At 51.8% G+C, this 168,455-nt stretch carries 146 protein-coding genes (1 of these 146 only partly in view); 92 read left to right on the forward strand and 54 right to left on the reverse strand.

Features of this window, described 5'->3' with window-relative positions; genetic code table 11:
* A protein-coding gene (locus ACN0YN_RS22225; protein ID WP_417387218.1) for a DUF1501 domain-containing protein crosses the window boundary here: on the forward strand, positions 1–868 show its 3' portion. The gene continues 593 nt to the left of window position 1, outside the view; only the last 868 of its 1,461 coding nucleotides appear in the window; its start codon lies off the left edge, out of view; it ends in the stop codon at positions 866–868.
* 79 nt (positions 869–947) lie between these two features.
* On the opposite strand, the gene ACN0YN_RS22230 is transcribed toward ACN0YN_RS22225, so the two are convergent.
* Entirely contained in the window at positions 948–2,144 is a 1,197-nt protein-coding gene (locus tag ACN0YN_RS22230; RefSeq protein ID WP_417387219.1) for a RidA family protein, read from the reverse strand.
* A gap of 72 nt (positions 2,145–2,216) precedes the next feature.
* Positions 2,217–4,253 (reverse strand): prolyl oligopeptidase family serine peptidase, encoded by a 2,037-nt coding sequence (locus tag ACN0YN_RS22235; protein ID WP_417387220.1) that lies wholly within the window; start codon positions 4,251–4,253, stop codon positions 2,217–2,219.
* 238 nt (positions 4,254–4,491) lie between these two features.
* Here ACN0YN_RS22235 and ACN0YN_RS22240 point away from each other — a divergent pair, with 238 nt between their 5' ends.
* The 8 genes from ACN0YN_RS22240 (at position 4,492) to ACN0YN_RS22275 (ending at position 17,448) form a co-directional block, all read left to right on the forward strand.
* A complete protein-coding gene (locus ACN0YN_RS22240) occupies positions 4,492–5,184 on the forward strand; it encodes a hypothetical protein (protein ID WP_417387221.1) in 693 nt (230 codons plus the stop codon).
* A 65-nt stretch (positions 5,185–5,249) separates the two neighbouring features.
* Positions 5,250–5,972: a hypothetical protein gene (locus tag ACN0YN_RS22245; RefSeq protein WP_417387222.1), complete on the forward strand. Its 723-nt coding sequence runs from the start codon at positions 5,250–5,252 to the stop codon at positions 5,970–5,972.
* 377 nt (positions 5,973–6,349) lie between these two features.
* Positions 6,350–8,401 carry a flagellar basal body P-ring protein FlgI gene (locus tag ACN0YN_RS22250; protein WP_417387223.1) on the forward strand — a complete coding sequence of 684 codons (2,052 nt, stop codon included), beginning with the start codon at positions 6,350–6,352 and terminating at the stop codon, positions 8,399–8,401.
* A gap of 80 nt (positions 8,402–8,481) precedes the next feature.
* Entirely contained in the window at positions 8,482–12,417 is a 3,936-nt protein-coding gene (gene smc / locus ACN0YN_RS22255; RefSeq protein ID WP_417387224.1) for a chromosome segregation protein SMC, read from the forward strand.
* 57 nt (positions 12,418–12,474) lie between these two features.
* Positions 12,475–12,954 (forward strand): cyclic pyranopterin monophosphate synthase MoaC, encoded by a 480-nt coding sequence (gene moaC, locus ACN0YN_RS22260; RefSeq protein ID WP_417387225.1) that lies wholly within the window; start codon positions 12,475–12,477, stop codon positions 12,952–12,954.
* 235 nt (positions 12,955–13,189) lie between these two features.
* Positions 13,190–14,182 (forward strand): polyprenyl synthetase family protein, encoded by a 993-nt coding sequence (locus ACN0YN_RS22265; protein ID WP_417387226.1) that lies wholly within the window; start codon positions 13,190–13,192, stop codon positions 14,180–14,182.
* Between the two features lie 197 nt (positions 14,183–14,379).
* Positions 14,380–16,128 (forward strand): ABC transporter permease, encoded by a 1,749-nt coding sequence (locus ACN0YN_RS22270; RefSeq protein WP_417387227.1) that lies wholly within the window; start codon positions 14,380–14,382, stop codon positions 16,126–16,128.
* A gap of 18 nt (positions 16,129–16,146) precedes the next feature.
* Complete coding sequence (locus tag ACN0YN_RS22275; RefSeq protein WP_417387228.1) at positions 16,147–17,448, forward strand: CNNM domain-containing protein; 1,302 nt, start codon at positions 16,147–16,149, stop codon at positions 17,446–17,448.
* Positions 17,449–17,474: 26 nt separating this feature from the next.
* On the opposite strand, the gene ACN0YN_RS22280 is transcribed toward ACN0YN_RS22275, so the two are convergent.
* Complete coding sequence (locus tag ACN0YN_RS22280) at positions 17,475–18,521, reverse strand: hypothetical protein (protein WP_417387229.1); 1,047 nt, start codon at positions 18,519–18,521, stop codon at positions 17,475–17,477.
* A gap of 130 nt (positions 18,522–18,651) precedes the next feature.
* Entirely contained in the window at positions 18,652–20,235 is a 1,584-nt protein-coding gene (locus ACN0YN_RS22285; RefSeq protein ID WP_417387230.1) for an Hsp70 family protein, read from the reverse strand.
* A 633-nt stretch (positions 20,236–20,868) separates the two neighbouring features.
* Here ACN0YN_RS22285 and ACN0YN_RS22290 point away from each other — a divergent pair.
* The 3 genes from ACN0YN_RS22290 to ACN0YN_RS22300 all read left to right on the forward strand — a co-directional run bounded on the left by ACN0YN_RS22290 (position 20,869) and on the right by ACN0YN_RS22300 (position 25,114).
* Positions 20,869–22,716, forward strand: a complete 1,848-nt coding sequence (locus tag ACN0YN_RS22290) for a phospho-sugar mutase (protein WP_417387231.1) — start codon at positions 20,869–20,871, stop codon at positions 22,714–22,716.
* A gap of 275 nt (positions 22,717–22,991) precedes the next feature.
* The gene (locus tag ACN0YN_RS22295) at positions 22,992–24,209 is read left to right on the forward strand and encodes an inositol-3-phosphate synthase (protein WP_417387232.1); all 1,218 of its coding nucleotides are present in this window, start codon (positions 22,992–22,994) and stop codon (positions 24,207–24,209) included.
* A 5-nt stretch (positions 24,210–24,214) separates the two neighbouring features.
* Positions 24,215–25,114, forward strand: a complete 900-nt coding sequence (locus ACN0YN_RS22300) for a UbiA family prenyltransferase (protein ID WP_417387233.1) — start codon at positions 24,215–24,217, stop codon at positions 25,112–25,114.
* 27 nt (positions 25,115–25,141) lie between these two features.
* On the opposite strand, the gene ACN0YN_RS22305 is transcribed toward ACN0YN_RS22300, so the two are convergent.
* Positions 25,142–25,411, reverse strand: a complete 270-nt coding sequence (locus ACN0YN_RS22305; RefSeq protein WP_417387234.1) for a hypothetical protein — start codon at positions 25,409–25,411, stop codon at positions 25,142–25,144.
* Positions 25,412–25,605: 194 nt separating this feature from the next.
* Here ACN0YN_RS22305 and ACN0YN_RS22310 point away from each other — a divergent pair, with 194 nt between their 5' ends.
* A complete protein-coding gene (locus ACN0YN_RS22310; protein WP_417387235.1) occupies positions 25,606–26,853 on the forward strand; it encodes a multidrug effflux MFS transporter in 1,248 nt (415 codons plus the stop codon).
* A gap of 148 nt (positions 26,854–27,001) precedes the next feature.
* Positions 27,002–27,913: a CHAD domain-containing protein gene (locus ACN0YN_RS22315; protein ID WP_417387236.1), complete on the forward strand. Its 912-nt coding sequence runs from the start codon at positions 27,002–27,004 to the stop codon at positions 27,911–27,913.
* A gap of 436 nt (positions 27,914–28,349) precedes the next feature.
* Here ACN0YN_RS22315 and ACN0YN_RS22320 read toward each other — a convergent pair whose 3' ends face one another.
* Positions 28,350–28,868, reverse strand: a complete 519-nt coding sequence (locus ACN0YN_RS22320) for a GNAT family N-acetyltransferase (RefSeq protein WP_417387237.1) — start codon at positions 28,866–28,868, stop codon at positions 28,350–28,352.
* A 59-nt stretch (positions 28,869–28,927) separates the two neighbouring features.
* Complete coding sequence (locus tag ACN0YN_RS22325; protein WP_417387238.1) at positions 28,928–30,118, reverse strand: hypothetical protein; 1,191 nt, start codon at positions 30,116–30,118, stop codon at positions 28,928–28,930.
* A gap of 291 nt (positions 30,119–30,409) precedes the next feature.
* On the opposite strand from ACN0YN_RS22325, the gene ACN0YN_RS22330 reads away from it, so the two are divergent.
* Positions 30,410–30,877, forward strand: a complete 468-nt coding sequence (locus ACN0YN_RS22330) for a DUF1569 domain-containing protein (RefSeq protein WP_417387239.1) — start codon at positions 30,410–30,412, stop codon at positions 30,875–30,877.
* A gap of 5 nt (positions 30,878–30,882) precedes the next feature.
* Here the strand turns inward: ACN0YN_RS22330 and ACN0YN_RS22335 are convergent, their stop codons facing one another.
* Together ACN0YN_RS22335 and ACN0YN_RS22340 are read right to left on the reverse strand one after the other, a co-directional pair.
* Positions 30,883–32,169: a hypothetical protein gene (locus ACN0YN_RS22335; protein WP_417387240.1), complete on the reverse strand. Its 1,287-nt coding sequence runs from the start codon at positions 32,167–32,169 to the stop codon at positions 30,883–30,885.
* 130 nt (positions 32,170–32,299) lie between these two features.
* Entirely contained in the window at positions 32,300–33,052 is a 753-nt protein-coding gene (locus ACN0YN_RS22340) for an HpcH/HpaI aldolase family protein (RefSeq protein WP_417387241.1), read from the reverse strand.
* A gap of 151 nt (positions 33,053–33,203) precedes the next feature.
* Between ACN0YN_RS22340 and ACN0YN_RS22345 the strand changes: the two genes are divergently transcribed.
* Positions 33,204–34,061, forward strand: coding sequence for an SGNH/GDSL hydrolase family protein (locus ACN0YN_RS22345; RefSeq protein WP_417387242.1), 858 nt, complete (start codon positions 33,204–33,206; stop codon positions 34,059–34,061).
* A 194-nt stretch (positions 34,062–34,255) separates the two neighbouring features.
* Entirely contained in the window at positions 34,256–34,744 is a 489-nt protein-coding gene (locus ACN0YN_RS22350) for a hypothetical protein (RefSeq protein ID WP_417387243.1), read from the forward strand.
* 18 nt (positions 34,745–34,762) lie between these two features.
* Here the strand turns inward: ACN0YN_RS22350 and ACN0YN_RS22355 are convergent, their stop codons facing one another.
* Complete coding sequence (locus tag ACN0YN_RS22355) at positions 34,763–36,466, reverse strand: protein kinase domain-containing protein (RefSeq protein ID WP_417387244.1); 1,704 nt, start codon at positions 36,464–36,466, stop codon at positions 34,763–34,765.
* A gap of 222 nt (positions 36,467–36,688) precedes the next feature.
* On the opposite strand from ACN0YN_RS22355, the gene ACN0YN_RS22360 reads away from it, so the two are divergent.
* The gene (locus tag ACN0YN_RS22360; protein ID WP_417387245.1) at positions 36,689–37,321 is read left to right on the forward strand and encodes a c-type heme family protein; all 633 of its coding nucleotides are present in this window, start codon (positions 36,689–36,691) and stop codon (positions 37,319–37,321) included.
* Positions 37,322–37,344: 23 nt separating this feature from the next.
* On the opposite strand, the gene ACN0YN_RS22365 is transcribed toward ACN0YN_RS22360, so the two are convergent.
* The 5 genes from ACN0YN_RS22365 to ACN0YN_RS22385 form a co-directional block, all read right to left on the reverse strand.
* Positions 37,345–38,391, reverse strand: coding sequence for a metallophosphoesterase (locus tag ACN0YN_RS22365; protein WP_417387246.1), 1,047 nt, complete (start codon positions 38,389–38,391; stop codon positions 37,345–37,347).
* Between the two features lie 72 nt (positions 38,392–38,463).
* Entirely contained in the window at positions 38,464–38,832 is a 369-nt protein-coding gene (locus ACN0YN_RS22370) for a hypothetical protein (RefSeq protein ID WP_417387247.1), read from the reverse strand.
* 101 nt (positions 38,833–38,933) lie between these two features.
* Entirely contained in the window at positions 38,934–39,812 is an 879-nt protein-coding gene (locus ACN0YN_RS22375; protein ID WP_417387248.1) for a DUF1559 domain-containing protein, read from the reverse strand.
* A 96-nt stretch (positions 39,813–39,908) separates the two neighbouring features.
* Positions 39,909–41,327 (reverse strand): FecR domain-containing protein, encoded by a 1,419-nt coding sequence (locus tag ACN0YN_RS22380; RefSeq protein ID WP_417387249.1) that lies wholly within the window; start codon positions 41,325–41,327, stop codon positions 39,909–39,911.
* Positions 41,324–41,932 carry a sigma-70 family RNA polymerase sigma factor gene (locus ACN0YN_RS22385; protein WP_417387250.1) on the reverse strand — a complete coding sequence of 203 codons (609 nt, stop codon included), beginning with the start codon at positions 41,930–41,932 and terminating at the stop codon, positions 41,324–41,326. Before ACN0YN_RS22385 ends, ACN0YN_RS22380 begins: the two co-directional genes overlap by 4 nt.
* Positions 41,933–42,189: 257 nt before the next feature.
* Between ACN0YN_RS22385 and ACN0YN_RS22390 the strand changes: the two genes are divergently transcribed.
* Positions 42,190–42,363, forward strand: a complete 174-nt coding sequence (locus ACN0YN_RS22390; protein WP_417387251.1) for a hypothetical protein — start codon at positions 42,190–42,192, stop codon at positions 42,361–42,363.
* 35 nt (positions 42,364–42,398) lie between these two features.
* On the opposite strand, the gene ACN0YN_RS22395 is transcribed toward ACN0YN_RS22390, so the two are convergent.
* Positions 42,399–43,373: a hypothetical protein gene (locus tag ACN0YN_RS22395; protein ID WP_417387252.1), complete on the reverse strand. Its 975-nt coding sequence runs from the start codon at positions 43,371–43,373 to the stop codon at positions 42,399–42,401.
* Positions 43,374–43,619: 246 nt separating this feature from the next.
* Between ACN0YN_RS22395 and ACN0YN_RS22400 the strand changes: the two genes are divergently transcribed.
* The 6 genes from ACN0YN_RS22400 (at position 43,620) to ACN0YN_RS22425 (ending at position 50,073) form a co-directional block, all read left to right on the forward strand.
* Positions 43,620–43,997, forward strand: a complete 378-nt coding sequence (locus ACN0YN_RS22400; protein WP_417387253.1) for a hypothetical protein — start codon at positions 43,620–43,622, stop codon at positions 43,995–43,997.
* Complete coding sequence (locus tag ACN0YN_RS22405) at positions 43,994–45,985, forward strand: sodium:solute symporter family transporter (RefSeq protein WP_417387254.1); 1,992 nt, start codon at positions 43,994–43,996, stop codon at positions 45,983–45,985. Before ACN0YN_RS22400 ends, ACN0YN_RS22405 begins: the two co-directional genes overlap by 4 nt.
* Positions 45,986–46,030: 45 nt before the next feature.
* Positions 46,031–46,870, forward strand: a complete 840-nt coding sequence (locus ACN0YN_RS22410) for an amidohydrolase family protein (protein ID WP_417387255.1) — start codon at positions 46,031–46,033, stop codon at positions 46,868–46,870.
* A 27-nt stretch (positions 46,871–46,897) separates the two neighbouring features.
* Positions 46,898–48,013 (forward strand): D-TA family PLP-dependent enzyme, encoded by a 1,116-nt coding sequence (locus tag ACN0YN_RS22415; protein ID WP_417387256.1) that lies wholly within the window; start codon positions 46,898–46,900, stop codon positions 48,011–48,013.
* A gap of 79 nt (positions 48,014–48,092) precedes the next feature.
* Positions 48,093–48,974 carry an RAD55 family ATPase gene (locus tag ACN0YN_RS22420; RefSeq protein ID WP_417387257.1) on the forward strand — a complete coding sequence of 294 codons (882 nt, stop codon included), beginning with the start codon at positions 48,093–48,095 and terminating at the stop codon, positions 48,972–48,974.
* Between the two features lie 235 nt (positions 48,975–49,209).
* Positions 49,210–50,073 carry an HDOD domain-containing protein gene (locus ACN0YN_RS22425; protein ID WP_417387258.1) on the forward strand — a complete coding sequence of 288 codons (864 nt, stop codon included), beginning with the start codon at positions 49,210–49,212 and terminating at the stop codon, positions 50,071–50,073.
* 178 nt (positions 50,074–50,251) lie between these two features.
* Here ACN0YN_RS22425 and ACN0YN_RS22430 read toward each other — a convergent pair whose 3' ends face one another.
* Positions 50,252–50,914 carry a hypothetical protein gene (locus tag ACN0YN_RS22430; protein ID WP_417387259.1) on the reverse strand — a complete coding sequence of 221 codons (663 nt, stop codon included), beginning with the start codon at positions 50,912–50,914 and terminating at the stop codon, positions 50,252–50,254.
* Positions 50,915–51,365: 451 nt separating this feature from the next.
* Here ACN0YN_RS22430 and csrA point away from each other — a divergent pair, with 451 nt between their 5' ends.
* The 13 genes from csrA to mgtE all read left to right on the forward strand — a co-directional run bounded on the left by csrA (position 51,366) and on the right by mgtE (position 65,088).
* Entirely contained in the window at positions 51,366–51,566 is a 201-nt protein-coding gene (gene csrA / locus ACN0YN_RS22435; protein WP_417387260.1) for a carbon storage regulator CsrA, read from the forward strand.
* Positions 51,567–51,983: 417 nt separating this feature from the next.
* Complete coding sequence (locus ACN0YN_RS22440) at positions 51,984–52,745, forward strand: flagellar hook-basal body protein (protein WP_417387261.1); 762 nt, start codon at positions 51,984–51,986, stop codon at positions 52,743–52,745.
* Positions 52,746–52,809: 64 nt separating this feature from the next.
* Positions 52,810–53,610, forward strand: a complete 801-nt coding sequence (flgG, locus tag ACN0YN_RS22445) for a flagellar basal-body rod protein FlgG (RefSeq protein ID WP_417387262.1) — start codon at positions 52,810–52,812, stop codon at positions 53,608–53,610.
* A 58-nt stretch (positions 53,611–53,668) separates the two neighbouring features.
* Positions 53,669–54,790: a flagellar basal body P-ring formation chaperone FlgA gene (gene flgA / locus ACN0YN_RS22450; protein WP_417387263.1), complete on the forward strand. Its 1,122-nt coding sequence runs from the start codon at positions 53,669–53,671 to the stop codon at positions 54,788–54,790.
* Positions 54,790–55,710 carry a flagellar basal body L-ring protein FlgH gene (locus tag ACN0YN_RS22455; RefSeq protein ID WP_417387264.1) on the forward strand — a complete coding sequence of 307 codons (921 nt, stop codon included), beginning with the start codon at positions 54,790–54,792 and terminating at the stop codon, positions 55,708–55,710. Before flgA ends, ACN0YN_RS22455 begins: the two co-directional genes overlap by 1 nt.
* Positions 55,711–55,748: 38 nt before the next feature.
* Positions 55,749–56,834, forward strand: coding sequence for a flagellar basal body P-ring protein FlgI (locus tag ACN0YN_RS22460; protein ID WP_417387265.1), 1,086 nt, complete (start codon positions 55,749–55,751; stop codon positions 56,832–56,834).
* Positions 56,835–56,886: 52 nt separating this feature from the next.
* Complete coding sequence (locus ACN0YN_RS22465; protein WP_417387266.1) at positions 56,887–57,261, forward strand: rod-binding protein; 375 nt, start codon at positions 56,887–56,889, stop codon at positions 57,259–57,261.
* A gap of 138 nt (positions 57,262–57,399) precedes the next feature.
* Positions 57,400–57,921, forward strand: coding sequence for a flagellar export chaperone FlgN (flgN, locus tag ACN0YN_RS22470; RefSeq protein WP_417387267.1), 522 nt, complete (start codon positions 57,400–57,402; stop codon positions 57,919–57,921).
* A 68-nt stretch (positions 57,922–57,989) separates the two neighbouring features.
* Entirely contained in the window at positions 57,990–59,690 is a 1,701-nt protein-coding gene (gene flgK, locus ACN0YN_RS22475) for a flagellar hook-associated protein FlgK (protein ID WP_417387268.1), read from the forward strand.
* A 59-nt stretch (positions 59,691–59,749) separates the two neighbouring features.
* On the forward strand, positions 59,750–62,011 hold the full coding sequence (flgL, locus tag ACN0YN_RS22480; RefSeq protein ID WP_417387269.1) for a flagellar hook-associated protein FlgL: 2,262 nt from the start codon (positions 59,750–59,752) through the stop codon (positions 62,009–62,011).
* Positions 62,012–62,389: 378 nt separating this feature from the next.
* Positions 62,390–62,857, forward strand: coding sequence for a 50S ribosomal protein L13 (gene rplM, locus ACN0YN_RS22485; protein WP_417387359.1), 468 nt, complete (start codon positions 62,390–62,392; stop codon positions 62,855–62,857).
* Positions 62,858–63,153: 296 nt separating this feature from the next.
* The gene (gene rpsI, locus ACN0YN_RS22490; RefSeq protein WP_417387360.1) at positions 63,154–63,528 is read left to right on the forward strand and encodes a 30S ribosomal protein S9; all 375 of its coding nucleotides are present in this window, start codon (positions 63,154–63,156) and stop codon (positions 63,526–63,528) included.
* 213 nt (positions 63,529–63,741) lie between these two features.
* Entirely contained in the window at positions 63,742–65,088 is a 1,347-nt protein-coding gene (gene mgtE, locus ACN0YN_RS22495) for a magnesium transporter (protein ID WP_417387270.1), read from the forward strand.
* Positions 65,089–65,098: 10 nt separating this feature from the next.
* Here mgtE and ACN0YN_RS22500 read toward each other — a convergent pair whose 3' ends face one another.
* Positions 65,099–66,958 (reverse strand): MutS-related protein, encoded by a 1,860-nt coding sequence (locus ACN0YN_RS22500; RefSeq protein WP_417387271.1) that lies wholly within the window; start codon positions 66,956–66,958, stop codon positions 65,099–65,101.
* Between the two features lie 161 nt (positions 66,959–67,119).
* Between ACN0YN_RS22500 and ACN0YN_RS22505 the strand changes: the two genes are divergently transcribed.
* Together ACN0YN_RS22505 and ACN0YN_RS22510 are read left to right on the forward strand one after the other, a co-directional pair.
* The gene (locus ACN0YN_RS22505; RefSeq protein WP_417387272.1) at positions 67,120–67,989 is read left to right on the forward strand and encodes an amidohydrolase family protein; all 870 of its coding nucleotides are present in this window, start codon (positions 67,120–67,122) and stop codon (positions 67,987–67,989) included.
* 71 nt (positions 67,990–68,060) lie between these two features.
* Positions 68,061–68,963 (forward strand): hypothetical protein, encoded by a 903-nt coding sequence (locus tag ACN0YN_RS22510; protein WP_417387273.1) that lies wholly within the window; start codon positions 68,061–68,063, stop codon positions 68,961–68,963.
* A gap of 26 nt (positions 68,964–68,989) precedes the next feature.
* Here the strand turns inward: ACN0YN_RS22510 and der are convergent, their stop codons facing one another.
* Entirely contained in the window at positions 68,990–70,399 is a 1,410-nt protein-coding gene (gene der / locus ACN0YN_RS22515) for a ribosome biogenesis GTPase Der (protein WP_417387274.1), read from the reverse strand.
* A gap of 320 nt (positions 70,400–70,719) precedes the next feature.
* On the opposite strand from der, the gene hpnC reads away from it, so the two are divergent.
* The 8 genes from hpnC to ACN0YN_RS22555 all read left to right on the forward strand — a co-directional run bounded on the left by hpnC (position 70,720) and on the right by ACN0YN_RS22555 (position 84,349).
* On the forward strand, positions 70,720–71,691 hold the full coding sequence (hpnC, locus tag ACN0YN_RS22520) for a squalene synthase HpnC (protein ID WP_417387275.1): 972 nt from the start codon (positions 70,720–70,722) through the stop codon (positions 71,689–71,691).
* Positions 71,692–72,501: 810 nt separating this feature from the next.
* Positions 72,502–75,351: a ribonucleoside-diphosphate reductase subunit alpha gene (locus ACN0YN_RS22525; RefSeq protein WP_417387276.1), complete on the forward strand. Its 2,850-nt coding sequence runs from the start codon at positions 72,502–72,504 to the stop codon at positions 75,349–75,351.
* Between the two features lie 68 nt (positions 75,352–75,419).
* The gene (locus ACN0YN_RS22530; RefSeq protein WP_417387361.1) at positions 75,420–76,499 is read left to right on the forward strand and encodes a ribonucleotide-diphosphate reductase subunit beta; all 1,080 of its coding nucleotides are present in this window, start codon (positions 75,420–75,422) and stop codon (positions 76,497–76,499) included.
* Positions 76,500–76,779: 280 nt separating this feature from the next.
* Positions 76,780–78,270: a hypothetical protein gene (locus tag ACN0YN_RS22535; protein WP_417387277.1), complete on the forward strand. Its 1,491-nt coding sequence runs from the start codon at positions 76,780–76,782 to the stop codon at positions 78,268–78,270.
* A gap of 766 nt (positions 78,271–79,036) precedes the next feature.
* Complete coding sequence (gene metE / locus ACN0YN_RS22540; protein WP_417387362.1) at positions 79,037–81,361, forward strand: 5-methyltetrahydropteroyltriglutamate--homocysteine S-methyltransferase; 2,325 nt, start codon at positions 79,037–79,039, stop codon at positions 81,359–81,361.
* 130 nt (positions 81,362–81,491) lie between these two features.
* Entirely contained in the window at positions 81,492–82,496 is a 1,005-nt protein-coding gene (locus ACN0YN_RS22545; protein ID WP_417387278.1) for an ABC transporter substrate-binding protein, read from the forward strand.
* A 24-nt stretch (positions 82,497–82,520) separates the two neighbouring features.
* Complete coding sequence (locus ACN0YN_RS22550) at positions 82,521–83,558, forward strand: FecCD family ABC transporter permease (protein ID WP_417387279.1); 1,038 nt, start codon at positions 82,521–82,523, stop codon at positions 83,556–83,558.
* Between the two features lie 14 nt (positions 83,559–83,572).
* Positions 83,573–84,349, forward strand: a complete 777-nt coding sequence (locus tag ACN0YN_RS22555; RefSeq protein WP_417387280.1) for an ABC transporter ATP-binding protein — start codon at positions 83,573–83,575, stop codon at positions 84,347–84,349.
* Positions 84,350–84,368: 19 nt separating this feature from the next.
* Here the strand turns inward: ACN0YN_RS22555 and ACN0YN_RS22560 are convergent, their stop codons facing one another.
* On the reverse strand, positions 84,369–84,689 hold the full coding sequence (locus ACN0YN_RS22560; protein ID WP_417387281.1) for a Dabb family protein: 321 nt from the start codon (positions 84,687–84,689) through the stop codon (positions 84,369–84,371).
* A gap of 320 nt (positions 84,690–85,009) precedes the next feature.
* Between ACN0YN_RS22560 and ACN0YN_RS22565 the strand changes: the two genes are divergently transcribed.
* Complete coding sequence (locus ACN0YN_RS22565) at positions 85,010–85,945, forward strand: hypothetical protein (protein WP_417387282.1); 936 nt, start codon at positions 85,010–85,012, stop codon at positions 85,943–85,945.
* Between the two features lie 16 nt (positions 85,946–85,961).
* On the opposite strand, the gene ACN0YN_RS22570 is transcribed toward ACN0YN_RS22565, so the two are convergent.
* From ACN0YN_RS22570 to ACN0YN_RS22620, 11 genes are all read right to left on the reverse strand, one after another.
* Positions 85,962–86,279 (reverse strand): hypothetical protein, encoded by a 318-nt coding sequence (locus ACN0YN_RS22570; RefSeq protein WP_417387283.1) that lies wholly within the window; start codon positions 86,277–86,279, stop codon positions 85,962–85,964.
* Positions 86,280–86,363: 84 nt separating this feature from the next.
* The gene (locus ACN0YN_RS22575) at positions 86,364–87,734 is read right to left on the reverse strand and encodes a DUF420 domain-containing protein (RefSeq protein ID WP_417387284.1); all 1,371 of its coding nucleotides are present in this window, start codon (positions 87,732–87,734) and stop codon (positions 86,364–86,366) included.
* A gap of 51 nt (positions 87,735–87,785) precedes the next feature.
* Positions 87,786–88,637 carry an ABC transporter permease gene (locus tag ACN0YN_RS22580; protein ID WP_417387285.1) on the reverse strand — a complete coding sequence of 284 codons (852 nt, stop codon included), beginning with the start codon at positions 88,635–88,637 and terminating at the stop codon, positions 87,786–87,788.
* Positions 88,634–89,602, reverse strand: a complete 969-nt coding sequence (locus ACN0YN_RS22585) for an ATP-binding cassette domain-containing protein (protein WP_417387286.1) — start codon at positions 89,600–89,602, stop codon at positions 88,634–88,636. Before ACN0YN_RS22585 ends, ACN0YN_RS22580 begins: the two co-directional genes overlap by 4 nt.
* A complete protein-coding gene (locus tag ACN0YN_RS22590) occupies positions 89,592–89,999 on the reverse strand; it encodes a cytochrome C oxidase subunit IV family protein (protein WP_417387287.1) in 408 nt (135 codons plus the stop codon). The genes ACN0YN_RS22585 and ACN0YN_RS22590 overlap by 11 nt, the downstream gene beginning before the upstream one ends.
* Before the next feature lie 18 nt (positions 90,000–90,017).
* Positions 90,018–91,031 carry a cytochrome c oxidase subunit 3 gene (locus ACN0YN_RS22595; protein ID WP_417387288.1) on the reverse strand — a complete coding sequence of 338 codons (1,014 nt, stop codon included), beginning with the start codon at positions 91,029–91,031 and terminating at the stop codon, positions 90,018–90,020.
* Positions 91,032–91,105: 74 nt separating this feature from the next.
* Positions 91,106–92,038, reverse strand: a complete 933-nt coding sequence (cyoE, locus tag ACN0YN_RS22600; RefSeq protein WP_417387289.1) for a heme o synthase — start codon at positions 92,036–92,038, stop codon at positions 91,106–91,108.
* Positions 92,039–92,040: 2 nt separating this feature from the next.
* Positions 92,041–93,000 carry a COX15/CtaA family protein gene (locus ACN0YN_RS22605; protein WP_417387290.1) on the reverse strand — a complete coding sequence of 320 codons (960 nt, stop codon included), beginning with the start codon at positions 92,998–93,000 and terminating at the stop codon, positions 92,041–92,043.
* A 30-nt stretch (positions 93,001–93,030) separates the two neighbouring features.
* A complete protein-coding gene (locus ACN0YN_RS22610; RefSeq protein WP_417387291.1) occupies positions 93,031–94,851 on the reverse strand; it encodes a cytochrome c oxidase subunit I in 1,821 nt (606 codons plus the stop codon).
* Positions 94,848–95,684, reverse strand: coding sequence for a cytochrome c oxidase subunit II (gene coxB, locus ACN0YN_RS22615; RefSeq protein WP_417387292.1), 837 nt, complete (start codon positions 95,682–95,684; stop codon positions 94,848–94,850). The genes ACN0YN_RS22610 and coxB overlap by 4 nt, the downstream gene beginning before the upstream one ends.
* 93 nt (positions 95,685–95,777) lie before the next feature.
* Positions 95,778–97,133 (reverse strand): c-type cytochrome, encoded by a 1,356-nt coding sequence (locus ACN0YN_RS22620; RefSeq protein WP_417387293.1) that lies wholly within the window; start codon positions 97,131–97,133, stop codon positions 95,778–95,780.
* A 483-nt stretch (positions 97,134–97,616) separates the two neighbouring features.
* Here ACN0YN_RS22620 and ACN0YN_RS22625 point away from each other — a divergent pair, with 483 nt between their 5' ends.
* Together ACN0YN_RS22625 and ACN0YN_RS22630 are read left to right on the forward strand one after the other, a co-directional pair.
* The gene (locus tag ACN0YN_RS22625; RefSeq protein WP_417387294.1) at positions 97,617–98,624 is read left to right on the forward strand and encodes a glutamate cyclase domain-containing protein; all 1,008 of its coding nucleotides are present in this window, start codon (positions 97,617–97,619) and stop codon (positions 98,622–98,624) included.
* A 156-nt stretch (positions 98,625–98,780) separates the two neighbouring features.
* A complete protein-coding gene (locus ACN0YN_RS22630) occupies positions 98,781–101,192 on the forward strand; it encodes a M1 family metallopeptidase (protein WP_417387295.1) in 2,412 nt (803 codons plus the stop codon).
* A gap of 10 nt (positions 101,193–101,202) precedes the next feature.
* On the opposite strand, the gene ACN0YN_RS22635 is transcribed toward ACN0YN_RS22630, so the two are convergent.
* Entirely contained in the window at positions 101,203–101,526 is a 324-nt protein-coding gene (locus ACN0YN_RS22635; protein WP_417387296.1) for an antibiotic biosynthesis monooxygenase family protein, read from the reverse strand.
* 171 nt (positions 101,527–101,697) lie between these two features.
* On the opposite strand from ACN0YN_RS22635, the gene ACN0YN_RS22640 reads away from it, so the two are divergent.
* Together ACN0YN_RS22640 and ACN0YN_RS22645 are read left to right on the forward strand one after the other, a co-directional pair.
* On the forward strand, positions 101,698–101,862 hold the full coding sequence (locus tag ACN0YN_RS22640; RefSeq protein ID WP_417387363.1) for a hypothetical protein: 165 nt from the start codon (positions 101,698–101,700) through the stop codon (positions 101,860–101,862).
* A gap of 186 nt (positions 101,863–102,048) precedes the next feature.
* The gene (locus ACN0YN_RS22645) at positions 102,049–102,285 is read left to right on the forward strand and encodes a hypothetical protein (RefSeq protein WP_417387297.1); all 237 of its coding nucleotides are present in this window, start codon (positions 102,049–102,051) and stop codon (positions 102,283–102,285) included.
* Between the two features lie 114 nt (positions 102,286–102,399).
* Here the strand turns inward: ACN0YN_RS22645 and ACN0YN_RS22650 are convergent, their stop codons facing one another.
* Entirely contained in the window at positions 102,400–103,653 is a 1,254-nt protein-coding gene (locus tag ACN0YN_RS22650; protein WP_417387298.1) for a hypothetical protein, read from the reverse strand.
* Between the two features lie 608 nt (positions 103,654–104,261).
* Here ACN0YN_RS22650 and ACN0YN_RS22655 point away from each other — a divergent pair.
* The 24 genes from ACN0YN_RS22655 (at position 104,262) to ACN0YN_RS22770 (ending at position 125,585) form a co-directional block, all read left to right on the forward strand.
* Positions 104,262–105,251, forward strand: a complete 990-nt coding sequence (locus tag ACN0YN_RS22655) for a LysR family transcriptional regulator (RefSeq protein ID WP_417387299.1) — start codon at positions 104,262–104,264, stop codon at positions 105,249–105,251.
* Between the two features lie 262 nt (positions 105,252–105,513).
* A complete protein-coding gene (gltB, locus tag ACN0YN_RS22660) occupies positions 105,514–110,127 on the forward strand; it encodes a glutamate synthase large subunit (protein WP_417387300.1) in 4,614 nt (1,537 codons plus the stop codon).
* Between the two features lie 111 nt (positions 110,128–110,238).
* On the forward strand, positions 110,239–111,747 hold the full coding sequence (locus ACN0YN_RS22665; protein ID WP_417387301.1) for a glutamate synthase subunit beta: 1,509 nt from the start codon (positions 110,239–110,241) through the stop codon (positions 111,745–111,747).
* Between the two features lie 70 nt (positions 111,748–111,817).
* Positions 111,818–112,207, forward strand: a complete 390-nt coding sequence (locus ACN0YN_RS22670) for a hypothetical protein (protein ID WP_417387302.1) — start codon at positions 111,818–111,820, stop codon at positions 112,205–112,207.
* 36 nt (positions 112,208–112,243) lie between these two features.
* A complete protein-coding gene (locus ACN0YN_RS22675; RefSeq protein WP_417387303.1) occupies positions 112,244–112,759 on the forward strand; it encodes a hypothetical protein in 516 nt (171 codons plus the stop codon).
* A gap of 134 nt (positions 112,760–112,893) precedes the next feature.
* Entirely contained in the window at positions 112,894–113,541 is a 648-nt protein-coding gene (locus tag ACN0YN_RS22680; RefSeq protein WP_417387304.1) for a macro domain-containing protein, read from the forward strand.
* 110 nt (positions 113,542–113,651) lie between these two features.
* Positions 113,652–114,176 carry a DUF5662 family protein gene (locus ACN0YN_RS22685; protein WP_417387305.1) on the forward strand — a complete coding sequence of 175 codons (525 nt, stop codon included), beginning with the start codon at positions 113,652–113,654 and terminating at the stop codon, positions 114,174–114,176.
* 222 nt (positions 114,177–114,398) lie between these two features.
* Positions 114,399–115,187, forward strand: coding sequence for a TIR domain-containing protein (locus ACN0YN_RS22690; RefSeq protein WP_417387306.1), 789 nt, complete (start codon positions 114,399–114,401; stop codon positions 115,185–115,187).
* 71 nt (positions 115,188–115,258) lie between these two features.
* Positions 115,259–116,089 (forward strand): hypothetical protein, encoded by an 831-nt coding sequence (locus tag ACN0YN_RS22695; protein ID WP_417387307.1) that lies wholly within the window; start codon positions 115,259–115,261, stop codon positions 116,087–116,089.
* Between the two features lie 57 nt (positions 116,090–116,146).
* Entirely contained in the window at positions 116,147–116,839 is a 693-nt protein-coding gene (locus ACN0YN_RS22700) for a class I SAM-dependent methyltransferase (RefSeq protein ID WP_417387308.1), read from the forward strand.
* 26 nt (positions 116,840–116,865) lie between these two features.
* Positions 116,866–117,444, forward strand: coding sequence for a DUF6000 family protein (locus ACN0YN_RS22705; protein ID WP_417387309.1), 579 nt, complete (start codon positions 116,866–116,868; stop codon positions 117,442–117,444).
* Between the two features lie 14 nt (positions 117,445–117,458).
* Positions 117,459–118,124, forward strand: a complete 666-nt coding sequence (locus ACN0YN_RS22710) for a dual specificity protein phosphatase family protein (protein ID WP_417387310.1) — start codon at positions 117,459–117,461, stop codon at positions 118,122–118,124.
* Positions 118,125–118,252: 128 nt separating this feature from the next.
* The gene (locus tag ACN0YN_RS22715; protein WP_417387311.1) at positions 118,253–118,969 is read left to right on the forward strand and encodes a DUF4261 domain-containing protein; all 717 of its coding nucleotides are present in this window, start codon (positions 118,253–118,255) and stop codon (positions 118,967–118,969) included.
* Positions 118,970–119,016: 47 nt separating this feature from the next.
* On the forward strand, positions 119,017–119,754 hold the full coding sequence (locus ACN0YN_RS22720; RefSeq protein WP_417387312.1) for a carbon-nitrogen hydrolase family protein: 738 nt from the start codon (positions 119,017–119,019) through the stop codon (positions 119,752–119,754).
* 122 nt (positions 119,755–119,876) lie between these two features.
* Positions 119,877–120,317 carry a hypothetical protein gene (locus tag ACN0YN_RS22725; protein ID WP_417387313.1) on the forward strand — a complete coding sequence of 147 codons (441 nt, stop codon included), beginning with the start codon at positions 119,877–119,879 and terminating at the stop codon, positions 120,315–120,317.
* 43 nt (positions 120,318–120,360) lie between these two features.
* Positions 120,361–121,071 carry an alpha/beta hydrolase gene (locus tag ACN0YN_RS22730; RefSeq protein WP_417387314.1) on the forward strand — a complete coding sequence of 237 codons (711 nt, stop codon included), beginning with the start codon at positions 120,361–120,363 and terminating at the stop codon, positions 121,069–121,071.
* A gap of 112 nt (positions 121,072–121,183) precedes the next feature.
* A complete protein-coding gene (locus ACN0YN_RS22735) occupies positions 121,184–121,660 on the forward strand; it encodes an RDD family protein (protein ID WP_417387315.1) in 477 nt (158 codons plus the stop codon).
* A 76-nt stretch (positions 121,661–121,736) separates the two neighbouring features.
* On the forward strand, positions 121,737–122,132 hold the full coding sequence (locus ACN0YN_RS22740; RefSeq protein ID WP_417387316.1) for a hypothetical protein: 396 nt from the start codon (positions 121,737–121,739) through the stop codon (positions 122,130–122,132).
* 120 nt (positions 122,133–122,252) lie between these two features.
* The gene (locus ACN0YN_RS22745) at positions 122,253–122,747 is read left to right on the forward strand and encodes a molybdate metabolism regulator (protein ID WP_417387317.1); all 495 of its coding nucleotides are present in this window, start codon (positions 122,253–122,255) and stop codon (positions 122,745–122,747) included.
* Between the two features lie 113 nt (positions 122,748–122,860).
* Positions 122,861–123,322 (forward strand): NUDIX hydrolase, encoded by a 462-nt coding sequence (locus tag ACN0YN_RS22750; RefSeq protein WP_417387318.1) that lies wholly within the window; start codon positions 122,861–122,863, stop codon positions 123,320–123,322.
* Positions 123,323–123,339: 17 nt separating this feature from the next.
* Positions 123,340–123,792, forward strand: coding sequence for an NUDIX hydrolase (locus ACN0YN_RS22755; protein WP_417387319.1), 453 nt, complete (start codon positions 123,340–123,342; stop codon positions 123,790–123,792).
* 21 nt (positions 123,793–123,813) lie between these two features.
* Positions 123,814–124,164, forward strand: a complete 351-nt coding sequence (locus ACN0YN_RS22760) for a hypothetical protein (RefSeq protein ID WP_417387320.1) — start codon at positions 123,814–123,816, stop codon at positions 124,162–124,164.
* Positions 124,165–124,203: 39 nt separating this feature from the next.
* Positions 124,204–124,602 (forward strand): hypothetical protein, encoded by a 399-nt coding sequence (locus ACN0YN_RS22765; protein WP_417387321.1) that lies wholly within the window; start codon positions 124,204–124,206, stop codon positions 124,600–124,602.
* A gap of 185 nt (positions 124,603–124,787) precedes the next feature.
* Positions 124,788–125,585 (forward strand): phytanoyl-CoA dioxygenase family protein, encoded by a 798-nt coding sequence (locus ACN0YN_RS22770; protein ID WP_417387322.1) that lies wholly within the window; start codon positions 124,788–124,790, stop codon positions 125,583–125,585.
* 11 nt (positions 125,586–125,596) lie between these two features.
* On the opposite strand, the gene ACN0YN_RS22775 is transcribed toward ACN0YN_RS22770, so the two are convergent.
* Entirely contained in the window at positions 125,597–128,062 is a 2,466-nt protein-coding gene (locus ACN0YN_RS22775; protein ID WP_417387323.1) for an MMPL family transporter, read from the reverse strand.
* Positions 128,063–128,408: 346 nt separating this feature from the next.
* Here ACN0YN_RS22775 and ACN0YN_RS22780 point away from each other — a divergent pair, with 346 nt between their 5' ends.
* A complete protein-coding gene (locus tag ACN0YN_RS22780; protein WP_417387324.1) occupies positions 128,409–129,623 on the forward strand; it encodes a C45 family autoproteolytic acyltransferase/hydolase in 1,215 nt (404 codons plus the stop codon).
* 16 nt (positions 129,624–129,639) lie between these two features.
* On the opposite strand, the gene ACN0YN_RS22785 is transcribed toward ACN0YN_RS22780, so the two are convergent.
* Entirely contained in the window at positions 129,640–130,521 is an 882-nt protein-coding gene (locus ACN0YN_RS22785) for an NAD(P)H-hydrate dehydratase (protein WP_417387325.1), read from the reverse strand.
* Between the two features lie 505 nt (positions 130,522–131,026).
* Here ACN0YN_RS22785 and glgP point away from each other — a divergent pair.
* The gene (gene glgP, locus ACN0YN_RS22790) at positions 131,027–133,180 is read left to right on the forward strand and encodes an alpha-glucan family phosphorylase (RefSeq protein WP_417387326.1); all 2,154 of its coding nucleotides are present in this window, start codon (positions 131,027–131,029) and stop codon (positions 133,178–133,180) included.
* A gap of 293 nt (positions 133,181–133,473) precedes the next feature.
* A complete protein-coding gene (locus ACN0YN_RS22795) occupies positions 133,474–134,337 on the forward strand; it encodes a sugar transferase (protein WP_417387327.1) in 864 nt (287 codons plus the stop codon).
* Between the two features lie 99 nt (positions 134,338–134,436).
* Here ACN0YN_RS22795 and ACN0YN_RS22800 read toward each other — a convergent pair whose 3' ends face one another.
* Both ACN0YN_RS22800 and ACN0YN_RS22805 read right to left on the reverse strand, forming a co-directional pair.
* Complete coding sequence (locus tag ACN0YN_RS22800; protein ID WP_417387328.1) at positions 134,437–135,726, reverse strand: Gfo/Idh/MocA family protein; 1,290 nt, start codon at positions 135,724–135,726, stop codon at positions 134,437–134,439.
* Positions 135,727–135,771: 45 nt separating this feature from the next.
* Positions 135,772–136,443 (reverse strand): 3-keto-disaccharide hydrolase, encoded by a 672-nt coding sequence (locus ACN0YN_RS22805; protein ID WP_417387329.1) that lies wholly within the window; start codon positions 136,441–136,443, stop codon positions 135,772–135,774.
* A gap of 326 nt (positions 136,444–136,769) precedes the next feature.
* Here ACN0YN_RS22805 and mtnA point away from each other — a divergent pair, with 326 nt between their 5' ends.
* On the forward strand, positions 136,770–137,852 hold the full coding sequence (mtnA, locus tag ACN0YN_RS22810; RefSeq protein WP_417387330.1) for an S-methyl-5-thioribose-1-phosphate isomerase: 1,083 nt from the start codon (positions 136,770–136,772) through the stop codon (positions 137,850–137,852).
* Positions 137,853–137,869: 17 nt separating this feature from the next.
* Here mtnA and ACN0YN_RS22815 read toward each other — a convergent pair whose 3' ends face one another.
* Positions 137,870–138,535 (reverse strand): hypothetical protein, encoded by a 666-nt coding sequence (locus tag ACN0YN_RS22815; RefSeq protein WP_417387331.1) that lies wholly within the window; start codon positions 138,533–138,535, stop codon positions 137,870–137,872.
* A 478-nt stretch (positions 138,536–139,013) separates the two neighbouring features.
* Here ACN0YN_RS22815 and ACN0YN_RS22820 point away from each other — a divergent pair, with 478 nt between their 5' ends.
* From ACN0YN_RS22820 to ACN0YN_RS22835, 4 genes are all read left to right on the forward strand, one after another.
* Complete coding sequence (locus tag ACN0YN_RS22820) at positions 139,014–139,619, forward strand: hypothetical protein (protein ID WP_417387332.1); 606 nt, start codon at positions 139,014–139,016, stop codon at positions 139,617–139,619.
* A 463-nt stretch (positions 139,620–140,082) separates the two neighbouring features.
* Positions 140,083–142,317: a type II and III secretion system protein family protein gene (locus tag ACN0YN_RS22825; RefSeq protein WP_417387333.1), complete on the forward strand. Its 2,235-nt coding sequence runs from the start codon at positions 140,083–140,085 to the stop codon at positions 142,315–142,317.
* Between the two features lie 160 nt (positions 142,318–142,477).
* The gene (locus tag ACN0YN_RS22830) at positions 142,478–143,071 is read left to right on the forward strand and encodes a hypothetical protein (RefSeq protein WP_417387334.1); all 594 of its coding nucleotides are present in this window, start codon (positions 142,478–142,480) and stop codon (positions 143,069–143,071) included.
* 468 nt (positions 143,072–143,539) lie between these two features.
* Entirely contained in the window at positions 143,540–145,756 is a 2,217-nt protein-coding gene (locus tag ACN0YN_RS22835) for a tetratricopeptide repeat protein (protein ID WP_417387335.1), read from the forward strand.
* 27 nt (positions 145,757–145,783) lie between these two features.
* On the opposite strand, the gene dnaA is transcribed toward ACN0YN_RS22835, so the two are convergent.
* The 4 genes from dnaA to ACN0YN_RS22855 form a co-directional block, all read right to left on the reverse strand.
* On the reverse strand, positions 145,784–147,301 hold the full coding sequence (gene dnaA / locus ACN0YN_RS22840; RefSeq protein ID WP_417387336.1) for a chromosomal replication initiator protein DnaA: 1,518 nt from the start codon (positions 147,299–147,301) through the stop codon (positions 145,784–145,786).
* Between the two features lie 348 nt (positions 147,302–147,649).
* A complete protein-coding gene (locus ACN0YN_RS22845) occupies positions 147,650–148,585 on the reverse strand; it encodes a GNAT family N-acetyltransferase (RefSeq protein ID WP_417387337.1) in 936 nt (311 codons plus the stop codon).
* Between the two features lie 125 nt (positions 148,586–148,710).
* Positions 148,711–149,283 (reverse strand): anti-sigma factor family protein, encoded by a 573-nt coding sequence (locus tag ACN0YN_RS22850; protein ID WP_417387338.1) that lies wholly within the window; start codon positions 149,281–149,283, stop codon positions 148,711–148,713.
* 3 nt (positions 149,284–149,286) lie between these two features.
* Positions 149,287–149,922, reverse strand: coding sequence for an RNA polymerase sigma factor (locus tag ACN0YN_RS22855; RefSeq protein ID WP_350197989.1), 636 nt, complete (start codon positions 149,920–149,922; stop codon positions 149,287–149,289).
* Positions 149,923–150,679: 757 nt separating this feature from the next.
* Between ACN0YN_RS22855 and ACN0YN_RS22860 the strand changes: the two genes are divergently transcribed.
* Positions 150,680–151,729 (forward strand): aldose epimerase family protein, encoded by a 1,050-nt coding sequence (locus ACN0YN_RS22860; RefSeq protein ID WP_417387339.1) that lies wholly within the window; start codon positions 150,680–150,682, stop codon positions 151,727–151,729.
* Between the two features lie 44 nt (positions 151,730–151,773).
* Complete coding sequence (locus tag ACN0YN_RS22865; RefSeq protein WP_417387340.1) at positions 151,774–154,269, forward strand: CehA/McbA family metallohydrolase; 2,496 nt, start codon at positions 151,774–151,776, stop codon at positions 154,267–154,269.
* A gap of 6 nt (positions 154,270–154,275) precedes the next feature.
* On the opposite strand, the gene ACN0YN_RS22870 is transcribed toward ACN0YN_RS22865, so the two are convergent.
* From ACN0YN_RS22870 to ACN0YN_RS22880, 3 genes are all read right to left on the reverse strand, one after another.
* Positions 154,276–154,536, reverse strand: a complete 261-nt coding sequence (locus tag ACN0YN_RS22870; protein ID WP_417387341.1) for a hypothetical protein — start codon at positions 154,534–154,536, stop codon at positions 154,276–154,278.
* Positions 154,537–154,643: 107 nt separating this feature from the next.
* A complete protein-coding gene (locus ACN0YN_RS22875) occupies positions 154,644–156,341 on the reverse strand; it encodes a CehA/McbA family metallohydrolase (RefSeq protein ID WP_417387342.1) in 1,698 nt (565 codons plus the stop codon).
* A 183-nt stretch (positions 156,342–156,524) separates the two neighbouring features.
* Positions 156,525–157,427 carry a DUF1559 domain-containing protein gene (locus ACN0YN_RS22880; protein WP_417387343.1) on the reverse strand — a complete coding sequence of 301 codons (903 nt, stop codon included), beginning with the start codon at positions 157,425–157,427 and terminating at the stop codon, positions 156,525–156,527.
* 468 nt (positions 157,428–157,895) lie between these two features.
* On the opposite strand from ACN0YN_RS22880, the gene ACN0YN_RS22885 reads away from it, so the two are divergent.
* The 4 genes from ACN0YN_RS22885 to ACN0YN_RS22900 all read left to right on the forward strand — a co-directional run bounded on the left by ACN0YN_RS22885 (position 157,896) and on the right by ACN0YN_RS22900 (position 160,391).
* A complete protein-coding gene (locus ACN0YN_RS22885; RefSeq protein WP_417387344.1) occupies positions 157,896–158,780 on the forward strand; it encodes a phytoene/squalene synthase family protein in 885 nt (294 codons plus the stop codon).
* A 71-nt stretch (positions 158,781–158,851) separates the two neighbouring features.
* Positions 158,852–159,463 (forward strand): hypothetical protein, encoded by a 612-nt coding sequence (locus tag ACN0YN_RS22890; protein WP_417387345.1) that lies wholly within the window; start codon positions 158,852–158,854, stop codon positions 159,461–159,463.
* A gap of 95 nt (positions 159,464–159,558) precedes the next feature.
* Positions 159,559–160,011 (forward strand): competence protein ComJ, encoded by a 453-nt coding sequence (comJ, locus tag ACN0YN_RS22895; RefSeq protein ID WP_417387346.1) that lies wholly within the window; start codon positions 159,559–159,561, stop codon positions 160,009–160,011.
* A gap of 89 nt (positions 160,012–160,100) precedes the next feature.
* Complete coding sequence (locus ACN0YN_RS22900) at positions 160,101–160,391, forward strand: hypothetical protein (RefSeq protein ID WP_417387347.1); 291 nt, start codon at positions 160,101–160,103, stop codon at positions 160,389–160,391.
* 88 nt (positions 160,392–160,479) lie between these two features.
* Here ACN0YN_RS22900 and ACN0YN_RS22905 read toward each other — a convergent pair whose 3' ends face one another.
* From ACN0YN_RS22905 to ACN0YN_RS22945, 9 genes are all read right to left on the reverse strand, one after another.
* On the reverse strand, positions 160,480–161,079 hold the full coding sequence (locus tag ACN0YN_RS22905; RefSeq protein WP_417387348.1) for a hypothetical protein: 600 nt from the start codon (positions 161,077–161,079) through the stop codon (positions 160,480–160,482).
* 56 nt (positions 161,080–161,135) lie between these two features.
* Positions 161,136–162,593: a hypothetical protein gene (locus ACN0YN_RS22910; protein ID WP_417387349.1), complete on the reverse strand. Its 1,458-nt coding sequence runs from the start codon at positions 162,591–162,593 to the stop codon at positions 161,136–161,138.
* 280 nt (positions 162,594–162,873) lie between these two features.
* Positions 162,874–163,422, reverse strand: a complete 549-nt coding sequence (locus ACN0YN_RS22915; protein WP_417387350.1) for a c-type heme family protein — start codon at positions 163,420–163,422, stop codon at positions 162,874–162,876.
* Between the two features lie 94 nt (positions 163,423–163,516).
* A complete protein-coding gene (locus tag ACN0YN_RS22920) occupies positions 163,517–164,515 on the reverse strand; it encodes a tellurite resistance/C4-dicarboxylate transporter family protein (protein ID WP_417387351.1) in 999 nt (332 codons plus the stop codon).
* Between the two features lie 83 nt (positions 164,516–164,598).
* Positions 164,599–165,162: a c-type heme family protein gene (locus tag ACN0YN_RS22925; RefSeq protein ID WP_417387352.1), complete on the reverse strand. Its 564-nt coding sequence runs from the start codon at positions 165,160–165,162 to the stop codon at positions 164,599–164,601.
* Between the two features lie 54 nt (positions 165,163–165,216).
* Complete coding sequence (locus ACN0YN_RS22930) at positions 165,217–165,792, reverse strand: DUF488 family protein (RefSeq protein WP_417387353.1); 576 nt, start codon at positions 165,790–165,792, stop codon at positions 165,217–165,219.
* Between the two features lie 123 nt (positions 165,793–165,915).
* Positions 165,916–166,341 carry a PAS domain-containing protein gene (locus ACN0YN_RS22935; RefSeq protein ID WP_417387354.1) on the reverse strand — a complete coding sequence of 142 codons (426 nt, stop codon included), beginning with the start codon at positions 166,339–166,341 and terminating at the stop codon, positions 165,916–165,918.
* Complete coding sequence (locus ACN0YN_RS22940; protein ID WP_417387355.1) at positions 166,322–166,846, reverse strand: c-type heme family protein; 525 nt, start codon at positions 166,844–166,846, stop codon at positions 166,322–166,324. Before ACN0YN_RS22940 ends, ACN0YN_RS22935 begins: the two co-directional genes overlap by 20 nt.
* An 88-nt stretch (positions 166,847–166,934) precedes the next feature.
* Positions 166,935–167,354, reverse strand: coding sequence for an RrF2 family transcriptional regulator (locus ACN0YN_RS22945; protein WP_417387356.1), 420 nt, complete (start codon positions 167,352–167,354; stop codon positions 166,935–166,937).
* 445 nt (positions 167,355–167,799) lie between these two features.
* On the opposite strand from ACN0YN_RS22945, the gene ACN0YN_RS22950 reads away from it, so the two are divergent.
* Positions 167,800–168,455, forward strand: a 656-nt coding sequence (locus ACN0YN_RS22950; protein ID WP_417387357.1) for a protein kinase domain-containing protein, incomplete at its 3' end; no start/stop codon positions are given.

Consider the following 168,455-nt stretch of genomic DNA (forward strand, 5'->3'; position numbering starts at 1 on the left):
GGTCGATCCCGGCGGCGCACCCGTACTGGGTGTCGATAACTGGACCAATGGCTGGTTGCCTTCCCTCTACCAGGGAACCGTGATTCGTCCCAAAGAACCACGTATTCTGAACCTGAATGCCCCGCCACACCTGAGCGGCAAAGCACAGGAAAAATATCTCGACTTCCTGGGTAATCTGAATCAGCGTCACCTGAATCAGCATCCGGGAGAAGATGATCTTTCAGCACGCATTGCCAGTTACGAGCTGGCGGCCAAAATGCAGACCGCTGCAGCCGAAGCGCTGGATCTGAGTAAGGAAACCAAAGCGACACAGGACATGTATGGGATTAATGATCCCACCTCAGCCGAGTTCGGCAAACGCTGTCTGATTTCCCGTCGCCTGATTGAGCGCGGCGTCCGCTTTGTACAAATCATGACCGGCAACCAGACCTGGGACCATCACACCAACATGCGGACTTCACTCCCCCTGGCCTGTAAACGGGTCGATGTGCCTGCCGCCGGTCTGGTGAAAGATCTCAAACAGCGTGGTCTGCTGGATGAAACTCTGGTCCACTGGGGCGGTGAAATGGGCCGTCTGCCTGTGATTCAGAATGATGCGGGTATCGCCAAGCAAGGCCGCGATCACAATACCTACGGCTTCAGCATGTGGCTCGCCGGTGGAGGCTTGAAGGGGGGTATGACCTATGGTGAAACCGACGACTTCGGTCATCATGCCATCAAAGACAAGGTCAGCCACAGTGACTATCACGCAACGCTGATGCACCTGTTCGGTCTGGACGCAGAACGCTTGACCTTCACCCGTAACGGCGCACCACAGACGCTGATCGACGGACAGGAAAACCGCGTCGTCAAAGAAATCATTGCCTGATATCTGCTGAATAGAAATTGAAATAAAAAACGCCCTGCAGAAACAGGGCGTTTTTTTATGAGTCGTCTGTCGGAATTGATTACTTTGCCGGGATGGCAATCATATCCAGCACCAGAATACGATTCGGCACGCCCACACTTTTGACGGTCGCTTTGGAAGCTGCCGGCGGGCGCTGGGGATTATAGTATTCGGTACGAATTTTACCGAAGTCACCACTGATGCCGTCTTCGGACACGTAATAAGTCGCTTTCGCCAGATGCTGCATATCGCTGCCCGCTTCACCCACAATCGTCTTCAGTTGATTGAAAACGCTGTGAATCCGCGTGGGATAGTCGCCTGGTTCTTTCGAGGTAATGCCTGAAACATAAATCCGGTCGCTGACTTCCGCGATCGCGACCCGGCTGTAAACGGGTGAAGCTTTCATGCCGGTCGGAGTTTTATAAGTGACCGTTTCCGTGGGACGGGATGCGGGTGTTTCTTCAGGCATCGCGACAATCATTTCGATCTCGATCGGCAACGATGAAAACCATTCGACCAGCGTGACCGGCGGCCTGCGTTCTTCGGGGAAGATGCCGTCAATCATCTCGGTCACTTCATTGGCCTGGCTCATGGGGGTCATGAAGGCTTTGATTTGAACAATGTTCTTTGGCTTGGCACCCAGGAATTCCAGAGTCTGGAACAGTTCTTTCATCGTCAGAATGGCGGCTTCAGAAACCGTGTCGGCTTTGACGGCCTGACCGGAAATATAAGCCGTGCGACCCGCGGGAAGTAGAGCGACACGAAATCCGGAAGGGGCATCGTTGAACACTTTGGTTCCCGTCAGTTTGCTGGATGATTCCGTCGCCGCTACCGCATCCAGTGCCACCAGGGCCTTCGGATCGGGCAGCTTTGTCACGACATAGGTGCACGCCGGTTGGGCGATCAGTTCCAGTTCCTGCGTCAGTCGCTGTTGAATTTCCGGGACCAGTTCTTCACGGGCAACATAAATGTTCAACTTCACCAGTTTGTTAAGTGAGCTGTCCACTTTCTTCAAGAGATAGCTCAAATTCTTCAGAACAAGGGCTGTCTGCTCGCCGGCTCCGGTCGCATTGATCATCCCCCCTTTGATATTTAAGGGGAGGATTTGAGAGGTGTGTGCCAGGACATCGTCTTTCACCACGACGCACAGCGACGCCCCCGTTTTAGAGGAAGGCTTGTAATACGAGACCTCCGCTTTTGCCACGTCAGTCACTCCCAAAAGAAAAACGGCGAGCAGGAATTTTGTCAGAGTTTTCATAGTATGGTCAACTATTCAAGAAGGTACGGTTTGTATGATTCCAGAGTGTTCATGACCGGAATCGGTAGCGCTTTATTTTAATCGCCAGAATTCATCAAAGAAATTCGCATCGACGACTTTCCCTGGATACTGGCTGCCTGCGGGAGTCCGCAAATCGATAATCGCCCAGTCGGGCAGCATGGGTACCTGACGGGCATTATTCAGGTAGGCGTATTCACGATAGGTAAATCCGCTGTTGAGCACCACGTATTTTTCAGGGTTCAACGGATTGGGGAAAATCAGAATCGGAGCGTGGTGATCCGCCGGGAATTTTCTTTTACCCAGGATGATGGAATCCGCCGTCCATTGAACGGGCAGCTTGTCGGCGATCTTTTTAATGATCTGGTTACTCTGGGGATCGCCCCACAGGACGAGGTTGCTGGACGCGATCTCTTTGTCGGTGATCTCGGCGTCTTTCATCACGCGGGCATCGCCACGGAACTGCTGACGCCAGTGTACGATCGCATGCTGCATTTCGGATTGAACCCACTTGTCGACAGTCGGTGAGGCACACGTTCCGGAAGGGGAGACGAAGATAAACGAATCCATAAAGGCATCGTCAATCGGTCCCTGCAGATTATGTTTCTTCACCAACTGTCCGGGTTCGTAAGACGCGGGACCCACCTGCCAGCCATCACCGGTTTTATGAAATGAGACTTCCCAGGAACGGTCAGACAGCGGGCGGGGGGCTTCCAGTTTCATTCCATCCACCTGCACCGTCACCGGCTGTGTCATATCCAGCGGCGATTCACCGGCTGCCATTTTTAAAGAGAAAGCAGTCACGTTTTCTGTTTTCACATCGACACGGTTGCCGCTCAGCAGCCGGGCGTCGATGTGGGCCTGCTTCCATTCTTCGTCCATCGCATCCAGCGTCACCCACGCCATGCGATTGTATTTCAGCGTAAAAGCGGACAGGTGAATCGTGCTCGGCACGCGCTGTCGACCGATCCGCGCGAGGGAATCCATTTTCTCTTCGATGATGACTTTGGAATCCGGGTGAATTTTATGCGCAGTATCAGGGCCGATAATGTGAACCATATCGATCCCCACTTTTTTCAGCGCCAGTTCCATTACATCGGCGGCCTGCTTCTGTTTGTCAATTTCCCCACTGTAAGCGACAGTCGGGCACTGAAACAGGTTGAGTGCATAGCCCGGACAGTCATACAGCTGCCATAATTTTTCTTCGTACCAGGTGGGTTTCAGCTTTTCTTCCTGAAACACTTTCAGAAACAGTGGCGTTTCCGAGAAGCCGGCTCCCGGATTGGCGGCAAACCAGCGGTCGGCATAATGCACAGCGAACTGCCAGCAGGCCGCGCCCCCCATGGAAAAGCCACGGACAGAAATGCGATCGTCGTCGATGCGGTAATTCTGTTTAGTCGATTCCAGAGCTTCGAGGACATCGACTTCGCCGGCGAATTTGAACGCATTCGAATAACGGCCATACGGATGCAGCACAATTGTGTTGGCAGGCGTGTACTGTCCCCGGGATCGCTGCTGCTGGTTGATAAAGTTGACTTCGCTCAACCGTTCTCCGCGGCCATGAAACCAGAGGTCGCAGCGATACTCGCTTTTACCCGAAAACGTGTAATTGTCCGGGATGACCAGTCCGTAAGGCTGCACGGTCTGATCGATTTTGGAAATATAACCGCGGACGACCAGGCCTGTCTGTTGTGTCCAGGGTGCTTCCCCTTTCAACAACTGGTCGGCCCGTTCCTGTCCCTGTTTCAGCAGATTGAGTCCTGTTCCGATTTCCCGCTCGTGAAAGAACTCCTGATACTCGAGTGCAGACCAGACCGCGCGATAGTAGATTTCCACATCAGGGATCAATGCTTTGATGCGGGCATCCTTACTTTTCTTGAGCTGATCGAGCGAGGTCTTGAGTTTTGCCAGTCCCTGTTCCAGCTGCTGCTTTTGTTCCGCCGGAACTTCAACTCCCAGAGCGGGAATGCGCCGGACTTCGTCCGGAATATTATCTTTGGGACCATCCGCTTTCGTCAGGCTGGGAAGCAGAGTCAGGCAAATCAGGAATGCGCTTGTAAATTTGACAAGATGTTTTTGATAAAAAAGCATGGGATGATTCTCGCGAGGACTAAGAACGTCAGGAATGTTGTAACTTCTTAAACGGTGGCAACTAACATTGTGCATACTATCATGTCGGAAGTGACGGCGTTTGAAAACTGATTCAGCAAAGATATTCTCCGATCAGCCAAAGAGAGGATTTCCGCGACAATTGGCATGGACGATCGAAAAACTGTCTGTTAGAACACCTGAGTGCAATCGCAATTCAAATCTGGAAAGGGAGTTCTACATGTTAGTCCGACTGTTAACTGTTGTAATTTGTCTGATAGAAATTCATTCGATTTGTCGGGCAGAGACTGCCGTCCCGGTCCGCAGAGATAAACCAAAAAACTACGCGGCTCTTTCAGCTGAAAATAAAACGATCGAGTTTGGTCCTTTTATTTTAAAGGCAGAAGAACTGAATATCTGGGTCTCACGGGATGATCAAAATGTAATCAGACTAAAGGGTGATGCCCAAGTCCTCTGTGGTGAAACTCGTCTTAAAGCAGAGACAATTAATCTAAATTACAAAGATGAACATGATTTACGGATTGAGCTCAAGGGAAATGTTAAGATTGAAAATGAGCGTGATCAATTACGTATGTCAGCCCAGCACGCCTGCCTGGAGTATAAAAAGCGATTTTTAAGCCTCACCAGTAGCAAGCACGAGACTGTCTCATTAATTCGAACTCAGAATGAGCAGACTACAGAAATCACTGCTACACATATTCTTATGAGATACAAAGATCTGCAAACGATGTTGGTTCAACCTATCGAAAACGTCAATATTAATGAGCGGCAGGCAACACTGAAAGACACCGTCAGAGTCGCAACAACGGAGCCAAGTCAATTCGATTTCTTTGATCAAATCGCCATCGCTCAGATTAATCTGTTTTCGCATGACTGGGGTGTTGAGGCCAGAAAGCCTTATGTGCGCAACTAGTCTGATTAAAGATATAGATTAAGATCCCCCCGAGTACGACTCTTAATTCCTTATGGAGAAATAAAATGTCACGAAACCATTTTTCGTTCGTTCTGTCTCTTGTTGTTGCAGGCAGTATATTGAATCCGGGGTTCTCTGAAGAAATCGCGGAATCGAAGGATGAGAAAAAATCAGTCACTGCCGCGAAAGTTCAGACATTGCCACTGGATCAAATGATCTTAAGTGGGGAAGAAATCGATGTGAAAATCCATGGAGACGGGAATCGTGTTATTCGCCTGCAGGGGGGAGCGGGAATCAAAATCGATGAAATGTGTTTCTCGGCAGATGTGATAGACGCAACCTGTTCCAGCCATTCTGATCTTAAGCTGGATTTAAAAGGCACTGTGAAAATTATCAGCAGTGCCGATCAGATCAATGCGACTGCTGATGAAGCCCATTTCGATTTTGGGACGAACTCAATGAGTCTCAAAGGAACGGAAAAAGAGAACGTCAAACTGATTCGAGGTGTTGGCTCCCGGAATACCCAGATTGAAGCTACCGAAATTCAGGTTCAGTTTAAAGACCCGGGTGTGATTCAGCTGAAAACTTTGGGAGCGGCTACCTTTACCGAAGCGAAAGCGACTCAGTCAAATCCGTTTTCATTTCCCGGTTCTCGAAAACAGAACCAGTTTCAGCCGTTTTCTGCGGATGATCAGTTTAGACCTGCAGGTTTTGGATCTCCCAAACCGAAAAAGAAACCGGCTGGCAAGGTGTTTCAGGATAATACGATACCGTTTTCAGGGTCATAACGGATTCTTGTCTCGTAAATCAGCGTGATCTAATCAGATACGGTCTATCTCAGTATGAGATTATCCTCTTTTCACCTGCCGGCAGGATGGCTGCTGGCAGGTGAAAAAATCGGTATTGACCCCGTTTGCCGATTGCAATAAGCTCCCGATCCACACAAATCTCTCTCAAATCAAATCTCAATTTCTCTTCAGGTTTTCTGCTGTGTCGATTCCGGCACTGTTTGATCACTCAAGAAACAATTCAGTTAAATCGACTGGACTCAGTCAGGTTGTAGACTTATGCCTGTCTGCTTGAGAATCAACGTCTGTCCGGAAGCGGGTTCAGTGGGAAAACAACCATTCTGAAAAGACTATTTTCTCACAAACGGGGTCGTACTGTGAAGAACACTGTCAATTTATTAATCGTCGTGATCATCCTGACTGCCGGTTTTACGGGCTGTCAGAAACTCAATCTGAATCCGCAGGGCTGGTTGAAGTCGGCCAGTATGCGTTCGCAGAGTCCGGATGAAGATGAAACGACGTCTGAAATCGAGAAGTTTGAGACCAAGGTCGATACACCATTCATTGGCGAATACACCCAGATTACCGGTAAGAACCTGATCGCGCTGCAGGGCGTAGGTCTCGTCACCGGTCTGAACGGGACAGGCGGCAACCCGCCTCCTTCGGTTCACCGTGAAGCGTTACTGCGCGAGATGCGTCGCCGGAATGTCAAGAACCCGAACCAGATTCTGCGCAGCCCTTCGACGGCACTGGTGATTGTGAAAGCTTATCTGCCGCCACTGATCCGCAAAGGGGAAACCTTCGATGTGGAAGTTTACCTGCCCGGTAACAGTGAAGCGACCAGCCTCGAAGGGGGCTGGCTGATGGAATCCTACCTGGCCGAACAGGCGATGATCCAGGGACGCGGACTGCTGAAAGGTCATATCCTGGCGAAGGCACAGGGACCGATTCTGATTCCCCCCATGTCCGAAGAAGATCGCAAAAAAGGGACTTCGGGACTTTTGCGTCGTGGTCGCATTCTGGCAGGCGGAATTTCGGTCGCGGAAGATCGTGACCTGGCTCTGTACCTGCGAAATGATTTCAAAAGTATTCGAAACGCACAGCGTATTGCCAACCGCATTGGTACACGCTTCCATCACTTTGATAAATACGGAATTGAAGAACCGCTGGCCGAAGCCAAGACAGATAAAAAAGTGGTACTCAAGCTGAAGCCACGCTATAAGCATAACGATTCACGCTATCTGCAGGTGGTCCGCTATATCGCCTTCCGGGAAACCGATGTGGCGCAACGGGTGCGCATGCAGAAACTCACGGAAGAAATTATGATTCCGGAAAAAGCAGAGCGGGCCTCGATTGAGCTGGAAGCGATCGGGAAAAAATCCATCCCGATTCTGAAATCGGCGTTGAAGAGTCCTCTGCTGGAAGTCCGTTTCCATGCGGCGGTGGCGCTGGCCTACCTGGATGATGGTTCGGGTATTAAGGACCTGGCGGATGCAGCCCGGGAAGAACCGGCGTTCCGAGTCTACGCGTTGGCCGCCATGTCAGCTCTCGATGAACCGGAGGCACATCTGCATTTACGCGAACTGATGTGTATGACCAGTGCGGAAACCCGCTACGGTGCCTTCCGTGCCCTGTGGACACTGGATAAAAACGATCCCTTTATTCGTGGTGAAGATATGAACGGCCAATTCCTGCTGCACGTATTGCAGACCGAACTGGAGACCGTGACGACTCACGATCCGAATGCCAAACCGGACGGACCGAAGAATGGCGGACCGATGATTCATGTCACTCACCGTAAACACCCGGAAGTGGTGCTGTTTGGTTCCGAACAGGAATTCCGAGTGCCGCTCACCGTTCGTGCCGGTAAGGTATTGATCACGGGAGCACCCGGTGCCGAGCAGTTGACTGTCAGTAAATATGAAGTAGATGAACCCGATCAGCGTAAACTGGTCTCCAAAAATATCGCCGTTGTGATTCGTACCGCGGTGGATATGGGAGCCAGCTACCCCGATATTGCACAAATGATTTTACAGGCTCATCAGCAGGGTAATATCGAAGGCCAGGTGGAAATCGATGCTCTGCCGGAAGGCGGACGCATGTATTACCGTCCGGTTCACGACGATTCCCTGCTGGCTCTGAAGTCGGGTGATCTGAAATCGTCCAAACCGAAACCGAAGAAGGGCTCACGGGTCGGTAATCAGAATATGGTTCCTAACATCTTCACAACAGATGCCCCCATCACCAGTTCTTCCCGGAGAGCTGAGAGTGAAGAAGCAGATGAACCCGAATTTGAATCTGCCGACGAAACAGACGGTAAAGGAAAAGCGACGCTGGCAGACTCTCGCAAACCCAAGTCAACAGATGAAGATGACAAGTTCATGAAGCAGAATGCCTTCCAGAGCTGGTTCCGATATTTTTACAAATAAAAGGGAATCGGATCATCTGATTGAATGATACCACTACAAGTCAGGCCCCTGTTGTTAGTTTTTCCGTTTAAGGTTTTGTGATGCTGAAATCATTGGAACTGTTCGGCTTTAAGAGTTTTGCCGACCGGACCATCTTTGAATTTTCGGATGGCATCACTTGCGTTGTCGGGCCCAACGGAAGTGGTAAGAGTAACGTCGTGGACGGAATCAAGTGGGTTCTGGGTGACCAGAGCCCCAAGAGCCTCCGCGGTAAAGACATGACCGACGTGATCTTCAACGGTTCCGCGGGCCGCAAAGCCAATGCGTATGCCGAAGCGACACTGACTTTCAATAACCGGGAAGGCTTTCTGGATATTGATGCTGAAGAAGTTCACATCGGTCGTCGACTCTGGAAGAACGGCGACTCGGAATACCTGCTCAATCGCAACCCGGTCCGTCTGAAGGATATTCGCGATCTGTTCATGGGCACCGGCGCCGCGACGTCGGCTTACAGCATCATTGAACAGGGACGCGTTGATCAGATCCTGCAGGCGAATGCTGCCACCCGTCGCGTTGTTTTTGAAGAAGCCGCGGGCATCAGCCGCTATAAATCCCGAAAAGTCGACGCGGAACGAAAACTCGAACGTGTTGGCCAGAACATTCAGCGATTAACCGACATCGTCGATGAAGTCGAAGCACAGCTCAATTCCACACGCAGCCAGGCTTCCAAAGCTGCTAAGTACCGGGAAGTTTCTACCGAATTGCGCAAACTGTGGATGGGAATGGCAGCCGACGACTGGCGGCACCTGACTTCGCAGCAGGCTTCGCTCAAAGACAAAATCGGCCAGTACCAGCAGCGCATCGAAGAGTTGAATACCGATTACCAGACTTACGAAGAAAAGCTGTCTGCTATCGATGCGGAAGTCTCGGAGTTTGATGACCAGTTAAGATCCGTCGAGAAGAAACTGTCTTCGCACCGTGAAGGGATTGCGGGAAATCAGACTGCGATCGAACATCAGCTCGAACGCAAACAGGAATTCGAAGCGGAAATTATCCGGTTGCGAAAACAGCGTATCCTGATGGCTCGACGCACTGCAGAAATTCAAAAAGACCTGGAGGCAGTGACTCAGGAAAAACTGAAGTCCGAATCCGGTTTCCAGGAACAACGTGAGAAACTGGAAGAGACGCGCGTCCGAATTACGGCCATGACGGCAGAAGTGGATGCCGCCAGCGAGCAGATTCAGCAGAAGCAACAGCAGGTCCATGAGCTGAACAAGACATCGCTGACGCTGGATAACCGCGTATTTTCGATGCGGACCCAGTTGGAAACGTACAGCAACTCCATCGACAAGGCACACGAAAAACGCCAGCAGCTGGAATCCAAAGTCAACGATGCCCAGGCGGTCGTTGAAGAGTGTGAAGTACGTTTCCGTTCCGCCGGCGAACGGGTCGCTGAATTTGCCCAGAGCCTGTCTGATGTTGATGAAAAACAGCAGATGCTCCTCAGCGAACAGGATCAGAAAACGCAACAACTGTCCGATCTGCGGGAAAGACGCAGTGCCTACCAGGCTCGGAAAAGTGTGCTCGAAGATCTGGAGCGGCGGCAGGAAGGGATCAGCATCGGCGTCAAGGACATTTTGAATCGTGCACAGACGTCGCAGTATTCACCCTGGAATACGATCATCGGCAGCGTCGCAGATCTGCTGGATGTGGATCTGGAACAGGCTGCGCTGCTGGAAGTCGCGTTAGGAATTCGCTCTCAATTGCTGGTGATCAGTGAATTTGAACCGCTCTATGAATTTCTGAAAGAAGGCAAATACTCAATCTCAGGTCGAGTGGGATTCATAACCAGACCGACGGCACAGACAGATCTGCCTGCGACAGTCCAGGGCTTCACGCTGGAAGGTCAGGCTGCTGATCCAGCTGACTTTTCGACTGAGTCCTCCTCCGAACCGCTGGATCTGTCAACGGAACGCGGTGTCGTCTATCGTGCCGATCAACTGGTGAAACCGACTCCTGAAAATCAGTTGCTGGCAAAAATGCTGCTGGCAGATACCTGGATTGTCGATTCGCTGGAGACAGCTGTGAGGCTTTCCAGGGGAGTGGGCAAAAAATGTCGCTTTGTTACCCTGCAGGGAGAACTGGTCGAGGAAAATCAGTCGATCTTTGTAGGTGCCATCGGCGGTGAATCTGCCATCTTCACCCGTCGCAGCGAATTGCGAAAACTCAAGAATGATCTGATTCGCATCGATCGGACATTGAACGACAACGAAACTGCTCTGGAAAAACTGGACGCGCTGCTGTCGACCGTTGATGAAGAACGGAGCGTCTGCCAGAGCCAGATGCAGGAAGCTTCGGAAGCACTTTCCATTGAAAAGGCGGCGAAAGTTGCTGCTGAGCAGAAGCTGGAACAGTGGAATGAAGAATGGACGACAGTCAAAAATGATCTGCTCGATCTGGAACATCACGCACAAAAACTGCGCGACGAAATTGAAACTGTTTTAACAGAAAAACAGGAAACGGAAGAGCGTCTGCAGTCTTTGAACGCGTTGATTCAGGAAGACGAGTCGGTCCTCTTGAATATACAGTGTGAAGTTCAGGAACTCAAAGAACAGCAGAACGCCCGCAAGCTGGAACTGGCGACGCATGAAGAACGACTGGCAGGGCTGAATCAGCGTTGCGATCGACTGAAGCTGGAATATGAACAGCGTCAGCAGCAGCAGGAAGAATCCAATCGCCGGTATGAACTGTCGCTGGAAAAGAATTCGCAGATTAAACTGCATATTCTTAACACACGTGCTTTGCTGGATGAACAGTATTTAAAACAGGAAAACCTGCTCGCATCGGCTGCCAGCGTGTCAGCGATTCGCGATGAGAAACGCCAGTTCAAGAAACAGCTCAGTTCTGAAGAAGCAGCGCTGCGCAAAGAACGTCGTGAATTGAGCGAACAGAAGCACGAAGAAGAATTCAAAACCCGCGATATCGATCATCAGATCACGACTCTGGCGGAACGGATCGATGAGGAATATCAGCTGACCCTGGAGGAAATTGTTGCTTCAGGCGAATCTGTTCTCAAGCAGCATCTGGAAGAACAGGCACAATACGAGTCAGAAGCCGAAGCCGAAACGGAAACAGAATCCGTCTCAGAAGAGGAGTTCGCTTCGGCAGAAGAACCAGCGGAGGATGTAGAGCTGTCAGACTCCGCCACAGAGCAGGAAGAAGTTCTTTCAGAAGAGGTAGCCGAGCCGGAACTCGTGGAAATCGAACTGGTGGAAGAGGAAACTGAATCTGCTGACATCGGCTTTAATGTAGAGCTCTATCTGGAAATCCGTCCGGAAATCGAAGCGCAGGTCAATCGCTTGCGGCGGAAGATCAAGATGATGGGCAGCGTGAACTCGGACAGTCTTAACGATCTGGACGAGCTGGAATGCCGCTTCGAGTATATGAAATCGCAGCTGGACGACTTGAATGAAGCCAAGTCCTCCCTGGAAGAAATCATTCGTCGTATCAATACAGAGAGCAAACGCCTGTTCCATGATACGTTTGAAGTCATTCGCGTGCATTTTCAGGAAATCTTCCGCAAGCTGTTTGGCGGCGGTGAAGCAGACATTATTCTGGAAGATCCGGATGATGTGCTGGAATGTGGAATCGAAATCGTGGCGCGGCCTCCCGGAAAAGAACTTCGCGGCCTGACTTTATTAAGTGGTGGAGAGAAAACCTTAACCGCCGTCGCGCTGCTGATGTCTATTTTCCGCAGCCGACCGAGCCCGTTCTGTATTCTGGACGAAGTGGATGCTGCTCTGGATGAAGCGAACGTGGAACGCTACGCCGGTCTGATTGACGATTTCAAAGAAACGACCCAGTTCATTATGATCACACATAATAAACGATCGATGACTGTTGGAAACGTCTTGTACGGCGTTACAATGGAACAGTCAGGGGTCTCCAAACGGATGTCCGTCCGCTTTGACGACATCAGCGAAGACGGGAACTTCAAACAGTCGGCAACTGCCGATGACGCCTCCGAGGCTGCCTGACCGTTGCGGTTCTGAATGGGCTGCTCCGCTGTTTGCCAGAATTCCAGAGAGGTTCCAATGTCTGATCTCACCCATTTTGATGAAGAAGGCGCCAGCCGCATGGTTGATGTGGGAGACAAAGCGGTGACCGCGCGGATTGCGGTTGCGGAATCCCTGGTGACCATGCTGCCGCATACGCAAAAACTGATTCTGGATCGCCAGATTTCCAAAGGGGATGTTCTGGAAATCGCCCGTATCGCAGGCATTATGGCGACGAAAAAAACAGCCGACCTGATCCCGTTATGTCACCCTCTGAGCATTACCAGTGTCCAACTGGATTTTGAAGTTCCCAATGAGACGTCGATTCGTATTCTGGCAACGGTGAAAGTAGACGGCAAAACGGGAGTGGAGATGGAAGCATTGACCGCCGTCAGCATCGCCGCGCTCACGATTTATGATATGTGCAAAGCCGTGGATCGTGGCATGACGCTTGGCCCGACCCGGCTGGTGGAAAAATCGGGTGGAAAGAGCGGCCATTTTATCAGGGAAACCTATTGATTTTCCCTCTGTTTTCAGCAGGCGCAGGGGATTATCTTACCCAGAAGACGGGAAAGTCTGATTTCGACCCCGGAAATGAAACACCGGCCCCTGTTTGCATTCCTATCTGCAGGTAGAATGCTTACAATGGCTGCGAATAGTGAGCTGGATACCGGGTCATTTGTTCCGTATCTGTGAAATAACCGACCGCCAGACGAAAACTGGATAAACGATTCGATATTGTGGTGAGGCTGTAATGGGGGACCATCTTACGACACATGACCTGCTGGCGCGTGTCGAAGAGTTAATTGGCGGTGAGCTGGAACAGGCAGAACGGGTCTTCTTGAGCGAAGTCAGCTCGAAGCATCCTTATGTTCATGATGTCCTGCAGCATATCACCCGGTTTCAAGGTAAACGACTGCGTCCGATTCTGTTGCTGCTGTCTGCGGCGGCAACCGGAGGAATCAACGAGAGTCACTACGTCCTGGCCTCCGTTGTAGAGATGATTCATCTGGCGACACTCGTGCATGATGACGTATTGGACGATGCCCTCATCCGCCGCCATGTCGCGACGGTCAACTCCCGCTGGAATAATGAAACCAGCGTCCTGGTCGGCGATTTCCTGTTCACACACGCATTTCATCTGACTGCCAGCCTGGGGGATGCCCGTGCCTGCCGACTGATTGGACGAGCGACGAACCTGGTTTGTGAAGGCGAACTGGCTCAGATTTACGAGCGCGGTAATCACGAACTCTCGGAAGAACAGTATCTGCAGATCATCAACGGAAAAACGGCTGAACTGTGTGCCATCAGTACTCAGCTGGGAGCCCTGTATGCCAGTGCCGACGAGAGCATCGTGCAGGCCATGGATGAATATGGTCGTGCCTTGGGGGTTGCATTCCAGATTACCGACGATCTGCTGGATCTGCTCGGCGATGAAGAACAGATGGGCAAATCGCTGGGGTCCGATCTGCAGAAAGAAAAACTGACACTGCCGCTGATTCGACTGCTGGATCAATGCAGTCCGGAAGACCGAGCTGCGATTCAGGAAATTCTGTCTCAACCAGATCCCAGCACCAAACAGCGACTCTCACAGTATATCAAAAACAGTGATGCGATTGACTACGCCGGTAACCGGGCGCGGGAGTTCGCAAAACAGGCCCGGGATTCACTTCAGAATTGTCCCGCTTCCCCGGCGCGACTGATACTGGAAGAGCTGACAGAATTTGCCATTCAGAGAACAATCTAGAGTGTGTGACAATGAACCAAAGCGTCTTTGAATTTGTTCTGCTCGGTTCAGATACACTGGAAAATGCTTCAGTAAAGCTGGTACAGTCTTATATCATAGTGAAAGCAACAGATTATCAGGTTGCACGTTTCGGTCGTGGGGAGAAGGGCGTCTCTGATTGACTGCTGTCACCTGTCGAATAAAGAGGCGAGAGAGCATTGTTTAACAATCCAATTTTTATTCGGGAAGCGTTGACTTCTCCCCGTCAGCTGAAGCATTACCTGATTCGTTCCGGTTATGTGGCTGCTGTGTTCATTCTGATCTTCACGGCCGGCCAGACGATTCTGGGTACTCAACAGATCCAGACGACAACAATCGGCGAATTTGCCCGGCTGGGAAATCTGATTTTTCAGATGATCGCCTTTCTGCAGTTATTGCTGGTTCTGTTTTTTGCACTCCTGTTTTCTGCCAGTAATATTGCGCAGGAAAAAGACAGAGGCACATTGATCCTGCTGTTGATGACGGAGCTGAAAGACCGGGAACTGGTCAGCGGGAAAACCCAGTCCAGTCTGTTAATCGTCTATGTGCTGCTGGCATCTTCGATACCCGTCTGTGTCTTTCTGCGTCTGCTGGGGGGAGTCGAATTCTCGCAGATTCTCTGGATGGAACTGTTGTGCCTGATCACGGTTTTCGCAACGGGGAGCTGGGCCGCTCTCGTCGCATTCTGGCGGGAGAAAACATTTCAGACGCTGGCAATCAGCGTGCTGGGCATGGTTGTCTTTCTGGGCGTTGTGGAAGTCGTTGTGAACCTGCTGCCCGCGGGATCCAGCCTGCGTCCCTGGATTGCCGGTTTGAATCCGTTTCGCTCACTCTATGAAATTTTGAATCCGCTTTCTCTTAATACAGGCCTGAACCCCATTACCGTCAGTGCCTGGCCTTCTCTGATCAGTCTGTTTGTGCTGGGAGTCGCTTTGAAGGCGTTTACCGTGCTCAGACTGCGGGTCTGGAATCCTTCACGGTCAGTTTATAAAGCGACCCCCAAGGCAGAAACAGAAACAGAGACGGTGGTCGTTAAAGAAAAATCCCGTGTGATCTGGTCGAATCCTGTGATCTGGCGTGAGATCATGACCAAGGCGTACGGGCGAAAAGTATTTCTGATCAAGCTGGCTTATTTTCTGCTGGCTGGTTTTACACTCTGGTCAGCTGTCACTTCAGAAGCGGTTGCCGAAGGCGTGCTCTATCTGGGAGTGATTCCTCCACAGGGGCTCGCCTTCGCCGGGATTGCCTGGTTGAGCCTGGTCCTCGCGAATACGCAGGCGGTAACTTCGATCACGACTGAAAAAGACAGTAAAACGCTTGAACTGTTACTGGTGACAGATATCACTGCCAAAGAATTCGTCCTGGGGAAACTGGGGGGAATCTTCTATAACAGTAAAGAACTGATTCTGGTTCCCGTACTGATTTTGTGCTACCTGGTCAGCCAGGGGGCATTTTCTACGGAAGGGTTTCTGTGTGCCCTGATCGGTTTTCTGGCGCTGATGATCTTTGCGATTGTGCTGGGGCTGCATATGGGGCTGACCTATGACAACAGCCGGTCTGCCATCGGTGCCAGCCTGGGAACGATGTTCTTCCTGTTCGTCGGGATCGGTATCTTTATGATTCTGCTTGTCCAGGCCCGGTCCTCGTTTGCCCTGCAGCTGCAGAGCTTCCTGGTCTTTATTGTGGTCGGCAGTGCAGCGTTGCATTCCGCGCTCACGCACCGGAACCCTTCGCGGGCTCTGGCGATCTCGGCCTGGATGCTTCCGTTCCTTACGTTTTATGCTATTACTTCGTTTCTGTTGGGGGGAACTCTGGGAGTTCTGGTTACCATTCTGTTTGCCTACGGACTTCCCGTTCTTTCCATGTATATTCCGGCAGTGTCTGAATTTGATGTTGCTTTGGGAAAAACCACTTATGATAAAGGGTAGAGTGGCTGTTCCTGATTCATGATGATCGCATTAATTGATACCGTTGCAATTTGGTTTCCAGGATCACTGGCGTTACTCGCTCTGATTTTTGCTTCCGGGTTCTTTTCAGGCAGCGAGACTGCGATTTTTTATCTGTCGCGGAGCGAGCTGAGAAAGTTCAGTAAAGGCAAACCCAGCGAGCAGATCGTAGCTGCGTTAGCCGCGGATGCCGACCGCCTGCTGACCGCCGTCCTGTTCTGGAACCTGTTGATCAACCTGAGTTATTTTGCCGTCGCCGGTGTGATTGCCCGGCGGCTGGCCGACCAGGGGATGACAGCGGCAGCCGGAGTGTTTACCGTAGGCAGTCTGCTGGCCATCATTCTGTTCGGGGAAGTTCTGCCTAAGAGTCTGTCGATCGTATTCCGTAAAAAAATCGCGATCCTGGTCAGTTGGCCTCTGGCTGCTTCTGTCCGTCTGCTGGATCCGGTGATCCCGTTACTGCAGAATATCAGTCGCCTGATGCGACGCGCTTTCTGGCCTCATATTCAGAAAGAATCTTATCTGCATTCTGAAGACCTGGAACGCGCCGTTGATGCTTCGGGCTCCAGTGAAGAAGTCATCCGCCACGAACGACAGATCCTGCATAATATCCTGGATCTGTCGGAGATTCTGGTCGAAGAAGCGATGCGTCCCCGCGGGACTTATCTCACGTTCAACATGCCCGTGCAGCTGGAAGACCTCACGAAAATTACACCCAACACGGATTACATCATTTTAAGAAAACGTGATACCGAATCGGATGAAATCGAGCGAATCATTTCGCTGACGGAACTGTCGTCATTCTCGGAAAAAATGCTGAATCAGAAATCGAAACGGGTGATTCACGTCCCCTGGTGCGCGAATCTGTCCGATGTCTACTCCCGCTTCCAGGCAGAAGACTGTCACTTCGCTTCGGTCGTCGATGAATACGGCGAAACGATCGGCATTGTTTCTCATGACGATATTATCGATACACTGCTTTCACCGGAACCGAGCCGGGCCAAGCGAATTCTCCGCAGGGAACCAGTACGCGAAGTGGCACCGGGCGTGTACCATGTCGAGGGGATTACCACGCTACGGTATCTCTGTCGTAAGCTCCAGCAGGAGTACGAAATCGCCGACGATGGGCTGTTAACCGTTGCAGGCATGTTCCATGAAAAGCTGGAACATATCCCGGAAGTCGGTGATATCTGTGACTGGATGGGTTTTGAACTCGAAGTGATCGAAGTCCGCAAACTGGGGCATCTGATCGCAGAGCTCCGGGAAAAAATGCCAGTCGATGAAACAGCGGAAGTAGAATAATCCCAGCCTGGTTTTCTTGGAAGAAGTTATTTCTTCCACATCCCGGTCATCAGGTAGAATGCGATGACAGGCGTTACGAGTGTCGTCAGCATGAAATGCCACGGCCAGGTCTGGGGAAATACGTAATTCTTGAGGATGAACTGATCGATCAGGATCGCCCCGCAGAAAGCCCAGCCACAAAAGATAAAGGCGAGCTGTTTTTTCTCTTTCAGTTCTTCAGCGGTTAACTGCGCCCCGCCTCGTTGCGGTTTCTTTTTTTCTACCTTTTTCTCGGGCTTGGCTGCTTTAGCTGCTTTCTTAGACCCGGTGTCTTTAGCAGCTTCCGCTACATCTGGTTCATCGGCTTCGTGCTCTTCTGCAGCAGCATAGTATTTGGTGATACCGTTATTGATTGAGCGAGGCATCGCCAGGACCCAGCGCGAAGGAACCTGGTATCGCATCCGCAGGTCGTCTTCCAGCTCATGAGTTGGCTGATCGGCACACGCGACGAGCAGCATGTCGTCATCGATGAAGAGGGGGAGAATGGTATTTCGCTTGGCCATCTGTTGAGGAAGCTGTTCCAGAATGCTGAATTCGGGAACCGTTTCTTCGAGGTCGATGTAAGGCATTCCCTTGGAGCGAGCCATGGCCTGAGTTGCGGTCTCACCATTCACAAACCGCATCTGGACGGCAGCGTCTCTGGTGGTCAGTCCCCGCTTTTCGGCAAATTCTTTGAGCTCTGCTGCCTGAGCTTTATCGATATGGCCCTGTTCCATCAGGATCTGTTCTACCGTTTTAGGGCCGGTGTCTTCATCTTCATCGAACTCACGCCCCAGGCTTTCATCGTATTCGTGTTTTCGCTCGGGATCGGTCAGACAGAGCATGGCTTTGGCCAGCTCGTTTAACAGTTCCTGGGATTCATTCGAGTATTTTCCCGAAGCATACTTGCGCACATGGGCATTCAGCTTCTTGTAATGCGCCCTGATTTTTTCTTCGTCGTCCTCAAATTTGACCAATCGCAGTAAGTCATAATGATGTGGAGGTCGCTCCCCTTCCGGTATCCCCAGCCAATCCTTATAGACGTCTATTGCCACCTCAGAGGACTCCTTGCTCTTAGATCAAATTCGAAGTGAAACAGTTTCAGTATGACGCGAACGTTGACGCGATTCAAATCACCCGGAGCAGGGAAACGGGGGGCCGTCTCCCTGCCGGGATTAAAAGATATTACTCAACCAGGTAGTCTTTTGCCAGTACTTCAAACCGGTCTACACCTTCAGTATCCAGACCAGAGTCACGGACAATTTCAGTGGCCGATTCGTTGTTACCTGTCAGTTCTCGGGCTGAAGCGTGAATTCGACCGTTGGCATCGTAGCGGTAGGTCACTTCAACAGGAGAGCCTTTGGGAAGATTGGACGGCAAATTCAGAATACGGAAGTCGCCGATGGTCGAGCAGGCTTCAGGATCACTGGCCTCTCCTTCCAGAATGATCACGTGAATCCGCTGCTGATTCTCGGAGGTCGTCACGAACTTCTGGCTGACGCTCGCAGGAATTTCCGTATTTCGCGGGATCATGATGTGGTTGATTTTGCGGCTGCGATCGTTGGGGTCGGTAATTTTAACACCCAGCGAGTGTGAGTTCACATCCGCAGTGCTGACGCTCCGCAATCGCTTGATGACTGCCTGAGCCATACGGCTTTCACCGCCGGTAGCACGGGCTTCCAGAATGGCTGCGTGGATCGCAGCACCCTGGGCCACCGCTTCTTCAGGGTTCATGGTTCGCGATGGTTCGCTTCCACAAACTTTTTTCAGCATCTCTTCGACCACAGGCATCAACGTCGAACCACCGACCAGAACCACGTCATCCAACTGGCCTTTTTCCACACCCGCCTGCTGCATGACCAGTTCGGTTGTGTCGCGAGTTCGCTGCAACAGGTCTGCGGTCATGCGTTCGAAATCGCCGCGGGTCAAAGCAACCGTCAATGTGTTGCCTTTATGGTAAATGGAAACCGGGGTCTGTGCTTTCTGGCTCAATTCGCGTTTGGCGTCTTCACACTCCTGCACGCAGGTTCGCAGTGTGACGGGATCCTGACGGGGATCGCTGCCGAATTTTTTCATGAACTGTTCAGCCACATGATCCACGATACGTTGACTCCAGTCGAGTCCCCCCAGCATCACGTCCCCGTCTGTTGCGAGTACGCGGAATTGTGTGGGAGAGTACCGCACGATGGTGACGTCGAACGTACCACCACCCAGGTCGTATACCAGAATCGTGCGTTCGCCATCAGGCATGGCTTCGGGGTTCCCCAGCTCATCCCGTTTCCAGGCATAAGCCAGTGTCGCCGCGGTCGGTTCGTTGATGATATCGATCACGTTCAGGCCGGCAATTCGTCCGGCATCCTGAGTCGCTTTACGTCGCACATCGTTGAAGTAGTAAGGGACGGTGATGACCGCATTGGCAATCGGCCCGATTTCCTTTTCCGCATCCTGCTTCATCTTTTTCAGAATCAAGGCAGACAGGAATTCCGCAGTCAGTTTCTTTTCCTGGTAGACTACATAAAAGTTGTCTTCTCCCATATGTCGTTTGACGGCTTCAATGATACGGGAAGGGTCGTCTTCAATGGCCGTTCTTTCAAAAGAGGGCCCGACTACCACACGCCCCTCTTCTCCCAGTAAAACAACCGATGGAGTAATCGAACGACCGTCTGTGTTTTTCAGGGAGATGGGCTGACCATCACTGTCAAGCTGTGCAATTGCTGAATAGGTGGTTCCCAAGTCAACGCCAACAGTATGACCTTCAACAAACTTCATAGTGCTACCTTAATTTCATTTTACATGCAGGTTCATCATGGATCAGGACATTAGAGCGGTATCGAGAGAATCAGGAAACAAAATTGGGAGAATTCCCTCCTCTGTTCTCGTGACTCTGAAATCATGATCGGTATAACCTCTAATTGGTTTATACCGTTTTAATTCACCTATTCTGCCACTGTTAGGATGGGGAATCAAGGACTTGATCGTTGGGAAACCAAAATCTGGCAAAGTCTTAACGATTGGAAATTGCGGTTCTGGGCAAAGATTCAGTGCGTCAGCTTGGAATGCCTTAATCCACAGACTGATACATTCGTTGTAATCAGACTTTCAGCTTGATTCAGGGACTCCGCGAACCGGATTTCGCGTGAGGGTTGGCTCGCAGGGTTTTTCACTCTACAATCTAGAGACAGGAACGGAAAGAGTGAGCTTTTTCAGCCTGCTCTGGCTCAAACCTCTCAATAGAGAGAAAATCCGTTTTTCGCCTGTGTCTGGTTTCCGGTCGAACCTCTTGTCAGAAACGGACACATCGGCAGAAAATCCTTCCGGGTCAAGAGTTTTCAGAAATGGAATTCCAGCCCACATCAGTAACAATCAAAACCCGCGCTCTCGAATACGGAAAAAGTTAACAGGATGAACCAGCCTTCTCCCTCTATTGATTCCACACAGGCAATGGATCTGGCGCGCACCGCTGTCGCCGAGAAAAAACTCTCAGAGTCAGCCCTCAAAAACCTGGAACGCTGGGTGACAGAACCGCAATATGCTCCCTATCAGCCTGCTCTGCTGAAACTGATTGAAGACCAGGAGTTTCAACAGCTCGATACCTGTTTCTGGGAAGTCATTCCTTTCGGGACCGGCGGACGACGCGGACTGATGAGCGAACTGGGTTCGGCGACCATCAACGAACGCACGATTGCGGAATCCGCACACGGGCTGGCTGCCTACTGCAAAAAGTTTTCGGGGAAAGAAACCGGCAAAGCTGCAATCGCCCATGACTCGCGAATCAATTCTTCGCACTTTGCCCGCATCGCAGCCAGCGTGCTGGCAGGGCACGGACTGACAGTCTATTTCTTCAAAACATCCCGTTCCACTCCCGAGCTCTCTTTCGCCGTTCGCGAGTGCGGTTGCGACGTCGGTGCGATGATCACCGCTTCGCATAACCCTCCTTCCGATAATGGTTTCAAAGCCTACTGGTCGACCGGGGGACAGGTTCTGCCGCCACACGATCAGGGGATTATTGACGAAGTCTATCAGGCGACCGAGATCCCGTTGCTCGATTTTGATCAGGCGGTAGAGCAGGGTCTGATCCAGTTAATTGACGATGATGTCGCCGGCAAATACCGCGCCGCGGTCGTCAGTCAGAGTCATTCCGGGAATCGCGACCTGACGGGATATTTCACACCCCTGCATGGCGTGGGAGAAACGTCCGTGTATCAGGTGCTGCAGCAGGCGGGCTTTACCGGCATTCAAAAATATGAACCGCAATGTGAGCAGAACGGTAATTTTCCGAACGTGCCCGATCAACTCCCGAATCCCGAACGGACGGAAGTCTATCAGCCCGCGATTGAACAGGCGAAGCAGGATGGCGGCGAAATCATCCTCGCCAGCGATCCCGATGCCGACCGCATGGGCGTCTGTGTCAAAAACGAGTCGGGCGAATTCATACATCTGACTGGGAACCAGGTTGGTGCCTTACTCGCCGACTATGTACTCCGCAAACGTCAAGAGGCAGGTTCGCTTTCACCAGAACACTTTGTGGTCGAGACGATTGTGACCACTCCGCTGATCGCTGCGATCGCCCGCAAAGCCAATGTGCGGATCATCAATAATCTGCTCGTCGGGTTCAAATACATCGCAGAGACGATGGACGCAGAAGGACCGGACAAATTTGTATTCGGAACCGAAGAGTCACTCGGCTACCTGGCAGGCGAGTACTGTCGCGACAAAGACGCGGCGATCGCTGCTCTCTGGGCCTGTGAACTTGCCGCCGAACTCAAAGCGGAAGGTAAAACGCTGCTGAATCGACTGGATGAACTCTACCGTGAGCACGGTTTTCATCTGGAAGGTCAGGTCTCTAAAACCTGTAAAGGTTCCTCGGGGAATGAGCAGATCAAACAGCTGATGAAGGCATTTCGCAATACGCCTCCCCAGAAAATGGGAACGCTCAATTTTACCCTGGTCAGAGACTATCAGGATCTGGAAATTCGGTCATTACCCGAAAATACGGTGACCGAGACCTTTTCGAAACCAAAGGGAAATGTTCTGATGTTTGAAGCCCGGGCCGAAGGGTCGCCGCTGACGGTGCAACTGGGTGTACGACCTTCAGGTACTGAGCCTAAAATCAAATTTTATTACTTCGCGCAGGCAGAAGTCACAGATCCCGGCCTGCTGGAACAGACCAAAGACGCAGCCTTCTCGACAATTGAAGACTTCAAGAAGGCGTTGATGGCATGGATCGACGAGACCCTCGCTGAGACTTGATGAAATGACTTGATACAGAGAGACGAAAATTCTTCTCCGCAATCTCCATTTCTTAGATTGTGAACAGCCACAAGAGACCTATAATTATTAACATATTTTAATATAGTCCATGACCGGCCAATATTCCTGAATACTGGTTCCGGGATAACGACTCAACAGAAAGCAGCAGGGGGAGTCTGTGCAACGTTAATCAGGCAGACTGCAATCTGTCTGCTCCCACCTTCGAAAATCACCCGTTTCAATTGAATTCAGAACTATCAGTTTCAGGCAACATCATGACGCAACAACGTATCGGGATTTGGATCATCGGCGCATGGGGCGGTGTCGCAACCACTGCCGCAGTCGGATTATCAGCACTCAAACAGGGGCTCACCGGGACCAGTGGTCTTGTTTCAGAAAATCCCTATTTCGAAAAACTGAACCTCAAAAGCTGGGACCAGTTTGTTGTTGGCGGACATGAAATCCGCGATACATCCTTTGTCGAAGCGGCTCAGTATTTCAGTGACAATTCCGGCGTCTTCCATCCGGCTCTGTTGAAGGCCGTCGAAGAAGACCTCAAAGCATTTGACCAGAATGTCAAGCCGGGTACCCTGATTCATGTCGGCGATACCATTCGTTCTCTCGCCGGAGATGCAGTCAAAAAGTTCGATTCGGAATCTCTGCAGGAAACGCTGACACGACTTTCCAGCGACATCAGCGAATTCCAGAAACAGCATGATCTGGCGCACGTGGTGGTGGTCAATCTCGCTTCCACAGAACCCCCCGTCGATGAATCTGCCAAATCGCTGACCCTCGCAGAACTGAAGTCGGCACTCGATTCAGGTGAGACCTCTCCGGTTCCCGCCAGTGCCCTGTATGCGATTGCCGCCATGAACGCCGGCTGTTCGCATCTGAACTTCACTCCTTCCGCAGGCACCGATCTGCCGGCTCTGATTGAACTGGCAGAAGAAAAACAGGTTCTGCATGCAGGCCGCGACGGTAAAACGGGTGAGACGCTGATGAAAAGTGTGCTCGCTCCCATGTTCGCACATCGCAATCTGAATGTCATGAGCTGGGTCGGTCATAACATCTTCGGGAACCTCGATGGCAAAGTGCTCGATGATCCGGTTAACAAATCCAACAAGGTGGTCTCCAAAGATCACCTGCTGACGGAAATTCTGGGATACAAACCACAGACACTGGTCTCGATCGAATACATTGAATCCATGGGCGACTGGAAGACCGCCTGGGACCACATCCATTTCAAAGGCTTCCTCGATACCAAAATGGCTCTGCAGTTTACCTGGCAGGGAACCGACTCCATCCTGGCTGCTCCGTTGATGCTCGACATGGTCCGCTTCACCGAACGCGAATGGCGTCGCGGAAACAAGTCGGGCGTGATGACACACTTGAGCTCGTTTTATAAAAGCCCGATGCAGGCAACCACACCCGAATTCGAACGCCAGTATCAGCAACTCGAACAATGGGCCGACACGGTTGCGGAAGAATCATAGTTCGTATGAAAACCCTGCTTGCCTACTTTCAGTTGATGCGTCTGCCCGCTGTGTTCACAGCGATGTCGGATATCATTCTCGGCTTTTTACTGACGCACGGTTCGTTTTCACCTCCCGTCTCGTTTGCATTGCTGCTGGTCGCTTCGGCCAGCCTGTATCTTTCGGGAATGGTGTTCAACGATGTCTTCGACCGTAAAGTAGATGCAGAAGAACGGCCTTCACGCCCCATTCCCTCCGGACGCATCTCGACGCAGAAAGCGGCAACGCTCGGCGGTCTGCTGATGCTCGCCGGTGTCGGTGCTGCCCAGACCGTCGGCACGCAGAGTCTGATTGTCGCCGGTCTGCTGGTCGTGGCGATTCTCAGTTACGACATGCTGCTGAAAAAAACGTTTCTGGCCCCTCTGATGATGGGGACCTGTCGATTCCTGAATGTCATGCTTGGCGCCTCCGCCGTTGCCCGGGAAATTAATCTCTGGGTGAAGCCGCAGTTACGCATCGCAGCGGCACTTGGTCTGTTCATCGTAGGACTGACCTGGTTTGCCCGCATGGAAGCGAAAAATAGTCATCGCGGTCATCTGGTTGGCGGTCTGCTGGTCATCAATTCCGGACTGGGCGCTCTCGCCTGGATGATGGCCACCTATCCCTGGCCGCGCGAAACCAATCTGTCGATGGTGCTGGCGGCGCTGGGTGTCGTCGCGCTGACTATCAATCGTCGCCTGGTGCAGGCGATTCTGAATCCTGTACCGCAGAACGTCCAGATCGCAGTCAAAACCATGCTCGCATCCTATGTGATGCTGAACGCGATTCTGGTCTTCGTCTGGACGGCCAATCCACAGTATGCCATCCTGACAGCAGCACTCCTGCTTCCCACCATCCTGCTGTCCCGCTGGATGTCGGTGACGTAATCGGTCAGGAATGCTGTTTCAATCAGGTTATAAAGTCGGCTGAAATCCCATGACCTGGTATTGTGCCAGTTCGATGGGATCGGTGAGTTTGATGGCATCAATGGCGTTATAGGAGAGCATCACTTTTCTTGCGCCCAGAGAGTCGGGTTTGTCCCGCTCAAACATGACGACCGAACTCGACAGTAGATAATTCTGAAACGGGATTGATTCCTGGTACGTGGTGACGACGATCCCCTTTTTGGGAATCGCATTGGGCCAGTTTTCCAGAATTGAACGCCAGCCTTCTGCACTATCCATGATATTTCTCTTTATAGGAATGGTTGAAAAAACAGGTTTAGGAAGACGAAAGATAAATCTTCGCCTGCAATTCGACAAGAGGAACATTTCCAGTACTGAACGGGAAAGCGGTTCCCCACCGGTAGCAGACGCGTTATGATTCTCCCAGTTGCTCCCGCCTCTCTCGTTACTATTGCTGAGATCGTTTTCGAACCTTGCTGACTCCTGAATTAAAACAGAACCCCGCGGCCATTGGTTTTCGCGAATTTGTCGCCCTGATGGCGCTGATGCAGTCGCTGGTGGCGCTGTCGATCGATGCTATGCTGCCTGCATTAACGGAAATCGGTAAGGAACTGGGGGCATCACAGGCAAACGACAGTCAGTTAATCGTCTCGTTCCTGTTTCTGGGACTCGCCTTCGGGCAGGGAATCTATGGCCCCCTGTCTGATACCACGGGGCGAAAACCCTCCCTGTATCTCGGATTTGCCCTGTTCCTGGCTGGGGGGCTGCTCTCCCTGTTTTCCACCGATTTGAAAGTCATGCTGGCCGGGCGCTTTCTCCAGGGACTTGGTCTGTCTGCCCCCCGGTGTGTGATTGTGGCCATCGTCCGCGACCAGTATGAAGGCCCCGAGATGGCACGCGTGATGTCGTTTGTGATGACGATATTTATTTTCGTCCCCGCGATCGCTCCGACGCTGGGGCAGGGGATTCTCATGGTCGCGAACTGGAGAGCCATCTTTGCTGCGCTGTTAGCCTGCGGAATTTTTACTCTGGTCTGGTTGGCAACGAGGCTGCCGGAAACGCTGCCGTTGGAACGACGCATCCCTTTTTCATTGACCCGCATCAAAAACGCGATCAAAGAAGTCTGCTCACATCGGGTTTCGATCGGCTATACGATTTCACTCGGTCTTATCTCCAGCGCCTTTCTCGGATACTTGAGTTCGGCGCAGCAGATCTTTCAGAAACAGTATCAGCTGGGAACGCTGTTTCCGCTCTACTTTGCGATTCTGGCACTCTGTATCGGCGGTGCGTCCTTTGTGAATGGCAGACTGGTCATGCGGTTTGGTATGCAGAATCTGTCCCGCTGGTCGAAGCGAATCTCCACGGTGCTCTCCCTGCTGTTTTTTCTGTATGTGCTCTCTACAGGCGGAATGCCTCCGCTCTGGACCCTGATGGCGTATATGATGGCGATCCTCTTCTGTTTCGGTATCATGTATGGAAATCTGAATGCGATGGCAATGGAACCGCTGGGACATATCGCCGGTGTGGGGGCGGCGGTGATGGGAGCCCTCTCCACGCTGATTTCGGTTCCCTGCGGCATCCTGATTGGTCTGAGTTATAACGGCACCGTCATTCCCGTGATCAGCGGATTTACGGTTTCCGGCATCCTGATTGTCGCTGTGATGCACTGGATCGAAGCGGCGCCTGCTTCAGACTCCATCGAATCTGATTTGTCAGAGTGACATCTTGACGTGCCCACACCAGTTAAAATTTCCGATCGATTGTGATAGATTGAGCATCTGGTCTGTCTCACGTTTTCCAACATTCGTTTGCCTCAACAACAGAGATGGCTTGAGTCCTTCCTTACTACTTCAGACAGGGATTTGAGAGATGGGTTATCAGTTCAAACAACAGGAATCGCTGGCGTCTGGCGTGCGACGGATTGCCGGCGAACAGCTGAGTCAGGCGATTCAGATTCTGCAGGACCCGGAGCAGAACCGCCACTACGCCATCCATGAAGTCCGTAAACGTTTCAAGAAACTGCGCGGCCTGATTCGCCTGGTTCGCAGTGGCCTGGGGGATGAGTACACCGCCATCAATGTCTGGTATCGCGATGCGGGCCGCAGACTCTCGCGAATCCGCGATGCAGAATCGCTTCTCGAATCGCTGCAGGCACTGCAGCAGCGACATACGGACCCCGCGTATGCAGAGCTGTTTGCAGATTTCGAAAAGCGTTTCCAGGCACGCAAACAGAAAGTCGTTGAAGAGTGGATTGACCTCGATCAGGAACTGGAACAGCTTTCCGGCCAATTGCAGGAAGCGAAGCAACTGGTCGAAAACTGGAAGATCAAAGGCGCCGCCTCCAAAGTCCTCAAAGCGGGTCTCCGGCGCACGTATGAACGCGGTGCAGTCGCATTATCACAGTTGCATCAGAGTTCCGATGATGAGCTGTTTCACGAATGCCGCAAACGCAGCAAGTATCACCTGTATCATATCCGGTTGCTGAACCAGGTCTGGCCGACGATGCTGTCCGCACGTCAGAGCGAACTGGATGAACTCAACGATTATCTGGGCGACGACCATGACCTCGCGGTGATGACACAGGTCATCACCGGAGAGACTGAGACGTTTGGTGCCTCTGCTGATGTCGAGCAGTTGTTGACGCTCATCCGTCAGCAGAGACACGAACTGCAGACAGCGGGTCTCAAACTGGCGGACCGCATTTTCGCTGAAAAACCGAAAGCGTTTGCCCATCGCCTCAAAAGCTACTGGAAGCTCTGGAAAGAGAAACCAGTCAACTGAGCACAGCTGCTGACTGTTCAGCGATCAGATTCGACTTGACCCGCCGCCGCCGTTCACGAAACTCCCTGGTTATGCGTCGCGCGCGTAGCACAGAATCACGACAGTAAACACGCAGCACGTCTGTGAATCCGCTCGGTTTAAAACATCCTTGTTTCAGAGCATTTTTGTTGATTATTGAGCAAAGTGGTTCGCTGCATACACTCATGTTCGTTACCCTGTCACACACCTATGGCACGCTTTCACACACTCGAACCCACCATTTTCGTCCTGTCACTCACTGTTTCTCACTTGTCAGGCTGGCAGGCTGAAAATCGCCCAAATCGGGGTTGCATCAGCCGCGAATGTAAATCGGTGGTGTCTTATTTTATCCACGTTCATCAGAGACCGTCGCTATTTTATCAGAAATCAGCAGGCGATCTGAGATGAACATTCCACATCACTCAGCCGCCGGAATCCGCAGCAGGGAAATCAGCAGTCCCCGTTTCTGTCCCTGCACTTCAGCGATTTCCGACAGATGCCCGCAGACTTCAAAACCGAATTTCTCATTCAGATGCCTGGTCCCTTCGTTGTGATCGAAGTGCATACCAATCAGGGTTGTGATTCCCAGAGCCGGGCAGGCGTCGATCATCTTCTGCAGCAGAAACGTTCCCAGTCCCTGTTTCTGGTGAGAGTTCGACAGGTACAGACTGACTTCCGCGGTCTTGTCATACGCGGGCCGTCCTGCATAAAACGAAGTCACATAGATGCAGCCCACGATCTCTCCCGCTTCGTTTTCCGCGACCCAGATCGGTCGTTTCTCCGGCGAGAACTGCGAGAACCACTGCAGCCGACTCTCAACGGTAATCGGCTTCGTATCCGCCGTCGCGGTACCGGCGGGGATCGACTGATTATAGATATCCACGATCGCAGTCAGATCGTCCAGGGTGGCATCGCGGGTGGTGATCATGAAATTCATTCCAGGCCCCATATCATGGAAATGGGAAGGCAAAAAAGTTTGATGGACATGTCAGACCGTTAAAGCACGAATGAGATCACGATGACTGCTACCAGGATCAGCGGATACAGGCTTCGCGACCAGAAGTCCATCCGGGCAACCAGTCGTTTTTTATGGATGCTTTCTCCCTTGAGCAGGTAGGTGTTCGTGACGGTCTGGATTAATCCTGAAAAAACAGTGAGCGTCGACAGCATGATGAACCGATCAATGCGCGTGATATAGGAAATGCGGGGCAGTAGCACCGTAATCGCAAACAGATAAGCGACCAGCGTCAGAAATGCTGACGTCGAGATGCCGATATTGGTTCCCGACTGTTCCGGATTCAGCCAGCGGGGCAGCCAGGACATGATCACAATCATGCATAGCGGGAGGATGACTTTCAGGATGTAATAATCAGGCTGCCGGGCAACCTGAATTTTCATTTCAAAGCCGGCGACGCCAATGGGTCTCTGGTCGGGATAATAGGGGGCGGCTTTCGCCTGAAATGAAAGGATATCAAAGTCGGGCAGGGAGAATCGTCTTGCAAGTTTAGAAGTCCTGCCCAGTTGATCGACCAGCGGAACCATGACCACCTGATTCTCGGTCATTCCTGGTGACACCAGCTGGAGGGAAAGTTCCTGCCGATCAAAGGGAAAGTCGCGCAGATTCAAGGGCTGAGAAAAATGTCCCCAGACCTTCTGTCGATAAATGACAGTTCCGTCCGGAAGAATTTCTGCCGTTTCGGGATATGACTTCCAGGCATTCTGCTGGCCTACGATGGTCAGACGCGGATTCCAGATTTTTGTCAAATCGACGTGCAGCGGACCGGGGCCCTGATGTAGCAGTAAGGGATTATTCCAGCGAGCTTCATAATAGACGCTGGAGGCAAAACTCTGGTCAGCGGAGTTGATTTCATCAATATCAATGACGTAGATCATGATCTGTACTTCAGTCGCCTCTCCTGGACTGGAGGGGCGCTTCAGTTCCGGTTTAGGCTCTTCGACCAGGGATGATTTCGGGAGGCGATCTGAATCAGTTGCTTCAGCGGGGCCGGGAGCTTTCAGCGGGCTGTCTGCCTGAGCTGTGATCAGAGCAGGTGGGGCAGATTGTTTCAGAATGTTGTCAGGCACTGTTGTGTCAGGGGAGATGCCCTGCGCGGAACCGGAGACTGATAAAATCGAGACGAGCAGTCCCACAGAGGCAAAGAACCGAAGAAGATTCGTGTCAGTCAATCAAGTGATCCTTAATAAGACCAGTGGGCCAGACGGGCATTGAAAGCAGTCTGATCTTCTGATTCCTTTATCATACCGTTTGCCGGAACGCCAGGCCTCATTTATTTGACTGTTCCAGCTGGGAAATTGAATCCTTTCTTCTCTTTGACAAAAAAGCAAGAATTTCCGGTCTACCGGTTTCAGAAAATGGCAGAAAAGTTTAAGACAGGGATCTGCCTGCGAGCGGGTTCTGAGGCAGTAGACCGGGGAGAATGAACGGTTCCCCGAAAAAGGCACAGAGGAAAGAAATCGATGATCGAAGATTTACGGGAACTGAAATTTGAGCGGCTGGAAGATGCCGTCGCCGAGGTCGAGTCACTGCTGCAGACAGGCTACACACAGCGGGGCAAGTGGAACCTGGCACAGATCTGCCGGCATCTGTCGCTCGTGCAGGATCCTGCCGTCGATGGTTATCCCAAATGGATGTTGTTGTTCGCGCCACTCTGGCCGGTGATGCGGCGTTTCTTTCTACCACGTATCTTGAAAGGGGACTCACCCCAGGGCATCCCTACCACCCCGATCTTTGTCCCGGCGGAGAATCTGGAAGACGCCGCTGAAGCGGAAATTTTTGCAGAGAGCGTGACCCGCTTCAAATCCCATGAAGGACGCTACCACTGGCATCCCGGTTTCGGCCGTCTGGATCGCGAAACCCTGGAAACCGTTTATACAACCCACGCCGCCCATCATCTGCGGTTTCTGGAACCCCGGACGGGAACGTGAATATCTCAGTTTCCCAGATACCAGACTTTCATGGCTGCTTTAGCGGCTTGAGGATCGCCTTCAATATCAAAGCGTCTTCCCGTCGGTTGAATACGATCGATGATGGTCTGGCAGCAATCGCCAACACGAATGACATGATGGGAAAAATAAAAGTTTCTATGATATCCGACACAGCGTGTGAAGCTGTTGTCATCGACGGCATCGATCAACTGTTCCAAAGCGACGTCCCCCATTTTTACCAGTTGCGTGGCGGGACTTCCTTTGCCTTCCACCTTTTGAGAAAGCCAGCCCCCATCTCGTGGGTCATCGAATATATTACACGAACCTGGCTGGCTGTGTTGGGTTGCATTCTGATCACGCAGCTGAAAGATGAGTTCCGCCACCTGTTCGCGGACGGTCATTTCTTCCAGAGGTCTGATCTTTTTCTGTGCATGCGCTTCGTCTTCCTGAATCATCCGGGTAAGGATTTCTACTGACTCTCTGGCGCGTGCCGCATAAGAAGTTTGGGGATAATGTTTTGCAATTTCGCGAAAACGCTGAAGCAATTCTTTGCGTGGTATTTTGGGATCACTGAAGTCTTTTACTGCACTCCACATGAAGGAATAAGCCATTTCCTCCGCTAAAGCATTTTGGAGGCCTTCCTTTCCAGGCGGTTCCTGTGTCTTTAAATCAGGTGCCTCAGACATGTAGGTCATGAGTTCTTCTGCCTCCTGATTGAGCCCGGCACCATAACATCCACGGGCGAGAATAAACAGTTCTACCAGCTCTCTTGATGTTCTGCCAATAAGTCTCACGCGATCTTCTTCCGGGGTGAGCGAGCGTAAGTACTTCAGTCTTCGGATCACGTCTTCTCTAAGATCGACTTCTTTGAATTCATAGGGCTCTCCGGTGCGCATGTTAAGTGACTCATCAGAGTAGATTACAGTACGCATACCGAGGGTGAAGGTCTTCTTTTCAGATCCAGTAGACTCAAGTAAAAACACATTCGTATATTGAGGTTTTTCTTTGTCGTCTCTTAGTGTCTGATAGTTTCCCAGATAAATCTGCAGATACTTTCTTCCGTCGAGGTTGGGGACACCCAGTGAATCAAACCACTCAAACAGCGCACGACTGTGTGCCGAGAGGCTCTGATCTGCGGGGATGATCTGCTCAGACGCCTTACCGGCGTCAGTCATAGTGACGGCTGAATTGCTGGTTCCGTTTTGAACCTGTGGCTCGGATTCTGATTGATCAGAACAGGCTAAGCAGAGAGAGAACAAACACAGGAAAACCAACAGCAGCATGTGATGCATTTTAAACTCCTTTTAAAAGGAGGCAATTTAGATGGTTATGGTCTCCACTTTATGAAAATGCTTATCAGTACAGATAGATCAATTTCTGATATTTACTGAATTTAACTCTCTGGAACTCCTTTGCTATCAATCATCCCTTAACCTGTCCCAGCATTTTGCGGGCGGCGTGGCCCAGCATCACGGTGTCGACGCCGACGGTGATCAGGGTGAAGCCTTTTTCGATGTAGGGTTTGACGGCATCGACGGTGACGCCGAAAATGCCGAGCGGGATGTTGTTTTTCTGGCAGACTTCGGTGACGTGATCGATCGCACCGGTGACTTCGTGGTGATCGATTTCGCCGATGCGTTTCAGGCTGGCAGAGAGATCATACGGGCCGATCAAGACGGCATCGACGCCGGGGACCTGTGCGATGTCTTCGATCGCATTGACCGCATCGATGTGTTCGGCCTGAACGACAACCGTGGTTTCTGCATTCGCTCTGGCCAGGTAATCGTCGAACGCAAACCCGTATCCGTGGGCGCGACCCAGTCCGACGCCGCGGGTTCCTTCGGGAGAATAGCGGGACCAGGAGACGATGTTCGCGGCCTGTTCTGCGGAATTCACCTGCGGTGCGATGATACCTGCGGCGCCGATGTCGAGGGCTTTCTTGATCGAAACCTCTTCAGGGGCCTGCAGCCGGACCAGACTGGGGAGGCGATTCCCGACGCGACCGATGATGGCTTGCAGATCTGCGGGAGAAAAGGTGCTGTGCTCTGCATCGAGGAACAGCCAGTCATAACCTGCAGCAGATAAAATCTCAGCGACCTCCGGGTTGGAAAGGGTGACCATCGGAGAGATCAGCAGTTGGCCCTGTTTGAGTTGCGAGCGAAAGTGGTCTGGCACGGCTGTGTCCTTTATCTGTCGTAGGGATTTTGGGTGTAATTGCTATGAGTCAAGTTTCTTAGAGCTGCGATTGTGTCTGTCGGTAACCTGCGGTATCCTGAATTTTGAACGTTCTCCACAGAAAATGATACCAGTTCCCGGGAAACCACTCATGCGCCGATCCGCTTTTATCACACACTGCTCTGTTTTTGTTTGTCTGATGACAGCTTTCATCGTAGCTCCCCTGGCTGCGAATGACAAGAAAACGGAACCGACGAACGCCGCTGAAGCCGCTGCCAAGAAAGCCGAGCAGGAAGCGGCCATCAATAAAAAGTTCGCGGCATGGAAGGCAACGCTTTCACCCGAACAGCAGGCGTGGGAAACCGTTCTGGAAGAAAACCTGGGCGGCTTTTATCTCCCCATCTATAAAAAACAGAAAGTGGCTGGTCAGAAGACGGCCTGGGATTTTGTCGACGACGATCCCCAGCTGCCGCGCGTGCTGTTGATTGGCGATTCCGTTTCGCGCGGTTACACGCAGGCGGCCCGTAACGCATTGAAAGGGAAAGCGAACGTGCATCGCGCCCCGGCCAACTGTGGTCCCACGGCGACCGGTCTGAAGAAACTGGATGTCTGGCTGGGGGATGGCAAGTGGGATGTGATTCACTTCAACTTCGGCATTCACGACCGCCGCACACCGGCTGCCGACTATGAACAGCGGCTGGACGAAATTGTGAAACGTCTGAAGAAAACAGGCGCGACCGTCGTCTGGGCCAGCAGCACGCCAATCCCCGCTGACTGGAAAGAGGGACCGGAAATGAAAACGAAGCTGGAAGAAAAGAATGCGATTGCCGCCAAAGTGATGAAAGACAATGGCGTGGAAATCGATGACCTGTATGCCTTCATCCTGCCGCATCTGTCGGAAACACAGAATCCCAAAGATGTGCATTTCAACGGTAAAGGCTACAACATGCTGGGCCAGCAGGTCGCGAAGCATATTGAAGGCACGCTGCAAAAACGGGATCAGAAATAAATAGATCAACACAGGGTAAACGGATGCAGAGATCAAGCCGCAAGTGGGTTTTCTCTTTGACAGGAATGTTCTTCATTCTGTTCTGTTTGATCATACTCTACTGTCTAATGGATTCACCTACTCAAAGAGCACTCAAGAACGTCAAACATGATTTCGCAGATTACACAGGCCTGGCGTGGCCTGAGGGGGCAACTGTGGTATCAATTGGTGAGACCCGTGATCCAGGTAGTTTTCGGGGAGGAGGCGCGTATCATCTGATCTTTCAGACAGACCCGGAAACAGTACAGAAATGGTTAAACGGAGATCCACCCTGGAAAGGTGATCCACCGCAGTGGAATAAAGCAGAGTGGACTGCCGGGCCGGTTGCTGATGAGATAGAATACGATTTCAATAATTTTTCGAGAGCTTGCTGGGCCAATCCCGAATTTCCGGTGGCTGTATTGCCTGTCGATAAGAGAAAACTAATTGAGTCGGCGGAATCAAATAATTTATTGCGACTGGATAGGGAAGCTTCAAACTCTAATTCTCCCTATTATCGCGACCATAATAATATGGCGGAACTACAGAGCCCTCACATCATGTATGTTGTAAAGCTTGGAACGTTAGACGCAGAGGGAAAGCTGTTTGCAATCAATACGAAGAAGAATATTGTCTTTGTATCGCTCTGGGACATTGTTCGATGAATTCGATGCAAAGCTGCACTACGACAGCAGCCAGTAGCCGATGCCGGCGATCAGGCAGATGCCAGCCAGGACGGATGCGGCGATGAGCATCGGTTTGCTTTTGTTCTTCTTGACGTACTGATTAGGAGAGGCGACGCGAAAGTGGTACGTCGCTGCCAGGGAAAGCGTATTGCCGGGGAAGAGGATCTGTTCGTGAATGCGTTTGCCTTCGACTTCGGTGCCGTTTTTACTTTTGAGGTCTGTCACGACCCAGCCGGTGTTTTCGTAATGAAAGGCACAGTGTTCGCCTGAGATGCCCGGCCGATCCAGCCGGATATCACAGCCGGCGTTGCGTCCGAGCACAACCCGTTCTTTCGTGATGGGAAACCGCTGTTTGTTATCCAGGTCAATCAGATCGATGGGCTGCAGGACGCCGGTCATCGCGCTGCTGGCTTTTTCCGCGATGACATCTGTAGATTCCGTTGGAACCGAATGTCGCAGAATGCCGCTTTTGGAAATGTCCGATTCGCCGCGTGTCAACCGTTCGATGCCGTCCGATTTTTTCTTTGCCATTTCCGCAACATGGCTGGCCGTTGCGATGCGGGACGAGAGTTGCGGTTTGACAATGCTGGACTGGGCAATCGCGCTGCGGGCTTTGGCCTGCTGCACGCGCTGTGAGACAATTTTGTTAAAGCGAAATTCGATGGGCGTTCGTCTGGCATAAGGTTGCAGTGCCGCGGAGACTTCCTCCATTGTCTGAAAACGATCATCGGGTTGTTTGGCCATCATTTTTTCAACAATCGCGACCACTTCAGCGGGAACTTTGGGAGCGATTTCTGAAATTGATACTGGTGCTTTTTCACGGTGTGCCTGGATTTTCTGTGCCGCGGTTCCGGTGGGGAAGGGGAGTTTGCCGGTCAGCAGGAAATACATCGTACAGCCCAGACTGTAGATATCCGTGCGCGCGTCGGCAGACTGACCGTCCTTTGATTGTTCGGGGGCAATATATTCCGGTGTCCCCACGCAACCATGTCCGAAGATCATCGCCAGAGAAAACTCGGCATCGGGGTGGTCCTTCAGCAGGGCCAGACCGAAGTCGAGCACTTTAACATAACCCTCCGAATCAATAATCAGATTTTCAGGCTTGAGATCGCGGTGGATGATTTCCGCCTCATGAGCGACTTGCAGTCCAAGGGCCGCCTGCGCGATGACGTCGCAGACCTGAGGTGTCGGCAGCGATTTCTGTCTGAGCAGTACCAGTTCAAGCAGACTGATGCCTTTGACGAACTCCATGGCGATGTAACAGACGGCACCCGCTTCTTCGTAACTGATCGTACGCACGACATGCGGATGTTCCAGTCGTGCACCGGCAATGGCTTCCAGCTTCAGACGCGTCATCATGCCGGCATCATTGCGGCACTTTTCGTTGAGCACCTTCAAGGCAACGGGTTCTCTGGTCTCTTTGTCTTCTGCCAGATACAGGCTGCCCATGCCACCAAATCCCAGCACTTCGAGGATTCGATAGCGATCGATAAAAAAGCCGCGTGTACGGCCTGACAGCAGACGCTCACCCTGGTAGCGCGTCAAAACTTTCGCGGTCACCAGACGCTGGGCCGCTTCTTTGGGGGAAGCCGCATTCTCCAGCTCGTGCTGCTCTGTGACCGTGCGGACCTCTTCCACCGAGAGCAGGTGGCTCTCTCGTAAAAGGTTGAGAAATGTTTCTATATCTGGCGGCTTAGGCATAACACCCTGTTATGAGAACTTGTTGAGAAATGTTCTTAATTATATACATTTGCAACTCATTTGGATAGCAGTTTCTCTCTGTGAATGAGGAGATCATTTTTTTGAAAGAAATGAGTTGACTGCCTGCATCGTCAAACCAGCAAAGACGTTAATCGCGCGACGATGAGCGCAGATCTGATGACTTCCGTCAGTTGTTGACAGCGGCTGAGTGAGGTGATAATATTGGATAAAAATATCCACAATGCCCCGCCCCCCTTTGGAGAATTGCCCACCATGTTCTCACTCGCCCCCGCGTTCCGCTCCCTGTGTGTCCTGCTCTCGGTTGCCGTGCTACTTTCGGTTGTCTGTCTTGCAGAGGAGCAAAACAAGGATGCCGACCAGCTCTGTGAGCAGAAAGTCAAAGGTGAACCAGGGGGAAAGCAAGATCTGAAAAAAGCCAACGTCGACGCTGCCCGCGAACAGGCGCGGCTGTTACATGAAGCCTTGCATTCGACGCTGTTGATTGTGCATCAGAAGTATTATCGCGAAGACGAAAAACTGCCGATTCCCTCCAGCGTGCTGGACGAGGTGTTTGAACATCTGCAGGAAACCCGCGATATCAAATTCCGCTGGATCTCAGTCAATGCGGAGGCAATGAATATCGATCATGAACCGCAGACGGAATTTGAAAAGCAGGCGGCAAAGGCGATTGCGGACGGCAAGACGGAATATGAGCAGGTTGAAAAAGGCGTGTATCGGCACGCGGGTATGATCTGCCTGCCTTCCCAGTGTCTCAAATGTCATATGCCGAACCGTCGCAGTACAGCCACCCGCTTTGCCGGACTGGTGATTTCTCTGCCGGTGAAAGAGAAATAAAAGTGGTCCCGAGTTAATTCGGCTCAGTTCGTCATCTGATAGTCCAGTGTGAACTGGTGCTGATCGCGAGCGGGAACAATTTTCGTTTTTTCACACAGCTGTTTCTTAACCGGGTTCCAGGTTCGGACTTCGATCTTGTTTTGCGCGGGAAGGAACCGCATCAGGCGGAAGCCTTCCGCGCCGTAATCTGACAGCAGTTCGTGCACGGTGTTGCCGTGTTCTCCTTTGACTGTCTGATGCAAAGCCTGTGTACGGCTCTGGTCGCCGCAGCAGATCAGGAACAGATTTTTGTGTTTACTGAAACATTTCTCCCACATCTGCTGGGAGGTATTGCCGTTTGCACCGTGACATTTTTTCCAGACCATGCGGCCTTTGGGGGCATCGAAATAATCGCGTGGTTCTCTGGGATGCTCCAGAGGTCCCAGATCCATGTGTGTCGTGATGATGGCTCTGCGATCTGCATGCTGTTCCAGCACCTGGTCGGCCCAGGCCAGCACATCGTCGGGGGCATTGCATTCCAGGTGCACAATGATGAAGTCCATCCCCGCTGCAGAGAAGAGTTGAAAGCTGTTGGCATTGTTGCCTGAGATTTCCGGTTTTCCGCTGGTCGGTTCAAAACAGCCCCCGTACCAGTCAAATTCCGTGAACCGCGACTTGGGAAAATATTTCTGGAACAGCGAGGAGTTTCCCGTCTTTCCGACCATGTCATGATTGCCGACGCTGATTCCATAGGGAACTTTGCCGTGCAGTTTGTCCATGCACTGCTGTGCGACCTTCCATTGTTCGTCATTGTTAATGTCGACGATGTCTCCGACATGGCTGACGAAAACTATCTTCTGTCGATCCAGCTCGTCGATAATGCAGTCGGTAATCGCTGAGAAAACCGGGTTCGAAGTCGGTGCTTCGGCCTGTGATTTTCGATTGGTGCCCCGACCCTGATAGTGCTGCGTATCGGGGATGACGGCGATGCTGAAAGTTCCCTCGTCGGCGGGTGGCAGTTCGCCGGCTGATAATGGGAGTACAGAAGCGGCAGTCATAAGCATGGAGTTCAGGATGGTGGCAAGTTTCATAGGGCGTTCATTTCTTCGAAAAGCGCTGTATTCGATATTATTGCTGAGTCCGTCGGAAGGAAACAGTAAGATTTACAGGGGAAATTCAATTTTGACGTTCGGGTTTGCAGACTTCAAGTTATCGAATGCCGTCTGCTGCAGATCGGTTTCGGAGGCATCGACTCGTTTGAGTTTACTTAAACTGGCCAGCGTGGCAATGACCTCGGGGCTGGTCTGCTGTGGCAACTTGACGGCGACCACTTCTCCTGCTTCATCGAGCACGATTTCGGCACCGCTTTCGTTCAGCTGTGCCACCGCCTGTTCCACCTGTGCAGCAGGTTTGCTGGCCGCCAGATCTTCTGAGGAAGAGCAACCGGCGTTCATCAATAAAATCGAACCCAGGCAGGTCAGGGCAGTCAGTCTGAATGTGTTTGCACGGCAAGTAATAACAGAAACGTTCATTGTAAAAAATGACCTTTGATTATCAGAGGAAAGAGTTCACTGCAGGGGGATGGTTTTCAGCCGTCCTGCAGTGAACCCGGGAGTATGATCTACTAAACAGTTTAGAAATCGCCGATGACTTCGCCGTCAGCACGACTTCCCAGATACGAATAAATGGTGCGGCTCATGTTTTCGCTGAGGAAACGTACCGAGCCGTCCATCAGCAGAAAATGGGCACCGCCGACATGCATGCTGCCGAAGGCGACTTCGTCGGTCGTATTCATGGGGGCATCTGTGCTGCCGAGGTATTCGGAATACTCGCGGGGGGCACCATCCCAGCCGCCGATCGAAGTCGAACCGATGTAGAAGTGGTCTTTGAACTCGTCAAAGTTATTCACGCATTCACCGGCTCCAATCGTGTTGGAGGAGCCATCGGTGAGGTCGCGCATCCGGATGGAACTGTTCAGAAAGAAGACACCGTCCGCGTCGGTCACATTGGCTTCGCTGTCTGACCCACGGGTTCCCGAGAAACAGGCCAGGTAGGATGTGGGGACGCGGGCATCGATCCCGTCGTGGTTGCGGTGACTGACGGTTGTGTCAGAGGGGCAGCGATAAACGCTGAGATAAGTCGCACAGGCATCTTCATTCGCACCGGTGCCCCAGTCTGCGTTGAAGTCGATCGTATTATACAGGTTCGCCTGATCAAGGCCGGGCAGAATCGAACCGCTCCAGCCGAGCCCGCCGTTCCCGGTGGCGGTATTCGCGACGACCAGATCCACGTTAAAGCCGGGAGGCAGCACGCGGTAGGTGTCGTGGTAATTGTGGATTGCCAGGCCCATCTGTTTCAGGTTGTTTTTGCATTCCGAGCGGCGGGCCGCTTCACGTGCCTGCTGGACAGCGGGCAGGAGCAGGGCAATCAGAATGGCAATGATGGCGATCACGACGAGTAATTCAATCAGCGTGAAACCGCGGTTCGATCGATTACGGGAATGGAGTTTCATCTTTCATCTCACTTGGGATAAAAACAGGATTAGTTGTTTTTCCGGTTACGGGCGCCGGAACAATTTTCAGTAGTTTCTTTCGCAGAGCGATTCTCTTCAGTCTTCAGTGGCGACCAGAATCCGAATCTGGTCTCGGCCGATACCCCCGCCGCCACGCTGGCTCCAGGCCACACGCAGTTGTTTGCCGGAAGGGGAAAGTTCTGTTTTGTCGCTACGATCGATGCCGCGTCCGCTGCGTCCGAATTCCTGGTTGTCGTAGGCGATATCAGAGCGGCCTAATTTCTGGTCGGTGTTGTATAAATCGGTGTCGGTTTTAAACCCGCCCAGCACCGGATGCCGGAAGTGGATCGTGCCGTTCACAGCGACTTTGGGATGATCCTTACCTGCAGCATCCTTGTGGGGGCCATCCAGATGCAGGAGAAAGACATTCACTTTCGTCCCTTTGGGAATGGTCTGTTTCTGCGTGGGCTGGCCTCCTGCCTGCGCGGTTTCGGGAATTTTCCAGATGGTGACATCTTCTTCCAGAGTCAGGTTTTTGTGTTCCTGAAAGAGAAACAGGTGCTGGCTGCTGCAACAGTCGCCGGCTCCGAGCTGGTCAGGTATTTCCTGTCGGTATTCAATTTCCCCTTCGAGCGTGTCGATCTGTGCCTGAAACCGCAGGGCCCGGGAGAACCGGTTTTCATCCGTTTCGAGGGAGACAGCCGGGCTGCCATCCCCTTTCAGTTGAATCGCCTGGCCGGCGGTCAGTAAGTGAGTACTGCCTTTGGTCTGCTGATACTGTTTCTCGGCGCAGACGACTTTTCCCTGAAACACGTGGGTCTCTGAAGAACCATCCTGTTCGACACGTACGCCGAACCGGGTTCCCAGATCGACGACGCGCTGGGAAGGCGTTTCCACCACAAAGCCGACGGCTGAAGCGTTAACCTCCGCAGCCAGGGATCCTGAGTAGAGCCGCAGACTGTTCTCATGCAGCAGTTCAAATGCAGCCGGGCTTTCGAGAATGACTTCGACGCCTGAATTCATCATCAGGCGGACAATTCCCTGTCGCAGCTGATAGGTATGCCCGGTAAGCAGCGGGGCCTGTTCAGGCAGTTGCTCAGCATTACCGGTGACGATGGCGTGATCCATTTCTCCGAGTACGGCCACCTGTGTATGCGGTACAGGTTGAACAGCATACCAGGTAAAGTAAGCCAGGACGGTGAAGGGGAGCACATAACAGACCGTCAGCAGCAGATAATGTGAGATGGAATGACGCGTGCGAGGCGGTTTTCTGACAGCAGGTTCCGGTTCGGCCGGTTGAGAAAACAGGTCCCACTCTTCCGGAACGAGGAACTCTTCTTCGAGGATCAACTCAGCGTGCATGTCCATCAGGAAGACATACAGTTTCTGTGCTTCGACATCGCCGCGCAGTCGTTCGGAGAGTTCTCGTAACTGGGCGCTGCTGGCCGTTTCGTTTTGAACTTCGTAAATCAGTTTGATGAGCGCCCGCTGTCTTCTGCGCTGGAGTGACCTCATTGTGTCTCCTCCGCGTTCATTTTGCGTTCAATGCAATGAAACAAGGCATTGCGGATGCGATCCAGGTGCCGATAGATCGTGCTTAAGGGCTGATCCATGATGCTGGCAGCGGTCTTGGCTCCATGTTCTGATTCGTAGATCAGCTGCAGCAGGTACAGATCTTTCTCCGGCAACTGCCGCTTACATTGCGCGAGAAAATCACGTCTGATTTCCAGCAGCTCTTCACAGCGGGCGCGGGTGGAGGCAATCTGATTCAGCAGCTGTTCATCAAACAGCGCGGCGAATCGTTTTTTGCGTTCCATCAGTCGCAGGACTTCGAGACGGGCAATGCCACAGGCCCAGCGGGTAAAATTGCCGTCCGGCTGGTATTCATCAAACTTCCGCCACAGGACCAGGCTGGTTTCCTGCATGACTTCATCGGCATCGTTGCGACAGGGAATCAACGTCAGGATAAATCGAAAAATTCGGGAATACGAGTTGGCATACAGCCGCATGAACCGTTCATCTTCCACTGATTTCCGGAGCGGCTCAGAGTCCGTATTTTTCTCCGCTTTCGATTCGAAGGGACTTCGATTCGGCGTCGTGAATATGTCAGAACGATCCATGGGAGGCTTCGCGGTAAAAGAATTCGGGTTTAAGAAAATTGGTCTGCGGACTGTGGGGTCTGCATGATGTGTCCCTGCAGGACTGATAAATTTCTCAGACTAATTTGAAATATTTCTGATTTTGATCAGCTGAGAAAAAAAGGCGTGATTCCGGAGGCGAGAAACAGGCTGGACGTCTTGTAAAAAACGTGCGTTACCGGACTTTAGAGGGATTCAAAATAATTGGTATGGACCCGGAGAAGGGATGCGGAAAATCCATGGAATCTTCACACACCAGCAACGCATTCTTAACGTTTGTGGCCAGATGTGACCTGTCCCGATTTGTAGAACGGACAGCATTCCGCGCAGAAATTAAGAAACAGGCGCAGTCGCGCTGGCTGTGCCTCAACGCCGCATTAAAGCGGGAGACGGGGGACGAAGATCCGGAGTGAATCGAGAAGAGATGTACGTGATCAGAACAGGATGTTTACTGATTCGCGGTCTTTTTCTTGTTGGCTTCGTATTTGGCGATCCATTTTTCCGGGTCGGCATCGAAGGCTTTGCGGCAACCACTGCAGCAGACCCAGTACGATTTTCCCTGGTAGTTCACTTGCGAAGTTCCCAGGCCGCCTGAGATCACGCAGGTTTTATCACCGTAATCGGAATCGCTTTTCGCAAACGAGGTTCCGTCACGCCTGGTGGTGATCGTATCGGCCAGGGTGACACTGTCGCCGCGCAGATTATAGATTTCATACAGGTAGCGATCGTTGTTCTGCTGATTGAAAGTAATCTGGACGTTCTTTCGTTCATCCCCCGGGTCGATGAGAGACAGGCTGAGTTTGTAAGTGGTCTGCAGAATATTGGGATCGGCATCCCCTTCCACTTTGGCAACCGGAACGGTAAAGTCGCCTTCGTAAATCCGTTTGTCTCCCTCTTTGCCGGTGATGGTTAACTGGTACTTCTGTTTGTCGGTCAGATAAGTTAACCGAGCATTTTCATGGTAGCGGCTTTTATCAGCTTTCATGACGAGTGCCGGCTGCTGCGGATTGGTCTGCAGGTCCCAGACCCAGTCGAGTGTTTCCACAGAACTGAATCCGTCGGTTTTTTTATAAGTGATCCCGCGCCAGTCGCCGAGCATGACCTGTAATGGTTTGAGTGCTTCGAGTACGCTGTCGAACTTCTGTTCTTCAGGGATTTCCGCTTTCGATCCTGCTGGTGACGCACCACCGCCCAGCGTGATCGGCTGGAAGCGACGAACCGGTTTTTTCTTTGTTTCGGCAGGCGTCGGTTTGCTGTCTTCCATTTCCAGAGGTTCGCCGGCTCCCAGATCGACACCGCCGCCGCCCAGATCAACGCTGACCTGTTCGACCGGTTGCTGAGGCGCATCTGAAGAACCGCAGCCTGTGCCGCAGATCAGTAACAGGGTGCAGACAGTAACTGGAAATAACGGACGCAGATTCATTTGCACTCACTCCCGTAGAGATTATGGTTTGACGCGAAAAACGCTGTCGGTTTTACAGGTAAAACCAGCAGGTTTTATCTGGGAGACAGTATAACAGTCTGTTCACGTTTGTGTCACGTTGAATTCAGTTCTAATAAAATTTGTGCAATCGGGTAGAGGTCCTTTGTGTCTCGTCATGATCGAGAGTACAATCGGTCGCTTAACGCTCAACTTAAGAGATATTCGTTTAGAAGTGAGGGCCGTGCAATGAGTACCGCACCATCGAACGACACAGAGTCAATGCAGCTTGACCCTGTTTTTTTAAACTCAAAACGTGAAGCCTGGATTATTCTGGGTTTATGGGTGGTCGCTTTATTATGGGCCGTCCCTTACTGTTACATCAACGGGTTTCAGTCCGGCCTCGATCCGGAATCAGTTGAAACCACGATGGGCATTCCCAGCTGGGTGTTCTGGGGGATTGCCTTCCCCTGGGTGGTCGCCGACCTGTTTACCATCTGGTTCTGCCTGTTCTATATGAAAGAAGACGACCTCGGAGTAGCTCACGAAGGTGAAGATCTCGCAGAAGAAATTGCAGAGATGCATGCAGCAGAAGATGAAGCAACTACCGGGGGGAATGAGTCTTGAGTTTTTTATCCACAACAAATGTGAGTCTGCCGACACTGTTTGCCGAGTCCAACCCGAATGCGGCACTCGTTTCTTTTTTAATCTATACCGCCGCGGTTTTCGTGATTGCTGCGTTATCCAATCGACTGCTCAAAAGTAAGAGCTTCCTCAGTGAATACTTTCTGGGTAGTCGTGGCCTGGGCGTCTGGGCGTTTGCGTTGACCTTTGCCGCGACCAGTAGTTCCGGCGGAAGTTTTACCGGATTTCCCTCGAAGATTTATTCGCATGGCTGGATTCTGGCACTCTGGATCGGCAGTTACATGGTGGTTCCCATCTGTACGATGGGGCTGATTGGAAAACGCTTGAATCAAGTGGCGCGTCGTTCCGGTTCGATTACCGTTCCCGACGTTGTCCGCGATCGTTTTCACAGTCCGATACTGGGCCTGATGGCGGTTTCGCTGATCGTGTTTTTCATGTCGTTTAACCTGGTAGCACAGTTCAAAGCGGGCAGCCTGATTCTGCAGACACTGCTGGATGGCGTCTCCATTTTTGAAAGTACTGCCGATGGTCTGGCGCAGGCTGTCTCGGGGATTCCGTTTCTGTCTGATGGAGTGAGTCCTGAATATCTGCTCTGCCTGCTGGTGTTTGGTATCGCCGTCATCATCTATACCACTTACGGTGGTTTTCATGCCGTAGTCTGGACCGATGTGATGCAGGGGATCGTGATGGTGATCGGCGTGATCATCATGTTACCGCTGGCCATTTCCCAGGCAGGCGGACTTGAAAATACCACGAAGCTGATGGCAAAAATGACCCCGCCCCGTTTTTCGGCGGGCGATAAAGGGGGCATCACACTGACACTGGATGAGCCCGCTGCCGAGAACATGCGGGTTGAAGTGGGAACCTGGATTACAGACAAACCGATTGCGGATTCCAAAGTTCCCCTGTTGTTCAGAGTGACCGCGGCTGCGGAAATTCCCGCCGGGGAGACATCCATTAATGAAGTCAAAGTCATTCAGTTGACGACCCTGGATGACATTGAACGCATCCTGGGGCGACGCGAAAGCGAAAACTTTCTGGATGGCGTGAGTGTTTCGAACATTGACCTGGTGCAATATGCCTATGGAGAAGAAGCGAGCCAGCAGGGGGCCTATATCGTGGGGCCGGGGCCAAGCCCCAGCAGTAACACGGGTTTTCTCCCTTTAAGTCTGGCAATTTCCTTCTTTTTCATGTGGGCGATTTCCGGAACGGGACAGCCTGCGAATATGGTCCGTCTGATGGCATTTCGTGATACGAAAACGCTGCAGCGCTCCATTTGTACGGTCGCCATTTATTACACGCTGATTTATTTTCCACTGGTGGTCATCTTCTGCTGTGCCCGCGTTTTATTACCCGGGATGGAAGGCGAGTCGGACCGGATCATGCCGGCGATGGCCGTTTATCTGACCGAACATATCGGCATGGGCTGGCTGGCGGGACTATTGGTGGCAGCACCGTTTGCTGCGGTGATGTCGACCGTCGACAGTTTCCTGCTGCTGATTTCCTCTGCCTGGGTACGTGACGTGTATCAGCGGAATATCAATCCTGAAGCCAGCGAGAAGACCATCAAACTGTTGAGTTACCTGGCGACATTTGTGGTCGGTACTGCGGCAATGGTCGTCGCCATTAACCCGCCCCAGTTCCTGCAGGACATCATCGTGTATGTGGGAAGTGGACTGGCTGCAAGCTTCCTGGCGCCAATCGTCTACGGTCTGTACTGGCGACGTGTGAATGCTGCGGGAGCGATGGGAGCAATGCTGGGCGGCTTCGGGCTGCATCTGGCCATGTATGTCACGGGCTACTTCGAGAACGGCAGCTTTTTCAAACCGTATCAACTGTTTGATTTCGATCCGATCATTGTTGGTCTGTTCGGTTCATTCCTCTGTGGTTTCATTGTCACTAAACTGACCGCACCCCCGCCACAGGAACTGGTACAAAAGTTTTTCTATACTGAGAAAGCCGGTTCCTGAGCCGGTTTTGTCTCACGAGTATCTGACTCTATCGAGGATCTTGCTATGGAATATATTGACGCACATTCGCATGTCTGGACTCCTGATGTCAAAAAGTATCCCCTGGCACCCGGGTTCCAGGTTTCTGATATGGTCCCTCCCAGCTTTACGGCTGAAGAACTGCAGGCGGAAATGATGCCGGTCGGCGTGAATCGGGTGGTGCTGATTCAGATGTCCTTCTACGGTTTTGACAACAGCTACATGCTGGACTGCATGGCGAAATATCCGGGCATGTTCTCAGGTGTGGCAGTAATCGATCAGAATGGAGAAAAGCCGACACCGAAAATGCTGGAGCTGAAAAAGAAGGGAGTGCGGGGCTTCCGTATTCGTCCTCTGTCGAAAAAAGTCGATGAATGGCTGGACGGGGACTGCATGGAAGAAATGTGGACCACCGGCGCGAAAGAAGGCATGGCCATGTGCTGTCTGATGGATGCCGTCGGTTTGCCTGCGCTGGATAAAATGTGCCAGAAGCACCGCGATACCACTGTGGTGATCGATCACCTGGCCCGCATCGGCGTCACAGGGGAAATCGATCCCAAAGAAGTCGACATGCTCTGCAAGATGGCGAAGCATCCGAATGTGTACGTCAAAGTCTCTGCCTTTTACGCGCTGGGCAAGAAAAAGATGCCTTACCATGATCTGCTGCCGCTGATCCAGAAAGTGTATCAGGCCTTCGGTGCCAATCGTCTGATGTGGGCCACCGACTGTCCTTATCAGGTTCAAGGCGATCATTCCTATCAGGCCTCCATCGGTCTGGTCAAGAACGGACTGCCTTTCCTGTCTGCGATGGATAAAGAATGGATCCTGGAGAAAACAGCGGAAAAAGTTTTCTTTCAGGGTATTTAATTTTTCAAACTGCGATCAGGTCTGCTCATGGATGCATGCTATCAGATAGACGATACAAGTCAGATCATTTCTCCGGGAATGATTATCTTCAAGGATCTGCTTGAGGACAACTTACGAAAAATGATTGAGCTGGTCGGCGATCCTTCCCGGCTGCGCCCGCATTGTAAAACACATAAGATGCGCGAAATCATCCAGCTGGAGCTTTCACTGGGGATTACAAAGCATAAGGCGGCGACCTTTGCGGAAGCGGAAATGCTGGCCGATACCGGGGTCAAAGATATCTGTCTGGCGTACAACCTGGTAGGACCCAACATTGCCCGCGCCGTCGAATTCCGCAAACGCTGGCCCGATGTATCGCTGCAGGTGACCGCCGATCATCCCGGCCCGATTGAACTGCTGGGCGAAGCCATGACTGCCGCCGGGCTCGAAATTGAAGTCCTGCTCGATCTGAATACCGGACAGAATCGAACCGGACTTCCCCCGGGAGAGACTGCCGTCGAAGTTTACCAGATGATTGCCAACACGCCGGGTTTAATTGCCGCGGGGCTGCATGCCTACGACGGGCAGAATCATCAGGTTGATATTAACGAACGGGAGATTGCCGTCAAAGAGGTCTGGAACAATGTGAGTCGTCTGCGCGATCAACTGGTCACCGAAGGACTCTCCGTGCCACGCATCGTTGCAGGTGCGACCGGTTCGTTCCCGATTTTTGCCGGCATTGACGATCCCGATATTGAAGTCTGTCCGGGAACCTGCGTGCTGCATGATGTCGGATATGGGGAGCTGTTTCCCGATCTGAAGTTTACTCCCGCAGCGCTGGTATTAACGCGTGTCATCAGTCGTCCCGATTCTGAACGGATCACGTTCGATCTGGGGTATAAAGCGATTGCCTCTGATCCTGCGATGGAAAACCGTTGCCGGTTCCCCGATCTCCCCGATGCCAAACCGGTGCTGCAGAATGAAGAACACCTGGTTGTAATGAGTGCACGGGCTGCTGAATTTCAACCCGGTGATGAACTGCTGGCGATTCCCCGGCACGTCTGCCCGACGTCGGCACTGCATAAATCGGTCACCGTCGTGAGTGGCGGAAAAGTGGTCGACCACTGGAATGTGGCGGCACGCGACCGCTATATTACCGTCTGACCTCCGATCAACTCAGCGGCTGGCACGATCCCAAAACAATAAAGGCGCGGAGATTCTCTCTGCGAAATGAAGAGACATTATGGCTGACATACGACAGAAAACGGGAATTCCGGAACTCGACGAACTGCTTGCAGGCGGATTGCTGCCGGGCAAACTGACCGTCGTGCTGGGGGCGACCGGCATCGGCAAAACACAGCTGGGACTGCAGTTTGCACAAGCCGGCCTGCAGCAGGAAGGGCAGACCGGGGTGCTGTTTGATATGGCAACCCGCGGCGATTCTCAGAGTCACAGTGATTACGCGGAACGACTCTTTCAATGGAAGCTGCGTGAACAACTGGTGGATGCCCCTTTTGACCTGGACCAGATCTGGGATGCTGAAACGCGAACCGACTACCAGCATCTGTTTCGTCAGAGTGGTCGCCGGGTGACGCGACGTGATATGGAACTGGATGAATGGAAAGAGTGGAAGCTGGAATTCGTCAAGAAACTGGATGCTGCGATTGCTTTTTTTTATTCCAACTTTGTGCACGGTGTCCGGCGGACTGTGATCGACGGTATTGAACCGACGGATCGCCCCAGCGACTCGTTTCAGTTTCATGCATTTGAATACGTCTACCACCAGATCCTTCGCAAAGAATATGACTGGGTCGCCCGTGATCTGTTCCGGGCACAGTTTCGCAGCCATCAGGCGCAGGTCGAACAGCATCGTTATGATTTTCAGCAGATCGGCTGTCTGCTGCTGCTGACGACGCATGAAGTGATGCTGGACGATCTCATTCAACGCCCGATTGAGAGCGGGGATGTTCTTTCCAATGCGAATACCATCATTCTGATGGGGAAAATCAAAGAAGGGAACTGGATGAGCCGGGCTCTGCATGTTGCCAAACATCGTGGCAGTGCCGTTGATGAATCGCTGGTCCCGTATGAGATTCAGGAATCGGGTCTCAAGCTGTTGAGGTAAATCCAGGCAGGCAATGTTCTGAGGAGGGAAATCCATTCCCGGAATCGAGAGCGGTTACACACTATAACAGTTCTGACCGTTATTTCTGGAACAGTCGCTTCGAAGAATCAACAAACTGGTTGACCGCTATTAATTATTGACCGTGTCTGCGTTCTCTCAAAGATAGATTTCGAGAGAAGATGACCCCCAAACGGGCTAAATTGCAACGCAGAAAACTACAATAAGAAGGATGGTCATGTTAGTTGATAATTGTGCAGACCCCATTGATCTGGCAGATCAGTTTGTTCAACGTTTAGATCGCTTACACTCAGCTCCGAAAGTGGCACAGCAGATTCTGCAACTGACGCGTGATCCGGAAAGCCGCATTGATGAAATAGTTCGATGCATTGAACATGATCCCGCGCTGGCCGCAAAAATTCTACAGGTCGTAAATTCTTCCAAATACGGCGTTTCCAGACAAATCACCAGTATCCGGCATGCGGTTTCCTATCTGGGGAAAGATGCGATCCGAATGCTGACGATCAGCTTTTCGATGGTGGAATCACTCACCAAACGGAGCAAGGGACGCATTTTCGCCGATTACTGGCAGCGGGCACTGACCATTGCTTCCATATCGTCTCACCTGGCCAATCACCATAAATGCCTGAAGAAAGATGAAGCCTACACAGCCGGCCTCCTGGCGGATGTCGGGATTCTGGTCTTTTCCCAGGTCGAACGTGAGCAATACAGCCTGATCTATGAAAGTTATCCTCATGGTGAAAGACTTCTGAAAGGGGAGCAGCAATACTTTGGATTCGACCATGCGTTGCTTGGATCCCGCCTGCTGGACCACTGGGCTCTGCCTCAGGAAATGGTCTCAGCCATTGAACAGCATCATGGGGACGGACAACATGGTTGTCCACTGGGAATGGCGCTGCGGACAGGTAGTCTGCTGGCAGGTTCTGTGTGGAATCGCAGTTCCGAAGAATATCTGGAAGCAGAAGAAATTCTGATGACTTACTTCGACCTGGATGAAGAGCAGATCGAAAGCATGATCGAATTATGCAAACAGGATATTACCGAGAGTGCCACATTCTTTGGTGTGAATCTGGAAGGTTGAACAGTCAAAGAAACAGACTGACATCAAACGCGATTTAAAAAGAAACCTCGATTCAGGTTCGCTGTTACCTGGATTGAGGTTTCTGTCTAGTGTGCATCACAGTTAACCGTAGCGACTGTCAATCTTATATACCCGGTTCCAATGGACCTGGAGACGCTACAGTCAAACGGGACACAGTCTAACGCCGAATTTTTGATTTCGGATTTTCTTTTTCATAGGCCTGTTTGAGAGCGGCCGTTAATTCGGTCTGGGTATATATATAAGGTGTGGGCTGGTTAAATCCTTTTCCCGTTCTGGTCTGGGACAGGTACTTACCCAGATTCTTGCCCCCTTTGGTAGTGGTCATATATTCGATCATGGTGTATCCGCCGGGCGAATTGATGAATTCATGAATTCGTCGTTTCCCATAAGGCATGACCAGGATATGGTCGAGCCGGTCATAGCCTCCCGGCATCTGGGCAACCCGCCGCATGAAAATGACCCCTTTAGGCGTACTGAGTTGAGTCGCCAGATAATCGGTCTCCGCATGCAGCCGTTTGAGGATCTCTTTCTCCGCTTTAACCGACCACCCGGCCTGTTGCAGTTCCCGGAACAGTGGTTTGATCTCACCGCGTGTGAGCATGTCCCCCGATTTGTAGCCTTTGCGATCAGTAAAATACTCCTCAATGATCTGCATGACTTCATCCAGGAGAGGAACTTTTTTCTTTTCAGCCGACTCAGGCACGATTTCCGGCGGTGGACTGGCCACAGGGACATTGGAGTTTTGTGCATTCCCTCTGCTCACTGGAATCAGGCAGGTCAGGAGTGTGACGATCAGAAACCGTTTTTGAATGTCAGACATAGGTTGCTTATCTTCCGAACCGGTTGGTGAGTGACCAGAGATGAGTCTGGCAGATCAATGACTGTTTACTTTATCGACCAGACTCAGCAGATTTCGACAAACTCAAGGCAAACTCAAAACGAACGCTTGCCTGAACAAGTCTGCTACATCAACTCTACCACACTGTTGCAAAGTGCCTCAGTTTTTTGCTTCAAAAGTGTATTATCCTGCCAGTATTTGCCTAAAATGTTAAATTGGGTTGAATGAGGCGTCTGGTTGGTAGAATCAGTTCTTACCGTAAACTTTAGGGGTTATGATAAATTTTTTAATTTTTCCGATTTTATTTCAAACTGGAATCGGGTTTGCTGCGTATAATTACGTTAGTAGCAATGTGTAAGTTGACACCACAGTGAGTTCGTAGGGCTATTGGATTAAATCAAAGGAATGTATCCCAAAAGAAAGGAGTCCACTGATGTTAGTGCTCACAAGACGCAAGGATGAAGAGATCATTATCAACAATAATATCTCGATCAAAGTTCTGTCAGTTAAGGGAAATCGAGTTCGGCTGGGTGTTGAAGCACCTGACGATGTATCAGTCAATCGCGCTGAAATTCGCAAACTGGTGCAACAGTTCGAAGTTGAATGTGTTCCCGTACAAGGTTGTGGTCTGTAAACAGTCAGGCTGGTTCATGAGCTGTCGGGCAGATTGATTTTTGATCGGCTTTGTTTCAGCTCATACTGAGGGCTTTTATAGCGACCTTCTGCTACCCCGCCACTAAACAGGAATTATTTCCTGTTTCACATTCGTGTTTTGTTACCAGACGAAAAATCATTCTGTTGCTGGATCTATGTATATGTCAGGCCTCAAGGGCCTGGGGTGCGTCCAGCTTCCGTTGCGGGCTGTTACTGGCCACATCTGGGGGGCTGGATAAGTTGGAATATATTTTCCGATTACATTAAAGATACCTGTTGTAGGGGTCCGATAGATATTTGGGGGGAAATGTCTATCGAAACTCTTTGTCCCACTGTGAAACGGTTTTGAACAACCGCAGCACAGTGGTTCAAGTCAGGTATCCAGATGATTTACGGCATGTACCTCTCAGCCCAAGGCGCCGAAGCCAATTCGGTCCGGCTTGATGTGCTTTCGAACAATATGGCCAATGCGAATACGACATCATTTAAACGTGATGTTCCCATCTTTCGCGTTAATCCTCCTCATGATCAGCATGAGGGTGCGCTCAATCCATTGCCCGGTGATCTGGAAAATCACTCCGGCGGCATCACTCTGGAAGCGATCACCACCGACTTTGAGCCCGGTTCACTCATCACCACGAACAGTGAGTTCGATGTCGCTCTGAAAGGACAGGGTTTCTTTCAGGTCGGCAACGCACAAAAATCATTTCTGACACGCAATGGATCACTCTCGATCGACGGAAATCGTCGTCTGGTCACCGCCGATCATGGTATGCCGATTCTGACGACCGATGGCAGAGAAATCAAAGTTCCCGTGGAAGCATCTCATGTGACAATCACACCCGATGGTGTTGTTACTCCCTTAGATGCCGACGATCAACCGATGTCGAAGCTGGGGCAACTGGCTGTCGTGATGCCAGGCTCTCTGGATGAACTCGTCAAAATCGGGAAGAACCTGTACACAACAGAAGGACGTGTGACTCCGCTGGATGGACCGGCGAATATTGCACAGGGCTTTCTGGAAGCTTCCGGTACGAATTCCGTGGAAGAGATGATGGAACTGGTGACCTCGTCCCGGATGTTCGAATCCAATATCAATATGATTAAGTTACAAGATGAATCGCTCGGGCGTTTACTGCAAAGTATGCCGCGACGTTAAGCAGACAGTTTTTGAAAGGTGACCTGTTTTCAGAAGACAGGTTAAGGGAGTAAGGAGACAATTCATGGCAGTAAGAGCCTTGTATTCGAGTGCTACGGGAATGGCTGCAAACAGCTTTAATCTCGATATCATCGCCAACAATCTGGCGAACTCCAGCACCACTGCGTACAAGCAGAGTCGCGCCAACTTTGAAGATATTTTCTATGAAAATTTCAAGCTGCCAGGCGTGCAGGACAATCAGGGAAATATCACACCGACCGGAATTGCATTAGGTATTGGTACCCGGGTTCAGAGTACCGAAGGGGATTTTGAACAGGGTTCGATTCTGCCTTCGAATGGAACTTATGATCTGGCTATCGTGGGCGATGGTTTTTTCCGTGTCAATGACGGGACCCAGGACCTGTATACTCGCGCCGGTAACTTCTCATTGAATGCCAACGGAAACCTGGTGATGGCGTCTGCCGATAAAGGTTACCAGCTGCAGCCGACCATTTCGATTCCCCAGGATGCGATCAACGTTACCATCTCCGGTGACGGCGTCGTCAGTTATCAGCAGCAGGGATCAACCCAGATTCAGACCGCCGGCAATATTCAGATCGCCCGCTTTATTAACAATCAGGGCCTGGTGCGTCAGGGAGACAACCTGTATACGGAAACGACCGGTTCAGGGCCTTCCCAGTTCGGTGATCCGGGAACAGAAGGCCGCGGACAGTTGCGACAGGGGTTTCTGGAACAGTCCAACGTGGAACCGGTTCGAGAACTGGTCGAACTGATCAAAACACAACGTAACTTTGAACTCAACAGCCAGGTCGTGCAGGCCGCCGACCAGACCCTGCAGACCGTGGCTAACCTGCGTCGTTTCTAAGTTGATCTGTTTTTTACAAAGTCAAAATTTCATGTTTCGTTTCTGGATCAAATCGTGTTTGAGTTTCTCCCTGCTGGTCTGCAGCTGCGTTTGCAGCACAGCTGTTCTGCATGCGGAAATTCTGCGGCTGAAAGCGACCGCTGAAGTGAATACGTCCGTCGTACGACTGGGCGATATCGCTGATGTGCTGCACGCCGATCCGGAACACGTTGCGCGACTGCAAGGCATGATTCTGCAGCCGGCTCCAGCACAGGGGCGGACCCAGGTCATTACCATCTCACAGATCCGGGGACGATTACAGGCACTGGGTGTAGACTTGAGCCAGCTGGAGCTGACCGGCCGGAGCCAGGTTCGTGTCAGTTCACAGGAAGTCAAACAGGAACAGCAGCAACAGACGGTTGTGACTCAGCAGGATCAGGGGCAGGCCGAACAGAAAGTTCAACAGGCTCTGACGGACTGGATCAGAAGCAGCTATCCCAACTCAAAACAGTTTTCTCTTTCCGTTCGTCTGCCACGTGAGCATGTGCAGCAGGTGCTCGACAACCGGGCTGACCTGTTTCGCTTTGCCGGACTGGATCAGTTTCTGGAAACAGAGCAGGCCGTCGGCATGAAGCTGATAGATGCCCAGGGCCAGGTTCACGAGTTGCGGATTATCTGCCAGCTGAAACGGATTCCTGAAATTCTGGCAGCCAAATACACATTAAACAAAGGGACCTTGGTTCGTGCCGACGACCTGGTCTGGATTCGACCTGAGAAAGATCAGACCGGCATTACCGATCCCCGCCTGGTGATCGGCCGGGAATTGACACGGACCGTGTATCAGTCCCATGTGATGCGAAGTCAGGATCTGATGGAAGTGCCTCTGATCCGCGATGGCGCGATTGTGACCGTTTACGCCCGACGCGGCGCGATTTCGGTTCGTCGTGAAATGCGGGCCCAGGGGACAGGCGGCATGGGTGATCCGATTACCCTGGTCGCGCTGGAAGGCCGGGACCGTCTGACGGCAACGGTGACCGGATATAACCAGGCTGAAGTCAACTACCGACCCGCCAATGAAATCCAGCAGACAAAAGGGATTCAATTTATCTCTGGATCCTCTGATGCAGCTGCCGGGGGTACACCGTCCGGAACCATTCGCAATGCGGGCGGGTATGCGATTCGAAGAGGGGGAATTCGATAATGAAAAAACTAACACGAAACAGTGAGAGAATCTGTCAGCGCACGAAGCTGCTGGCAGTGTTACGGGAGGCGATTTCCCTGGGAAGTATCGTATTGTTTTGTTCGTCTGTCGTGTCGGCGCAGGAACCCACCGAAAAGGGAACCGCGCTGGCCAATTCGAGCACTGCAATACGATCCTCCCAGGGTACTACCGCAGCAGAAGAAACAACACAGCAACAGGAACCTCCTCAAAAAAGGGAGCGGCGCATTCCCCGGCTGGCCTCGGCGCAGATCAACGAGTTTGGCTTTCAGACCGAAGCGCTGCAGCTGACATCGTCTCTGGCGAACACGTTTGGTCAGGGAGACCTGTATACCAATTCTCCCAAGCCTCCGCTGATCAGAGATTATTCGCTGATCTACGTGCCGGCACCGGAACCGATCGTAGTGAAGGTTCATGACATTATCACGATTATGGTTGATGAAAAATCGAGTGTGACCGTTGATTCCCGATTCAACCGGAATCGAACTGAAACTTTGAAGGCGGAACTGAAAGAATTCATGCGAATTGATTCTTCAGGGAACCTGGCACCGGCGGCTTTGAACAGTCCGAAAATTGATACCCAGTTGCAGGGACGTCTGCAGAGTACCGGTCAGTTAGCCGACCGGGAAGGCATCCAGTATCGAATTGCTGCCATTGTCGTTGATATCCGTCCCAACGGAAACCTGATCCTGGAAGCCCGTAAAAGTATCCGAACCAATCATGATGTCTGGGAATATCGTCTGACCGGCGAAATTCGCAGTAAAGATGTGAACCGTGATAACACGGCGTTAAGTGAAAATATTGCCAACCTGGATATTGTCAAACACCAGAGAGGTAAAGTCTATCAGAGTACCAAACGACCATGGGGGGTGGTGTTGTACGACTGGTTCTTTCCTTTTTAATTCTAATTCTATTTGTTGAAGTGTGACGGGATATGACTATGCCACCCCGACGATTCAAAAAAGTTGTCTGCCTGATGATGTTCCTCGTCTGTCTGCAGTGTTCGGTTTCCGAACTGCAGGCGCGGACACGCGTGGAAAATATCTGCAGCGTGTATGGCATGAAAGAAATCAAGCTGACCGGCATGGGACTGGTCGTGGGTCTGGATGGCACGGGTGACGGAGGCAAGAATCTGCCGACCATTCGCAGCCTGGCTGCGGCACTCAAGCATTTGAACAATCCGGTGGTCGATCTGTCTGATCTGGCTGCCGCCAATAATGTGGCGCTGGTCATGATTGAAGCGACCATTCCTGCCAGCGGCATTCGTAAAGGACAGAAGCTGGACTGCTTCGTCAGCTCCATGCTGGGAGCAAAAAGTCTGCGAGGCGGACGACTGCTGGTCGCGCCCGTGGCAACGCCGGAAATCGGAAACGGCATAGGTGCCGGTCTCTGTTCAGGCGGTGTCATCCTGGAAGATGAACTTTCGCAGGCAACGGGAAAAATTATCAACGGTCTGGTTATGGAACGGGATTTCGATCTGCCGTTTATCGATCGCCGAACGCGTTCGATCACACTGCTCGTCGATCGGCACCATGCCGGTTTTCATACTGCCAGCGAAGTGGCACGCGTGATCAACTCGGAATTCAGTTTTGAAGCCGGCAATCAGCAGCTGGCGATTGCCCAGGGGCCGGGACGCGTGTTTATCCGGATTCCCAGACAGTACATGGAATCACCGGTCGAATTTGTGGCAGCGGTGATGGAAGTCGGCATCGATCGACCGCATCAGCAGGCACGGGTCGTGGTCAATCCAAAATCACAAACGGTTGTTGTCACCGGCGAAGTAGAAATCAGTCCGGTGGTGATTTCGCATAAGAATTTAACTGTAGGTGTCGGAAATCCTGCAGAGGGGGGGCTACCGGGAGGCTTTGTACCCATCACGGGTGAGCAGGGTCAACAGAGCACGCAACGACTGCAGCAGCTGGTGGAGGCATTAAACCAGTTGCGTGTACCGACGGAAGATGTCATCAGCATCATCCGGGAGTTGCATCGCTCTGGAAAACTGCACGCTGAATATGATGAACATTGATCAAAGCTGAAGCCGGTTCCGGTTCCAGATCACTTTTCAGGGATAACCAGTGATGACCTCTCTCTCCGCCATTCAACCTTCCATCAACCAGACTTCGCTGTTGTCCAATGTGACCGGCGCACCTGCTGAATTAAATCAGCCCGGCCAGAATACATCGGAACTGAAAGAAAAGTTCCAGGAGTTCGTTGCAGGCACATTTTACCAGCAGATGTTCAAGGCGATGCGTTCCGCTCAGGGGAAGCCCGCTTATTTTCATGGCGGTCAGGCCGAAGAAATGTTTCAGTCGCAGCTGGACCAGCAGATCTCAACCGATCTGGCGAAGAATGAAGGGGGCAGCTTCTCTGACGCGTTGTTCTCCTCGTTTTCGCGACAGTTGAATGCCAGTTCGCAAAAATCGATTGATGCTGCTGCAAGCATAACGCCTTAAAATTCATCACGTTAAGTCAGCGATAAAGATTCTGGTTAAAACAGACGCGAGACCTGGATCGATTATGCCGATTATAACGATAGGCGATTATCTCCGCTCAGAGGGCGGATTATGTAAACCGGGAGAAAGGGGGCTCCTATGGATGAAGCACAGACTGCGTCTGCACCGACGCAGCATCGACAGTTACTCAGTCAGTTGTCGAGCATTCTGCATGATCTGGAACCAGTCCAGAAACAGTTACTGGAACTGTATCAGAAGAAATCTCAGGCGCTCAGACAGGTTGATGTCAAACTCATCGATGAATGTGGGACCATCGAAGCGGAACTCACGCGCGAGCTGCAGTTCGTTCTGCTCAGACGTCAGCAGTTACTGCAGACCGCCGGTCAGCAGGGTCTGCCTGCCGACACGCTTTACGATCTGCTGCTGAAGCTGGATGCCCCGGAAGCGGAATCGCTCTTTCAGAGAATTGAAGCTGCGCAGCAGCGTTCCAAAAAGCTGCGGCATGAAACCTGGGTCCAGTGGATTGTGTCCACACGCTCTTATCAGCATTACTCACAGGTACTCGAGCTGATTGCACACGCCGGCCAGAAAGTACCGACCTACTCACGTGGTCAAAATGAAAGCAGTACAGGAGGGGTGATTTTTGACGCATCGGCTTAATGCTTCAAGGTAAGAAGACCAGTCGCTCGTTGTGTTGAAAACACTTTGTTAACTACGGAAAAACCGTCATGGGACTTAACGCTACCCTATCTATGGCCAAGCAGTCGCTGGAAATATTCGGCACCGGGATCCAGGTCGCCGGTCAGAATATTTCCAATGCGGGTACGCCCGGCTATATCCGTGAGCAGCTGGTTCTGAACCCGTCCGCCCCTTATCGACAGGGCGCGCTGATTACCGGTACCGGTGTCGAAATCTCGGGGATTCAACAGCAGATTGACCAGTTCCTCGAGACGCGAATCCATTCCGCGAATACCGATTTTTCTGCCATCGATGAACGCAACACGATCTTTAAACAACTGGAAAACGAATTACGGGAATTAACTGACGGAGACCTCTCCACGGGGCTGAACGATTTTCTGGCAACGATCAATAATGTCGTCAATCAGCCCAGTTCGATTCCCGATCGTCAGTTCGTCATTAATGAGGCGGACAAATTTGCTGCCGACATCAGTTCGCTCCGTTTACGGCTCAACCAATTGCGCGAAGTTCAGACGGTGAACGTGGAAAATCTGGTGACGGAAGCCAATGACCTGATTAATAAGATCGTCGATTTGAATCCCAAGATTTCCAAACTGGAAGCATCGGGATTGCTGCAAAGCGACGCCGGCGCTTTGCGCTCACAGCGTTATGATGCACTGAATCGACTGTCGGAACTGATTCCGATCCGCTATCGCGAACGCTCAGACGGTGCCATCGATGTGTTTACCGGTTCCGATTATCTGATTCTGGCGGGAACCTCTCAGAATCTGGAATTAAAAACGGATACAGATCGCGGCGTGGTCGTCTCTGAAGTGTACCTCTCCCAGACACAGAGTAATATTTCTCGAACGGGGGGCGAACTCAAGGGCATCATCGAGGGGCGGGATGACATCCTGGGAGGCTTCGTTGATCAACTCGATACGTATGCTTCCAATCTCATTTTTGAATTCAACAAGATCCACTCTTCCGGCGAGGGGACTGCGGGCTTCGAACAACTGACCTCGGCTTCACGCGCTCTCGATCCGTCGGCGACGCTGAATTCGGAACAGTCCGGTTTACCCTTTCAGGCGAATCATGGCAGTTTCCAGATCAAAGTGACCAATAAAACAACCGGGATTACCAATACGGTCACCATTAACGTGGACCTGGACGGCATTGGCGGGGACACCACTCTCAACAGCCTGTCGGCTTCCATCAATGGTGTGGCGAATCTCAACTCCAGTGTTTCGACCGACGGACGACTGTCGATCAGCGCCGATTCCGATTACGAATTCCGGTTCTCCAATGATACCAGTGGTGCCTTGGCTGCGATTGGCATCAACACTCTATTTACCGGCGGCGATTCCAGTGATATCGACATCAATTCCGTCGTCAGTCAGAATCAGCAGTTTCTGGCGACCGGTCAGGGGGGAGGCCCTTCCGATGGCAGCAATGCCGTGTTGCTGGCGTCGTTTTCGGAAAACCCGATCGATTCCCTGGGGGGAATCAGCCTCGATGATTATTACGAAAAAATTGTCTCCAATCTGGCGCAGTCTTCTGCTTCCGAAGGGGCGCTTGCGGAAGGAGCCCAGACATTTCGTGATTCTCTGCTGAGTCAGCGTGAACAGTTTTCCGGCGTCAGTATCGATGAAGAAACCATCAACGTGCTGACTTACCAGAGAGCATTCCAGTCGGCAGCGCGACTGGTCAGCACGATTGACGAATTATTTACGATTCTACTTAACATTTAAAAAGTTTTCCTGACAGGCTCCGGTCTGTTTCTGTTTCTTGTTTTTCGGTGTGATACATCATGACGATTGGTCCCATATTGCCTGGTCGCCTCCCTTCGACAATGCTGTCGGATCGGTTGAAAGTGTCCCTGAATGACAATGCGCTGGAACTGGCGCGACTGCAGCAGCAGGTCTCTACCGGACAGCAGTATTCGCTGGCCAGTGAGTCTCCCGGAGCCGCACTCAGAACGATTCTCATGCAGTCGTCTCTGGAACGGCAGCAGCAGTATCAGTCCAATATCAACACATCTCTGAGCATGCTGACGATGAGCGAAACGGCATTGAGCAGTGTCGGCGATGCGTTGAATTCAGCGAAAGCCATTTCACTTTCCGGCGTGGGATCGACCGTCACCAGCGCCGAACGCCTGGCGCTGGCCGATCAGATTGCCTCACTGAGAACGCAGGTGCTCAACGCCGGTAACACGACATTTCGCGGGCAGTACCTCTTTTCCGGAAGTCAGACCGATGTCGCTCCTTTCGAAGAACTCGCCAACGGTCTGGTGATCTACCATGGTGATGATCATCAGATTCAGTCTTATATCAATACGCAGACATTACTTCCCAATAATTTTGACGGCATCTCTGCCTTTGCTGCCAGTTCGCCGGAAGTGGGCAGCGACATCAATCCTGCGTTAACACTGCAGACGCGGATTTCTGATCTGAACGGCGGGCGTGGTGTGAAACTGGGTTCGATCTCCGTGACTCTGGATAACGGGACTCCCCAGACTCAGACCGTAAATCTTTCCGGAGTCGAAACGGTTCAGGATCTCAAAACGGTCCTGGAAAATGCCTTTGCCGGCGGCCCGCTGACACTGACCGTCGATATCGATCCGGCCAGCGAAAATGGATTGAGACTGACCCCCTCTGCCGGTACGGTCGCGGTCTCCAATGTAACCGGTTCGACGCTCGCGACAGATCTCGGAATCGCCAGTGCCGCTGTGGCTCAGGTGAACGGGGGAGACCTTGATCCCGGGATCACTCTACAGACCACACTGGCTTCACTCAACGGCGGTACCGGAATCGGCCCCACCGCGGGTACAGGGCTGGTCATCAATAATGGAGGCCAGACCCACACGGTTGACCTTTCCACGGCGACCACCATCGAAGATGTCTTTAATCTGATCAGAACCGCCGATCCGAATCTCAACCTGGGCATCAATGACGCCCGGAACGGGCTGGCGATCTCCAGCCGCATCAGTGGCGCCGATTTCTCGATTGGTGAAAACAATGGTGGTACGAATGCCGCGGCTCTGGGCATTGCCACTTTCTCCGCCAGTACGCCGCTGACTGAGTTGAATTACGGGCGCGGCGTCGATGTGGATTCCGGTCTGACGTTACAGATCGTCCGCCGCGACGGAACCACGGTCAACCTGGATATGAGCGGCACGAAAACCGTTCAGGATGTAATTGACCGGATTAATGAATTTGAAGTGTTCGACGGAACAACACCGCTGGCAGATCTGAATCTGGGGCAGGGGGTTCCCGTCGGAGCCACAACCCTGGATATTACCCGCCGCGACGGTTCTGTGGTCAATGTGAGTCTGGCCGGTGATGCAACCGTGCAGGATGTCCTGGATTCAATCAATGCCGTCGATCCAGGCAATCTGGTGGCCAGCATTGATCCCAATACCAATGCGTTTCAGATTACCGATAATTCAGGCACAGGACCTCTGAGTATCGCCAGCAATGCCGTTTCAGATGCTCTGGGTCTGGCTGTCACAGAAGGGGGAACCGATAACAGTGTGCCGCTTCAGGGAAATTTTGTTCCCATCAAACTGCAGGTGACTCTGAATACAACCGGAAACGGCCTGACTATTTATGATGCGTCAGGTACGGGGCCGCTGGAAATTCCCGCGAACGAGATTGCCTACTCCCTGGGAATTGATGGCGTCGAGTCAGGTAATGATCCACTGGTCGGATTAGTGGGGGATGAACCAAATCCGAAAGAGTCCACAGGTGTGATCAGCCTGCTCTCACGTCTGGAAAACGCATTGCGGAACGGCAATGATCAGGAAATCGGACGGATTGGGGTCTTACTGGATACAGAAATCGCCCGCGTGAACCGGGTTCGCGGGGATATTGGCAGTCGCATGACCGTGCTGGAAGAGGCGGATAGTCGGCTCAAAGATCAGGAAGTCAGCATGCAGGAAGCGATTTCCAAAGATTTCGATACCGATCTGACCCAGGTGATTGTGGACATTACACAGAGGCAGAGCGCCTTTCAGGCCAATCTGCAGGTGACTTCACAGGCACTGCAACTGACACTGCTTTCCTACCTGTAAAGCCGAGTCCACATCAATGGCCGTTGATCTCTTCCCGGCAGGGGAAGCAGCACTCGCTTGATCCGGTCAGCGTGGTTCTGTAAATTCCCTGAATCAGGCTGGCAAAGGTTCAGCCGGCGGAAAAGTCACTTTTCTCTGCTTTTTTGTCTTCCAGCACAGATTTTGCGCCCTGCCAAAGTTGAAGAGACGGATCAAAAAGGTTACTGTTATCCGCTCCCTTGCGGTTCGTATGCGCTCTCTTTACCGGCGTATTTCCGACTGTGTGGCTGAATTCCCTTGCTGAACTGACATGCATTCTTGAAGTGCATATTGACATAAGTATTGAATATAATATCGTTTACGTTTGAGGAATAACCGGTGTCTACTACAAAATCTTTTATGGCAAATGCAAAGACTGTTAACCCTGAGTGGTTTGTTGTTGATGCAGACAATCTGATTGTCGGACGGCTGGCCGCCCAAATTGCGACCGTTCTGATGGGGAAGCATAAGCCAACCTACACGCCTCACGTGGATACCGGGGATTATGTGATTGTCGTAAACTGTGACAAGGTCAAGTTTTCCGGTAAGCAGCTTGCCCACGACTCACATCCATATTTCTCAGAGAAGATGCTGCGAAAGAGCTACGCGACTTACTCGGGTTATCCCAGTGGTCTGAAAGAAGTGACTGCTGAAAAGAAACTGGAACGGGGTCAGTCGACTCAGGTTCTTTCTGAAGCCGTCCGCCGCATGCTTCCTAAAAACAAGCTGGGCCGCCAGATGCTGAAAAAGCTCAAACTGTTTGCGGGCCCTTCGCACGATCATCAGTCACAACAACCTCAGGACATGCCAGCACACCTGCTGCCATAATCCGAGAGAAGCAGACAAACTTCTATTTATCCCTTTTCAGAATAATAAGATAAGAGTAGTTAACCGTCATGGATAATGAGACTCCAGAAGAAGTAACAAGCGAAACACCAGAACAGCAGACTCCGGTTGAAGCTGAGACAGCAACTTCAGAAGAAGCAACCGCAGATACAATGACCACGACCTCAGGCGTGCCTGAGCTGACTCTCGGTTCCGGTGTTCCTGCTGAGACCGAAGAAGACGAAGTCGTTAAACCCGAGCCCGTCATCCGGGGAAAACTGGATAAGCATGGTGTGGCTATGGGAACCGGTCGTCGTAAGACAGCTGTTGCTCGAGTTCGCATCAAAGCCGGTTCCGGAAGCCTGACCATCAATGGCCAGACTCTGAACGACTACCTGAGAGTCGAACGGGATCGCCAGATGGTCGAAGCCCCACTGAAAGCTACCGAGACCTTCGGTAAAGTTGATGTCTGGGTGCGGGTAAGCGGTGGCGGAACCACAGGTCAGACCGGTGCAATTGTGCTCGGTATTGCCCGTGCTCTCGAAGCCTACAACAACCAGTTCCACGAAACTCTGAGTGCCGGTCGCTTCCTGACTCGTGACAGTCGTATGGTGGAACGCAAGAAATTCGGATACAAAAAAGCACGCAAGAGCTTCCAGTTCTCAAAACGATAAACTGCGTGTGATCAACATCAGACAACATCTGGTTCTGTTGTCTGGATGAAGACATCAACACCCTGGCTGGCGCTGAATCCGGTCAGGGTGTTTTTTTACAGAGTCGCCGGTCGGGATGGCGGGAAGAGACGAGCTGCTCCTTCTTTCTGCCCGATGTGACCGGAAACCGGTTTGTGGAACGGGTCAATATCTCAGGAAAACGAGGCATTCCGCATGTATGGGCGATTGATGCTACCTGAGCTTCAGGTGCTGTTAGATGAAAATGATACCGCAGGCGTCAAAGAGTTCTGTGAGGCGCTTTATCCTGCGGTGACAGCCGAGATTCTGGCCGAACTCGACAGCCAGAATGTCTGGCGTGTGCTCAGTTGCTGCGAGCCTCAGAAACAGGCCGAGATCTTTCAGTTCCTGCCACTGCCGCAACAGATTGAAATCGTTGGTGTGATCTCGCGGGGACCACTTTCGAAAATGATCGAAGAGATGGCGCCCGACGACCGTGTCGACCTGCTGTCGCGGATGGATGACGAGCATGTGGAAGAGCTGCTGCCCCTGATGGCGCAGGCGGAACGCAGCGATATCCGCAAACTGCTCTCCTATCCGGAAGACAGTGCCGGCGCGATCATGACGACCGAATACGCGTCGTTGCCCGAAAATATCACGGTTGCCCAGGCGCTGGAACGGTTGCGTCAGCAGGCACCCGACAGTGAAATTATTTCCTATATCTACGTGGTCGATGAAGGGCGTCGTCTGCAGGGAATTGTCTCGTTGCGCGAGTTGATCTTTGCGCGACCGGCGCGTCCCCTGTCGGAAATCACCAATCGCGATGTGATTTCGGTGCGCGTGGACGACGATCAGGAATTCGTCGCTCAGCAGATGGCCCGCTTTGACTTTATTGCCATTCCGGTTGTCGATCATCAGAATCAGCTGGTCGGGATTGTGACCCACGACGATGCCATCGACATTATGCAGGAAGAAGCGACGGAAGACACCTATCGTCTGGCGGCGGTCGAACCGCTGGAAGACAGTTACCTTTCGACGCCATTAAAGACGGTCATTCAAAAGCGGGTGGGCTGGCTGATTTTCCTGCTGGTCCCCTCATTCCTTGCGGCGAAAGTGCTTGAGCACTTTGAAGGGGTTTCAGATAAATTCGAATGGCTGGTGCTGTTTATCCCCTTGATCCTGGCCAGCGGCGGTAACGCCGGTTCGCAATCCGCCACGTTGATCATCCGGGCGATGGCCCTGGAATCGAATATCCAGCGCGATGAACTCCGCGCGCTGCTGCGTAAAGAGTTTCAGCTCGGACTGCTGTTAGGAGGCATGCTGTCCCTGATCAGTTTTCTCGTTTCCTGGGTGTTTACGACGCAGTTGATCCAGGCGTCTGTCGTCGGCCTGGCAGTATTCCTGGTGGTCCTGATGGGAATTTCCGCGGGGGGAATGCTGCCGATGGGCTTTCGCAAGCTGGGTATGGACCCGGCTCTGATGTCGAATCCCTTCATCACCGCACTGGTCGATATTCTGGGGCTGATCATCTATTTTCAGGTGGCGCTCTACATCGTGGGCTGAGAGAGGCTGCTTACTGTTTCAGATCCGCCGATTCCGGATCCTGTTCGGGATCGAGGGCTTTCAGTTCGATGCCCATCATCTTCATCAGTTCCAATGCGTTGCTGTGCTCCACAATGCCGGGACGCATCCGGTAATCAAAGGTCATTTTGCCGTCGATCAACTGATCTTCAAAATGCACGTTTTTCGCCTGAGAGCCAAACAGGCTCGTGATTTCGGTCAGTGCCAGATCATGCGTGGTGACGATGCCGATGCCACCCCGTTCGATCAATGTTTCAATTACGCTCTGGGCACCGATCCGTCGATCATGCGAATTGGTTCCCTGCAGGATTTCATCCAGCAGGAACAGGACCGGCTCCGGCGCGTCTGCCAGATGCACGACCGCTGAAAGTCGCGCCACCGACTGATAAAACAGCGAAGCGCCCTGCTGCAGCGAATCCTGAACCCGCATCGCAGTACCGGCCTGCATGGGAGTCACCGTCAACCGGGTTGCCCGGACGGGAGCTCCGGCGAGAGCGAGGACAAAATTGGTCCCCACGGTCCGCATCAGTGTGCTTTTGCCGGACATGTTGGAACCGCTGATCATCAACAGGCGGTGTTCTGAATTCAGCGTGACATGATTGCGGACGACCTGGTCGAGGGGAATCAGGGGATGCCCCAGCTCAGTCCCTTCAAAGCGCGGGCCCTCGGCGGGATCCGCGATTTCCGGAAAGGGATCTTCGGGATGTTCGTACGCATAACCGGCCAGTGAGCAGAGGGCCTCAAACTCGCCGACCGCCGCCAGCCATTCAGGGCAGTGAGGTCCCACACGTTGCAGCCAGCGTTCGATGGCAAACATGTAATGGAAGGGTATCCCCAGCAGGATGGTCAGCGGAGCCGAAAACTGATTGCGAAAACAGTTATTCAGCCCCTGAATGTTCCGTCTGAGCTGGGCAATACTGCGGGACGGGGGAACGCCGTCTGTTTTTAATGCGGTGATAATGGTCGTCAAATGCGGAGAATGAAACTCCCGCTGTTCAATCAGCGAGAGCACATCAGACAGCACTGACAGGCCATCGCGGACTTCATCGGTCTGATTCAACAGTTCGCGGATGCGTGAACCAATACAGAATAGCAGGCAGACCTGGATGATGATCGCCACACAGATCGGGGCGATGCCCGAATAAGACATCAGCCAGCTGATCACCGCCAGTGCGGCAAACACTCCGGTTACCATCGATGCCCATTTCAGGCCGGCGGGAATCTGAATCAGAGGTTGTCGGACCCAGTCGGAGAGATGGGTCTGTTCAATGTCACTCTGTTTTTCGGCTTCCAGCAGTTCGAGCGTTTCGCGAAAATCGAGTTCGTTTCGCAGTTCTTCCACCGACTGCTGACGCTCTCTGATTTCTTTGGCTGACGCAGGCGTCAGTAACCAGCGGGCCAGCGTCTCTTCTCCCAGCTTCGTGCGGGCAGAGCAGATCAGTTGAAACAGGGAGCCCCGTCCCAGCAGATCCAGGTCGCCGGCGTACATATGCTGTGGATCGTAATATTCTTCTCCCGCGGGACGGACATCGATCCATTGATGATTCAGGCGGTCCAGCGAAGTTCGATAATAGGTTTCCGCCTGGCGTGCCCGTTTCAGGCGTCGGAGACAGCGGGCATGTAAGATAATCAGCAATACAAACGCCAGGATGGGGGCGGCGATCCATTTCAGGCTGAGGGCACCCCAGACCGTAGACGCCAGCAGTACTGCGATACCAGCGATAAATACCAGGCCGCGCAGGCTGGAAAAGCGGTCGCTTTGCCTGACAAATGCCTGTACCTTGCCCGACCGGTCTTCAAGCCGCCGTTCATATTCGATTCGGGGATTTTGTTGAGTTGGGGAAGGTTGCATCGAACTGGTAAACTATCGAGAACGCTGACTGGTTAAAGCTCACTTCTAACCTATTGGCAGACGCAATACCAGCGTAAACAGAGGCGAATTCTGATTTGCAATGGGTCTGAAATCCGGGTAAAACAGGACTTCCATTCCCGTTCCCACTGGAGACCTCTCTCATGGATTCGATCCCCGTTATCGACACACATCAGCACCTCTGGGATTTAGACCTGTTCCAGCTCCCCTGGCTCGATTTACCGGGCATGGATGTCCTGCGAAACAGCTTTCGCATGGCCGATTATCAGCAAGCGACCCGGAATTGTCCCCTCGCAAAATCGGTGTATATGGAAGTGAATGTACACCCGAATCTGCACCGGCAGGAAGCAGAATACGTGCTGGCATTGTGTGAGGATGAGGGGAATCCGATGTCAGGTGCTGTCATCGGTGGTTCACCCGGCGAGAGCAGCTTTGCCGACTACCTGGATGAGTTTGCCGGGAATCCGTATGTGAAAGGAGTCAGAACTATCCTGCACGATCCCGATCGGCCGCGGGGCATGTGTCTGACGCCGCAGTTCAAAGAAAATATCAGGCTGCTGGGAGAGCGGGGCTTGAGCTTTGATCTCTGTATGCGACCTGCGGAGATCCAGGATGCCGTAGAACTGGTCGATGCCTGCCCGGAGACGCGGTTCATCATCGATCATTGCGGCAACATGAGCGTACAGCCGGATCAGCAGCAGGATCGGGCGGCATGGGAACAGGGTATGCAACTGATGGCCGACTGCGACCGTGTGTTCTGCAAGATCTCCGGAATTATCGCGACAGCAACTCCCGGAACGTGGGAACCCGCCGACCTCAAACAGAACATCGACTTCTGCCTGGATACCTTTGGCGAAGATCGCGTCTTCTTTGGCGGCGACTGGCCCGTCTGTACTTTGACGGCGGACTTCGAAAGCTGGTACCACGCACTACAGTGGATTGTACGTGACCGCGCAGAGACATTTCAGCGGAAGCTGTTTCACGATAATGCGGAAAAGTTTTATCGCTTGTAGACCGTGACTCCTTTTCGATCCTCTCTTGTGATTTGAAATTTAAGTTTACACTGTACCAGGAAGACAGGAACATGAAACAAATCATTTTAGCAAGCCTTATCTTAATGATACTGCCCCGGGCGGCGTTCACGGAAGAGATCGATGCAGCAGCGGGAGAGGCGCTGATGAAGCTGAATCGGGAGTTCATCAATGCGCACGCGGTTGCCAGAAAGTTAAATCTCGAAACAGGCGGGCCGATCATTCTCCTTCAGGATGGAAAGCTCGTGCTGGTCCGCAATGGTGCGGAAACGACGTCTGAGATCATCCTTACCGAGTACGATACGGTGAAAGTCTTTGCGCATATGCCGGTGGCGATCTACCTCATGCTCGGCCCTCCCGGTGCCGGCAAACTCGATACCCAACGTCTGCAGCAACTGGCCGAGTATCATGGGCAGATCGACCGCGTCGAGAAACAGATCGAACACATCGGCCTGGAAGGGGAAAGTCTCAAACGACAGAAACAGCTGCTGGCTGATTCCCGGAAGTTCCTGGAAACGGTGATTCAAAGGCAGGAGTTCAGTACCGAAGAGCTTTACGCTTTCACACGCAGCATGCTGCCCATGATTCAGGCGAACATTGCCGAAGCAGCCGCCAGTCAGCTCGATGCCATGCACCGGCAGGTCATGGCCTGGAAAAAAGAGATGACGCCGGAAGAATGGCAGAAGCTGCGCGTCTCAGTGAAAGGGGCTGTGCTGGCCCGCGATGGCAATCTGGCGATGCAGTACTTTGAGCGCCTGCTGAATCTCGAGGGGCCCGGCATGCGGCTTATTTACATGGAGCGTTATGTGCCTCCCACGCCGATGCTGACCCTGCTGGCCACGCGCTCTGTCGATCGCGGCATCAGCATTGCCTTTTTCGACAATCCCGACCGCATGTTCCGCGACGTACTCGCAGACGCTGCTGCTGCCCACATCAGGGAAATGAAATTCGATTAGACAGCAGCTGGATTTCCTGTTGAGCGCTACGAATGGTCGGGTTCAAATGCTTCGAAATCGTCCTGTTCGACCATATCCAGGCTCGGGCCCGCTTCTTCTTTCGCGTCTTTCGGGCGATAGTAGATTTTAATCGGGATCTCTTTGAAGGGGAGTGCTTCCCGCAGTACGCCGCTCAGGTAACGTTTCCAGGATTCGCTGAACAGTTTCTGATCGTTACATTTCAAGACGATCGTCGGTGGCTCAGTCGCGACCTGCGTCGCGTAGTAAATTTTGGGACGGTGGTTTTTGGTGTAGGGGGGCTGATTGTTCTGGATGGCCGCCCGCACCACTTTATTCAGGCGCCCCGTCGAGACTCGAATGCGCGACTGCTTGTAAATCGTCTGTGCCAGGTTGATGACCTGTTTGATGTTGCGGGAGTCCTTCGCCGTCACAAACGCCACGGGCGCATGTCGCATGGTGCGGAACTGGGACGTCAGGTATTCGTCCCATTTTTCCGAGGTCATTTTACTTTCGCGGCCCAGATCCCATTTGTTGATCACGAAGATACAGGGCTTGTGATTTTCTTCGATCTCTGCGACCAGCTGTTTGTCGACCTTGGAAATGGTCTGCTGCGAATCGAAGAACATCAGCACGACATTAGCGCGACGGATACTGCGTTTCGCCCGGGTTAAACCGTAAAATTCAATATCGTTGGCCAGGCTCTTCCGCTTGCGCACACCCGGCGTATCGATGGCAAGAAATGATTTGTCGTCGAACTCAAACCGGATGTCGACACTGTCGCGAGTGGTGCCGGCAACTTCACTGACAATCATCCGCTCTGATTCTGCCAAAGCATTAATAAACGTACTTTTGCCCACGTTCCGCCGACCGACAATCGCGATTTTCAGTTCGGGTTCGGCAGCCAGGCTTTCCCCTTCGCTGACTTCGAACTCTTCAGCAGGTGGCAGATTGTCCAGAATTGCTTTCATCAGTTCATTGCGGTTCCGGTTCCCTTTCACACTCGTCAATACGACGGGGGAATTTGTCAGGCGAAAGAACTGTGCTGCTTCGTCATCTGTTTTGGTGGAATCGCATTTGTTGATGCACAGGATTTTCGGTTTTTCAATGGACCGCAGACGCTGGGCCACTTCTTCGTCCAGATGTGCCACGCCGAGCGTTCCGTCAACGACAAACAGGATCAGGTCAGCTTCTTCAATGCCGACCTGGATCTGGCGTTCAATGTCTTCAGACAGATCGTCACTGTCAGTGATGCCGATTCCGCCGGTGTCGACCAGTTCAAAGTAGCGGTCTTTTTCATGGATCATGTACGTGACGCGGTCGCGGGTTACGCCGGCGGTCGGGTCGACAATCGCCACGCGATGGCCAGCGAGCCAGTTGAAGATCGAACTTTTGCCAACATTGGGGCGCCCCACGATAGCAATTTTGGGAATAGCCATGGTTTTTACGTTTTTCTCTGGAAAGCGTTTTCAGTATGAATCGAACAGGATTGGGTTGGCTCTCTTGATTTCCAGCCTCGGGACCTGTATCCCTGAGTCTGCTGGTATCAGAATCTGTTGAGCGCCCGCCGATTCGAAGTATGGTTTTTCTGCTGGCATTCAGAGCGTGCTGAAGCCGGGCGGTTTTGAAACAGAACATGACAGGCTGCCTGTGACGGCGTCTGGCATGGTAAGCGGTTGAGTCTTATTTCTTATAGATTATCCAGTTGGGAGACGATTGTTAATCAACTGGCGCTATGCGTTTGGGAAGTTCCGGCTAAATGACGGCATTTGAGCATGAATTAGCGGCCTGGGGGCCCGATTCCCCCTGTTTTCAGGGAACGGATGCTCCAGTCTCCCTGGATGAGGCCCACGCGTATTGCCGCCGGATTGCCCTGGGACATTACGAAAATTTCCCGGTCGTCTCCTGGGCACTGCCGCGGGATTTGCGTCCGCATTTTTACAATGTCTACGCCTTCTGTCGCTGGGCCGACGATCTGGGGGATGAGATTGCAGGGGCCGAACGGTCACTCCATCTGCTGGCGTGGTGGCGGTCACAACTGGTGGAATGCTATCAGAGTATTCAGCAGACCGGGGAAGAGGAATCGTCGGCATCCACGCCCCGTCTGCATCCGGTCTTTATCGCGCTGACTCCTACGATTGTGAAATACAATTTGCCTCAAACCGCCTTCGATGATCTGATCCAGGCGTTCGAACAGGATCAACACGTCAACGAATATCAGACCTTTGAAGAACTGCTTTCGTACTGCCAGAGAAGTGCCAATCCGGTGGGACGGCTCGTACTGCATCTGTGTGAAGCCGTTTCCCCGGAAACTCTGGCCTGGTCCGATTCGATTTGCACGGGATTACAACTGGCCAATTTCTGGCAGGATGTGGCTCGCGATTTTGCGATGGGACGCATCTATCTTCCCCGTGAGGATTATGAGCAGTTCGGCTATACCCGAGCGCAATTTGAACGGCACGAATTCAATGCATCATTTCAGAATTTGATGGCGTTTGAAGTCGCGCGTGCGCGGCAGTACCTGTTGGATGGGGTGCCTCTGATCGCACAGCTGCCGGGTCGTCTGCAGGTCGACATTGATCTGTTTCTCCGGGGGGGCTTGAAAATACTCGATCACATTGAACGGCAGCAGTTCAATGTCTGGAAGCAGCGCCCTGTGGTGTCCCGATTTGAGTTCGGCGTTTTGCTGTTTCAGAGCCTGCTGCGGCGTGTTTCTGGCAGAAATCGTTGATTTGCCGCACCCTCCGTCAGGTTCTCTCTGAAAACAGCGCGCATGAAATTCTGATGAAGAATCGCGTAATCTGATGTTTTGCCCTCTTTCAAACTGGTCTCTTTTTGCAAGATGAGAGGGCATTTGAAAGTTTGACGATCAGCCGGTTCAGAAAAAAATCTTTTAGAAATTTCGGTGAGCTGAGGATTGGATTTGAATGAAATTTGCGTGTAGTTTCTACAAATACAGTGTTTTCCAGAGTCTTGCTAATGATTCTTGACATCTTTGGACGATGTCCAACATTTAGTATTGACTACTGAAATATACACACTATATTGGGTGTTATGAGTGAGTGACTCACAAAAAATACTAAACGGGTGTTTCGTTGTGGGTCGAAAAAAAGTTGGTTTTGCCAGGCCTTCTGGCAGTGTTGTTTTGAATAGTTCCGGGCCGTGCTCTTGTCTCTCTCCAGACTGCACAAAATGCCTGCGAGCTGCTCAGAAAACCTGTCTCTCAGGGGTTTGGTGGATCCTCAGCTCTCACATTCAGATGGTTTTAGAAATCGAATTTCAGATCAGTGAGGGTTTCGTAAGAGCAAAAGGAGTTGCCAGTTCATGCACCATAATAATGCTGCCTGCCTGCTCCCGTCTCTTCATGTTTCCTGTCTTGTCTATTGTTGCATTTCTGAACCCTCTTGATGTGAACTCACCATATTGTGGGGCACTGTGTGAGTCATTGCGGTCTCATCACAACGTTTCTAATTGATACACAAGCTGCTGTCGGCATGGACACAGCCGGATTTTTAGCATTCCATTTAAAGGAGGCAATCGAATGATTCGAGCGCAAACAGAATGGATCGTCACGAAGCGCGGGGGGCGGACGGCTCCCTTTGATGCTTCGCTGATCGGTCGAGCAATTTCCAACGCTTTCCGCGCGGAACTGAACCTTGCGGATAATCAACCACTCGATGACGAAATCCGGATGGAAATCCCGGAGATGGTCGAGTCGGTCGCCAATGAAATTGCATCAGCGGCCAGTACAGACGCCGGGGTTGAAGTTGAAAAAATTCAGGACGTCGTCGAAATGATGCTGATGCGACGGGGGCACTACCGCATTGCCCGCCGCTACATCGTCTACCGTGCAGAACGCGCCAAACTGCGTGCACTCCGCGGATCTTCCGATATGGTGGAAGAATCAGAGAACATCAAATCTACGGCACCCCGGTTCCACGTGGTACTCAAAGACGGAACGAAAGTTCCTTTCGATGAAGCCCGTATCCTGGCCCGGCTCTCCGAAGCCTGTCGGGGACTGGAAGGGGACTGTTCGGCAGAAGACCTGCTGGAAGAAGTCATGCGTTCGATCTTTGACGGAATCTCCGTGGAAGAACTGTATCGCGCGATGATTCTGGCTGCCCGCACCCGTATCGAGCGTGATCCCGCTTACGATACCGTTGCTTCACGCCTGATGCTGAAAATTATCTACAACGATGCCCTGGGAAATGCTCCTTCGGACGTCAATGAACTGAATCAGCTGTATGTTGATCGTTTCGTGCAGTTCCTGGATGACGGGATTGCCGCCAAACGACTTACTCCCGATCTGCATAAGTTCGATCTGAACCGGATCGCGCTGGCCCTGGAACCCAAACGGGACCACCTGTTCCAGTACCTGGGTCTGCAGGCCATCTTCGACCGTTACCTGCTGCACATTGGCGGCCGACGGATCGAAACGCCTCAGTATTTCTGGATGCGTGTCTCCATGGGACTGGCTATCCAGGAAGCAGGGGATGCCACCGGTCGGGCGATTGAGTTCTACAACATTCTCTCCACGTTCCGATTTACATCGGCCACGCCGACTCTGTTTAACTCAGCCACACTGCATCCACAGTTGAGCTCCTGTTACCTGTCGACCGTGAACGACGATCTGGATCACATCTTCAAGTGTGTTGCCGACAACGCCAAGCTCTCCAAATGGGCCGGCGGACTGGGGAACGACTGGACTCAGATCCGGGCGACCAACTCACACATCAGTGGTACCAACGGCCAGAGCCAGGGCGTGATTCCGTTCCTGAAAGTGGTCAACGATACCGCGGTTGCCGTGAACCAGGGCGGAAAACGCAAAGGCGCTGTCTGTTCCTACCTCGAAACGTGGCACATGGATGTCGAAGAGTTCCTCGACCTGCGTAAAAATACAGGCGATGATCGACGTCGTACACATGACATGCACACCGCCAACTGGATTCCCGACCTGTTTATGCGTCGCGTCCGCGAAGATGGCGAATGGACTTTGTTCAGCCCGAATGATGTTCCCGATCTGCACGATCTGTACGGACATGATTTCGAAAAACGCTACGCCGAATACGAACGCATGACAGAGACCGGCGAAATCAAACTCTTCCGCCGCATTTCTGCTGTCGAGTTGTGGCGTAAAATGCTGACCCGTCTGTTCGAAACCGGACATCCCTGGATTACCTGGAAGGATGCGTCCAACCTGCGTTCTCCTCAGGATCATGTCGGTGTTGTGCACAGCAGTAACCTCTGTACCGAGATTCTGCTCAACACTTCACGGGATGAAACGGCTGTCTGCAACCTGGGTTCCGTGAATCTCAAGCTGCACATCGTTGATGGTCAGCTCGATCTGCGGATGCTGGAAGAAACCGTGCGGACGGCAATGCGGATGCTCGATAACGTAATTGACATCAATTACTACCCCACTCCCGAAGCACGCAACTCGAACACCAATCACCGTCCTGTCGGACTGGGGATCATGGGTTTCCAGGATGCGTTACTGGCTCAGGGAATCAGCTATGCCAGCATGCAGGCCGTTGAGTTTGCCGATGCCAGCATGGAAGCCATTTCCTACTTCGCGATTCTGGCCTCTTCCGAACTGGCCGGCGAGCGGGGACGCTATGGTTCTTACACCGGTTCCAAGTGGGATCGGGGGCTGTTACCCATCGACACGCTGGACCTGTATGAAAAAGAACGGGGAATTCCGGTTGAAGTCGATCGCCAGACACGCCTGGACTGGCAGGTCGTTCGCGATTCCATCGCTGCTAACGGCATGCGTAATAGTAACGTGATGGCCATCGCTCCGACGGCAACCATCTCGACGATCATTGGTGTTTCTCAGTCGATCGAGCCTTCCTACAAGCATCTGTATGTGAAGAGCAATCTTTCCGGCGAGTTCACCCAGGTCAATCGTCAACTGGTCGATGATCTCAAGGAACGCGATCTGTGGGATTCCGACATGCTGGAAGCCCTCAAGTATTACGATGGTTCTGTAACGGAAATCGATCGGATTCCCGATGACCTGAAGGCCCGTTACCTGACCGCATTTGAAGTCGAGCCCAAGTGGACGATCGAGTGTGCCGCTCATCGCCAGAAATGGATCGACATGGGACAGTCACTCAACCTCTACCTGGCAGAACCATCCGGCAAGAAACTGCATGAGATGTATATGCTGGCCTGGGAACGTGGGTTGAAGACGACTTACTATCTGCGAACCCTGGCAGCCACACAGGTTGAGAAATCAACCGTGGATGTCAACAAGTTTGGAATTCAGCCACGCTGGATGAAAAACGCCAGTGCTTCTGGCGACATTCAGGTCGAACGGGCACCTGCAGCCAGCATGGTAACCCCCGGTCAGACCTGTAACCTGGACGGCGATTGTGAAGCCTGCCAGTAATCACGGTGTTTTTCCAGCGATCAATTGTGCTCACTTTAACTAATTAATGGATTTAAAGAGGTGTTATGATGACAACCCTGAATACCAATTCCAGTTCTAATACATCGGTCACACCTGTGGGGGATACTCCCACAGGTCGTTTCAAAGCAGATAAAAAACGCCTGATTAACTGCTCTCAGGTCGACGTCAACCAGCTGATGCCGCTCAAGTATCACTGGGCCTGGGAACATTATCTGAATGGTTGTGCCAATCACTGGATGCCTACTGAAGTCGGCATGACCAAGGATATTGAAACCTGGCGTTCGAACAAACTCAGTGAAGGCGAACGTTTTGTGATCATGCGGAACCTGGGTTTCTTTGCTACCGCAGAGAGCCTGGTGGCCAACAACATCGTGCTGGCCATCTTCAAGCATGTGACCAACGCGGAATGCCGCCAGTACCTGCTGCGTCAGGCATTTGAAGAAGCCGTGCATTCGCATACCTTCCTGTACGTGGTAGAAAGCCTCGGACTCAACGAGTCGGAAGTTTTCAATATGTATCACGAAGTTCCCGCGATTGCGAAAAAAGATCAACTGGAAATGGAGCTGACTTCGGAAATTCTCGATCCCGATTTCACCACCGATTCCTTCGAAGGGACTCAGGCCTTCCTGAAGAACCTGATCGGTTACTACCTGATCATGGAAGGGCTCTTCTTCTACACCGGTTTCGTGATGGTGCTTTCGTTCCATCGCCGCAACATGATGACCGGGATCGGGGAACAGTTCCAGTACATCCTGCGGGACGAAACGATTCACCTGAACTTCGGCATCGACCTGATCAACGGCATCAAGCAGGAAAACCCGGAAGTCTGGACTCCCGAGTTCCAGCAGCTGATTATCGATCGCATGAAATATGCCGCCGAGCTGGAAATCGAATATGCTAAAGACTGCCTGCCAACCGGCATCCTCGGTCTGAACGGCGATCTGTTCCGTGAATACGTGCAGCACATCGCTGACCGTCGTCTGGAACGCATCGGTCTGCCCGCCCAGTACGGTTCTTCGAATCCGTTCCCCTGGATGAGCGAAACCATGGACCTTTCGAAAGAAAAGAACTTCTTCGAAACCCGCGTGACCGAATACCAGAGCTCAGGTTCACTGACCTGGGACTGATTCGTCCGCAATAGAAAACAAGGCACCCTCGCAGGGACCACCGACCGGTGGTCCCTTTTTTTATGCACGGTGAGGGGCTGAGAGAAATTGGCCGACTTGTATTAATTATTGCTGCTGTCGGTAAGGAGAAGTGGTATACTGATGGATGGTGAGTTTTGCAGACCGATTTTGAGGGAATAAAAATACAAACAGCAGATGGGCCTGGAATATTCTGTCCTGTAGATGATGAATTCAAAACGTGACCTTCGTTTCGCATGTTTTGGGGAGGCGAGAGACAGATATGAATCACGAGCCATCACTCCCGGAAGAGGCCAGTCAGATGCTGGCCCGGTTGGGGAGTCAAATCGAATACACGGCAAACGAACCCAATGGTCTGGTCAACCTCATGAATTCGGAAGTTGCGAATGAAGACCTGCGTCATCTAATCTTCTATCCTGGCTTCGAAGCGTTAATTCTGGACAATACCAACATCTCTGATGCGGGGCTGAACTTCATTGGTGAAATGAGGAACCTCGAACGTGTGGGGCTGTACGACACACTCGTATCTGATGACGGACTGAAGCCGCTGCTGAAGCTCTCCAAGCTCGAAAAACTCAATATTGCCTGTGCGCCTGGTTGCCTCCCCCCCGGACTGCGGCCGGTACCGGCTGCCAATGTGAGGCGAAACCAGATCACAGACCGGGGGCTGGGCTACCTGACGGAACTGTCTTCGCTGCGCAGCTTGAACCTGCAGGCAACGCGCGTTACCGACGCGGGGTTGTTGCAATATCTTCCGGAATTGCCCCGGTTGCAGCGATTGTCGCTCGCCTGTCTCGACATTACGGACACAGCGCTATTGGCACTCGAAAGTCTGGCCTGGCTCGAAAGCATTAATCTGGGGCACACGGCGGTCTCCAACGAAGCGATTGTGAATCTTGTGGGAGCGAAGGCGTTTTCGCTGCGCCGATTGAATCTATCCAATACGATGGTCAACGATCAGGCGCTGGCAGAGTGTCTGCCAGGTTCCCAACTCAATAAACTGGAGTTGAGCGACACCGGCATCACGGATGCTGCCTGTCAGGCCTGCGTCGAATGTGAATGGCTTACCGATCTCTGCCTGAATTTCACAGACATTACGGATGACGGGGTCCGCCACCTGGCAAATTGCGGGCACTTGCGAAAACTGGAGCTGTTTAAAACGAAGATCACCGATACCAGCCTGGTGTGGCTCGCGGACTCCGGTATCGAAGATCTGGGGCTCGGCTTTACAGCGATTACCGACGCCGGCATTCCCGTCCTGACTGACTTCCCTGCCCTGGAAAGCCTGGATCTGCAAAAGACATCGCTCACAGACAAGGGGCTGCGATTTTTGAGTGAAGCGACCAACCTGAAACAACTGCAACTGGACAATACCGAAATCTCTAACGCGGGGATTGAATTCTTAGTGTCGCTTCCCCTGGAATCGCTGTCGCTGAATCCCAGAATTGACGATGCCGGCTTGAACACGCTGGCGCGTCGCAACTCTCTGCGAAATCTGGCAATCTGGAATTGCAATGTGACAAACTGGCAGCCGCTGACGAAGTTGGAACGTCTCGAGGTGTTACTGATTGACGATTCCGTCACCGACCTGTCACCATTGAGGGAACTGGACCAGCTTAAGTATTTGCTGCTTTGGGGAGACTGTTTTTCTCCGACCGAGCTTGCCAGATTGCGTCTCTCACTTACCCAATGTCAGATCAGGACGTTTCCATTATGTTCCTGCGTATTAAGCGAGTTCTGGTGTTTATGCTGAGGAGAGGATGAGGTCTTGATTTTCGTGTGTATCGTTCCGTTCGTGATTTATAAAATTGTTAATCATGCTGCAGAAAAGCGCATTGGCTTACCACGAGTACAGAGGGCTCTATTAAATGGTCGGGAACCGGTTTCTGCGATTTGTGTCATGAAGTCAGGTTTCGTCGTTTTACCCAATGATCGTTTTGACTGATTTTCAAGTTGACGAAATCGGAGGCGGCTGTTACTCTCTGGCCTTGGAATTGAGAACACGCTTTGATTGCGGGTTTTCTTCCAGCGTCCTTTTCGTTTTCACAGGAAAACAGGTATGACCCTTTATATGCAGCGCGTGCACTGGTGTGACCGACTGTATGTCTCGCCCGAATACAGACGGGTGGGAGACGCTGACGAATCAGACATGCCCCGGGTCTGAAACGGACACTGCTGCTGCGCGCATTCTGAAATGCGTGCGCCTTTCACTGCGTAAGAACTTTGAGAGTTTCTTTGCGCACGGTCCAGGTCTGCTGCGTTCATTGAGCTGAAGAACGTCTCCGCCTGCGCGCTGTCAGCTGTTTCTTCATTGTGTCCCGTTTCGGACCATTAAACTCATCGCCCCCCTTATCGTTTTTATCACGGTCTGTGAACACACTCCCGGTCTGCGCGCTGTGTGCGCCTGAGTTGCGGAATACGTTACAGACACGTTGACGCTACCGGTGCGCACACTTTCAGGAGAAGGTGCGCGCACGACAAACTGTTTCAACATCATATTCATTAAAAATAAAAGGAGCCTGCGAATGGCTATTGCTACGAATCTTGGATTTCCCCGTATCGGCGCACACCGTGAACTGAAAAGAGCGGTTGAAAAATTCTGGTCAGAAAAAATCAGCGAAGCAGAACTGCTGCAGATTGGGAAAGACCTGCGTCAAACAAACTGGAAGCTGCAACAGGCAGCAGGGATCGAACAGATCCCGTCGAATGATTTCTCGCTCTATGACCAGGTGCTCGACACGACGGCGCTGGTCGGTGCGATACCGGCCCGTTTTCAATGGACCGGCGGTGCGGTTGACCTGTCAACCTATTTTGCGATGGCGCGCGGCGGAAAAGGGGGGAAGTCGGTCGATGCGTCTACCGCCGGGGTTGCTGCGCTGGAGATGACCAAATGGTTCGATACGAACTACCATTACCTGGTTCCTGAGTTCGAACCGGATCAGCAGTTCCAGCTGGCGTCGACGAAAATCATTGACGAATACCTGGAAGCGAAAGCGCTGGGCATCGAAACCCGGCCGGTCCTGCTGGGTCCGGTTTCGTTCCTGCTGCTGGGGAAATCGGGGACAGCGGACTTCGACTGCTTAAGTCTGCTCGATCGACTGTTGCCCGTGTATGTAGAAGTGCTGACCCGGCTGGCAGCCGCCGGTGCCAACTGGATTCAGATCGACGAGCCTTGTCTGGTCCTCGATCTGACAGCCGAGCAGCGTGTTGCCTTTCAGCGGGCCTATGATCTGCTTTCGATTATTCCGGGCGGAATCAGGATCGCGTTGACGACCTACTTTGGTCCGCTCCAGGAAAACCTGCCGACAGCCGTTTCATTGCCGGTGGCTGCATTACACGTTGATCTGGTTCGCGCACCTGAGCAACTCGATGACGTGCTGGACCAGCTGCCTGATGAAGTGGCGCTGTCACTGGGCGTCATCGACGGGCGCAATATCTGGAAGAATGATTTCGAGCAGTCGCTGGCGTTGATCGAAAAAGCCGTGAACCGGATTGGCGCCGATCGAATTCTGATTGGCCCTTCCTGTTCGCTGTTGCATACGCCCGTGGATCTGGAAAATGAAACCGATCTGGACCAGGAACTACGTCAGTGGCTCGCGTTTGCACGGCAGAAGCTGGAAGAAATTAGCGTGCTGACCCGTTGTGTCAATACAGGGAGGGAGAGTGTCAGTGAAGCACTGAATGCGAATAAGGATGCCATGGATGCCCGCCGCAATTCGCCGCGCGTCCACCGTCCGGATGTGAAAGAACGCAGTGCCGCCGTGACGGAATCGATGCGTACCCGCAGAAGTCCCTATGCAGAACGTCATGTATTACAGCAGCAGGCGTTGCAACTGCCGTTGTTTCCCACCACGACCATTGGTTCGTTTCCGCAGACGGATGAAATTCGCAAGGCACGTGCCGCATTCAAGCAAGGGGAAATGACAGAGTCGGCTTATGAGTTGTTTCTGCAGGCGTGTATTGCCAGTGATATTCAATTCCAGGAAGATGTCGGTCTGGATGTGCTCGTGCACGGCGAAGCGGAACGCAATGACATGGTGGAATATTTCGGCGAACAGCTGGAAGGTTTCATTGCGACGAAAAACGGCTGGGTGCAGAGTTACGGCTCCCGCTGTGTGAAACCGCCGATCATCTTCGGCGATATTCTCCGCAAGGGGCCGATGACGGTCAAATGGACCGCGTTTGCGCAGTCCTGCACGCAGAAACTGATGAAGGGGATGCTCACCGGGCCGGTGACGATTCTGCAATGGTCGTTCGTCCGCGATGATCAGCCCCGCAGTGAGACCTGTCAGCAGATTGGTCTGGCGATCCGCGCTGAAGTGCTGGACCTGGAAGCCAGTGGCATCCGCATCATTCAGATTGACGAGCCGGCAGTCCGCGAAGGCCTGCCGCTGCGTCGTTCCGACTGGCGGGCGTATCTCCAATGGGCGGTCGACTGTTTTCATCTGGCAGCAGCGGGTGTCGAAGATGAAACTCAAATTCACACTCATATGTGTTATTCGGAATTCAATGACATCATCGAAGCGATTGCTGCCCTCGACGCTGATGTGATTTCCATTGAAACGTCGCGGAGTAATATGGAACTCTTGGATGCGTTCGTGCAATTCCGCTATCCCAACGAAATCGGACCGGGCGTCTACGACATTCATTCGCCGCGCGTGCCCACGGTGGAGTGGATGGAAGCGCTGCTGGTGAAAGCCTTATATGTGCTGGAGCCGCGGCAGTTATGGGTCAATCCGGACTGCGGTCTGAAGACCCGCAAATGGGATGAAGTCAGACCAGCGTTGCAGAACATGGTGGCCGCCGCCAAAACACTGCGTGTGAACGTGAGTGTGACAGAATAAGCCTGCCGATGGGATAGAAGCCTGTTCGTATTCAGTACGGAATGACTGGAAACGGTCATTCCGTACTGATTTTAGATGAAGCAGCGTCTGCCGCTTCCAATTTGATTCAGGATTCGATACCAACAAAGTTATGAAGATCGATTTCAACAGACTGTTTCTGCTGTTGCTCCTGTGGGGGCTGACTGCGGGCTGCCAGCCGGAAGCCACCAGTCCGAAGTCCGCGCGGCCGGAGCCGTCAGTCGGGGAAGAGACGCAGCAATCTGCGAATTCAGCCGTGTATCCTGTCACGGTGACCGACTATCGCGGGCAGGATGTCACGATCCAGAAACAGCCTCAACGCATTGTTTCGCTGTTGCCGTCCCATACGGAACTGCTGTTTGCGCTCGGCGCGGGAGAGCAGATGGTGGGGTGCACGACGTTGTGTGATTATCCTCCGGAAACCAAAACGCTGAAAAAAATCGCCATGTCTAATCCGGGCAGCGTCAGTCTGGAAGCACTGGTCGAACTGCAGCCGGATCTGATTGTACTGGGCGGCGATTATCATCGTTTACTGGGAGAACAGCTGGAGAAAATAAAGATTCCGGTTCTCTCATTTGAATCGCAGTCCCTGGCGGATATCGAGAAATCCATCCTGGGATTCGCAAAAGTAACCGGGCACACGGAGCGCGGTGAGCAGTTAAATCAGCAGATCAAAGAAGACATTCAGGCGATTCAGGAAAAGATCAAACCATTTCAGAAAGCGGCGTCCCCGCGGGTGTTTTACCAGGTCTGGGATCAGCCTTTGATGACGGCGGGCCCGGATTCGTTCATTGGTGAGCTGATGACACTGGTGGGGGGGGAGAATATTTTCAGTGATGTGAAAATTGCCTATCCCCAGGTCAGCGAGGAGACATTGATTGTGCGCAATCCCGATGTGATTCTGCTCCCCGGGCTGAAAAATAATCCGCAGGCGGATCCGCGCGAAGCGATTGCCACACTGAAAAAAAGGCCGGGCTGGGAGAAGATGAACGCCGTGAAGAACCAGCGAATCTATATCATAGAGGATGATCTGATTTCGCGTCCCGGGCCGCGGGTGGTGCAGGGACTGCAAAAAGTGGCGCAGGCTTTGTATCCTGAAGCGTATCCTGAACCCTGAACTTCTGACTGAGCACTGCCGTTCATGCAACCGCGCAATCAATTTCTGACCTGGCGATTCCTGCCTTTACTGGCGGGCCTGTTGCTTGCGCTGCTGGTGGGAATTCATTTCGGCGCAGTGGCACTCTCGCTGGATGAGATCTGGCAGGGACTCTGGAAACCGGCTGAGGAATCGTACATCAATACCATTCTCTGGCAGATTCGTCTGCCGCGCGTGATTCTGGCGGCCTGTGTGGGAGGGGGACTGGCAATTGCGGGGGCTGCCTTTCAGGGAGTGTTTCGCAATCCATTAGCCGATCCGTTTGTGATTGGTGCCTCCAGCGGCGCTGCTCTGGGAGCAACCCTCGCGCTGCTGCTGATGGCAGGCAGTATTACCGTCATTACGGCGACCTGGCAGATTCCCTGGTTGATTCTGGCGGCGTTTGCCGGTGCACTGCTGGTCGTCGGCGGAGTGTTTGTGATTGCCTCTTTGAGTCATATCGGACGCAGTGCACCGTTGCTGACATTGATTCTGGCGGGGATGGCACTCAGTAGTTTTACCGGTGCCCTGGTTTCGCTGATCATGTTTCTGAATCATGAAATGCTGACTACCATTTTCAGCTGGCTGCTGGGCAGTTTCTCAGGGCGACACTGGAATGAAATTCTGATGGCGGGGCCTGTCATCGTTTGCAGTGGCGGACTGCTGTGGTTACTGTCACGTCCGCTCGATCTGCTTTCCTTCGGTGATGAAGCGGCCCAGACGCTGGGATTGTCGATCGGAAAATTCCGGATGCTCATTCTGGTTGCCGCCACTTTCTGTACGGCGGCCTGTGTGGCTGTTTCGGGAGTGATCGGGTTTTTAGGATTGATGGCACCGCATATGACGCGGATTCTGGTCGGACCCCGGCATGGTCTGCTGATTCCCGGTAGCTGTCTTCTGGGAGCGACTCTCATGGTGATCGCCGACACGCTGGCACGGACTGCCATTGCACCAGCGGAAATTCCCGTGGGCATCGTGACGGCGTTGATGGGCTGTCCGTTTTTTCTGTTTCTGCTACTCAGTCGCGGTCGGCAATCCGGTTAAGAAGGGGAACGAGCATGAATCCAATCGAACTGGAAAACGTTTCCTGTGGATATACCCGAGAGGATGTCTTAAAGCAGATTTCCCTGGGAATTGAACCGGGAACCGTGATGGTCCTGCTGGGGCCGAACGGCTCCGGTAAAACGACCTTGCTGCGCGCGTTGTTTCATCTGGTGGAAATCCGGGAGGGGAGCGTGCTGATTGAAGGGGAATCGCTGGCGCAGATGTCGCGCAAACAGGTCGCGCAGAAACTGGCGCTGGCACCACAGCTGGAATCACCTCAATGGCCTATGACGGTCGAAGAAACCGTACAGCTGGGACGCAGCGCCCATCGGGGCTGGGTTCAACCCTTTCAGGCGGAGGATACGAGCCAGGTGGAAACCGCGCTGCGGCAGACGGGCTTGATCGAATTACGTCAGCGGAAGATCACCGAGATTTCCGGCGGGGAATGGCGGCGGACCTTAATCGCCCGCGCCCTGGTGCAGCAGACGGGTGTGTTGTGTCTGGATGAGCCGACGACGGGGCTCGATCTTAAATATCAGGTCGAGATTCTCACGCTCATTCGCAGCCTGGCACACGAGCGGAATCTGACGGTCATCCTGACCATTCACGATCTGAATCTGGCCAGCAGTTTCGCTGACCAGATTGTATTATTGAACAAAGGGGAGATCGCGGCGATCGGCACAGGGGCCGAAGTCCTGACCGAAGCACGCCTGACTGAAGTCTATCAGACCCCCGTCAAAGTGCTGCCCCATCCGGAGTATCAGACCCCTTTGATTGTTCCCGTGCTCTGATCTGGAGCAAACTGCTCGATCAGCTGGTGACGTAGCTGTCGCAGACCTGGACGTTGGCCCATTTGTCTTTGTTTTCTGAGATGAAAGTCAGGTGGTCGGCGGCTTCCTGATATTTGTCGTGGGAGTCTTTATTGTCAAAGACCACATTCAGGGCGACGTGATATTCCTGATTGTTCACCGGCCGTTGAAACTCCGTACCACGGATCCCGGCGGAGAAGTAGAGCACGCCGGGATGGTCTTTCAGATATTTGTGACAAGCCTGCACCATTGCCTCGCTGGCTTCGGGAGATCCGTCTTTGAGGGTGAAATAAACCATGTGTGCCAGTGAAGCTTCTGCCATGTTCATGTCTTTCAGTCTCGCTGCAATGAGTTAAGTGTATGATATTATATAATTTAAGACTCTGGACCAGGTTGGAAGCCCGGTTCCTGCTTTCCTATCTTCTCAAAAAGTCACTCAAAAGTCACCACAACCGGGGGGCAATGAATTTTGTAAATTGTGAAATATAAAATAAAGCGACTTTAACGATTATGCCGATAAATGAGAAAGGTGGGTTCTTCGTTCCGGCTGATCCTGTAGAGCCAGTGTCTCAGTTTGACTGAAACGGGAACGAAATCAAAGGAGTGCCATCCAGCACACTTAGTAAAAAAAGGAGTTTTTCGATGTCCCCCTGGATTCGAAATTGTATTGTTGTCGCTTCGCTGTTTCTGATTTTGACCAATGATAATTCCGCGGATGCTCATATCTTCCAGCGTTTATTCAACCGGGGAGGCATGGGTTGCTGTTATCCACAACACGGTCGCTGCGGTCATCGTTGTAAAAAACTGGCCCGTCGCTACTTCCGACGTTGTGCTCCTGTGACATCATGCTGCCCGGGCGTGTGCACTCCTCCTCCACCACAAATCTGCTACCAGGACATCATCTGTACCGAATACCGGATGGTGCCTCGTACAACCACGGTGCCTGTTACCACTTACAAGCAGATCACCGTTGATGAAGGCTGCTGGCAGCGCGTCTGGGTTCCTAAAATGGTGACTAAACAGATTCAATGTACCCAGTACCAGCAACAGACCAGCTACGTCAAAACTCCGATTCAGGTCAGAAAGCGGGTGCAGGTCACAATGCCTCAGTCAACATGCACTGATTGCATGAACAACGGACTGCCTTCGATGATGAGTCCCTCACCATCGACGCAGCCTTACATTGTGCCTTCTACCCCAGCACCTTCGAGTGCTCCAGTTCCAACGCCGATGAGTTCGACATCTCTGGACATGGGCGCTTATCCGACACTGGCTCCCACCATCAGTGCTCAACCAGCGACTGGATGGGGTGGAGGAAGCGGTGGACCTGCCTTCTCACCCATGGCTGCGACTTTGCCTCCCAGCCCGGCCGTTTTACAGGTTCCTGACCTGCAGGCCAATTCAGAATGGCAGACCATTCCTTCTCACAACTCACAATTCAGAACACAGACAGCGGTTTCCAATCAGTCGACCTATGATGATTCGCTGTCACGCACCGCATCTGCCAAAGGTGCGTTTGTGCCAGCCCCCTCGGCTGCCACAGTCTGGAATACGCCTCGTCGTCAACGCCTGAATTGAACGAAAACAGATCAGATTAGATCGAATCATGCAGACCGGAATCGGCATCACTCTGATGCGGGTTCCGGTTGTTTTCGTACTGCTCGACCGTTTCCTGTTCGCGTTTGATCATCTTGAAGAAAGCCACGCCGAAGCCGGAAAGAAGAATGGCCGGCATCGCCAGCATGAAGGCGATGCTGTACATGTAAGCGCGGGGTTTGGAATCATCCGTTTCGTTCAACTGTTTGCACATGGGACAGGCCGCAGCCTGGCTGATGACAGCAGGCGAGGAAAAGAGTCCCAGTAATGCTGCGGTCAGGATACAGGATCGAAGGAATGAAAATCGCTTTAACATGATAAGAACCAATTGAGGAACAGATTCAGATGCTTTTATTGTAACAGATCAAGATGCGGGTTCCAGCCGATTCAGGGCTGATTTTCAGGCGGCTCCCGGCAAATGATAGAGCATGAAATAGATCACCACGCCGGTGATGGAGACATACAGCCAAATCGGGAAGGTGATTTTGGCGATTTTACGGTGGGCTTCCCACTGTTGTTTCAAACCGCGTCGGATCGTCACCCAGGCCAGGATCGGGACGGCGGCAGCGAGTACGACGTGCGTGATCAGAATGAAATAATAGATCATGCGGATCGCGCCTTCTCCGCCAAACTTCCGGGACGCGGTTCCCGTATAACTCTGTAACGCGAAGTGATACAGCAGATAGAAGCCCAGAAACAGAACAGACGTGCCGAAGGCGGTCAGCATCGTTTTTTTATGTTTCTCCTGTTCCCCATGCCGAATGAACCAGTAGCCCACCATGAGCAGAATGGTCGCCAGCCCGTTCAATGTGGCGTTGACAGCCGGCAGTTGATAAACCCAGGCCGGCGCTGTGGGAGCAGTTTCTTCTGTATCAGAATCTGTGTCCGTGGAACTGGTTTCGGTTTGTGCCAGCAGATTTGCTGCGACGGGGATCAGAGTCGTACTCAAAGAGATCATGCCCGCTTTGGCAGGTATTTTGGGTTTGGCAGCTTCGTCCGGCTTCGTGTTCTCGGGGGAATCCTGTGGTTGTTGCTCCGGTTTCTGATCCTCTTCTTTTTTGACCAGCTTACGAACTTCGCGTCTAAGTTCCGCCATCTCGACATCGTTGACCGCGTTATATTTTCCCAGGACGCGTCCGTCTTTATCGACCAGCATGACGTTGGTGGTATGGATCACTTCAAAGCCAGGTTTACGGGCGGGGCCCTTGTTTTCTTCAACCGGCATCAGAAAGCTTTTCTCGATCAGGTGAAAGATTACATTCTGATCGCCGGTGAGGAACAGCCACTTTTCCGGGTCTGCGCCAACTGACTCCGCATAACGGGATAAAACATCGGGAGTGTCATTTTTCGGATCGACGGTGAAGGTGACGAGGCGGAAGTCTTGGTCTTTCAGATCTTTCTGCAACTGATAGAACTGGCCGGAAACCCGTGGGCAGGGGCCGGCACAGCGGGTGAAGACGAAGCAGGCGACCCAGGGTTTTCCCAGCAGGTCTTCTTTCGTCACGGTTTTCCCGCTGCGTTCGGTGAGAGAAAAATCTTCGATGCCTTCTTCCGGCCAGATCGGAGTTTTGATCGTTACTCCCTCGATTTCAGTCTCTGTCGTTTCTTCAGCCGCTTTTTTCTGAGCGGCTTCAGTCGCCTTGATCTGTTCTAATGCCAGGTCGTGCTGTGTTTTCAGTTTCCAGGTGGCGAACGCACTCACGGCGACGAGTACCCAGAGCATGATAATCAGAATCAGGGGAATGCGGCGGGTTCGTTTGGTCTCAGTCATTTTGAATTCTTTTGATTACAATTGAAAAGATTGTAGTTATCTGGTTGTGATTTATCTGGCATTGCGAGTGGCCCGCTGACGGGTCATCCAGATCGCAATCGTTACATAAATTATACAGACTACTGCAGTGACGGTCAGGCAGACAATCATTGAAGGATTGCCTGGTGCACTGGGGAGAGCAGGTCCGGAAGAGAGCAGACGCCGCAAACCGGTCACGCCATACGTCAGGGGATTGGCGCGGATGATCCAGGAGAGCCAGCCGGAATCTCCCGCCGGGAAAAACGAACCGGAGAGCAGCCACATCGGCATCAGAAAGACTGACATGATGGCGTGAAACCCTTGTGTTGACTCCATCGGCCAGGCGATCAGATAGCCGAGCGCAGTCAGGCTGAAACCCAGCAGGAACAGGAACAGCAGCAGGGGAATGAAGCCGGCCAGGGTGACTCCGGTATTGAAGTCCGGTGCCAATCCGACAATTTTTAGCAGGGGACCCAGCAGAAGAAACAGGACAGCTTGTAAAACGGCCAGAATCGTCCCGCCGAGCAGTTTCCCCAGTACGATGGACGAGCGGGGAACCGGTGAAACCAGCACTCCCTGCAGGAAGCCTTCCTTGCGGTCTTCGATGATCGAAATTGTCGAAAAGATCGCCGTGAACATCAGAATCATGACGGCAACACCCGGGAAGAAATATTCCTGATAGGTCATGCCTGCCGTGGCCCATTCGGGCGCTTTGAACGAACCTCGCAGTCCGGCTCCGAATAGAATCCAGAACAGGATCGGCTGAATCAGTGCGCCAATCACACGGGTGCGCTGTCTGGCGAAGCGGACGACTTCACGTTGTGCCAGAGTCAGGATTGGCAGAACGAAAGGCGTGTTGGGGGTGACTGCAGCAGGCTGATTCATTCGACTTCCTCCGCCTGCCAGAACTGATGCCCGGTTTTATGAATGAAGACATCTTCCAGAGTCGGCTTTCCAAGCGAAACCGACGTGACCTGTTCCGGGAAGGCGTCGATCAGATCTTTCAGGAATTCATGACCCCGCGGATGTTCCAGTCGCAGACTGTGATTGATCTGTTGAGGCGTAACGCCGAATCGCTGTGTAATCTGGCTCAGCAGTGTTTCGGGATGTTCCGCGTGGATGGTCAGGCAGTCTCCGCCAACCGAAGCCCGTAATTCGTCCGGTGTGCCCAGCGAAATCAGTTCTCCCTGATGCAGAATTCCCAGCCGGTCACAGTGTTCTGCTTCTTCCATTAAGTGCGTGGTAATCAGGATGGTCACACCCTGTTCGCGCTGGAGTTGTTTGAGGTACTTCCAGAGATCGTGGCGTGCCCCCGGATCGAGGCCGGTACTCGGTTCATCCAGCAACAGGACCTGGGGAGAATGCAGCAGCCCTTTGGCAATTTCGACGCGGCGTTTGAGCCCGCCTGATAAGGACTCGGCCAGATCCTGTTTGCGCTCAGTGAGTCCCAGGTGCTGCAGTACCGAGGCGATCCGTTCCCGCAGCAGTCCTCCTGAAATGCCATAGAGGTGTGCCTGATGTTTCAGGTTTTCCCAGACCGTCAGTTTTCCGTCCAGGCTGGGTGACTGAAAGGTGACACCTATGAGCGAACGGACTTCCCGGGCTTGTGAAGCGAGATCGAGACCGGCGATCGTGGCACTGCCGGACTGCAGGGGGAGCAGCGTTGAGAGCAGGCGGAAGAGAGTTGTTTTGCCGCCACCATTCGGTCCCAGCAGGCCAAAGATTTCTGCGGGGCGGACATCAAAGCTCAGATGATTCAAAGCCAGTCTTTCGCCGTATCGGTGTGAAATATCAGAGACACAGATGCGGGCTGCAGCAGTGGATTCCTGAGTGAGGGGGTTACTCAACATGACTCTTTTCGGGGTTCAAGGCGTCAGTCGTAGCTGCGGTCTGCCGGGCCTGCTCCAGGTAGTCGATCTGCGGTGCTTCATTCGTGTAATAATGAATGCCGATATCGGGAATCATGGCGATCGTCAGTCCCAACGCGAGAATGATGGTGGGACTGAGCAGCACGTACTTCCATTTTCCTTCAAATTTCAGGTGCATAAAATAGATCAATACAAACAGCGCTTTGGCACAGGCCACTGCCAGAACCAGCAGTGCCAGCAGCACGACCCCGTTCATACCGATGATGTTTTTTTCTTTTAAATCGATGACGTCAAAAATGATCGACAGTACCGTGCAGATACACAGGGCAAAGAAGATGGTGGAATATTTGACGTATGCGTGATCGTGTTGATCTGACATCTGATTGGTGGCTCTCAGTTAAATGATATAAATCAGCGGGAACAGGAAGATCCAGACCAGGTCGACGAAGTGCCAGTACAGGCCGATGTTTTCGACGTAATCGTTCCATTTTTTACTCAGGCGTCTGCCCTGCAGCAGGACAATGATGAACAGCAGCATGCCGATCACGACGTGTAATGCGTGAAAACCGGTCAGCAGGAAGTAGACTGAAGCAAACAGGTTTCCGTAAATAATGGGTTGCAGGAAATGCACGGGTGCCAGGAAAGATCCGTACTCGGGGTTTTCCTTCATGGTCTCCAGTTCTTTGTTCATCTCCTGCATGCTGATGGTTTCATCCAGGGCACGCTTGTCTAATTCCCGGTATTTCGTATCCAGGTCGAAATAGGCCTGTAGTTCTTTTTTACGGGGAGCGGGGGTGTCTTCGGCCGTCAGTTCTGTCTGCAGTTGCTGACGGAGTTCTTCGACGGGCGTTTCGACTTCTTCTGTTTTTTCATCAGCGACCCCGGAAATTTCCGCGATTTCTTCGGGATCAACGGGTTCCGTCTTTTCCGGCAGTTTGGCAGCCGCTAATGCGATGGTGCGCTGATCGACAACGTGTTTCATTTCCCGCATGGATTTATCGATGGCCATACGCGGGGTTTCCGGAATGTGACCGGGCAGAATATCGTATTTGAACTTGCCCGAATATTCATAAGCTTTGATACCCAGGAACAGACAGGCCAGCAGCAGCGTCAGGCAGAGATAGCGCCGCGCTTTGGCAAAGTTTTCGACTTTCATTCCTTCCAGTGCCATCACGACGAAGTAACTGGAGAGAATCAGCACAAACGTGTTCAAGCCGCCGGCCCAGATGCGCAGGTGTGTGATTTCTGGATCGTCAGGCCAGCCGGGCGAACCGGCGCGGAGCACGATATAGGCGCCGATGAAGGCGGAAAAAAACATGATTTCTGTCGCCAGGAAGAGCCACATCCCCAGTTTGGAGTGTGGTATGGGAAGCCCCATTCGGTATTGTGGCGAATTACTTTCGTGACTCATTATTATCTTTCACTTTACATCGCAGACAATCAAACAGTCGTTGAATCCTGTAACGCGTATTCTTATTTTGCAGATCAGCTGAACAGCTGCAGTCGATCCCAGGTCAATGTGAGTAACAGCAGCGGGAGATAAATCAGTGAGAACCAGATTAACTCACGGGCGGTCTGGCGAGTTTCGTTTCGCAGGAAACGAATGGAAAAAGCGAGATAGCCGATTCCCAGAACCAGCGCGACCACAGAGTAAAACGTTCCGGTCAGGGAAACATATTGAGGGAGCAGGCTGACGGGGATCAGCGCTGTTGCATAAATCACGCACATCCAGCCGATCATGCGTGGTGCCGGATCGGCGGCGGGCAGCATCTTCAGACCTGCCTGGTGGTATTGATGACGGTACAGCCAGGCAATTGCCAGAAAATGCGGGAACTGCCAGAAGAACATGATCGCAAAAATCGCGAAGGAAGAAGTATTCAGGTTACCGCCCGCAGCAGTCCAGCCCAGGATGGGAGGCATGGCACCGGGGATGGCACCGATGGTGGTACAGAGTGAAGTCACCCGTTTGAGGGGCGTGTAAACCAGCACGTACAATACCAGGGTCATCATCGCTAAAAATGCGGTCAGCAGGTTGACCATTGTCGCCAGATAAAAAATACCGGTCAGTGCGGCACCAATTCCGAAGATCAGAACTTCAGGAAGCGAAATCTTGCCGGCGGGCAGCGGGCGATTGGCCGTGCGGGGCATCAGGGCATCACTTTTCATTTCCAGCATCTGATTCAGCGAGTTACAACCGACGGCAACCAGGCCGATTCCTACCAGTGCATGGATCAAAGGCAGCAGCGACCACGAGTGGGCGGACGCCAGTGTATAACCTAATGCCACCGAGATCAGAGCCATCGTAGAAATTCTCGGTTTAATCAGTTCGAGATAATCGGCGAGCCGGGCCAGACTGACAGGTTTGGCGGCGGTTTTCGATTCTTCGACGGCGATGTAGGATTGTTGAGTTGTAGACATTTTCAAACGTTACCTTCGGTATTCGGTAAGGAATCAGCAGCAGAGAGAGATTGCTCTGACGATCTGTTTTTATTTAATTGATGCAGGCGAAAGACCCGGACCGAATACAGGACCGTGGTCATCAGGAACAGGATGCCGGTAATCAGGTGTGCGGTGCGGAAAATGGACTGCTCCCAGGAACCGGCAGTGGCAACAAAGCCGGCAGCGGGTAAACCGTATTTTGTGATCCAGGCACCAAAACCCAGCAGAATCTGAAAGATGCCGATATGCAGCATGCCCATTGCCGGACGTTTTAACCATTTGATCCCGGATTTACGGGCACTGCGAAATTCGATGATCACAAAGATTAAAGCGACGAACGCAAAACTCATATGCGGATGCAGACCCACCTGAAAATGTCGGAGGAACCCGCCTAGAAAATATTGAAACAATACGACCAGCGGCACCGTGATTGCCAGCCGACGACCATAGCCTGCCGGTAACTCGGGGGGATCGTTACTGATGGCAATCCAGCGTTTACCGAGAACCATGGTCAGAAAACACATCAGGGTAAAGACGCAGGCGGCAAACAAGCCGTGTGCCATCGCCAGAGCTTTGCTGTTTTCGGTAACCCGGGTGCCACCAATGATTCCCTGAATGATCACGCAGGCCAGTACGGCAATACAGACGTTCCGGATCCATTTTCGATCAGCGACTTTGCAGGCGACCACAACCAGCGCGATGGATAGAAAGCCGACGAGCATGCCCAGCAGACGGTGTCCATGCTCGTAAAACTTATCTGCTGCCCGATGGAACCAGGAGTAGGTCAGCATGTTCTGCCCGTCAGAAGTCGGCCAGTCGGGGAATGCCATACCATACTGTTCGGTGGTGACGTGACCGCCTACAATCATCAGCGGCAGCGTGGCGATTGCGGTCGCCAGGGCCAGTCTGAAAAGCCAGGGATGGAATTGTTGCTGGTTCATACGTGATAACTTAATCGTGAGCGTTTCAAATTAAACGGGGGTCTCGGTTTCCGTTGTTGTGACATTAACGGGCGGCTGACATTCCTTTTCGTTCTGCATCAGGAAGTCACGATCGCCGTTGACGACGGCATATTCATTGGGGCCATGGTAGACCATTGGCACAAAATCAAAGTTTCCATGTCCTGGAGGAGAGGGGGCTGCCCATTCCAGTGTGGTGGCATTCCAGGGATTGCGTCCTGCTTTGGGGCCAAAGAACATGCTGTAGAAGATGTTGATAAACAGCAGAATCTGAGCCGCACCCATGATGATGGCCGAGATCGTCATGAACTGATTCATCGGCAGCAGATGTTCGAGATAACCGTGCAGGTAAGGATCTGCATAGCGTCGCGGCATGCCCTGCATTCCCAGAAAGTGCATCGGGAAAAATGTGCCGTTGGCACCGATGAAGGTCAGCACGAAATGTATTTTGCCCAGTTTTTCATTCATCATCCGGCCGAACATTTTCGGGAACCAGAACTGGATTCCGGCAAAGACACCAAACAGGGTGGCACCGAACAGGATGTAATGGAAGTGGGCAACAATGAAGTAGGTATCGTGAAAATAGACGTCGACCGGTACAGCCGCCATAAAGATTCCGCTGAGACCACCCACGATAAACATCGAAAGGAAGGCGATACAGTTCAGCGTGACGGTATTGAATTCCAGTTTCCCGCCCCAGATCGTCGCGGTCCAGTTGAATGTTTTGATTGCGGACGGCAGCGCGATCATCATGGTCGAAACCATGAATGCCATACCGACGGCGGGGTTCATTCCGCTGGTAAACATGTGGTGTCCCCAGACGATAAACCCGAGGCTGGCGATGGTCGACATGGAGAACACCATCGGCTTATATCCGAACAGCGGTTTTCGGCACATGCAGCTCAACATGTCGGACACCATGCCCATAATCGGGAGCAGCATGATGTAAACCGCGGGATGCGAGTAGAACCAGAACAGGTGCTGCCAGAGCAGCGGCTGTCCGCCACCCACTGTTGCCTCCGCATTGTTGATCACCAGACCGGAAGGATAGAAGAAGCAGGTTCCGAATAAACGGTCAGCCACCTGCATGAATCCGCCTGCGGTCAGCACGGGAAGTGCGAACGCCTGCAGAATGGCTGTGATAAACAGTCCCCAGATGGTCATGGGCAACCGGAAGAAGGTCATGCCGGGAGCACGCATGTTGATGATGGTCGTCATATAATTGATCGAGCCCATCATTGAAGAGAAACCGACAAAGGTCACTCCCAGCAGCCAGTATGTCTGCGCGGTTCCGGAACCGGGAGCTGCCTGCGCCAGGTCAGCCAGGACCGGATACGAGGTCCAGCCGGCTGCCGGACCACCGGCGTATTTAAAGCTTAAGCCGAAGCAGGCGATAGCAGGCCACATGAACCAGTAGCTGAGCATGTTGAGCTTCGGAAATGCCATATCGTCCGCACCGATCATCAGCGGGATCAGAAAGTTTCCAAACGTTCCCGCCAGGATGGGGATGATCACGAGAAAGATCATCACGGTGGCATGCATGGTAAACAGCATCGTATAAAATTCGGGCGAGATCTGTCCCCCTTCAGCGGCAAACAACCAGGGCCCGACAATCGGCATCGATTCCCAGGGGAAAGCCAGCTGCCAGCGTACTGCCAGTGCGAGGGCACCGCCGACAATCATCATCAGCATCGTGGTAAACAGGAACTGTATCGCGATGATTTTATGGTCGGTTGAAAAAATATACTTCGTGATGAAGTTACCCGGGCCGTGATGCTCCTGGGGAGTCAGAATCGGTTGCAGTCCGGTAGGTGACGGATTCAAAACACTCATTTCTCGGCGGCCTCACTCTCTGAGCCGTTTTCGTTGGCGGCAATTTTTCCCAGTCCATCATAGGATTGCTGCTGGGTCAGGTTTTTCATGTAAGCCTGGAATTCTTCTTCGGGTTCCACGATCACGTGGGCTTTCATCTTGTAATGACCCCAGCCACACAGTTCGGCACAGACCAGATCGTACACGCCTGGTTTATTTGCTTCGAACCAGACGGGAATCTGCAGACCGGGTAGAGCATCCTGTTTGATCCGCAGCGCGGGCAGGAAGAACGAGTGCTGCACATCGTCGCTGCGCAACTGGATCAGCACTGGTTTGCCGAAGGGAACGTGCAGTTCATTCACGGTGTAGAGGTCGTCGGGCTGTGGTTTGGGCTGGAGTTTTTTACCGATCGCAGGATAACGGAAACGCCATTCGAACTGACGCGCGGTGACTTCCGCCAGGGGATCTTTTACGGCTGCTTCGGGATAGTGGTTCTTAAAGCGAAAGTCTGCCCAGAGATTCATCTGGTAGAGGGCCAGGAATAACAGAATGGCACCGGGGATGATACTCCAGATGAGTTCCAGCTTATGATTACCGTGTGTGTACAAGGCACGATCATCGCGGTTATTCGCGCTCTTCCAGAGTGCATAGACGAGGACCGCCTGGGTCCCGATGAAGACGGCAGTAATGACAGCCAGAATCAGATAAAACAGGTGATCGATTCGGATACCCAGATTACTGGCGGCTTGTGCATTGTCGTATGGAAAAGACCAGCCAATCAGCGGAGCCGCGGCGCAGGATACGACTGCGGCAACAGGCCAGAACAGAAAAAATAAACACCATCCTTTACCCACGAAAGGTCTCCCGTTTGGTCTTTGATTGAGGATTCAATTGGTTGTCTTAAATGAGTTCAGAAACAAAATTGTCAGCAAAACGGATCGAAGCGATTACTTGCTGCTGTAAGGCAGGCTCATCACATAATTGACCAGGTCCCAGCGTTCTTCATCCGTCAAAGCGGACGGTCCAAACGCAGGCATCGGAGTACCTTTGATACCAGCAAAGATCCGCCGGTAAACGTCGATCGGTCTGCGACCACCACGGTAAATTCCGCGATGCAGATCTCTCGGAGGTAACTGATTTCCCCAGATATCATGCAGTCCTCGATTCGGATATTTCTCATTGGTGACCGGGTTGGTCCAGAAGTCCTGTGTCGCAGACCCGTTGCCACGACCCTGGGGACCATGACAGGTGGCACACTTGGTTTTATCGCTCAGGTAGAGTTTGCGACCCCGTTCGCGGGATTCCGGAGTGTCCGGCACGCGCGGGGTTTCCGGGATCACCAGTGCGTCTTCCAGGTTCGCTGCTTCCCAGGCATCTGCCACGCTGGACGTTGCAAAATCGAGGGTGTCCGGGAAATCCAGTTCCATGTACTCTTTGAGTTCTTCATTGACTTCTTCTGGAGTTTCGCCACCATCTTCACTGGTCCGTTCGGCAAAAGTTTCCTTGGAAAAATCGAGGAAGAGTTCGTCGTCGAGTTTCTTTTCTGTTTCGCCGCGAATCGAGAGCCAGATGACATAGTTCACAATCGCAGAGACTTCATCATTGGTCAGCAGCTTGAAAGAAGGCATGTACGTTCCGGCGATACCTTCTTTGACGGTCCGCTCCAGGTCCTGTACCTGTGCTTTCTCGGTCGATTTCGTGGACGTGTATTTGTAGATGCCCGGGCGGAAATCGCGGGGCGGGGGATTCAGATAGCGGGATGTGGGACCGGTCCCTTCTCCCGACATGCCGTGACAGTGCATACAGTGCCGATTATAAAGATCGCGACCAAACTGCAGCCGCGTACATTCCACCAGAAATGTGTCGCCTGGCTGAGGGGCAATTTCGGCTGCTTTTTCAACGGCGATCATGCCAGTCTCAAAATTGTATTCTTTGATGCGTGAAATCTGTCCCTGGGCTTTGCCGGAGGTCCATTCCAGCGGCAGCCCCTGAAGCTTGTCATATGTGTTTTCCAAGCCGGTTGCCTGGAAGCGGATCAGGGTTGAGTCGGCTCCCGTAGATTCGACTGATTTGACCTTGCCTTCCACATCGCCGAATTGCGTCGGCAGACCTTCAAACTGGGTCAACTCCAGGGGATTTCCGAACTGTCTGACCAGCGCTTCTTTGACGGGTTTGGCGGCGGCAGGCATGAGTTCATTCGTCTTCTTTGCGAAGATAAACTCGACCTTAGGCTGTTCGCACCCCGAGATGGTCAACACCGGGAGTAACAGCAACATAATGAAATGACGATACCCAAATCTCACGGAAGTGAATCCTCACTCTTTACTTATTCTGACAGTTGATAGATCGCAGTTCGTCGAGTCCGTTCTTCCCGGAAAATCGAAGTGATCCGGGATCTCCATATTCCATATGTCTCAAGCGATGCAGTGACGCTGATACTTCAATTCACTAGAACTCTACTGAGATCAATCTGTTCATGTCTGCAGTCGTTTTCTGACAGGTTTGCTTGTGCGGGGGTGGGAGGCTTAACAGCCTGAATACTTAAGTAATTCTGGCAATGCTCAGGCGTTCTGACAACCAGCGTTTCCCTTTAGAAAGCCTTTTCTCACAAGCAGGAAGGTCCTTATCGGTAAGCTCCCAATCGCGGGAATCACACTCATAATATCGTATTTTCTTTGACTCTCTTTTTCAATCAGCACAGGCTGTCGTTTCGATACAATCCTGAGTAAACTGTGTTCACAGAGGCGATCTCTCTGTTTTTACAGCTTCAGTGCGAACAGGCTTGAATGGGCACCTCACAAACAGACATGATCCGGGAATTTGACCGCCTGATTCGCAGAGATCCGGGAAAACGGGGGCTCATCGATTCTGAAAGTCAGTTTGGCCCACTCTGTCAGGACCATTTGCTGCAGGCAGCCCAGGCCATCCATTCCGGTGCGTCGCAAGTTGTGATTATCACAGGGTTTTATGTGCCCAGTGCCCCGGTGCCTGCTGCCGAAACAGACGGACCTCCCGGTGCGGTTCTGCTGGCACTGATTCTGGAAGCCTGCGGGATCGATACATTAGTGGTTACTGATGAGTTGTGTGCCCCTGTGCTGACGGCGACTGTTGACGCCTTCGGCTATCCGCGTTCGCAGCTTGCTGTACTGAATCCGGATCAACCGGGCTGGGTCGAGTCATTTTTCAGTCGACAGAACATCAGTCATCTGATTTCCATCGAACGGGTGGGGCCGAGTCACACCATCGATTCGTGGCTGGCTCAGGCTTCCGGTCAGAGTGTTGGTATTGAGCTGTTTCAGCAACGCGTGCCGGAGATGCATTTTGACCGCTGTCACAATATGCGCGGGGAAATCATCGATTCTTTTACGGCACCTTTGCATCAGCTGTTTGACCGCCTGCACGAGTTTTTTCCAGCCGCGATCAGTATTGGCATCGGCGATGGTGGAAACGAGATCGGGATGGGGGCGATTACCTGGGAAGAACTGGATCGCCGCATTGCTTCAGATTTTTCTGCCCTGATTCCCTGTCGAATCGCGACTGACTGGAACATTGTTGCAGGAACCAGCAACTGGGGGGCTGCTGCGCTGGCGGCTGCCGTCGCTGTATTACACGATCAGACGGATATTCTGTTTGACTGGCAGCGGGATGAGCAGTTGAAAGTCCTGGAATTCATGGTGAGTGAAGCAAACGCTGTCGACGGGGTGACGAAGCAGTGTGAACCGACCGTCGATGGACTGCCATTCCTGACTTATATGCAGCCCTGGGAGGGAATCCTGTCAATTCTGACTCGCTGATTTCGCGTTTCTAGCGTAAGACATCCGGGGAAACTCCCTGCTGCAGGCTCGAAATGACTTGCATTTTGACTTGTTTCACGGGTTAAAATGGGTTTCTGAACCTGTTTTAAAAACTGCTCGCCTCTCTTCTTGTGTCCTCAACAGAAACGAACTTTGATGAACATTATGAAATCCAGCGTGTTCCGTTCTGAAGAATTACCTGTCCTGAGACTGTTCTGCCTGATGCTGTTTTTGTGTTCGGCCTCTCTGTTACCAGCCCAGGTCGTCAGTAATGACAAGTTCAAACAGGAAGATAAATTTCGGCAGTTAGAAGAAGCGCTGCCGACCCCGAATGAGTTTCGCACCGCTTCCGGCGCACCGGGAGAAAAATACTGGCAGCAGGAAGTCGATTACGAAATCGAGGTAGAACTGGATGACAAGCTGCAGAAAATCGTCGGGACGGAAAAAGTCACTTACACCAATAAGTCACCCGACACGCTGAATTATCTCTGGATGCAGCTGGATACGAATATTCTGTCGTTTGACTCTGACGCGCATCTGACCGATACCAGCTCCCATCTGGGGAACGTCGGCTATCAGACAATGCAGCAGTTGCTGGCGAAAGAAACTTTTGACGGCAGAATGAAGATTTCGGCAGTCCGTGATGAACGGGGGGATCCACTCCCTTATCAGATCATCAAAACGATGATGCGGATTGATTTGAGTGGGCCGTTAAAGACTGGACAGAGTATGACGTTTTCGGTTGACTGGAGTTATCTGATCAATGATTCCAAAAGCCGCCCCGCACGAACCGGCTACGAGTATTTCGAAGAAGATAAGAATTTTATCTATGAGATTGCCCACTGGTATCCTCGCATGGCGGCCTACACGGATAATACCGGCTGGCAGCACAAGCAGTTTCTGGGGCGTGGTGAGTTTACCCTGGAGTTCGGCTATTTTCAGGTCAAGATTACGGCACCCGCCGATCATGTTGTGGCGGCGACGGGAGAACTGCAGAACCCGGAACAGGTCCTGACCGAAACACAGCGGAAACGGCTTGAACAGGCAAAGACGGCGGAAAAACCGATGTTTATCATCACGCCGGAAGAAGCGAAGAAAAACGAATCGTCCCGTTCGAAAGATAAAAAGACCTGGGTCTTCCAGGCGCCGCTGGTCCGCGACTTTGCTTTTGCCAGTTCCCGGAAGTTCATCTGGGACGCCCAGGGGCATCAGCTGAAGGGCAAAGAGAAACCGGTAATGGCGATGTCGTATTACCCGAACGAAGGGGAGCCCCTCTGGAGCCGGTATTCGACGCACGCCATCATCCACACGCTGAATGTATTCTCGAGGTACACCTTCCCTTATCCCTACCCGGTCGCGATTTCGGTGAATGGTCCGGTAGGAGGAATGGAATACCCGATGATCTGCTTCAACGGTCCCCGTCCGGAAAAAGATGGAACCTATTCCAAGCGGACCAAGTATGGATTGATCTCGGTGATTATTCACGAAGTCGGACACAATTACTTTCCGATGATCGTCAACAGTGACGAACGTCAGTGGACCTGGATGGACGAAGGACTGACCACATTTCTGCAGTATTTAACGGAGCAGGAGTGGGAGCCCGAATATCCTTCAAGGCGGGGAGAACCGCGGGATATCGTTGGTTATATGAAGGGGGACTATCAGGTTCCCATCATGACCAACTCGGAATCGATTCTGCAGTTTGGCAACAATGCCTATGCCAAGCCGGCGACCGCCTTGAATGTTCTGCGGGAAACCGTGCTCGGACGGGAACTGTTTGATTACGCGTTCAAGGAATACTGTCGACGCTGGATGTTCAAACGCCCGACTCCTGCTGATTTTTTCCGAACGATGGAAGATGCCTCGGGCGTCGATCTGGACTGGTTCTGGCGCGGCTGGTTTTATACGACCGACCATACAGACCTCTCGGTAGAAAATGTCAGGCAGTATCTGCTGGAGACCGGGGACCCCTATGTCGACAAAGTCCGCCGCAAGAAGGAGCGGGATGAAGAACCGGAGTCTTTATCCGAGATTCGCAATAAAGAACTGCCGAAACGTACGGACAAATTCCCGGAGCTCAAAGACTTTTATAATGAGTATGACGACCTGGACGTGACCGACGCAGATCGAAAGAAATTCGAGGATCAACTCAAAGGGTTGAAAGCGGAAGAGAAAAAACTCCTGGAAACACAGAAGTTCTTCTATCTCGTCGACCTGAAAAATCAGGGGGGGCTGGTGATGCCGGTGATCCTCAAGCTGACCTTTGATGACGATACCACAGAGATACTGCGGATTCCTGCCGAAATCTGGCGGTTGAACAATAAGAGTGTTTCCAAGCTGATCTTAACGGAGAAACCTCTGAAAAGTCTCACCCTGGATCCCCACCGGGAGACCGCGGATACTCAGCTGTCTAACAATGAATTTCCCCGGACCATCAGCAAATCTTATTTCCAGCTGGAAAAATCGAAAAAGTCGAAGAACGAAATGCAGAAGCGGGAGGAAGAAAAGAAAAAGGCAGCCGGGAAAGCCGACTCGAAAGAGGAGTCCGAAAAGGAAAAGCAGGAGTGAAGGGGAGGAATCAGGGCTGTTCGAACTGATAACCGGATTCGATGCGGGCGATTTCCACGGAGTAGTTCTGATACCATTGATTCTTCCCAAGTTCCTGTGCTGTCAGGTGTTCGGGATTCTGTTTCCAGGCCTTGATGGCACTGAGATCCTCCCAGTAAGAGATCGTGATACCGGTTCCATCTGGTGAACGAACAGACTCTACCCCGAGGTAACCTGGTTGTTGTGCCGCCAGTTCCTGCATCCGGTCTGCCATCGTGTCATACCCCTGGTTTTGATCGGCCAGAGTCGATGTGAAGATGACCGCATAGCAGGGGCTTTTTCGGGGCAGATTCATGTCGATCACCTTCTCTCCAGAGACTGGTTACAGGGGGGATTTCGGCTGAAAACAGGGATTTACAGGGGAGCTGGTCAATTTCAGGCTTGCCACAAAATCTGGTTTCATAAATAATTTAACCTGTGATCGATTCTATTACTATTTCGAAGTTTTTATGAGGAGGCGATGCAAGTGACGGGTTATACGGTCCACACAGGTTCAACCGAAGATTTTACTAACGGTTGGGACCGCATTTTTGGTGATAAAACCGTCAAAAAAGAGAAGAAAAAGAAGAAAACCAAAAAGAAAACCACCGAAAAAGCCACAAAGAAAGATTCGAAAAAGAAGAAAAAATAGTCGTTCTTTTTCCGACAGAGTCAGTTGAAAATGGATCCGTTAGGCGAAATTCAGAAAGGGATTTTCTGCAGTCTCGCCTGGTAATTTTTGCACAGGGCCGTGCTAATGCTTTAAGCCCGGAAAACCGATAATTAAATTCGTGCTTTTCCTGCTTAATGTAGTCAAACTCAGGACATGGAGGTAACGATGTCAGAAGAAAACAACCAGGAAGAATATGAAGAGATCACCAGTGAAGAAGTCGACCGTGTTGTCGCAAGTCTGGAAGCACTGATCGAATCAACCGACAGCGAAAACATTCGCTCTTATCTCGAAGAAGCAATGAACGAGATCTATTATCTCGTCTATGAAGAAGGCGAAGAAGAATGGGATTCCGAAGTGGAAGCCTGTGGCGAAGACGATGAAGATCTGTCTGAAGCTGCTTAATTCTTCCCTGAAAGATATTTGATTGCTGCGCAAACCAGCAAAACTGAAGGCCACTTCCCCGTTCACGAGAAGTGGCCTTTTTTGTTGCCTCGATTGGAATGGGAAGTTTACCCGTTATTCCAGTTCCACTGTGATCGACCGGGAATCATTATCGACCTTGGACGGCTTACCGAACTTGATCTTCTTCGAAAATGCTTCGATGTCTTCGACCGGGTAAACCTTGAAGGTGGTGATCTCTCCATCGACAGTCGGAATCACCTGCAGGGACTCGGTATCGTTGGCTGACTGCAGGATTTCATCAATGATCGGATCCTGTTCGCCTGGAGAGAGCTTTTTGTTGACAACGATGCTGATCATCGTGTTGGGATTAATCGGTTTGGCTTCGCCGGGGCTGTGTGCCATGGCTCCGCCTCGGGCGGCAGCAGCTTCGGAGAAGCCTTGTTCCATAACGGCTGCAGCTCCCATCATCATGAGCATTGGTGCCATTTGGGCCAATGGTCTGACCTGTTTGGTGAACTCTTCATTGAATTCTTTTTCCGTTTTCGCATTTTCCAACTGGGCCAGAGTTGCGTTCAACCTCTTGAATCCCGCCAGAGCCTGGTCTTTTTTCGAGGTAATATCCTCCGGCTTTAACTTGTCCAGGTTCTGTTTCGCGCTTTCGATTTTAGATTTCCAGTTTTTGGCCAGGGTCTGGGGAATCCATTTGTCTTCCACTTTGACCATGACTTCTTCCTTGGTTTTTTCACCCGGAACTTCAATTTTGACAGTGGCCTGATCTCCTTCTTCGGAGACAACCGTGACTTTGGCCTGCTTCAGCTTTTCATTGAAGTCGGGCTTGCCTTCTTCTGCAGGCATCAGGTCGGAGATAGTGGCAAAGTCTTTGGCGATTTTGGATCCGCTGTTGGCGAGGAATTGTCCGCCATCAAAAGTCTTCAGTTTCTCCAGGGTAGACAGATCGCTGTTAGCCAGGGTAACCAAAATATCGACACTGGGATCATAGTATTTCGCGACTTCTTCCGGTGAGGTCTTAGGGTTATCAAGCATTTCGTTTTTGAGAATGAATTCTTTTTTGTCCTGCAGCAGTTTGCCCAGTCTTTGAGCGATGGCGAACATCTCATTGTATATTTCCGGATCCATTTTATCCGCAAACTGATGTGCGAGGCCGTTGACATCACTCTGGTAACTGGCGGGCAGGAATTCCCAGACGACTTCCATTTTCTGATCAGCAACGCCCTGAATCAGGTACTGCATCGATCCTGCAGGACCCTCTGGTGGACCGGCCTGCTGGGTTGAGGAGCCACACCCGGAGAGCAGGGGGAGCGTTCCCAGGAAAAAGAGCAGAGTGAAGAGCGGGGCTGATTTTCTCATCAGAGATCCTTTGTGAAAGAAGAGAACTGGATGAAGTGGAGCAGAGATTGCTGCATCCTTTTACAGTAGTAAGAATCGATATTAACTCCAGTCCGAACTCTTGAACAGGTTCGCAGGCTGGTGTGATCGTTGAGAATCAGGTATTGAGGGAACGCGGACCAGCGGATGGCGGATCAAACAATTCTGTCTCTTCCGCGACGCCGCGGAAGGGGTCTCAGCTGAAACATAGGTTATTTTCAGCGGATTGCCGGCGTTTCTTGCTACTATAAGCAGATTGAATAGAACCAACGTGAATTATAAGTGTCTGGATGAAACGAATTCCCATTTCGCGTGTTTAATCTACAGACCTGGGGTCATGCTGCCTGATTCCATTTCAGACCGTGAGTTATTATATTTTCGATGTGTGCTCAGCTGTGGTGTTGTAAGTGTATTTAATTTAGTTACTTGCGGATAATGAAAATTTCCTAAGTGACGTGACAATATTTTTCAGAAAGTCGTGCGCTTGACTTCATGACTCTTTGATCTCTACACTGTGCCGTATTCGAAATTTAAATACTGCAGACCGGCTATTATTAGTATTCCTTATAAATAGGGCAGGTTTCACTTCCATGCATCTGCGTAATGCTGAACTTTTCTGTGATGTCGTCGTGCAAGGCAGCTTCTCCAAAGCTGCTGAGGTTCGTCGTGTGTCTCAGTCTGCTGCCAGTCAGGCGGTGCATGCATTGGAGAAACGTCTGGGGGCCCAGTTAATCGATCGCTCCAAGCGACCTTTTGAGCTGACTCCCGCCGGTGCGATTTACTTTGATGGATGTCAGCAGCTGCTAAGGTCGTTCGAACAGGTTGAAGAGCAGGTCCGCCGGGCCGTCGGTCAGACACGCAGCCGCGTGCGGATCGCCGCCATCTATTCGGTCGGGCTGGCGCAGATGCATGATTATGTCGAGCATTTTCAGCAGTTGTATCCGGATGTGATGGTCACCCTTGATTATCTGCACCCGGATGAAGTCTATCAGCGAATCTGTGAAAATCAGGCCGATCTGGGGCTGGTTTCCTTCCCTAAAGAAGAGAAAGACCTGACGAGTATCCTCTGGCAGGAACAGCCGATGGTACTGGTCGTTCATCCCGGTCACCCGCTGGCGGAACGCGAGAGCTGTCCGGTTGACGCCCTCGAAGACGAACCCTTTGTGGCGTTCACATCAGAATTAGTCGTTCGACAGAAGATCGATCGCTGGCTGCGAAAAGCCGGCGTCCACGTACAGTTGATCCATGAGTTTGATAACATTGAAAATATGAAACGGGCTGTCGAAGCCGGGGCGGGGATTTCTGTTCTGCCTTTACCGACGGTTGCGAAAGAAGTTCATGATCAGTCATTGAAAGTGGTACGTCTGGAAGAAGTCGAATGGTTCCGTCCGATCGGGATCATTCAGAAAAAACAGAAAACGACGCCCGATATGGTGTCAAAATTCATAGAAGTCTTGCATGAAGACCCCGCGAATTTCTCAAGCGCTCGTAGAGAATCGACCGAGGTATCAGCATCGGGGAGACAAAAAACTCCCAGCATGGATGCGTTTTCGTTCGGTCCTTTAATAGCGCGTGAATAAGCAGGTTGAGTGTCTGCAGTTTCTTGTTTGGATGGATCCACCCGATTTGAGTCAGGAGAAGACTCTCCCTGAGTATGACTCAAACAGATTGATGGTTGATCTTTGACAGAAAACATTCCGGTGTAAATCCGGTAACCAAGGGGCATTCGTCTCTCCAGGACGAACTGCCCGATTGATATCGAGAGTGCGACGTCTGTTCGCAATAACAGGATGCCTGGTTGGCATTGATTTTGTTAAACATTAGTTTGAATGGTGAAGTAAGATGACAAGTCGAACCGTTCGGCGTGGAACTGATTCCGAGAACACAGCACGAAGCTCCATTTTTCAGGTGGGGCGTCTTCCGGAAGCGCACGGGCTCTACGATCCGGAATTCGAGCATGACAGTTGTGGTGTCGGGTTTGTCGCCCATATTAAAGGCGAACGTTCGCACCAGATCGTGCTGGACGCCGACGAAATGCTGCGTCACATGACTCACCGCGGCGCTTGTGGCTGCGAAGAAAATACCGGCGATGGTGCAGGGATCCTGGTCTCGATGCCTCACGACTTCCTGTCGCGCGTCGTGAAAGAAGATCTGAACCTGACGCTGCCCGAACAAGGCAATTACGGCCTGGGAAATGTCTTCCTGCCGACCGATGTCTCCCAGCGGGAACATTGTAAAAAGGCGGTTGAGGAAATTGCCAATCAGCAGGGACTGGTCGTACAGGGCTGGCGTCCACTGCCGGTCGCCCCGGATGTTGCCGACATCGGTCCTTCCGCTTTGCGGGCTCTGCCTCACATGGAGCAGGTCATCATTTCGACTGCCAACGGCAAAGTCGCTGACCAGGACCATCTGGAACGCCAACTCTATATTATTCTGAAAGCCTCCAGCCGACTGCTGCGGGAAGGCAGCAATCTGCCTCAGGGGCTCATGTTCTACTACTGCTCACTCTCAAGTAAGGTGCTCGTCTATAAAGGGATGTTGACCCCAGATCAGGTCATGCCCTTCTATCCCGACCTGCAGGCTGATGATTTTACAAGTCACCTGGCCATGGTTCACTCCCGCTTCTCCACGAACACGTTCCCCAGTTGGGATCGCGCCCAGCCATGTCGTTTCATGGCTCATAACGGCGAGATCAATACACTGCGGGGGAATGCGAACTGGATGTATGCCCGGCAGGGAATGATGTCCAGCGACCTGTTCGGGGATGACTTGAAAAAGCTGTTCCCGATCATCGAGCCTCACTGTTCCGACTCCGGAAACTTTGACAACGCACTCGAACTGCTGCTGATGTCCGGCCGTCCGCTGCCGGAAGTCATGATGATGATGATTCCCGAAGCCTGGCAGAACCATCATTCTATCTCCGTTGCCAAACGGGCCTTCTACGAATACCACTCTGCTCTGCAGGAACCCTGGGACGGACCCGCTTCCGTTTCCTTTACCGACGGTCAATGCATCGGTGCGGTTCTGGACCGGAACGGTCTGCGACCCAGCCGTTATTATGTGACTCACGATGACCGTGTGATCATGGCCAGTGAAGTTGGCGTGCTGGAAGTCGATCCCAAAATCGTCAAGGAAAAAGGCCGCCTACAGCCCGGAAAAATGTTCCTGGTCGACTTTGAAGAAGGCCGCCTGATCCCCGATGAAGAGATCAAGGAAAAGTACGCGACCAAACGTCCTTACCAGGAATGGCTGCAGGAGCAGCGGATTCTGTTGAGCGATCTTCCGCTGGAAGGTCAGCTGGAAGAAGTGCCGAAGAAAGAACTGCTCTCACGCATGCAGGCCTTCGGTTTCACTTTTGAAACGCTGAAGTTCATGCTGATTCCGCTGATCAAAGCGAAAAAAGATCCGATCGGTTCGATGGGTAACGATGCCGCTCTGGCCTGCCTGAGCGATCAGTCGCGCCTGCTCTACGATTACTTCCATCAGTTGTTCGCCCAGGTGACGAACCCCGCGATCGATTCGATCCGCGAAGAAGTCATCATGTCCCTCGAGTGCTACATCGGCCCCGAAGGCAACCTGCTGGATTCGACCGAAGAACAGTGTCATCGTCTGTTGATTCCCGAACCGATTATCAGCAATGAGGAAATGGCAGCCATCAAGGCCATGGACTATCGTGGCTGGAAGAATAAAACGATCGACGTGACTTATCCCAAAGCAGAAGGGGAAGCCGGTTTCCGTGCTGCCCTGGATCGCATTCGGGAAGAAGCATCCCAGGCGATTGCCGATGGCTTCAGCCTGATTACGCTTTCCGACCGTGCAGTGGGACGGGAACGAATCGGTCTGCCGACCATGGTTTCCTGCGGTGCGATTCACCATCACCTGGTTCGCAACGAACAGCGCACCCAGATCGGGATTGTGCTGGAGACCGGCGAAGCCCGCGAAGTGCATCATCACTGTCTGCTGTTCGGTTACGGTGCCGACGCGATCAATCCTTACATGGCCTTTGAAGCACTCTGGCATTCACTGGAAGTCGGCGAACTGGATGCGAAGAAGTGGGACCGCGAATCAATCGTCGCTGCCTACCGCAAAGGGGTCAGCAAAGGCATGCTGAAAGTCATGGCCAAGATGGGGATCTCGACTCTGCAGAGTTACAAGGGAGCCCAGATCTTCGAAGCCGTTGGTCTGAACAAGGAAATTATCGACACCTGTTTTTCAGGCACCGCGAGCCGGATCAAAGGGATTGGCTTTGATGTCGTCGCACAAGAATGTGAAATGCGTCATAACATCGGTTATCCGCAGCGGGAACAGCATCGTCTGCCCGTACTGCCCAACCCCGGTGTGTACCACTGGCGTGCGAATGGCGAAAAGCATTCCTGGTCTCCCGAGAATATCGCGAACATCCAGGCTGCTGCCACCACTGGCGATAAAGAAGCCTACAAGCGATTTGCGAAAGCCGTCAACGAGCAGACGACCCGTGAGTGTCACCTGCGTGGTCTGCTGACCTTTAAAAAGCGGGATTCCATTCCGCTGGAAGAAGTCGAGCCGGTCACGGAAATCGTCAAGCGATTCTGCACGGGAGCAATGAGCTACGGCTCGATCTCTGCCGAATCACACGAAGCACTGGCGATTGCCATGAACCGCCTGGGCGGAAAAAGTAATACCGGCGAAGGGGGCGAAGATTCCGCCCGCTTCAAGCCTATGGAAAACGGCGATTCCAAGCGTTCGGCGATCAAGCAGATTGCCTCTGGTCGATTTGGTGTGACCAGCTGGTATCTGACGAATGCCGACGAACTGCAGATCAAGATTTCTCAAGGTGCAAAACCGGGAGAAGGGGGCGAACTGCCCGGGCATAAGGTCAATAAGATCATCGCCTCGGTACGTCACTCGACTCCGGGTGTGGGGCTCATCAGTCCTCCGCCGCACCATGATATTTATTCGATCGAAGACCTGTCGCAGCTGATCTACGACCTGAAGAATACCAACCCGAAAGCACGCATCAGCGTCAAGCTGGTGTCGGAAGTCGGCGTCGGTACGATTGCTTCCGGTGTGGCCAAAGGTCATGCGGACAACATTCTGATCTCCGGTGCTTCCGGCGGTACGGGGGCTTCCCCGCTGACCAGCGTCAAGCACGCCGGTCTTCCCTGGGAACTCGGAATTTCCGAAACTCACCAGACCCTGGTGCTCAACGACCTCCGCAGTCGCGTGCGTCTGCAGACCGACGGTCAGTTGAAAACCGGTCGCGATATCGTAATCGCCAGCCTGCTGGGAGCCGAAGAATTCGGTTTCTCTACCGGCCCGCTGATCACGATGGGCTGTATCATGATGCGGAAGTGTCACCTGAATACCTGCCCGGTCGGAATTGCGACTCAGAATCCGGAACTCCGCAAGAAGTTCGCCGGTCAGCCGGAACACGTGGTCAACTACTTCTTCCTGCTGGCAGAAGAGGCTCGTGAACTGATGGCCGAACTCGGGTTCCGCACGATGGACGAAATGGTAGGACGCAGCGATGTGCTGCAGCTGGACGAAAACGTCGCGCACTGGAAAGCGAAGCACCTGGATCTGACTCCAATCCTGCGACTGGCTGAAAAACCGCATCCGAATGTGGGCACTTATTGCACGCAGGATCAACAGCATGGTCTGGAAGTGGTGCTGGACAATCTGCTGATCAGCGAAGCCCAGCCTGCGATTCAAAAAGGTGAGCCGGTGACGATTGACGTCAAACTCAAGAACACCGACCGTACCTTCGGAACGATGTTGAGCCATGAAGTTTCCAAAGCCCATGGTGCAGACGGACTGCCCGATGAAACCATCCACATCAACAGTAAGGGTTCTGCCGGACAGAGTCTGGGAGCCTGGCTGGCACATGGGATTACCATCGAGCACGAAGGCGATGCCAACGACTATGTCGGCAAAGGTCTGAGTGGCGGTCGAATCATCATCTATCCGCCGGAAGATTCCACATTCGCTCCCGAGAACAACATCATCGTGGGTAACGTGAACCTGTATGGTGCGACTCAGGGTGAAGTTTATATCCGCGGCCAGGCCGCTGAACGCTTCTGTGTGCGTAACTCGGGTGCTTCTGCTGTGGTCGAAGGTATTGGTGATCATGGTTGTGAATACATGACCGGCGGTCGCGCCGTCATTCTGGGCGAGACCGGTAGAAACTTTGCCGCCGGGATGTCCGGAGGTGTGGCTTATGTCTACGATCCCGAAGGACTGCTGCTGCAGAACAGCAACCTGGAAACGATTGAACTGGAACCGATGGAAGAAGCCGATGATATCGCAGAACTGAAAACTCTGATCGATAATCACCGCAAATTTACCGGTTCGACGGTCGCCAAAAAGATCCTGGATCACTGGGAATCGGAGCTGGAATCATTCAAGAAAGTAATGCCCATCGATTACAAACGGGCATTGCAGGAAATGGCGGCTGAAGAAGCCGAGGTCGTCGTTTAAGCATCGTCGGGCGTTCCTCGCACTTTGAGTAGTCGGGTGAGAGGAACGCTGCATGCAAGCATTTCATCAGCGAATATCAGAGCTAACATTTATTTAGAGTGAGATAGAACTATGGGCAAGCCAACCGGCTTCATGGAATTTCCCCGAGAACTGGGTGCAGACCGGAAACCCGAATTACGCATTCTGGACTGGAACGAATTTCACGATCATCTGACAGACGAAGAACTGGGCAACCAGGGCGCCCGCTGTATGGATTGTGGAATCCCTTTCTGCCACACCGGGAAGACACTGGCCGGCATGGCTTCAGGCTGTCCGATCAATAACCTGATTCCCGAGTGGAACGACCACATCTACCACGGTCGCTGGCAGGATGCGCTGGACAGTCTCCACAAGACAAACAACTTCCCGGAATTCACCGGTCGCGTCTGCCCGGCTCCCTGTGAAGGTGCCTGCGTGCTGGGGATTCACGAACCGCCGGTCACGATCAAAAACATCGAGAATTCCATCATCGACCACGCCTTTGATAAAGGCTGGGTCGTCGCCAATCCTCCGGCTGTCCGTACGGGGAAAAAGGTTGCTGTCGTCGGTTCCGGTCCTGCCGGTCTGGCTGCTGCCGCTCAGCTGAATACCGCCGGTCACAGTGTGACCGTCTACGAACGCGATGATCGCATTGGCGGTCTGCTGATGTACGGTATTCCCAACATGAAACTGGAAAAATGGATCGTGCAGCGTCGCGTTGATCTGCTGGCCGACGAAGGGGTGGAATTTGTCACAAACACCTCCATCGGCGTCGACATCACTGCCGACCAGCTGATGAAAGACTTCGACGCGGTCGTGCTCTGCACGGGTGCCACCAAGCCCCGAGATCTGCCGATTCCCGGACGCGAGCTCAAAGGTGTGCACTTCGCGATGGAATACCTGTCGAAGAATACCAAGAGCCTGCTGGAGTCCGGGCTGGAAAGCACGCACTACCAGAATTCTCCCGTCGAAAACTTCATCAACGCCGAAGGCAAAAAAGTCGTCGTGATTGGTGGTGGTGATACCGGGAATGACTGTCTGGGAACCGCGATGCGGCAGAAGTGCGAGAGCCTGATCAATCTGGAAATCGTGCCTCAACCACCGAACGAACGCGCCGCCAATAATCCCTGGCCTCAATGGCCGAAAATCTTCCGCGTCGATTACGGTCACGAGGAAGCAGCAGCTGCGTTCGGTAAAGATCCCCGAATGTTCCAGATGTCGACCGTCGAATTTGTCGGCGACGAAGACGGCAACCTGAAAGGGATCAAAATCTGCGAAGTGGACTGGTCCAAACCGGAAGCCAACGGAGCACCATTCAGCATCGTAGCCGGTTCTGAAAAGGAACTGGAATGCGATCTGGTCTTCCTGGCACTGGGCTTCTTAGGCCCCGAGCATATCATCAGCGAACAGCTGAACCTGGAACTGGACGGCCGCTCGAACTTCAAAGCCGAGCATGAGCAGTACACAACCAGCCTGGAAGGTGTCTTCGCCGCTGGCGACTGCCGACGTGGACAGAGCCTGATTGTCTGGGCGATCAACGAAGGCCGCGGCGCCGCCCGCGAATGCGACCGCTACCTGATGGGAGCGACAGAACTGCCATAAGCGGGTGGTTCTGTCTACTTACCTGTTATGTCAATGACAACGGTCTGCGAAATGATGAGGTGATTCCGGGATGACAGAGAATGAGTTTCAACCCGATCCAGAACAGCCGGGCCACAATCAGCCCGCGGGCTTCTGGACGGAAACGAACTGTCAGGTCATCGAACTGCCGCTGACCAGGGAATCTCTGATTCAGGTCCTGTGTTGCGCTCTGGATGACGGGAATGCGGAGTACACCCATCAGGAGATCGCCTGGTGGGCCGAAAATTTCCATCAGGCACAGTTCGACTATGAGAATCCGGTTGACGAAACCGTTGCTGACGTCGCCCTTGATCTCCACCTGCAGTGGCAGATGTATCTGGACAACACGTATACCCGGGAAGAACTGCAGAAGCTGGACTTTTCGAAGGTCCGGCTGCCCGCTGAGTGGTTCTCAAACTGGCTGGAACAGCTTGACGCATAGCTCGTTCGTGTGTCATTATTTTTGAATAACAGGAAGATGACGCGTGCGCAAGCCGGGACAGGTTCAGAAATGGATGATCAGGAAATCATGGAATGTCTCTTAGACAATGATGGCAGTACAAGAGACATCAACTTTACTCCCGCGGCATTTGAAAATGTCAGTTTGTTGATCAGCTTACTGATTGACGACTATCAGCAGGGTGTATTCTTTGGTCCCGGTGGGGAGCAAGTTGAGTTTGAATCTAAGGCAGTCTGCAGTTTGTTAGGAAAAGAAGCGGGAACAATTTACGGATATTTCGAATCGGAAACGGCACTCATCAAAAAATTACAGCTGTTTTTAGATTGGCCGGAAGAGGGGCAGTGTGCCGTGGAACTGTCATTTTTTTCCGATGACTTACAAGCTGATTTTAAGATCGAACGCTTTCTGTCTCAGTTGAATTCCTGGTGGGACATCCTGAAGGCGCGCGAGGTTTTTGTACGCTACGAGAATGCCAGTTGGGAATGGTATAACCCGAATGACCTGGGGGTTTTCTATCATCAAACGCGGGCTTGATCGATTCGCTCTCTGTTTCAGGGATTTGAGCAGGAAGAGGCCAGTTCGAACCTGAAGTGTCCTGTTGGTGTCAGGTCTGAATTGCCAGTCATGGTGTTCAGATCACAACAGGCTCAGCGAAAGGGACCGCCCGCATGTCATCCGACCTTTTACAGAAAAAACTTCGGCTGCAAATCCGACTGACTGCCATCGATGAGCCGCTCTACCAGGCCTGGCAGCGGTGGTGCGGCGATCTGCCGTTTGTGGAAGTGCACCATGATTCGATCTTCAATGTGTCGGCGGATGCGATCATCAGCCCGGCCAACAGTTTTGGATTCATGGATGGCGGTATCGATCGTCTCTACCTGGAACGCTTCGGAACGTCATTACAGGATCGGGTTCAAAATCAGATCAGAGAAGATCATGGGGGCGAACTCCTGGTCGGCGCAGCGACGATGGTTGAGATTGAAGATTCGGAATTCCCGTTTCTGATCGCAGCGCCCACGATGCGGGTGCCGATGCCGGTTGAAGATTCGATCAATGCGTTCCTCGCCGCCCGTGCGATCTTTCTGTTAATTCGCGATGGCGTCATCCCCTCCGGAGAGAATGCGGGGCAGCCGGTGCGCGAGTATGTGAAAAGCATCACGGTACCTGGTCTGGCAACCGGCGTGGGGCGAATGTCCCCCGTGCGATGCGCAAAGCAGGTGCGAGCTGCAATTGAGGATGTCCTGCTGGATCGATTTCAGTTTCCCGCCAGCACGTCACAGATCCGTAAGCGGCATGATCGACTGCTGGGGAAGTGAGGAGCACCGATTTTTTACATCTACGTGTTTGCTGAATGTCTGTCAGCCAGTATGATCGTAGTGAACGACAACGAAACCTACTCAAGATACTACAGTGCGAGGGAAGCACATTGCAGGAACCGACGGCGGAAATGATTGCCTTTTATGAACGCCGGACGCAGGCACATATTGAGCGGGTGCGGCGGAATCTGACTTTGCTGGCGGAGGAACGGGAGTGCGGGGCAGAGCTGTTAGCGCGGGGGAAAGTGCATGATGCGTCCAAGTTTGGCCCCGCGGAATGTATTCCTTATATCTGGCTGACTGAATTTCATCGCTGCCGCTGGCGAAAAATTCCGTTTACCTATCCGCCGGGAATGGAAGAACGGGTACAGTCTGCGATCAGGCATCATGTCACCAGCAATCGTCATCATCCTGAGTTTCATGACGATCCTAATCAGATGACCGAAGTGGATCTGATCGAGATGGTCTGTGACTGGACGGCCATGTCACAGGAGTTCAACCAGGATGAAGGCAGCGCCCGAGGCTGGGCCGAGAGAACGATTGGTAAGCGCGTTCCCTTTAATGATGAGAAAACGCGGTTTGTGTTTGCTGTGATCGAGCAGTTAGACCGGTTGCGGTGTGAGGAACGGGAATAAAAACTCACCTTCTGAGTATTGCCAGTCGTAGGTTGCGATTCATCGGTGAGGCGATAGTGAAATACCAATTGATGATAAGACCCAGTTGAATATAACAGGGGCAGTGAGATTTGTATTCTGTTTTTATTTAGTGTTGCCCAAGGTTGAGTGTATTTGACATTATAGTGTTTACATGTGTCGATAATTTGATTGTGAATTTAATTGGGTACAGAGTTCCGGCAAATGAATATGGAATTTTTGGAAAGTGATTACGACAAAGTTAGCTACTTAGTCAATCTTCTCACCGAGTGTGCGACTGGAAATTCAGTAAATACAAAAGAGTATGAAACCTTAAGGTATGAACTCTTAAGTAATCAAGAATTAGCCCCGCTTCTACCTGATTGGTTAAAGGTTCATCGAACTCTTACTACTTTTTGGGGGTTTATTAAGAATAATTGTGCAACTTATGCAGAGAGAAGGACTTTTTTAGCAGAGGAATTTTCTAGAGCATTGAATGCACTGGAATTTGATAATGACTTCGCTAATTCAAATTCATCAGAAAGCAAAAGTAACATGAATGCTAATACTGTTTCTGTACAAGATAAGAAAATATTTATCGTTCATGGTCGCGATAATGAAACAAAACAGGAAGTAGCTAGATTTATAGAAAGCTTAGGAATTGGAACTATTATCCTGCACGAGCAAGCCAGTGGCGGGATGACAATAATTGAGAAAATCGAACACTATGCTGATGAATCGAATTATGCCCTTGTTTTGTATACAGCATGTGATTTGGGACGAGGTATTCATGAATCAAAAATTCATCCTAAGAATAGAGCCCGCCAGAAAGTAGTCTTTGAGCATGGTTACCTGATGGCCAAATTAGGTCGAAGGAATGTTTGTGCGTTGGTAAAAGGAGAGATTGAAACACCAAATGATATCAGCGGAGTGGTTTATGTTGGCTTAGATCAAGCTGGTGGTTGGAAAAATGAAGTAATTAAAGAACTGAAAGCATGTGGTTATAAGGTTTGAAATGTAAGAACAAAATTTGAATTCAGTTTTGAAATATCTAATTTTTTAAGAATTAGTAAGGGATGCAGTTCATGGATTCGGCCTTGTGTTTAGATGATGACAAAATTTATGGAGCCGAAAACTTTTCTAAACTTGTAAATGAAGAATTGGAAAAGAAAAGACGAAGCCTAGTTTGCATCAGTTGTAAAGGTCCGGCTTATTTTCGAAAGGCTTCAATATCAGGCCAAGCAGCATGCTTTGGTGCAAGGCCTCATTCTTCGGATTGTGCTTTAGCTTCTTTGACTCATGAAACATTCGAAGACGGTGAGGGGAGCGATCAAAATCTAAAAATCAATCCAGGTGATGAAATTGTAGTTGACTTAATACTTCAGACAGAAGAAGTATTAAAACCTATAGCAAATTCTGATTTACCACCAAATTCTAATCGAAAGGGTAAATATCTTAAGACAGATAAAAGTGTTAAAGCCCAAACACATCGTCGGTTGAGTACATTACTACACAATTTAATTCATAATCCTGATTTTAGAACATCACAGCAAACCATTATTGTAGATGATGAAGCAAGATGTAGTGTTAGTGATTTTTTTATCCAATTGAATGAGATTACTCCAAAAGATAAAGGGACATATAGAGGATGTTGGGGAATGATTTCTGATGCAAATGAAGGAGAGAATAAAACTATTTGGTTTAATAGTGGTGGTGACTGGCGTAGTTTCAGTTTCTGTTTAGATAAAACAAAAGTCGATCCTGTTTTCAAGAAGTACAAAATCAAAGATTTAGAAGACTTTGCCGGCGCTTATATTCTTGTGTGTGGAAATATAAGTGAGTCCGGAAACAACAAATTATACTGTGCAATCAATTCTGCCGACCATCTTGTTTTTGAGTTAGTAAAAAATGAATAAACCTAAACATAGCCTATGTAGTCTATACTCCAGTCATCTTTAGTGAATCTAAAAACGATGGCATTTACTCTGGAGCAGGTGGTCCCCTGGGGGCGTTCGTTTGAAGAATATCAAGCGATGTTTGCACTGACGGATGACGATCTGCAGCAGCGGATTCTGGGCTGCGGAGATGGTCCCGCATGTTTTAACGCGGAATTGACCAGGCGGGGCGGACGCGTGGTGTCCGTTGATCCCCTGTATGAATTCACTGCAGATGAGATCAGCCAGCGGATTGATGCGACCTTCGAAACCGTCATGGAACAGACGCGGATCAATCAAAGTGAATTCGTCTGGGAACAGATTCGCTCTCCAGACGAACTTGCGGAGATCCGCAGGGCCGCCATGCAGAAATTTCTGACTGACTATCCTGCAGGAAAACAGGAAGGCCGCTATCGAACCGCCAGTCTGCCGACGCTGCCGTTCGCCGAGGGCACATTCGATCTTGCGGTCTGTTCGCATTTTCTGTTTCTCTACAGTGCGCACTTTTCCGCGGAGTTTCATGTCGCGTCGATCAGGGAGCTGTGTCGTGTGGCGCGGGAAGTCCGCATTTTTCCGCTGTTGGAACTGGGGTCAACCAGATCACGGCATCGGGAACCGGTGATGGCAGAACTTTCTGCAGCGGGTTATGATGTGCAGATCAGGCATGTGCCTTACGAATTTCAGAAACAGGGAAACGAAATGCTGATGTTGCGATTGTCTGAAGTTTCGTAGTCAAATTATAGTGCAGGGGCAGGTGAATGGATCAATTAGAGATTCAGCGGTGGGTATCGCCATTCTACTTAGCGATCCTGCATGGGAACTATGTTTCAGACATCTTAACTGTTGATGAGCGAAATCAGTTTAATCAACGAGTGTCTGAGGTCTTACCAGAGATGACTCCGCAGATTGCCAGTTCACTTATTTCCGGACATTGGCGGGAAGCGATCACAGGTAGCTGGTTTGCTGGTGTTAAGAAATATACTGAATGTCAATCCCAGATCACAAAGCGGTTGCTTGCCTCAGAAACCTGTTACGCGGGACAATCACACGTTTTTGCTCTGGCCTGTTTTGCGAATGATGCTTCGGTGTCAGCTCTTAAACAATATTTAGACCGATATTTACGACAATTAGATTGCTATTACGACCAGAACTGGGCTATGCCGGCCCTGATGTGGATTGATGAAATGAACGGGACAGATCATGCTTCAGAATATCTTAAAGCGAACGGGCTCTGGGAGCGATTCATCAAAGAAAAAAACTCAGAGGCCTGGTGCATTCAAACTTGTCAGAAACATTTCTGGAATCTCATGAATTACTGTAAATCACAATTTCAATAACAATAAAACTCTGTATGAAAATAGGCCTCCTGTTACTGTTGATAGCGTTTCTGCTGGTGCTGACTGCCTGGATACATCAGGGTTGGTGGTGGCTGCTGCTTTGGCCGGCTTTCAGCTTTGCGCTGGTTTCGGCGGGGTATTTTGGTCTGGGTCCGCGTATCTTCAATAAATCGGAAGAGGGGCTGGTCCCATATCTCAATCAGTGTCTTCTATTGCCTTACCTGCTGTATCTGAATGGGATCTGGCACTTGTCGAGGCTGTTGCGACCGGAGCCACCGTTACACCAGTTGACCGAGAATCTGTATATCAGTCGGCGTCTGTTATCCCGCGAACTGCCGACGGAGATCGTGCATGTCATCGATCTGACGTGTGAGATGAGCGAACCACTCGAACTGCGTTCACGTGGTTATCATTGTTTTCCAGTGTTGGATCGTGCAGCTCCCTCGGTCGATTCATTATGCAACTGGATCGAACAGACTGCGGCACTCGAGGGGCCGCTACTGATTCACTGCGCGGAAGGGCATGGGCGGACTGGCTTGTTTACGGCAGCGCTGCTTCTGTATATCGGACAGGCATCTAGTATGGAAGAAGCATTGCAGTTTATTCAGAGTCAGCGACCACTTGTGCGATTGAGTCGAGAGCAAAAAAAAACATTAGAAGATTTTTTCAATGGGCATTGAGTGATCAGCTGTTCCTGGTTGCAAAAACGGTGTGCATGCTTCATGATGAGAAAACCGCCATCGGCCTGCGAGCCCGTTTCAGAGTGCCGGTTCGATGCATTTCAATGGACCTGTCAGAAAGTCACACCGTGGAAGTAGTTGTCGGTATCCCCCTTGTTCTGGACAGTTATGAAGCGTTTCGCGATCAGGTGTTGTCTGTAGCGCGAGACCGGTTTCTGTTTGCTGGTCAGATCCTCATGTCGACGGAAAACAGTGCCGCGGTGAAGTGTGAGCTGCATGAGGCAGATCCCAACATGACGCTGGCGTTTGAGCTGGGCGCGCAGGGGGCCATTTCCGAGAGTGATCTCGCAGCGATTGCCGGTCATCGTTCGGTGATGTATCTGATTACGGATCGAACCGGTCTGACCGAACTGCATCAGTTGCACACCTTCATCGATGTGACGCTGGAATGTGGCGGGCTGGGCGTGAAGTTTGAAAACTCGGGAGTGGCACACAGTCTCAGTTCCTGGCAGCAGAAGCGGTTCTGTGAAAATAATCTCGATCTGCTGCAGTCGCATGTGATGCTGGCCGGCAATGAAGACTGCTTCTACAGCACGGGGATGCATATCTTCGGTCTGCCTGACGCGGCGGTGCCTGCGTCGATCGAAAACCAGGACGCGGCACGACTGCTGATCGAGTTCAATCATTACCGCATTTTCGAAGCGGCACAGGTTAAAGATGGTCAGACCTTCTCGATCGCAGCAGATGCGCCCCGCTTCCGCCTGCATCTGAAAGAGGACGAGATCAACGCGGGTCAGGAATGTTTCGTCAACCCGTATGGACGATTTCTGCTCGAACCGCTGTAGCGTAAAACTGAGGTTCGCTCTGATCTGCAGGCAGGAGTGTTGAGTTGATGGAAAACAGAATCACTGTCGCGGCCTGCCAGTTGTTTGATGTTCAAAATGATCTGGAACATTCGCTGAGCCAGATCAGCGAATACGCAACGCGGGCTGCTGCCGAGGGAGCGGCACTGCTCTGCTTTCCGGAATCGTATCTGCAGGGCTACATTTTAGAGGAATCTTCAGCGCGACAGCGGGCCATTGATATTTCTTCTCCCACGTTTGCTGAGATCCTGAAACGGCTCGAGAGGCTGCAGCCGACACTGCTGATCGGATTCATAGAGAAAGCAGGGACGCGATTGTTTATTTCTGCAGCTGTCATCAGGCAGGGAATCCTGCTGGGCTGTCACCGCAAGACCCGACTGGCGGAGTGGGAACGACTGTACGAACCGGGAACGGAAACGCCGATCTTTGAAGTTACAGGACTGCGGTTTGGTGTGAATATCTGTTATGAATTGAATTTCCCCGAATGTGCCGCAGCGATTGCCTCGCAGCAGGCACAGCTGATGGTCTGCCCCTGTTACAATATGCTGCATCCCGAGAATGCCGAATTGTGGAAGGACCGCCATAATGCGATTCGGGCGGAACGAACGCGGGAAACCGGACTGTGGTTGCTCTCCGCGGATGTGACGGGGAGACGCGACGGACAGATCGCTTATGGACCGACGGCGCTGATTGACCCCGATGGCACGGTAGTCGCGCAAGTTCCGTTGATGGAAGAAGGTCTGCTGCTGCGGGAAATCCAGTTTTAGACTGTCTCCCGTTTTACTGTAGCGTCTCCAGATCTATTGGGACCGAGTCTATTAGATTGACAGACATTATTATTAAATGTGATGCCCTCTCGCAGTGACGAATTACAGGAGAGCTTTTTCTGATGAGCCTGTTCGATTACTACATACCAGATCCGCCGCTCCATTGTCCTGCCTGCGGGAGGGAACTGAAAAACTGGCAGGGGAAAGATGGACCCTGTTTTCAGCTTACCTGGCAGCAGGGAATCAAATTTCCGGTTGCTTCTGATAGTGAACTGACTCCTGATTCAGGTACGAATCAAGCAGGTTCGAACCAGGATTGGGAGGAAACACTGCCTGCTACGTTTCTCATTTATGCAGATGGATGTGGTTGTGATCGTCTGGTAGAAGCTTATGGGACCTGTGAAAATGAGGTGTGGGTGCATACAGAAGTTGTGACGCACCTCAATTTTCAGTCCGGAAGTACGACAAGCCTGCAGGATGAGCGTAAAATCCGGAGACAACTCAGGCAATGGATCGAGCCGGAGTCGACTGATCCACAAGCTGAGCATGACGAGACGAATTGATCTTTGTAATACAACCATAAAATTAGAGTAGAACCAGATATCCATGCAGCTGACCGAACATCGTATTTCCGACGCTACCGGCGAATATACGCGCGCTGTCTGGCTGATGACCGCACCGACTGACGAGCCGCATCGGCTCTGCGTATTTCTCGACGCCGAGCATTATCTGCGCGATATGGATTGCCTGCCTGTCATTTCCGGGTTGATACAAAAGGGTCTCATACCGCCTGTGTCGTGTGTGTTTATTTCGCATGTGAGTGGCACAGCGCGACAGCAGGATTATCTCTGGAATGAGCGGTATGCACGGTTCATTGCAGAAGATGTCGTCGCCTGGTGTAGCGAGCGGGCGAACGTACAGACTGCAGGCAACGTGATGTGCGGGTTGAGTCTGAGTGGACTGGAGGGAGCGCTGATCGCATTACTCTACCCGGAACGGTTTCCGGATGTGCTGTGTCAGTCCGGTTCGTTCTGGTGGCTGGCGCAGCAGGAACGTTCGCTGCCGAAAACCAGTGCGAAGTTCTGGTTGAGCGTGGGAGATCAGGAGACGGAGACCGGTGTCACGCATGCGCCGCTGGGACTGTTCCAGGAAGTGTCCCAGATCGCCGGCGTCGAGTGGGCGGCGTCGCGACTGCAGAGCCTGGGAGCGACCGTGAAATATCGCCAATACGCGGGAGGCCACGCGATTGCCCCCTGGCGCAAAGAGCTGTCTCTCGCGCTTCCCTGGCTGCTGTCTTCAACTGAAAAAAACGAATAAGTCCAGATTCGAGTTGAAGTTGTGGTGACAGTCAGGGTATTCTCAACAGATGCAGATCTGAAAAACAGCATCGAAATTTCACCCGGGAACAGGAAGCAGGGAGTCAGCAGGGATGAAGTATGCAGGGTTCTGGGTTCGGACGGTTGCTTTTGCGATTGATATCGTTCCGATCGTTCTCGTCGTGATGACGATCTTTTATTATTATTCGGATTTCGGGCAGACGTGGATCACCTATCAAGCGGATCGTACTAACGAAAGTGCGCGCGTTCAGTACATGTCAAAACAGAACTGGATCCGCGAAAGTTCGTTCGGTGTCTGGCTTGTGTACTGCGCGTTGATGGAAAGTTCGCCTGTTCAGGGAACGCTGGGGAAACAGCTGGTGGGCATCCGTGTGGTGGATCGTCTGGGCAACCGGATTTCTTTTGGCTGCTCGATTATTCGAAACCTGTCTAAAATTACGTCCTATCTACCATTTTTCATGGGCTTTTTCTGGATCGCCAGTTCCCGGCAGAAACACGGCTGGCATGACATGCTGGCGAAAACGGATGTGGTTTATGGAGAATCCCGGTTGCAGGAACATTTTGAATGATTCCTTTTTGTACTGATTAGCAGCAGTGTTTGTAACTTGACTTCAGGGCGCGCTCTCACAATCTGGAGGATTGATTATGAGACACTATGAAACATCAGACGCGATTCGCGAGATGATCGCTTATTTTCTGCCTTACTGTGATGATAAAATCACATTGCAGATCCTGCTCAGAATGAGTGAGTGCCTGGAGCCCTGGGATGAAGCAGGCGCGCTGTATGAACGCATCAGAAAAAAAACGGTCAGCGCCAGTAAACAGAACGACCCGCGCGCGACGGCTCAATATAAATTTGAAGAGATCTGTGCCAAAACACTCTACAATATGTCGAAACCAGATTCTCCTTTCAGCGATGATGTCCCCTTCTGGGTGATCCCGCTGGGATTTCGTTTCGCCTGTGAACTGGAACTCCCCGATCCTTATGCGTTTACTTCGCATCTCGATGACGATTCGGATCAGCGTTTCCGGTTCATGTGAAAAGTGATCACTGTCTATTTGATGTCGCGATTCCCTGCGCGTCAGTTTAAATAAGCATTCGTAGATATTCAGTCAATCGAGTTATCTCCTCAGGGAGAGGTGAAAACAAAAGGAGTTTCAGTGGACGACCACGATCCATTTAATGAGCCCGAGACAGCATCCGCGATAGCCAGGGAGTTAATGCCCGAAGAGTTTTTCTGGGATTGTGTCGATGAGTCTGCTCCCTTCGGAAGTGATGAAGGCTTTGATGCCTATTATGAATGGCGTGATTGGCGCGAAGAGCACCCGACTCGAAATCTCAGCGATTGTCTGTCCTGGATCCTGGAGGGAAGGGAGGCAGACTACAATCCTTCTCTTTACACCGATGAACAGATTCAACAAGACCTTGATGATCCCGGGCAAGCATTCCTGGCGGAAAGTTATGACATCTTTACCCTGGATACAACCATCATTGCGAGTGGACTGGGACAGTTGCTGGATGAGGGCCGGATAGACGCAGAGGCAAAGCCGTTGCTCATGGTGGCTGTTCGACGTCAGCTCCATCCTTTAATCTGTTTTGATGTTCACAGAAAAAACATCATGGAAGCGATCGAGCGCGTGATCCAGGCTGCCTGAGTTTTAGGAGAGGGGATCCGGATGGTCATCTGTGGGAGGTTGTCTGGAACCCGGAGTGGTCCGATTAATTTGATGGCTCAATGAAATGGAGAGAAAAAATCAGGACGGATTGCATGACAGACATCTGCATAGATTTGAATGAGTATCGCGTAAATCTGCGCGTAGCGGCGATTGTGCGGCGGGAGGAGGAAGTGCTGTTGTGCCGTCCGCCTGATGATGAGGACTGGTGGTTTCTGCCAGGGGGACGGGTCAGGGTGAATGAAGATTCGCTGACTGCGGTTCAGCGGGAACTGACAGAAGAGATCGGGCCGGGCTTTGCAGTGCAGAGACCGGTGGCGGTGGTGGAAAACTTCTTTGATCTGGACAACCGGCGGTTTCACGAGATCTGCACATTTTACGAGGTCGCCTGGCACGGAACGGCGATCGCGGCGACGGTCGAGGATGTGCTGGAAGTGTTCGACTGGTTTTCCCTGTCGGACCTGAGCGACGTGGTACTCAAGCCGGAATTGATCAAAGAGCGGATTCTCAATCCACGAGCGGAACTGGAACTGATTTTGAACCGGGAAAACGGTTGAGTTGCAGCAGGCAAAGCATGGCATATCGCAATCGCGTATTTACGTATATCACAAACGGACCTCATCTGCTGGTGTTTGACCATGTCGACTTTCCGGAGGCAGGAACGCAGATCCCCGGCGGGACGATTGAGCCGGGAGAGACTCCGGAAGACGCGGCGCTGCGGGAAGCGCGAGAAGAAACGGGGTTGAATGGGTTTTCGAGTCCAGTTCTGATTGCCCGCCAGAAAATGGATCTGGAACCGTTCGGAAAACAGGAAATTATTGATGCCTGGTTTTACCATCTGCAGTATGATGGAGAACGGCAAGCACGCTGGCAACATGCAGAGCAGACGCCTGCTGACGGCAGTGCGCAACCGATTCTGTTCGAATTGTACTGGGTTCCACTGGATCAGGAACTCCTGCTGAATGGTGCCGATGGGATATTTCTGGAACAGGTGCGTGAAATCACTTCGAAATTTAGAGTTGAGTGAAACTATTTGAGGGATTGTGAAGTGTCGTATCAGCTGATTCATTCAGACCATCTGGGACAAGTCTATACACAGTACGGAAATCTGCGTCGTAACCATTCGACTGCTGCAGAAGTGCTGGAGTTTCCAACGCTTCCTGAGGCACAGCGTCATGCGAATGAATTTATAACGTTGTTTCCAGAATTGCAGTGCGAGATTGTCTGGGGAGAAGGAGAACACGAGACGGTTGTGAACCGGTCAGCACAGGATGCTTATATTCAGAAGCATTTCCAGCCCTCCTGGAAAGGCAGAATGTTTGATCTGGGGATGAATTTTGTGCTGGTTGCGTCGCTGCTTGCCAATGTGGTTTTTGTCATGATGTTGATGCAATCGTGAGGAACGTTTCTTTAACACTGTAATGTGAGTAAAAACGTTATGAAATGGGAGTATTCAAAACCGGTTTCAACGCGTACTGGACTGTGGCTGCTGGTACTGACAGTGGTCTTGCCTTTCATCCTCTGGCTGCTGATCGAAGCACGTCTGCCGTTTTTGATTGCTTTTCTGGTGATCCCTGTGATTTTCACAGCGATCTGGCATGATGCCGGGTTTCTCATCGGGGGGATATTTTTCTGGGGCGGATTAATTCTGTGGGGAGAATCAACGGTAAAACCTGATCAGGTCGATAATATCCTGCCGGGACTGACGCTGACCCTGGGATGGGGATTTTACGTGTTCTTTTATGGGCCCGTTTTTCTGTTGATCAAATCGAATGATCGCTACCTGAAGAAGTGGAGTGTGGCCGAAACTGCCGATAGTTCTGATCGCCTGAATTGAGATCGTGTTATCATATCAGCGGTTAAGAGGCTGAAGGCAAAAGACGGGCGGTAGAAGCTGAGATTACACAATTTCACTACTTTAATTTTCAGAACCTGAATTGTATGATAGGCGTGTCTGCCGAAGCGGGGCTTGCGTTTTGAGTTCTGTTGTCGGCATGTGTCTTTATGATCAGAGTTGGAAATATGGCATCACCATCACAGTCCCTGGCGCAGGAGCGGCTGTCCGCCGAAGAAGTGGAAAAATTCGAGCAGGACGGATACCTCATTTTACGTAATCTCTGTCCCGAATCGTTGCGGCAGGAGATGCTGGCGGCGACCAAGGATGGGTTGTCACGGGTGGTGGAGCCGGTCGAGTATGAAGCCGACGTGGAATATCCCGGTTCCCCCAGTTCGCGGAACGTCGCCGGTGGTGAGACGGTGCGGCGGCTCTTGCAGGCACACAGTCGCGGGATGAGCTTTACGCATCTGGTGAATCATCCGGCGCTGGTGAATCGGTTATCACAGTTGCTGGGCTCCGATTACGTGATGCCGCTGGCACATCATAACTGCATCATGACCAAGCAGCCTGAGTTCAGCAGCGACACGATGTGGCATCAGGATATCCGGTTCTGGTCTTTTGAGCGGAAAGAGCTGATCAGTGTCTGGGTGGCGCTGGGCGAAGAGAACACCGATAACGGCTGCCTGAAAGTCATACCGGGTACACATCGCATGAATTTCGAACCGCATCGCCTGGACGAGCGGATTTTTCTAAGGCCCGATCTGCCGGAAAACCAGGAGTTGATTCAGACCAGTGTGTCTGCGGAACTGCGTCCGGGGGATGTCCTGTTTTTCCACTGCCGTACGTTTCACGCAGCGACCCGAAATTTTACCGACCAGGCCAAGTTCTCGGTGGTCTTCACGTTTCGACCTGCCGATAATCCGCCGCTCACAGGCACACGTTCCGCCAGTCTGCCAGAACTGGTGATTCATACGAATCCGTAAGAACGCTTTTGTTATTTCGCGTGGCTTGAATCGAGTTCGGGTTGCGGTTTGGCTTCGAGGAACTGGGCGGCACCGAGGTATTTTCCCCAGGAGCCGAAGTAGCCGCGATAGAGCATGATCAGGTAAGCGGGCACGATGATGGGGCGGATGATGAAGGTGTCGAGCAGCACGCCGAATGCCAGGGCAAAGCCGAGCTGCTGCATGCCAACCAGGGTCCCCGCCATCAGCGAGGAGAAGGTGCCTGCCATGATAATCCCGCAACTGGAGATGATGCCGCCGGTACTTTTCAGCGCGGAAATGACGCCGTCAACGGGATCTCTGGTTTTCTGTTCTTCATCAATGCGGGTAATCAGGTAGATGTTATAGTCTTCGCCAACGGCAATCAGGATGGTGAAGAGGAACATCGGTACTTTCCAGTCGAGGCCGGTAAAGTTATGCGGGTCAAGAGCCCAGAAGACGGCAAAGGTAACCCCCAGTGTCACCAGGTAGCTGAAGAAGACACTCAGGATCAGATAGGCAGAGATCGCAGGTCTGCGGAGCAGGATTACCAGAATGAGGAAGACGCTGCCCAGTACCAGGACATCAATGCGTGCCTGATCCTGATCGGTGACATTTTTGAGGTCGGTAATGCTGGCGGTGGCGCCGATGTAATAGAGTTTTGTTTTGTCGCGCAGGTTCACGGGCAGTGATTTGGTGACGGCTTTCTTGACCCGCTCGAGCTGCATCATACTGTCGTGGGAGAACGGGTCTTTTTCGAGGATCAGATCCATGCGGGTGACATGGTTTTCCAGTTCCGGCTCAGAGCTGACATAATAATTTTTGATGACTTTAATGCGACTGATGGCGCGTAATTTGGCCAGCCCGCGCAGGTCCTTGGCTTTTTCCATTTCATCCGCAGCACCGATACCAAATGGTTTGGTCATATTGCGGATATCGGCGATGCCCAGTTCCTCTTTATTTTTCAGGAGATCGTCGGTCAGCTTTTCGATGGCTTCGCGGCCTTTGGAATCGGAAAAGTTGATATCGGGATTGCTGAACAGCAGCGTCAGAGGTCCGGTTGCTCCCGCCGGGTAATGTCCCTGGACGGCTTTGGTGCCTACTACGCTCGGGTCTTCACTGGGGAGTTCGGAAAGGAGCCCGTAACTTAAATTTCCATAGCAGGCCAGAGTGATCAAAGCGAAAGGGAAGAGTAACAGGAATGTCGTGAGCCAGATTTTTCCCGGTTTTCTGAGTAAGGCAAGCGAGACCGATTCCCAGACTGAACCGGCCCAGTTGCGCTGCATCAGGCGGGCCATGACACTGGAAGGGGTCAGCCAACCAGCGGAAATCGCGACGCGTTCATTGAATGTTTGTGGCCAGTAGGCAAAACGACCGGCAAGACAAAGCAGTGCCGGTGAAAGTGTGAGGGAAGCAAGCAGTACAAAGAACAGGCTGAGGGCCATGGCAATGCCGGCCTGCTGGAATTTGCCGAACTCTGCAAAGACCATCATGCCGATACCGCACATCGTGGTCCCCGCACTGGCTGCCAGGGCAGCACCGACAGTGGCGATGGAGTTGGAAATGGCTTCCTTGAAGGTGCATTCCTTATCCAGTTCCTCCCTGTGGCGGGCGATCAGGAACAGACAGTAGTCGACTCCCGCGCCGTAGAGAATGACGGTGACGTAGACTTCAATGCCGGAGAACAGACCGACCCAGCCCCAGTCCCCCAGAATTGCCAGCACGGAGAGTGCGATTTTGACAGAGACGAAGACTGTGAACAGCGGAATCAAAGCCAGAATGGGAGCACGATAAATGATGATCAGCAGCATGATCACCAGCAGTACCGTCCAGAGTTCGGTTGCTTCAGCACTCTGGTTTGCCGCCCGAATCATATCGCGGCCGACAGTGGCGATACCGCTGAGTGTGATGTCGAGGCCGGGCTGAATCGACTTTTTGAATTCATCATTTTTGAGGAGATTTTCAATGCTCTCAACGGTTTTCGCATTACTCTGATCCAGAAATTCTGTCGAGAGTTCTACGATGACCAGCGAGGCTTTGTTATCTTCGCTCTGCAGCAGGTCGCCGATCGATTTATCGGTGTAAGTTCGAATGCGTGAGATATTCGATTTTTTTGATACTTCACCCTGTTCTAAGCTCTCGGTGGCATAGCCTCCCTGTTCTTCCACAATATTTTCAAGTTGTGGTTTGAGCGTGTCCTCAATAAATTTGAGGTCTTGCGGGCGAAGTCCCTGGTCGCCGTGTTCACGACGTACGACGATCACAATGCTGCTGGCCAGCAGATCATCGGGGAAGGCGCGCTTGAACAGTTTCTCGCCTTGCAGGCTGGGAGAGTCAGCGGGGAGAAATGCAAATTCGCCGTTTTGTACCACCGAAGACCATTCCGGTGCGACGTAAGAGATCCCTGCTACTGCCACAACCCAGCAAACAAGAATGACTTGCCAGTAACGGACTACAGTGTTGCCTAAAACTCGAAACATAGAGATTGCTAACAAAGAGCGAATGAAGAGGCGTAAAATACAATCTGGGGAGACACTAACCAGTTTCAACAGCAGTTCTTTGAAACCGAATCTATAGGCGTGAGGTATCTACAGTACCTTCAGGTCTCCGCGCCGTCAATCTTCACACATTCCAGTGACTGAATGCAAGTCTAAGGGGCTTGTAATTGCAATGTGAACCTGAAAAGTGTTTTTATGTTCATTTTTAATCAACTGTCGCCAAATTAATTTTGTATCTCACATTGGATTTGTCATAATGTGTATCTGATCGGAAAACTTGACACTTCTCCGTTTCTCAATCGATCTGATGAGTGAAAAGGATCTTCTCATGCTTCGTATTTCTCGCCGTTTCTCCAGTTTGTGTTTTTTGCTTCTGCTGACATTTGTCTGTCTCAGTCCGGTCGTCGCGTCGGCTCAGACGATCGCCCGTTGTGGGGAAGGCTGGCTGGAAAAGATTGACGGCTATTATGTGTTGCATCTGAAGGGAACTCATTACGAGATGGGTTACCAGCAGGGTGTCTTACTGAAAGCAGACATTCGCAAGAACATGTACAATCTGCTCAATGAAAAAGGGGAGATGACCCTGGTCGATCTGGGCGCGGTGAAACTGAAGCCGCGTCAGGCGATCGAAACGGTTGTGCAGATTCAAAAACCATACACGCCACAGAAATATGTGGATGAGATGCAGGGGCTGGCAGCGGGTGCTGAGATCGCCTACGAAGATGTGCGGGCGACTAACTTCATTCCGGAGATGTTTCACTGCAGCGGTTTCTCGATTGCTAATTCTGCGACGAAAGACGGGACCCTGTATCATGGTCGCGTACTGGACTATGCCTGTGACTGGGGTCTGCAGGATCATGCGGTGCTGGTCGTAGCGGAACCGAAAGGGGGAATTCCATTTGTGAATGTCTCCTACGCCGGTTTCATTGGCTCTGTCACCGGGATGAATATGCAGTCCGTTTCGATTGGTGAAATGGGGGGCCGGGGTCTGGGACACTGGTCTGGAGTCCCCATGGCGTTCCTGGTACGCGAAGTACTGGAAACGGCAAAAGATCTGGATGAAGCGATTGCGGTCTTTCGGGATAACTATCGCACCTGTGAATATTATTATGTGATTGCCGATGGCAAAACGAACCGCTCTGTCGGGATGGCGACCAGCTGGGAAAAGATGGAACTGATTCAACCAGGCGAATCGCATCCTCTGCTTCCGAACCCGGTGAAAGATGCCGCGCTGCTCTCTGCCGGCGATCGTTATCAGGAACTCTCCCGCCGGGTTAAGCAGGGTTATGGTGAGTTCACGGCTGAGACCGCGATTGAACTGATGAGCCGCCCGGTGGCGATGAAATCCAATCTGCATAACGTGCTGTTCGAACCCAAATCAACGAAGCTGTGGGTTGCGAATGCCAGTTCGGATGGAAAACCCGCTGCGAACCAGAAGTATTACGGGTTCCAGTTATCGGAACTGTTGAAGCGCAAACCGGATTCGAATGCCCCCGTTTATCCGATGCCGACAGGGCAGGCTGTTTCTCAGAAAACAGAATAGGCTTCCGTTTCCTGTGTCATTCATTTTCCATTTCACTTTGTAACTGCAGCCAGGCATCGGGCAGGTAGTCGAGCAGATCCGAAGCGATGAGCGCGGGCTGTGAGAGATCTTCTGCCGCCAGATCGCCGGCAAGACCATGCAGGTGCGCTGCCAGTTGCGCAGCGGCAAAAGGAGAAATTCCCTGTCCACACAATGCGGTCAACAGTCCGGTGAGCACATCACCTGTCCCGCCGGTCGACATGCCGCTGTTGCCCGTTGTGTTGACGGCAATACTGGTACCATCGGTGATGACCGTGTCGGCCCCTTTCAGGAGCAGAATAATCTGATGCTGCCGGGCATATTCCACGGCGGCGGCTTCCCGGTCTTCGCTGATTTCAGTGATGCTTTTGCCCGTGAGCCGCGCAAACTCGCCGGGATGAGGGGTGAAGATCCGCGGGCCGGCGGCTGCAGGCAGACTTTGATCTGATACTGCAATTGCATTTAATGCGTCGGCATCGATGACCAGGGGTTGTTCGTATTCGGCGTAGAGTTTCCAGATCAGCATCTGTACCCAGGGAAGTTTCCCGAGTCCGGGACCAATCGCGATGGCTGCTGAGTCGTAAATCTGAGGCAGCAGAAACTTTGCTGACGGGCCCGTCAATTGACCAGACGGTTCGACGTGCAGCGGCAGGGTAAGGTAACAGGGATTCACAGCAGCGACGATGGATTGAATTTCCTGGGGGATGGCCAGAAAAACGAGCCCCGCACCTCCCCTGAGGGCTCCCATCCCTGAGAGACAGGCGGCCCCACTCATCCCCGAACTGCCGGCAATCACCAGAACTTTTCCAAACGTCCCTTTATGAGAATCCACGGGCCGTGAGGGGAGCGGAGGCAGGTTTGAGATACGTTGAAGATTCATGATAAAAATTCTTTCAAATTGATTCGACATCACTAAAATGTGAAAACGATTTTACAGACCGGAAATAGTGTACTGCGAATTTCTGCGTTTCTGTTCAAACCGGGGATCATACTTTGAATTCAAACGGCTTTACGAAAGTTAGTCTGGGGCAAATAAGTTGACTGGTAAAATGTGTCTTTTCTGTAAGTTCAATTTATCCTGTTGAAAGTTTGACTGATAAGACTCCAAGTTATCTTTGAGTTCATTATACTTTAAATGTCTGTATTTAAATCGATTTGTTTAATATGGAACTCATCTCTTTTGATTCTGCACGATCGGGCAGGTAGTGAATTCGAAACGGTATCCCGTTTTACTGTCGCGTCTCCAGATTTATGGGAAATGAGGATAATCGATTCAGAGACACCAGAGGAAATGTGTGTTCTAGAGCGACATCAGTATCACCCTCAGACTGGTGCTGAGGATTGACCGAACGATAAACAACTGCAACGGATTGGATGGATCTTTAATGGCTAAGAAAAAAACTGTTTATGAGAAACTTTGTGAACTGGCCGGCAATCTCTGGTGGAGCTGGCAGCCTGATGTCACTCAAATTTTTCATCTGATCGATCCCGATAAATGGTCTGAACTGAATCATAACCCGGTTCTGCTGCTGAAAGAATACTCGCCGGAACAACTCGATGATAAATTAAGCAGTCTGAGCCTGCACTCCCGTGTGAATGTGGCTTATCGTCGCTGGCTGGAATACATGGATCGCTCTGATACCTGGGGTTCAACCAACGCGACGATTCTGGGGCATCGCTGTGCCGCCTATTTCTCGGCTGAATTCGGGATTCACGAATCATTACATATCTATTCTGGCGGTCTGGGTGTGCTGGCGGGCGACCATCTGAAAAGTTCTTCAGACCTGGGGCTGCCTCTGGTGGCTGTCGGCCTGTTCTACGGGGAAGGGTATTTCTCGCAGCATATCGACAAAGAAGGCTGGCAGCAGGAATCGTATACGGAAGCCAAGACAGAAAATCTGCCGATCATTCCGGCGTACACTCCCGAGGGAAAGCCGGTCATGATTTCGGTCGCGACCCGCTCGGGAGAAATCTTTGCCAAGGTCTGGCGGATCAATGTGGGACGCGTTCCCCTGTATCTGCTTGATACCGATGTGCCGGAAAACAGCCAGGAAGATCGGAACCTGACCGCCCGGTTGTACGGCGGCGATCAGCGCACCCGTATTCGCCAGGAAATCATGCTGGGAATCGGTGGCGTCAAAGCGCTGGAAGCGATTGGCATTGAACCGAGTGTGATTCACATGAATGAAGGTCACTCGGCATTTGCTCCCCTGGAACGTGTGCGGAACCGGATGCACGAAGACGGATTCTCTTTCGATGACGCATTACGTGAAGTCGCAGCGTCCTGCGTGTTTACCACTCACACCCCCGTGCCCGCCGGTCATGACCGGTTTGATGCGGGGCTGGTGGAAGAACATGTCGGGCCACTGGGGGACCAGTTAGGTCTGGACCATCATGCTTTGATGAGCCTGGGACGCGTTGATCCGCAGAATGAAGGCGAAACCTTCTGTATGACCGTACTGGCATTCAAGCTGAGTCGCCTGGCAAACGCGGTTTCAAGTCTGCATGGCGTAGTGAGCCGTCGGATGTGGGCTTCTCTCTGGCCCTGGCGGAGCGAAGAAGAAATTCCCATCGGTCACATTACGAACGGCGTGCATATGCCGACCTGGCTGGCAGCGCCGATGCGTGTGATTTATGACCGTGTACTGCCGACCAAATGGTACTACAAAACCGGTCAGGCTGATGTCTGGGCGGGGATTGAAGAGATCACACCCGGTGATCTGTGGGAAACACACCAGGCACTTAAAAACCGTCTGATTCATTTCTCCCGTGATCTGCTGGTGAAACAGGCACAACGTCGCGGCAGTTCGGATACGGAAATCAGCCACCTGAAATCCGCGTTGAATCCGGATGCCCTGCTGATTGGTTTTGCCCGCCGGTTTGCACCTTACAAACGTGCCGACCTGGTGATGAAAGACATGGAAACCTTCCTGAAGATCATCGAAGACGCAGATCGACCAGTACAGTTCATTTTTGCCGGGAAAGCACATCCCGCGGATGAACGGGGTAAACAGATCATCCAGCGGATTTTCAAACTGACTCAGGAGCCACCGTTCCGAGGCAAGATTGTGCTTCTGGAAGATTACGACATCAACCTCGGTCGTCATCTGGTGCAGGGTGTGGATGTCTGGTTGAATAATCCCCGACGCCCCCTGGAAGCGTCCGGTACAAGTGGTCAGAAGGTGGTGTTGAACGGCGGTTTGAACTGTTCCATCCTGGATGGCTGGTGGGCAGAAGCCTTTGACGGCAGCAACGGGTTTGCCATCGGTGAAGGACGGACGCACGTGAACCAGGAGATCCAGGATGACCGTGACGGTCTGAACCTGATGAAGGTTCTGAAGGAAGAAGTCATTCCTCTCTACTACGGTCGAAACTATGACGATCTGCCTCTGGAGTGGATTGCCCGTATGAAAAACGGAATCCGCACACTGGGCTGGCGATTCAACGCCGACCGGATGGTCATGGATTACGCCGAGAAGATGTATCTGCCCGCTGCTGGTGGATTGTCCAGCCAGATCAAAGGGGATTCCTCCCTGTAGGCTCTGATCACCGCTGTCTTAATTCTGATAATCGTTATGACGGTTACAGGAACCAGATTCGTTCTGACTCCTGTAACCGTTTTTATTTTTACAACCGGTATCAGAAAGTCAGAGACTCGACTGACGTGTGAAGTTCTCGCTGACTTACGGAAACATGGACGCTTTTTCCGAGCTAGCCTTTCAGTAGAAATACTTAAATTAAGCAGCCCTGTATCGCCGACGCTTCAGACTGTGCCTCTCGTCTGACGATCCGGGCGCAATCTGATTACACGTAATGGAAGAAAGCGTTTGCCATGAGTTCAGTCATCGCAGGAAAGACCAGTAAAACCACGATACCGCAAGGAGAGTTGTCGGACCTGGTAAAAGGATACATGGATGTGGAGTTGTGGCGTTCCACCGGCTGGTTGACGCGACTGCATCTGGATGAACCACGGGTGGATGTCCGCAATCTTACCGAACGGACGCGGTTGATGAAGCGACTGATGGACATTGCCGTTTCCTTTACGATGCTGGTTCTACTCTCACCTTTATTGCTGTTTCTGGTAGTGCTGGTGAAACTCACTTCACCGGGTCCCGCCATTTTCAAACAGACACGAGTGGGATTAAACTTAAGAAAACAGACTAAGACTGACCGCCGCCAGTCACAAATGGATCTGGCTGATCTGGATTTACCAAAGGACCGTCGTCAGGCTGGTTCCGACCGCCGGGATGAATCGGGCTATGGAATGCCGTTCACGCTGTATAAATTCCGAACGATGACTGTGGATGCAGAAAAAAATGGTGCTCAGTTCGCCGTCCAGGGAGATCCACGGGTCACGAAGCTGGGACGTTTCATGCGAAAAACGCGACTGGACGAACTGCCTCAACTCTGGAATGTGCTGAAAGGGGAAATGACTTTAGTTGGTCCCCGTCCTGAACGACCGGAGTTCATCGAAGGCTTGAGCAAAGAGATTCCCAATTACATCAATCGCCTGGGGCTGAAGCCCGGATTGACGGGAGTGGCTCAGATTGTGAATGGCTATGACAACAATGTCGAAAGCTTCCGCCGCAAGGTTTCACTGGATTTGATGTATCTACAGAACTGCTGCATCTGGAATGATATTAAGATTCTGTTCAAAACGATCCGCGTGATTCTGACCGGCAGTGGTGCACTGTAAGTTCTGCGGGAATCAGAAACTCATCAACGAGATAAAAAAACGCCCTGTTTCCAGGGCGTTTTGTATTTGTCATTCAGTTCCGAAACAGAAGGTGCTCTCTCAGGAACTGGTTTCAGGGAAGTGGCTCAATTCCAGAGTATTGGCGGGAGCCATCTTTTCATTTTTGGTATCCCATCCCATCATCTGTCCGGTGCGCCACGATTCGTTGGCCATGTTGACGGCAACAACACCTGCCAGCCCCAGTTCCGTCGGGCAGTTCAGCGCTTCACCGTTACGGAGATGGTTATGCAGGTTAGTGTGGTGCAGTTTGGTATCTTCGGCACCCGACTTCTTATGCTCGGCCAGTACTTTGCCATCTTTGTCTTTGGCGACCCAGCCTTCGCGGGTGAAGTAGAGCGTGCCCCGATAGCCGCGAATCAGGTGATCGATGCCAACACGATTACTCATGGTTCCCAGAACATAAACGGTCATGCCTCGGGGATACTCACAGATCATTTCAAAGTTGTCAGGCAGATTGCGACCATCGTTCCACTGCCAGATCCCACCCATGCCGACTACGCGCCGGGGATAGAGCAGGTTGCAGGCTTTCATGATGCGGGTGATACGATGAATGAACAGGTCGGTGCAGATGCCTCCTGAGTACTGGGAGTAGTTCCGCCACTCAAAATAGTGATGCGGGTTCCAGTCGATTTTGGGAGCATGACCGAGCCAGGCGTTCCAGTCGAGGTCAGCCGGTTTGGCTTCATCGTCTTTCAGTCCCGGACGACGCCAGGGGCCCTGGTCTCCGTAGCGACGGACATATTCGATCTGGGCCTGTACGACCTGACCGAGCACGCCTTCTTCAATGGCTTTGGCCGCAGATGAATAGGAATCATCGGACATGCCCTGCACGCCGACCTGAATCGGCAGTTTTGTCTCTTTCTGCTTTTTGATGACAGCCTGCGCTTCGGGGATACTGTGCGTCATTGGTTTTTCACAGTAGACCGCTTTGCCGGCGTCGAGGGCATCGATCGTCATTTGTGCGTGCCAGTGTTCCGGCGTTGCAATCGTCACGTAGTCGATATCTTTGATTTCCAGAACCTTCTGGTAATCTGAAAATGCATGCTTCGCGCCGGTTTTTGCTTTGCCTTCTTCTGCACGGGTTGTCCAGCAGTCGGCGACAGCAATTGCTTCAACGTTATTCTTTTCCCGAATGGCGTTGTACGTACTCATGTGGGCGTTGGCCATACCGCCCGCGCCGATGAAGCCGACACGAATTCGGTCGTTGGCGCCCAGAATACTCCCATAACTCTGGGCAGTCCAGGCGAGACCGGCGGCAAAGGCGCTACCGGTCTGCAGGAAACTTCTACGTGTCACTTCAGAAGAAGACGGTTTCTGATCTGAACTCATCGGTCTGATCCTGTTTTTATCAGATTGAAAATTGGTGGGAACAACTTACTCGAGTTCTTTAATTCGCAGATTTTTGAACTCGATTTTGGCGCCATGACCACACAGGCAGATGTAACCCGATTCCCGTTTCAGACCGGGATGATCTTTACCGTCGATGGTGCCGTTTTTCTTGGCGTCTGTCATGTCGAAGTCAACGATGGTTGCACCATTCAGAGTGACTTTGACTTTATTGCCATCGACCAGAATTTCCTGTGTATTCCATTCACCAACAGGTTTCAGGTGGCCCCGTTCTGCAGGAGCGGTTCCGTAGAGTGAACCATGATACTGATACTTCTGCAGTTTGGCATATTTCTCTGCAGTGTCATCCAGGATCTGAATTTCTTTGCCGGCATAAGCAGGGCTGGTTTTAGGTTTCAGAGGCACGTGGAATCCGATGCCGTTATTGGCGCCCGGTTCGAGTTTGAAATCGAATCGCAGTACGAAGTTTTTGTATTCCTTATCAGTGAAGAGGTTCCCGCCGCTGTCTTTTTTGCTGACCAGCATGCCGTCTTCTGCATAGTAACCGTCAGTGGCGCCCTGCCAGCCATCCAGGTTTTTACCATTGAAGATGCTTTTGAAGTCGCTGTCGCAGTGTTCTTCAGCAAACAGAGGTGCTGCCAGTCCGAGAACAGCAATCAGACCAAGCGAGAATAATTTCCGGGCAGTTGTTGGGAGCATAACATTGATTCCTTGATATTCAGCAATTGACAGTTAATCAGGAAGGAAAATCCTGTGATATTTAAGGATCTTTAAAAAGGCGTGCCGATTGAGCATACCAAGAAGCATTTACCAGAATCAATGGAAAACCCCGTGAAACCATTTGGTTTTTTGTTTGAGGTGATTTCGACTAGACTGTATCCAGATGGACTGTAGCGTTTTCAGGGCTGTCTGGCCCGAGTATATTAGATTGAGAGACGCGCTACTTACAATGTGATGCGCTTTCGAATCACAGTCGGCTCACTAAACGGAATCACTCCTGCCTCTCAGATGGAAGAGAATCGAATATGAATCTACAGAATCGAACAGAATCGGATGTCGCCACAATGCGTTGGGTCGGCGGAACAGATGGATATCTGCAGATGATCGATCAGACACTCTTGCCGATCGAATTTCGTGAAATCGAATGTCGTGATGTGGAGACGGTCTGGGAGGCGATTAAAAAACTGCGCGTGCGCGGTGCACCGGCGATTGGAATTGCTGCTGCTTATGGTGTGGTAATTGCATTACAGACCGGAACCGGTTCCGAGCGCCCCGACTTTGATCAGCGTCTGACCGAAGCGGCCACCTATCTGGCAGAAAGCAGACCGACCGCCGTAAATCTGTTCTGGGCGCTGGATCGATTGCAGAAACTGACAGCAAGTCTGCCGGAACTTTCCAATGCAGACATGCATACGCGACTGCTGGAGGAAGCGCGACTGATTGAACAGGAAGATCTGGAGATGTGCCACAAGATCGGCGAAGTGGGTGCAGAGCTCCTCTCCAAAGGGGACGGAGTGCTCACGCATTGTAATGCCGGCGGCCTGGCGACATCGGGTGGGGGGACTGCGCTGGCTGTTTTCTTCGAAGCGGCACGGCAGGGAAAAGAGATTCATGTCTTCGCCGATGAAACTCGACCACTCCTGCAGGGAGCGCGGCTGACCACATGGGAACTGATGCAGCGCAAGATACCGGTCACACTGATCACCGATTCGATGGCAGGCTGGGTGATGCAGGAACAGAAAATTCAGGCGGTCGTCACGGGAGCAGACCGGATTGCCGCCAATGGAGATTCAGCGAATAAAATCGGAACGTATTCTGTGGCGCTGCTGGCGAGTCTGCATGGGATTCCGTTTTATATTGCCGCCCCCTCCAGCACGTTTGATCTGAGTCTGGCCAGTGGAAGTCAGATTCCCATCGAAGAACGTCTGCCGGACGAGATCACCCATGGGTTCGGAAAACAGACAGCCCCTCAAGGTGTGGATGTTTATAACCCCGCGTTTGATGTGACGCCGGCGAAATATATTTCCGGCATCATTACGGAGCGGGGTCTGATTCAACCTGTCACAACCGAAGAAGTCGCACGCGTGCTTTCAACAGAACCGGATTAACCTGCCGGCACCGTCGTTCAGCGGTTAATATAAACCGGTGTCTGTTCATATCCAGCAGAGTTATCAGGATAGTTGTTCTGCATCAGTGGTCGCTGATACTGCTGCTGATATTGTGGTTGCTGATATTGAGGCTGCTGGTACTGCTGTTGCTGGTATGGCTGCTGCAGTTGTGCTGGTTGCTGGTACTGCTGCTGATAGTCGACCGGTACCATCGCCTGCTGAGGCTGATAGTAAGAAGACTTCAGTTCTTCCCGGCGTTCCTGGAAATCCCGTTTTCGCTGCTGAATTTCTTCGATATCTTCTTCCCGCGGAGGGAGTGCGTAATTTTTCCAGGTGGCCTGTTCGTGATAGCGGTTCCAGAAATGCTGTGAATAGGCCAGCTGCGGAGTAATTCCCCAGCCGTTTGCAGTCTGTGTCTGCGAGAGTACGTGGCGGTAGTTATAGGGCTTGAAATAGTGGTATCCACTGTACGGAGAAATTTCCTGGAAATAGCCATGCTGCCAGGGGTGTTGTGAATCGAATGGAAAGCGTGGGTCTCCATAGATGCCACCAGTGACGCCGGAACTGGTCATGGGCTGGCTGTATTCGTAAGGGATCGATTCGGTACCATAGGCCCCGTCTGTGTAAGTCGGATCTCCACTGACGGCAGCTGCGATTGCGATGGCAATAATAGTTGATGACATTTCCGAAATCCCTCTAGCTCAAAAAACAGAATGGCTGATCTGTTTCATGAATTGAATAAACGTTCTATTACCTCTGTGTCCTCAGCGCGAGATGTCTCCACGCTATCATCATTATCGGAATATCAAACTGCTTTTCCTTCAGGTTCATCATAAAATTCGCAGTATGTAAATCACATAAGCGCGCTACAACCTGCATATTTTCAAATCGGGTTAGTATAACCAGTCAAAATGAACCGGCAGGATCTGCCGAAAGACGGCTGGATGGATGAAGTTTTTTGCGGAATTCAGTCTCCCTCCTGAAACAGGATGTAGGTTTAAGTAACAACGCGAGTGACTTCAGATTTCAAGGGGTGAGGGCATTTGCGGTTTGATATAGATCTGACAGAGCTGCTCCGGACGTACTCCGTTTTGGGGGAACTTTTTTTGCTTTTCATCAGAGATGATGTTTTTGAATACTAACATGAGGTGTGAGAGCGCAATGGGAAATTATAGAAAATTCACTCAGCTGATGGTGCTGCTGGCCATCGGTTGTGTCGCCGTGTATGCGGATGATGTCGTCATCCCGGGAGCGGATCTGGGGAAATCAGGGACACTGCCCCCTCCTCCCAGTTCGGTGGCGCCCCAACCGGATCCTGCTGCCAATTATCAGTCTCAAATGCAACAGCAGATGCAGCAGCAACCCGGGGCTGCCAATCCGGATGCGCTGACACAACCTGTTCCCGGTTACCAGGGAGGAGGCTATGTTCAAGGTGGCAACCAGTACTGGCTGCCTAATAATATCGTACCTCAGGTCGGGTCACCTTATTACTATAGTGCGACTCAGGGAGCAGGCGGCACCTATGGGATGACCGGTCCTCAGGTGGGTATGCAGGCGGGGCAGACCTGGTACGGTGGTTATAATGAAGCGAATACCGGAATGCAGACGCAAGCGTTAACGGTAGATCCTTATACTAAACATTTTGGCCCCGGTTTCTATCGTTCGAACGAGTATGGCCATTACCGCTTTCCTTCCTACAGTTACAGACGACCCTGGTACAATCCTGGTGCACCGACCTATAACCGGGATACGAACTACCGCTGGTAAGTACACTAAGACCGCGTAAACAATATCAACAGACGCTGATGTGAAACATTTCAGTGACCAACCCAGGCCCCGTGCCTGGGTTTTATTTTTGCCATAAGTAAGGGTTTTCCCTCAACTTGAAGGGTGAAAGAGTAAAAATAAGTTGAACCGCTCTAATCCCATTTTCATGATTAGCCGATACAAACAATACAATGTGGTGTGTATCTACCCAAATTGCGTTCGTTGATTAAGAAAAAACGGTGTTTTTCCTCGATTGTTAAGCGGAACGTGGTGATCTGATACGTCAATGAAATAAGAAGCGACTGACAGGTTAAGGATAACCTGTTATGAGAAAATACATGTTATTACTAATTCTAAATCATGTCGTTGAGAAAATCAGGCGCTGATCGGCCCTGAATACGAGCTTTAGTATAACGCCAAATTACCATTTTCCTGGATACAGGCAATTGGGGAGCGACAGCGGATGTTCATGCAGAACTGCCATGGATCGGCAATTCGAAATTTTGAAACGATTCGTTTTCAAAATGCCATAAAAATCATCGCAATCACAATTGCGACTTTATCGTCGTTTGCTCACCATGCGCACGCTCAGGGACCCACGATGCTGCAGATGCCACCTCGTTCCCTGCAACGAGGCACTCCTCCTGCAACACGACCCTCCCGGAATCAACGCCAGTACGCACAACCACCTGCACAGATTCAACATCAGATTGCTCCCGAGTATCTTCCCCAAAATCAAATCCAGGTACAATATGGTTCTGCGCCGCAAGGGGTGATTCCGATTCAGGCTGCGGGAGATCAGTCGAACGGACCGAAAATCCAGATGGTGCAGGATACGGGGCGCATCACCCGGAAACCTCTGCCGACCCAAATCCGGTCGACCCCTGGTATTTTCGATGAGATGGAAATCATCATTCGTCGCAGTCAGTTGATCATTACGAATTCACGCATTCGGCGTTACGCGATTGCTGATCCTTCGATTATTGAATTCGTGACCTACTCACCTACGGAAATTTCCATCGTAGGTCTGGAACTGGGAACGACGACATTAACATTGTGGTTTGAAGGTGACGACACTCCGATCACTTATCTCGTGCATACGATTCAGGATCCCAGTCTGGAAGGCCAGCGGCGGATTGATTACGGAAAGCTGGAACGAAAAATCGCAGTCCTCTTTCCGAACAGTAAAGTCTATCTGATTCCTCTCTCGCGAAAAATTATTGTCAAAGGTGAAGCCTCTGATGCGACGGAAGCCGCGAATATTCTGTCCGTCGTTCGTGGTGAAGTGATCAACTACGAAGGTAACCTGGGAGGACCACAGGCTTATGGAGCCGGTGCTGCTTACGGGGGCGGTTATGGTGCAGGCGCAGGTTTACTGGATGGATTAGGAAACAATGCCTACGCGTCCTCATTTATTGTCAACATGCTGGAGATCCCGGGAGAATTCCAGGTGATGATCCATGTGACCATCGCGCAAATGAACCGTACGATGATGAGGCAGCTGGGTGTGGATTTGAGTGTATTGTTTGACGGCGGTCGACAGTTTCTCGGATCGTCCATGGGGGGAGTCCCCTCTACCTTAACGGGTATCTTTGAAGCCGGTGAAGTCAATGTTCTGATCAACGCGCTGGCCCAGAATGGTACCACCAAAATCATGGCCCGCCCGACACTAACCGTACTGAGCGGTCACTCGGCCAGCTTCCTGGCCGGGGGTGAGTTTGCAGTGCCGACAATTGTTGGCGTCGGTGGTGCCCAGGGAACTTCAACAACATTCCGCGGGTTTGGTACCTCGATTGTTGTGACGCCGATCGTCATTGATAAAGATCTGATTCGCATGCGGATCGTGCCGGAATACAGTCAGATCAATGATGGTAACTCGGTACAGGGGATTCCCGGATTGAATTCACGCAGAGCCCAGACCACGGTCGAACTCCGCGAAGGGCAGACTATTGTTCTGGCTGGTTTGTTTGGACATGATACTTCAACCGGGGTCACTCGTATTCCCTGGCTGGGAGAAATTCCGCTGGTGGGCAGCTACCTGTTCAGTTCAAAACAGTCGAGTCAGGGAGAGTCCGAACTGCTGATCACCGTGACTCCTCAACTCGTGAGACCGATGGAAGAGGATGAAGTTCCTCCATATCCCGGATTTGAAGTGACGGTGCCCGGCGATAAAGAATTGTACAAGTATGCGATGACGGAAGGTGCTCCTGACACAGCCGTTTACCAGTTGCAGCCTTACGGTCGCGGTGCCGGTCAGGGAATTGAAGTCGGTTATCAGCCGTTCAATCCAGCTCCTGCTTCACCTTACTATCCGCCTGCGGCAACGGGAACCTACCAGCAGGGACCTGCGGCACTGCCTGTTCCTCAATCACGTGGTTCTTTCCCGACGCAACCGACGCAACCAGTGAATCCACGCGGCCCGGTCCACTCGAATCAACATCAGCCATTACCTCCGCCACCAGCGCCTGCCGCCAGCGGACCACAGGCTTATGCTCCGGGACAATATCAGGATTCGCAGGCACAACAGCGTCCCCGCAGATTTACACAAATGATTAAAAACCGGTTCCAGAATAACGGGGCAGACAGCCAGAACAATTCGTTTATCCAGCCTGCAGGTTACGTCGATCCGAAAATGAGACGTGCCTCAGCGGAACCGCAGACGACTCAATCCAGATTTTCCCTGTTTGGCGGGGAGTAAGAATTCAGCTCTGATTTCAGGCTGAGATCAGCAAGTTCACAACGCGCTGAAACATCAATTAAATTTTAGAAACGAACTACGACACGGCTTCAGATCGAAGCCGCTCTCGTACTTTTAATATCCAGGCAGTGACTACGTTGTCGTAAAACAACTGAGGGACATGATGGTCCGTTTTTCAATCTTTCAAAAACTCGTTCTGACAACCAGCTGTATTTTGCTGGTTGCCGGTTGCTGCCGCTGGGGAGGGGGAGGCAACTGGGGCGTTCACAAGCGTTCTTATGCAATACCCGAAGTTTATCCTCTGGGCAGCGTGAATCGCGCGCATTACCATACGATGGAATCCAATGCGGAAGCCGTTGATTTTATTATCAACCGCAACGAATTTATTGATAATAGTGCCGAGCTGACGACAAACGGAAAAGATCATATTCTCGAAATCGGCGCCCGCATGCGAAGCGCTCCCTATCCTGTAATCGTCGAGCGTAGTGATAACAACTACGCTCCGGAACTGGACGCCTATCGACGCCAGCTGGTTGCCCGCATTCTGACCGATCTGGGTAATCAGGACGCCGACCAGCGAACGATTGTCTCGACTCCATACGGGCGTTCCCTGAATTCGCGCGAAGCAGAAATCGACTACTATCGCTTCATCTCGACGAGAGGAAGTCTGGGTGGTGGTTTCGGGGGCGGTGGCGGTTTTGGTGGTGGCGGCGGCGGTGGATTCGGTGGCGGTGGTGGTGGCTTTGGATTTTAATCAAATTTAAAGTCCGCACCCGTCAGTGAAGAAAGCTGATTGAAAGAACAATACAAAAACGTCGCAGTTCCTGCTGGGCTGCGGCGTTTTAAGTGTTTATATAGTAGTGGTTTATGCTGTTTGTGGTTCAGGCCGTTCTTACTGAGGTTACCTGGATCTGCCCGTTTTGATGGCGTTTCGGAAATTCGTATCGACATGATTTCCCGATCGACATAGAATCCGCGCCTGATACCTTTCTCTCTCACATCTATTCCTACCAAATCACAATATCACATATCTCCGCTTTCAATTGCATGGCAGAGTCTGAGCCCACTGGTGTTCCAGTCAGAAAATATCTGATTGTTTTCTGATCAGAAGTCTGGAATTCCCGTAGCCGATTCGGGTCATGATTGAGGGTACTTAGTCCATATCAAATTGAGTCGAATTAAACTGAGCGATCTTCCCTCGCTGAATCAAGGTTGATACCAGATGAAAGCTCGAATGTTTCAATATCTTGCTGTCCTGTCCTGCTGTTTTCTTCTGTTCAACGGTTGTCAGTCCGGTCCTTTTGCGCAAAGCATGAAGTCGACTGATGATCTGGCATCGAGCGCTGCAGAGAAAAAGAGCGAGTCAGATATCCAGAAGAAACTGAGAGTTGCCATGGCAGAGGAGCGGAAAAAAGGTCGACAGAGCCGGCGCACACGAAATGAGCAGCAGGATGACTCGGAACAACTGGCGGAGATTTCGATTCTGGATCAGAAAATAAATCCCTCTGCAGCCAAGACAGAATCCAGGGCACTGCCGATCAGTGCTCCGCAAACTTCACTTGCGCAAGCTGATGATGCGTCAGTACAACAGGAACTGAATCTGGCTTACGATGCAGATCGCTCAGGGAACCTCGAAAAAGCACAGGGGTATTATCAGCGTGTGCTGGTGATGGACCCCCATCATTTTGAAGCCCTGCATCGTCTGGCGATCATTGAAGATAAAAAGAAAAACTATCCTGCAGCAGAAGCTTATTACCTGAAAGCATTGAAGCTGGATCCTGCCAATTCGAATCTGCTGAGTGATATCGGCTATTCGTATATGCTGCAGGGACGGGATGACTACGGTGAAAAATATCTGCGAGAAGCACTCAAGTATCAACCCAATCATACGCGCTCGCTCGATCACCTGGGCTGGTACTATGGTCGCACGGGACAATACGATCAGGCGCTGGCTCTGTTTCGCATGACCAGCGGCGAAGCACAGGCGCGTCAGAAATTCGCACAACTCTTCCCAGGCGTCAATCCGGAGATGAATCAGGGTCAGATGAACCTGGCGCAGTCGGGGATGACACAACACAACGTACAGCGGGTTGCACCTGCGAATCTGTCAGCGGGCATTCAGCCGGTAGAGCAGGTTCAGACCGAACAGCAACAGCCGATTCAATATGCGACGGGACAGAACGGAATCGAGCAGTACCAGGCACAACCGGCAGCACCTGCCATGAATCCTGCAGGCCTGAATCCTACCCAGCAGATCGCAGAAATGATGCGACGCGAGCGGGATAAAGCAGTCCAGACCCGCGGCGCCGTTCAGGAACTGCCGGCCATCAGTCCACAGCGATCCATGATGCCACAGACAGCCAGTGCGCCACAGAACCCATTACCGTATCAGGAAAATCCACAGCATCTGGTGCATGCTCCTCAGCCTGCTCCTGTGCAGTATGTCGATCCTGACGCTCAGATTCAGGCGTGGCCTCCGGCAGGAGATCCGGGAATCAGTCAGGCCGTCGATGCCTCCAACTACTGGGCCATGAAGGAACAGCAGCAGAATCAACCCGTCCAGCAGGCACCACAGAATCAGTATCAGAATCAACAGTATCAGAACCAGCCAGGACAGGGATTTCCCCAGGCACAACAGGGGCAGTATCAGAACATGTCCGGACAGCAAATGCCACAGCAGTCGAGGCCCGTCAATATGCCTCAGGCCGGACAGCCTCTGTATGGCAATCAGTATCAGGTACCGGGACAGTTTCCCGATTATCGCATCAATTCCACTCAACAGAATCTGAATACGGAGAATCAGTATTCGGAAAACCTGCAGCAGAATACAGATCAGGCACAGCTTCAGGAAGCAGCGCGAGCGGGAATGAACGCAGGCCCCGGTCAGATGTTCCCGGTCGCGGAAGTACAACAGAATACAAACGGGAATTCGACTTTGATGAGTTCTCAGATGCAGGTAGGAACATTGATCCCGGCATCCGCACAGGTTCCGCAGCAGAATGTCTATCAAATGGGCGGTCAGAATATTCGCCAGGTGCAATATGATCCGTCGGCCTATCAACAGCAGCAGGCAGGTGGCGTTCGTCAGGCCGGCTATGAATACGCAAATCAACCTGCCGGACAGAAAGGTTATCAGGGACAGGGCATGCAGCCTGTGCAGAATGCGGGAGGCTTTCCCCAGTTGCCTTCGGAACTTCCACAATCAGCCATGTATTCCACGAATCCGGCTTTCGCGCCTGCGAACATGCGGACGACCAGTGCCGAGCTACAGCAGAGCGCGCAACAGGGAGCTTATCAGGCTGTTCAACAGACAGCAGATCAGAATCGGCAGCTGCTCATGAACCCGAATTCGAATCAGTCCGCTCCCTCGCGGTTTCAGTGGGGAGCACAGCCCGTCCCGGTTCCCGGTCAGTACTCGACTTCGCAGGGACAATATTAAATTACAACCCGCGATGCAGGAAATTGATTAACTGGCCAGCAGTTGCTGCTCCAGCGATTCGATAATGTCTTCGGTGGACCAGTCCTGCAGCGCGACCCGGATGGAATTCTGGTTTTTGAGCCACTGACGCACTTTTTTCTCGGCGAACATCACGGTGCTGTGATTGCGGCCGCCAAAAAAGTCTCCGATTTCGCTGTAGGCAGCCTGAGTCAGTTTCCGGGCAAGGAACATCGCCAGCATGCGAGGCTGACTGATATTGCGGGAACGACGAGACGAATTCAGATCGGCTTCCGAAATTCCGAACGTTGTGCAGACGATCTGTTTGATATCATCCAGTTTGACAATTCGGATACAGTCCCGTTCGAGGTCTGCCAGAACCTGACGCGCCATCGTGGTGGTGATTTTCTGTTTCGTCATCACATGCCAGGTCTGAAGGCAGTTCATCGCGCCTTCCAGTTCCCGCACATTTTGTGAGAACCGTCTGGCAACATATTCCAGTGCACCTTCGGTAATGGGTGTTTTGAGTTGCAAAGCGCGCTGACGGGCGATCTGCAGCCGCAGTTCTGTTTCCGGCGATTCTACCCGGCAGACAAGTCCCGAAAGAAAGCGGGTGGTGAGTTCTTCACTCATTTTCGTTAACAGACGGGGATGTCGGTCGGACGAAAAGATCAGTTGTCTGCCATGGCTTTCCAGGTGTTTGATCGTGTGTAGCAGTTCTTCCTGAAAGATGCGCTTGGATTCGAAAAAATCGATGTCATCAATGATCAGCACATCCACGTTGCGAAACCGCTGACGGAAGCTGGGCAGAGACCGTTCCTGTAAGGCTTTCGAAAAGTAATTTCCGAATGATTCTGCAGTCAGAAACACGACCTGCAGGGAAGGGTACTGTTGTCGAATCTTCCGATAAAATCCTTCCAGCAAATGGGTCTTTCCCAGACCGACTCCGCCGTGAATGAACAGCGGGTTATACAATGCGCCCGGTTGTTCGCTCGCCTGTAGCGTTGCCATGTAGGCAAGCTGATTCGATTTTCCTGTGACAAAGGTCGACAGATCGGCGAAGCGTCTGCCTTTGTAGGGGGACGGTTGTGCCGGTTTGTGTCCTTCATCGATGCGTTCTGATTTCCGTTCCGCCTGGGGCTGCGGTTTGCCAGCGGAAGTTTCTGCTGTCACTGTCGCAGAGCCAGGCTGATCTTTCGAACTCATCTCCTGGCGTGCCAGTACCGGATCGACTTCAAAGCGATATTCCGCTGCAGGTCCGATGCAGGCAATCGCTGTAGCATAGATCTCGGAGGAAAACTTCTTCTGCATCCAGGTCAGTAAGAACGGGCTGGCGACTCCCATGATGAGGAGATTGGCGTCCAGCTTGAGACTGACTTTTCCTGCGAACCAGTTCTGGTAACTGCGCTGACCGACTTGCTGCGCAAGCAATCGAAAGGCTGCTTGCTCGTCTGACTCGGTTGTAACAGGCCCCAGCTTGGCTTCCGTTGGTCGCCCGGCTGATTCAGCACAAAGCGTACCCTCCACTGCCAAAGACGTGGGTTGCATCTTGCACCCTCCCCCCGCGCGCAACATTCCCACCCATAATACAGGAAAGAGCGAAATCCTGCTCGTTCCGTATCGATCATGGTTGTGAGGTATATTAAGAAATGATGCGCTAAAAAGCTCCATTGTTTACAGCGCCGAAAAGATTTAAGGCATTGGTCTTGGACGACGCTGCGTTTACTCATTCAGTGGGACTGATACTAGCTTGAATCCTCAGAGAGTCAAACAGAAACGCGACGGATTTTTTACAGAATTTTCAGACCGAAATCAAAAGCGGTTTTACCAGCAGAAAATTGGAGTTTTCATCAAAAAAAATTTTAATGGACTCATCTTTCGCGTGTTCAAAACATGTTAATGAATTTTCGGTTTTTTTTCTGCGAAATGCGATCGCAGTCGCGCGTGCACGCTCAATGTGTTCTGTCTGATAAAACCTGATTTTTCATAAATCTTTATCGCGTAGGAATTTTTGTGATCGACGGCAAGCATCAGAGCAGACTGCTGATGGGCCTGCGCCTGTTGTAAACCAAACTCGATAAAAGCGGCACCATAGCCTTTCCCACGGTGTTCCGGCGCGACTCCCATGTAGACCACTTCCCAGAGTTTCTCGCTCCGATGTTCGGATAACAGAAGCACTCCAAGATCGTTGTTTTCACGCTGAAACAGGTACCAGTGCTGCTGGTCAGAATCTCCCGAACTGCGATGGGATTCCAGAGATTCTTCCGCTGTCCGGCAGTGATTCAGCGCCGGGCAGTCAAAAGAAAACTGATGGGACAGATCCAGCAGGGCCAGGAAGCGATTGCGATTTGTCTGTTCATCAAAGGGGACGCATTGGATCTGCTCCGACGCCAGCATTCCCTGGGCTGGCACATCGTTCAGAGGATGTCGCATGAACAAAAGATTCGTCAGGTGAGGGAATCCATTTTGCGTCAGTAATCGTCTCAGGTTCAGTTGTCCGGGCTCAAGCAACGCCTGGCCGATACTGACTTCAGACTGATCGATGCGGGCCGCCATCTCCTGCAGTAACGCTGCCGCGCAATCGGTCCTTGATGTAAAGGGGGGCCAGATAAATGCCGTCGCTGCATCGGTAAAGATCAGGACTCCCACTCCCAGCAGCTCTCCCCTTTCCCGGGCAACCAGCAGCTGCTTACGACCGTTCTGATCCGCTTTGATGGAATCAAGAAATTCCCTGATCTGCAGGTCCTGATCCACTGCATCTGCATCAGTGAAGATCAGTGCGGATGCTTCAGGCCACTCTTCCGGTGACGCTTGTGAGACGGTGATCGACATAAGCAGCGTGTAATTCCTGAGACAGATTCATGTCACCCGATTGATGAGAGGATATGACTTTGCTGATATCATAAAAAAAAGGCTGGTCGATTGACCAGCCTGAGTTCAGGAATGAGGAGTTGAACTTAAAATTTTACCGAATGCAACTGATGGGAACTCGGAGAATCATGGCGGAGACGAGGCAACTCGTATCCATAAGGGTTCGTCTGACGTTCCAGCGACTGTTTTGACGGCGAATCCCACGCCTGATCGGAAAAATCGCGGAGCGGAGTACTGCCGGCATTCAAAAAATTTTGATTCAGGTTCGGATTCAGCGGATGAATCGATTCCGTAGCCGGGGCAAATGACTGTTGCTCCAAGCGAGGTTTATTGGTAACCAGCATGAGCGCCAGACAGCAGGCAATGGTTGTCAGTGTCGGCAGCAGTACATTAAACCGCGTCGGCCTGTTTTTCCGGCGACGGGCGGCAATTTTAGCAGACACCTGAGGCCAGACACTATCCTGCAGAGAGGGGACAGGCGCACTGTCAAACTGATTTTGCAGGGCTTCGTAGCTTTTTTGCAGCTGATCATATTGTGAGCGACATTGCTCACAGTTTTTAAGTTGTTTTTCGAGTAGTTTGAGTTCGTCGTCCGAGAGATCGTTACCGACTGCCAGAGCGACGCGCGATTTCAAACCGTTACATTGTGCGCAGTACATGTCTTATTGTTCCTTGCCCGACATGGAGCTTTCTACGTTTTGACGATTAGACCACAGTTTCTGGAAACGGTTTCTTGCTTCTGCCAGTCGCCAGCGAATGGTTGCTTCTTTTCGGTCCAGGATCGCAGCGATTTCCGAAGTAGAAAAGTTTTCCAGATCACGCAATACGAGCACGGTACGATATTTCTCAGGAATTTCTTCAAGGATTGCCTGAACTTCCTGATTGATATCAATTTTATTCCTTGGATCCGGCACTGAGGGATCGAAAGGAGTATCCGAGGGACTGTCACTGAATAACAGCCACCAGCCTCTTCGCTTCTGTTTTCGCAGGTAGTCCAGCGCCTGATTGACACCGATCCGGAACAGCCAGGGACCAAATCTCCTGGATGTATCAAACTGATCGAGACGCTCATAGCTTTTCAGGAATGTATCCTGAGCCAGATCTTCTGCCAGGTCCGGGCTTTTGACGAACTGAATCAGCACACGAATTAATCTGCGCTCATAACGCAGGACCAATTCGCCAAACGCGCTGTCGTCACCCTTGCGAGCTGCTTCAACCAGACGAGCGTCACTGGTGACACCCCCCGATGGCAAAGAGTCTCGTTCCTCAATTTTTTTATCGACCATTTCTAACTGCATGTCTACCTCCCCTCTCCGCGTTATTTGACACGCTCTGTTTATTACTACGCCAGAGAGAGGAGAAATGATGGGAATTTAGTAAAGATTCTGGAACAGAATCCCATATTCTCCAAATCAATTCGCCTGTCTTTAATTATAACTTCCTCTCAATTGTTTTGGGGAGGAATCGTCGATTCTGTTTGATAATAGCGTAAGTTGTTTATTTTTATGTGTTTGTGGTGTTTGTTAACATCAATGTCTTGAAATATTAACCTAAATTTAGTGTCCGGGCGAATACATGAGTACCCCTGATTTCCTGAGTGAAGGGAGTGAAAAATATTTCTGCGATTTTTCAGTGACGAAGAATTTTCTCCCCAGGTCTACCTGTGAGAATTCCATGTTTCACTACAGCTGGGCTAAAACGTCCGATCTTCTCGTCTTGCTGCAGCGCTGCTGGATCGCTGATCGAAGCCGTTTTCGCTCCTAAAATTCGATTTCCGTAGCCCGATGTTTTGTCTCTGGAATCGTAGCGGCTGACGAATTCGTTTCTGCATTACATTTGCAGTAGGATTTGTTATTCTGGTCTGGAGAGACCTTTGAACTGAGCCTGTCAATTACATCCCGTCGGTAGCGAGAGGACCTTTTAATGATGCAACGGAAATATTGGAGTGGAATCTTCAGCGCTTTAATTCTGCTTACAGGCTGTTCAGAGGAAAAGTCACCCTCCCCCGACTCCAGAAAAGACGCTTCAGATCAAACCAGTGCGAAGGATGCAGACATGAATACCGGAAATGATTTTCAGTTGACCGTTCAGGAAGAGCCTTACGGAACCACCGCGGATGGTCAGGAGATTACTCAGTTCCTGCTGTCAAATAATAAAGGGACCAGCGTCAACGTGATTAACTATGGCGCGATTGTGACCTCGGTTTACCTGCCCGACAAAGAGGGGAAATCAGAAAATATCACGCTGGGTTTTGATTCGCTGGCCGCTTATGAGAAAAAAGGCCCTTATTTCGGTGCCATCTGCGGACGTTATGCCAACCGCATCAAGGACGGAAAATTCTCTCTCAACGGTAAAGAATATCAACTGGCTCAGAATAATCCTCCCAGTCATCTGCACGGCGGCGAATCGGGCTTTGATAAAAAAGTCTGGGCGGCAGAAAGTTTCAGTACGAAAGATGAAGTCGGCGTGCGGTTGAGTCTGGTCAGTCCCGATGGGGAAGAAGGCTATCCCGGCAAACTGACTTTGAAGGTCGTCTATTCTTTGAATAACGATAACGAACTGAAAATCGATTACACCGCGACCAGCGATCAGGAAACGCCTATCAACGTCACCAATCACTGTTACTGGAATCTGGCCGGTACAGGGACTGTTCTGGATCATGAACTGGTTCTCAACTGCGATCAGTATCTGCCTGTGACTGACGAAGCGATTCCGACCGGGGAGCTGAAGCCCGTCAAAGGGACTCCGATGGATTTTACGTCAGCTCATAAAATTGGTGAGCGGATCGGTCAGGTGGAAGGGGGCTATGATCATTGCTGGGTGGTCAATTCCAGCGAAAAGCAGCCCGCCTTTTGTGCCCGGGTCAAAGATCCTGCGTCGGGTCGTGTGATGGAAGTTCTGACAACCGAACCTGGCGTGCAGTTCTATACGGGGAACTTTCTGGATGGTACACCGGCCAGTGGCGGTTATCCGAAAAATGGCGGGCTCTGTCTGGAAGCACAGCATTTTCCGAATTCCCCCAATCAGCCGGAGTTTCCCAGCACGATCCTCAAGCCGGGCCAGGTTTACGAACAGACCACGATCCATAAATTTTCCGTAGAGTAAAACAGCAATTGCCTGGCATGCTGTGGCTCAGGTGAGGAACAGTCATGAACGCCGAACGTATTGCTGCTGATGCGAAACCAGGACGCGCGGTCTGGATGATCGTCTGCCTGTTCTTGTTCTTCACTTCGGGGAATCTGCGGGCAGAGTCTCTCCCGGTGGAAGCAGTGGAAGGACAGCCGCTGGCGGCAAATGTCAAACGCCTCATTTCTGCGCTGGATTACCTGGGAGCACCGTTACCCGCGCCTCTGGTTCAGAAACTTAACACTGCCTGCGATCAACGGGATGCTGCTGCGATTCAACGATTACTCGATGCGGAAGTCCTGTGCCTCGTTTCACTGAACCCGGAAGTACGGACAAAAGTCGCCCGGGGTCCTGCCGACGCTGTTTTGCAGCAGGGGGGCTTTACGCCGTTTGTGGTGAAGGTAGTCAATCAAAGTACGGTGACCAGGCAGTTGCAGATCTCCAGTCCCCAGGCAGGCCCCGTGTATTCGGGAGCCGCTTTGAATTCTCTCAAGCGGCAGGCCCAGCCGGAATTGAACCGGAACGAAAACAAGGCCAGCGCCACAGATCGTTTTCTGGAGGTCGAACTGTTTCAGGCGAGTCCGATGACCGTCAAGCTGAGTGGACTGGAAGTCGAATATGTGCTCGCGCTGATTTACTGTCATGAATCGGGGAAACGGGAAGCGACACTCGGTTTTGATGTTGGAGCGGGCACGCAGGATATCGGCTTTCGTGGCGAAGTGCCGGTGCTGTTTGATGTGCGCCCTGCGGTTCCCGTGAAACTTGCCATCAAAGACTTTGACGGAGCACCTACCGCGGCGCGGCTGATGTTTCGAGATGCGCAGGGACGCGTCTATCCACTGCAGGCCAAACGGCTGGCTCCCGATTTCTTTTTTCAACCCCAGATTTATCGGCAGGATGGTGATACCGTGATGCTGCCAGCCGGCGAACTGGAGATGGAGTTCAGTCGCGGTCCGGAATATCAGAGGCTGACTCGAAAGGTCAATGTCTCTGCAGAAGCCGAGCAGACTCTGGAAGTGAATCTGAAACGCTGGGTGAACCCCCGCGAGTTCGGATTTTATTCCGGCGATCATCACATTCATGCCGCCGGCTGTGCCCACTATGATAATCCCACTAAGGGAGTCACGCCTCAGGACATGTTCAATCAGGTCAAGGGGGAAGGATTGAATGTCGGCTGTGTGCTGACCTGGGGACCCTGCTTTGATGTCCAGCGGCAGTTCTTCGCTTCGACGGCTGATCGGGTCAGCGAACCTTTGACTCTGCTCAAATACGATCTGGAAATCAGTGGTTTCGGCTCGGCAGCGTTGGGGCATGTCTGTCTGTTGAACCTGCAGAATCAGACATATCCCGGCACCCTGGGAACTACGACCGGCTGGCCGAGCTGGACGGTACCCGTACTGCGATGGTGTAAAGAGCAGGGGGGCGTGACCGGTTTTCCTCATTCGGCATTACGCGTCAATCCTCCTCTCGCGGCGCAACGATTAATTCAGGAACGGGATCAGGACCAGTCGCAGACACTCAGTTCGGAAGAAGCGGCAACAGGACTCCTGCCTGCTGCCTTTTCGACAATTGATGCGGATGGAAACAGTCAGTTGTCTCTGGATGAATTAACGCAGGCTCTGGAAGAGGCCGCGGATCAACTGCCGAACCTGGCGGTTCCCGAAATGAACGGGGGTGGTGCAATGGAGATTTGTGTCAGTACAGCGGAAGGGGTTTGTGACTTCATCAGTGCGATGGATACCGAACGCGTCCCGGAATGGAATACCTGGTATCATATTTTAAACTGCGGTTTTCCATTGAAGGTGAGTGGCGAAACCGATTTTCCCTGCATGAGCAGCCGGCGCGTTGGTCAGGGGCGCGTTTACGTGCAACTCGGTCAGCAGACGGAAGTCGATTTCACACAGTGGTGTCAGGGAATCCGGCAGGGACGCAGTTATGTTTCCGACGGTTATGCGCATGCGCTGGAGTTCCAGGTCAATGAGGTCGCGCCTGGTTTTGAAGAGATTCAGCTGGAACAGCCGAGCCGGGTAAAGATCGCAGCGAAAGTTGCATTCGCGCCTGAAACGCCGCGGGCGGTTGCCTACGGCCTGCTCGATCCCCCCGAAGGTCGCCGGGCAGCGGGAGACACGCGCGTGCTGCATGCACCGCGCAATTCCGAATATGTCACCGCCGGGAAACGACTCGTGGAGATTGTGGTGAATGGAGAAGTGGTAGCGAAGCAGGCCGTTCCCGCCGATGGAAAAATTCATTCGCTGCAGTTTGATGTGCCGGTAGAGACCAGCAGCTGGATTGCGTTGCGGCAGTTTCCTCAACTGCATACCAACCCGGTGAATGTCATCATCGCGAAACAGCCGATCCGTGCTTCACGCGACAGCGCACTGTGGTGCGCGGAGACCATCAAGCTGCTCTGGAAAAATCGACATCTGAAAATTGCAGAATCAGAACGACAGGCAGCAGAGCAGGTTTACCAGCGCGCCATTCAGACGTATCTGCAGCGCGCGGAAGCAGCAGTGAATTGAAACCGATTACTTGCGACGATTTTCTACGCGAACGGTTACTTTCTGACGCTGGTCGCGTGATCGCTGCAGATATTTCTTACCGGCAAACAACAGGCCAACAAATGCAGCGACGCCGATAAACGGAATCAGGTGAACCGGCTCAGTCAGATAATGCAGAATTCCATTGGGATTGGCAACTTCCTGAGTACCGTGTCCCGGATGAGCAAACAGCTGTGGGCACTGGGCGAGAGTAAACAACATAACCAGTGTCAGTTTGAATCGGTTCATTTCAAAACTCTTTCTGAATACAGAGATGGCAGTTTATCACGCTGACTGCCCGGCCGGTTATTCTAGGAAAATCACGCCTGGGACTCAAGAGTCGAACAGAGATCTGGTTACTCAGAATTCAGTTGTTGGCTGAGTATTTCAATCGCATCAGTGTAAACGTCCAGTACCTGGGCCCGTTCCTGTTCATCGGCAAACAGAAACTGTTTCGCAATTTTTTCTCGATTTTGTGTCATTTCTGTCAGAAATGCCTGCGACTGTTTTCGAATACGCAAAATCTGCCCCTCCCATTCCAGGTAGACAGGACTGGTATGAGAAAAAAGTTCGCGGCCCAATTCGTTGAGCGGAGTTTTCTGCTGCCGTTCCGGATCGGGGGGAACGGAGGGGGACGGTGTGCGTAAGGCGATCCATCCGGGACCACTGATGGGAATGCGCTGATCAATGTGCGCCTCGAAGTGATTACCCACCGGTGATGAGGGCTGAGTCAGAATGATGTTTCCGTTGTGGATCAGCTCGATTTTCTGGAAATCCACCCGTCCCCGTCCTGCCGCCTGGATATGAATCTGATTCTGTGCCGCCGTCAGTTTCAACTGGTCACCTGGCATTTGATCATTCACGCGCAGGTCCAGTAATGGTCCATTTGTAATGAATGTGCGACCTGCCCGCAGGCTGGTTAACCAGGAGGATGTCGTAACCGGACCCGTTTGTCTGGCATAGACGCGTGAGAAATCATATTGAAACCAGTCGGTTCCGGTTGAGAAGGGGATTTTAAATCCGGCGTTCAGATACTGGTAGTAACTGTCTTTGAACGAACTGCGGGTACCGCCATCAAAAATATTAACCGCATGGACTTTACCCTGAACGATATTCGGGGTGGCCTCCAGCCCCCAGGCATTGTGGCACCAGATGATGGTGGCATGATCGCGTGCCGCGGTATCGATGCCTCGCGTCAGGGGAATGCCATCGGTTCCCTGTTTCATGATACCCGGACCGATGCTGACCGGCTGGATCAGCTTCTGAATGTCCAGCAGCATGACGTGGCCGTAACCTTCATCAAAGCCGGAACTATTGTGCCGATGCTCCTCGCCCCAGCCAAACCGGACGCCGGCACTCTCTGAGAGGGAATCCAGGTCCGATTTGGTATACCGGTTGGTGATATAAGTTTTATCTGCAATCGCGCGTTCCAGATGGGAAATAAAAACCAGATCCAGTCGGTCGGCGGCAGGAACCTGGGTCAAATAGTTGTCACATTCCTTGCGAGTCAGTTTCATCAGATGCAGGTGCGTGTTCGCAGATTGATACCGCGAAGCGAGCTGAGAAAAAGGTTTGAGCTGGAGCGTGATCTTGCGGGAAAACTGTCCCCTGAGATCGACTGCCTGACGACAGAGTTCGGTTTCCAGTCCCGAGATTGCTTCCAGTGTGAGTTCAGTCTGCGGGACAGTGAATTCGATTTCATCTGGTATTACAGACCAGCTGTGAATACCCGTCGCTTCTGATTCCGGCGTGCGGTTGATGCCGGTTCCCCGATTCAGCAGATCAGAAAGAGGAATTGTTTGCCCCGTCGCATCCACGACTCGCAGTAATCCGGGCACTGTACGTTCCTGTCCCTGTTGGAACTCGACCAGCCGCAGCTTGAGTCTGCACACCGGTTGTTTCTTCTCCGGATGCTTAGAATCAGATTTCACCGGGACCTGCAACAGAGCCAGATCCGCTGATATGGTAGAGAGGGAGCTGGAAAACCCGACCAGCAAGGCTAAGAGCAGGATAGTCCGGGTGAGGTAACGACGCGAGATCTTGAAATACATCATGGCGACCTTGTCAGCAGCAGTCAGCGCAGGTGAATGAATCGGATTCCTTCAGGTTAGCCGTTGCCTGCACGACTGCAAAGCCCGATCTCATGTTTCGGCAATAAAAAACGACCAGTCAGTTGATCATCTGACTGGTCGTTGCTGGCGGCGCCTTCTGTTCGCGTTGCCAAAAATGAGAGGGGGTTATTCGAAGCTGGTCAGTTCTCCCCCCCGGATACTCGAGAGTGACTGGTAAACGGTCTTGTCAATGTTTTCGGTGATGAATCGTACGCGTCCATCGCCAAACAGGAACTGAGCTCCCCCCGTGTGGTGGCTGCTGAAATCATCGAAGTGGGAAGCCGGATCATTCGGAGGATGGTCGGTAGCACCGAGGATGCGGGCAAATGTTTCTTCCCCTTCGGGAACGGCACCTACCCAGGTTGAATACCAGCCATTCGCAGGATTGGTTTTTCGTTCTCCCACAAACAGGGTCTGTGATGTGCCATCGGTAATATCTCGAAAACGGGTATTGCTGTTCTGGTAAAACAGCCCCGTACTGCGGCAGTTGGTGCCGGGAGAGACGGATTCGCAATCGTCCAGTTCATCACTGCCGAATACGCCGATGTAGTTGGCTCGCGCCAGTTTCGCCAGCACGGTTCCCGGACTGCCTTCTTCTTCCAGTTCGAATGTGTTGGGACCGGGGTCGGAAGGGCAGACATAGGCAGTCAGGACGATATCAATCATGCCCGGAGTCTGAGCACCATCATTGATGTCGAGATTGAAATTGATCTTATTGTAGATATTGCTCTGGTCCATGAAGGGGAGGATCATTGTTCCCCAGCCCCAGCCGCTACCGTATTCCACATTCGGACCCACACCAGGCTGCACACCAATCCAGCCGGAAGGGAAGCAACTGTGGGTCTCATGGTAATTATGCAGGGCCAGTCCGATCTGTTTCAGATTGTTTTTGCAGGTGCTGCGACGGGCGGCTTCCCGTGCCTGCTGGACTGCGGGTAACAGTAAGGCAATCAGGATCGCAATAATGGCGATCACAACCAGAAGTTCAATCAGGGTAAATCCACGTCGTGCCGGCTTGATACTCTGCATCACGCGACTCCAGGTCTGGCGGGTAGAAATCTAAACGATTATTGACAATGCAATCATTGTTACATAACAATTGCAGAAGTCAATGTCTAATGCAAGTAAATTGCAAAAGAGTATTGTGTGCGCAACTAACCCTGTTTGCGATTCATGGCGGCCCGGATAAGTAATATACGCCGTTCCTGAATGCACTGCTGGAAAGAACGGAAACAGAAGTAGATTTGTCTGTTTTTCGCGGGTTTCGGGTCATTTCAAGCAAGAAAATTCCGTCAAGTAAATCAGGGAGAGCAGGTTTGATGCGGATGTCTGTAGTCGAGACAGGCATATTTCCGCACCCGGGCGACGGAATTGTGAAATATTTATGAATGGATGTACCGGCGAAGTGGGCAGGCGGATTTCCAATTATAGTTTCTGTAGTTAAGATAGAAATCCGTAATCACCTGTTCCCTGTTAGAAACGAACCCCCGAGATTCGATGAATACACGCCTGTCCGATTCCTATGCTTATTGCCAGCAACTGGCAAAACAGAATGCGGGGAACTTCTATTATTCGTTCCTGGCTTTGCGGAAAGAGCAGTTCCAGGCGATGTGTGTTTTATACGCCTACATGCGCACGGTGGACGATCTGGGGGATCAGTCAGAATTGAGTCTGATTGATCGCGGAGATGCATTACGAATCTGGCGACGGGAGCTGCACCTGCTCCTCGAAGACGAGAGTGTTTCCGCTGCGCCGCCTTACCATCCCTGTTTCCCTGCGCTGCTGGATGTGATTCAACGTTATCGGATCCCCCATGAGTATTTTTTCGCGGTGATTACCGGCGTTGAATCCGATCTGCAGCCGGTCACGTTCACGACCTTTGAGCAGTTGAAAGAATACTGTTACCACGTAGCGGGAGTGGTCGGCTTATGCTGTATTCATATCTGGGGCTTTCACGATGAGCAGGCGTTCGCAGCCGGGGTCGAATGTGGTCTGGCGTTCCAGCTGACCAACATTCTGCGCGATCTGGCAGAAGACATTCAGATGGGCCGTGTCTATTTACCCCAGGAAGATTTGAACCGCTTTGAATACACCCGGTCAGACATCGAGGCACAGGTTTACGATCAACGTTTTCGCGAAATGATGCAGTTCGAAGTCGAGCGTGCCCGCAGCTATTACCAGAGTTCAGAGCGGCTGTTTGATTATCTTTCTCCGGAAGGGCAACGCATCCTGAAAGCCATGCATCGTATTTACGGCGGTATTCTCTCTGAAATGGAACGCATGGACTTTAATGTCTACGCCACCCGTTTTGGTCTCCCCCGCTGGCGCAAACTGCTGATCGCCGGCGAAGCGATTGTCGCCGCCCGCTGGTTTTCGCAGTGAGCCAGTTTCGGGAAAAAGGGGCTCTCTTCACAGTTTTAAAATCCATGATTTGTTGAAGCAAAGTCGAGAACATGACTGACGAGACAGCAGCCCCCCAAAAAAGTAATATCAAGATATATGTGACTATTCTGCTTGTGCTCCTCGGAGTGGTCAGCTGTGTGCAGTTGAGTCATTACTACGTTCGGCTGCCGGAAATTCAGAGGCTGGGGGTGTCCGGGCACATGAAAAAACAGGCAGAACAGGCCGTTCAACTGGCTCATGATCAGTTCGATGTCGAGCTGGATTACTCACCGGAATCAGTTCAGGAAGTTGAGAAGATACTCGCCAGGGAGCGTGAACATTATCTGCGGGATTCCCGCGACCGTCGTTCTCTCGCTCCCGTAGCCTGGTCTAATCTGTGGGGGGCTTACATTGGAGAGGTCATCAAGTCCGTCAAAAAGAGTGAATGGAAGTATGATCCGGAAACGGAAATCGTCACGCTCCAGTTTACGGACGAGATTGACAAGCCGGAATTCATGCCGATGAAGTGGTGTTATCGTCGCATCGCTGAAGGCAAGCCGGAAAATAATGTCTGGTATCAGTTCCTGCTGGTGACCCTCGACCCGCGGGCCCGTGAGTTTCGCGAAGCACTCGAACAACAGGCCACACCTGACGAAAAAGTTGATTCAGCAAACAAGGATTAGTGTCACCTCTCGTTGGTTTTCGTAGAGAGTCGATTCTCGAATCCGAATGGAAACCATGTGATGACTTGAAAATAATAGTTGAGGGAATGGGATGAATGGAAAAGTTTATAATTGATGTATCGTATTCACAGATTGCAGTGTTTAACAGCGAATTGGAGAATCCCTTCAACGACTGGACTGACCAGCATGTGCTTCAGGGGTTCAGCTGGCGTGAAGAATCCGTTTCATTCAAAACACTGATCGAAGCGGGACCGATGTCTGTGGAAGTTCGTAAATCAGAAACGCTGCCGATTCCAGATGGTATCAGGGCGATCACAGTCCCGTTTCATGTTCCAGTCGGCAAAAATCTGGAGATCGCTACCATTACAGAAGGGCGTGTCGTTGGTTTAGCGGGGGGCCATTATCAACTGGTGTTTGAGACTGGTTACTCAGATGATTTATGCTGGAGTCGGTTTACGTTTATACCTGACGGATCACAGATACCGGAAATATTAATTGCCGATAACGAGATTGATGTGACGAATGAACTGATTATGCATGCAGACTAGGCTTAAGGTCCGCAGTCAATTGAATCAGCGATTATATTGAAGCTTCATCAATACAAGTTTACTCTCATTATCTGTAAGGAGTTTCATTGATGAGTAAGAAAAAAAAGTTTCTATTGTCCCTGCTGGTGTTTCCACCAGCTTATCTGGCAGTGCTGCTGACGCTTGATCTGAGATATTATGATGCAAGCGAAATGGCTTATACGATCCCGTTGTATCCTTACCCTACCTACTTAAAAGTTGTGTTATCCATACTCAGCTGTATCAGTTTTATGATTGTGGGAGCCATGACCTGGGACGTTTCAGAGCCGAAAAAAGAGAACCAGGCCGGTTCAAACGCTCTCATTCAGGAAAACGAAATGAAATCGGTATCTAAGGGTTAGCATCGCCGCTCGCTGGGCTTCGTCGTGATCAAGCAGTGGAAGAGACTGTATCTCGTGTGCAGACCTGCTCTCAATGAATTCACCCTGACTACAGAGTTTGATTCTCTTTCAAGAACAAATCCGCTTTCATGACTTTCCCTGCTTCCGTCACGAGGTAGACAGGAGTCTTTGACTGATCCCCTTTGGAGAGAATCTTTCGGAAGTCCGCTTCGGAAAGCGTTTCCTGTGAGGTCCAGTCATCCCGGTCCATTGGTAAAAAAGCGACCACCCAGTCGCTTGTTTTGCCTTTCACATCTTCGTAGCTGGTTTTCATCCGGATGGCGCGGAAGCTGGTTAATGTAGAGGTCTCGCTCTCATCTTTTCTGAAGATGATTGACATCTCCGGATCGCGCAAAGGTACCGGTGTCGGCTGGTTGAGGATGTCGTTCGTTTTTTCCTGCATAAAAAAATCGGGGAATGTTTCTGACAGCAGAACCCGCCAGCTCCTGTTGTCGTTGATCGCATCAGTGAAAACGGAATTTTCTTTCAGGGATTCGTAGTTATCAAATCCCAGGGAAAGTTGCTTCAACTTGTTTTTGGCAACCGAAATAAATACTTCCTGCCGGGTCTCCTGCAGGGATGTGACGCTGACATAACTCAGTGAGAGTGTGAGCAGACCGAGGATGATAAAAATGTGACGCCTTTTCATGTCTGATCTCATCCGGGGCTAAAGGGTGATTGATCCCCTGTGTTCTGACTGTTTTTTCAGGGCTGTGAAGGTTTGAACGTCACACCGGCACCGGTCACGGCAACCCAGGAATCAGCCTTGGTCGGTTCGGTTGCAATCACCCAGATTTGTGCTTCCCCTTTTTGCAGCATCCAGGTCCGAAACACCGGCGCTTTCGCGGGGGTCTTGCCACTCCAGCCTGCAGCAGTGAGTGCATCGACCACCGCTGTCGCGACTGCATTCGCTGTCCCCTGTTTGACCGGCATTCGCAGGCTGTAAGGCTGGTCCTGTTGCACTGTTTTACTGTCCGGGGTGACAATACTGACTTCCGGTTTCTCTCCTTTGCGATACGTCGCTTTTCTACCGGCTTCCACGTAGGCACGCAGTTCTTCTTCGGCCACTTCCGCTGCTGTCTGATAATCAATCCGTACGCGTGTGCGGCCTTCAAAATCGCTGGTAGTCACGGTGATCATTTCCTGGTCCGGTTTGCGGAAGATCGTGAGTTTTTTCCAGTCGATGGCGACCGGTTCGTCGGTCGTGGCTTTCCAGCCTGCAGAAGCCAGCTCCTTTCGATAAAAGTCGGTCACCTCCTTAGGGGTGGAATTCGTGTCGAATGAGATCTCGGTCGTCATGTCGGTGTAGCGGAAGTCGATGGCTTCCGGGAATGCGGGTAGATCGAGTGACAGCAGATTGCTCGTGTAGGTGATAGCCGTTTTGCCTCCCTGACCTGGCGCACTCATAACGTTGGCCAGAACCAGGACCGCATTCTGCCGATAATAGGCCGTGGTACCTGCGCTGCCGTAAGGTGTCCAGCCCGCTTTCAACATCAGTTCCCGACACTCTGCTGCCGTCTTCTCTACGGGAGCTTCGGTTGTGTACATGATGGTTGCCGGAAATGCATAGAGCTGTTTTGCTCCTGCAGGGACCGGCAGGGAAGTCAGAGCCACATTGCCGTAACGGGCAAAGGTGACACTGACCGGCATGTTGGGAGCAGGTTGCATGACCGACAGATTCAAATGGAAATCGCCGTTTGTGAAGTCGGCGCCGGTGTATGGTCCTTCGCGGCGGGTGCCGGCCACTTCTTTCCAGCCCCGTTTCGTCAGTTCCTGCACGTTGAAATCGAGGATGTCTTTGAGGGAGCCATCGACCGAGTAGCTGAGTGCCGCCATTCGACGCGGGCTCTGCATTTTCGTGCCGGCCGGTAAGGGGAAGGTCTCCAGGTCGAGAACCTGTTCTGCGTCTGCTACCGTAGCCGGGGTGACTGGTTTGGCGGGGACTTTGACTTCTGTATTCGCAGCGGCTGGTTCTGCAGGTTGCGATGCCGCCGGTTCAGTCGTTGAGGCAGCCGCTGTCTCTGCTTCCTGGTCAGAATTATTTTGAGTTTCCGTTTGAGGAGGTGCTTTCGCGGGAGACGCGTTCGAACAACCGGACCCTGCGATGATCAGACTTGAGAGAAGACCAATTTCGACGATCAGACTGAGACGGAAGACTTGCATACCTTGTGTACTCCAAAGGGTGAGCCTTGATCTGTTGACTTTCTCAGCAGCGTTTTCAGTTGGCGTCTCAGCGAGGTCTCTTCTGGAAAACGTGGAAAGTGCACCCTTATTTTACCAATCGTCAACAGAAAACCGCCAGTCCGAAATTTCCGGGAAATCACAGGCATTCCTGTACCGATTCCGTAACCTGGGGATTTTCTTTAGTCTGGATTCTTGGATGTGTCGGGACGGTGATCCATGGGCGGTTCTTCTGAATCGGATCTGGCATCGAGAGTACTGCTCATTTCTTTTTTTCATTGACCGGGATGGAAATAATTAAGCCTGCGAATCGATCTTTGGTATTCTTTTTCCCGAATCCAACATGACAGGTCAGGCAACCATGGTTCATTAAGGAGATCGAACCGGCTCGCTGATACACGCCGTTTTCCACACGTTCGTATGCTACTTTACCGGAGGCAATTTCTTCAGCAGCCTGTTTTTCGAAATTCGTTTTTGGCTCATGATCGACACTCATCGCCCTGGCGTTAACGGCAATCCAGCGGGCTTTTATGTTTTCCCGACGTTCCACTTCAGTAAACATGCTTTCCATCACGCGGGCAGGCACGGCTGCGCGCTCATTGATAAAATAGCTCTGGTGCATGGCATCCAGTGTTGCAGAATACAATTGATGGGTCAGCGTTGCACGTTCACGTGCCTGGGGCACAGACAGCTTCTGCGCAGGCGTTTTCTTATTTTGGTTCCCTTCTTCTGCTGGCTCAGCGAAAGACAGGGCAACGGATGAAAATACACTCAGCAGAATAGCCGCGGCACAGTGGAACTTTGATTTCATGTTCTTTTCCTTGATTATTGTTTACATGGTGAATTTGATGTTACCATTTTGATCGAGATGACGTTCTCTAACTGATCTCTGTATGAAAAGGGGGTTATTTCATGGCTGATCCGGCAAGCAATCTGGCATAGGTCATCTTTATTATGGTGATCAGCCAGGCTCCCAAAGCGAGGTAAGCAATCAGGTTTGCTCCCAGCATCAAAGGAGAATAATTCAGTTTCACTGCCAGATGATGCGTACTGACGGAATACATTCCCAGGGGAAAAACGATACTCCAGAATTGCGAGTCGTATGAAAAGCTGACTCTCTGAAGTAAATGGCGCCAGATTCCCAGGATGACGAGCAGAGGAATCCACCAGGTTGCTGTCACCCAGCAGAGAAGTGTCAGCCCTTTTACAAAAGAGAGAACCTGAGACAGGATTATTGAATCTTGGGAAATCGAAATCAGGCTGGTTCCTGCGAGTGTGGAAATCGCCATTGCTCCCATGCTGATCCAGTAGGGGGGAGCCAGAGACGCGGAATTCATCGTAAAAAAAATGGTCCGATACAGGATCAGTGAAATCACCCAGAAGTATAACAGTCCGCCGACCAGCCACAGGCTCAAGGAAAGAAACACCAGTGATTCTAGAAATACAGTGAATTCGCGTGACAGGGAAGTTCCTAACACTGAGACTGCCTGAGTTGCTACCACAAGCAGTAACCAGCCACCATGAACGTCTCTTGAAATATCCAATTGAGACCGCCTGACGATGAACCGGGTCAGAAGCGAATAACTCAATAAGAGCCAGATAACCAGGCTGACGCACCATAGTGCCAGTGCCAGTGCCGGCAAATGAATAATCTGAAGAAACTGGTTGCCCAGAATACAACAGGCTGCCACTATTGTGAACGAATCAAATCCGGTCGCGGGGGCGAGTAAATCGGAGATGACCTGATGTGGATATTTCTTCATCTGGATCCCATTAAAGATCACCAGGTAACCTGACAGCATAAGATTACAGACCAGTAATCCCTGTGAAATCAGCGTCAGTTGTAACTGGCTGCAGGCAAGAGAAACGATTCCCGTAGCCATGACAATTGCAAACGATTTCATTTTGCTTTCCGACCCAGTCTGATTTTCTGAACCTGATAGATATTGTTTTCAAGTGAGATGGCATCCAGTTTAACGACGCAGCTTCAGTTCCCTTTTTTCAGCGGCATGGAGATGACTAACCCGGCCACCCGGTCTTGATTACTTGTCCGTCGGGGCAGATGGCATTTCAGACATTGTGATGCCAGACGAATGGAGCCGGCAAACTGAAATTTCTTATCAGCAACCTGTTCATACTCTGGTTTCCCAGTGGCCAATACCTTCACAGCCTCTTTCTCAAAGTCCGTTACCGGTTCATTATCAATACTCATGGCCTTGGCGTTGACTGCCAGCCAACGGACCTTGATTTCGTACTCGCGATCCAGTTCTTTAAAGACGTCTTCCAGCGAGTGGGAGGGGATGGCGATACTTTCATCCTCGAGAAAAAAATCACGATGCACGACCTGCAGTGAACCATGGATCGTTTCGTGTAATATTTTCGCGCGAATGCGGGCTTCATCGACCGTGGCAGGCAGCGATTTTGAAGCGTGTTGCTCAGTTTTTTTCTCTGGCTGTTCAGCCTGCAGGGGATTCGATAATCGATCCTGTTGAGCTTCCCGGATCCAGAGTAGTCCAGGCAGAACACATAATAACACAATCAGTTTTTTCATATTGGGAACCATTGTTCTGTTTTTTCTAAAGACTAAAAAGTGGTTATAGTCTGATTAAAATTCGCCTGGGAGCAGGTTTATAATTGCTCTCCAGCTTTTCTCGTCCGGCATCATCCATGTTTTGTGATTGTTAAACCATAACCCTCCCAGTGCCTCGATTTCGCTTTTGACAGGAGTGGTATACCCGCCAATCATCAGTCCTGCTTCCCAGCGACACTGGCATTCCAGCTGGATCAGGTGTTTTTCGATAAGAATCGCGATATTACAGGCAGGTGTTCCCCGTCGGTAGACGAGGGTTAACAGGCTTTGGTGTGCCAGGCGTCTCAATTCTTCACAAATTTTTCCCCGTTCTGAAAGTTTCGATCGAAAGCGACGTCCGAATTCATTCAATCTGTCTTCCCGAAATGAAAACCATTCGACTAACGCTGCTTCGGGGTACAACTCCGGCAGCCAATAATGGTCCTGTTTGATACATCCGTAAGGAATATTACTTTCAACCCATACGAAGACTTGATTTTCGCCGGGGGAGAAATCACCTTCCTGCACGGAACGCACCTGAAATGTCGGACGTGTTATTGAACTGTCAATACGGGGGCTCTCTGAAACTGGTCCTGATATTGCTTCAGACATGGAAACATTTTCGTATTCGTATTTCCGTTAAGATTTAAAAAGGAATATTAAAATCCGGGCGTCTTTTCCGGTTTGTTTTTCTGATGGCTTAGTTTTGCTCTATGTATGATTTCTATAATCTTCTTACTCCGGGACGGCTTTTTTCTCAAGCTCTTCCCGGATTATGGCACCGATCCGTTCAATCCTGTTGTCCTTACCTCGCACAATTCCGACGGTTAATGCACCGGGGAACTGGCTTTGATTCTTTCGCAGCATGGGGACTCTGATCACAGAGGACCCCAACCGGGTATGATTCTGCTGCATCGCTGCAAAAAAACCTTCCCAGTGTGCTTTGCGTGATTCAGGAGGGATGATCAGGTCGAGTGATGCACCAATTGCTTCCTCGGCTGAGAAGCCGAACAGACGCACTGCGCCGGGGTTCCACAACACCAGCATCCCTTCTCGATCGACGCAGATGATGGCATCTCCGACCGCATTGATGAGGGACTGTAGCGTGAGCAGTTCCTGGTGGATGTCTCCAATCAGAGACTCACTTGACTGGTAGCTCATAGCTGATTGCTCCAATTGGCTGTCCGGCTTTGACATCTTTGTAGTGCGGGTGGCACATGACACATTTTTTCATCACAACAGGAACAGGAGTCATCGCCTGCAGATAAGCCTGTCCCTCTTTAATGACCACTTTTTCATAATATGGTTTACCGGACTTCAGCTTTTGGATCCCCTCTTTTTCGAAGGGAGACTTTGGGACATTTTCAGGTTCGTAGGGCTCGCCAGTGGCATCAATAATTCGCACCTGATGAAAGCCGGTCTTACCCACCCTCTTGAACAGTTCAACGGCGGCTCTCCCCGCAGGAAAATCTTCTTCGCTATTTACGTATTTGTCCGTGATCAGCACGATTGTCTGTTTATAAATATCATCAAGCATTTGAACCGTTTCACGCGTGCGCTTGATGGCGGCCTGAGTAGGCTGCTGATCCGATTTAGCCGGAGGGGATTTTTCTGGCTGCTGGTTTTGAGCTGCCGAAATGAAAGTGAAAATCAACAGAAATGTCACAGCGAGGCTGGTCACGAATCCTGTCTTGAACATGGATATTCCTTTCTGAAATAATACAGCGTGTAGGGGGTGCTTTCGTATCTGCGAACTAAGTGATACTTTTCAGCTGTCGATGTGAAGGCGCCACATCAGCCAGGGTTACACTGTTGAGATATTCCAGCTGAACTCGTTCAGCTTCTGCCAGGACTCCTTTCAGCTTGCAGAACGGTTGGATGATGCAGACGTTTTCGGTGCCGACACATTCCAGGAGATGCAAATTTCCCTCGAAGCGTTCGATCACATCTCCCAGGCGGATCTTCTCCAGGGGGACCGCCAGTTCAATGCCGCCTCCCATGCCACGCACGCTGCGAATATATCCCAGACGCGACAACTGATTCACGACCTTGGCAACATGGTGTGAAGAAATCTGAAATAGTTCCGCTACATCGGTGACCGTGACCCGATTATCCTGTGATGCCAGATACATCAGGGTTCGTAATGCATAATCGGTTTGCATGGTGAGCTGCATGATCGAGTCCCGTATTTTTAAATATGCATAATAAATACATCTTATGCCTAATATAGAGTGATTTGTCTCATTTGTCAACGAGATGAGAAATGAACGGAAAATATCAATGAAGGTGGAGCAGAGATATTCCAGAAGAAATTAGCGGGAGATCACAGTCAGTTAAAAACCGCTATCAGTGTCTACTTTGTGAGTTGGTATTAGATGATTGACCTGTAACTACTCCTCTATGGACTGTTTTAGACTTGTGATCAGTTGTGGACATGGTCAGAATGTAATTCATAAAAGACCGTGCGTAATTCGAATACTGATTTTTTGATGGTGATGTTGAGATTTCGCCGTCAGTCTGGGGAACATACTGGATGGCTGTAAACGCAGTGAGTTCCCTGTTTACTGTTAATCAGTGCTTTATTAAGCACCATCAAGAATTGGAAATCAGGCTGCAGGTATGAGCGACCCACCTTCAGAGGCTGACGGGCAGAGTTTGAACATCGATCAGTTGATCGCTGATTTCAAAGTGCGCACCGACGCTGGTGAACAGTTTTCCTTTGAGAAATTGCTCGAGGCACATCCCGAACATACCGCTGAACTGACACGCTATTTCAAACAGTGGAAAGAGTCGGAAACTCCCTCGCAGTCTGACAAAGTGGAAACTGAGGAATCGTCAACGGAAACCAGCGCGCCTGGCAAAATCTCATTCGAAGATGCAACGGCTCACACGATGATCCAGGGGACAGGTGAATCAGAATCATCACTCACCCAGGCTTATGATCAGTCAGGAAATGGCTCAGCGACCAGCGTTGAGATCTCCGAGACTTTTGGTCGCTACACGATTCAAAAGGTGCTCGGCCAGGGGGCGATGGGAGCCGTTTATCTTGCGAAAGATACGCAGCTGGATCGTGATGTGGCGCTGAAGATCCCCAAGTTCGGTGACGGGAATGGTGTCGATGAAGAAGAACTGCTCGCACGCTTCTATCGCGAAGCCCGGGCAGCAGCAACACTACGGAGTCCCAACATCTGTCCCGTTTATGATGTCGGCGAAATCGATGGTCAGCACTACATCACCATGGCGTTCATCGAAGGCCGACCGCTGAAGGATTATAC

Source organism: Gimesia sp. (assembly GCF_048260065.1).
Taxonomy (GTDB): Bacteria; Planctomycetota; Planctomycetia; order Planctomycetales; family Planctomycetaceae; genus Gimesia.

What these genes read in the sequence shown, in the direction of transcription:
- ACN0YN_RS22525 (WP_417387276.1), top strand. Translation starts at nt 72,502, where the DNA reads ATGATTCGAGCGCAAACAGAATGGATCGTCACGAAGCGCGGGGGGCGG.
- ACN0YN_RS22730 (WP_417387314.1), top strand. Translation starts at nt 120,361, where the DNA reads ATGCAGCTGACCGAACATCGTATTTCCGACGCTACCGGCGAATATACG.
- ACN0YN_RS22425 (WP_417387258.1), top strand. Translation starts at nt 49,210, where the DNA reads ATGTTAGTTGATAATTGTGCAGACCCCATTGATCTGGCAGATCAGTTT.
- dnaA (WP_417387336.1), bottom strand. Translation starts at nt 147,301, where the DNA reads ATGCAACCCACGTCTTTGGCAGTGGAGGGTACGCTTTGTGCTGAATCA.
- ACN0YN_RS22900 (WP_417387347.1), top strand. Translation starts at nt 160,101, where the DNA reads ATGAGTAAGAAAAAAAAGTTTCTATTGTCCCTGCTGGTGTTTCCACCA.
- ACN0YN_RS22655 (WP_417387299.1), top strand. Translation starts at nt 104,262, where the DNA reads ATGCATCTGCGTAATGCTGAACTTTTCTGTGATGTCGTCGTGCAAGGC.
- ACN0YN_RS22925 (WP_417387352.1), bottom strand. Translation starts at nt 165,162, where the DNA reads ATGAAAAAACTGATTGTGTTATTATGTGTTCTGCCTGGACTACTCTGG.
- ACN0YN_RS22545 (WP_417387278.1), top strand. Translation starts at nt 81,492, where the DNA reads ATGAAGATCGATTTCAACAGACTGTTTCTGCTGTTGCTCCTGTGGGGG.
- ACN0YN_RS22240 (WP_417387221.1), top strand. Translation starts at nt 4,492, where the DNA reads ATGTTAGTCCGACTGTTAACTGTTGTAATTTGTCTGATAGAAATTCAT.
- ACN0YN_RS22460 (WP_417387265.1), top strand. Translation starts at nt 55,749, where the DNA reads ATGCCACCCCGACGATTCAAAAAAGTTGTCTGCCTGATGATGTTCCTC.
- ACN0YN_RS22440 (WP_417387261.1), top strand. Translation starts at nt 51,984, where the DNA reads ATGTACCTCTCAGCCCAAGGCGCCGAAGCCAATTCGGTCCGGCTTGAT.
- ACN0YN_RS22860 (WP_417387339.1), top strand. Translation starts at nt 150,680, where the DNA reads ATGAATACCGGAAATGATTTTCAGTTGACCGTTCAGGAAGAGCCTTAC.
- ACN0YN_RS22420 (WP_417387257.1), top strand. Translation starts at nt 48,093, where the DNA reads ATGGCTGACATACGACAGAAAACGGGAATTCCGGAACTCGACGAACTG.
- ACN0YN_RS22550 (WP_417387279.1), top strand. Translation starts at nt 82,521, where the DNA reads ATGCAACCGCGCAATCAATTTCTGACCTGGCGATTCCTGCCTTTACTG.
- ACN0YN_RS22735 (WP_417387315.1), top strand. Translation starts at nt 121,184, where the DNA reads ATGAAGTATGCAGGGTTCTGGGTTCGGACGGTTGCTTTTGCGATTGAT.
- ACN0YN_RS22710 (WP_417387310.1), top strand. Translation starts at nt 117,459, where the DNA reads ATGAAAATAGGCCTCCTGTTACTGTTGATAGCGTTTCTGCTGGTGCTG.
- ACN0YN_RS22625 (WP_417387294.1), top strand. Translation starts at nt 97,617, where the DNA reads ATGGGCACCTCACAAACAGACATGATCCGGGAATTTGACCGCCTGATT.
- ACN0YN_RS22380 (WP_417387249.1), bottom strand. Translation starts at nt 41,327, where the DNA reads ATGAGGTCACTCCAGCGCAGAAGACAGCGGGCGCTCATCAAACTGATT.
- ACN0YN_RS22650 (WP_417387298.1), bottom strand. Translation starts at nt 103,653, where the DNA reads ATGAGAAAATCAGCCCCGCTCTTCACTCTGCTCTTTTTCCTGGGAACG.
- ACN0YN_RS22590 (WP_417387287.1), bottom strand. Translation starts at nt 89,999, where the DNA reads ATGTCAGATCAACACGATCACGCATACGTCAAATATTCCACCATCTTC.
- ACN0YN_RS22750 (WP_417387318.1), top strand. Translation starts at nt 122,861, where the DNA reads ATGACAGACATCTGCATAGATTTGAATGAGTATCGCGTAAATCTGCGC.
- ACN0YN_RS22465 (WP_417387266.1), top strand. Translation starts at nt 56,887, where the DNA reads ATGACCTCTCTCTCCGCCATTCAACCTTCCATCAACCAGACTTCGCTG.
- ACN0YN_RS22455 (WP_417387264.1), top strand. Translation starts at nt 54,790, where the DNA reads ATGAAAAAACTAACACGAAACAGTGAGAGAATCTGTCAGCGCACGAAG.
- gltB (WP_417387300.1), top strand. Translation starts at nt 105,514, where the DNA reads ATGACAAGTCGAACCGTTCGGCGTGGAACTGATTCCGAGAACACAGCA.
- ACN0YN_RS22720 (WP_417387312.1), top strand. Translation starts at nt 119,017, where the DNA reads ATGGAAAACAGAATCACTGTCGCGGCCTGCCAGTTGTTTGATGTTCAA.
- ACN0YN_RS22295 (WP_417387232.1), top strand. Translation starts at nt 22,992, where the DNA reads ATGACGCAACAACGTATCGGGATTTGGATCATCGGCGCATGGGGCGGT.
- glgP (WP_417387326.1), top strand. Translation starts at nt 131,027, where the DNA reads ATGGCTAAGAAAAAAACTGTTTATGAGAAACTTTGTGAACTGGCCGGC.
- ACN0YN_RS22580 (WP_417387285.1), bottom strand. Translation starts at nt 88,637, where the DNA reads ATGAATCAGCCTGCTGCAGTCACCCCCAACACGCCTTTCGTTCTGCCA.
- ACN0YN_RS22290 (WP_417387231.1), top strand. Translation starts at nt 20,869, where the DNA reads ATGAACCAGCCTTCTCCCTCTATTGATTCCACACAGGCAATGGATCTG.
- ACN0YN_RS22930 (WP_417387353.1), bottom strand. Translation starts at nt 165,792, where the DNA reads ATGTCTGAAGCAATATCAGGACCAGTTTCAGAGAGCCCCCGTATTGAC.
- ACN0YN_RS22675 (WP_417387303.1), top strand. Translation starts at nt 112,244, where the DNA reads ATGACGCGTGCGCAAGCCGGGACAGGTTCAGAAATGGATGATCAGGAA.
- ACN0YN_RS22690 (WP_417387306.1), top strand. Translation starts at nt 114,399, where the DNA reads ATGAATATGGAATTTTTGGAAAGTGATTACGACAAAGTTAGCTACTTA.
- ACN0YN_RS22670 (WP_417387302.1), top strand. Translation starts at nt 111,818, where the DNA reads ATGACAGAGAATGAGTTTCAACCCGATCCAGAACAGCCGGGCCACAAT.
- ACN0YN_RS22505 (WP_417387272.1), top strand. Translation starts at nt 67,120, where the DNA reads ATGGATTCGATCCCCGTTATCGACACACATCAGCACCTCTGGGATTTA.
- ACN0YN_RS22725 (WP_417387313.1), top strand. Translation starts at nt 119,877, where the DNA reads ATGAGCCTGTTCGATTACTACATACCAGATCCGCCGCTCCATTGTCCT.
- ACN0YN_RS22890 (WP_417387345.1), top strand. Translation starts at nt 158,852, where the DNA reads ATGACTGACGAGACAGCAGCCCCCCAAAAAAGTAATATCAAGATATAT.
- ACN0YN_RS22885 (WP_417387344.1), top strand. Translation starts at nt 157,896, where the DNA reads ATGAATACACGCCTGTCCGATTCCTATGCTTATTGCCAGCAACTGGCA.
- ACN0YN_RS22375 (WP_417387248.1), bottom strand. Translation starts at nt 39,812, where the DNA reads ATGAAACTCCATTCCCGTAATCGATCGAACCGCGGTTTCACGCTGATT.
- mtnA (WP_417387330.1), top strand. Translation starts at nt 136,770, where the DNA reads ATGAATCTACAGAATCGAACAGAATCGGATGTCGCCACAATGCGTTGG.
- ACN0YN_RS22815 (WP_417387331.1), bottom strand. Translation starts at nt 138,535, where the DNA reads ATGTCATCAACTATTATTGCCATCGCAATCGCAGCTGCCGTCAGTGGA.
- cyoE (WP_417387289.1), bottom strand. Translation starts at nt 92,038, where the DNA reads ATGTCTACAACTCAACAATCCTACATCGCCGTCGAAGAATCGAAAACC.
- ACN0YN_RS22800 (WP_417387328.1), bottom strand. Translation starts at nt 135,726, where the DNA reads ATGAGTTCAGATCAGAAACCGTCTTCTTCTGAAGTGACACGTAGAAGT.
- ACN0YN_RS22870 (WP_417387341.1), bottom strand. Translation starts at nt 154,536, where the DNA reads ATGAACCGATTCAAACTGACACTGGTTATGTTGTTTACTCTCGCCCAG.
- ACN0YN_RS22230 (WP_417387219.1), bottom strand. Translation starts at nt 2,144, where the DNA reads ATGAAAACTCTGACAAAATTCCTGCTCGCCGTTTTTCTTTTGGGAGTG.
- ACN0YN_RS22370 (WP_417387247.1), bottom strand. Translation starts at nt 38,832, where the DNA reads ATGAACGTTTCTGTTATTACTTGCCGTGCAAACACATTCAGACTGACT.
- ACN0YN_RS22385 (WP_417387250.1), bottom strand. Translation starts at nt 41,932, where the DNA reads ATGGATCGTTCTGACATATTCACGACGCCGAATCGAAGTCCCTTCGAA.
- ACN0YN_RS22775 (WP_417387323.1), bottom strand. Translation starts at nt 128,062, where the DNA reads ATGTTTCGAGTTTTAGGCAACACTGTAGTCCGTTACTGGCAAGTCATT.
- ACN0YN_RS22570 (WP_417387283.1), bottom strand. Translation starts at nt 86,279, where the DNA reads ATGTTAAAGCGATTTTCATTCCTTCGATCCTGTATCCTGACCGCAGCA.
- ACN0YN_RS22320 (WP_417387237.1), bottom strand. Translation starts at nt 28,868, where the DNA reads ATGAATTTCATGATCACCACCCGCGATGCCACCCTGGACGATCTGACT.
- ACN0YN_RS22395 (WP_417387252.1), bottom strand. Translation starts at nt 43,373, where the DNA reads ATGAATCTGCGTCCGTTATTTCCAGTTACTGTCTGCACCCTGTTACTG.
- ACN0YN_RS22345 (WP_417387242.1), top strand. Translation starts at nt 33,204, where the DNA reads ATGCGCCGATCCGCTTTTATCACACACTGCTCTGTTTTTGTTTGTCTG.
- ACN0YN_RS22845 (WP_417387337.1), bottom strand. Translation starts at nt 148,585, where the DNA reads ATGTCGATCACCGTCTCACAAGCGTCACCGGAAGAGTGGCCTGAAGCA.
- ACN0YN_RS22365 (WP_417387246.1), bottom strand. Translation starts at nt 38,391, where the DNA reads ATGAAACTTGCCACCATCCTGAACTCCATGCTTATGACTGCCGCTTCT.
- ACN0YN_RS22665 (WP_417387301.1), top strand. Translation starts at nt 110,239, where the DNA reads ATGGGCAAGCCAACCGGCTTCATGGAATTTCCCCGAGAACTGGGTGCA.
- ACN0YN_RS22905 (WP_417387348.1), bottom strand. Translation starts at nt 161,079, where the DNA reads ATGAAAAGGCGTCACATTTTTATCATCCTCGGTCTGCTCACACTCTCA.
- smc (WP_417387224.1), top strand. Translation starts at nt 8,482, where the DNA reads ATGCTGAAATCATTGGAACTGTTCGGCTTTAAGAGTTTTGCCGACCGG.
- ACN0YN_RS22695 (WP_417387307.1), top strand. Translation starts at nt 115,259, where the DNA reads ATGGATTCGGCCTTGTGTTTAGATGATGACAAAATTTATGGAGCCGAA.
- ACN0YN_RS22555 (WP_417387280.1), top strand. Translation starts at nt 83,573, where the DNA reads ATGAATCCAATCGAACTGGAAAACGTTTCCTGTGGATATACCCGAGAG.
- ACN0YN_RS22285 (WP_417387230.1), bottom strand. Translation starts at nt 20,235, where the DNA reads ATGAAGTTTGTTGAAGGTCATACTGTTGGCGTTGACTTGGGAACCACC.
- ACN0YN_RS22235 (WP_417387220.1), bottom strand. Translation starts at nt 4,253, where the DNA reads ATGCTTTTTTATCAAAAACATCTTGTCAAATTTACAAGCGCATTCCTG.
- csrA (WP_417387260.1), top strand. Translation starts at nt 51,366, where the DNA reads ATGTTAGTGCTCACAAGACGCAAGGATGAAGAGATCATTATCAACAAT.
- ACN0YN_RS22825 (WP_417387333.1), top strand. Translation starts at nt 140,083, where the DNA reads ATGTTCATGCAGAACTGCCATGGATCGGCAATTCGAAATTTTGAAACG.
- ACN0YN_RS22740 (WP_417387316.1), top strand. Translation starts at nt 121,737, where the DNA reads ATGAGACACTATGAAACATCAGACGCGATTCGCGAGATGATCGCTTAT.
- ACN0YN_RS22920 (WP_417387351.1), bottom strand. Translation starts at nt 164,515, where the DNA reads ATGAAATCGTTTGCAATTGTCATGGCTACGGGAATCGTTTCTCTTGCC.
- flgL (WP_417387269.1), top strand. Translation starts at nt 59,750, where the DNA reads ATGACGATTGGTCCCATATTGCCTGGTCGCCTCCCTTCGACAATGCTG.
- ACN0YN_RS22595 (WP_417387288.1), bottom strand. Translation starts at nt 91,031, where the DNA reads ATGAGTCACGAAAGTAATTCGCCACAATACCGAATGGGGCTTCCCATA.
- ACN0YN_RS22500 (WP_417387271.1), bottom strand. Translation starts at nt 66,958, where the DNA reads ATGCAACCTTCCCCAACTCAACAAAATCCCCGAATCGAATATGAACGG.
- ACN0YN_RS22765 (WP_417387321.1), top strand. Translation starts at nt 124,204, where the DNA reads ATGAAATGGGAGTATTCAAAACCGGTTTCAACGCGTACTGGACTGTGG.
- ACN0YN_RS22510 (WP_417387273.1), top strand. Translation starts at nt 68,061, where the DNA reads ATGAAACAAATCATTTTAGCAAGCCTTATCTTAATGATACTGCCCCGG.
- ACN0YN_RS22265 (WP_417387226.1), top strand. Translation starts at nt 13,190, where the DNA reads ATGGGGGACCATCTTACGACACATGACCTGCTGGCGCGTGTCGAAGAG.
- ACN0YN_RS22635 (WP_417387296.1), bottom strand. Translation starts at nt 101,526, where the DNA reads ATGAATCTGCCCCGAAAAAGCCCCTGCTATGCGGTCATCTTCACATCG.
- ACN0YN_RS22245 (WP_417387222.1), top strand. Translation starts at nt 5,250, where the DNA reads ATGTCACGAAACCATTTTTCGTTCGTTCTGTCTCTTGTTGTTGCAGGC.
- ACN0YN_RS22355 (WP_417387244.1), bottom strand. Translation starts at nt 36,466, where the DNA reads ATGCCTAAGCCGCCAGATATAGAAACATTTCTCAACCTTTTACGAGAG.
- ACN0YN_RS22610 (WP_417387291.1), bottom strand. Translation starts at nt 94,851, where the DNA reads ATGAGTGTTTTGAATCCGTCACCTACCGGACTGCAACCGATTCTGACT.
- ACN0YN_RS22850 (WP_417387338.1), bottom strand. Translation starts at nt 149,283, where the DNA reads ATGTACTGCGCACAATGTAACGGTTTGAAATCGCGCGTCGCTCTGGCA.
- ACN0YN_RS22330 (WP_417387239.1), top strand. Translation starts at nt 30,410, where the DNA reads ATGATCGAAGATTTACGGGAACTGAAATTTGAGCGGCTGGAAGATGCC.
- ACN0YN_RS22755 (WP_417387319.1), top strand. Translation starts at nt 123,340, where the DNA reads ATGGCATATCGCAATCGCGTATTTACGTATATCACAAACGGACCTCAT.
- ACN0YN_RS22315 (WP_417387236.1), top strand. Translation starts at nt 27,002, where the DNA reads ATGGGTTATCAGTTCAAACAACAGGAATCGCTGGCGTCTGGCGTGCGA.
- ACN0YN_RS22390 (WP_417387251.1), top strand. Translation starts at nt 42,190, where the DNA reads ATGGAATCTTCACACACCAGCAACGCATTCTTAACGTTTGTGGCCAGA.
- hpnC (WP_417387275.1), top strand. Translation starts at nt 70,720, where the DNA reads ATGACGGCATTTGAGCATGAATTAGCGGCCTGGGGGCCCGATTCCCCC.
- ACN0YN_RS22855 (WP_350197989.1), bottom strand. Translation starts at nt 149,922, where the DNA reads ATGCAGTTAGAAATGGTCGATAAAAAAATTGAGGAACGAGACTCTTTG.
- comJ (WP_417387346.1), top strand. Translation starts at nt 159,559, where the DNA reads ATGGAAAAGTTTATAATTGATGTATCGTATTCACAGATTGCAGTGTTT.
- ACN0YN_RS22820 (WP_417387332.1), top strand. Translation starts at nt 139,014, where the DNA reads ATGGGAAATTATAGAAAATTCACTCAGCTGATGGTGCTGCTGGCCATC.
- ACN0YN_RS22680 (WP_417387304.1), top strand. Translation starts at nt 112,894, where the DNA reads ATGTCATCCGACCTTTTACAGAAAAAACTTCGGCTGCAAATCCGACTG.
- ACN0YN_RS22400 (WP_417387253.1), top strand. Translation starts at nt 43,620, where the DNA reads ATGAGTACCGCACCATCGAACGACACAGAGTCAATGCAGCTTGACCCT.
- ACN0YN_RS22835 (WP_417387335.1), top strand. Translation starts at nt 143,540, where the DNA reads ATGAAAGCTCGAATGTTTCAATATCTTGCTGTCCTGTCCTGCTGTTTT.
- ACN0YN_RS22935 (WP_417387354.1), bottom strand. Translation starts at nt 166,341, where the DNA reads ATGAGCTACCAGTCAAGTGAGTCTCTGATTGGAGACATCCACCAGGAA.
- flgK (WP_417387268.1), top strand. Translation starts at nt 57,990, where the DNA reads ATGGGACTTAACGCTACCCTATCTATGGCCAAGCAGTCGCTGGAAATA.
- moaC (WP_417387225.1), top strand. Translation starts at nt 12,475, where the DNA reads ATGTCTGATCTCACCCATTTTGATGAAGAAGGCGCCAGCCGCATGGTT.
- ACN0YN_RS22535 (WP_417387277.1), top strand. Translation starts at nt 76,780, where the DNA reads ATGAATCACGAGCCATCACTCCCGGAAGAGGCCAGTCAGATGCTGGCC.
- flgN (WP_417387267.1), top strand. Translation starts at nt 57,400, where the DNA reads ATGGATGAAGCACAGACTGCGTCTGCACCGACGCAGCATCGACAGTTA.
- ACN0YN_RS22645 (WP_417387297.1), top strand. Translation starts at nt 102,049, where the DNA reads ATGTCAGAAGAAAACAACCAGGAAGAATATGAAGAGATCACCAGTGAA.
- mgtE (WP_417387270.1), top strand. Translation starts at nt 63,742, where the DNA reads ATGTATGGGCGATTGATGCTACCTGAGCTTCAGGTGCTGTTAGATGAA.
- ACN0YN_RS22830 (WP_417387334.1), top strand. Translation starts at nt 142,478, where the DNA reads ATGATGGTCCGTTTTTCAATCTTTCAAAAACTCGTTCTGACAACCAGC.
- ACN0YN_RS22770 (WP_417387322.1), top strand. Translation starts at nt 124,788, where the DNA reads ATGGCATCACCATCACAGTCCCTGGCGCAGGAGCGGCTGTCCGCCGAA.
- ACN0YN_RS22585 (WP_417387286.1), bottom strand. Translation starts at nt 89,602, where the DNA reads ATGTTGAGTAACCCCCTCACTCAGGAATCCACTGCTGCAGCCCGCATC.
- ACN0YN_RS22430 (WP_417387259.1), bottom strand. Translation starts at nt 50,914, where the DNA reads ATGTCTGACATTCAAAAACGGTTTCTGATCGTCACACTCCTGACCTGC.
- ACN0YN_RS22705 (WP_417387309.1), top strand. Translation starts at nt 116,866, where the DNA reads ATGGATCAATTAGAGATTCAGCGGTGGGTATCGCCATTCTACTTAGCG.
- ACN0YN_RS22880 (WP_417387343.1), bottom strand. Translation starts at nt 157,427, where the DNA reads ATGCAGAGTATCAAGCCGGCACGACGTGGATTTACCCTGATTGAACTT.
- ACN0YN_RS22560 (WP_417387281.1), bottom strand. Translation starts at nt 84,689, where the DNA reads ATGGCAGAAGCTTCACTGGCACACATGGTTTATTTCACCCTCAAAGAC.
- ACN0YN_RS22700 (WP_417387308.1), top strand. Translation starts at nt 116,147, where the DNA reads ATGGCATTTACTCTGGAGCAGGTGGTCCCCTGGGGGCGTTCGTTTGAA.
- ACN0YN_RS22795 (WP_417387327.1), top strand. Translation starts at nt 133,474, where the DNA reads ATGAGTTCAGTCATCGCAGGAAAGACCAGTAAAACCACGATACCGCAA.
- ACN0YN_RS22910 (WP_417387349.1), bottom strand. Translation starts at nt 162,593, where the DNA reads ATGCAAGTCTTCCGTCTCAGTCTGATCGTCGAAATTGGTCTTCTCTCA.
- ACN0YN_RS22875 (WP_417387342.1), bottom strand. Translation starts at nt 156,341, where the DNA reads ATGATGTATTTCAAGATCTCGCGTCGTTACCTCACCCGGACTATCCTG.
- ACN0YN_RS22780 (WP_417387324.1), top strand. Translation starts at nt 128,409, where the DNA reads ATGCTTCGTATTTCTCGCCGTTTCTCCAGTTTGTGTTTTTTGCTTCTG.
- ACN0YN_RS22605 (WP_417387290.1), bottom strand. Translation starts at nt 93,000, where the DNA reads ATGAACCAGCAACAATTCCATCCCTGGCTTTTCAGACTGGCCCTGGCG.
- ACN0YN_RS22915 (WP_417387350.1), bottom strand. Translation starts at nt 163,422, where the DNA reads ATGAAATCAAAGTTCCACTGTGCCGCGGCTATTCTGCTGAGTGTATTT.
- ACN0YN_RS22275 (WP_417387228.1), top strand. Translation starts at nt 16,147, where the DNA reads ATGATGATCGCATTAATTGATACCGTTGCAATTTGGTTTCCAGGATCA.
- ACN0YN_RS22305 (WP_417387234.1), bottom strand. Translation starts at nt 25,411, where the DNA reads ATGGATAGTGCAGAAGGCTGGCGTTCAATTCTGGAAAACTGGCCCAAT.
- ACN0YN_RS22565 (WP_417387282.1), top strand. Translation starts at nt 85,010, where the DNA reads ATGTCCCCCTGGATTCGAAATTGTATTGTTGTCGCTTCGCTGTTTCTG.
- ACN0YN_RS22785 (WP_417387325.1), bottom strand. Translation starts at nt 130,521, where the DNA reads ATGAATCTTCAACGTATCTCAAACCTGCCTCCGCTCCCCTCACGGCCC.
- ACN0YN_RS22805 (WP_417387329.1), bottom strand. Translation starts at nt 136,443, where the DNA reads ATGCTCCCAACAACTGCCCGGAAATTATTCTCGCTTGGTCTGATTGCT.
- ACN0YN_RS22300 (WP_417387233.1), top strand. Translation starts at nt 24,215, where the DNA reads ATGAAAACCCTGCTTGCCTACTTTCAGTTGATGCGTCTGCCCGCTGTG.
- rpsI (WP_417387360.1), top strand. Translation starts at nt 63,154, where the DNA reads ATGGGAACCGGTCGTCGTAAGACAGCTGTTGCTCGAGTTCGCATCAAA.
- ACN0YN_RS22410 (WP_417387255.1), top strand. Translation starts at nt 46,031, where the DNA reads ATGGAATATATTGACGCACATTCGCATGTCTGGACTCCTGATGTCAAA.
- rplM (WP_417387359.1), top strand. Translation starts at nt 62,390, where the DNA reads ATGGCAAATGCAAAGACTGTTAACCCTGAGTGGTTTGTTGTTGATGCA.
- flgG (WP_417387262.1), top strand. Translation starts at nt 52,810, where the DNA reads ATGGCAGTAAGAGCCTTGTATTCGAGTGCTACGGGAATGGCTGCAAAC.
- ACN0YN_RS22630 (WP_417387295.1), top strand. Translation starts at nt 98,781, where the DNA reads ATGAACATTATGAAATCCAGCGTGTTCCGTTCTGAAGAATTACCTGTC.
- ACN0YN_RS22865 (WP_417387340.1), top strand. Translation starts at nt 151,774, where the DNA reads ATGAACGCCGAACGTATTGCTGCTGATGCGAAACCAGGACGCGCGGTC.
- ACN0YN_RS22530 (WP_417387361.1), top strand. Translation starts at nt 75,420, where the DNA reads ATGACAACCCTGAATACCAATTCCAGTTCTAATACATCGGTCACACCT.
- der (WP_417387274.1), bottom strand. Translation starts at nt 70,399, where the DNA reads ATGGCTATTCCCAAAATTGCTATCGTGGGGCGCCCCAATGTTGGCAAA.
- ACN0YN_RS22945 (WP_417387356.1), bottom strand. Translation starts at nt 167,354, where the DNA reads ATGCAGCTCACCATGCAAACCGATTATGCATTACGAACCCTGATGTAT.
- ACN0YN_RS22335 (WP_417387240.1), bottom strand. Translation starts at nt 32,169, where the DNA reads ATGCATCACATGCTGCTGTTGGTTTTCCTGTGTTTGTTCTCTCTCTGC.
- ACN0YN_RS22415 (WP_417387256.1), top strand. Translation starts at nt 46,898, where the DNA reads ATGGATGCATGCTATCAGATAGACGATACAAGTCAGATCATTTCTCCG.
- ACN0YN_RS22575 (WP_417387284.1), bottom strand. Translation starts at nt 87,734, where the DNA reads ATGACTGAGACCAAACGAACCCGCCGCATTCCCCTGATTCTGATTATC.